The sequence below is a fragment of the Promicromonospora iranensis genome (assembly GCF_028994805.1).
Taxonomy (GTDB): domain Bacteria; phylum Actinomycetota; class Actinomycetes; order Actinomycetales; family Cellulomonadaceae; genus Promicromonospora; species Promicromonospora iranensis.
Window position 1 is genome coordinate 1 of record NZ_JAJQQP010000002.1, and the last position, 224955, is coordinate 224955.

Annotated in this window: 215 protein-coding genes and 3 pseudogenes (1 of these 218 only partly in view); 102 read left to right on the top strand and 116 right to left on the bottom strand. The window is 71.5% G+C overall.

Translation table 11 applies throughout. The features are described 5' to 3' along the window. Window positions 1-292: 292 nt before the first annotated feature. The 4 genes from LUM46_RS02465 to LUM46_RS02480 all read right to left on the bottom strand — a co-directional run bounded on the left by LUM46_RS02465 (window position 293) and on the right by LUM46_RS02480 (window position 5316). Window positions 293-811: a mycothiol transferase gene (locus LUM46_RS02465; protein ID WP_274992081.1), complete on the bottom strand. Its 519-nt coding sequence runs from the start codon at window positions 809-811 to the stop codon at window positions 293-295. Between the two features lie 70 nt (window positions 812-881). After that, a complete protein-coding gene (locus tag LUM46_RS02470) occupies window positions 882-2762 on the bottom strand; it encodes a PhoX family protein (RefSeq protein WP_274992083.1) in 1881 nt (626 codons plus the stop codon). A gap of 137 nt (window positions 2763-2899) precedes the next feature. Then, window positions 2900-3925, bottom strand: a complete 1026-nt coding sequence (locus tag LUM46_RS02475; RefSeq protein ID WP_274992084.1) for an L-idonate 5-dehydrogenase — start codon at window positions 3923-3925, stop codon at window positions 2900-2902. Then, window positions 3922-5316: an MFS transporter gene (locus LUM46_RS02480; RefSeq protein WP_274992085.1), complete on the bottom strand. Its 1395-nt coding sequence runs from the start codon at window positions 5314-5316 to the stop codon at window positions 3922-3924. Before LUM46_RS02480 ends, LUM46_RS02475 begins: the two co-directional genes overlap by 4 nt. A 173-nt stretch (window positions 5317-5489) precedes the next feature. On the opposite strand from LUM46_RS02480, the gene LUM46_RS02485 reads away from it, so the two are divergent. After that, a complete protein-coding gene (locus LUM46_RS02485) occupies window positions 5490-6200 on the top strand; it encodes a GntR family transcriptional regulator (RefSeq protein ID WP_274992086.1) in 711 nt (236 codons plus the stop codon). Between the two features lie 308 nt (window positions 6201-6508). Here LUM46_RS02485 and LUM46_RS02490 read toward each other — a convergent pair whose 3' ends face one another. The 7 genes from LUM46_RS02490 to LUM46_RS02520 all read right to left on the bottom strand — a co-directional run bounded on the left by LUM46_RS02490 (window position 6509) and on the right by LUM46_RS02520 (window position 13895). Then, the gene (locus LUM46_RS02490; RefSeq protein WP_274992087.1) at window positions 6509-8338 is read right to left on the bottom strand and encodes an HNH endonuclease signature motif containing protein; all 1830 of its coding nucleotides are present in this window, start codon (window positions 8336-8338) and stop codon (window positions 6509-6511) included. 293 nt (window positions 8339-8631) lie between these two features. After that, complete coding sequence (locus LUM46_RS02495; protein ID WP_274992088.1) at window positions 8632-9393, bottom strand: ABC transporter permease; 762 nt, start codon at window positions 9391-9393, stop codon at window positions 8632-8634. 11 nt (window positions 9394-9404) lie between these two features. Next, window positions 9405-10259: an ABC transporter ATP-binding protein gene (locus LUM46_RS02500; RefSeq protein WP_274992090.1), complete on the bottom strand. Its 855-nt coding sequence runs from the start codon at window positions 10257-10259 to the stop codon at window positions 9405-9407. Window positions 10260-10496: 237 nt separating this feature from the next. Continuing rightward, window positions 10497-11339, bottom strand: a complete 843-nt coding sequence (locus LUM46_RS02505) for a DUF4097 family beta strand repeat-containing protein (RefSeq protein ID WP_274992092.1) — start codon at window positions 11337-11339, stop codon at window positions 10497-10499. 77 nt (window positions 11340-11416) lie between these two features. Further along, window positions 11417-11947 carry a toxin-antitoxin system HicB family antitoxin gene (locus LUM46_RS02510; RefSeq protein WP_274992093.1) on the bottom strand — a complete coding sequence of 177 codons (531 nt, stop codon included), beginning with the start codon at window positions 11945-11947 and terminating at the stop codon, window positions 11417-11419. A gap of 116 nt (window positions 11948-12063) precedes the next feature. Further along, window positions 12064-12732 (bottom strand): response regulator transcription factor, encoded by a 669-nt coding sequence (locus tag LUM46_RS02515; protein WP_274992094.1) that lies wholly within the window; start codon window positions 12730-12732, stop codon window positions 12064-12066. Next, window positions 12729-13895, bottom strand: a complete 1167-nt coding sequence (locus LUM46_RS02520) for a sensor histidine kinase (protein ID WP_274992095.1) — start codon at window positions 13893-13895, stop codon at window positions 12729-12731. The genes LUM46_RS02515 and LUM46_RS02520 overlap by 4 nt, the downstream gene beginning before the upstream one ends. A gap of 211 nt (window positions 13896-14106) precedes the next feature. Here LUM46_RS02520 and LUM46_RS02525 point away from each other — a divergent pair, with 211 nt between their 5' ends. The 5 genes from LUM46_RS02525 to LUM46_RS02545 all read left to right on the top strand — a co-directional run bounded on the left by LUM46_RS02525 (window position 14107) and on the right by LUM46_RS02545 (window position 18700). Beyond that, window positions 14107-14802 (top strand): ABC transporter ATP-binding protein, encoded by a 696-nt coding sequence (locus tag LUM46_RS02525; RefSeq protein ID WP_274992096.1) that lies wholly within the window; start codon window positions 14107-14109, stop codon window positions 14800-14802. After that, entirely contained in the window at window positions 14799-16079 is a 1281-nt protein-coding gene (locus LUM46_RS02530; RefSeq protein ID WP_274992097.1) for an ABC transporter permease, read from the top strand. The genes LUM46_RS02525 and LUM46_RS02530 overlap by 4 nt, the downstream gene beginning before the upstream one ends. Before the next feature lie 177 nt (window positions 16080-16256). Next, window positions 16257-16631 (top strand): PLDc N-terminal domain-containing protein, encoded by a 375-nt coding sequence (locus tag LUM46_RS02535; protein ID WP_274992099.1) that lies wholly within the window; start codon window positions 16257-16259, stop codon window positions 16629-16631. 12 nt (window positions 16632-16643) lie between these two features. Next, a complete protein-coding gene (locus LUM46_RS02540; protein WP_274992100.1) occupies window positions 16644-17366 on the top strand; it encodes a ZIP family metal transporter in 723 nt (240 codons plus the stop codon). Between the two features lie 143 nt (window positions 17367-17509). Then, the gene (locus LUM46_RS02545; protein WP_274992101.1) at window positions 17510-18700 is read left to right on the top strand and encodes a zinc-dependent alcohol dehydrogenase; all 1191 of its coding nucleotides are present in this window, start codon (window positions 17510-17512) and stop codon (window positions 18698-18700) included. A 24-nt stretch (window positions 18701-18724) separates the two neighbouring features. On the opposite strand, the gene LUM46_RS02550 is transcribed toward LUM46_RS02545, so the two are convergent. Continuing rightward, complete coding sequence (locus tag LUM46_RS02550; protein ID WP_274992102.1) at window positions 18725-19375, bottom strand: UdgX family uracil-DNA binding protein; 651 nt, start codon at window positions 19373-19375, stop codon at window positions 18725-18727. Window positions 19376-19540: 165 nt separating this feature from the next. On the opposite strand from LUM46_RS02550, the gene LUM46_RS02555 reads away from it, so the two are divergent. The 5 genes from LUM46_RS02555 (at window position 19541) to LUM46_RS02575 (ending at window position 27824) form a co-directional block, all read left to right on the top strand. Further along, window positions 19541-21049, top strand: a complete 1509-nt coding sequence (locus LUM46_RS02555) for a BadF/BadG/BcrA/BcrD ATPase family protein (RefSeq protein ID WP_274992644.1) — start codon at window positions 19541-19543, stop codon at window positions 21047-21049. Between the two features lie 89 nt (window positions 21050-21138). Next, window positions 21139-22191 carry a DUF4037 domain-containing protein gene (locus LUM46_RS02560; RefSeq protein WP_274992104.1) on the top strand — a complete coding sequence of 351 codons (1053 nt, stop codon included), beginning with the start codon at window positions 21139-21141 and terminating at the stop codon, window positions 22189-22191. Between the two features lie 56 nt (window positions 22192-22247). After that, window positions 22248-23795, top strand: a complete 1548-nt coding sequence (locus LUM46_RS02565) for a DUF3375 domain-containing protein (RefSeq protein ID WP_274992105.1) — start codon at window positions 22248-22250, stop codon at window positions 23793-23795. Beyond that, a complete protein-coding gene (locus tag LUM46_RS02570; protein ID WP_274992106.1) occupies window positions 23788-24462 on the top strand; it encodes a DUF4194 domain-containing protein in 675 nt (224 codons plus the stop codon). The genes LUM46_RS02565 and LUM46_RS02570 overlap by 8 nt, the downstream gene beginning before the upstream one ends. Further along, on the top strand, window positions 24459-27824 hold the full coding sequence (locus LUM46_RS02575) for an ATP-binding protein (RefSeq protein WP_274992107.1): 3366 nt from the start codon (window positions 24459-24461) through the stop codon (window positions 27822-27824). The genes LUM46_RS02570 and LUM46_RS02575 overlap by 4 nt, the downstream gene beginning before the upstream one ends. A gap of 15 nt (window positions 27825-27839) precedes the next feature. Here the strand turns inward: LUM46_RS02575 and LUM46_RS02580 are convergent, their stop codons facing one another. The 4 genes from LUM46_RS02580 to LUM46_RS02595 form a co-directional block, all read right to left on the bottom strand. Beyond that, on the bottom strand, window positions 27840-28484 hold the full coding sequence (locus LUM46_RS02580) for a M15 family metallopeptidase (RefSeq protein ID WP_274992108.1): 645 nt from the start codon (window positions 28482-28484) through the stop codon (window positions 27840-27842). A 97-nt stretch (window positions 28485-28581) separates the two neighbouring features. Next, window positions 28582-29673 (bottom strand): sensor histidine kinase, encoded by a 1092-nt coding sequence (locus LUM46_RS02585; RefSeq protein ID WP_274992109.1) that lies wholly within the window; start codon window positions 29671-29673, stop codon window positions 28582-28584. Window positions 29674-29683: 10 nt separating this feature from the next. Beyond that, window positions 29684-30367 (bottom strand): response regulator transcription factor, encoded by a 684-nt coding sequence (locus tag LUM46_RS02590; RefSeq protein ID WP_274992111.1) that lies wholly within the window; start codon window positions 30365-30367, stop codon window positions 29684-29686. A gap of 176 nt (window positions 30368-30543) precedes the next feature. Continuing rightward, the gene (locus LUM46_RS02595) at window positions 30544-32313 is read right to left on the bottom strand and encodes an ABC transporter ATP-binding protein (RefSeq protein ID WP_274992113.1); all 1770 of its coding nucleotides are present in this window, start codon (window positions 32311-32313) and stop codon (window positions 30544-30546) included. Window positions 32314-32446: 133 nt separating this feature from the next. Here LUM46_RS02595 and LUM46_RS02600 point away from each other — a divergent pair, with 133 nt between their 5' ends. After that, window positions 32447-32938 (top strand): SRPBCC family protein, encoded by a 492-nt coding sequence (locus LUM46_RS02600; protein WP_274992114.1) that lies wholly within the window; start codon window positions 32447-32449, stop codon window positions 32936-32938. 75 nt (window positions 32939-33013) lie between these two features. On the opposite strand, the gene LUM46_RS02605 is transcribed toward LUM46_RS02600, so the two are convergent. From LUM46_RS02605 to LUM46_RS02635, 7 genes are all read right to left on the bottom strand, one after another. Next, the gene (locus LUM46_RS02605) at window positions 33014-35344 is read right to left on the bottom strand and encodes a PQQ-dependent sugar dehydrogenase (RefSeq protein WP_274992115.1); all 2331 of its coding nucleotides are present in this window, start codon (window positions 35342-35344) and stop codon (window positions 33014-33016) included. A 60-nt stretch (window positions 35345-35404) separates the two neighbouring features. Further along, window positions 35405-36409, bottom strand: coding sequence for a ThuA domain-containing protein (locus tag LUM46_RS02610; RefSeq protein ID WP_274992116.1), 1005 nt, complete (start codon window positions 36407-36409; stop codon window positions 35405-35407). A 116-nt stretch (window positions 36410-36525) separates the two neighbouring features. After that, window positions 36526-37314, bottom strand: a complete 789-nt coding sequence (locus LUM46_RS02615; RefSeq protein ID WP_274992117.1) for an ABC transporter ATP-binding protein — start codon at window positions 37312-37314, stop codon at window positions 36526-36528. Next, window positions 37304-38059 (bottom strand): ABC transporter ATP-binding protein, encoded by a 756-nt coding sequence (locus LUM46_RS02620; RefSeq protein WP_274992118.1) that lies wholly within the window; start codon window positions 38057-38059, stop codon window positions 37304-37306. The genes LUM46_RS02615 and LUM46_RS02620 overlap by 11 nt, the downstream gene beginning before the upstream one ends. Beyond that, complete coding sequence (locus LUM46_RS02625; protein WP_274992119.1) at window positions 38056-39144, bottom strand: branched-chain amino acid ABC transporter permease; 1089 nt, start codon at window positions 39142-39144, stop codon at window positions 38056-38058. Before LUM46_RS02625 ends, LUM46_RS02620 begins: the two co-directional genes overlap by 4 nt. Beyond that, a complete protein-coding gene (locus LUM46_RS02630) occupies window positions 39128-40012 on the bottom strand; it encodes a branched-chain amino acid ABC transporter permease (RefSeq protein WP_274992120.1) in 885 nt (294 codons plus the stop codon). Before LUM46_RS02630 ends, LUM46_RS02625 begins: the two co-directional genes overlap by 17 nt. Before the next feature lie 4 nt (window positions 40013-40016). Beyond that, complete coding sequence (locus tag LUM46_RS02635) at window positions 40017-41255, bottom strand: amino acid ABC transporter substrate-binding protein (protein ID WP_274992122.1); 1239 nt, start codon at window positions 41253-41255, stop codon at window positions 40017-40019. A 139-nt stretch (window positions 41256-41394) separates the two neighbouring features. Here LUM46_RS02635 and LUM46_RS02640 point away from each other — a divergent pair, with 139 nt between their 5' ends. Continuing rightward, complete coding sequence (locus tag LUM46_RS02640) at window positions 41395-42435, top strand: LacI family DNA-binding transcriptional regulator (protein WP_274992123.1); 1041 nt, start codon at window positions 41395-41397, stop codon at window positions 42433-42435. A gap of 129 nt (window positions 42436-42564) precedes the next feature. On the opposite strand, the gene LUM46_RS02645 is transcribed toward LUM46_RS02640, so the two are convergent. Genes LUM46_RS02645 through LUM46_RS02655 form a run of 3 tightly spaced genes read right to left on the bottom strand, consistent with a single transcriptional unit; the run spans window position 42565 to window position 44504 of the window. Next, window positions 42565-43398, bottom strand: a complete 834-nt coding sequence (locus LUM46_RS02645) for an alpha/beta fold hydrolase (protein ID WP_274992125.1) — start codon at window positions 43396-43398, stop codon at window positions 42565-42567. Further along, window positions 43395-43907, bottom strand: coding sequence for a PadR family transcriptional regulator (locus tag LUM46_RS02650; protein ID WP_274992127.1), 513 nt, complete (start codon window positions 43905-43907; stop codon window positions 43395-43397). The genes LUM46_RS02645 and LUM46_RS02650 overlap by 4 nt, the downstream gene beginning before the upstream one ends. A 60-nt stretch (window positions 43908-43967) precedes the next feature. Beyond that, on the bottom strand, window positions 43968-44504 hold the full coding sequence (locus LUM46_RS02655) for a VOC family protein (protein ID WP_274992128.1): 537 nt from the start codon (window positions 44502-44504) through the stop codon (window positions 43968-43970). A 222-nt stretch (window positions 44505-44726) separates the two neighbouring features. On the opposite strand from LUM46_RS02655, the gene LUM46_RS02660 reads away from it, so the two are divergent. Beyond that, complete coding sequence (locus LUM46_RS02660) at window positions 44727-45998, top strand: ATP-grasp domain-containing protein (protein ID WP_274992129.1); 1272 nt, start codon at window positions 44727-44729, stop codon at window positions 45996-45998. A 67-nt stretch (window positions 45999-46065) separates the two neighbouring features. Here the strand turns inward: LUM46_RS02660 and rpmF are convergent, their stop codons facing one another. Genes rpmF through rpmB form a run of 6 tightly spaced genes read right to left on the bottom strand, consistent with a single transcriptional unit; the run spans window position 46066 to window position 47492 of the window. Beyond that, window positions 46066-46236: a 50S ribosomal protein L32 gene (gene rpmF / locus LUM46_RS02665; RefSeq protein WP_274992130.1), complete on the bottom strand. Its 171-nt coding sequence runs from the start codon at window positions 46234-46236 to the stop codon at window positions 46066-46068. Window positions 46237-46274: 38 nt separating this feature from the next. Continuing rightward, window positions 46275-46442, bottom strand: coding sequence for a 50S ribosomal protein L33 (rpmG, locus tag LUM46_RS02670; protein WP_274992131.1), 168 nt, complete (start codon window positions 46440-46442; stop codon window positions 46275-46277). After that, on the bottom strand, window positions 46442-46759 hold the full coding sequence (locus tag LUM46_RS02675; RefSeq protein ID WP_274992132.1) for a type B 50S ribosomal protein L31: 318 nt from the start codon (window positions 46757-46759) through the stop codon (window positions 46442-46444). The genes rpmG and LUM46_RS02675 overlap by 1 nt, the downstream gene beginning before the upstream one ends. Window positions 46760-46775: 16 nt before the next feature. After that, on the bottom strand, window positions 46776-46898 hold the full coding sequence (ykgO, locus tag LUM46_RS02680) for a type B 50S ribosomal protein L36 (protein ID WP_189671490.1): 123 nt from the start codon (window positions 46896-46898) through the stop codon (window positions 46776-46778). A 52-nt stretch (window positions 46899-46950) separates the two neighbouring features. Continuing rightward, on the bottom strand, window positions 46951-47256 hold the full coding sequence (rpsN, locus tag LUM46_RS02685; RefSeq protein WP_274992133.1) for a 30S ribosomal protein S14: 306 nt from the start codon (window positions 47254-47256) through the stop codon (window positions 46951-46953). Further along, the gene (rpmB, locus tag LUM46_RS02690; protein ID WP_274992134.1) at window positions 47256-47492 is read right to left on the bottom strand and encodes a 50S ribosomal protein L28; all 237 of its coding nucleotides are present in this window, start codon (window positions 47490-47492) and stop codon (window positions 47256-47258) included. The genes rpsN and rpmB overlap by 1 nt, the downstream gene beginning before the upstream one ends. A gap of 128 nt (window positions 47493-47620) precedes the next feature. On the opposite strand from rpmB, the gene LUM46_RS02695 reads away from it, so the two are divergent. Then, window positions 47621-48739, top strand: a complete 1119-nt coding sequence (locus tag LUM46_RS02695; protein WP_274992135.1) for a CobW family GTP-binding protein — start codon at window positions 47621-47623, stop codon at window positions 48737-48739. Window positions 48740-48809: 70 nt separating this feature from the next. Here LUM46_RS02695 and LUM46_RS02700 read toward each other — a convergent pair whose 3' ends face one another. Then, a complete protein-coding gene (locus tag LUM46_RS02700; RefSeq protein WP_274992137.1) occupies window positions 48810-49325 on the bottom strand; it encodes a GNAT family N-acetyltransferase in 516 nt (171 codons plus the stop codon). A 157-nt stretch (window positions 49326-49482) separates the two neighbouring features. Here LUM46_RS02700 and LUM46_RS02705 point away from each other — a divergent pair, with 157 nt between their 5' ends. Beyond that, window positions 49483-51195, top strand: coding sequence for a polymorphic toxin-type HINT domain-containing protein (locus LUM46_RS02705; protein ID WP_274992139.1), 1713 nt, complete (start codon window positions 49483-49485; stop codon window positions 51193-51195). Further along, entirely contained in the window at window positions 51192-51767 is a 576-nt protein-coding gene (locus LUM46_RS02710; RefSeq protein ID WP_274992140.1) for an SMI1/KNR4 family protein, read from the top strand. The genes LUM46_RS02705 and LUM46_RS02710 overlap by 4 nt, the downstream gene beginning before the upstream one ends. A gap of 57 nt (window positions 51768-51824) precedes the next feature. On the opposite strand, the gene LUM46_RS02715 is transcribed toward LUM46_RS02710, so the two are convergent. From LUM46_RS02715 to LUM46_RS26605, 3 genes are all read right to left on the bottom strand, one after another. After that, window positions 51825-52292: an NUDIX hydrolase gene (locus LUM46_RS02715; protein WP_274992141.1), complete on the bottom strand. Its 468-nt coding sequence runs from the start codon at window positions 52290-52292 to the stop codon at window positions 51825-51827. 96 nt (window positions 52293-52388) lie between these two features. After that, window positions 52389-53363, bottom strand: coding sequence for a sugar phosphate isomerase/epimerase family protein (locus LUM46_RS02720; RefSeq protein ID WP_274992143.1), 975 nt, complete (start codon window positions 53361-53363; stop codon window positions 52389-52391). Further along, window positions 53360-53797 (bottom strand): NUDIX domain-containing protein, encoded by a 438-nt coding sequence (locus LUM46_RS26605; RefSeq protein ID WP_338109884.1) that lies wholly within the window; start codon window positions 53795-53797, stop codon window positions 53360-53362. The genes LUM46_RS02720 and LUM46_RS26605 overlap by 4 nt, the downstream gene beginning before the upstream one ends. A gap of 64 nt (window positions 53798-53861) precedes the next feature. Here LUM46_RS26605 and LUM46_RS02730 point away from each other — a divergent pair, with 64 nt between their 5' ends. The 3 genes from LUM46_RS02730 to LUM46_RS02740 all read left to right on the top strand — a co-directional run bounded on the left by LUM46_RS02730 (window position 53862) and on the right by LUM46_RS02740 (window position 55506). Then, complete coding sequence (locus tag LUM46_RS02730) at window positions 53862-54329, top strand: DUF4291 family protein (RefSeq protein ID WP_274992146.1); 468 nt, start codon at window positions 53862-53864, stop codon at window positions 54327-54329. Window positions 54330-54380: 51 nt separating this feature from the next. Beyond that, on the top strand, window positions 54381-55100 hold the full coding sequence (locus LUM46_RS02735; protein ID WP_274992147.1) for an ASCH domain-containing protein: 720 nt from the start codon (window positions 54381-54383) through the stop codon (window positions 55098-55100). 67 nt (window positions 55101-55167) lie between these two features. Continuing rightward, window positions 55168-55506 (top strand): YciI family protein, encoded by a 339-nt coding sequence (locus LUM46_RS02740; protein ID WP_274992148.1) that lies wholly within the window; start codon window positions 55168-55170, stop codon window positions 55504-55506. A 52-nt stretch (window positions 55507-55558) separates the two neighbouring features. Here LUM46_RS02740 and LUM46_RS02745 read toward each other — a convergent pair whose 3' ends face one another. Further along, window positions 55559-56167, bottom strand: a complete 609-nt coding sequence (locus LUM46_RS02745; RefSeq protein ID WP_274992149.1) for a TetR family transcriptional regulator — start codon at window positions 56165-56167, stop codon at window positions 55559-55561. Window positions 56168-56260: 93 nt separating this feature from the next. Here LUM46_RS02745 and LUM46_RS02750 point away from each other — a divergent pair, with 93 nt between their 5' ends. Further along, complete coding sequence (locus LUM46_RS02750; RefSeq protein ID WP_274992150.1) at window positions 56261-57199, top strand: aldo/keto reductase; 939 nt, start codon at window positions 56261-56263, stop codon at window positions 57197-57199. 82 nt (window positions 57200-57281) lie between these two features. Here LUM46_RS02750 and LUM46_RS02755 read toward each other — a convergent pair whose 3' ends face one another. Both LUM46_RS02755 and LUM46_RS02760 read right to left on the bottom strand, forming a co-directional pair. Beyond that, window positions 57282-57713, bottom strand: coding sequence for a hypothetical protein (locus LUM46_RS02755; protein ID WP_274992151.1), 432 nt, complete (start codon window positions 57711-57713; stop codon window positions 57282-57284). A gap of 3 nt (window positions 57714-57716) precedes the next feature. Next, a complete protein-coding gene (locus LUM46_RS02760; protein ID WP_338109885.1) occupies window positions 57717-59492 on the bottom strand; it encodes a polymorphic toxin-type HINT domain-containing protein in 1776 nt (591 codons plus the stop codon). A 201-nt stretch (window positions 59493-59693) separates the two neighbouring features. On the opposite strand from LUM46_RS02760, the pseudogene LUM46_RS26685 reads away from it, so the two are divergent. Then, window positions 59694-60041: pseudogene (locus LUM46_RS26685) on the top strand (aldo/keto reductase); the annotation flags it as partial. Window positions 60042-60149: 108 nt separating this feature from the next. Here LUM46_RS26685 and LUM46_RS02765 read toward each other — a convergent pair. The 8 genes from LUM46_RS02765 to LUM46_RS02800 form a co-directional block, all read right to left on the bottom strand. Further along, window positions 60150-60557 carry a VOC family protein gene (locus tag LUM46_RS02765; RefSeq protein WP_274992153.1) on the bottom strand — a complete coding sequence of 136 codons (408 nt, stop codon included), beginning with the start codon at window positions 60555-60557 and terminating at the stop codon, window positions 60150-60152. Further along, window positions 60554-61057: an SRPBCC domain-containing protein gene (locus LUM46_RS02770; protein ID WP_274992155.1), complete on the bottom strand. Its 504-nt coding sequence runs from the start codon at window positions 61055-61057 to the stop codon at window positions 60554-60556. The genes LUM46_RS02765 and LUM46_RS02770 overlap by 4 nt, the downstream gene beginning before the upstream one ends. Next, window positions 61054-61425, bottom strand: a complete 372-nt coding sequence (locus LUM46_RS02775) for an ArsR/SmtB family transcription factor (RefSeq protein WP_274992156.1) — start codon at window positions 61423-61425, stop codon at window positions 61054-61056. Before LUM46_RS02775 ends, LUM46_RS02770 begins: the two co-directional genes overlap by 4 nt. A gap of 173 nt (window positions 61426-61598) precedes the next feature. Then, window positions 61599-63437, bottom strand: coding sequence for a calcineurin-like phosphoesterase family protein (locus LUM46_RS02780; protein ID WP_274992158.1), 1839 nt, complete (start codon window positions 63435-63437; stop codon window positions 61599-61601). 804 nt (window positions 63438-64241) lie between these two features. After that, window positions 64242-64517 carry a hypothetical protein gene (locus LUM46_RS02785; protein WP_274992159.1) on the bottom strand — a complete coding sequence of 92 codons (276 nt, stop codon included), beginning with the start codon at window positions 64515-64517 and terminating at the stop codon, window positions 64242-64244. A 170-nt stretch (window positions 64518-64687) separates the two neighbouring features. Next, window positions 64688-64960, bottom strand: a complete 273-nt coding sequence (locus LUM46_RS02790) for a hypothetical protein (RefSeq protein WP_274992160.1) — start codon at window positions 64958-64960, stop codon at window positions 64688-64690. 6 nt (window positions 64961-64966) lie between these two features. After that, a complete protein-coding gene (locus tag LUM46_RS02795; protein ID WP_274992161.1) occupies window positions 64967-65569 on the bottom strand; it encodes a hypothetical protein in 603 nt (200 codons plus the stop codon). A 2-nt stretch (window positions 65570-65571) separates the two neighbouring features. After that, window positions 65572-67296, bottom strand: coding sequence for a polymorphic toxin-type HINT domain-containing protein (locus LUM46_RS02800; protein ID WP_274992162.1), 1725 nt, complete (start codon window positions 67294-67296; stop codon window positions 65572-65574). A gap of 160 nt (window positions 67297-67456) precedes the next feature. On the opposite strand from LUM46_RS02800, the gene LUM46_RS02805 reads away from it, so the two are divergent. Continuing rightward, complete coding sequence (locus tag LUM46_RS02805) at window positions 67457-67963, top strand: HAD domain-containing protein (protein WP_274992163.1); 507 nt, start codon at window positions 67457-67459, stop codon at window positions 67961-67963. Between the two features lie 12 nt (window positions 67964-67975). Here LUM46_RS02805 and treZ read toward each other — a convergent pair whose 3' ends face one another. The 6 genes from treZ to LUM46_RS02835 form a co-directional block, all read right to left on the bottom strand. After that, a complete protein-coding gene (gene treZ / locus LUM46_RS02810) occupies window positions 67976-69835 on the bottom strand; it encodes a malto-oligosyltrehalose trehalohydrolase (RefSeq protein ID WP_274992164.1) in 1860 nt (619 codons plus the stop codon). Further along, the gene (gene treY / locus LUM46_RS02815) at window positions 69832-72384 is read right to left on the bottom strand and encodes a malto-oligosyltrehalose synthase (RefSeq protein WP_274992165.1); all 2553 of its coding nucleotides are present in this window, start codon (window positions 72382-72384) and stop codon (window positions 69832-69834) included. The genes treZ and treY overlap by 4 nt, the downstream gene beginning before the upstream one ends. Before the next feature lie 99 nt (window positions 72385-72483). Then, window positions 72484-73188 carry a class I SAM-dependent methyltransferase gene (locus LUM46_RS02820; RefSeq protein ID WP_274992166.1) on the bottom strand — a complete coding sequence of 235 codons (705 nt, stop codon included), beginning with the start codon at window positions 73186-73188 and terminating at the stop codon, window positions 72484-72486. Between the two features lie 176 nt (window positions 73189-73364). Beyond that, window positions 73365-75026 (bottom strand): alpha/beta hydrolase, encoded by a 1662-nt coding sequence (locus LUM46_RS02825; protein ID WP_274992167.1) that lies wholly within the window; start codon window positions 75024-75026, stop codon window positions 73365-73367. Window positions 75027-75117: 91 nt separating this feature from the next. Continuing rightward, a complete protein-coding gene (locus tag LUM46_RS02830; RefSeq protein WP_274992168.1) occupies window positions 75118-75831 on the bottom strand; it encodes a response regulator in 714 nt (237 codons plus the stop codon). Next, window positions 75828-77141, bottom strand: coding sequence for a sensor histidine kinase (locus tag LUM46_RS02835; RefSeq protein WP_274992169.1), 1314 nt, complete (start codon window positions 77139-77141; stop codon window positions 75828-75830). The genes LUM46_RS02830 and LUM46_RS02835 overlap by 4 nt, the downstream gene beginning before the upstream one ends. A gap of 91 nt (window positions 77142-77232) precedes the next feature. On the opposite strand from LUM46_RS02835, the gene LUM46_RS02840 reads away from it, so the two are divergent. The 4 genes from LUM46_RS02840 to LUM46_RS02855 all read left to right on the top strand — a co-directional run bounded on the left by LUM46_RS02840 (window position 77233) and on the right by LUM46_RS02855 (window position 80740). Next, window positions 77233-77571, top strand: a complete 339-nt coding sequence (locus LUM46_RS02840) for a nucleotide pyrophosphohydrolase (protein WP_274992170.1) — start codon at window positions 77233-77235, stop codon at window positions 77569-77571. Between the two features lie 207 nt (window positions 77572-77778). After that, the gene (locus LUM46_RS02845; RefSeq protein WP_274992171.1) at window positions 77779-78384 is read left to right on the top strand and encodes a hypothetical protein; all 606 of its coding nucleotides are present in this window, start codon (window positions 77779-77781) and stop codon (window positions 78382-78384) included. Next, entirely contained in the window at window positions 78348-79658 is a 1311-nt protein-coding gene (locus tag LUM46_RS02850; protein ID WP_274992172.1) for a DUF2075 domain-containing protein, read from the top strand. Before LUM46_RS02845 ends, LUM46_RS02850 begins: the two co-directional genes overlap by 37 nt. Before the next feature lie 35 nt (window positions 79659-79693). After that, on the top strand, window positions 79694-80740 hold the full coding sequence (locus LUM46_RS02855) for a nuclease-related domain-containing protein (protein WP_274992173.1): 1047 nt from the start codon (window positions 79694-79696) through the stop codon (window positions 80738-80740). Between the two features lie 140 nt (window positions 80741-80880). Here the strand turns inward: LUM46_RS02855 and LUM46_RS02860 are convergent, their stop codons facing one another. Together LUM46_RS02860 and LUM46_RS02865 are read right to left on the bottom strand one after the other, a co-directional pair. After that, the gene (locus LUM46_RS02860) at window positions 80881-81519 is read right to left on the bottom strand and encodes a response regulator transcription factor (protein WP_274992175.1); all 639 of its coding nucleotides are present in this window, start codon (window positions 81517-81519) and stop codon (window positions 80881-80883) included. After that, window positions 81510-82736, bottom strand: coding sequence for a sensor histidine kinase (locus LUM46_RS02865; protein WP_274992176.1), 1227 nt, complete (start codon window positions 82734-82736; stop codon window positions 81510-81512). Before LUM46_RS02865 ends, LUM46_RS02860 begins: the two co-directional genes overlap by 10 nt. Before the next feature lie 127 nt (window positions 82737-82863). Here LUM46_RS02865 and LUM46_RS02870 point away from each other — a divergent pair, with 127 nt between their 5' ends. Continuing rightward, window positions 82864-83517: a DedA family protein gene (locus LUM46_RS02870; protein ID WP_274992177.1), complete on the top strand. Its 654-nt coding sequence runs from the start codon at window positions 82864-82866 to the stop codon at window positions 83515-83517. Between the two features lie 9 nt (window positions 83518-83526). Here the strand turns inward: LUM46_RS02870 and LUM46_RS02875 are convergent, their stop codons facing one another. Continuing rightward, window positions 83527-84153 carry a TetR/AcrR family transcriptional regulator gene (locus LUM46_RS02875; protein ID WP_274992178.1) on the bottom strand — a complete coding sequence of 209 codons (627 nt, stop codon included), beginning with the start codon at window positions 84151-84153 and terminating at the stop codon, window positions 83527-83529. A 62-nt stretch (window positions 84154-84215) separates the two neighbouring features. On the opposite strand from LUM46_RS02875, the gene LUM46_RS02880 reads away from it, so the two are divergent. The 7 genes from LUM46_RS02880 (at window position 84216) to LUM46_RS02910 (ending at window position 90315) form a co-directional block, all read left to right on the top strand. Continuing rightward, window positions 84216-84845, top strand: coding sequence for a biotin transporter BioY (locus tag LUM46_RS02880; protein WP_274992179.1), 630 nt, complete (start codon window positions 84216-84218; stop codon window positions 84843-84845). Then, complete coding sequence (locus tag LUM46_RS02885; protein WP_274992180.1) at window positions 84842-86068, top strand: AMP-binding protein; 1227 nt, start codon at window positions 84842-84844, stop codon at window positions 86066-86068. The genes LUM46_RS02880 and LUM46_RS02885 overlap by 4 nt, the downstream gene beginning before the upstream one ends. Beyond that, a complete protein-coding gene (locus tag LUM46_RS02890) occupies window positions 86058-87185 on the top strand; it encodes a thiolase family protein (protein WP_274992181.1) in 1128 nt (375 codons plus the stop codon). Before LUM46_RS02885 ends, LUM46_RS02890 begins: the two co-directional genes overlap by 11 nt. After that, window positions 87182-87904: an energy-coupling factor ABC transporter ATP-binding protein gene (locus LUM46_RS02895; RefSeq protein ID WP_274992182.1), complete on the top strand. Its 723-nt coding sequence runs from the start codon at window positions 87182-87184 to the stop codon at window positions 87902-87904. The genes LUM46_RS02890 and LUM46_RS02895 overlap by 4 nt, the downstream gene beginning before the upstream one ends. A 4-nt stretch (window positions 87905-87908) precedes the next feature. After that, window positions 87909-88505: an energy-coupling factor transporter transmembrane component T family protein gene (locus LUM46_RS02900; protein WP_274992183.1), complete on the top strand. Its 597-nt coding sequence runs from the start codon at window positions 87909-87911 to the stop codon at window positions 88503-88505. Window positions 88506-88513: 8 nt separating this feature from the next. Continuing rightward, window positions 88514-88816 carry a CHY zinc finger protein gene (locus tag LUM46_RS02905; RefSeq protein ID WP_374726926.1) on the top strand — a complete coding sequence of 101 codons (303 nt, stop codon included), beginning with the start codon at window positions 88514-88516 and terminating at the stop codon, window positions 88814-88816. A 77-nt stretch (window positions 88817-88893) separates the two neighbouring features. Then, complete coding sequence (locus LUM46_RS02910) at window positions 88894-90315, top strand: serine hydrolase domain-containing protein (protein ID WP_274992185.1); 1422 nt, start codon at window positions 88894-88896, stop codon at window positions 90313-90315. 65 nt (window positions 90316-90380) lie between these two features. On the opposite strand, the gene LUM46_RS02915 is transcribed toward LUM46_RS02910, so the two are convergent. Next, window positions 90381-90839, bottom strand: coding sequence for a winged helix-turn-helix transcriptional regulator (locus LUM46_RS02915; RefSeq protein ID WP_274992186.1), 459 nt, complete (start codon window positions 90837-90839; stop codon window positions 90381-90383). A 97-nt stretch (window positions 90840-90936) separates the two neighbouring features. On the opposite strand from LUM46_RS02915, the gene LUM46_RS02920 reads away from it, so the two are divergent. The 4 genes from LUM46_RS02920 to LUM46_RS02935 all read left to right on the top strand — a co-directional run bounded on the left by LUM46_RS02920 (window position 90937) and on the right by LUM46_RS02935 (window position 94625). Next, complete coding sequence (locus tag LUM46_RS02920) at window positions 90937-91614, top strand: DUF899 domain-containing protein (RefSeq protein WP_274992188.1); 678 nt, start codon at window positions 90937-90939, stop codon at window positions 91612-91614. Continuing rightward, a complete protein-coding gene (locus LUM46_RS02925; RefSeq protein WP_274992189.1) occupies window positions 91611-92132 on the top strand; it encodes a pyridoxamine 5'-phosphate oxidase family protein in 522 nt (173 codons plus the stop codon). The genes LUM46_RS02920 and LUM46_RS02925 overlap by 4 nt, the downstream gene beginning before the upstream one ends. A gap of 101 nt (window positions 92133-92233) precedes the next feature. Then, window positions 92234-93124, top strand: coding sequence for a KPN_02809 family neutral zinc metallopeptidase (ypfJ, locus tag LUM46_RS02930; protein WP_274992190.1), 891 nt, complete (start codon window positions 92234-92236; stop codon window positions 93122-93124). Between the two features lie 157 nt (window positions 93125-93281). Further along, on the top strand, window positions 93282-94625 hold the full coding sequence (locus LUM46_RS02935; protein WP_274992192.1) for a threonine--tRNA ligase: 1344 nt from the start codon (window positions 93282-93284) through the stop codon (window positions 94623-94625). A 40-nt stretch (window positions 94626-94665) separates the two neighbouring features. Here the strand turns inward: LUM46_RS02935 and LUM46_RS02940 are convergent, their stop codons facing one another. The 3 genes from LUM46_RS02940 to LUM46_RS02950 form a co-directional block, all read right to left on the bottom strand. Continuing rightward, a complete protein-coding gene (locus tag LUM46_RS02940; protein ID WP_274992193.1) occupies window positions 94666-95418 on the bottom strand; it encodes a hypothetical protein in 753 nt (250 codons plus the stop codon). A 181-nt stretch (window positions 95419-95599) separates the two neighbouring features. After that, complete coding sequence (locus LUM46_RS02945) at window positions 95600-96802, bottom strand: MFS transporter (protein WP_274992194.1); 1203 nt, start codon at window positions 96800-96802, stop codon at window positions 95600-95602. Between the two features lie 125 nt (window positions 96803-96927). Further along, window positions 96928-99243 carry a glycoside hydrolase family 43 protein gene (locus tag LUM46_RS02950; protein ID WP_274992195.1) on the bottom strand — a complete coding sequence of 772 codons (2316 nt, stop codon included), beginning with the start codon at window positions 99241-99243 and terminating at the stop codon, window positions 96928-96930. A 276-nt stretch (window positions 99244-99519) separates the two neighbouring features. Here LUM46_RS02950 and LUM46_RS02955 point away from each other — a divergent pair, with 276 nt between their 5' ends. Further along, the gene (locus tag LUM46_RS02955) at window positions 99520-101118 is read left to right on the top strand and encodes an ABC-F family ATP-binding cassette domain-containing protein (protein WP_274992196.1); all 1599 of its coding nucleotides are present in this window, start codon (window positions 99520-99522) and stop codon (window positions 101116-101118) included. Window positions 101119-101234: 116 nt separating this feature from the next. On the opposite strand, the gene LUM46_RS02960 is transcribed toward LUM46_RS02955, so the two are convergent. The 3 genes from LUM46_RS02960 to LUM46_RS02970 are packed head-to-tail and all read right to left on the bottom strand — an operon-like array spanning window position 101235 to window position 102819. Next, window positions 101235-102206, bottom strand: coding sequence for an SURF1 family cytochrome oxidase biogenesis protein (locus LUM46_RS02960; RefSeq protein ID WP_274992197.1), 972 nt, complete (start codon window positions 102204-102206; stop codon window positions 101235-101237). Continuing rightward, window positions 102203-102454: a hypothetical protein gene (locus LUM46_RS02965; protein WP_274992198.1), complete on the bottom strand. Its 252-nt coding sequence runs from the start codon at window positions 102452-102454 to the stop codon at window positions 102203-102205. Before LUM46_RS02965 ends, LUM46_RS02960 begins: the two co-directional genes overlap by 4 nt. Before the next feature lie 11 nt (window positions 102455-102465). After that, window positions 102466-102819 carry a DUF3099 domain-containing protein gene (locus LUM46_RS02970; protein WP_274992200.1) on the bottom strand — a complete coding sequence of 118 codons (354 nt, stop codon included), beginning with the start codon at window positions 102817-102819 and terminating at the stop codon, window positions 102466-102468. Between the two features lie 257 nt (window positions 102820-103076). Between LUM46_RS02970 and fabG (LUM46_RS02975) the strand changes: the two genes are divergently transcribed. The 3 genes from fabG (LUM46_RS02975) (at window position 103077) to LUM46_RS02985 (ending at window position 105302) form a co-directional block, all read left to right on the top strand. Continuing rightward, complete coding sequence (fabG, locus tag LUM46_RS02975; RefSeq protein ID WP_274992202.1) at window positions 103077-103814, top strand: 3-oxoacyl-ACP reductase FabG; 738 nt, start codon at window positions 103077-103079, stop codon at window positions 103812-103814. Window positions 103815-103974: 160 nt separating this feature from the next. After that, window positions 103975-104745, top strand: coding sequence for an enoyl-ACP reductase FabI (gene fabI, locus LUM46_RS02980; RefSeq protein ID WP_274992203.1), 771 nt, complete (start codon window positions 103975-103977; stop codon window positions 104743-104745). Between the two features lie 17 nt (window positions 104746-104762). Beyond that, window positions 104763-105302, top strand: a complete 540-nt coding sequence (locus LUM46_RS02985) for a SixA phosphatase family protein (RefSeq protein ID WP_274992204.1) — start codon at window positions 104763-104765, stop codon at window positions 105300-105302. 88 nt (window positions 105303-105390) lie between these two features. Here LUM46_RS02985 and serB read toward each other — a convergent pair whose 3' ends face one another. Both serB and glgC read right to left on the bottom strand, forming a co-directional pair. Then, entirely contained in the window at window positions 105391-106011 is a 621-nt protein-coding gene (gene serB / locus LUM46_RS02990; RefSeq protein WP_274992205.1) for a phosphoserine phosphatase SerB, read from the bottom strand. Window positions 106012-106169: 158 nt separating this feature from the next. Further along, window positions 106170-107411 carry a glucose-1-phosphate adenylyltransferase gene (glgC, locus tag LUM46_RS02995; protein WP_274992206.1) on the bottom strand — a complete coding sequence of 414 codons (1242 nt, stop codon included), beginning with the start codon at window positions 107409-107411 and terminating at the stop codon, window positions 106170-106172. Window positions 107412-107591: 180 nt separating this feature from the next. Between glgC and glgA the strand changes: the two genes are divergently transcribed. After that, complete coding sequence (gene glgA / locus LUM46_RS03000) at window positions 107592-108809, top strand: glycogen synthase (protein WP_274992645.1); 1218 nt, start codon at window positions 107592-107594, stop codon at window positions 108807-108809. A gap of 58 nt (window positions 108810-108867) precedes the next feature. Here glgA and LUM46_RS03005 read toward each other — a convergent pair whose 3' ends face one another. After that, window positions 108868-109629 (bottom strand): hypothetical protein, encoded by a 762-nt coding sequence (locus LUM46_RS03005; RefSeq protein WP_274992207.1) that lies wholly within the window; start codon window positions 109627-109629, stop codon window positions 108868-108870. Between the two features lie 575 nt (window positions 109630-110204). On the opposite strand from LUM46_RS03005, the gene LUM46_RS03010 reads away from it, so the two are divergent. From LUM46_RS03010 to LUM46_RS03050, 9 genes are all read left to right on the top strand, one after another. Continuing rightward, the gene (locus LUM46_RS03010; protein ID WP_274992209.1) at window positions 110205-110990 is read left to right on the top strand and encodes an ABC transporter ATP-binding protein; all 786 of its coding nucleotides are present in this window, start codon (window positions 110205-110207) and stop codon (window positions 110988-110990) included. 257 nt (window positions 110991-111247) lie between these two features. Then, window positions 111248-111676 (top strand): NfeD family protein, encoded by a 429-nt coding sequence (locus tag LUM46_RS03015; RefSeq protein WP_274992211.1) that lies wholly within the window; start codon window positions 111248-111250, stop codon window positions 111674-111676. A 109-nt stretch (window positions 111677-111785) separates the two neighbouring features. Beyond that, the gene (locus LUM46_RS03020; protein ID WP_274992212.1) at window positions 111786-112937 is read left to right on the top strand and encodes an SPFH domain-containing protein; all 1152 of its coding nucleotides are present in this window, start codon (window positions 111786-111788) and stop codon (window positions 112935-112937) included. 197 nt (window positions 112938-113134) lie between these two features. Then, window positions 113135-113887, top strand: coding sequence for a TetR/AcrR family transcriptional regulator (locus tag LUM46_RS03025; RefSeq protein WP_274992213.1), 753 nt, complete (start codon window positions 113135-113137; stop codon window positions 113885-113887). Further along, window positions 113887-115623, top strand: coding sequence for an ABC transporter ATP-binding protein (locus LUM46_RS03030; RefSeq protein ID WP_274992214.1), 1737 nt, complete (start codon window positions 113887-113889; stop codon window positions 115621-115623). Before LUM46_RS03025 ends, LUM46_RS03030 begins: the two co-directional genes overlap by 1 nt. Before the next feature lie 152 nt (window positions 115624-115775). Beyond that, a complete protein-coding gene (locus tag LUM46_RS03035; protein WP_274992646.1) occupies window positions 115776-117686 on the top strand; it encodes an ABC transporter ATP-binding protein in 1911 nt (636 codons plus the stop codon). A gap of 153 nt (window positions 117687-117839) precedes the next feature. After that, window positions 117840-118424, top strand: a complete 585-nt coding sequence (locus tag LUM46_RS03040; RefSeq protein WP_274992215.1) for a hypothetical protein — start codon at window positions 117840-117842, stop codon at window positions 118422-118424. After that, on the top strand, window positions 118424-118651 hold the full coding sequence (locus LUM46_RS03045; protein WP_274992216.1) for a helix-turn-helix domain-containing protein: 228 nt from the start codon (window positions 118424-118426) through the stop codon (window positions 118649-118651). The genes LUM46_RS03040 and LUM46_RS03045 overlap by 1 nt, the downstream gene beginning before the upstream one ends. 22 nt (window positions 118652-118673) lie before the next feature. Further along, the gene (locus LUM46_RS03050; RefSeq protein ID WP_274992217.1) at window positions 118674-119948 is read left to right on the top strand and encodes an endo-1,4-beta-xylanase; all 1275 of its coding nucleotides are present in this window, start codon (window positions 118674-118676) and stop codon (window positions 119946-119948) included. A gap of 91 nt (window positions 119949-120039) precedes the next feature. Here LUM46_RS03050 and LUM46_RS03055 read toward each other — a convergent pair whose 3' ends face one another. Continuing rightward, window positions 120040-120810 (bottom strand): SDR family oxidoreductase, encoded by a 771-nt coding sequence (locus tag LUM46_RS03055; RefSeq protein WP_274992218.1) that lies wholly within the window; start codon window positions 120808-120810, stop codon window positions 120040-120042. A gap of 101 nt (window positions 120811-120911) precedes the next feature. On the opposite strand from LUM46_RS03055, the gene LUM46_RS03060 reads away from it, so the two are divergent. Both LUM46_RS03060 and LUM46_RS03065 read left to right on the top strand, forming a co-directional pair. Continuing rightward, window positions 120912-121745, top strand: coding sequence for a helix-turn-helix transcriptional regulator (locus LUM46_RS03060; protein WP_274992219.1), 834 nt, complete (start codon window positions 120912-120914; stop codon window positions 121743-121745). A 58-nt stretch (window positions 121746-121803) separates the two neighbouring features. Then, window positions 121804-122199, top strand: coding sequence for a YchJ family protein (locus LUM46_RS03065; protein ID WP_274992220.1), 396 nt, complete (start codon window positions 121804-121806; stop codon window positions 122197-122199). Between the two features lie 10 nt (window positions 122200-122209). On the opposite strand, the gene LUM46_RS03070 is transcribed toward LUM46_RS03065, so the two are convergent. Further along, window positions 122210-122821 (bottom strand): response regulator transcription factor, encoded by a 612-nt coding sequence (locus tag LUM46_RS03070; protein ID WP_274992221.1) that lies wholly within the window; start codon window positions 122819-122821, stop codon window positions 122210-122212. Further along, window positions 122818-123999 (bottom strand): sensor histidine kinase, encoded by a 1182-nt coding sequence (locus tag LUM46_RS03075; protein ID WP_274992222.1) that lies wholly within the window; start codon window positions 123997-123999, stop codon window positions 122818-122820. Before LUM46_RS03075 ends, LUM46_RS03070 begins: the two co-directional genes overlap by 4 nt. Before the next feature lie 187 nt (window positions 124000-124186). Between LUM46_RS03075 and LUM46_RS03080 the strand changes: the two genes are divergently transcribed. After that, window positions 124187-125116 (top strand): hypothetical protein, encoded by a 930-nt coding sequence (locus tag LUM46_RS03080; RefSeq protein WP_274992223.1) that lies wholly within the window; start codon window positions 124187-124189, stop codon window positions 125114-125116. Between the two features lie 146 nt (window positions 125117-125262). Here the strand turns inward: LUM46_RS03080 and LUM46_RS03085 are convergent, their stop codons facing one another. Continuing rightward, window positions 125263-126768, bottom strand: a complete 1506-nt coding sequence (locus tag LUM46_RS03085; protein WP_274992224.1) for an RICIN domain-containing protein — start codon at window positions 126766-126768, stop codon at window positions 125263-125265. 211 nt (window positions 126769-126979) lie between these two features. On the opposite strand from LUM46_RS03085, the gene LUM46_RS03090 reads away from it, so the two are divergent. Then, entirely contained in the window at window positions 126980-129853 is a 2874-nt protein-coding gene (locus tag LUM46_RS03090; protein ID WP_274992225.1) for a hypothetical protein, read from the top strand. Here the strand turns inward: LUM46_RS03090 and LUM46_RS03095 are convergent. Both LUM46_RS03095 and LUM46_RS03100 read right to left on the bottom strand, forming a co-directional pair. After that, window positions 129828-130457, bottom strand: coding sequence for a sigma-70 family RNA polymerase sigma factor (locus LUM46_RS03095; protein WP_274992226.1), 630 nt, complete (start codon window positions 130455-130457; stop codon window positions 129828-129830). The genes LUM46_RS03090 and LUM46_RS03095 overlap by 26 nt on opposite strands. 101 nt (window positions 130458-130558) lie before the next feature. Next, entirely contained in the window at window positions 130559-131557 is a 999-nt protein-coding gene (locus LUM46_RS03100) for a helix-turn-helix domain-containing protein (RefSeq protein WP_274992228.1), read from the bottom strand. A gap of 157 nt (window positions 131558-131714) precedes the next feature. Here LUM46_RS03100 and LUM46_RS03105 point away from each other — a divergent pair, with 157 nt between their 5' ends. From LUM46_RS03105 to LUM46_RS03120, 4 genes are all read left to right on the top strand, one after another. Next, the gene (locus tag LUM46_RS03105) at window positions 131715-133163 is read left to right on the top strand and encodes an MFS transporter (protein ID WP_274992229.1); all 1449 of its coding nucleotides are present in this window, start codon (window positions 131715-131717) and stop codon (window positions 133161-133163) included. A 79-nt stretch (window positions 133164-133242) separates the two neighbouring features. Then, window positions 133243-134085 carry a TrmH family RNA methyltransferase gene (locus tag LUM46_RS03110; protein WP_274992231.1) on the top strand — a complete coding sequence of 281 codons (843 nt, stop codon included), beginning with the start codon at window positions 133243-133245 and terminating at the stop codon, window positions 134083-134085. Between the two features lie 11 nt (window positions 134086-134096). Further along, a complete protein-coding gene (locus LUM46_RS03115; RefSeq protein ID WP_274992232.1) occupies window positions 134097-134972 on the top strand; it encodes a CPBP family intramembrane glutamic endopeptidase in 876 nt (291 codons plus the stop codon). A gap of 218 nt (window positions 134973-135190) precedes the next feature. Continuing rightward, the gene (locus LUM46_RS03120) at window positions 135191-136723 is read left to right on the top strand and encodes an alpha/beta hydrolase (RefSeq protein WP_274992233.1); all 1533 of its coding nucleotides are present in this window, start codon (window positions 135191-135193) and stop codon (window positions 136721-136723) included. A gap of 10 nt (window positions 136724-136733) precedes the next feature. Here the strand turns inward: LUM46_RS03120 and LUM46_RS03125 are convergent, their stop codons facing one another. Next, window positions 136734-137657, bottom strand: a complete 924-nt coding sequence (locus LUM46_RS03125; RefSeq protein ID WP_274992234.1) for an MHYT domain-containing protein — start codon at window positions 137655-137657, stop codon at window positions 136734-136736. Between the two features lie 202 nt (window positions 137658-137859). Here LUM46_RS03125 and LUM46_RS03130 point away from each other — a divergent pair, with 202 nt between their 5' ends. From LUM46_RS03130 to LUM46_RS03150, 5 genes are all read left to right on the top strand, one after another. Continuing rightward, window positions 137860-138837, top strand: a complete 978-nt coding sequence (locus LUM46_RS03130) for a siderophore-interacting protein (RefSeq protein ID WP_274992235.1) — start codon at window positions 137860-137862, stop codon at window positions 138835-138837. Between the two features lie 95 nt (window positions 138838-138932). Beyond that, window positions 138933-140918, top strand: coding sequence for a vWA domain-containing protein (locus LUM46_RS03135; RefSeq protein ID WP_274992236.1), 1986 nt, complete (start codon window positions 138933-138935; stop codon window positions 140916-140918). Between the two features lies 1 nt (window position 140919). Further along, window positions 140920-142428: an extracellular solute-binding protein gene (locus LUM46_RS03140; RefSeq protein ID WP_274992238.1), complete on the top strand. Its 1509-nt coding sequence runs from the start codon at window positions 140920-140922 to the stop codon at window positions 142426-142428. Between the two features lie 93 nt (window positions 142429-142521). After that, on the top strand, window positions 142522-142878 hold the full coding sequence (locus LUM46_RS03145; RefSeq protein ID WP_274992239.1) for an ArsR/SmtB family transcription factor: 357 nt from the start codon (window positions 142522-142524) through the stop codon (window positions 142876-142878). Continuing rightward, a complete protein-coding gene (locus LUM46_RS03150; protein WP_274992240.1) occupies window positions 142875-143360 on the top strand; it encodes an SRPBCC family protein in 486 nt (161 codons plus the stop codon). Before LUM46_RS03145 ends, LUM46_RS03150 begins: the two co-directional genes overlap by 4 nt. Window positions 143361-143396: 36 nt before the next feature. Here LUM46_RS03150 and LUM46_RS03155 read toward each other — a convergent pair whose 3' ends face one another. The 3 genes from LUM46_RS03155 to LUM46_RS03165 all read right to left on the bottom strand — a co-directional run bounded on the left by LUM46_RS03155 (window position 143397) and on the right by LUM46_RS03165 (window position 145469). After that, window positions 143397-143975 carry a YbaK/EbsC family protein gene (locus LUM46_RS03155; RefSeq protein WP_274992241.1) on the bottom strand — a complete coding sequence of 193 codons (579 nt, stop codon included), beginning with the start codon at window positions 143973-143975 and terminating at the stop codon, window positions 143397-143399. Next, window positions 143972-144508, bottom strand: a complete 537-nt coding sequence (locus LUM46_RS03160) for a YbhB/YbcL family Raf kinase inhibitor-like protein (RefSeq protein ID WP_274992243.1) — start codon at window positions 144506-144508, stop codon at window positions 143972-143974. Before LUM46_RS03160 ends, LUM46_RS03155 begins: the two co-directional genes overlap by 4 nt. A 337-nt stretch (window positions 144509-144845) precedes the next feature. After that, window positions 144846-145469: a QsdR family transcriptional regulator gene (locus tag LUM46_RS03165; protein ID WP_274992244.1), complete on the bottom strand. Its 624-nt coding sequence runs from the start codon at window positions 145467-145469 to the stop codon at window positions 144846-144848. Window positions 145470-145619: 150 nt separating this feature from the next. Between LUM46_RS03165 and LUM46_RS03170 the strand changes: the two genes are divergently transcribed. The 12 genes and pseudogenes from LUM46_RS03170 to LUM46_RS03225 all read left to right on the top strand — a co-directional run bounded on the left by LUM46_RS03170 (window position 145620) and on the right by LUM46_RS03225 (window position 157964). Continuing rightward, window positions 145620-146444: an SDR family oxidoreductase gene (locus tag LUM46_RS03170; RefSeq protein WP_274992245.1), complete on the top strand. Its 825-nt coding sequence runs from the start codon at window positions 145620-145622 to the stop codon at window positions 146442-146444. A 41-nt stretch (window positions 146445-146485) separates the two neighbouring features. Continuing rightward, on the top strand, window positions 146486-147079 hold the full coding sequence (locus LUM46_RS03175) for a TetR/AcrR family transcriptional regulator (protein ID WP_274992246.1): 594 nt from the start codon (window positions 146486-146488) through the stop codon (window positions 147077-147079). 35 nt (window positions 147080-147114) lie between these two features. Beyond that, window positions 147115-148134 carry an NADPH:quinone oxidoreductase family protein gene (locus LUM46_RS03180; protein WP_274992247.1) on the top strand — a complete coding sequence of 340 codons (1020 nt, stop codon included), beginning with the start codon at window positions 147115-147117 and terminating at the stop codon, window positions 148132-148134. After that, complete coding sequence (locus tag LUM46_RS03185; protein WP_274992248.1) at window positions 148131-148892, top strand: SDR family NAD(P)-dependent oxidoreductase; 762 nt, start codon at window positions 148131-148133, stop codon at window positions 148890-148892. The genes LUM46_RS03180 and LUM46_RS03185 overlap by 4 nt, the downstream gene beginning before the upstream one ends. A 186-nt stretch (window positions 148893-149078) precedes the next feature. Beyond that, on the top strand, window positions 149079-149906 hold the full coding sequence (locus LUM46_RS03190; RefSeq protein WP_274992249.1) for an ABC transporter ATP-binding protein: 828 nt from the start codon (window positions 149079-149081) through the stop codon (window positions 149904-149906). Further along, window positions 149903-150409: pseudogene (locus LUM46_RS03195) on the top strand (ABC transporter ATP-binding protein); the annotation flags it as partial. The gene LUM46_RS03190 and the pseudogene LUM46_RS03195, both read left to right, overlap by 4 nt. Window positions 150410-150656: 247 nt before the next feature. Next, the gene (locus LUM46_RS03200; RefSeq protein WP_274992252.1) at window positions 150657-151535 is read left to right on the top strand and encodes a branched-chain amino acid ABC transporter permease; all 879 of its coding nucleotides are present in this window, start codon (window positions 150657-150659) and stop codon (window positions 151533-151535) included. Continuing rightward, window positions 151532-152596, top strand: a complete 1065-nt coding sequence (locus tag LUM46_RS03205; protein WP_274992253.1) for a branched-chain amino acid ABC transporter permease — start codon at window positions 151532-151534, stop codon at window positions 152594-152596. Before LUM46_RS03200 ends, LUM46_RS03205 begins: the two co-directional genes overlap by 4 nt. Window positions 152597-152601: 5 nt before the next feature. Next, on the top strand, window positions 152602-153888 hold the full coding sequence (locus LUM46_RS03210) for an ABC transporter substrate-binding protein (RefSeq protein ID WP_274992255.1): 1287 nt from the start codon (window positions 152602-152604) through the stop codon (window positions 153886-153888). A gap of 37 nt (window positions 153889-153925) precedes the next feature. Further along, on the top strand, window positions 153926-155077 hold the full coding sequence (locus tag LUM46_RS03215; RefSeq protein WP_274992256.1) for a phosphotransferase family protein: 1152 nt from the start codon (window positions 153926-153928) through the stop codon (window positions 155075-155077). Continuing rightward, entirely contained in the window at window positions 155077-156366 is a 1290-nt protein-coding gene (locus LUM46_RS03220; RefSeq protein ID WP_274992257.1) for an acyl-CoA dehydrogenase family protein, read from the top strand. The genes LUM46_RS03215 and LUM46_RS03220 overlap by 1 nt, the downstream gene beginning before the upstream one ends. Further along, entirely contained in the window at window positions 156363-157964 is a 1602-nt protein-coding gene (locus tag LUM46_RS03225; RefSeq protein WP_274992259.1) for an AMP-binding protein, read from the top strand. The genes LUM46_RS03220 and LUM46_RS03225 overlap by 4 nt, the downstream gene beginning before the upstream one ends. 42 nt (window positions 157965-158006) lie before the next feature. Here the strand turns inward: LUM46_RS03225 and LUM46_RS03230 are convergent, their stop codons facing one another. Beyond that, window positions 158007-158426, bottom strand: a complete 420-nt coding sequence (locus LUM46_RS03230) for an acyl-CoA thioesterase (RefSeq protein ID WP_274992260.1) — start codon at window positions 158424-158426, stop codon at window positions 158007-158009. A 194-nt stretch (window positions 158427-158620) separates the two neighbouring features. Between LUM46_RS03230 and LUM46_RS03235 the strand changes: the two genes are divergently transcribed. The 9 genes from LUM46_RS03235 (at window position 158621) to LUM46_RS03275 (ending at window position 171664) form a co-directional block, all read left to right on the top strand. Next, window positions 158621-159820 (top strand): acyl-CoA dehydrogenase family protein, encoded by a 1200-nt coding sequence (locus LUM46_RS03235; protein WP_274992261.1) that lies wholly within the window; start codon window positions 158621-158623, stop codon window positions 159818-159820. A 72-nt stretch (window positions 159821-159892) separates the two neighbouring features. Then, window positions 159893-161116: an acetyl-CoA C-acetyltransferase gene (locus tag LUM46_RS03240; RefSeq protein WP_274992263.1), complete on the top strand. Its 1224-nt coding sequence runs from the start codon at window positions 159893-159895 to the stop codon at window positions 161114-161116. 41 nt (window positions 161117-161157) lie between these two features. Further along, on the top strand, window positions 161158-162285 hold the full coding sequence (locus LUM46_RS03245; RefSeq protein WP_274992264.1) for a zinc-binding dehydrogenase: 1128 nt from the start codon (window positions 161158-161160) through the stop codon (window positions 162283-162285). Between the two features lie 36 nt (window positions 162286-162321). Continuing rightward, entirely contained in the window at window positions 162322-163071 is a 750-nt protein-coding gene (gene fabG, locus LUM46_RS03250) for a 3-oxoacyl-ACP reductase FabG (RefSeq protein ID WP_274992265.1), read from the top strand. Continuing rightward, entirely contained in the window at window positions 163068-163544 is a 477-nt protein-coding gene (locus tag LUM46_RS03255) for a MaoC family dehydratase (RefSeq protein ID WP_274992266.1), read from the top strand. The genes fabG (LUM46_RS03250) and LUM46_RS03255 overlap by 4 nt, the downstream gene beginning before the upstream one ends. Before the next feature lie 679 nt (window positions 163545-164223). Beyond that, complete coding sequence (locus tag LUM46_RS03260) at window positions 164224-164913, top strand: hypothetical protein (RefSeq protein WP_274992268.1); 690 nt, start codon at window positions 164224-164226, stop codon at window positions 164911-164913. Further along, window positions 164910-166562, top strand: a complete 1653-nt coding sequence (locus LUM46_RS03265; RefSeq protein ID WP_274992270.1) for a Y-family DNA polymerase — start codon at window positions 164910-164912, stop codon at window positions 166560-166562. Before LUM46_RS03260 ends, LUM46_RS03265 begins: the two co-directional genes overlap by 4 nt. After that, a complete protein-coding gene (locus LUM46_RS03270) occupies window positions 166555-170199 on the top strand; it encodes an error-prone DNA polymerase (RefSeq protein WP_274992271.1) in 3645 nt (1214 codons plus the stop codon). Before LUM46_RS03265 ends, LUM46_RS03270 begins: the two co-directional genes overlap by 8 nt. Window positions 170200-170260: 61 nt before the next feature. Beyond that, complete coding sequence (locus LUM46_RS03275) at window positions 170261-171664, top strand: threonine/serine exporter family protein (protein ID WP_274992272.1); 1404 nt, start codon at window positions 170261-170263, stop codon at window positions 171662-171664. Window positions 171665-171729: 65 nt separating this feature from the next. Here the strand turns inward: LUM46_RS03275 and LUM46_RS03280 are convergent, their stop codons facing one another. The 3 genes and pseudogenes from LUM46_RS03280 to LUM46_RS03290 all read right to left on the bottom strand — a co-directional run. Beyond that, the gene (locus LUM46_RS03280; protein ID WP_274992273.1) at window positions 171730-174195 is read right to left on the bottom strand and encodes a serine/threonine-protein kinase; all 2466 of its coding nucleotides are present in this window, start codon (window positions 174193-174195) and stop codon (window positions 171730-171732) included. A gap of 317 nt (window positions 174196-174512) precedes the next feature. Further along, complete coding sequence (locus LUM46_RS03285) at window positions 174513-175412, bottom strand: HAD family hydrolase (protein ID WP_274992647.1); 900 nt, start codon at window positions 175410-175412, stop codon at window positions 174513-174515. Window positions 175413-175418: 6 nt separating this feature from the next. Further along, window positions 175419-175727: pseudogene (locus LUM46_RS03290) on the bottom strand (HAD family hydrolase); the annotation flags it as partial. A gap of 163 nt (window positions 175728-175890) precedes the next feature. Between LUM46_RS03290 and LUM46_RS03295 the strand changes: the two are divergent. Beyond that, complete coding sequence (locus LUM46_RS03295) at window positions 175891-176628, top strand: XRE family transcriptional regulator (protein ID WP_274992274.1); 738 nt, start codon at window positions 175891-175893, stop codon at window positions 176626-176628. Beyond that, entirely contained in the window at window positions 176628-177122 is a 495-nt protein-coding gene (locus LUM46_RS03300; RefSeq protein WP_274992275.1) for an NUDIX domain-containing protein, read from the top strand. Before LUM46_RS03295 ends, LUM46_RS03300 begins: the two co-directional genes overlap by 1 nt. 1299 nt (window positions 177123-178421) lie before the next feature. Here the strand turns inward: LUM46_RS03300 and LUM46_RS03305 are convergent. Further along, a complete protein-coding gene (locus LUM46_RS03305) occupies window positions 178422-178781 on the bottom strand; it encodes a MerR family transcriptional regulator (protein WP_274992276.1) in 360 nt (119 codons plus the stop codon). A gap of 52 nt (window positions 178782-178833) precedes the next feature. Between LUM46_RS03305 and LUM46_RS03310 the strand changes: the two genes are divergently transcribed. After that, window positions 178834-179832 carry an aldo/keto reductase gene (locus LUM46_RS03310; protein WP_274992277.1) on the top strand — a complete coding sequence of 333 codons (999 nt, stop codon included), beginning with the start codon at window positions 178834-178836 and terminating at the stop codon, window positions 179830-179832. A 24-nt stretch (window positions 179833-179856) separates the two neighbouring features. Here the strand turns inward: LUM46_RS03310 and LUM46_RS03315 are convergent, their stop codons facing one another. Both LUM46_RS03315 and LUM46_RS03320 read right to left on the bottom strand, forming a co-directional pair. Beyond that, window positions 179857-180798 (bottom strand): phosphotransferase enzyme family protein, encoded by a 942-nt coding sequence (locus tag LUM46_RS03315; protein WP_274992278.1) that lies wholly within the window; start codon window positions 180796-180798, stop codon window positions 179857-179859. A 21-nt stretch (window positions 180799-180819) separates the two neighbouring features. After that, window positions 180820-181284: an HtaA domain-containing protein gene (locus LUM46_RS03320; RefSeq protein ID WP_274992279.1), complete on the bottom strand. Its 465-nt coding sequence runs from the start codon at window positions 181282-181284 to the stop codon at window positions 180820-180822. A gap of 135 nt (window positions 181285-181419) precedes the next feature. Between LUM46_RS03320 and LUM46_RS03325 the strand changes: the two genes are divergently transcribed. After that, the gene (locus LUM46_RS03325) at window positions 181420-182514 is read left to right on the top strand and encodes a glycerophosphodiester phosphodiesterase family protein (protein WP_274992280.1); all 1095 of its coding nucleotides are present in this window, start codon (window positions 181420-181422) and stop codon (window positions 182512-182514) included. A gap of 153 nt (window positions 182515-182667) precedes the next feature. Further along, complete coding sequence (locus LUM46_RS03330) at window positions 182668-184770, top strand: acyltransferase family protein (protein ID WP_274992281.1); 2103 nt, start codon at window positions 182668-182670, stop codon at window positions 184768-184770. A 12-nt stretch (window positions 184771-184782) separates the two neighbouring features. Here the strand turns inward: LUM46_RS03330 and LUM46_RS03335 are convergent, their stop codons facing one another. Both LUM46_RS03335 and LUM46_RS03340 read right to left on the bottom strand, forming a co-directional pair. Beyond that, on the bottom strand, window positions 184783-185211 hold the full coding sequence (locus LUM46_RS03335) for an ArsR/SmtB family transcription factor (RefSeq protein WP_274992282.1): 429 nt from the start codon (window positions 185209-185211) through the stop codon (window positions 184783-184785). Beyond that, complete coding sequence (locus LUM46_RS03340) at window positions 185212-185856, bottom strand: SRPBCC family protein (RefSeq protein ID WP_274992283.1); 645 nt, start codon at window positions 185854-185856, stop codon at window positions 185212-185214. It abuts the gene before it with no gap. 125 nt (window positions 185857-185981) lie between these two features. Here LUM46_RS03340 and LUM46_RS03345 point away from each other — a divergent pair, with 125 nt between their 5' ends. Continuing rightward, entirely contained in the window at window positions 185982-186584 is a 603-nt protein-coding gene (locus LUM46_RS03345; RefSeq protein ID WP_274992284.1) for a GNAT family N-acetyltransferase, read from the top strand. A gap of 21 nt (window positions 186585-186605) precedes the next feature. Here LUM46_RS03345 and LUM46_RS03350 read toward each other — a convergent pair whose 3' ends face one another. Further along, a complete protein-coding gene (locus LUM46_RS03350) occupies window positions 186606-187001 on the bottom strand; it encodes a hypothetical protein (RefSeq protein WP_274992286.1) in 396 nt (131 codons plus the stop codon). Between the two features lie 69 nt (window positions 187002-187070). Further along, window positions 187071-188231, bottom strand: a complete 1161-nt coding sequence (locus LUM46_RS03355) for a trans-sulfuration enzyme family protein (RefSeq protein WP_274992288.1) — start codon at window positions 188229-188231, stop codon at window positions 187071-187073. A 59-nt stretch (window positions 188232-188290) separates the two neighbouring features. Here LUM46_RS03355 and LUM46_RS03360 point away from each other — a divergent pair, with 59 nt between their 5' ends. Next, window positions 188291-188761: an Lrp/AsnC family transcriptional regulator gene (locus LUM46_RS03360; RefSeq protein ID WP_274992289.1), complete on the top strand. Its 471-nt coding sequence runs from the start codon at window positions 188291-188293 to the stop codon at window positions 188759-188761. 179 nt (window positions 188762-188940) lie between these two features. On the opposite strand, the gene LUM46_RS03365 is transcribed toward LUM46_RS03360, so the two are convergent. The 3 genes from LUM46_RS03365 to LUM46_RS03375 all read right to left on the bottom strand — a co-directional run bounded on the left by LUM46_RS03365 (window position 188941) and on the right by LUM46_RS03375 (window position 193809). Beyond that, window positions 188941-189870, bottom strand: a complete 930-nt coding sequence (locus tag LUM46_RS03365) for a serine protein kinase RIO (RefSeq protein ID WP_374726996.1) — start codon at window positions 189868-189870, stop codon at window positions 188941-188943. A gap of 442 nt (window positions 189871-190312) precedes the next feature. After that, window positions 190313-192607, bottom strand: coding sequence for a serine/threonine-protein kinase (locus LUM46_RS03370; RefSeq protein ID WP_274992291.1), 2295 nt, complete (start codon window positions 192605-192607; stop codon window positions 190313-190315). 101 nt (window positions 192608-192708) lie between these two features. Continuing rightward, window positions 192709-193809 (bottom strand): hypothetical protein, encoded by a 1101-nt coding sequence (locus LUM46_RS03375; protein WP_274992292.1) that lies wholly within the window; start codon window positions 193807-193809, stop codon window positions 192709-192711. Between the two features lie 166 nt (window positions 193810-193975). On the opposite strand from LUM46_RS03375, the gene LUM46_RS03380 reads away from it, so the two are divergent. Beyond that, complete coding sequence (locus LUM46_RS03380) at window positions 193976-195892, top strand: hypothetical protein (RefSeq protein WP_274992293.1); 1917 nt, start codon at window positions 193976-193978, stop codon at window positions 195890-195892. A gap of 84 nt (window positions 195893-195976) precedes the next feature. Continuing rightward, entirely contained in the window at window positions 195977-196867 is an 891-nt protein-coding gene (locus LUM46_RS03385; protein ID WP_274992294.1) for an SDR family oxidoreductase, read from the top strand. Here LUM46_RS03385 and LUM46_RS03390 read toward each other — a convergent pair whose 3' ends face one another. Then, window positions 196868-197689 (bottom strand): metal-dependent hydrolase, encoded by an 822-nt coding sequence (locus LUM46_RS03390; protein ID WP_274992295.1) that lies wholly within the window; start codon window positions 197687-197689, stop codon window positions 196868-196870. A gap of 327 nt (window positions 197690-198016) precedes the next feature. Beyond that, complete coding sequence (locus tag LUM46_RS03395) at window positions 198017-198505, bottom strand: GNAT family N-acetyltransferase (RefSeq protein ID WP_274992296.1); 489 nt, start codon at window positions 198503-198505, stop codon at window positions 198017-198019. A 137-nt stretch (window positions 198506-198642) separates the two neighbouring features. Here LUM46_RS03395 and LUM46_RS03400 point away from each other — a divergent pair, with 137 nt between their 5' ends. Next, on the top strand, window positions 198643-199704 hold the full coding sequence (locus LUM46_RS03400; protein ID WP_274992297.1) for an LLM class flavin-dependent oxidoreductase: 1062 nt from the start codon (window positions 198643-198645) through the stop codon (window positions 199702-199704). A gap of 112 nt (window positions 199705-199816) precedes the next feature. Here the strand turns inward: LUM46_RS03400 and LUM46_RS03405 are convergent, their stop codons facing one another. From LUM46_RS03405 to LUM46_RS03435, 7 genes are all read right to left on the bottom strand, one after another. Next, window positions 199817-200287, bottom strand: a complete 471-nt coding sequence (locus tag LUM46_RS03405; RefSeq protein WP_274992298.1) for an HNH endonuclease — start codon at window positions 200285-200287, stop codon at window positions 199817-199819. 549 nt (window positions 200288-200836) lie between these two features. Then, window positions 200837-201679, bottom strand: a complete 843-nt coding sequence (locus tag LUM46_RS03410; RefSeq protein ID WP_274992299.1) for an ion transporter — start codon at window positions 201677-201679, stop codon at window positions 200837-200839. 55 nt (window positions 201680-201734) lie between these two features. Continuing rightward, on the bottom strand, window positions 201735-203012 hold the full coding sequence (locus tag LUM46_RS03415) for an arginine deiminase (protein ID WP_274992300.1): 1278 nt from the start codon (window positions 203010-203012) through the stop codon (window positions 201735-201737). Window positions 203013-203028: 16 nt separating this feature from the next. After that, entirely contained in the window at window positions 203029-203787 is a 759-nt protein-coding gene (locus LUM46_RS03420) for a VIT1/CCC1 transporter family protein (RefSeq protein WP_274992301.1), read from the bottom strand. 3 nt (window positions 203788-203790) lie between these two features. After that, a complete protein-coding gene (locus LUM46_RS03425) occupies window positions 203791-204495 on the bottom strand; it encodes a DUF1684 domain-containing protein (protein WP_274992302.1) in 705 nt (234 codons plus the stop codon). Then, on the bottom strand, window positions 204492-204983 hold the full coding sequence (locus LUM46_RS03430; protein ID WP_274992303.1) for a DUF5959 family protein: 492 nt from the start codon (window positions 204981-204983) through the stop codon (window positions 204492-204494). Before LUM46_RS03430 ends, LUM46_RS03425 begins: the two co-directional genes overlap by 4 nt. Before the next feature lie 35 nt (window positions 204984-205018). Further along, entirely contained in the window at window positions 205019-205474 is a 456-nt protein-coding gene (locus LUM46_RS03435; protein ID WP_274992304.1) for a nitroreductase/quinone reductase family protein, read from the bottom strand. 85 nt (window positions 205475-205559) lie between these two features. Between LUM46_RS03435 and LUM46_RS03440 the strand changes: the two genes are divergently transcribed. Next, entirely contained in the window at window positions 205560-205952 is a 393-nt protein-coding gene (locus LUM46_RS03440; protein ID WP_274992305.1) for a VOC family protein, read from the top strand. Between the two features lie 87 nt (window positions 205953-206039). Here the strand turns inward: LUM46_RS03440 and LUM46_RS03445 are convergent, their stop codons facing one another. Both LUM46_RS03445 and LUM46_RS03450 read right to left on the bottom strand, forming a co-directional pair. Further along, window positions 206040-206987 (bottom strand): M23 family metallopeptidase, encoded by a 948-nt coding sequence (locus tag LUM46_RS03445; protein ID WP_274992306.1) that lies wholly within the window; start codon window positions 206985-206987, stop codon window positions 206040-206042. A gap of 175 nt (window positions 206988-207162) precedes the next feature. Beyond that, window positions 207163-207498 carry a PEP-utilizing enzyme gene (locus LUM46_RS03450; protein WP_274992307.1) on the bottom strand — a complete coding sequence of 112 codons (336 nt, stop codon included), beginning with the start codon at window positions 207496-207498 and terminating at the stop codon, window positions 207163-207165. 66 nt (window positions 207499-207564) lie between these two features. On the opposite strand from LUM46_RS03450, the gene LUM46_RS03455 reads away from it, so the two are divergent. Beyond that, window positions 207565-208212 carry a transcriptional regulator gene (locus LUM46_RS03455; protein WP_274992308.1) on the top strand — a complete coding sequence of 216 codons (648 nt, stop codon included), beginning with the start codon at window positions 207565-207567 and terminating at the stop codon, window positions 208210-208212. Window positions 208213-208252: 40 nt separating this feature from the next. Here the strand turns inward: LUM46_RS03455 and LUM46_RS03460 are convergent, their stop codons facing one another. From LUM46_RS03460 to LUM46_RS03495, 8 genes are all read right to left on the bottom strand, one after another. Further along, window positions 208253-208702, bottom strand: coding sequence for an NUDIX hydrolase (locus tag LUM46_RS03460; RefSeq protein ID WP_274992309.1), 450 nt, complete (start codon window positions 208700-208702; stop codon window positions 208253-208255). Window positions 208703-208772: 70 nt separating this feature from the next. After that, window positions 208773-209267 carry a hypothetical protein gene (locus tag LUM46_RS03465; RefSeq protein ID WP_274992310.1) on the bottom strand — a complete coding sequence of 165 codons (495 nt, stop codon included), beginning with the start codon at window positions 209265-209267 and terminating at the stop codon, window positions 208773-208775. Window positions 209268-209478: 211 nt separating this feature from the next. Then, window positions 209479-210054, bottom strand: coding sequence for an acetoacetate decarboxylase family protein (locus LUM46_RS03470; protein ID WP_274992311.1), 576 nt, complete (start codon window positions 210052-210054; stop codon window positions 209479-209481). 400 nt (window positions 210055-210454) lie between these two features. After that, window positions 210455-210856 (bottom strand): hypothetical protein, encoded by a 402-nt coding sequence (locus tag LUM46_RS03475; RefSeq protein WP_274992312.1) that lies wholly within the window; start codon window positions 210854-210856, stop codon window positions 210455-210457. Between the two features lie 13 nt (window positions 210857-210869). Then, window positions 210870-211673 (bottom strand): TIGR02587 family membrane protein, encoded by an 804-nt coding sequence (locus tag LUM46_RS03480; RefSeq protein ID WP_274992313.1) that lies wholly within the window; start codon window positions 211671-211673, stop codon window positions 210870-210872. Next, window positions 211670-212590 carry a metallophosphoesterase gene (locus tag LUM46_RS03485; protein ID WP_274992314.1) on the bottom strand — a complete coding sequence of 307 codons (921 nt, stop codon included), beginning with the start codon at window positions 212588-212590 and terminating at the stop codon, window positions 211670-211672. The genes LUM46_RS03480 and LUM46_RS03485 overlap by 4 nt, the downstream gene beginning before the upstream one ends. After that, window positions 212587-214131 carry a phosphatase PAP2 family protein gene (locus LUM46_RS03490; RefSeq protein WP_274992316.1) on the bottom strand — a complete coding sequence of 515 codons (1545 nt, stop codon included), beginning with the start codon at window positions 214129-214131 and terminating at the stop codon, window positions 212587-212589. Before LUM46_RS03490 ends, LUM46_RS03485 begins: the two co-directional genes overlap by 4 nt. 333 nt (window positions 214132-214464) lie before the next feature. Then, complete coding sequence (locus tag LUM46_RS03495; RefSeq protein ID WP_274992317.1) at window positions 214465-215217, bottom strand: hypothetical protein; 753 nt, start codon at window positions 215215-215217, stop codon at window positions 214465-214467. Between the two features lie 289 nt (window positions 215218-215506). Here LUM46_RS03495 and qcrB point away from each other — a divergent pair, with 289 nt between their 5' ends. After that, window positions 215507-217180, top strand: a complete 1674-nt coding sequence (qcrB, locus tag LUM46_RS03500; protein WP_274992318.1) for a cytochrome bc1 complex cytochrome b subunit — start codon at window positions 215507-215509, stop codon at window positions 217178-217180. A 60-nt stretch (window positions 217181-217240) separates the two neighbouring features. Here qcrB and LUM46_RS03505 read toward each other — a convergent pair whose 3' ends face one another. Genes LUM46_RS03505 through LUM46_RS03515 form a run of 3 tightly spaced genes read right to left on the bottom strand, consistent with a single transcriptional unit; the run spans window position 217241 to window position 219827 of the window. After that, a complete protein-coding gene (locus LUM46_RS03505; protein ID WP_274992319.1) occupies window positions 217241-217864 on the bottom strand; it encodes a cation efflux transmembrane domain-containing protein in 624 nt (207 codons plus the stop codon). A gap of 53 nt (window positions 217865-217917) precedes the next feature. Beyond that, window positions 217918-218724, bottom strand: a complete 807-nt coding sequence (locus LUM46_RS03510) for an ABC transporter permease (protein ID WP_274992320.1) — start codon at window positions 218722-218724, stop codon at window positions 217918-217920. Further along, window positions 218721-219827: an ATP-binding cassette domain-containing protein gene (locus LUM46_RS03515; RefSeq protein ID WP_274992322.1), complete on the bottom strand. Its 1107-nt coding sequence runs from the start codon at window positions 219825-219827 to the stop codon at window positions 218721-218723. The genes LUM46_RS03510 and LUM46_RS03515 overlap by 4 nt, the downstream gene beginning before the upstream one ends. 127 nt (window positions 219828-219954) lie before the next feature. On the opposite strand from LUM46_RS03515, the gene LUM46_RS03520 reads away from it, so the two are divergent. Then, window positions 219955-220968 (top strand): helix-turn-helix transcriptional regulator, encoded by a 1014-nt coding sequence (locus tag LUM46_RS03520; RefSeq protein ID WP_274992324.1) that lies wholly within the window; start codon window positions 219955-219957, stop codon window positions 220966-220968. A gap of 103 nt (window positions 220969-221071) precedes the next feature. Further along, window positions 221072-221605: a hypothetical protein gene (locus LUM46_RS03525; protein ID WP_274992325.1), complete on the top strand. Its 534-nt coding sequence runs from the start codon at window positions 221072-221074 to the stop codon at window positions 221603-221605. 78 nt (window positions 221606-221683) lie between these two features. Here the strand turns inward: LUM46_RS03525 and LUM46_RS03530 are convergent, their stop codons facing one another. The 4 genes from LUM46_RS03530 to LUM46_RS03545 all read right to left on the bottom strand — a co-directional run. After that, complete coding sequence (locus LUM46_RS03530) at window positions 221684-222538, bottom strand: C40 family peptidase (protein ID WP_274992327.1); 855 nt, start codon at window positions 222536-222538, stop codon at window positions 221684-221686. A gap of 103 nt (window positions 222539-222641) precedes the next feature. After that, window positions 222642-223085, bottom strand: a complete 444-nt coding sequence (locus LUM46_RS03535; RefSeq protein ID WP_274992328.1) for a hypothetical protein — start codon at window positions 223083-223085, stop codon at window positions 222642-222644. Between the two features lie 47 nt (window positions 223086-223132). Further along, window positions 223133-223828 carry a response regulator gene (locus LUM46_RS03540; RefSeq protein WP_274992329.1) on the bottom strand — a complete coding sequence of 232 codons (696 nt, stop codon included), beginning with the start codon at window positions 223826-223828 and terminating at the stop codon, window positions 223133-223135. Continuing rightward, on the bottom strand, window positions 223825-224955 hold the 3' portion of the coding sequence (locus LUM46_RS03545; RefSeq protein ID WP_274992330.1) for a sensor histidine kinase. Its footprint extends 519 nt past the window's final position; the window shows 1131 of its 1650 coding nt (coding positions 520-1650); its start codon lies off the right edge, out of view; its stop codon occupies window positions 223825-223827. The genes LUM46_RS03540 and LUM46_RS03545 overlap by 4 nt, the downstream gene beginning before the upstream one ends.

A 224955-nucleotide genomic window follows, 5' to 3' on the forward strand; every position in this document is an offset into this window, starting at 1 on the left:
CGGACCATCTTCTCCAGCGCGCGGCTGGTGGCTTCCTCGGCATCGATCCCGGGCACGCGGGCCGCGACCGAACGCACGACGTTGGGACGATGCACGACCCAGTCGTCAATCCGCAGTGCGCGCGCCGCCGTCATCCGGGTGCCCCCTCCCGATCCGCGATAATTCCACCGCGATCGGGAGGACGCACGACGAATCGCACGATGTGCGTCAACGCACGGATTGGTCGGTAAACGGTGCTTTCTGCGTTCCCCGCGGAGCCCCGGCCGAGGTCCGGGGCCCGGGGGAGCGTCAGTCAGCGCACGCGTCGGCGCAGCACCACACCGCGGAGGAACGCAGCCTGGCCGGCGTGCTGCATGTCGTCGTTGACGACGCTGACCAGCCGGACGCCGAGGGTGACCGGCGGGTCCCACGACCCGTCGACCACCCGGTCGAGATCGTCGTCGGACAGGGTGCTCAGGTACCGGGCCGTGCGCTCGTGCACCGCGTCGTGGTAGCCCGTGAGGAGGTCACCCGAGGGCACGCGGACGGCGGAGACCTCGTCGGCGTCGTGCCCGTAGCCGGTCTCCTCGGCCGGGAACGGCAGCCCGAACCTGCGGTCCCAGCCGTCGTCCGACCAGACCTGGCTGGTGCCCGCGGCATCGGCGACGTGGTCGTCCTGGACCCGAGTCAGGTGCCAGACCAGCCATGCGACGGAGTTCGCGTCCTCGTCGACACGGAACGCGAGCTCGTCACCCGACAGCCCGAGGACCGAGCTGTGCACCGCCTCCTTGATCCGGCCGAACGCGTCCGTGAGCAGATCCGTACCGCGCATAGCGATTCCCTCCTGTGCCTCGGCGTCCTCGCCACGATGCCACGGCGCCACCGGGCTCGCCCGCGAAGGGCTAGGCGCCGACCACGCCGCCGTCCTCCCGGGTGATGACGATCGTGGCGGACCGCGGGCGTCCGGTCAGGCTGTAGTCGGGCCAGCTCGAGCTGGCCCGCGGGTTCTCGGGGGTGCCCGAGTCTCCGGGGTGCTGGATGTTGACGAACAGGGACCGGCCGTCCGGGGCGGCCGTGATGCCGGTGATCTCGCAGCGCGGGGGACCGACCAGGAACCGGCGGATGTCGCCCCGCTCGGTGTCGGCCACGAGCATCTGGTTGTTCTGGTCGACGCCATCGACCTGCGGCTGGGCGCCGTCGGTCAGGATCCAGAGCCGCCCCACGGCGTCGAACCACAGCCCGTCCGGTGAGCCGAACGCCTGGTCCGGCGGGACCGTGGCACCGCTGGCCTCGTCGCCGGCGAGCAGGAAGATGTCCCAGTCGAACCGCACCGCGCTCGGGTCGCTGTTCTCGTCGATCTTCATGATGTGACCGAACCGGTTGTTCAGCCGCGGGTTCGCCGCGTCCACGGACTCGGTGCGGGCCGTGTTGTTGGTGCAGGTGAAGTAGACGGCGCCCGTGCGCGGCTGGACGGTGCACCACTCCGGCCGGTCCATCGGCGTCGCGCCCACCGCGTCGGCGGCGAGGCGCGTGTGGACTAGCACCTCGGCCTGGTCCGCGAAGCCGTCGGCCGCGGTCAGGCCCGGCTCCCCATGGACCAGCGGCAGCCACCGGCCGCGACCGTCCTCGTCGAACCGGGCGACGTACAGCGTGCCCTCATCGAGCGGGCTCCGCCCGGCCCGGCGGGCCTTCGCGATCGGCTCCGCGCCCACGAACTTGTAGAAGTAGTCGAACTGCGTGTCGTCGCCCATGTACACGACGGCCTCGCCGCGCCGCCCCCGGACGACGACGGCGTTCTCGTGCTCCATCCGGCCCAGCGCGGTCCGCTTCTTCGGCGTCGACCGCGGGTCGAAGGGATCGACCTCCACCACCCAGCCGAAGCGGTTGAACTCGTTCGGCTCGGTCCGCATGTCGAAGCGGCTCTCGGTGGTGTACCAGGGGTACGGGCTCTCGGAGCCGATGCCGTAGCGCTCCTCGACCGATCCGGCCGGCGGCGGCTGTTCGCCGTAGTAGAAGTACTTGTTGATCGTCTCCTCGCACGTCAGGTACGTGTCCCACGGGGTGGGGCCGCTGGCGCAGTTGTTCAGCGTGCCCAGCACCCGTACGCCCTCGGGGTCCGCGCCGGTGCGCATCAGCGGGTGACCCGCGGCAGGGCCGGTGATCTCGATCGGCGTGGTCATGGTCACCCGGCGGGCGAACCTCGACTCCGCGACCTGCCACCCGCCGTCGCGGTCCTGCTCCACCTGGATGACCGAGACGCCGTGGGCGGCCATCGACTTGGCGGTCTTCTCCGGGGACCAGGAGGCCCGGCCGTCCGTGTGCAGCAGGTTCTCGGTGGTGGCCTCGTGGTTGACGCAGAGCAGGCCCGAGCGGCGGTCCCGGAGCGGGAAGAACCACATGCCGTCGTGGTGGTCCCCGGCCTGCTGCGCCTGGTCGGCCGCGGTGTTGCTCGCGTCCTCGGCGAAGGCCGGCCCGGAGGGGACGATCGGGTGGCCCCAGGGGTAGAGCACCTGGTAGCGGTAGCCGGGCGGCAGCACGACCGCGTCGGCAGTGCTGGGCGCGACGGCGGGGAAGCCGAGCAGCGGCCGCCCTCCGCCGCGGCCCGAGCTCTCCGCGACACCTTCCATGGCACCCTCTACGACACCGGCCGCGGCGGACGGCGCCTGGACCCCGAAGAACGCCGCCGCGGCGGTGGCCAGGCCGCCGGCCATCGCGGTCCGGCGGGACAGACGGAGCTCGGCGAGCTCGGAGATCGACGGCGGACGGGGCGTGTCGGCGTTCACGGAAGGCTCCAACCCTGGATGCGGGCCGCTGAGCGGCCGGGACGCGTGCCACCGTAGGTAGCCGAGATGGCCGGGTCCTCACACCCACGTGAACGACGGCGAAAGACGGCGGAGGCCGCCCCGCGACCGCCGCGGGCTCAGCCGCCGGACAGGTTGATCAGCACCTTGCTGCTGTCCGGGCCCGCGGCCGCGGCGAGCGCCTCGGCCGCCTGCTCGATGTCGAAGCGGTGCGTGACCACCGCGGACACGTCCAGCCCGTCGCGCAGGGCGACAAGGGCGTCACTGATCTCCTCGACGAACCGGTAGGCCCCGACCCACGTGATCTCGCGCGTGACGAGGTCACCGAGGGCGGCGGGTGCCGCTGTGCCCGGCAGGTTGCCGACCTGGACGAGCGTGCCGCCCCGTGCCGTGGCGCGTAGCACGCCGCCGAGGGCCGCAGGTGCGCCGGAGGCCTCGAACACGAGCTCGCAGTCCTCGGGCAGCTGGTCGCCCGAGCCGATGTCGAGGACCCGGTCGGCGCCCAGCTCCTTGGCCACGGCCAGCGAGGAGGCGGAGAGGTCCGCAGCGACGACCGACGCGGCGCCCGCGTGCTTCGCGGCGGCCACGACGAGGCACCCGATGGGGCCGGCGCCGTTGACCAGCACGTCTCGCCCGCGGACGTCGCCCGCGCGGTGCACGGCGTGCAGGGCGACGGCGAGCGGCTCCGCGAGGGCGCCCTGCTCGGTGCTCACGCCGTCCGGCAGCCGCCGGAGCTGGTGGGCCGGGACGGCTCGCAGCTCGCTGAACCCGCCGTCGGTGTGCGGGTGGAAGGCCGCCGAGCCGAAGTACCGCACCTGCGAGTGCAGGTTGGTCCGGCCCGCCAGCCGTGCCGGCAGGACCGACCCGTCGGCGGCCTGCGCCGGGTGCACGGTGACGGGCGTCCCCGGCTCCCAGCCGGTGACCCCCGGGCCGCTCGCGACCACCCGGCCGGCCACCTCGTGGCCGAGCACGAGCGGGTCGCGCAGGACGGCGGTGCCGGAGGCGCCGTTCTTCCAGTAGGACAGGTCCGACCCGCACACGCCGCCCCACTCCATGGCCACCACCACCTCGCCGTCCCGGGCGACGGGGTCGGGGCGCTCCTCGACCCGCAGGTCGCCGGCGCCGTGCACGACGACCGCCCTCATGCGGCGTCCTGCAGCTGCACGAGGTCGCGACCCCGGGTCTCGGGAGCGAGCCGTGCGGCGATCAGGGTGATGAGGGAGTAGACGATGAGCATCGCGGCGATCGGCCACCAGTTGCCGGTGGCGGCGGTGAGCGAGGCAGCGACGACCGGGCCGATGGCGGTGGCGAGGATGCCGCCGACCTCCTTGGAGAGGGCGAGCTGGGTGAACCGCGTCCGGGCCCCGAAGAGCTCGGCCATGGTGACGCTCTCCAGGGCGAACAGGCCCAGGACGCCGAGGTTCAGGCCGGCGATCATGCCGAGCATGAGGCCGGTGGTGGTTCCGCTGGTGATCAGCAGCATCATCGGGAAGGCGAAGGCGATGGTGATCAGGGACAGCGCCGTGTACATCGAGCGCCGGCCGAACCGGTCACCGAGCATGCCGATCACGGGCACGGTGGCGAAGCCGATGATGGAGCCCCACATGATGGCCTCGGTGGCCAGCGCGCGGTCCATCGCGAGAGTCGTGGCGACGTAGCCGACCAGGAAGGTCTGCACCAGCCCGGAGTTGCCGGCCTGGCCGAACCGCAGGGCCAGCGCCAGGAAGAAGGCCTTGCCCTTGCGCTGCTTGAGGGCAGCCTGGAGCACGGGCTCCCCGGCCTCTTCGGCGCCGGTCCTGGCCTCGTCCTGGGTGAGCTGCTCGCGGGAGAGGGCGACGCCGTCCACGACGTCGGCACGGGCCTCGAAGACCGGGCTCTCCTTGACGTTGGTGCGGATCCAGACCGCGAAGATCATCAGCACGAAGCTGAGCAGGAACGGCAGCCGCCAGCCCCAGCTGAGGAGCTGCTCCTCGCTGAGCACGGCCAGCAGCAGCGCCCACAGGGCCGACGCCGCCAGCGTGCCGGAGTTGGTGCCGAGCGACACCAGCGAGGCGACGAGGCCGCGACGTCGGACCGGCGCGTACTCCGCGAGCAGCACCGTCGCACCGGCGATCTCCGCACCCGCGCCGAAGCCCTGGACCAGGCGCAGCACGACGAGCAGGATCGGCGCGGTGATGCCGACCATCTGGTACGTCGGCAGCACGCCGATCAGGGTCGTGGACACACCCATGAGCGCGACGGTGATGAACAGGACCTTGCGACGACCGAGCCGGTCTCCCATGCGGCCGAAGTAGATGGCGCCCGCCAGGCGCGCCACGTAGCCGACGCCGTAGGTGGCCATCGCCGCGATCAGGGCGATGGCCGGGCTGACGTCGGGGAAGAAGATCTGGTTGAACACGATCGCCGCCGCCAGCGAGTACAGCTGGAAGTCCATGAACTCCATGGCGGTACCGAGCCAGCCCGACACGGCTGCCTTGGTGAGGTCCTTGGTGGACCGGGTGACCGCGTTACCCGAGGGTGTCGCTGGTGGGGTCATTGCTGTTTCCGCCATTGGAAGAGTGCTCCTTGCTTGACTGACCGCTTGGCTGACGTCGCTGTCGGGAATGCCCGTCAACTGATGTGTGGCAGGTCTTGTATGTAAGCAGCGTCGACAAGGGGTGTCAACTGTCCGTGGCGTGGAAGAGCGCCGCTTCTGCCTAGACTCCAGCCATGAGGGAAGCCTCGAACCGATCCAACAGGCGCGTCGTCTACGAGACGCTGCGCCGCAAGGTGCTCACCCTCGAGCTGCCGCCCGGCGCGTCCCTGTCGGAGAACGAGCTGGCCGCGTCGCTCGGCGTCAGTCGGACGCCGGTGCGCGAGAGCCTGATCCTCCTCGGCGAGGAAGGGCTGGTCAGGGTGTTCCCCAAGGTCGGGTCGTTCGTGTCGCGCGTCGACGCCGAGCGGGTGGCGGACGCGCAGTTCCTCCGCGAGGCGGTCGAGCTCGCGGCGTTCGACGACATCCCGGAGACGCTCGACCCGGAGCTGGTCGCCGAGCTGCGCGCCAACCTGGAGCACCAGCGGGAGGCGCGGCTCGACCTCGAGAAGTTCTTCGAGCTCGACGAGGCGTTCCACCACGGCCTCCTACGCCTCAGCGGGCACGGCAGAGCCTGGTCGACGGTCGTCGCTGCCAAGGGGCACCTGGACCGCGCTCGCCGACTCGGCCTGCACGAGACGAACGGCATGGGCCGCTTCGTCGACGAGCACCACTCCATTCTCGACGCGGTGGTCGCGGGCGACACCTCCAGCGCCCGCGACAGCCTGCGGGCCCACCTTCGCGCCGTGTTCGACGACATCGAGAAGACTCGACAGCGCTCTCCGGAGCTCTTCGCCACGGACGACGGGTCCGTCCCGGTGCGGCGCAGCATCGCCGTCTGGGAGTAGCTGGCCGCGCCCGGCGAGGGCTGTTGGCGCGGACATCGGGCTCCACGTGCCCAGGATCGTGTTGAGCACCTGGCCGACCGGGTGGGCTTGCCAGGTCGACGGGTGGCGGACTGGCGGGCATGCCGGCTGCGGTGTGTCGGCCGTGATGTCGCAGTGTCGTGATGTCGCAGTGTCGGGGTGGCGTGGTGTGCCGGTCAGGCGGGCTTCGGTGGTTGATGGCCCGAGCGGTCGGCGGGTCCGTGGCTGGCGGCTTCGTGGTCGGGTTAGTGCCTCGCAGTTCTGCGGTCGGTCGGGTGCCCCCGGCGAGGTTAGGCGGCTTCGGCTTCGAGCGGGGGTGGGGCTTCGAGGGCGTCGGGCAGGGTGATGCGGTGTCCGCGGGCGTCGGTGAAGGCCCACCCGGTCTCGATCAGGGCACCCGGGACGGTGCCGCCCGTGGTGGTGCCGGTGGTGGTGGTGGGGCTGTCGGTGGTGGTGCCCGTGTCGGTGGGTTTGCCGGTCCAGTGCATGGTGATGCCTTGGGTGTCGACGAGCTGGTGGTGGTACCAGCACAGCAACGCACTGTTGGACACGGAGGTGTTTCCGCCGTGGGCCCAGTGGGTGATCGCGTGGTGGACCTCGCACCGTGATGGTGGTTGGTCGCATCCGGGGAAGACGCAGTGCTGGTCTCTGGCGATCACGGCTCGTCGCATCTGTCCGGTGACGGTGCGTTGTGCGCGGCCGACGTCCAGGACGGCGCCGTCGGGGCCGAACACGATCCGAGTGACCGCACTGTCGCAGGCCAGACGGCGCAGGAGTGCCCGGGGTGCGCGGTCACCGGTCTCGGTGAACACCGGGCCACCACCGGACAGGAGCCCGGACACCGTCAGGGCGCCCGCTGGGCCTCTAGTTGCTGGGCCTGCGGCTGGCGGGTCTGCGTTCGTCGGAGCCAGACCCGTACTCGCGCCCGGTGCACCTGCACCTGCACCTGTGCTTGTGCCTGCGCTTGTGCCTGCGCTTGAGCGGGGTGCTTCTGCGCCGGTCGCTCGGCCGGGTGTGCGGCTTGGTGTTGTGCGGCCTGGTCGTGCTTGTCCGCAGGTCAGGCACAAGCCTTCGCGGGTACGGGTGGCCTGGGCGACCAGCTCGGTCCAGGACACCGTGACATTCAGGTGCGGTGGGATCGCCGCACCCGGGGAGGCCTGGTTCGTGTCGAGCACCACCCGGGCGACGTCCGCCAGGCCCTGTGCCCGGCGTTGCGTCGAGGTACGCGTGTCCTCCGCTGACGGGGCGCCGAGGATCGCGTTGATCGCTGCGGTGACCAGGAGGCCGTGTTCGTCGGTCAGGAAGCCTGCGAGGTGGTAGCCGCCGAAGGTTTTGGCCAGGTCGAGGAACTCGCCCAGAGCTGCTTTGTCGTCATCCACGTCGTCGGTGTCGGGGTCGGTGATCGTCGCGAACCGGCGTGCCACGATCCGGAACTGGTCCGCGTTCAACGAACCCGCCTCCCGCAGGACCAGACCCTCACCCGTGACCAGCGTCCCGTCCGTGACCGCGTCCTCCAACACTCGCGTGATGAGCTGACGGGTGTGCTCCCCGTCGGGGTCCTGGGCCGGGTCGGGGAAGTCGACCGGCACGGTCTGCACGAACGCCTCCGGGGTGGTCCGCTCACCCGTGCGGGTGTCGATCAGCCACGCCAACGCATCGGTGCGGGTCTCGCTGGTCGGTGCGACCTTGGTCATCACACGGGCATGGTCCGCACCGAGGGCGCCCGCGACCAGGCCTTCCCGCGTCCCAGGAAGCGCCGTGGCCAGGCGGCGGGCCATCGTCATGTCCTTACCCGCCGTCACCGCAGAGATACCTTCCCGGATCCGCAGCCAGGTGGTGAACGCCCGCGCCATCCCGCCCGAGCGCCAGGACCCGTCCGCCTCGATCCTCGACAGCAACGTGTACCGGACTCCGTCGAGGCGGCCGGTCAAGCGGCGGATCCGGGTGTGCGCCTCCATCAGCCGGCCCACAGTCGGCGCGTCCCACCCGTCCAACACCTCCGGATCGGTCAGGACCGCGAGCTCGTCCATCACATTCTCGAACCGGGCCAGCGCACCCTCGATCGACTCAGCAGGCAGGCCAGGGCCGGGAACACCATCCGTCGACGTCGACTGCTCCACCGGACCCCACCCCCCCTCGCCGCCTCTAGTACTCACGTCCTCACTGCGTCTATTATCTCGAACGCCCGTACGCACTGCACGTCGAAGACCAAATCTGTGGATAACCCTTCACGACCTCGTCGCGACGCCCCGGCCGCCATGCCTCTGCTGAAAGGGACCAGGAATCCGACGGACGCGGGCCGCTGATCGGGCCCTGGGCGAGCGGTCGCCCGCGCCGACATGCCACCGTCCCCGGTCGCACACCCAGCGGTGTGCGACCGGGGACCACGGTCGAGCGTCGTGTCGGGGTGCTGTCAGGAAATCTTGCGGCGGTACGTGGACATCGCCACGCCGAAGGCGATGGCGAGGATGCCGACGCACCAGGCCAGCGCGACCCAGACGTCAGAACCGACGGGCTGCTGGGCGAGCAGGTCGCGGATGGCATCCACGATGGAGGTGACAGGCTGGTTCTCGGCGAACCAGCGCACCGGGCCGGGCATGGTCTCGGTGGGTACGAAGGCCGAGCTGACGAAGGGCAGGAAGATCAGCGGGTAGGAGAACGCGCTCGCGCCGTCGACCGTCTTGGCGGACAGTCCGGCGATGACGGCGAGCCAGGTCAGGGCCAGGGTGAACATGACGAGGAGGCCTGCGACGGCGAGCCAGGCCAGTACTCCCGCTCCGGAGCGGAAGCCCATCAGGAGCGCGACGAGCACGACGATCACTATCGAGACCAGGTTGGCGACCAGCGACGTCAGCACGTGCCCCCAGAGGACGGCCGAGCGGGCGATCGGCATGGACTGGAACCGCTCGAAGATGCCGCCCTGCATGTCGAGGAACAGCCGGTACGCGGTGTAGGCGATACCCGAGGCGATGGTGATCAGCAGGATCCCGGGCAGCAGGTAGTTGACGTAGCTGCTGGTGCCTGTCTCGATCGCGCCGCCGAAGACGTAGACGAACATCAGCATCAGTGCGATCGGCGTGACCGCCGTCGTGATGATGGTGTCCGGGCTGCGCATGATGTGGCTCAGGGACCGTCCCGTCAGGACGGCGGTGTCACCGAAGAAGTGCTTGCTCATGGTCTCGTTCCTCACTTGTCCGCGCCGGCGGCGTCGTTGCTGGTGGTGTTGCTCGGTCCGACGCCGTTGGCGGTGCGGGAGGTGCCGACCGCGCCGTCGCTACCGACGACCGCGAAGAACACGTCCTCCAGCGACGGCTGCTTCTCGACGTACTCGATCTCGGCGGGCGGGAGCAGCTTCCTGAGCTCGGCCAGGGTGTCGTTGACGATGATGCGGCCCTGGTGCAGGATCGCGATCCGGTCGGCGAGCTGCTCCGCCTCGTCCAAATACTGCGTGGTCAGCAGCACCGTCGTGCCGCCCTGGGCGAGCTCCTTGACCGCGTCCCACACCTCGATCCGGGCCTCCGGGTCCAGGCCGGTGGTCGGCTCGTCCAGGAAGATCACCGGCGGGTTGCCGATCAGGCTCATCGCGATGTCCAGACGACGCCGCATCCCACCGGAGTACGTGGCGGCCTTGCGCCCGCCGGCCTCCGTCAGGGAGAACCGGGCCAGGAGGTCGTCCGCGATGCGGCCGGGGTTGTTCAGGTGGCGCAGCCTGGCGACCAGGACGAGGTTCTCCCGCCCGGTCAGGACCTCGTCGACGGCCGCGAACTGCCCCGTCAGGCTGATCGACTCCCGCACGTCACCGGCCTGGGTCGCGACGTCGAAGCCGTTCACGCTTGCGCTGCCGGCATCGGCCTTGAGCAGCGTGGACAGGATCTTCACCACGGTCGTCTTGCCGGCCCCGTTGGAGCCCAGCAGCGCGAAGATGCTGCCCCGCGCCACCTCGAACTCCACGCCCTTCAGGACGTGCAGCTCCTTGTAGGACTTCTCGATGTTCTGCACTCGGATCGCGGGCTCGCGGCTCCGCTCGGTGTGCGTGCTCATGTGCTTTCCCTCTCTGGGATGGTTCTGGAACTGGGATGGTTCTGAATGGGTTTTTGGGTAGGGGATAGCCAGGAAGGTGGTTCAGGTGTTTCTCGGGCCGACGGCGGCGGCCCGGGCTCACGCCGGACAGGCCTCAGGGGCCGGCGCCGCATCAAGGCCTCAAGCCAGGGTCAGGTCCACGGGCTCAGGCCCGGCGGGTCGCACGCCCGGCCGGTGGGCAGAGGCGCTCCGGGATGCTCAGGGGCGGCGGACGATGATGTCGCCCCAGCCCGTGCTGGCGTGGATCTCGGCCGTGGCCTCGTTCTCGACGGGGCCCTCCGTGGGGGTCAGCTGGTTGCGGACGGTGCCGTGCTCCGAGGCGACATCGAGCCAGGCGGCGGTGCCCTCGGGCACGTTGGCCTCGATCGAGCCGTAGGACGTGGTGAGTGTGACGCTGCCGGACTCGACGCGGTCGACCCGGATGCCGGCGTGGGCCGACTTCACGCTCAGGGTGCCGCGCACGCGGCCCACCGTGATCTCGGCGTGCGCGCCGACGACGTCCAGCGTTCCCGTCACCGCCCCGACCGTCGTGGTCCCGTTGCTGGCCCGGACGGAGCCCTCGCCGGAGAACTCGTCGATCCGCACGGCGCCGGAGCTCGCCCTCACGGTCGTGGGGCCCGTGGCCCGGCCGACGACGACGGACCCGGCCGAGACCTTGAGATCGAGGCGGGCGGCCTCGTCGACCCTGGCGTCGCCGCCGTTGAGCGTGAGGTCGACGGTGCCGAGCCTGCCCTCGGCGTAGAGCGAGCCGGCCTTGCCGCTGAGGTGCGATCCGGCCGGCAGCTCGATGTTGACCAGCGCGCCGCCGGCCGCGAAGGGCAGGACGTACTGCTTCCAGGAGGACGGGTAGATGATCGTGACGGCGTCGCCGTCACGCTGGACGCGGGTCTCCTCGGCGGCCCGCACGGACCCCGACTTCGACGGGTCGGCGGGCAGGACCGTGACGACCACGTCGTCGCGCTCACCGGCGATGACGCGCAGGTTGCCGAAGGGCACGTCCACGACGACCGGGACGGGGGAGGAGATGGGGAAAGTGGGCATGACGACTCCAGGTGAGGGCGATGGGCGGTGCGGAGTGGCGGTGCGGAGTGGTGTCTACGTGGTGTCGCGGCGGGCGGTCAGCGCACCCAGCCGGTGAGGCGGTTCCCGCTCGGCAGCCCCGGGCCGGTCTGCGGCTCGGGCCGGCCGGTGGGCTGGTCGAGCGCCGCGGCGACCGCCCGGACGAGCCAGGTGTTGACCGAGACGCCCTCGCGAGCGGCGGCGGCCTCGGCCTGGGCCTTGAGGTGGTCGGGCAGGCGCAGGGTGGTACGCGTGGTGGCGCCCGCGTCCGCGTCGCCGCCCGCCGGTCCGGCGGGCGGCAGCGCCGGTGCAGAGGTCGCCGCGGGAGCAGCGGGTGCGACGACGGCGGCCGGTGCGGCGACCACGAACTCGGGCTCCCCGCCGCGCAGCCGCACGTCGACCGATCCGGGTGCGAGCTCCGCGGAGATCTCGCCCGCCGCGGCGGAGAGGGCCTCGAGCAGGACGAGCCGGGCGGCGGCGTCGAGCGGGGCGGTCAGGCGGCCGGCGATCTCGCGCGCCTCGTCCCCGCCGGCGGCGGCCGCGGTGGAGAGTTGGCGCTGCAGCTCGTCGACATATCTCGTCAGGTCCATGACCCCACTATGACACCACTTGTGGTGTCAGTGCAAGACCCAAGGCGTCAAGGATGACACCACTGCGACGCCGAGTGGTGTCGCCCTCGCATCACCGCAGGCCAGCAGCCTGGCACTCAGTGACCGCCCGGCTCGATGAGCCCGTTCTCGTACGCGGCGATGACGAGCTGCGCGCGGTCGTGGGCGCTCAGCTTCGTCATGATGCGGTTCACGTGCGTCTTGGCGGTGTGCGGGGAGATGGCCAGCAGCTCGGCGATGTCGGTGTTGGATCGACCTGTACCGACCAGTGCCAGGACCTCCGACTCGCGCCCCGTCAGGCCGTGCAGCGCGCGCGACGGCTCGCTCGTGCGCAGGCGCGCGGACCGTACGTACCGGTCGATCAGCGTCCGGGTGGCGACGGGGGACAGCAGGGCGTCACCCCGGTGGACCGCCCGGATCGCGGCGGCGATGTCGTCCCGCTCCGCTCCCTTGCCGATGAAGCCGCTCGCCCCGGCGCGCAGGGCGCCGACGATGTACTCGTCCTCCTCGAACGTGGTCAGCACGAGCACCCGGACCGCCGCGAGGTCCGGGTCCGCGCAGATCTCGCGCGTCGCGGCGATGCCGTCCAGGCCCGGCATCCGGATGTCCATCAGCACGAGGTCCGGACGTCGCTCGCGGGCGAGCGCCAGCGCCTGGTGGCCGTCGGCCGCCTCGCCGGCGATGGCCAGCCCGTCGCTGTGGGTGATGAGGTCGGCGATCGCCGAGCGGATCAGTGCCTGGTCGTCGGCGATGAGGACGGAGATCACGGGCGGCTCCCAGGCGTGGCGGTGGGCGTGGGCAGGTCCGCGTCCAGCTCCCAGGAGCTGACGCCGCGTCGGCCGTGGGTGAGCGTGCCGCGCACCGACTCCACCCGCTCGCGCGCCCCGACCAGGCCGTGTCCGGCCGCGAGCGCCGACCCGGTGGCCACGCCGGGGACCGGATTGGTCACCGTGACGTGCAGCCGGTCGGTGAGGTACTCGAGTACGACATGCGCACGGTGGTCGACGCCGTGCTTGTGGGCGTTGGTGAGCGCCTCCTGGATGACCCGCAGCGCGACGACGTCGACCGCGGCGGGCAGCTCGCGTGCCTCGCCCAGCCGGCGGACCGTGATGTCGAGGCCGTGGCCGCGGAACTGCCGCAGGATGTCGTCGAGCTGTGCCAGGCCGACGGGTCCGGTGCTCGGCGAGCCGGGGTCGCGCAGCGTGGCGAGCAGGTCGCCGATCTGCGTGAGCACGGTCCGCGACGCCTGGCGGATGACGGCCAGCGAGTGCTCGGCGTCGTCCGGCCGGTCGCGGAGCGCAGAGCCGGCGACACCGGCGTGCAGGTTGATGACGGCGATCTGGTGCGCGACGGCGTCGTGCAGGTCGCGGGCGATCGCGAGCCGGTCCTCCGCCACGCGCTGGTTGGCCAGCGCCTCCCGGGTCGCCTCCGCACGCTCGGCACGCTCCGTGATCGCCAGGAACTGCTCGCGCTGCACCCGGACCAGGTCGCCCAGCGCGGCGAACAGGAGGACGAGGAGCAGGTACTGCATGGCTCCGCGGCCGACGGCCACCGCGCCCGCGATCGCGACGAGGGCGGCGGTGGGGAGGGCCAGCCACAGGGCCTGCCGGCGGGTCAGCGCGCGGCTTGCGCTGAACGCGGCGATCGCCGCCGCCAGCACGACCCCGGGGTTGAACAGCCCGAACGGCACGGCGAGCCAGACGACTCCCACGGTCGTGGCCACCGTCGTGACGGGCAGCCGCCGGCGCAGGAGGAGCAGCGCGGCGGCGAGGAGCGCGATGACGGCACGGTCGCCCTGCCAGTCCGGGGACATGTCCTCCCGGACGGGCAGCGCGCTCGCACAGACGACGGCGACCGCCGCGACCACATGGCCGACCCACGCGGGTATCCGGTGCGTGGGGCCGTACGGCACCTGGTTGCCTCGCGACATCACGTCCCCTGTCCGGCGGTGCTCGTTCGTGTCCGACCGCGCCGTGCCCAGCATCCCGCACGCCCTGTCCCCGCGCGTCCCGCTCCGGAGGTATCCCGGAGTACCACCACGGCGGTACACGAGAGTCATCGCTGGGCCGATTCGCGTGGCGACGTGGCCGCCGAGAGTTGGTCACGTCAGCATCTCCGGCAACCCGAAGGAGGCGGCCGACGTGGTTTCCCCACTGCTCTCCGTCAGCAACCTGCACAAGACCTACGGCTCCGGCCCCAGCGCCTTCGAGGCGCTCAAGGGCCTGGACCTGGACATCGCCGAGGGCGAGTCCATCGCGATCATCGGCAAGAGCGGCTCCGGCAAGTCGACCCTGATGCACCTGCTCGCGCTGCTCGACCGGCCGACGTTCGGGAGCATCGTGCTGGACGGGACCGACACGTCCAGGCTCTCGGCCAAGCAGCTCAACCAGACCCGTAACAGCGCCTTCGGGTTCGTCTTCCAGCAGTTCTTCCTCAACGCCCAGGCCAGCGTGCTCGACAACGTGACGCTCCCGCTGAAGATCGCCGGGGTCGGCCGCCGCGAGCGCACCGCCCAGGGGATCGCCGCCCTGGCCCAGCTCGAGCTCGACGACAAGGCCGGCAACCGGGCCAACGACCTGTCCGGCGGCCAGAAGCAACGCGTGGTCATCGCCCGGGCGCTGATCAACCAGCCGCGCGTGATCTTCGCCGACGAGCCCACCGGGAACCTGGACACGGCCACGGGCACCGTCGTCGAGGACATCCTCTTCGACCTCAACCGCCGTCGGGGGATCAACCTGGTGGTCGTCACGCACGACGAGGAGCTGGCCTCCCGCTGCGACCGGAGGATCTACATCCGCGACGGTCTGATCGCCGCGCGCGAGGCGGTGGCGGCATGAAGGGCGTCGACGTTCTCGCCACCGCTTTCCGGAACGCCTTCCGGTCCAGGCTGCGCACCAGCCTGACGGTCCTGGCGATCTTCATCGGCGCGTTCACCCTGTCCCTGACCAACGGGCTGGGCACCGGCATCAACCAGTACATCGACGACACGGTCGCCTCTGTCGGGGTCGACGACGTCATGACCGTCACCAAGGCGAGCGAGGAGGAGCCCACCGAGGGCCCTGCCGAGTACGACCCGAACCAGATCGCCACGGACGGAGCGCCCGGTGCGACGGCCACCGCTCTGACCGACGACGACATCGACACCATCGCCGACATCGACGGCGTGGAGAGCGTCGAGCCGAGCAAGAGCGTCCTGGTCGACTACGTCCGGCACGACGACGGGACCAGGTACCAGCTGTCCGTCGCGGAGCTCGTGCCCGGGATGCGGATGGAGCTGGTAGCCGGCGAGCAGGTGGACCTCGACGCCACCGATCCCGAGCTGGTGCTGCCCGAGAGCTACGTCGAGCCGCTGGACCTGGGTTCCGCGGCCGACGCCGTCGGGCAGACCGTCGCGCTCGCCGTCACCGACGCCACCGGCGAGCAGGTGACGACCGAGGCGACCGTCGTCGGCGTCGCCGAACCCGGCGTGATCACCATGGGCGGTGCGGTTCCGAACGACGTCCTCGCGGAGGAGCTCTACGACCTGCAGACCACGGGGGCGCCCGAGGCGGAGACCACCCGGTACGCGGAGGCCTCGGTCTCGTTCGACACGACCGGCGGCGCGGCGCAGACCGAGGCCCTCCAGGATCGCCTGGCCGACGCCGGTTTCACCGGCAGCACGCTGGAGGACCAGCTCGGCACGATCACGGCCGTCATCGACGGCATCGTGCTCGTGCTGAACGGGTTCGCGGTGATCGCGCTGGTCGCGGCCGGCATCGGCATCGTCAACACGCTCTTCATGGCGGTCCAGGAACGGACCCGCGAGGTCGGGCTCATGAAGGCCATGGGCCTCTCGAGCGGCCGCGTCTTCTCCTTGTTCAGCATCGAGGCGGTGGTGATCGGACTGGTCGGCAGCGCGCTGGGCGTGCTCGGCGCCGTCGGCGCAGGGCAGCTCGTGAACAGCGTCTCCGGGGACCTCCTGGCAGACCTCCCAGGGCTGACCCTCATCGCCTTCGACCCGGTGAGCATCGCCACGGTGGTGCTCGGCGTCATGGCCATCGCGCTCCTCGCCGGCACGCTGCCCGCGCTGCGGGCCGCCCGCCAGGACCCGATCTCGTCGCTGCGGTACGAGTGAGGGCGGCAGCCGCCCAGGTCCCCCTCGTGACCTGGGCGGCTGACCCGTCGGCGGGCGGCTCACCCGTTTCCTACGAGGTCGGGAGCCTGGCGCGCGCTTACCGTCGGGCTCTCGGTCCGTGCCGGTCGGCACATCGGGGGTCGAGCCTCATGGAGGACGTCGAGAGTAGGACTGATCATGGACTTCTGGGACTTCTTCTGGCTGATGGTCTGCAGCTTCTTCTTCCTGGCCTATCTCATGGTGCTCTTCCAGGTCGTCGCCGACCTCTTTCGCGACAAGGAGCTCTCGGGGTGGTGGAAGGCACTGTGGATGGTCTTCCTCGTCTTCCTGCCCGTCATCACCGCGTTCGTCTACCTGATCGCGCGCGGCAGGGGCATGGCGCGGCGGCAGAGCGAGCTGGTCGTCCAGGCGCGTTCCGAGACCGAGAACTACATCCGCGAGGTGGCCACCACGGCGCCCGCCGACCAGATCGCGAGCGCCAAGGCCCTCCTGGACACCGGCACCATCACGCCGGGGGAGTACGAGACGCTCAAGGCCAAGGCGCTCGCCTGAGGGGCCCGGCTCATGCTCGCAGCGTTCCTGTGGGGGGCGGTCGGCGCGGCGGCACTGCTGGTCGGTGCCCTCGTCGCCTATGCGGGAGCGCCGAGCCGCCGGTTCATCGCCGTGGTCATGGCGCTCGGTGCCGGGCTGCTCATCGGGTCGGTCGCCTTCGAGCTGGTCGACGAGGCGGTCAAGACCGCTTCGGTAGGTCTTGTGGGACTCCTGACGCTGCTGGGGGCGGCGACCTTCACCGTCGGTGACTGGTGGCTGTCCCGCCGTGGCGGCGGTGAGCGCAAGGACGCGAGCGGGGCCCAGGCTGCCGGGGCTCCGCTCGCGATCGTCTTCGGGTCGGTGCTCGACGGCATACCGGAGTCGTTCGTCCTGGGGCTGACGGTGCTCGAGGGCAACGTCAGCGTCGCGCTGCTCGCGGGTGTCATCCTCAGCAACTTCCCCGAAGGGCTGTCCTCGTCGAGCGGCCTGCGGGCGGCGGGCTGGACGCGGTCGCGCGTGCTGTGGATGTGGTCGGTGGTCATCCTCGTGGCGGCGGTGAGCGCCGCCCTCGGCTACCTCCTGCTCGACCCGGCCGGCGGCCGCACCGGGGCGCTCGCCCAGGGGTTCGCCGCAGGGGCGCTGCTCGCGATGGTGTCGAACACCCTGCTGCCCGAGTCGTACCGGGAGGAGGGGGTGGCCACGGGCTCGCTGGTGGCGGTCGGCTTCGCGGTCTCCCTGATGCTGTCGGCGATCTAGCGGCCGTCCAGCGGCGACCTGGCAGAGATGCGGGTGGGTGGGCCCGGTGCCAGCGTGGACGTGTCGCCGAACGTTCCTACAGCGCACATCCCTACGACACATCCCTACGACACATCCCTACGGCACGGCAGGAGGACCCGACGATGAGAGCACTCACGTGGCAGGGCAGGGAGCACGTCAGCGTCGAGACGGTCCCCGATCCGCGGATCGTGGAGCCGAACGACGCGATCGTCCGCGTGACCTCGACGGCGATCTGCGGGTCCGACCTGCACCTGTACAGCGTGCTGGGGGCGTTCCTCGACAGCGGTGACGTGCTCGGGCACGAGGCGATGGGCGTGGTCGAGGAGGTCGGCCCGGAGGCCGGCGACCTCCGTGTCGGAGACCGCGTCGTGGTGCCGTTCGGGATCGCCTGCGGGCACTGCTGGATGTGCCGGCACGGCCTGCAGTCCCAGTGCGAGACCACCCAGGTCACCGCCGAGGACAGCGGCGCGGCGCTGTTCGGCTACACCAAGCTCTACGGGCAGGTGCCCGGCGGCCAGGCGGAGTACCTCCGGGTGCCGCAGGCGCAGTACGGCCCCGTCGTCGTGCCCGACGACGGCGAGCCCGACGAACGCTACCTGTACCTCTCGGACGTGCTGCCCACGGCGTGGCAGGCGGTCGAGTACGCGCAGGTGCCCGACGGCGGGTCGGTGGTCGTGCTCGGTCTCGGCCCGATCGGCCAGATGGCGGCCCGGGTGGCCGCCCACCGCGGAGCCGGGCTCGTGATCGGCGTGGACCTGGTGCCCACGCGCCTCGCGATGGCGGCGAAGCACGGTGCCACCGTGCTCAACTCCCAGCGGGAGGACATCCTCGGCGCCGTCCGAGACCTCACCGGGGGGCGTGGCGCCGACGCGGTGATCGACGCCGTCGGCATGGAGGCGCACGGTTCCCCGCTCGCCGAGGCCATGCAGAAGGCCGCGGGGCTCCTGCCCGACGCCGTCGGCCGGCCGCTGATGAAGAAGGCGGGCACGGACCGTCTCGCCGCGCTCTACTCGGCGATCGAGCTGGTGCGCCGCGGCGGCGTCATCTCCCTCTCCGGGGTGTACGGCGGCGTGCGGGACCCGCTGCCGATGCTGCGGCTGTTCGACAAGCAGGTGACGATCCGGCAGGGGCAGGCCAACGTGCGGCGCTGGACCGATGACCTGCTCCGGCTCGTGGCCGACCCGGCCGACCCGCTCGGTGTGCTCGACCTCGAGACCCACCGCTGGCCGCTCGAACGCGCGCCGGAGGCGTACGCCATGTTCCAGCGCAAGGAGGACGGCTGCGTGAAGGTGGTGCTCGACCCGGCTGCCTGAGCAGGGCCTGCCCGAGCGCGACCCTCAGGCGGCCGCCTCCGCCGCGGTCCGCAGGTCCGCGACGAACGCGTCGAACGTCTCGCCGAAATCCGCCCGGTCGCGCAGCCGCAGCAGCGCGGACGGGTGCGTGGTGATCAGCACGTCGTGCGACTCGCCGTCGAGCACCTGCCCGCGCTCGGCGCCGATCCGCACCTGGCGCCCCAGCACCGCCCGCGCCGCCGTCGCACCCAGCGCGACCACCACCCGCGGCCGCACCGCCGACAGCTCCGCCTCCAGCCACGGGACGCACGCCCGGATGTGCGCGACGTCGGGCTTCTTGTGCAGCCGTCGCTTGCCCCGCTCGGTGAACCGGAAGTGCTTGACGGCGTTGGTCACGTACACCTCGTCGGGGTCCATGCCCGCGGCGTGCAGCGCGTCGGCCAGCACCCGCCCGGCCGGACCGACGAACGGCTCGCCCTCCTGGTCCTCGCGGTCGCCCGGCTGCTCGCCGACCAGGGCCAGGGCGGCGTCGTCCGGGCCGGACGAGAAGACCGCCTGGGTCGCCGGGCCCCACAGCTCGCAGCCCCGGCAGTCGTGCACCGCCCGGGCGAGCGCCCCGACGTCGGCGCTCGCGGGCACCCACTCCTGGGCGCCCGGACGAGCGGGCTTGGTTCCGGCCGTTTCGGCTCGTGGCACGGGACACCTCCTCGGCTTCCTGCTCCTCAGCCTGTCGCGTCTCCAGCCTGTCGCGACCGCGGTCCGCTCGCTACGCGAGCCGAGAGGCCGGGCAACCGAGGGAGTGCATATGACACTCCACGCATAGCGGACCGGGTGATATCGAGGGAGTATGACCCGGTGCCGATGGTCACTGGTCAACAACACAAAGCGGAGATCCCCGGAGCGGACGCCGGGGTAGCTGGTGTCGACATCGGAGGGACGGGGTCACGCCTGCGGGTCGACACCGGCCGGCCCGGCGGGGTCTTCGAGCTCATGGGTCCGCCCGCCGGCGTCGTCGCCGGGCGTTCGACGGTGCCGGACGTCGTGCGCAACCTGTGCCGCGGCTTCGCCAGCGAGTTCGGCGGACGCCCCCGGGTCGCGGCCGCGGCCGTCGGGATGCGCGGGTTCCGCTCCCAGACGCAGGCCGGGAGCCTCGACCCGAACCGCGTGCACGACATCCTCGCGGAGGAGCTGCGCACCACCGCGACCGCCGTGTCGAGCGACGCCGTCACGGCGCACCTGGGCGCCCTCGGCCCGGGGCCGGGGGCCACCCTCGCGGTCGGGACCGGTGCCGTGGCCGTGGCGTGCGACGACGTCGGCAGGTGGCACCTCGCGGACGGGATGGGTCCGCACGTCGGCGACAACGGTGGTGGGGCGTGGATCGGCCGCCGCGGGCTCGACGCCGCGGCTCGGTCGATGGACGGCCGGCGCATGGGTGCGTCGCCGACCCTCGTCCACGCCGCCGAGCAGCACTTCGGACGGCGGGAGCGGTGGACGGACGTCACCGACGTGTCCCTGTTCGCCGGGTTCGCGCCCGAGGTCATCAGCGCGGCGAGCCGCGGTGACGTCGCGTGCCGCGAGATCCTCGACGAGGCCGCCCGGTCGCTGGCGGACGGGCTGTGCGCCGTGCTGAGCCATCCCGGTGTCGAGCCGATCGCGGTGACCACGGGGAAGCTCCTGATGCACGCGCCGTCGTTCCGGTCGATGGTGCTCCAGCACCTCCTGGAGAAGCGCGACGACGTGCGGGTGCGGCCCAGTGCCGGACTGCCGCTCGACGGCGCGCTGAGCCTGGCCAGGATGCTGGCCGCCCACCCGGCGGTCGTCCGGGAGCACGTTCCCCTGCTGGCGGTCCGGATCGGTGCGGCGGACTGGCTGGACGACTCCATCACCATGCCGCGCGTGGCCCTCCCGGTCGTCCGGCCGATGCGGGCGGAGGCCGAGCCCACGGCGTGGGCCGTCGAGGTCCGGTCGGACTTCGAGTGGTCGGCCGACCAGCTGTTGGAGGACATGGACGGACCGACGGCGCCCACCGCCGCCGTCGTGCCCCTAACCGGCGCCCGCCTGGTGGTCGGTCGCGCATCGCGCAGCCGCGGTGTCGTGCCCGACATCGTCTGTGAGGACACCGGCGTCTCCCGTCGGCACTGTGAGCTCGCCTGGGTGGAGGGCGGCTGGAGCGTCATCGACCTCGGGTCGGCCAACGGGACCTACGTCGCGCCGCGCGGCGAGGCGGTCCCGGCGGAGCCGTTGCGGTCGGGGGAGCGGCGCTGGCTGGCCGACGGCGACCGCATCTACGTCGGCGGCTGGACCTGTCTGACGGCGCGGGCCGTCACCGCGAACGTGCGGCCGACGGCCGATCGGGTCGCCGGCAGGTGAGGTAGACCACCTGCCGGCGGCCACCTGCGCGGGACGGGCGGGGACAGATTCATCTGGACCGCTCCCGGGTCGGCTCCTAGGTTGGCGGGATGTCCGGTATCGAGCTCGCCCGCGCCTACTGGGCCGACGTCGTCCGTCCGATCCTGGACCGGAAGGTGCCCGACGTGCCGAGGGCGGCCGGGCGCCTCGGTACCGGCTCGGACGTGCTGGGCCTCGACGACGCCACGTCCCGCGATCACGACTGGGGGCTGCGCCTGACGGTGCTGGTCCCCGCTGACCGGGTCGCGGAGGTCGACGAGGTCCTGACCACGTCGCTCCCCTCGGCCTATCGAGGACGGCCGACGGCGTTCCCGCTGACCTGGGACCCGACCGTCCGGCACCGGGTCGAGGTGGCGACGCCGGCGGAGCTGGTGCGGTCGCGCACCGGGCTCGTCACCGGGCTCGTCATCGCTCCCGGCACTGCTCCCGGTACCGCCGCCCTGAGCGTCACCGACTGGCTGTCCCTCACCGGGCAGTCCGTGCTGGAGATCACGGCCGGCCCGGTGTTCGAGGACACGTCCGGCGAGATCACCGCCCTGCGCGACCTGTTCGCCTGGTACCCGCACGACGTGTGGCTGCACGTCCTGGCGGCCGACTGGAACCGGATCGAGCAGGAGCTGCCGTTCGTGGGCCGCACGGGGCAGCGCGGTGACGACCTCGGCTCCCGGCTGCTCGCCGCACGGCTGAGCACGGCGCTGGTCCGGCTCGGGTTCCTGCTGGAGCGGCGCTGGCCGCCGTACCCCAAGTGGGCGGGGACCCTGTTCGAGCGGCTGCCCGTGGCGCCGTCTGCCGGTGGGCACCTGGCGGACGCGCTCGCCGCACCGACCTGGCAGGCGCGGGACGCGGCCCTGCGCGCGGCGTGCGAGGCGCTGCACGACCGGCAGCGCGCCGTCGGGCTGCCGGTGCTGGAGGGGGCGGCCTGCGAGCCGTTCTTCGACCGGCCCTTCACCGGGCTGCGTGGGGTGCCGGAGGTGCTGCGCGCGGCGATCACGGACCCGGAGGTGCGGGCGCTGTCGCACCGCGGGGGAGTCGAGCAGTGGGTCGACGACGTCGGCACGCTCACCGACCCCGGCGTGCGCGCCCGGCTGACGACCTGCAGCTGACGACCTGTGGATGACGGCGCGGTGAATGTCGCCGGTCCGACGTACCCTGACCGGCGATGATTACTCGTGCAGAGGGTGCGTACCTGGGCGCGCTCCGGGCTTTCCAGGAGCCGATGCTGGACCTGCTTCACCGGAGGTATGCCCCGCTCGTCGTGTCGCTGCTGTCCCTGGTGTTCACACCCGAGCGCCCGACGGTCCCGGTGGCGGAGGCGCACACCGAGATCGGCGACGCGCTCGACCAGCTGCGGGCGCAGGGGTACGAGCGGGGCGCCGACGGCACCCGCGCCATCCCGCTCGGCAGTGCCCGGGAGCTGTGCCGGCAGTGGTCCGACGTCGGCTGGCTGAAGCGCCAGATCATCGACGGGGACGTCGAGGTCTACCAGCTCTCGGCGCACGCCGTCGGGGCGCTGGAGGTCGCGGGGCGGGCCGGCGGCACGCGGGCCCGCGTCTCGGAGTCGCGGGTACGGACGCTCCTGGACGCCGTCGAGCGGCTGGCGCAGGACGCCGACCCGGACGTGCTGGTCCGGATGTCCCGCCTGGACACGCAGATCAGGCGGCTCCAGGAGGAGCTGGACCGGATCCAGCGCACGGGCGAGGTCGCCGAGGTGGAGGACGAGATCCTGCTGGAGGAGGCGGAGAACGTCCTGCACCTGGTCCGCGAGCTGCCCGCGGACTTCGCGCGCGTCGCGGAGTCGATCAGGGCGATGCAGCGGGACGTGGTGACGGCGCTGCGGCAGGACGAGCGGCCGTCGGGCGACGTCCTGCGCGAGTACCTGGAGCGGGGCGAGCAGGTGATGAACGCGACGCCGGAGGGCCGGGCGTTCGCGGGCGCGCTGCGGCTGATCGGCGACCCGGAACGCATCGACGAGCTGTCGGTACAGCTCGACACGGTCCTGCGGCACCGCTTCACGGGAAGCCTGCCCGGGCACCAGCGTGCCGAGCTGCGGGACGTCGCGCGCCGCATCGAGCAGGGAGTCGCGGAGGTCATCAAGGCCCAGCGCCAGGCGTCCCACGTCATCACGACCCAGGTCCGCAACCACGACCCGCTGCGCGACCGGCAGGTCGACGAGCTGCTGCGCGAGGTCATGATCGGCTTCCAGGCGTGGATGCCGTCGACCCGCCGGAGCCAGGACGTGGACCCGGTGCGGCGCCTTCCGGTCGCCGACGTCACGCACCTGCGTCAGTCCACGAGCGACCTGAGCCCGCCCCAGCCGCCCGTCCCGCTGCAGGTGCTGGACGACGACGGCGACACCGGCCTGGAGGACGGCGCCCGCGAGTGGGGCGGCCCGCACTACGCGGAGCTGCGCGACCACCTCGCGTCCTTCGCCGACGCCCATCACGGCCACGACGGCAACGACGGCGTGGACCTCGCAGCGGTGTTCACCGCGGCACCCCAGCACATCCGCCGGCCCGTCGACCTGCTCGGGCTGCTGGAGATCGCGCACCACGACGGCATGACCGAGACCGACCACGTAGCCCTCGTCGAGGCCGTCCGGCCCGACGGGTCGCGCCGGAGGTTCGCGTTCGGCGGCGTGACAGTACGGGCCACGGAAGACAGCACGGAAGACACCGAGCAAGACACCAGGGAAGACACAGATGACTGAGACCACCGTCGAGCAGCACCCACCCGCAGAGGCGACCGGCGGCGGGTTCATCGACCCGGTGCCGATGGAGGAGGACCCCGCCCAGCTGTTCGCGGGCGACTCCGGGACCCTCGACGCGGCGGTGCGGCGGGTGCTGGTCCGGTTGCTGCAGCGCCGGTTCCTGGTCGCCGCCCGGAACAGGTCGCAGTGGCGCACGCTCCTGGAGAACCAGCAGGTGATCGAGTCGCGGCTGCACGACCTGTTCGTGCACCTCGTCGTCGACCACGACCGGGGCATCGCGTACAAGAAGCAGGTGCGGTCGGCCGAGCTCGACGTCCCGATCCTGCTGAAGGACGACCCGTACAGCCGGGCCGAGACGCTGGTCCTCGTCCACCTGCGCACCGTCTTCCAGCGGGAGCGGGGCGCCGGGGAGGCGTCGGTCCGGGTGGACGTCGAGGAGGTCGAGCAGACGGTGCTGACCTTCTTCGACCCCGACGACAAGAACCTGGCCGCCCGCCAGACGGAGATCCGCAACGCCGTGCGGCGGCTGGAGAAGGAAGGGCTCATCGAGGAGGAGTCCGAGGGCCGGTACCGCGTCACCCCGCTGGTCGAGATCGTGCTCAGCAACGAACGTCTCGTCGAGCTGCGCGAGTGGCTGCGCCGCCAGAACGAGGAGGACCAGCGATGACCATGATCGACACCCTGTTCGGGATGATCCCCGCCACCTCGACCGGGCAGCAGTGGGTGGCACGCGACCTCCAGCTGGTCAACTGGGGCGGGTACGACGGCCACCACCGGGTGCGCCTCGCCCCGACGGCGACCCTGCTCTCCGGCAGCTCGGGCTCGGGCAAGTCGACGCTGATGGACGCCTACATCGCACTCCTCATGCCGCACACCACGCCCTTCAACGGCGCCTCGAACGGCAGCGTCGTCGGCCGCCCGCGCGGCAAGGACCAGCGCAACATCCTGTCGTACGCGCGCGGCAAGATCGACGAGTCGCGGACCGACGACGGCACCCGCCACCGCGTGCTGCGCGGCGACGGGCGCGACACCTGGTCCGCGATAGCGATGACCTGGGCGGACCAGTCCGGCACCCGCTTCACCGCCGTCCGCGCCTGGTACATCCCCGCCGCCGCCCGCACGCTCGAGGAGGTCACCGCGCTGCGGGCCACCTGCGAGGGGGACTTCGACCTGCGCGACCTCGAAGCGGCGGCGGCGCAGCGGCTCGCACGGACCGCCGTCACCCACGCCGGGCTGGCCTCCTTCGACACCGACCGGGAGTTCACCGCCCGCCTGCACTCGACGCTCGGTATCGGCGCCTCGGGCGACGGCAACAAGGCCGTCGCGCTGCTCGGCCGCATCCAGGCCGGCCAGCAGATCACCACCGTCGACGCCCTGTACAAGGCGATGGTCCTGGAGGAGCCCGACACCCTGGCCAAGGCTGACGAGGTCGTCGAGCACTTCGACGAGCTCGCCGGCACCCGCGAGCAGATGATCACCGCCCGCCAGCAGGTGGGCGCACTCTCGTCCATCCGCGAGCACCACGCGGCCATCGGCGGCGCGAGCGAGCGGCTCCGCGTCATCGACGAGATCGGCTCCTTCGCCGACGCCGCGTCACCCGCCGCGCTCTGGCGGCACGAGCGGCGCCTCGGCCTGCTGCGCGCCGTCGAGCACGACCTCCAGACCGGGCAGCGCGAGGCACTGGCGCGCGCGGAGGAGACCGGCGCCCGGATCACCGCGGCCAAGTCGGAGCTGGACGGGGTGCAGGAGACACTCCGCGCATCCGGCGGCGACCGCCTCGCCACCGCGCAGCGCGAGCTGAAGGGCGTCGACGCGCGGCTCACCGACGTCGTGCGCGCCCGCGGCAGGCTGGACCGCGCCCTGGGCGTGCTGGACACGTCCGTCTCCACGGAGGCCGAGTTCTCCGCGGTGTCCGCCCGCGCCAGGGCCGCCCTGGACGACGCCGGCGCGAAGAAGGCGGCACGCGACGCGTTCGGCGAGGCGATGTCGGCGCGCAACGCCGCCCGCACCCGCCTGACCGAGCTCGAGGCGGAGCGGACGGCCGCCGCCGAGCGGCGGGGCAACATCCCCGACCACCTCCACCGCGCCCGCGCCGCGCTGGCTGACGCCGCCGGGCTCACCCCCGAGGACCTGCCCTTCGTCGGCGAGCTCCTGGAGGTCCGGACCGAGTTCGAGCCCTGGCGCGGCGCCTTCAACCTGGCGCTCGGCGGCTTCGCGACCAAGATGCTCATCGACACCGCCCGCATCCAGGCGTTCCGCAAGGCCATCGACAGCGTCCCGACGTCCACCCGGGTCCGGTTCGAGGGCGTGCCTACCGGGGTGCGCGACGACGTCCGGCTCGACTCCCGGACTCTCCCGGGCCGCCTCGACGTGCGGAGCGGACCCTTCGCGGGCTGGCTCAAGCACGAGCTGGCGCAGCGCTTCGCCTACGTCTGCGTGGACACGCCCGGGCAGCTCGCCCAGCACAAGATGGCGCTCACCCGCTCCGGCCAGCAGTCCGAAGGCCACCGCGGTGCGCACGGCGGCAACCTGCGCGGGAACGTCCTCGGCTTCACCAACGGCCGGCTGCTGGCCGACCTCGACGAGCAGATCGGCCGGGCCCGACAGCACCTCGCGGACGTCGAGCAGCGCGTGGCCGACGCCGACGCGCAGCTCAACCGGCACGACGACGAGCTCGACGCCTACCGGACGGTCATCGGGCTGACCTGGGACCAGGTGGACGTCGTCGCGGTCGAGGCCGAGCAGGCGCGCTGGGCCAAGGCCATCGAGGAGGTCACCGCCGGCAACCCCGAGATCTCCCGCCTGCGCGAGCAGGCCGGCACGCTCGAGACGCTGATCGACGGCCTCAACCAGGAGCTCGGCAAGACCAACGCCCAGGCCGGGACGCTCACGGACCGCTGGGCAGAGGTCACCGACGAGGTCGACACCGCCCAGCAGGCCCTCGACGACGCCGAGGAGGCGGGCGTCGCCGTCGGGCCGGACCAGCACGCCTACCTCGACGGCCTGTTCCGCGCCGCCGACGCCGACACCACGGACGGCGGCGCGGCCGCGGCGCTCGCCGCCTTCGACGGTGCGCTGCGGCAGGCCACCGAACGGCTCAAGGCCGACCGGGAAGCCGCACAGGTCGCGCTCGGCACCGCGCGGGAGGCGTTGCGCAGGACGTTCGAGAACTTCAAGGAGCGCTGGCAGGACCCCAACCTGGGGACCGACCCGGAGGCATCGTTCGGCGACTACGACCGGATCCTGACGGACCTGGAGACGAACGGCCTCCACGAGCTCGAGGCCGACTGGCGCAACAGCCTCCTGCGGCTGTCCGGGAACGACCTCGCCGACCTGCACAGTGCCCTGGCGGGCTCCGTCCGCGAGATCAAGGAGCGGATCGGCCCGGTCAACGAGATCCTGGCGGACCTACCGTTCGCCGACGACCGGCACCGGCTCCGCATCGACGCGCGGGACAACCAGTCCTCCGTCGTCGGGGCGTTCCGCAAGGAGCTGCGCACGCTGCGCGACTCTCTGTCGCAGGAAGCCACCGACGCGGAGCGCGAGCGCCGCTACCTGCGGATGGCCCGGGTGATCGACCGCATCCGCCGGACCGCACCGGACTTCGCCGACCTCGTGGACGTGCGCCGGCACGTGCGGCTCAGCGCCGAGAAGGTGGACCTCGACGGTAACCACGTGGCGCACTACGACGGCATCGGCGAGAAGTCGGGTGGTGAGTCCCAGGAGCTGGTCGCCTTCATCGTCGGCGCGGCCCTGCGGTACCAGCTGGGCGACGCCGGGGCCGAGCGGCCCCGCTACGCGCCGGTGTTCCTGGACGAGGCCCTCATCAAGGCCGACGCGAGGTTCACCGGCCGGGCCGTCGGCGCGTGGCGCGGCCTGGGCTTCCAGCTCGTCATCGGGGCGCCGAACGACAAGTACAGCGCCCTGGAGCCGCACGTCGACATGAAGTACATCGTGCTCAAGGACACCTCGGGCCGGTCCCGGACGAAGGCGGTGGCAGGCATCGAGATCCCGGCAGAGCCGGCCTGACGACGGGCCGGCGCGTCACCCCGCGCTGTCCTCCAGCATCGGCGGGCAGGTGCTGCCGGGCTCGGTCAGGAGCTCGAAGTGCCAGATCTCGTTCGCGTACACCTGGCACAGCCCGTAGTCGGCGCCGTGCTGGATCAGCCAGTAGTCGGCCTCGGTCGGCCCGATGTCGACGGCGTTGCCGCCGATGTGCCGGGAGGTCTCGGGCGAGGCGACGACGCGGCGGGCGGCCTCCAGGCTGCCGTGCTTCCGGACGGCCGCGTCGAGCAGCTGCTGCTGGTAGGCGGCGCTGCGCCAGCCGCTGGTGATCCAGAAGTCGATGTCGTCGGCCGCCGCGTCGGTGACGGCCTGGCGGACGGCGTCGGCGAGCGCCGGGTCGAGGCCCGTGATCGCGGGGAGGTCGTCGTCGAGCGTCGCCACACCGTCGGGTATCTCGCCGCCTTCCACGCCGGTCGCGCCGGACGCCGCCGGGCCGCGGTCCAGCGCGTCGTCGACGGCCCGGACGACCGGCGAGTCGGCGCGGTCGAGCAGGGGGTAGATGCCGAAGACGGCGGCGAGGACGGTCACGCCGACGACGGCGGCCGCCATCGGGCGCCGGTCCGTCCGGGGTGCGCGCTGGGTGCTGACGTGGGCCGGGGGCTGGGTGAGCTGCTGTCGAACCATGCCCACAGCCCACCGGGGGCGGCGTTGTCACGGTGTCTGCGTTTTTTGATACGGCCGCGATATGCCGGCGTGCGCGTTCGTCGGTGGCGCGCGTTCGTCAGGCGTGCGCCGTCGGCAGCAGCACCGTGACGCGGAGTCCGCCGTCGGGCCGCGGGGTGAGGGTGAGCGTGCCGTCGTGGGCGGTGACGATGCTCCTGACGATCGCCAGGCCGAGGCCGACACCCGCGTGGTCGCCATGCACCCGTCCGGTCCCGCGCTGGAACGGCTCGGTGAGGGTCGAGACGAGGCGCGGGGTGAGCATCTCGCCGGTGTTCTCGACGGTGAGCGCCACGGTCCCGGGGCGGACGCCGGTCGTGACCCACACGCTGCCGTGCTCGGGGCGGTTGTGGACTATCGCGTTGTGGACGAGGTTGGTCGTCATCTGCAGCAGGAGCGCGTACGAACCGGTGGCGGGGGCGACGTCGCCGGAGGTCTCGATGGTGAGGCCCCGTTTCTCGGCCAGCGGGAGGAGCGTCTCGGAGGCCTCTTCCGCGATCAGGGACAGGTCGACGTGCTCCGTGGTGAAGGATCGCCGGTCGGCGCGGCTGAGCACGAGCAGCGCCTCGGTGAGGTCGATCGCCCGGGTGTTGACGTACCGGAGGCGCTCGACCAGCTCGCCGGTGTCGCGCGCCGGGTCGTCGCGTGCGACCTCGAGCAGGGTCTGGGTGATCGCCAGCGGGGTGCGCAGCTCGTGGGAGGCGTTGGCGGCGAATCTCTGCTGCTCGGCGATGTGGGCCTCGAGCTGTGCCAGCATGCCGTCGAACGTGTCGGCCAGCTCGCGGAACTCGTCCTGGCGGCCCTCCAGCTGGATCCGGTGGGACAGTGATCCGTCCGTGGCCAGGCGCGCGGCACGGGTGATGCGCCGCAGCGGGCTGAGCATACGTCCGGCGAGGATCCACCCGCCGAGCAGCCCGAACACCAGCAGGAACGCCAGTGCGGCCATCGCCCGCGGGAAGAAGGCGCGCGTCAGGTCCTCCTGGTCGGGGATGAACACCGAACCGAGGCGGTCACCGGGCACCGGCCCGCCGGGGGTGTAGATGTCCTCGGGCACGTACCGCAGCAGGAACACCCACACCACCGCGAGCAGCAGGACGCTGGCGATCATGAGGAACCCGGCGTAGCTGAGGGTGAGCTTGAGCCGGACGCTCATCCCGGGCGGCCTATCCACGGTCGGCGCCCTCCTGCCCGGTGTCGATGCGGTAGCCGACGCCGGGCACGGTGGCGATGATCCAGGGTTCGCCGAGCCGTTTGCGCAGTGCCGAGACCGTGATCCGCACGGCGTTGGTGAACGGGTCGGCGTTCTCGTCCCAGGCCCGCTCGAGCAGCTCCTCGGCGCTGACGACGCCACCCCCGGCGGCGACGAGGACCTCGAGCACGGCGAACTGCTTCCTGGTCAGCGCGACGTAGCGACCGTCCCGGTAGACCTCGCGGCGGAAGGGGTCGAGCCGGACGCCCGCGATCTCGCTGACCGGGGGCCGGGCCACCACGCGCCTGCGGTCGAGCGCCCGCAGGCGCAGGACGAGCTCGCGGAGCTCGAACGGCTTGGTGAGGTAGTCGTCGGCGCCGAGCTCGAACCCGGAGGCCTTGTCGTCGATCCGGTCGGCGGCGGTCAGCATGAGGATCGGGATGCCGCTCCCGGAGGCGACGATGCGCCGGGCGACCTCGTCGCCGGACGGGCCGGGGATGTCGCGGTCGAGGACCGCGAGGTCGTAGGAGTTGATGCTGAGCAGCTCCAGGGCGGAGTCGCCGTCGCCGGCGATGTCGGCGGCGATGGCCTCCAGCCGCAGGCCGTCACGGACCGCTTCGGCCAGGTAGGGCTCGTCCTCCACGATCAGCACGCGCATACCGGCAGCCTAGGTCGTGAGCGCGGGTCCGGCGGCGGGACCTGCGGCGGGACACGGCTCATGTGCCCAGTGCAGACCATGAGCTGTTGCGGTGGCGTATCTGCTTCTTGAGACACGGACGATATGCCGGATGTGGTGGGCTGCCGTGGGGTCTGGTGCGCGGCCGGCGTGCCGGGTCAGCTCGCCTGGGAGGCGTGCAGGCGCGCGTAGCGGCCGCCGCGTGCGAGCAGGGCGTCGTGCGTACCCTGCTCGACGATCCGGCCGTGCTCCAGCACGACGATGCGGTCGGCCTGCCGGATCGTCGACAGCCGGTGCGCGACCACCAGGGTCGTCCGCCCGCGCATCAGACGGCCGAGCGCCTCCTTCACAAGGGTCTCCGACTCGGTGTCCAGGGCGCTGGTCGCCTCGTCGAGCAGCAGGATGCGCGGGTCACGCACCAGGGCGCGGGCGATCGCGATGCGCTGCCGCTGACCGCCGGACAGCCGTGCTCCGCGCTCGCCGACGACGGTGTGCCACCCCTGGGGCTGCGCGTCCACGAAGTCGAGCGCGTTGGCGTCCCGCAGGGCGGCGCGGACGACGTCGTCGGGCGCGTCCGGCAGGCCGTAGGTGACGTTGTCACGGATGGTGCCCTCGAACAGCACGGACTCCTGCGGCACCACCGAGACGTGGCGGCGCACGGTGCGCAGGTCCAGCTCCTGCGCGTCGGTGCCGTCGACGAGCACCCGGCCCGACGTCGGGCGGACGAAGCCGAGCACCAGGTTGAGCAGCGTCGACTTGCCGGACCCGGACGAGCCGACGAACGCGACGGTCTCGCCCGCCGGGATCGTCAGGGTGACGTCGTGCAGGGCGTCGTCGTCCGAGCCGGGGTAGCGGTGCGACACGTGGTCCAGCGCCAGCTCGCCCGCCACGGCGTCGACGGTGCGGCGGCCCGCGTTCTCCTCCAGGTCCGGTTCCTCGAGGACCTCGGCGATCGAGCGGACGGACTCCATGCCACGCGCCGTCACCGGGATCAGCATGAGCAGCTGCGTGAGGCCCTGGGTGAGCAGCGTGAAATAGCTCGACAGCAGCACCACCTCGCCCGGCGTGACGGGCAGGAAGCCCGTGAGCGAGAAGATCGCGGCGAGCGCCAGGCAGGTGACGCCGAGCAGCTGCATGGTCACCCAGGACAGCGACGCGACACGCCCGTTGAGCATGTCGAGGTGCAGACCGGCGCGGCGGACGCCGTCGGCCCCCGCGGCGAGGCGGGTCACCGCCGTCTGCTCCAGGCCGTGCGCGCGCGTGATCGGGATGAGCGAGGCCATCTCGCCCACGCGGGAGGCGAAGCCCTCGACCTCGCGGCGGAAGTGCTCGTTGCGGTCGCGGGACCGGCGGGCCGTCGACCAGCGCATGCCGAGCGCGAGCGGCACGGCCAGGAGGTACACGGGCAGGAACTGGGGGACCTTGACGGCCGTCATCGTGAGGGCTCCGCCCAGCACCATGAGCGACGAGAGGAGCGGGTGCGTGACCTGCTGGAGCATGACCTCGATGTTCTCGACGTCGCGCACCACCTTGGTCTGCACCACCGACGAGCTGGCCCGGGAGTGGTACCCGATGGAGAGGCTCTGCAGACGGGCGGCGAGCGCGTTGCGCAGGTCGGCGCCGGTGTCGCGCACGACCGTCATGAAGTTGCGCGTGTAGACGAGGTGGTTCGGGAAGTTCTGCAGCAGCAGGGCTGCGGCGATCGCGAACCAGACGAGCACGTCGCGCACCGGTCCGCCCGTCGCCACGATGTCGATGACGGACGCCGTCACGACCGGCAGGAACCACATCGGGATCTCTTTGAGCGTGAACGCCCCGATCGCGACCGACATGCGCCCGGGGCGCCGGGCGAGCAGGCGCAGGACCGACCGGGCGGGCCGGGAGCTGTCGATCCGGACGTGGGAGGTAAGCGCTTTCTCAGCAGCCATGCCGCACATGCTATGCCGGTACCGGCCGGAGTGGAGGACGGGGCGAGGCCACTCTGTGCCAGGATGCGAGGGTGGAGACGGCCGATGTCACGCTCGACACGGTGACCCGGCAGCCGGAGGGAGACCGCGCGCCATGAGGTACACCAGCTCGATAGAGATCGCCCTGCCGCGGGAGAGAGTGGCGCAGCTGCTGGCCGACCCGGCCCACGTGCAGAAGTGGGTCCGGGGCGTGGTGCTGCACGAGCCGCTCAGCGGGATGCACGGGCAGGTCGGTACCAGGTCGCGGGTCGTCATGGAGTCGGGGAAGCGGCAGATCGAGTGCATCGAGACGATCACGAGGCGGGAGCCGGCAGACTTGCGCGAGATCCCCCGCGAGGTCGTCGTCCACTTCGACCGGGAGATCGTCGGCGAGGGCATGTGGAACGCCGTCCGTGATCGGCTGACCGAGGCCACGCCGACGACGACGCTCTGGGAGAGCGAGAGCGAGTTCCGGTTCAGCAGCCCGCTGATGCGGCTGATGGGGCGTCTCCTGCCCGGCGTATTCCGCAAGCAGTCGCAACAGCACATGCAGGACTTCAAGGCGTTCGCCGAGCAGGGGAGGGACGTCCGCGAGCTCGGGAGCTGACCTGCCCGCCGTTCAGGCCGGCCACCACCGCAGGTCGAGCTCCCGCCGGGCCGGCGGGAGCTCGACCAGCGAGCGTCAGCGCGTCATCAGGCGGTACTGCTGCGCCACCTCCTTCGCCGTGGCCGCGCGGTCGAGCAGCTGGATGGTGTCCATGCTGCAGTTGCAGGGGTTCCGCTCCTGCGTGTCCTGCGGGAAGCTGCCGCCGATCTTGATCCCGCGCGGCGTCGTCGCCGAGGCACCCGATCCGTCCACCTGCCACGGGTCGCCGTCCACCACGTAGAAGCCGGGCACGCGCTCACCGTTGCGGTACAGCGCCATCCGGCCGGTGGTGTAGTCGAAGGTGGCGGCCAGGTGCACCCACTCGTCCTGCGGCAGGAGGGTGCGCCAGTCCTCGTGCGCGGCGAAGGTCTGCGACGCGCCGCCGTCGATCCGCCGGCCCAGCGCGACGAGCCGCAGCTCGCCGTCCACCTGGATGATCTCGAGCAGCGCGCGGACGCCGTGCCCGTCCGAGTCGCCGCTGAGCACACCCGCCAGGCCGACGGCGTTGTAGTAGTCGTCCGGGTTGGCGGTGGTGGTGTCGGGGCTCGGGTTCTGGCCGGTCATCTTGACCCAGCCCATCACCGTCATCCCGTCGACACCGTCGAGGGCGGACAGGGTGTCCACCCCGTCGGCGTCGAACACGCCCGCCTTCCAGTCGTCGTCGCCCGCCGTCAGCGGGTTCACCTGCCGGAGCTGGATGGAGTTGTTGCTGCCCGGGTAGGCGCCGTCGGCGGCGCGCATGTCCTCGCCGCCGTTGACCAGGTTCAGGTAGGTGCGGGACGCGCCGCGGTCGATCTCCACCGCCCCGTCCTGCTGGAACGGGTGCTCGAAGTCGTAGAAGCTCACGACGTTGTCCCGCAGCGAGCGGGGAACCTCCTGCGGCACCGGCGCGCGCACGGTGTCGACGACCTTCCAGATCTTCCCGTTCGCCTTGGCGATGAGGTAGAGATCGCCCGAGCGGTCACGGCCCATCCGCAGGTCGGCCCGCTCGTCGCCGGTGAAGTCGTACATCCGCTTGCGGGTGCCGTCGGTGTCGTAGAGCGCGGCCTCGTAGACCTGCGCCTCCGGCCCGCCGCGCCGCATCTGCGACTCCTTGGTGAAGAGGACCCGCCCCTGCACCAGATCGGTGAACAGGTACGTGCCGTCGAGGGCCGGGAGGTCGCGCCCACGGTAGACGAATCCACCGCTGATCGCGTACCCGCTGTCCGAGGTGCACGACCAGCCGGGCGGCGGGTCGTGGTCGTACGCCGCGACGGGATAGGTGAAGCCGAGGTCGGCGTCGTTCTCCGGGAGCGGGTACAGGTTGCAGCGGTCGGCCGCGTCGAAGACGTACCTGCCCTCCCGGTCACCCCAGCCGAAGTTGTCGCCCGCCCGCACGTCGTAGACGGCCTCGATCGCGTGTTCGCCGATGTGACCGAGGAACATGCGCGGCTGACTCTTCCGGCCCTGCTCGTCCCAGCTGAAGCGGTGCGGGTCGCGCAGGCCGACGGCGTAGATCTCGCCCAGCGCGCCGGCCGTCCCCACGAAGGGGTTCGACGGCGGGATCCCGTACGCCCCGCCCGGTCCGTCGGTGCCCGCCGGGTCGATGCGCAGGATCTTGCCCGCGGGGGTGCCCATGTCCTGCGGGATGCCGGTGCCCACGCCGCGGCCACCGTCGCCCACGGCGAGGTAGAGCAGGCCGTGGTCCTCGTCGCCGGGGCGGGCCGTCGGGTTGAAGTCGATCTGCTGGATGGCGTGGATCTGCCCGGCGAAGCCGAGGCGCAGCACCTCGCGGCTCGTCCCGGAGAAGAGGTCGGCGGCGGGGTCGTCGGCCACCCACTCGGTCACCACCGAGTGCAGGAACGTCGGTGTCTGGGGCGGGTACGTCGTGGGGTCGGGCGGCGGGCCCGCGTTGCCCGGCCGCTCGGTGTGCACCGTGTAGAACGTGCCGTTGTCCTCGAAGTCCGGGTGGAACGTCGCGAACCCGAACCCGCTGCCCAGACCACGCCCCGAGAAGAACTCCGGGGCGAACTCGGCGGCCACGTCCAGGTAGACCCGCGGCTCGCCGTCCTCGACGAGGTAGAGCGGACCGTTGAGGTCCGGCACGTACCTGCGTCCTGAGCCGTCGGGCAGCTCGCCGAGGCCGTTGATGCGGGCGTGCCGCATCAGCCGGCGGTCGGTGGGCGCCGGGATCGGCTCTGTCCTGGGGAACTGGGCGTACTCCTCCAGGACGAGCCCCAGCGTGGACTGGATCTCTTCCGGGGCGGGATCGGTGATCGGACCCGGTCCGGCCGTCGCGGTGGTCATCGTCGCCGTGGTCAACGGGACCAGTGCGGCGGCCGTGATCGCCACCGCGGCGACCGCCGAACGCCATCGTCGCTTGCTCATGGTGCCTCCTGAATGTCGTCGTCGTCATTGCGGGAGTGCTGTGCGCTTGCGCGGGTCGACCTACCGGCAGAACGGCCGCGCCCCGGCCGCGCTGAGGATCCCGCCCACCACGTGGGTCTCGAACGACCCGGCGCCGGCGAGCGTCGAGTCCTCCGTCCAGGCGGCCGGGTCGTGGCCGAGCGTGGTGACCCACGCGCGGCCGCCGTCGTAGTGCTGGCACCACGAGACGGGGTGGTCGCCCGCGTGCCCGGGGTGCCCGTTGAAGCCGGCGTGGTCACCGATCGTCGCGGTGTCCACCTCGGCGAGGAACCGCACGCCCGTGGGGAACGGTTCCAGGTGGTACCACTCGTCGCGGAAGTCCCACCGCCGCGGCAGGTCCCGGGTCGAGGCGTCACGCCGGTCGACCGTCACGACCTGCCCGTCGCGGTGCGGCCCGTGGTCGTAGAAGTGGGCCCCGCCGAGCAGGCCCTGGAACCACGGCCAGTGGTACATCGCGCCGAGGGTGTTGTGGACCGCCACGAAGCCGCCGCCCGACCGGACGTACTGCAGCAGCGCCGTCTGGGAGGCGTCGTCGAGCATGGTGCGGGAGGTGCTGAGGAAGACGACGGCGTCGTAGGGCGCGAGGCGCGACGGCGCGTCGAGCTGGCGCACGTCCTCGGTCCAGTCCACCTCGAAGCCGTGCTCCTGTCCCCAGCGGACCACCGCGTTCTGCGCCACGTGCGCGGAGGTGAGCGGCGGGTTCTTGCCCGCGGGCAGCAGCGGACCGAGGTGCGCGTGCCGGGAGCTGCCCGTCGCGGTGAAGACCAGCACGCGCACGACGCCGTCGTCGGCCCGCGGCAGGTCCCAGTCGTTGTAGCAGGCCGGGTCGGTGCCCCGGCAGACGCCGTAGTCGGCGAGCTTGTCCTGGGAGGTGTTCTGGTGCGGCGACGTGCCCGCCGGTGTCAGCGCTGTCGGAGCGGGCGCCGCGAGGTGCAGGCCGGCCAGCAGCGCGGCCAGGATAGCGAGGCCGAGCACGACCTGCCCCGCACCGCCGATCGTGTTCCCGAACGTGTTCCTGAGCAACATGACGTTCTCCTTTGAACAGCCATCTGTCAGCCCTTGCTCCGTTGAGTGCTGGCTATTTGCGGGAAATCGGGGGCCGATCCAACAAATAGCCAGCACTCAACGGAAGAAGGGGTGGATCAGGGCACCTCCTTGGGGCGGCCGCCCAGGTAGAGCTGGGCCAGGCGGGGATCAGCGAGAAGGTCCGGGGCCGGGCCGGTGATGTGCACGCGGCCCAGGTCCAGCACACAGCCGACGTCGGCTGCCTCCAGCGCACGCCGCGCGTTCTGCTCCACGAGGAGCACCGCCGTGCCGGCGTCACGCATGCGCTGCACCTGCTCGAACACGATCGCCGTCGCCTTGGGGTCGAGCCCCATGGACGGCTCGTCGAGCAGCACCACCTTGGGCCGCACCATGAGCGACCGGGCGAACTCGACCTGCTTCTGCTGGCCGCCCGACAGCGCACCGGCCAGCGCGCCCCAGCGCTCGCCGACCAGCGGGAACAGGCTGGTGACGAACTCGGTGCGCTCGGCGACCAGCGACCTGTCACGCACGCTGTAGGCGCCGAGCAGCACGTTCTCGGCCACGGTCATCTCGGGGAAGACGCTGTGTCCCTGCGGCACGTGGGACAGCCCCGAGGCCAGGAGCTGCTGCGGGGTCCGCCCGGTGACGTCCACACCGTCGACCACCACCTGCCCGGAGCGCGGCTTCAGCATGCCGCTCGCGACCTTCAGCACCGTCGACTTGCCGGCGCCGTTCGGCCCCACGAGGCAGACCACGCTCGACGGCGCGACGGTCACCGACAGGCCGCGCAGCACGAGCGCGGCCCGGCCGTAGCCGGCCTGGACATCGGTCAGGCGGAGCAAGGGCTCGGCCGCGGGGGACGACGCCGGCGCGGCCGCCGGCACGGGTTCCGGTTCAGACGCCAAGGTATGCCTCCAGGACCAGGGGGTCGTCCTGCACGACGGCGGGTGTGCCCTGCGCGATGGGCCGGCCCCTGTCGAACACGACGACGTGGTCGCTCAGGCCCATGACGAGCTCCATGTTGTGCTCCACGATGATGAAGGTGCGGCCCTCGGCGTTCAGCTCCCGCACGAGGTCGGCGATCCGGTCCACCAGCGCCGGGTTCACCCCGCCGGCGGGCTCGTCGAGCATGATGGTGTGCGGGTCGCCCATGAGCACCCCGGCGAGCTCGAGCAGCTTCTGCTGGCCGTAGGAGATGTCGCGTGCCTCGGCGTGCTCCAGGTGGTCGATGCCGACGCGCGCCAGCAGCTCGCGCGCCCGCCCGACGTCGGCGGGGTTGCGCGAGCCGCGCAGCCGCTGCAGCAGCCCGTGCGGCTGCACGGCGACCAGCACGTTCTCCAGCACGGTGAGCCGCGGGAAGACGCGGCACAGCTGGAAGCTCCGGCCGATCCCGGACCGGGCGATCCGGTGCGGTGGCAGCCCTGTCACGTCCCGGTCCTGGTAGCTGACGGTGCCGGCGTCGGGCCGGATCATGCCGGTGACGCAGTTGAAGAACGTCGTCTTGCCGGAGCCGTTGGGTCCGATCAGGGCGTTGATCTCGCCCTCGTGGAACGCGACGGAGGCGCCGTCGATCGCGCGGACGCCACCGAACGACTTGGTCAGGCCCTCGGTGGTCAGTGAGTGTGTCGGAGAGTGTGCCGGGGTGGTCATCGGGCCGCCTCCTCGCGTTGCTTCGCCAGCTCCTCGGCGCTGACCTCACGGATCGACGCCGCCCCGCGTCGCCGGTTCAGGAGCGAGGACAGGGCCGGGATGACGCCGTCGGGCATGAACAGGACGACCAGGCCGAGCAGGACGCCGGTGGCGACCAGGTGGAGCTGCGTGTCGCCGTACTGGGACTTGAACACCTCGACCGCGTAGCCGACGACGACGGCGCCGAGCAGCGGGCCGAAGAGGCTGCGCACCCCGCCGAGCAGCGCCATGAGCACCATGTAGGTGCCCACCAGGATCGAGAACTGGAAGATCGGGTCGAGGTACCCGAACCACAGCGCGTACAGGCCGCCGCCGAGCGCGGTGAAGAACGCGCTGATCACCAGGGCCGTGAGCTTGTAGGCGAAGGTCGGCACACCCAGCGCCTGCGCCTTGTCCTCGTCCTCGCGGATGGCCTTGAGCCCGGCGCCGAGCCGGGACCGCTCGATGAGCCACCAGGTCAGCAGCGCGAGCGCGAGCAGCACGGCGTGCAGGTAGAAGAACCGTTCGTGCTGCTCGGGACGCAGCACCTCGGTGCCGAACGGCCGCGGCACCCGCAGTCCGTTCGAGCCGCCGGTGAACGTGTGCCAGCTCTGGAACGTGAGCTGCAGGATCAGCACGAGCGCGATCGACGTGATCACGAACGACGCGCCCCGCACGCGCAGCGACGCGATGCCCACGGGGATCGCGATGGCGGCGACGATCAGTCCGCCGGCGATCAGCGCGAGCCACGGGTCCATGCCGGTGCGGAGGATGAGCAGGGCGGTGGCGTACCCGCCGAGCCCCGAGTAGGCGGCGTGGCCCAGCGAGATGTACCCGGTGAACCCGCCCACCAGGTTCCAGGACGTCGCGAGCACGGCGTAGCTCAGGATCACCACGCCGACGGACAGGATGAACGGGTCGGCGGCGAGGGACGGGAAGAGGAGCACCACCGCCACGAGGGCAAGCAGGCCGGCGACCCGGGCCACCCGGACCGCCGTCGGCCTGGCTGTCGTCGGCCTGGCCGCCGTCGGTCGCGGAGCCCGGGTGGGGCTAGAAGCGTTGGGCAAGGCGACCTCCGAAGAATCCCTGGGGGCGGATCATGAGGGTCACGAACAGGGCCAGGTAGAACACGGTCTGCGCCCAGGTGGTTCCGAGCGGTACCTGCAGCAGGCTCGCGGCGACGCCGAGCAGCATGGCCGCGATCGCGGCGCCGGGGATGCTGCCCAGCCCGCCGACGACGATGATCGCCATCAGCGGCCCGATCCAGTGCCAGTGCAGCGACGGGTAGATCGTGTAGTCCAGCGAGAGCGCCGTACCGCCGATCGCGGCCGTCGCGAGCCCCAGCCCGAAGCCGAGCCCGGCCACGCGGTCGGTGTCGATGCCGACGAGCCGCGCGGCCTCCGGGTGCTGGGTCGTGGCGCGCAGCGCCCTGCCGAAGGAGGTCTTGCGCAGGATCACGTACAGCGCCCCGAGCGAGACCGCGGCGAGCGCGAACGCGATCAGCTTGACCACGGCGATGCTGACGCCGAACACCTCGATGCTGGTGCCGGAGTACTCGAGCTGGACGCGCCGCTGCGTCCCGGTCCACACGAACCCGAGCAGGCCCTCGATCGTCAGGGCCACCGCGAACGTCAGCAGCACCGACATGGTGGTGAGGCTGATGGGCCGCAGCCGGGACACGAGGAACCGCTGCATCCCGTACCCGACCACGAAGAACAGCGGCACCGTGATGACCAGCGAGAGGAGCGGGTCGAGCCCGGAGCGCTCGTGGAAGAACCAGGCGAGGTAGGCCGCGAGGATCAGGAACGCGGAGTGGGCGATCATGACCACCCGCATGACGCCGAAGTACAGCGTCAGGCCCGCCGCCAGGAGGGCGTAGAGCCCGCCCAGCAGGATGCCCAGCACCAGGCTCTGCGCGAACAGGGCACCGGTCATGCGATCACCACTCGGGCTTCGGGTGGATGAGGTCGGCTTCCTTGACGTCCTCCGGCAGCACGATCTTGATCTCGCCGTCGACGTACTGCTGGATCAGGTGGGCGCTCTGCGGGCGGCCCTGGGCGTCCCAGCTGAGCGTGCCGACCACCGTCTCGACCTCGTTCTCGTGGAGCCAGTCGACGAGCTGCTGCTGGCACTCGGGCGACGGGTCGGCGCAGCCGACGGCCTCGACCGCCGCGGCGACGACCTGGCCGGTGGTCCAGGCGTTCGCCTCGTCCTCGGCCGGCGGGGTGCCGTGCTCGGCCGTGTAGGCCTCGACGAACTCCTCGTTGGACGGGTACGTCGCGGTGGGCGTGTAGCCCGTCGGCGCGAGGATGCCCTCGGTCTTGTCGCCGATCGCGGCCGGGAACTCGGCGTTCGTGGGCGCTCCGGAGATCGCCGCCATGTCGGGCTGGTAGCCCTGCTGCTGCAGCGCGACGACGAGGTTGACGCCGTCCTGGTACTGCGAACCGACGATCAGCAGGTCGGCGTCGGAGTCCGTGATCTTCGCCGCGATCCCGCTGAAGTCCGTGGTGTTGGGCGGGTAGACCTCGTCCTCCACCACCTCGACCCCTGCGTCGGCGAGCGTGTCGCGCAGGCCGTACGCGGTGCCCTGGGCGAACGGGTCGTCCATGGAGGCGACGGCCATCGTCTTCGGCCGCTCGTCCTCGGGCAGGGCGAGGATGTGGTCGGCGAGGTGGTCGTAGTGGTCGTCGGCAATGGCCGGCGCCGCGTAGAAGAGGTTGTCGAACCCCTGCTCGAACACCTCGGCGGCGGCGCCGGCGGGCTCGACGAAGAGGAAGCCGTAGTCCTGCGCGACCTGCGCGGCGGGGACGACGAGCCGGGTCGAGAACGGTCCGAAGACGAGGTCGACGCCGTCCTGGTTGATCAGCCGCTCGTAGTCCGAGGCGACCCGGTCGGCGTTCGACTGGTCGTCGACGATGATCAGCTCGACCTGGCGGCCCAGGAGCCCACCGTTCTCGTTGACATACGCCGCCCAGGCCTCGTAGCCGCGCTGGACGCCCTTGCCGGGCTCGGCGAAGTCGCCGGTCAGGGGGAGCGATACGCCGATGACTATCGGGTCGTCCGGGCCGGCGGACCCGCCGCCCTGGTCGTTGCCCTCAGGGCTCGCCAAGCAGGCGGACAGGGTCAGAGCCGTGGTCGCGGCGATAGCCGCTACCGTCAGCCGTCGGGTTGCTCTCATGGTCCACTCCTTTGTGGCAAGCGCTTCCGTAACCGCTTACGGCACTCTAGGAACTGAGACGCTGGGTGACAAGGGTCTAGGCACCATCCATGACCGACGGCGGGGCGCTACCCGTGGATTGCTGGGGCGAGGAGATCTGATGCGGAAGCACACCGCCGGGCTACGTCTGGTCGACGTCGCCGAGCACGCCGGCGTGTCCATCGCCACGGCCTCGCGTGCGCTGTCCGGTGCGCCGGGGGTGTCCGAGGCGATGGCCGAGCGGGTGCGCGCGGTCGCGGCCGACCTGGGCTACGTCGCGAACGTGCACGCCCGCTCGCTCGCCAGCGGGGCCAGCCCGGGGGTGGGGCTGGTGGTGCACGAGATCGGCGACCCGTACTTCGCCGAGATCGCCAGCGGCGTGCTGGAGGTCGCTGGCGCGAACGGGCGCATGGTGCAGATCTGCCACACGGGCCGGGACCCGTTCACCGAGGTGGCGCAGCTGCGGGCCCTGGTCAACGCCCGTGTCGGGATCATCGTCGTCGCGGGGTCGGGGCACCTCGACCGCGACGTGCAGTCGCAGATGAAGGCCGAGGTGCAGGGCTTCGAGTCGGCCGGCGGACGGGTCGCGGTCATCGGCAGGCACCCGCACCTGGGGGTCGACGCCGTCGTGCCGGCCAACGTCCAGGGCGGCCGGGCGATCGCGGAGCACCTGCTGGAGCTGGGCCATCGGCGCATCGGCATCGTGGCCGGGTCGCGGCGGCTCGCCACCATGGCCGACCGCCTCGCCGGCGTCGAGCAGGCTCTTGGTGCGTTCGGGCTGGCGCTGGGCGACCTGCCCGTGGTCGAGGCGGAGTTCACTCTCGACGGCGGCAAGGAGGCCGCCCGGCGGCTCCTCGACGAGCACCCGGGCGTAACGGCGATACTCGCGCTGAACGACGACATGGCGGTCGGGGTGCTGTCGGTGCTGGGGGAGCGGGGCATCGCGGTTCCGGGCGACGTGTCGGTGACGGGATTCGACGACGTCACCGTGGCGGGGCACCTGTCGCCCGCCCTGACGACGGTGCGCCTGCCGATGAAGGAGATGGGGCGGCAGGCGCTCGAGCTCGCGCTGCTGCCGCGGGCCGCGCGCCCCCGGCGCCGGACGGCGGAGCAGAGGCTGATGGTGCGGGCCTCGACGGCTGCGGTGCGCGGCCACGCCTGATTCACGCTGGCTGAATTGTTCAGCTCAGCCCGCAAGACCAGGGCTCAGGTGAACGAAATTCAGCAGACCTGGCGCTCGCCGCGACGGCACACCGTACCCAGCCGACCAGCCCGCGAACGGCCGGGGTCCTCACCTCGCTGCGGGCGTGCCCTCCTCGTGCGGCCCGACCGGGAGCAGGGTGGGGGATGGTTCGCCCGTCGCCAGCCAGTGGGCCAGGACGTCATGGAACAGGTCGGGATCCTCGACGTCCCAGATGTGGTGCATCCCCGGCGCGAGCCGCGCCACGGCATGGGGTACGCGGGAGGTCACCTCGTCCAGCGCGCCGCGGAAGGTCCGGGACTCCTTCTCGCCGACGATCGCGAGGATCGGGGCGGTCAGCCGGCGGAGTCCGTCGAGGTCGCGGGCCGGCACACCGTCGTAGAGCTGCGGGACCATCCGACGGACCGAGTCGCGATCGATCCCGAGCCCGGTGGTGACGAACAGGTCGACCGCGTCCGGTGGCAGCCGATACATCCGGGCGGTCGTCCTCCAGTACCAGGGGCTGCCGAAGAAGCGGATCTGTGCGAGCCCGGCCCAGCGGGTGAACCCGCGCACGCCGCGCAGGATCGCCCCGGTCACGAAGACGCTCCTGATCACGTCCGGGTGGCGCGCCGCGAGGGCCACGCCCACGACGCCGCCGAGCGACAGCCCGACCACGTGGGCTCGCCCGCCGTGGGCCCGCTCGCGGACGAGGTCTGCCAGCTCGTCGACAGTGGTCGAGAGGTCGGTCCACGGGTGCTGTGCCGAGGCGCCGAACCCGGGCAGGTCCGGGATGAGGGCGTGGTGGTCGGGGAGTGCCCCGGCCTGCTCGGTCCACGACCAGCCGGCGACGTTGCCGCCGTGCAGGAACAGGACCGACTCGCCGGCGTCGGGGCGCTGCTCGGCAAGAGAGATGCTCGCGGGGCGGTTCGTCGCAGGGCTCACAGTGCGGCCTCCAGCTCGTCGAGCCACGTGAGCTCAGCCTGGACCTCGAGGATCCCCTTGCGCAGTGTCGCCGACCGGAGACGGGCGGCCAGGTCGCTGTCCACGGTCGGAAGGCTCTCCAGCGTGGCGAGCAGACGACGCGCCGCGTCCCGGCGCTCCGCGAGGAGCGCCCGGACCAGTTCGGGGTCGTCCTCCCGCCCGACGAAGAAGAGCCTGCCGAGGAACGGCTCGCGGGGCTTCTCGTCAGGCAGGGGGGACCGCAGCCATTCGGTGAGCCGGGCGCGGCCGTCGTCGGTGAGCCGGTGCTCGCGGCGGTCGGGCTTGCCGGCCTGGGCCACGACGCGGACGTCGACCAGACCGTCCTGCTCCAGCCGGGCAAGCGTGCGATAGATCTGGGACTGGTCGGCGGACCAGAAGTGAGCGACGGTGCCGTCGAAGGTCTTCTTGAGGTCGTAGCCGGTCATGGGGCGCAGGTCGAGGAGACCGAGGATCAGGGCGTCGAGTGCCATGCGCATACCCTACAGCACACATATAAGACTATGCACATATGAAGCGTTGCGCCTGTGGTGCTACGCCACGGGCGGCCGGACCGGCGCGCTGCTCCACCCCTCCTGACGGCCGCTCAGCTCCGTGTCGAGCGTCTCCTGCGCGACGCGCATCGCCTCGACGTACGCGGGCTCCTGCATCCGCTGCCACATCACGTCCTCCAGCACGCCCTCGACGTGGCTGGTCACCCACCAGATGTTCCCGAACGGGTCGCGGACGCGGCATCCACGCTGGCCGAAGGCGCTGTCGCTGATCGGCGTCACCACCGTGGCGTCCGCGGCGACGGCGCGGGCGAGTGCCGCGTCGGCGTCCGGTACGAAGACGCGCAGCAGGCTCGGCATGGCCGGCCAGTCCGGGCGGCGGTCGAACGCCAGCACGACGGTGTCGCCGACTCGGATCTCGCCATGTCCGACGGTGCCGTCCTCGACCACCACCCGTGCCAGCTCCTCACCCTCGAACACCTCGGCGACGAAGTCGAGGAACGCCCCGGTGTCGTCGGTGACCACCCACGGGGCGACGGTCGTGTAGCCGGTAGGTGTGGCGTTTGTCAGTTGGGGCATCTCTGCGTCCTCTCGAAGCGGTGTCCATCCGTGCTACCGACCGTAGACAGAGAACCGGACAACTCCTGTCCTCTTTCTCCAGCTGCCGGTCGACCGTGCGTCGGGGCCGTGTTCTGTCCACAGATCTCGGCGTGGGTGAGAAGCCCTCAAGGATCCGTGGCAGGCTGTGCGCCATGTTGAGAACGACTCTCGTTCGCGCCCGTATCGACGGAGCGTGCTGACGTGGCCGACCTGCTGATGATCGAGAGCTGGCTGCAGTCCAGCGGCCTCATGCTTCCGCCTCTCCTGCACGACGGCGGCCACCGGTACGTCCTCGTCACCCGCGACCCTGACCTGTACCGCCTGCCCGGCGGCGCGCTCCACCCGGTCCTGGCGCTCGCCGCCGAGGTGGTCGTCGCGGAGACGAATGACGACGACGCCCTCGTGGCGACTGCACGCGAGCTGGCGGCCCGGCGCCAGATCGACGGTGTGCTGACGACGTGCGACTACTACTTGCCGGCCGTCGCGCTGGTCGCCGAGGAGCTGGGCCTGCCCGGCGCGCCGGCCGAGGTGCTGCGCACCGCGACGCGCAAGCATCGGGTGCGCCAGGTGCTGGCGGCCGGGGGAGTGCTGGACGTGCCGTTCGCGGTAGCCGCCACGTGGGCGCAGGCGCACAAGGCCGCTGCCGACCTCGGCTACCCGCTGGTGGTCAAGCCCGTCGACATGAACTCCGGCACCGGGGTGCGCAAGGTGACCGACGAGGAGGGCCTCGCCGTCGCCTTCGCCGAGGCGACCACCCCGGAGCGCAACACCCGCGACCAGCCGCTGGAGCGGCTCGCGCTGCTCGAGCGCGTGGTGGAGGGGCCCGAGTACAGCGTGGAGTCGGTGACCCGGGACGGTGTCACGCGGGTGCTGGGCATCACCGCGAAGTCGGTGGCGGAGCCGGGTGCCGAGGCGGGTTCCGGGTTCGTCGAGTCGGGACACCTGTTCCCGGCCCCGCTCGCTCCGGAGGAGCGCGAGGCGATCGAGCGGCACGTCGTGGCGGTGCTGGACGCCGTCGGGCTCACGCACGGGATCAGTCACACGGAGGTGCGGGTCACCGCCGCCGGCCCGCGGCTGATCGAGCTGAACCCGCGCCAGGGTGGCGGCTACATCTTCGAGCTGGTGCGCCTGGTGACCGGCTACAACCCGCTGCAGGTGCTGGTGGACCTGGCGCTCGGTCGTGAGGCGGTGCCCGGTCCCGTGGCTGCGGCGAGCGCGGCGGTCACGTTCCTGCTGCCGCCGTCGGACGGTGTGGTGCGTGAGGTGCGGGGCGCGGAGCACCTCGCCGACGACGACCGCGTGCTCAGCCACGAGACGCCGTCGGCGGGCCGCGAGGTGCGGCCGGGGGACAACAACGAGCGGATCGGGCATGTCCTCGTCGCGGATCCGCGGGGCCACGAGGCGAAGGCCTGGGCCGACGAGATCGTGGCCGCCCTCGATATCCGGATAGCCGTGAGAGTTCCCACCCCCTGACCACCTGCTTTGTTGCACCCACAGCAAACGCCCCGGCGCGGAGCGCCGGGGCGTCGTGCGGGTGGTGTCAGTCCGGGACGACCAGGCCGCGCCGGACGGCGGGAACCAGCCGGGCCGGGACCATGACCTGGCGCCCGTCCACGGTGGTCGCCGGCACCAGCTCGGGCACCTGGGCCTTCCACTGCGAGCGCCGGGCTCGCGTGTTCGACCGGGACATCTTTCTCTTGGGGACCGCCATGGCGGCCTCCTTTCTCTAGTCGCCCGCCGGGCTCGGCGTCAGCGCTCCTCGCGGAAGTCCACGTGCTTGCGGACCACGGGGTCGAACTTGCGCAGGATGAGCCGGTCGGGGTCGTTGCGCCGGTTCTTGCGGGTCACGTAGGTGAAGCCGGTGCCCGCCGTCGAGCGCAGCTTGATGACTGGTCGGAGGTCAACGCGCGAGGCCATCAGTGACCGCCCTTGCTGTCGTCGGTGCTGCTGTTGCTGGTGGTGTTGCCGTGCTTGGCGTAGCGCTGCCGGAACTTCTCGACGCGTCCGGCGGTGTCGACCACGCGGGCCGAGCCGGTCCAGAACGGGTGGCTCGCGCTGCTGATCTCGACGTCGACCACCGGGTAGGTGTTGCCGTCGGTCCACTCGATGGTGGCCGTCGGGCGGCCGGGGCCGGAGTCCGTGTCGGCGGCGAGCGTGGAGCGCGTGAGGAACGTGAATCCTGCGCTCGCGTCCCGGAACACCACGGGGCCGTAGGTGGGGTGGATGTTCTTCATGACTGGCTCCTCTCGCTCAGCCCTGGCGCGCCTTCCAGCGCGGGTTGAGCTTGTTGATCACGAACGTCTTGCCGTGCCGGCGTACGACCTTCGCGCCGGGCTTGTTCTTCAGGGAACGCAGGGACGCGCGAACCTTCATGTGTCACTCCTTCGATGTGAACCTGACGCCGGGCCGGCTCGCAAGCCGGCGGTCACCAGCTGGACTTCGTCACCCCGGGCAGCTCGCCCCGGTGCGCCATGTCGCGCAGCCGGATGCGGGACAGGCCGAACTTGCGCGAGTACGCGCGGGGCCGGCCGTCCACGACGTCGCGGTTGCGCAGCCTGGTCGGGCTGGCGTCGCGCGGCTGCTTGGCCAGCTCGCTGACGGCGGCGGCCCGCACCACGGGGTCCAGCTCCAGGTTCCGGATGATGCCGCGCAGCTCGGTACGTCGCTCGGCGTACCGGGCGACCACCTCGCGGCGTCGGGCGTCGGCGGCGATCTTGGACTTCTTGGCCATCAGACCTTCTCCCCTCGGGCGAGGATCTGGGCCACGACCACGTCGATGCCCTTGCGATCGATGGTCTTGATGCCCTTGGCACTCACGCGCAGCGTGACGTTGCGGCCGAGCGACGGAACCCAGTAGCGCTTCTTCTGGATGTTCGGGTTGAACCGGCGCTTGGTACGCACGTGGGAGTGCGAGACCGCGTGGCCGAATCCCGGCACGGTGCCCAGCACCTGACATCTGGCTGACACATGACCTCCTGCTGTTGCGGCGGCGGCGCGGCCGCTGCATGTGAGAACGGTTCTCATAACGCGCTACAGTGAACCAGAACTGAGAACGGTTATCAATAATTCCCGGCTGGGCCGGGCGAGGAGGCAGCATGTACGGAACCGGCAAGAACCGCGGAAACATCCCGGTGAGCGTCCTGGCCACCACCGATCAGGTGCTGCGCGACTCCGCGCTGTTCGGCCTCCTCATGGACGCACCCGCCGTCGTCGCGGTGCGGCACGACATCCACACCGACCACCTCCGGCGCGTCGTCCTGGACGCCACAGGCGTCCTCGAGGACGTGATCGTGCCGCTCGAGCACGCCTGCCTCTCGTGCGCCGTCCGCGAGGACGCCGTCCCGACCATCGCCCGCCTCGCCCGTGACGGCCGCTGGGCCCACGTCCTGCTCGCCCTGCCCGTCAGCGCCGAACCCCTCCCCGCGGCCCGCGCCCTCGCGAACGAGACCCGACCCGGCGGCGCCCTCGACCACACCCGGATCGCCACCTCCTTCGCCGTCGTCGACATCGACACGCTCCAGCAGGACCTCTTCGGCGAGGACACCCTCGTCGAACGCGGCCTCGAGCTCACCGCCGACGACGAACGCTCGGTCGGGGAAGCGCTCGCCGCGCAGATCGAGCAGGCGGACCTCGTCGTGACGAGCTCGTCGTTGCCGTCGCCGACGTCGTCGGGGCTGCTCGACCGCCTGCGCGGCGCGGGGACGCGGCGCGTCGACGGGCTGCACGCGCTGTCGGCGGCGGACCTCGCCGCCGCCCGGCACTCCCCGGCCCGCGCCGAGCGCCGGGCGCACCCCCTGGGTGCGGTGGTGGTGACCGGCCCGGGCGGCGTGCCCGGTGATCAGAGCTGGACGCTCGAGCTGCGCTCGTCGCTACCGTTCCACCCCGAGCGGCTGATGGACCAGATCGAGGAGCTGAGCGCGGGTGGCCTGCGCGCCCGTGGCGTGTTCCATGTTGCCGACCGGCCCGGGCTCGCCTGCCTGTGGGACGGCGCGGGCGGGCAGCTGGCCTTCGCGGATCTGGGGCCGTGGTCGGAGGTGTGCACCGGGACCGCACCGCACACGCGGATCGTGGTGGTCGGTGTGGCCGACGATCAGCAGCGGCTGCGTGAGGCGTTCCACGCGGCGCTGTGCACGCCCGAGGAGGTGGCCGCCGGCGTCGAATGGCTGTGGCGCGAGGACCACCTGGCGCCGTGGCTGGGCGCGCGCACCGTCTGATCCCCCGTTGAGTGCTGGGTATTTGCGCCTCAGACCGCGCCGGAGGCACAAATACCCAGCACTCAACGGGTCAGCGGGGGCAGAGGTAGGCCGCAGCCCGCGGGCGGACGCCGGCCGGGTCGGTCCAGCTCGCCGGGCCCGCCGTCACGCGCACCCAGCCGAGCCGTTCGTACAGGCGGATCGCAGGGCCACCGTCGTCCACGACGTCGAGCACGAGGCGCCGACCACGCCGGGCCGGCATGTCCTCGGCCCGCTCCAGGAGGGCGGCGGCCACCCGCGTGCCGCGTGCCGCGGGCGTGACGAACAGCCGGCTCACGCCCGCGAGCCCCGTCACGGGGACGCCGGCGGCCTCCGCGAGCTCCGCGGCGAACTCGACCTTGCCGCCGTCGATGAGCATGACGTGGCCGACGATCTCGCCGTCGGCCAGGGCCACCCACCCGTCGATCGTGCCGGGAGGTGTCAGCCAGGCGGTCGGATCCTCCGGCCAGACCATCGGGTAGCCGTCGCGCTCATGGACCAGCCGCAGCGCCTCTACCACCCGGTCGAGGTGGGCGGCGTGGCGCGGGGCGATCATGAGGTCGGGCACGGGGCTCAAGGTATCCGACGTCGGAGGTGCCGACCCAGGGCCGTTCGGGATCGGACGGATGTCTCCAGGTCCGTGCCAATTGTGCTGCCTGACCTGTGCGTTTTCCCTTAACCTGACTCTTCGGGAATGCCGTTGATGTCGGGTAGGAGAGGTGTGTATGAGGCCGTCTGATTGGTCGCCGGTGGGGTTGGATGCTGATCCGACTCCGGGTGATCCGGTGCTGGTGCTCTCGGGTGGGCAGGAGTATCTGGAGGTCGCGTCCTCGATCGACAACGCCGCCTCCTCGATGTCCCGGTTGGATGTGGACGGCACCGTGTCGCAGGCCGTGGACGCGTTGATGGCGACCAAGGAAGACACCGTCGGTCAGATCCGTAAGGCCCACGGCCGGTACGTCGCCGCCGGTGAGGCCCTGGTCGGGTACGCATCCTCCCTGGAACGTGTCCAGTCGGAGACGCTGACCGCGCTGGACCAGGCCCGCGATGCGCAGGACCAGGTCCAGGCCGCGTCGGGGTCCAAGGACCGGTGGCAGGACCTGGCCGACTCGGCGAAGGACGAGACGGAGAAGCGCGAGTACGAGCAGAAGGCCGACCAGGCCGGTGGTGAGGCCGACCAGGCCGCGGGTGTGATCTCGTCCGCGAAGTCGACGATCGAGTCCGCGGTCTCCGACCGGAACCGGGCGGCCGAGCATGCGATCGACCGGATCGAGGAGATCACGTCCTCGGATGATCTCAATGATGGGTGGTGGGACAACTGGGGGTCCAAGCTCGTCGCCGCGATCGCGGACATCGCCGACATGATCTCCACCATCGCCGGGATCCTCGCGATCATCGTCGCGTTCATCCCCGTCGTGGGCACCGCCCTGGCCGGGGTGCTCCTGGTCATCGCGGCGGTCGCCGCCATAGTGAGCGCGGTCGCGAACATCACGCTCGCGGCCACGGGTGAGCGGTCGTGGGCCGAGGCCGGCCTCGCGATCGCGGGTGCGGCACTGTCGCTGATTGGTCTGGGTGCTGCGGCGAAGGCCACGACCGGGGTGGCCAAGGGGATCAGCAAGGGCGCGGTCAAGCAGGGCCTGAAGTCCGGTAAGTCGTGCAAGTTCGGGTTCGGTAAGTGCTTCGTGGCCGGGACCCTGATCCACACACCGGACGGTCCGCGGCCGATCGAAGAGATCGCCGTTGGCGACAAGGTCTGGGCCCACAACCTGGCCACAGGCGCTGATGAGCTCCAGCTGGTGGTCGAGACGTTCGTGCGGCACACCACCGAGCTGTTCCACCTCACGGTCAACGGCACCGTCATCTCCACCACGGCCGAGCACCCCTTCATGGTCCAGGGCCGGGGCTGGTTGGACGCCGCGTTCCTCAAGGTCGGTGACCTGCTGGTCACCCCGGACGGCACCACGGTCCCGGTCGAGGCCATCGAGACCGAGCAGCGCACCGAGGCCGATGCGGAGACGGTCTACAACTTCCACGTCGAGACCCACCACAACTACTACGTCCACGCGGGCGACCTGCTGGTCCTGGTGCACAACGCCGGCCACGTTCCGAAGGTGACGTTCAGTCGTACCAAGGGGCCCGGGCTCGGCAAGAACTTCGACAACGCGGTTGCAGCCGGTGAACCCACTCGATTGACTAAGGTCAGTGCCGCGGCACGAGACGCCAATCGTCGAGCGGCACTGCGGGGGCAACCGCCAGCACCGGCCGGTCAATCGCTCGATGAGTATCCGTTCGCGAGTTCGGCTGAGGGGGGTGCGGGCTCCCACGTGATGGCAGTGCCACGCGCAGAACAGAACTACCAGGGCGGAGTCTTGAGCGCCTTCTATCAAAAGCACAATATTCAACCAGGCGACCAGTTCGATGTGGAGTTCGTGCCATGACCTTTGAGATGACTGACTCCTTGAACCGTGTCGAGAACGCGCTCGCGGAGCTAGGGCGGGAAAAACTGTTGGGTCGTCTTCGGGCCGGACGCTCGACGGACGATATTCGGCGCAACCTCGACGCGGTCGGGCTCAGTTCCTCGGAGTCGCTGGAAAAGCTCTTCGGGTGGCACGACGGAACCGACACGAGTGATGCAATCTTGGACGACATCCACATGTTCCCGGGTTTCTATCTGCTCACTCTTGATGACGCCCTGGCGAACTACCGCGCCTTCGTGGAAGATCCCCGGTGGCAGCGTGGCTGGCTGCCTCTCTTCGCCAACGGCGGCGGCGACTTCTATGTTCTCGACAGTGCCTCAGCGGGAGACGGCCCGGTTCGCCACTTCCGCATTGATGAGACCGAACACCCGGTGGAATTCAGTTCGATCACCACCTTCCTCGCGGCGATCGCTACGTGTTTCGAAGGTGGAGTCTTCTTCGTGGACGCCAGCGGCTACCTTGAGATGGACGACCAGGCGTTCGCGACAGTCGCCGGCAGGGTTGATCCGACGGTGCAGTGGTGGAAGGGCTGAGTATGTGACAGAGCGGAACGAACACGGCCTGGAGCTCCCTGCTGCGAGGGCCGGCATTCAGTCCTGCCGGAAGTGCCCTCGCTCCACGGCCAGCCGGATCGCCGCCTTGTACCCCTCTGGCATGTCCAGCGCGCCGGCCTCGTCGGGCGTGACGAGCACCAGCTCCTTGTGCTCGTGGCTGTAGACGGGCACCACGTCGCCGTCGTACGTCGCGAGGAACGTCACGACGAGGACGTGGCGGTGCGGAAACACCCGGTACACCCACGTGTGGAAGGGCTCGCCGACGGTGGCGTCCCAGGCGAGCTCCTCCCGGATCTCCCGAGCGAGGCCCACGGCGGGCTCCTCGCCCGGGTCGAGCTTGCCGCCCGGGAGCTCCCACTCGTCGCGCTCGTTGCGGAGGAGCGGTAGTCGGCCGTTCCAGCTGATGACTGCCTTGAGCGAGACCGGCAGCTGGTACTCGAAATAGCCGGCGTTGCGCTCGACCAGGTAGGGCTCGCCGGAGGAGCGGGAGTGGAGCACCGTCATCGGTCGACGATAGCGGCGCAGATCGGGGCAGACATCTCGGTGCCGGCAGCGCGGCCTGGTTGGCCGACTGCCGGCACCGGTCAGACGCGTGCTGGGTCAGAAGGTGAAGCAGTCCAGGAATTTGTACGACTTCGCCGACGACTCGAACGACGGCGCGAAGTCCCACTCGTACGTGTAGTACTTCACGTCGCCCTTGGCGGCCCGGAAGATCGGTGCGAAGTCCATCTCGCCGTCGCCGAGCCCGACCTGGGTGAGTCCCTCCGGGGCGCCGATGTTCACGGCGTCCTTCACGTGCAGGAGCTCCATGCGGTCGCCGTGCTCCTCGACGAGGCCGGCGACGTCCATCCCGGCGTCGGCGGCCCAGCCGAGGTCCAGCTCGAACGTGACGTACCGCCGGTCGGTGTTCTCCACCAGGACCTCCCAGGCGGTGACGGTCTCGCCTGTCCCGGGGTGCGTGAACGTCTTCTCGAAGACGTCGGAGTGGTTGTGCAGCAGCACCTTCTTTACGCCATGGTGGTGGGCGTACTCGCCGAGCTGGTCGAGGTAGGCCGCCGTCTCGACCGTGTCCTCGTACGTGGCCGTGCTTCCCGGGATGCCGCCGGCTCCGATGTAGCGCTGGCCGAGCTCCGCCGCGTACGCGACCGTCTCCGGCCAGGTGTCCCAGTCCGTGCTGCCGTGGCTCGACGCCGCGTGCAGCCCGTGCTCGTCGAGCAGCGCCTCGAGGTCCTCGACCGGCATGTCGTACGGCTGGTTGTACAGCTCGACGTTGCGGAACCCGGCCTTGGCCACCTCACCGAACACCCGGTCCAGCTGCTCGGTGGTGGGCTGCTCGAACCCGAGCTCGCTGACGTGCGTGAAGAGCTGGATGGAGATCTGCGAGTCGGGGATGCCGCGGCCGGAGCCGCAGCCCGCCGCTCCCTGGTCCGGTGATGCTGCCGTCGCGGCCGGAGCTGCCGCGAGGGTTCCGAGGGCCATGGCCGCGGCGAGCGCGGCGGCGTGCAGCTGTCGGCGGTGTCGTGAGCGGGGGAGTGCGTTCCGCATCGTGCTCCTGACGTCGTTGTCGGTAGTCACCGCGAGAGACTTTTGACGCGCGGCATACAAAAGAGTCTCGTCGGGTGATATATGTCTGTCAAGGGCACTTTTCGGTCAGGCGGTGTACGGGGCGCCGTTGTCGCACAGGACCGGTCCGGCGTCGTTCCGCGTGGCGGCGAGGGCGACGGCGAGACGGCGGGCGAGCCGGTCGCTCGTCCGCTCCCGGGCACGTGGTCGACGACGAGCAGCCGCATGTGCCGACGCACGATCCCGAGCTCCTCGGAGAGCTCGCGTGCGGCGGCGTGCCAGGGGGACTCACCGGCGTCGACCACACCGCCCGGGATGTCCCACGTCGGTTTGTACGAGGGCTCGACGAGCACGACGCGGCCTGCGTCGTCGTACAGGAGGACGCCTGCGGACATGCGCTTGAGGGGGAGTGAGGCGACGTACTGGTCGAAGGGAAGGAGGTCCATCGTCCGACGCTAGTGGTCTCAATTCGCTTGGCCGACGCGAGCCCGGTGCGTACGGTCAGAGCCGATGAACATCCCGAAGCGTCAGGTTCGTGCTGTCTACGACACCGAGGCGATCACCGTGTACCAGGCCTACCCGCTCGGCATCGCTGCCCTGAGCCACTTCGACCGGAGGCTGCACGACGACGCCGCGGCTTGGGCCGCCCAGAAAGCGGCCAGTCCCGTACGAGTCCAATGGGATCCCGAACGCACACCCTCCGGCGCTGCACTGGAGCACCGGTCGCTGCAGGTCGGAATAGGTGGAGCGGCCGTGGATGCCTACGTGGACGAATGGGTGATCGGCCTGGAGGACATCACGGAGCGGGTCCGAGCGTGGCGCTCGGAGCTGGTCGACGGAGGTTCGCCGACGCTGCCCCACGAGACGCCGTACCCGCTTCCGTCGTCGGTGGCGGTGCGCATTGAGGCCCACACTGCCTTACGAGCTGATCATGCGCAGGGGCGGTCGGACGGCGAGCGGGTGCCCGACGAGCCCTGAGGTTCTGAAAAGGCCTCGGTGCGAGGTGGCCGCACGTGCCAGGATCGACGCATGCTGATTGCCGCCGAGCAGCGCCTTCTCGACGCGGCGCTCGACACCGCCTCCCGCCTTCCGGCCGACGGCTCGTACCTGAACACCGTCGCGTCCGCCGTGATGGATGTGCACGGTGACATCTACACCGGCGTGAACGTCGGCCACTTCACGGGCGGCCCGTGCGCGGAGCTCGTCACGCTCGGGGTGGCGGCGGCCGCAGGGGCCGGCCCGATCGCGTTGATCGTCGCGGCGGGTGACGAGGGCCGCGGTGTCATGCCCCCGTGCGGACGATGCCGCCAGGTGCTGCTGGACCAGCAGCCGGACTGCCGCGTCATCGTTCCCGACGGCGACGGTGCGAGCTCGGTCCCGGCTCGCGAGCTGCTTCCGTACCCGTCCCAGCACCCTGACGCGAACCCGCCGCGCCTGCTGCGGTTCAGCCCGCAGCACTGGGACAACGTGGTCGACGGCGTCAAGACGGCCACCACCCGCTTCAACGACCCGGCTGCTCCCGGACCGGCCACATTCCTGTTCGAGTTCGATGACAGGTACCGGACTCTGCCCGGGGTGGTCGAGTCCGTCGAGCACGTCCGGTTCGCCGACATCACCGATGCCCAGGCGGCCCTGGAGGGCTGTACCGCCGACGAGCTGCGCACCGCCCTGCGGACCCACTACTACCCCGAGATCGTCGACGACGACACGGTCGATTTCGTGCGGTTCCGGCTCGTGGCGGAGGGCTGATCGGCGAAGGTGCTCGTCGTAGGGTGGGACCTGGCCGAAGGGTGCTTCAGGACAGGGGAGTCAGGGGATGCGGCGATACCTGATCTCGTTCGAGGACGGCGCGATGACCTTCCCGGAGGAGGACCTGCCCGAAGTCTCGCGGGCCTCGCACGAGGTGGTCCAGCAGGCCAAGGACGCCGGGGTGTGGATCTTCGGCGCCGGGCTGAACGTCCACGAGGTGAGCGTGGTGGCCACGGACGGTGTGGTGACCGACGGTGTGCCCCCGCAGAGCACCGCACGGCTCGGCGGGTTCTCGATCATCGAGGTGCCCTCTCTCGACGAGGCCAAGGCCTGGGCTGCCAGGATGGCCGTCGCGTGCCGGTGTGCGCAGGAGGTCCGGGAGATCATGTTCGACCCGGAGTCCTGACCGGCCGGTCCTGACCAGCGCCGACGTGCTCGAACGGCTCCGCCGTCGGCTCTCAGGCCGTCGGCCGGAGCATCGCGAAGCTGCGTTCGAGCAGCTCGGAGATCGTGGTGTCGTCGTCGACGTCTGCCCAGGTGGTGAACGCGACGTCGAGGCACGCGAGCGACGCCTGGACGATGATCTCGGCGCGTAGTGCGGTGTCCCCGTCGTCGGGCAGCCGGGCCGCGACGAGGGGGAGGAGCATGCGCCCCCACAGCTGGTGCTTCTCGAGGTTGCGGGCGCGCAGCGACGCGGTGCTGACGAGTATCCGCATACCCACCTTGCCGCGCTGGACGCGGCCGTCCTGCGCCAGCAGGCCGATGAAGGCCTCGAACGAGGCCAGGAGCGAATCCCACACCGGCTCGTCGGCGGGGCGGGCCGCGAAGGCGTCGCGTACGAACTCGCCCCAGCGCTCCGGCTCGCCGACGACGACGTCCTCCTTGGCGGGGAAGTAGCGGTGGAACGTGCGCCCCGACATGCCCGCGGCGGCGGCGATCTGGTCGACGGTGACCTGGTCGAACCCGCGCTCGGCGAACAGGTCGAGCGCGACCTCGGTGATGCGGGCGCGCACGGCATCACGGCTGATCTCGCGCAGGCTCGGCCCGCTGCTCGTGGTGCTCGGCATGGTCCCCAGACTACCGCCGGTGCCGCATGTGTCAGGGCCTGACAGATATGGCGTACGCTGACACGTATCGCCTCACAGCTAAGGAGTCTCACCATGGAGACGCGCACACTGGGCCAGCAGGGCCTGACCGTTTCGGCACTCGGGTACGGCGCGATGGGGACCGCGGCGTTCTACGGCGCCACCGACGACACCGAGTCGATCGCCGCCATCCGCCGCGCGCACGACGGGGGCGTGACCTTCTTCGACACCGCCGAGCTGTACGGCTGGGGTGTGGGGGAGGAGCTGCTCGGCCACGCGCTCGCGCCGATCCGCGACGAGGTGGTGATCGCCACCAAGTTCGGTTTCACCAGGACCTACGGGTCGGACTCGCGGCCCGAGCACATCCGTGAGGTGGTCGACAACAGCCTGCGGAACCTGGGCGTCGACGTCATCGACGTCCTGTACCAGCACGTCCCGGACCCGAACGTCCCGATCGAGGACGTCGTGGGCGTGATGAAGGAGTACGTGGACGCCGGCAAGGTCAAGTACCTCGGCCTCTCCAACGCGGACGAGGACACGGTCCGGCGCGCCCACGCGGTGCACCCGATCTCGATGGTCCAGGAGGAGTACTCGATCTTCGCTCGCGAGAGCGAGGTGCTGCTGCCCGTGCTCGAGGAGCTCGGCATCGGGCTCGTCGCGTACTCCCCGCTGGCACGCGGGTTCCTGAGCGGCGCGGTCCAGCCGCGCGACCAGTACGACGCCGACGACGTGCGCCAGATGATCGGCTGGTGGGCGCCCGAGAACTTCGACGCCAACGTCGAGATCGCGAGCCGGCTTCGGGAGCTCGCCGCGAGCAAGGGCGTCACGCTGTCGCAGCTGGCCCTGGCCTGGCTGCTGGCGCGGAAGGACTATGTCGTGCCGATCCCGGGGTCGCGCAACCCCGAGCGTGTGGCGCAGAACGTCGCGGCGGCCGGCATCACCCTGACCGACGGGGACCTGGCACGGATCGCGGAGATCGCGCCGGGTGGGGCGGTGGGGGAGCGGGGCGTCTGAGCCCTCGGGCTGCTCGCTGGGTGAGGGCGTGATCGTTGCGGCTGTGGATTCGTGCGGCCGCGACGATCACTCCCTCCCGTTCTCATGCTGCCGAGTCGTTCCGTGCGACCAGGATCCAGAATTCCGACTCTTCGGTGCTGACGGCGATGCTGACCGAGCGGTCCAGGCTGGACGCGATGAAGTCCGGCTCGTCGGACTCCATCCCCAGGTCGCGGATGGAGAACTGCTTGTTGGCGCGGACATGGAACCAGGGCAGGTCGAACGTCCCTTCGCCACTGACCGTCAAGAGAAACTCCCTGCGGTCCGAGACCACGCCTAGCGATGCGGCCACCGTGGTCCAGGTCTGTTCCAGCGCGACGAGCGAGGCCTCCTCCAGGGCGTCGGAGATCCGCACCACGGGCTCGGCGTGTACGGAGGAGAAGGCCTTCCATGCTGATTGGACGTCGTCCGGTGTGCCGGACTGCCCCAACCGGATGAGCCCCGACCGGTCAATGTTCTCGATGGTGCTGGACATCGGTCAGTTTCCCCCTGGGTAGTCGTAGTGGTGCTTTCCGCCCACCTGACCGTAGCGCTCGGCTTCGGTGACATTGTCCCAACCGAAGTTGACAGCCGACCTGCTGGGATCGCCCTTAGGCTGGCCGGCGTGGAAGTGCGGTCCGCGGGCAGGGTCGTTCGTGTGGTTGGCGATGACGCGCGAACCGTCCTCGGTCTCGAACTGTTCGTACCTACCGTGTCCTCCGGGGTCCTTCTCTGCGTACTTGTACCCCTTCTGTCCCCTCCGCATGACGTCGTCTCCGACGTCCCACACCTCGTCCGGCACAGCGTCTTGCGGTATACCTGCTCGCTCGCGAGCCGCCTGATAGGCCTCATCCCTCGATGTGAACGTCCGGTTGTCGATCTGCTTGGGCGGCTTCTTGGGTGCGTGGTTGTTGTGGACGAGGACGGGGGTGTTGCTGGCGTGGACGTAGTAGTTGAGGTTGTTCTCGACGTGGAAGTTGTAGACCGTGACGATGTCGGTGAGGTCGCGTTCCTCGACCTCGACGGCTTCCAGGATCGTGGTGCCGTCCGGGGTGATCAGGACGTCGCCGGGGCGTAGGTTGCCGGCCATCTGCCAGCCCATGTCCTGGACCATGAACGGGTGCTCCGCCGTCGTGGAGACCACGGACCCGTTGATGGTCAGGTGATATAGAGCGACGGTCTGGTGCACGAAGGTCTCGGCGACCAGCTGCAACTCGTCCAGCCCGGTGACGAGGTTGCGGGTCCAGACCTTGTCCCCGACGGCGATGTCCTCGATCGGCTTGGTGCCGCCCGCGGTGCTGACCAGGGTGCCGGCCACGAAGCAGGTGCTGAACCCGAGCCGGCAGTTCTTGCCCGACTGCAGGCCCTGCTTGACTGCGGTCTTGCTGATCCCCTTCGCGATCCCGGTCGCAGCCTTCGCCGCGGCACCCAGACCGATGAGCGAGAGCGCGGCACCGGCGATCGCGAGCCCGGCTTCGGCCCAGGACCGTTCACCGGTCGCGGCGAGCGTGATGTTCGCGACCGCACTGACTATCGCTGCCACCGCCGCGATGACGATCAGTACCCCAGCCAGGGCGGTGCCGACGACGGGGATGAACGCGACGATGATCGCGAGGATCCCCGCGATGGTGGAGATCATGTCCGCGATGTCCGCGATCGCGGCGACGAGCTTGGACCCCCAGTTGTCCCACCACCCATCGTTCAGGTCGTCGGAGGAAGTGATCTCTTCGATGCGGTCGATCGCATGCTCTGCCGCGCGGTTCCGGTCCGAGACCGCGGAGTCGATGGTCGACTTCGCCGAGCTGATCACACCGGCGGCCTGGTCGGCCTCACCATCGGCCTGACGGGCCTTCTGCTCGTACTCCGCCTTCTCCGTCTCGTCCTTCGCGCTGTCGGCAAGGTCCTGCCACCGGTCCTTGGACCCGGATGCCGCCTGGACCTGGTCCTGCGCATCGCGGGCCTGGTCCAGCGCGGTCAGCGTCTCCGACTGGACACGCTCCAAGGAGGAGGCGTACCCGACCAGGGCCTCACCCGCGGCGATGTACCGGCCGTGGGCCTTGCGGATCTCGCCGATGGTGTCTTCCTTGCGCTCCATCAACGCATCCACCGCCTGCGACACAGTGCCCTCAACATCCAACCGGGACATCGCACTCGCAGCGTTATCGATCGACGACGCGACCTCCAAGTACTCCTGCCCACCCGAGAGCACCAGCACCGGATCCCCAGGAGTCGGATCAGCATCCAACCCCACCGGCGACCAATCAGACGGCCTCATGCGTACCCCACCCCTGAGCAGCAACGACAACGACGCTGATGAGAGTACCCATCGGGCGCCACCCGGACCATGAAAAGTGCGCTCCGGCAGCCTGAATCATCTGTCAGCAGGATCGACTCGCGGCACGGTGTTCCACCGGCGCGTGCCGACAAGTCGTGGTAGCGGCACACTCACCAAGCGTCGGCACGGAAGGGGAACCGAGTGTTGGTACACCAGCTTGCCTGTCCACGTGATCTCAAGGCTCACTCCCCGCTTGCACGCGGGTTCCTGAGCGGCGCGGTCCAGCCACGCGACCAGTACGACGCCGACGACGTGCGCCAGATGATCGGCTGGTGGGCGCCCGAGAACTTCGACGCCAACATCGAGATCGCGAGCCGGCTCCGGGAGCTCGCCGCGAGCAAGGGCGTCACGCTGTCGCAGCTGGCCCTGGCCTGGCTGCTGGCGCGGAAGGACTATGTCGTGCCGATCCCGGGGTCGCGCAACCCCGAGCGTGTGGCGCAGAACGTCGCGGCGGCCGGCATCACCCTGACCGACGAGGACCTGGCACGGATCGCGGAGATCGCGCCGGGTGGAGCGGTGGGGGAGCGGGGGTCTGAGCCCGAGAGGGCTGGAACCGGCTCTGCTCCGCCTGCACGACGGAGCAGGGCCGGCCTCTCGTCAGGAGCGGGAGGAGATCTGCTGGACCGCCCAGGAGTTGCCGTCAGGGTCGTTGAAGAAGCAGAACCCCACGTTGTCGAGCGGCTCCGGCGTGGGCGTGGGGTTCTCGCCGAGAACCTGGACGTCAGTCACGTCCACTCCCCGTTCGGCCAGCTCGGCCTGAGCCTTCGCGACGTCGTTGACCACGAGCTGCAGGCCCTTGAGCGATCCGGGGGGCATCGGGGATACCACTCCTTCGCCGATGACGACCGAGCATCCCGATCCAGGCGGGGTCAGCTGCACGATGCGTTGGCCCTCGCCGATCTTCGTGTCGTGGTCGACGTCGAAGCCGACCTTGTCGCTGTAGAAGGCCTTGGCGCGGTCGACATCGGAGACGGGCACGATGACGACTTCGAGTGTCCACTTCATGGGTGCTCCTTCTGGGGGTGGGCGAGTCCGGCAAGGACTGCGTCGAGCCGGTCGTACGCCTGACCGACTCCTCGGGTCATGGGGTAGCGGAGCACGATCTCGCGCGCTTCCGGAGTGGCGTATCGCAAGGTGCTGGTCAGCGTCGTGGTGGCAGCCAGCTCGGTGAGGTCGTGCGCGATCAGGGTCTCGCCGGGGTACGACTGGTCGTCGAAGGCCTCGGTGTAGACGAGCCGGGACGGCCGCTCGACCTCGCGGTACGTCCCGGACTGGGCCATCTCGGCGTCGTCCGGGCCGTGGGAGACGAACCGCCAACGCCCGCCGACGCGCAGGTCGACCGAGCAGGCGACGAGGCGCCAACCCCGGGCGCCGTACCAGCGGGCCAGCAGGTCCGGTGTGGTCAGCGCGTCGAAGACGAGATGGGCGGGAGCGTCGAAGGTCCGCGACATCACGATCTCCCGGTCGCCCGGTGCGGTGACGTGCAGGCGCTGGTCGGTGCTCATGAGGCGCCGTCCGGTGGGGGAGGGGTGGCCTTGTCGTCGGCCGTGAGGTCGGCGAGCAGGGCGTCGAGCTGCGCATAGCTCTCACCCCAGTAGTCGCGGTAGTTCGCGAGCCACGCGGTGGCGTCGCGCAGGGGCGCTGCCTCGAGGCGGCACGGTCGGCGCTGTGCCTCCCGGGTCCGGGTGACCAGGCCTGCTCGCTCGAGCACCTTCAGGTGCTTCGAGATGGCGGGCTGGCTGATGGCGAACGGCGCGGCCAGCTCGGTGACCGTCGCGTCACCCGCGGCGAGCCGGGCGACGATGGCGCGGCGCGTCGGGTCGGCGAGGGCGGCGAAGGTGGCGTCGAGGCGCTCAGCGGTCGCGGTGCTCATAACCACCTAGTTTCATAACCATATGGTGATGATGCCTGGATCGTCGTTGGCCTGTCAAGGGGCATCCCTGGCCGCGCGGCCGGGGCATCATGAGCCACACGAACGACGACGCCCCCTGGCCGGGATGGCCAGGGGGCGTCGGCACTGCAACCGCTAGGACCGGCGAGCGACCGTCACTCGGTGACCTCGAAGGTCAACGACTCGGTGAACTGCCGGCCGTGCACGTCCGTGGCGGTCACCTCGGCGGTGTGCTCACCGACGGCGAGGTCGGCAGGCAGCTCCAGGCGCCACAGGTGCGACGTCCGCTCCACGAGCCCGCCGCCGTGGGGCAGCGTCTCCAGGTTGGCCGCCGGGTCGGACCACTCGGCGCCGATCCGCACGCCCTCGCCCTGCAGCTGCTGGGTACGCGTGGCCTCCACGGGCCCGCCGCCGTCGACCCGCACCTGCACCGTCGACCCGGTGGAACCCATCCAGAAGTTGGTGGTGAGCCAGGTACCGGCAAGCTCGTCCCTGGACACGGAGAGCGGCTCGGCCAGCTCCGGCGCGGACCCGACGTTGCTCCTGTTCGCGGCGAACCAGTCCCGGTACCGGGGGGTGTTGAGCCCGAGCGCCAGCTGCTGGGAGCCGTCGTCGCCGCGGACGGTGTACCGCTCGGTGATCCTCGTGTTCTTGATGTCCAGCGTCAGCACCCCGGGAGGCGTCCCGTCCCGCTGGACGGCGGTGGGGTAGCCGGCATCGAGCTGCCGCCCCGCATACCAGTGACCCGAGACCGCCCCGACGGTCAGATGGGTGAACGGGAGCCCGTCCTCGCCCACCAGGTCCTTCCACCCCGCCATCAGGTCACCTTCGCGCAGGTTCTCCGACATGTGGGTGTGCCCGCCGAGGGAGATGACCTCCCGGCCCTCGAGGATGTCGTAGATCTCCTGCAGCTGCTTGGTGCGGTGCGAGTCGCTGTACCAGAACTCCAGCAGCGGGCTGTGCCCGGCCAGCACGATGGCGCGGTCCTCGGGCACGGCCGCGATGTCGTTGCGTAGCCACTCCAGCTGGCGCTCGCCGAGGCCGTAGGTGTACCGGCTCGTGGTGCCGGGGTACTCGATGGTGCTCAGCGCCACGACGTGGGCCTTGCCGACGTCGTAGGAGAAGTACTCCGGGCCGAGCTGGGCGCGGAACGTGTCGAAGTTGTGGTCCCGCGCGGGGGAGTCGAAGTCGAGGTCATGGTTGCCGGGCAGGAACCGGGCCGGACCGTTGAGGGTCTGCGTCAGGTCCCTCGTCTCGTCGAACAGCGACAGGTCGTCGCCCACCACGTCGCCGAGGAACAGGACGCCGCAGCCGGTGTAGTCGCTCCGCTCGGCCAGGTCCGCGAACGCGCCCGCCCTGGCGTACTCGGCCTCCTTCGTGTTGTAGGTCTGCACGTCGGCGCCGATCGCGCAGTGCTGCTCGGGCGAGCGCGTCTCCGTGCTCGCGGTGAGCGGAAAGTTCAGCTCGTCCGGCACCGGGCCGGTGGGCTCCAGGCCGCCGTAGCGCAGCTCGGGGGAACCGGCGGGCAGGTGGTGGTAGTGGAACTGGGCGACGTTGTCGTCGTCGACCGGCACCTGGTAGCCGCGGGGCTGCGTGACGAAGACTGTCATGTTGGCCTCGACCGGCAGCTCGTAGCGGCCCTTGCTGTCGGTGGTGGTCACCACGCGGCCGTTGGACACCGAGACGCCGGCCAGCCCGCGCTCGTTCCGGTCCCGCGTCGAGCTACGGTTCCGGTCCACGAAGACGGTGCCCGTGACGGTCGCTCGGTCCGCGCTGGATCCCTCGACGACATCGACGCCGCCACGGTAGGCGGTCTCGTTCCAGTCGGTCTCGTTCCGGTCGGCGGCGGCCGACGTCGCTCCGTGAGACGTGCCGTCTGCGGGTGCGGCGCTGCTGGCCACCGGTGCCAGCAGAGCGCCGGAGAGAGTGACGACGAGTGCGCCGACGCCCCACCGCGCCGAACGTCGGGTGCGTGATCCAGACACCGGATTCACAGGGATCTCCTCGCTGTAGCGTCGCCGACCTGTATGGCCGGCAGGTCGCCACTCTGGCGATCACGCGTGAACCGGACCCGGCTTTCTGTTGATTGCCGGGTGAATTTGACCTGTCCCGGTGGCGGCGGTGCCGTCGGCTCGCGCTACCTGTCCGGCGGTCAGGTGAGGAGCATCTCGATGAACGGCCCTGGGGAAGGGCGTCGGGTGCGCGGGTCGAGGGCTCAGTGCTTTCGCTCCGCTCCGGTGTCTGCCCAGGTGAGCCACTGCTCGAACGGCTCGATGCCAGCGAGGGCCGGGTCGACTGTTCGCGCTCCGAGCGCGAAGTCTGCTGCGGGCTTTCTGAGCATCTGGAGCAGGGACCATGGCCAATGCGCTCGGTCGCCGGATCGGGTACCCACGCGGTTCGGGATGAGCACGTGATCGTCAGTTCGTCACTGTCGGGCGAGAACTCGAGCTTGGCTTCGGTGCCCTGCGAGTACATGTCGAGCCTAGAGAGGTCACCTGACTCAAGGTTATCGAGCAGGTCCGACAGTTGCTCCAGGAACACCGACATGTCGTAGTCGACGCTCATCGGCCAGGGTTCACGGCCGAAACCGCTCAGGGTAAACCGTGCGCCTTCAGCCTCTGCGAGGACCTGGCAGAGAGCTCGATGACAAGGCATTCGTAGTCATAGGTCAGGTCGAACGAGTGGCCACTGTTCCCGAGGCCGCTGGACTCGTACGCGACGCGAAAGGCCATCAGGGTTTCTCCAGGATCGGGTAGGCGCCCTCAATCATTCCGTTGTACCGCGGTAAGGCCCTGGAGTCACAGTGCCAGTCTGCCCGCTTGGTTGACGGTGTCCTCCCACGTGACTTCGGCCAGGCTCGGCAGGGAGTCGGGCAACAACCCAGCCAGATTGGAAAGGAGCGTTTGGTCGCCGACAACGACGTATCCGCCCCACGGATGGTGGTCCAACGGAATCAGGCTGGCGTAGCCACCGGCAGGACCAGCGGCCAGATAGGTGAGCGCTGCTGACCGATCTGCCTCTTCGCGATCAACGCCGCCGAGTTCTTCGAAAGCGAACAGGCCACGCTGCATCATGGCCGTTGATGCTGCATACCAGGCCCGGGGCGAGGCATCTGGCGCCACGAGCCCGAGGCACGAGCCGGCACCACGGGCCTCCCGTGTTGCCGTGAGGAACTCGTGCAACCTAGCCGAGCGCGGATTCAGCGTGTTCCATTCACTGCGTACCTTGAGTCCTCGAGGATTCGTCAGATCCCTTCGGCGATGAGGTCGCGCTGAAGGTCTCCATAGCGGTCGGAAAGACCAGCCGGCGGCTGTGGTGCGGCGCTCGGTGCAAACCACGTTCCCAATCCGCACCACTGGTAGGACTCCCACGCAAAGCCAAGTGTGGCGACCAGTGATGGCTCGTCCTCGGCATCGGCCGGGGGCCACGACGCAGGTGGTAATCGCCTGGAAACCTCGTCAGACCAGTGGAGCAGGGCTGCCAGTTCCGATCCGTCGATTTTCGTGATGGCTGCCATATGCGCTCATCTGCCTAGCCCTGTCTGGACGTCGATATGTGTGGCCAGTTCCGCGGTGGGGTTGCCCAACGACCATGCGGCGTGATCCGCGGCGTGATGTTCGATGGCGTCCCGTCGGACGACCAGGCGCTCGGGAGCAGGCGGAGTGGTGCTGGGATCGGCGATGAACGCATCCCAATCGAAGTCCTCTGTGCTGCCGCGCTTGTCGATCACTATTCCAATGACCTCGTCCGATGAAGCACTCGCGAGCTGATCAGCACCGGATATCGCAGACTCGACCTGGTGGAACTCAAGACCGTCCAGATAACAGGTCACAGAATAGAACGCGGTGCCCGACGAGGTCTCAGTGAGGTTGCGACGGACCGTGACGACCATGTCCTCCGACTTCGAGTACCACATCTGGAAGGTCAATGACGGAGAGTCGTTGTCTTCCAGCAGCGGTACGAAGCACTCGCTGGAAATGATCTCCCGAGTTCCCTCGAGATCAATAACGCTGACCTGGCCTTCGCCGATCGGATAGGCCAGGGTCGCGCCAGTGGCCGCCAGGTGGTCGACGACGCGTTCGGTGGGTTCTCCACGAAGGAACCAGATCATGAATCCGTCAGACATTGTCACTCCTTGGGAAAGCTGTGCACGTAGCCGTCGCCGAACCACTTCTTGGCCTGGTCGATAGCGCTCGAGGGCGTTCCGTCTTCCAGGTAGTACAACGCATCGACACCGTCACGGTCAGCGGCCGCCTTGCTGATCTGCAACTTCTGGCCGAACGCTGCCGGGTTCTTCGCTTTCGCGGGTCCGCCGACGAAGATGTACTCACCGTTCGGGCCGAGGACGTCGAGACCTGTCGACCCGACACCATCGACAGACACCTTGATGTCCTGGCCTTTCGCGTTCTTCGCGAGCTTGCCGCCGACAATCCTGGCGACCCGTTCCTCGCGTGAGAGGCCGAGTGCCTCGGCCTCGTGCCCGGAGTTGTGGACGAGGATCGGTGTGTTGCCGGCGTAGATGTAGTAGTTGGAGTGGGTCTCGACGTGGAAGTTGTAGACCGTCTCCGCATCGGCCTCGGTGCGCTGTGCGGTCTCGATGGCCTGGACCGGGACGGTGGTGCCGTCCGGGGTGACCAGCAGGTCACCGACATTCAGGAACGCGGCGTCCAGCCAGCCGCGGCCCTGGACCATGAACGGGTGCTCGGCCGTGGTGGAGACCACGGACCCGTTGATGGTCAGGTGGAACAGCTCGTCGGTGGTGCGCACGAATGTCTCGGTGACCAGCTGCAGCTCGTCGCGGCCGGTGGCCAGGTCGTGGGCCCAGACCTTGTCCCCGATCCGGATCTCCTCGATCGGCCGCGGACCGTCCGGGGTATGGATCAGCGTGCCCGCGACGAAGCACTTACCGAACCCGAACTTGCACGACTTACCGGACTTCAGGCCCTGCTTGACCGCGCCCTTGCTGATCCCCTTGGCCACCCCGGTCGCAGCCTTCGCCGCCGCACCCAGACCGATCAGCGACAGTGCAGCACCCGCGATCGCGAGCCCCGCCTCCGCCCACGACCGCTCACCCGTGGCCGCGAGCGTGATGTTCGCGACCGCATTGACGATCGCCGCCACCGCCGCTATCACGATCAACACCCCGGCCAGGGCGGTACCGACGACGGGGATGAACGCGACGATGATCGCGAGGATCCCCGCGATGGTGGAGATCATGTCGGCGATGTCCGCGATCGCGGCGACAAGCTTGGACCCCCAGTTGTCCCACCACCCATCATTGAGATCATCCGAGGACGTGATCTCCTCGATCCGGTCGATCGCATGCTCGGCCGCCCGGTTCCGGTCGGAGACCGCGGACTCGATCGTCGACTTCGCGGACGAGATGACCCCCGCCGCCTGGTCGGCTTCACCACCGGCCTGGTCGGCCTTCTGCTCGTACTCGCGCTTCTCCGTCTCGTCCTTCGCGCTGTCGGCCAGGTCCTGCCACCGGTCCTTGGACCCGGATGCCGCCTGGACCTGGTCCTGCGCATCACGGGCCTGGTCCAACGCGGTCAGCGTCTCGGACTGCACCCGTTCCAGGGAGGAGGCGTACCCGACCAGGGCCTCGCCGGCGGCGACGTACCGGCCGTGCGCCTTACGGATCTCGCCGACGGTGTCTTCCTTCGTCGCCATCAACGCGTCCACCGCCTGCGAGACCGTGCCGTCCACATCCAACCGCGACATCGACGACGCGGCGTTGTCGATCGAGGACGCGACCTCCAGATACTCCTGCCCACCCGAGAGCACCAGCACCGGATCACCCGGCGTCGGATCAGCATCCAACCCCACCGGCGACCAATCAGACGGCCTCATCCTTACCCCACCCCTGAGCAGCAACGACAACGACGCTGCGAGAGTACTCACCCGCTACGAATACGACCACAAAAGTTCTTCGGCCGGACCGAATCGCTGCGCAACAGACTCCACGGGGAAAGGTCGTGACGGCAATGCGTACCCCCGCTATCGTGCCGGGATGACAGGAGCATCGCGCCCGATCCTGTTCCTCGACGTCGACGGAACGCTCCTGCCGTTCGGTGGTTCCGGCATGCCGGCGGTCCCGGGCTCGCCGGACGTGTGGACGGCGTCGACGAACCCCTATCTGGGGTGGGTCGACAGGACGCTCGGCCCGCTGCTGGCTGGGCTGGACTGCCACCTGGTGTGGGCGACGGCATGGATGGACGACGCCAACGAGGTGATCGGGCCGCTGCTCGGTCTGCCACGGCTGCCGGTGGCTGACCTGCCCGTGTACGCCGGCGACATCGGGGACGACGACCTGCAGTGGAAGACGAAAACCCTCGTTCGCATCGCTGACGGGCGGCCGTTCGTGTGGATCGACGACGTGATCGGGCAGGCGGACCGGGCGTGGGTCGAGGCCGAGCACCCGGGGGCAGCGCTGCTGCACAAGGTGGACTCGGCAGTCGGGGTCACTGCCGCGGACCTGGCCGTGATCGCTGCGTGGGTACGGGACATGGGGCGCTGAAGAGAGCCCACTTCATGGCTGGGTGTGAGGCGCGCTATTGAGCTGCGAGCGTTTCTGACCCGCCGCCAGCACTACGACGCCCGGTCCTTCCACGGTCACGGTCGTCGAGCCTGGCCCGCTCTCCACCCCTGCCGGGACGCCCCCGAGCACCACGCCGGAGTCGAGCACGAGCGTCGGCGTCTCATCGTCGTGCGAGACCACGACTGATACCGGCCCCTCGTCCAGCGCCAGCACGACGTCGATGCGGTCACCGCCGTCGACGGCGCCGCGTGTCAGCACAACGGCCCCGTCCTCGACCCGCACCGTCGTGGCCCGTCGGTCCCCGGACGCGATCGCCGGCTCGGTGCGCCGGAGCCGGATCAGTGCCCGGTAGAGGTCGAGCATCCGGCGTCCGCCGTCGGAAGAGGCCTCCGCCCAGTCCAGCCGAGAGCTCTCAAAGGTCGAGCGTGCCTGCGGGTCGGGCACCTCGACGTCGGTCCCGTACAGCTCGGCCCAGCCATGGCCGCCGAACTCCGCCGCCCGGCCGCGCGAGACCGCCTCCCCGAGCTCCGGTTCCTCGTGGTCCGAGAAGTACAGGAACGGCGTGGTCGCGCCCCACTCCTCGCCCATGAACAGCAGGGGAGTGAACGGCCCGAGCAGCACGACGGCGGCGCTGACCGCGAGCCCGCCCGGCGTCAGCACGCGGGACGGCCGGTCGCCGAGCGCCCGGTTGCCCACCTGGTCGTGGTTCTGCGAGCAGACGACGAAGCGGCGTCCGTCCAGGTCGGGCGGCACCGGGGCGCCCCAGGGCTTGTCGCGGAAGGTGGACCAGCCGCCGTCGTGCACGAAGATCTCGGTGAGGGCCTTGGCGAGCGTCTCGGGCGCGCCGAAGTCGACGTAGTAGCCGTGCCGTTCTCCGGTGAGGAGGGCGTGCAGGGCGTGGTGGACGTCGTCGGCCCACTGAGCGGTTATGCCGTACCCGGCACGGTCCTGAAAGACCTCACCGGTCGGTGTGACGGTGCGGGGGTCGTTGGCGTCGGACTCGGCCACCAGCGAGAGCGGCCGCCCGACCTCTGCGGCGAGCGCCGCGACGGCGTCGGACAGCTCGGCGAGCAGGTGCCGGGGCGAGTCGTCGGCGAGCGCGTGGACGGCGTCGAGGCGCAGCGCGTCGATGTGGAAGTCGCGGAACCAGCGCAGCGCCTTGTCGATGATGAAGGCGCGTACCTCGGCGGCGCCGTCGGCGTCGAGGTTCACGGCCGCGCCCCAGGGTGTGTGGTGCCGGTCGGTGAAGTAGGGGCCGAACTCGGCGAGGTAGTTGCCCGACGGGCCCAGGTGGTTGTCGACGACGTCGAGACAGACCGCGAGCCCGCGAGCGTGCGCGGCGTCGACGAAGCGCTGCAGCGCGGCCGGGCCGCCGTACGGCTCGTGCACCGCCCAGAGGGCGACGCCGTCGTAGCCCCAGCCGTGGTGCCCGCCGAACCCGGCCAGCGGCATGAGCTCGACGACGTCGACGCCCAGGTCGACGAGGTGGTCGAGGCGCTCGACGGCGGCGTCGAGCGTGCCGGCCGGCGTGAACGTGCCGACGTGGAGCTCGTAGGTGACGGCGCCGAGCACCTCCTGGCCGGGCCAGGCGGCGTCGGTCCACGCGTGCGCGGCGGCGTCGAACGTGCGCGACGGGCCGTGCACGCCGGCGGGCTGCCAGGGGCTGCGCGGGTCGGGGCGCGGCGGGCCGCCGTCGAGCGAGAACGCGTAGTCGGTGCCGGGCGGGAGAGGGTGTTCGGTGCGCCACCAGCCGTCGTCGTCGACGGTCAGGGGCTCTGTGGAGCCGGTCGCCGGGAGCACGAGGTCGACGCGGGACGCGCGCGGCGCCCAGACGCGGAGGGGCGCGGTCATGCGGTCGCCTCGTCCGTCGGCCCGGTGGGCGCGGCGGTTTTGGCCGGCCGGGCAGGCTCCGCCACGAGCAGGGCGACGGGCCAGGAGCCCAGGAGGTCGCTGAGGCGCGTCACGCCGGCATCGGCCTCGGCGGGAGAGCCCGTGAGCACCGACCGCCACGCCTCGCCCGGCAGGGGTTCGGGCAGGACGACGGACGCGTCCGGGAGGCCCGGCCCGTCACCGAGCCGCGTCGCGACGACGGCGACACGCGGCCCCGCGGCGTCTCGCCGGACGAAGCCCACGGCGCGGCCCGTGGTCACGGGCAACGGCTCGTAGCCCGCGTCCTCGCCGACGAACGCGCCGGGGTGCTGCCGGCGAACGCGGAGCGCCGTGGCCGTCACGGCCAGCTTCTCCTCGGCGAGACCCGACGGCGCCTGGCCGGCGTCCAGCACGGCGAGCGTCGTGGCGAGCGAATCCAGGTCGACGGGTCGCCGGTTGTCGGGATCGACCAGCGAGATTCCCGTGACCTCGGTGCCCTGGTAGACGTCGGCGACGCCGGGCACGGTGAGCTGGAGCAGCTTGGTCGCGAGCACCGAGCGCCGGACGGTGGGCGCCACCTGCTCGACCCAGTCGCCGAACCCGGCGACGACCTCGGGGTGTTCGAGCAGGGCGGTCGCGTAGCGCACCAGGCCTTCCTCGCGGGCCTCGTCGGGCGCGGTCCAGGTGGTCCACGCCTTCTGCTCGCGCGACGCCTTGACCAGGTAGGCGGTCAGACGCTCGGGCTCGATGGGCCCGGCCTCGGTCCAGGTGCCGGCGAGCGTCTGCCACAGGAGGTTCTCGGTACGGCCGTCGAGGTCGGCGGGGCGCAGGCCGGCCGTGGCCTCGCGCAGGTGGCGCACGAGCGTGGCCCATTCCTCGGGGTGCGCGGCGATGGTCCCGATGCGGGAGCGCACGTCCTCGCCGCGCTTGGTGTCGTGCGTCGAGCCGGCCGTCATGGTCGCGGGCCACGACTCGGCGGTGCGTCGCGCGTGCTCGTGGAACTCGTCGGGCCCGACGCCGAAGCGGTCCGGCGCCCCGCCCACCTCGCACAGGCTCACCAGGTGGGTCCAGCGGTAGTACGCGGTGTCCTCGACGCCCTTGGCCATGACGGCGCCGCACACCTGCGGGAACCGGACGACGAGCTCCGCCCGCCGATCCTCGCCCTGGCGGCCCGCGGAGCCGGCCTCCCGCCCGAGCACCAGGTCGACGACGAGGTCCAGCGTGTCGTGCCGGTCCGGGTCGAGGCGCGAGCGGGCGACGTCGGCCGCCTCGTGCACGACACGTTCGGCCTCGGGCGGCGCCGCCTCCCCGGGCACGACGTAGGCGCGGTACCGGCCGAACGCGACGACGAGCTCGACGACGCAGTCCTGGAGGGACCGGAAGGTGTGGTCGCGCAGCCGCACGTCCTCGCGGCAGATGTCGGCGAGCATCGTGGTCAGGAGGTGGATCTCCGCGTGCAGCGACGTCTCGACGATCTGCCGCTTGGCCTCCTCGACCACCTCGTCGAGGGTGGTCTGCTCACCGGTCACCTCGTGCATGAGGCCGGCGAGCGGGGCGGCGCCGTCGTCGTCGACCTGCAGGGCGTGCAGCCGCCATGCCGTGTCGTAGCCCGTGGTCCCCGCGACGGGCCAGTCGTCGGGCAGCGCCTCGTCCACCTCGAGGATCTTCTCGGCCGCCACCCACGCCCCGCCGGTCGCCTCATGGAGACGGCGCAGGTAGCCCCGGGGGTCCGCCAGCCCGTCGGGGTGATCGATGCGGAAGCCGTCGACCACGCCGGCGTGGAAGAGGTCGAGCAGCAGCGCGTGCGTGGCGTCGAAGACCTCCGCGTCCTCCACGCGGATGCCCGCGAGCGTGCCGACGTCGAAGAAGCGGCGGTAGTTGAGCTCCTCGTCCGCGACACGCCAGTACGCGAGCCGGTAGTGCTGGCGGCGCACCAGCTCGGCCAGCGGCAGGTCCTCGGTCTCGGGACGGACGGGGAAGAGGTGGTCGTAGTAGCGCAGGACGGGCTGTTCGGTGTCGGCCCCGCCGTCGCCGGGCACGACGACGTGGTCCAGGACGAGCTCACCCGCGGCGAGCACCGTGCCGATCCGCGCGCCCAGCACCGGCATGAGCAGGCCCTCGCCCTCGGTGAGCTCGACGTCGAACCACCTCGCGTACGGGGACTCCGGCCCGTGCTTGAGCACGGACCACAGGGCGCGGTTGTGCCAGGCCGGGGTCGGGACGGCCATGTGGTTCGGGACGACGTCGACGACGATGCCCATCCCGCGCGCGTGCGTCGCCGCGGCGAGCCGTTCGAGGCCTTCTCGGCCGCCGATCGTGTCGCTGATGCGGGTGTGGTCGACGACGTCGTACCCGTGCGTGGAACCGGGCGCGGCCTGCAGCACGGGCGAGAGGTAGAGGTCGGTGATCCCCAGGGTGTCGAGATAGGGGAGGACCTTCTCGGCGTCCGCGAACGTCAGGTCGGGGCCGAGCTGGAGGCGGTACGTGCTGATCGGGGTGCGGCGGGCGGGTCCGGGGAGATGGGAATGCATGTGCCTCCGTCGCTCGGTGGTGGCTCGGGGTGCGCCGTGGATCACGGTACCGGCGGAGCCATCATGGCGACGGGTCGTCACCGCTGCGTGTCCGGGGTCTCACCGGGCCTCGAGGACGAAGAAGAGGAAGCACACGAAGGCGGTCCGCTCCCCGCTCGCGATGCGTGGCGGGAGGAGCTCGACCGGAGTGTCCGGGGACGGCGGGGGTTCGGCGATCGACGTGATGCGGAAGCCCGCGGCGGTGAAGGCGTCGGTCATGGCATGCAGGGGACGGTGCCAGAACGTCAGCGTCCCGGGCCGGCCCGCGAACTCGAACTCGTCCGAGAACTGCCGCACACCGAAGTAGCCCTCGTCCGGGAAGAGCAAGGGGCGCACGAGCGGGTGGTTGACCGAGAGGATGAGGCGGCCACCGGGCTTGAGGACGCGGTGCAGCTCCGTCAGCGGCGGGTGCCAGTCCTCGAGGTAGTGCAGCACGAGGGAGGAGACGACGTCGTCGAAGGTGCCGTCCGCGTAGGGCAGCGGCTGCGCGAGGTCGGCGACGGTCAGCGGGACGTCGTCGCCGAGCCTGCGGCGGGCGAGCTCGATCATCGCGGGGCTGCCGTCGAACCCGGTCAGGTCGGCGCCGCGGTCGCGCAGCTCGGCGGACAGCGGTCCGGAGCCGCAGCCCGCGTCGAGGATCTTGCGGCCCCGGACGTCGCCCGCGAGGCGGAGCATGGCCGGCCGTTCGTACCAGGCGTTGAGCAGGCTCCCGGCGTTCTCGGCGTCGTAGCTGGCTCCGAACTCGTCGTAGTGGTCGGCCTTCATCGGATCCCCTCCGCCGGACTGCTCATGTCCCGGCCGACGCTATCCGGCTGGATCGTCGTGGAGGCCTCGCGATCGGTCTCTTTTCCGAAGGCGGCGGGTTTCTCCCCAGTCGTAGACGGTGCTGACGCCGGCGTGGGAATGCTCGACCCATCGCTCGACGTCGGCCCGCCGCTCTGCTACTTGCCCCCTGGTGCCGCCGGCTGCCTGGTCGTCCCCGCCGGCACGGCGTCGCAGACCGTGCCCTCGGCGGGCAGCACTCCGTCGATCAGTGCGGCGTCGACCGCGTCGTCGATGCAGGGCCCACTGGTGCGGTAGGAGGTGTGGCCGACGCCCTCCCGGGTGAGCAGGACGGCGTTCTCCAGCCGCTCGGTCATGGCCTCGGCCCAGTGGTACGGGGACACGTTGTCCACCCGCCCGCCGACCACCAGGATCGGGGGGGCACCGGCGCCGGTGAGCTCGTCGGTGAACCGGTCCTTGTTCTCGGCCGGCCAGCGCGCGCAGTTGAGTGCGCTGTACGCGGCCCGGCTGCCCAGACGCTCGCCGCGTGCGGTGATCTCGCGTGCGGCCGCGTGGTGCTCGCCCAGGTTCCTCAGTGCGGGCCAGTCGACGCAGCGGACGGCGGTGTGCGGCTCCTGGAGGGTGGCGAACGGACCACCGAACGGCGCGACCGTGACGTGCGTGAGCAGGAAGTGGAGGAAGGTCCCGTCGCCCTGCTGGGCGTCGAGCAGGCCCGTGGTGAGGGAGGGCCAGAGCGCGCGGGCACCGGCCGCGGCACGTACCGCCTCCAGTGCCATGGCTCCGTCGAGTACACCGCCGGGGGTGAGTCCTTCGGCCGGCGGGACCTGGAGCGGCTCGGCCTCCAGGTCGGCGATCAGGGTGTCGAACGCGGCCTCGGGGTCGCCGTCCCCGAAGGGACATGCCTCCACGCCCTCCGTGCGGCAGGTCTCGAACCAGAGATCGAGGGTCTCCTCGTTGGAGCGGGCGACCTCGTCGAGCAGCCGCAGCGGGTCGTTCTGCCACAGGTCGGTGTCGACGGGGGCGTCGATCACCATCTGGCGCACGCGGTCGGGGAAGAGCGTGGCGTACATGGGGCCGACCACCGTGCCGTAGGAGGCGCCGTAGAAGGTGATCTGCTCCTCGCCGATCGCCGCGCGCACCTGGTCGAGGTCGCGGGCGACGTTGTCGGTGGACAGGCTCGCCAGGAACGCGCGGTCCTGGTGCGTCACGCAACCCTGGGTGAACGTCCGGGCATCCTGGAGCAGACGCCCCAATGGCTTGCCGCCGGGGATCGACGGGTCCCGGTCCTCGGCCGCCTGCTCGGCACGCTGCTCGTCGGTGAGGCACCGGACGGCGTCCGACTCACCGACACCGCGTGGGTCCATGCCGACGACGTCGAAGCGCGCCACGACGTCGGGCGAGAACGTGCTGGTCTCGCTGCCTGGGTCGATGTACTTGATCAGGTCGGACGCGGGCACGCCCGGACCACCGGCGTTGATGAACAGGCTCCCGATGCGCTGTTCGGGATCGGTCGCCCGATGACGCATCACCGCGAGCGAGATCTGTTCACCCTCGGGATTCGTGTACTCCAGCGGGACCTCGACGGTGGCGCAGTCCAGGCCTGGCCCGCACTCGCTCCAGTCGATCGGGTCCGGGGTTGGTGCGTCGGCGGCCGGGCTCGTCGTCGGCGAGGTCGTCGGTGAGGTGCCGTGCGCCGACGCCGTCAGCGCCGCACCGGCCCCGCCGGCACACCCGGTCACGGCCAGGGCGACGACGGCGAGCACGGCGGCGATCCGGAGAACGGTGTGCGGTGAGCGGGTTGGTCGAGGGGTTGGAGTCATGCGATCGACCCTAGGAAGACCACCAGGCCCGCACATCGGCCGAAGGGTCCGGACCGACCAACCGAAGTCGGAGCATCCAGACCCGGGCTCGTCACTCCGGTCGGTCGGTGGAGCCGAGCCCGGCCTCCTGCACCAGCAGGGCCACCTGGACCCGGTTGTTCAGGCCGAGCTTGGTGAGGATCGACGACACATGAGTCTTCACCGTCGTCAGGCCCAGGAAGTAGCGCGCCGCGATCTCGGCGTTGGACCGACCGGCCCCGATCTCGACGGCGACCTCGCGCTCCCGCTCCCCGAGCACGCCGAGGCGCTCGCGGGCTGTCGCGCGGCGGGCATCCTCGTCCGACTCCGCGACCTTGGCGATGAGCCGGCGGGTCACCTCGGGTGAGAGCACCGGTCGCCCTTGTGCCGCGTGCCGGATCGCGACGACGAGCTCGTCGGGCGGGGTGTCCTTGAGGAGGAACCCCGCCGCTCCGGCACGCAGCGCGCGCAGCACGTGGGCGTCGGCGTCGAAGGTGGTCAGGACCATGACCTGCGGGGCCCGCGAGTCGCCGCGCAGCGTCTCGGTCGCGGTGAGCCCGTCCGTGCCCGGCATCCGGATGTCCATCAGCACGACGTCGGGGTGGTGGCGCCGGGCCAGCTCCACGGCTTCCGCGCCGTCGCCCGCCTCGGCCACCACGCGCAGGTCGGGCGCTCCGCTCAGCATCATCCGGAGCCCGAAGCGGACCACCGGGTCGTCGTCGGCGATGAGCACGTCGATGGCCGGTTCGTCGATGGCCGGTTCGTCGCCCGGGGCGGGGGAAGTCACGTCGGCCAGGGTAGGCGGAGCCGGACCTGCCAGCCGCCCGAGTCCGTCGGTCCGTGGTCGAGCCGCCCGGACACGAGCCGGGCACGCTCCTGCAGACCCCGCAGTCCCGTCCCGGAACTGGTCGGTGGTGCTGGTGCTCCTGTCGCTGGAGGCCTGTTGACCACCTCGACGACGACGTGGTCACCCGGCCGACCCGTGATCCGGACGACGACCGGCGCGCCCGGGGCGTACTTGCGCGCGTTGGTCAGGGACTCCTGGACCATGCGGTAGAGCGTGCGGCCCTGCACGTCCGGGAGTGCCTGTCCGCCGCTCGTCACCCCGGCGTCGTCGCGCAGCTCGACCGGCGTGCCAGCCTCGCGTGCCTCGTCGATCAGCCCCAGCACGTCCTCGACGTCCGGCAGCGGCAGCTCTCCTACCGGAGCCCGGAGCACCCCGATCACCTCGCGCAGGTCTTGCAGGGCGCGGTGCGCGTTCGCGCGGACCACCTCCGCGGCCTGAGCGACGTCGTCGGGCGGTGCGGTGCGCGCGTAGGCCAGTGCGCCGGCATGGACGCTGAGCAGAGACAGGCGGTGACCCAGCACGTCGTGCATCTCCCGCGCGAGGGACTGACGTGCCTCACGCTCGGAGTGCTCGGCCCGCAGCTGCGCCTCGACCTCGGCTGCTGCCGCGCGTTCACGCAGCGACGTGACAAGCGCCCGGCGGTTCCGCACGGACAGGCCCCACGCCACGGTGGCGGCGTGTCCCAGCGCGATGATGGTGAAGATGGTGACCGGCGGGGCGACCTGGTCGGGCCAGAGCAGCTGGTAGGTGCTGAGGGCCGCGAGGCTGATGGCGCACACCCCGATCGTGGCGCGGGTGGAGCGGTGAATCGCGACGGTGAACAGGGCGATGATCGCGGCTCCGCCGACCGTCTCTGAGTACGAGCTTGCGGCGGCGAGGGCGATAGCGATCTGTACCGGGAACGTGCGGCGCCACCAGAGTGCGACACAGCCGAGGAGGCCCGTGAGGCGGTCCGCGGTGAGGAGCCAGGTGGGGAGCTGGTCGGGTTCGTTGCTCTGGATCTGGAGCGCGGTCAGGGCGAGGGCGACGGCTATGGCGATCAGGGAGGAGTCGACCAGGCGGGTCCGGAGGGCTTTCCGGGGTGGTCGCTCGGGGGTGGTTGGTGGGCTGGGCATCGGGTTGAGCCTAGGGCGGGGCGGGGTGGGGTGGGATGCGCGGGCAAGCCAGTGCAAGGCGCCGACGTCGCCCCACAGGACGCCGTCGTAGGAGTCGACCTGAAAGAGCAGAGCCCACTGGTCCGTCTCGTTCACGACGTGCATCCCGACGAGTGGCGACGTGTGATCCGCGGGGCTCTTCGTAGTTCAGCACGCAACCATGCGTAGCCCGGGCACAATCGACCCCATGAACGACGACGCCACGATCGAGTCCCTACGCGACCGGCTCCGAGACTTTGCTGTCGCGCGGGACTGGGGCCAGTTCCACAAGCCCAAGAACCTCGCGATGGCGCTCGCGGGAGAGGTTGGCGAGCTTCTTGCCGAGATGCAGTGGCTCACGGACGAACAGGTGCACGAGAAGCTGGCCGACGCCGACACCCGGAACGAGGTCGAGGAAGAGTTCGCCGATGTCTTCCTCTACCTGATCCAACTTGCCGACGTCTGCGGTGTGGATCTGATTCAGGCGGCACACGCGAAGATCACGAGGAACGACGATCGGTTCCCTCCGTCGCAATCGGTGTTCTGACTGCGCGAATCACCCATGTGCCGCTCGGTCCTCAGCACCTGACCTGCATAGACTCGCCCTGCCCACGCGGCATCGACGGACTTCCGTTCCGACAAGCGGATATGTCCCCGCCGCACGTTCATTCGTGCTGCTCAGGGGACGTTCTTGTCGGTCATCCGCTACTCGGCGGCCTCGTTGTCGTCGTCGCTCAATTCAGATTCTTCCGCTGTGGAGACACACCTCGCTGAGCAACTTGCGCGCCAGGGCGTTCATGTCGGAGCGGGGGAGCGTCGTTCGTGGCGCAACTCGCTTCCCGCCCTGGCCCGCGACCTCAGCGACGCCGGTCTTGAACAGGTAGAGGTGCTCTTGGAGCATCGGCTCCCGCTGACCTCGAAGCGGACCGACGCGATCCTCGCCGGCGTGCATCCACGGACAGGGAAGCACTCTTATGTCGTCGTGGAGCTCAAGCAGTGGAGCCAGGCGAACCTATGGGAGGACAATGACGCGCTCGTCGAGGTCGACGGTGCCCGTTACCTGTCGTCGCACCCGAGCACCCAGGTCGCGGGGTACGTCCAGTATCTGCGCGACTTTGCCCGCGCGTTCGAGTACACGCCCGACGAGCTCCAGGGTGTCGCCTACCTGCACAACGCTACCGACTTCGGCGTCAGTGACCTGTTGGCGAGCAGGGAACTCGCGCAGGCTCTCTCTTCACGGGAGAGAGCCGCGGCCAGTTCATCGAGCACCTGCAGTCGCTCCTCGCCAAGGACACCTCGGGGGCAGGTGCCGCGGACCGGCTCGTGCGTTCCAAGACCGCACCCTCGAAGCAACTCATGACGGTCGCGGCCAAGGAGATTCGAGATCAGGAGCAGTTCGTGCTCCTCGACGAGCAGAAGACCGTACGCGACCTGGTGCTGCATCAGGTGAAGAAGGCAGCGTCCGCTGACTCGAAGTCGGTCATCCTGGTAACCGGCGGCCCAGGCTCGGGCAAGTCGGTGATCGCACTGTCGCTCATGGGCGAGCTTGCGCGAGAGGGCCGGTCGGCTATTCACGCGACGGGATCGCGCAGCTTCACGCAAACTCTCCGAAAGATCGCGGGCAAGGGATCCACGCGGACAAAAGGGCTGTTCAAGTACTTCAACAACTTCATGGAGGCCGAGCGCAACGGCCTTGAGGTGCTGATCCTGGACGAGGCGCACCGCATCCGCGAGAAGTCCGTGCAACGCTACACGCCGAAGGCGCTTCGGGAGAAGGCCCGCGCTCAGGTTGACGAGCTGCTCGACGCCGCGCGCGTGCCCGTCTTCCTGCTGGACCAGAACCAGGTGGTCCGCCCCGGTGAGATGGGAACGCCTGACGACATTCGTGCCGCAGCCGAAGCCAAGGGCCTTGACGTACGTCAGATCGATCTGGCCGACCAGTTTCGCTCCGGCGGCAGCCTCGCGTACATCGAGTGGGTGGAGAGGCTCCTCGGTCTGCGCGATATCGAGACTGGCCCTCAGCCGTGGGAGGGCATTGACGAGAACTTCGCGGTCGACGTCGTGGACTCGCCCGAGGAGCTCGAGTCTCGGTTGCAGGCGTACCGCGACACGGGCAAGAGCACCCGGATGACGGCTGGCTTCTGCTGGCCCTGGTCCAAACCGCGTGACGACGGCTCTCTGGTCCTCGACGTCACGATCGGATCCTGGCAGCGTCCGTGGAACCTGGACAGCGAGCGTTCGGTGGGCGGAGCGCCGCCCTCTGCCCTGTGGGCCACCGATCCGGCAGGGTTCGGCCAGGTGGGCTGTGTCTATACAGCGCAGGGATTTGAGTACGACTGGAACGGCGTGATCCTTGGTCCTGATCTTGTCTGGCGGCAGGCGGTCGACGGCGGTCGAGGGGCGTGGCTCGTGCGGCGTGCAGAGAGCCGCGACAGTGAGGTGACGAAGAAAAGCGTCACGGACGCGCAGTTCGACCGGCTCATCCGGAACACTTACAAGGTGCTGCTCACCCGCGGGATGGTCGGCACGCTGATCTACTCGACGGACGAGGAGACTCGGGGGTTCCTACGGACAGTGGTTCGAGGACGCAGCCGAGGGCAGGCGGCGCGGCTGCTTGTCGCTCCACCACAGTGATAGACCGCCGGGCGCTGCCTCGCTAGTTTCCGGTCATGGCCGATGACCAGGGGATCCACGCCGAACCGACCATCACCACCAGGTTCTCGAATGCCTACGGTAAGAGACCGCCGATCTTGCACGTGAAGGTCGATGGTGAACAGATCGGCCACTGGGACATCGAAGCCAAGGCGGCGGTTCTCGATGATCCCCAACACCAGCAGGCTGCCGAGTATCTCGCGACCATCGAATCCACGGCGCTGGCGTGGCAGGTCCGTCAGGAGAAGCGGCGGGCGAAGAAGGCGCGGGCCGCGGTCCGCAATGAAGCGGCAGCAGCGGAGCCGATGCGATCGCTGCAAGCGCCAGTGTCAGCCCCAGCCATGACGCCGATCGTGCCTGAGACTCTCGCACCGAATCCGTTGTGGAGACCTGCCTCGCCGGATCCTGCGCCAGCACTGTCACCAGTCGACCGCGGCCGCGATCTCTCTTCGAACAAGGCGGGTGCCGGCGTCCGCCAGACAGCCCGCACAAAGTTCCGCGAGGCGCCGTTGGCGAACCTCTTCAAGCGACTGACCGGACGTTCGACCGGAGGCGACTGGTCTTGGCGTCAGGGCATGCGAGGCGAGCGCGAGGTGGGGCGGGTGCTGGACAAGGCCATCGCCGGCAGGAAGGGCTGGTTTCTCTTGCACGGCATCACGCGGAACGTGCGCGGCACCGACGTCGACCACCTGCTGATCGGCCCCGGTGGGATCTTCTCGATCAACGCGAAGTTCCATCAGGGCAAGGACGTCTGGGTCGGCGAGCACGTCGTGGGAGTTGGCCGGACGCCGACCAAACACGTGGTCAAGGCCCGAGCGGAAGCCAAGGCGGTCAGGAAGATCCTCCATGCAGCCTGTCCGACGCCGCATCCGGTCACGCCAGTCGTCGTCATCGCGGGGGCCAGCAACTTCTCCCGCGGCGAGAAGGTACCTGGAGATGTCGTGGTGCTCCCCGTCGCCGAGATTCCCGATTGGCTGAACGCGTTGAGGGAGTCGATGCGGCCGTGGGAGGTCGAGCAGCTTTACGACGTCGCCCGTTGGGAACGGACGTGGATAACGTCGTAGCGGATCACGGCGTCATGTTTCTCGCCCCGGTAAGGGCGACGGCTTCGTCCCCTTCGCGGCCGCCACCGGAGCGGCATACTGCCTGACGTGATCCGCGCGATAGCACTTCCTTTGAGGTGCAAGGTAGGCCCGGCCCAGATCTACGACTCCAGATACCGCAGAATCGCCTGCACCCGCCGGTTGTACCCGTCCTCGGCCAGCAGCCCGAGCTTGTCGAAGATCGCGTTCGAGTGCTTCTCCACCGCCGACGTCGACACGAACAGCACCGAGGCGATCCCCGCATTGGTCCGCCCCTCCGCCATGAGCCCCAGCACCTCCCGCTCCCGCTCGGTCAACATCCCGAGCGGGTGGGACGTGTCCCGGAACAGCTGCCGCACCACGTCCGGATCCAGCACCAACCCTCCGGCGCGCACCCGCTCCAGCGCGTCGAGGAAGTCGTCCACGCCCATCACCCGGTCCTTGAGCAGGTAGCCGACGGCGCGCGCGTCGTCGCCCAGCAGCACCTGCGTGAACTCGCGCTCCACGTACTGCGACAGGACGAGGATGCCGACGTCCGGCCACCGCTCCCGGATCTGCACCGCCGCCCGCACGCCCTCGTCGGTGTGGGTGGGCGGCATGCGCACGTCCAGCACGACGACGTCGGGCCGCTCGACCTCGAGCCGCGAGAGCAGTCCCTCCGCGGAGCCGTACGCGGCGACGACGTCGTGGCCCTCGTCGGTCAGGAGGCTGCGGATGCCCTCGCGGAGCAGCGCGGAGTCCTCGGCGAGCATCACGCGCACGGGAGGTTCACCTCGATCCGGGTCGGCCCGCCGGCCGGGCTGTCCACGGCCAGCGTGCCGCCCGCGGCGGCCACCCGCCCGGCCAGGCCGGCCAGCCCGTGGCCGGGCGAGAGCACGGCACCGCCGACGCCGTTGTCGGTGATGGTGACGTGGACCTCCGGGGCCGGGAGGTCTCGACGAGCTCGACCCACGGAGACCCGCACCCGCGCCTCACCAGCTCCCGAGTGCTTCGCCACGTTCGTCAGCGCCTCCGCCACCACGTAGTAGATCGTCGTCTCCACCGCCGACGGCAGCCGCTCGGGCGACTCCCACTCCAGCACCGTGGGCGGCTCGGCCCGCGACACCAGCTCCGCCAGCACCGGCGCCAGCCCGTGTGTGTCCAGCGTCGTCGGTCGCACCCGCCACGCGACGTCCCGCAGGTCCGTCACCAGCAGCTCCGCCTCTCGCGCGGCCCGCTCCAGCAACAACGAACCAGAAGACGAAGCGCCAACGGCCCGCCGCGCCCGGTTCACCAGCAGCCCCAGTGCCACGGCCCGCTGCTGCACGCCGTCGTGCAGGTCCCGCTCGATCCGCCCGCGCTCCGCATCCAGGGCCGCCAGCAGATCGGCCCGGCTCACCGTCAGCGACTCGACCTCCGCCTCCAGCTGCTCGCTCCGGCTCGGCGCGAGCCACCGCGCGGCGGCCGAACGGTCCAGCAGGGCCACGCCGATCAGCCCCATCAGGTCCAGGTACAGCAGGATCGCGCCGACCGGCAGCATCCCGAGCAGGTCGGCCGTCGACAGCCCGTCGCCCTGGAAGGCCTCGTCGACGGTGAGCCGCATGTCGAACAGCCACGACGCCAGCGCCGCGACCACTGCGAACAGCCCGTACGCCAGCAGCCCCAGCACGAACGTGCCGACCAGGCCCACGCCCACCCGCGCCGCGAGATACCGGGCGGCCCGGGGAGAGGTGAGAACGGCGCCGCGGCCCTTGCCCCACACAGTCCTTGCTTCGCTGCGGAGCTGTGCGGGGGCCCCGGGATCGGACCAGCCGAGAAAACGCACGGTGCGACGGCGGTGCCAGGCGACCAGGGTGCCCACCGGGCCGGGCGGCGTCGGGCGGCGAACCAGCGCGACCACCGCCAGCACGAGGTCGAGCGGCCAGGTCACCGCACCGAGCGCGGCGCCCCACAGCATGCGGGCAGGGGTGCTGCGCCAGACGGCGGGGGCGGGGTCCACCTCGCCAGGATAGGGACGACGCCGGCCGCGCGGACTGCGGAAAACCACACCCCGTGCTGGGGTGCACCCACCTGGCCAGGGGGAGGACCGCAGTCCGTCGCCGGTTGCCGCCGCATAGCGTAGGGACATGACGACACACAGCTTCGCCTCGACGGTCGCCGACTGGGCCATCGGGCTGATGGAGACGCTCGGCGCACCCGGCGCCGGCGTGGCGATCGCCCTGGAGAACCTGTTCCCGCCGCTGCCGAGCGAGGTGATCCTGCCGCTGGCCGGCTTCACGGCCTCGCAGGGTTCCCTCGTCCTGTGGCACGTCCTGATCTGGACGACGGCGGGCTCCGTGGTCGGCGCCGTCCTCCTCTACGCGCTGGGGGCGTGGCTCGGTCGCGACCGCCTGCGCGCGATCGTCGACCGCATGCCGCTCGTGCCGCTGGAGGACGTCGACAAGGCCGAGGCCTGGTTCAACCGGCACGGCGACTGGGCGGTGCTCATCGGCCGGCTCATCCCCATCGTCCGCAGCCTGATCTCCATCCCTGCGGGTGTGGAGCGCATGCCGCTCGGGCGCTTCCTCGCCTTCACGACGCTCGGCTCCGGTTTCTGGAACACCCTGCTCGTCGGCGCCGGCTACCTGCTGGGGGACCAGTGGCACGTCGTCGAACAGAGCGTCGGCGTGTTCCAGAGGGTCGTCATCGTGGTGGTCGTGCTGCTGGTCGTCTGGTGGCTCGTGAAGGTGCTGCGCGGCCGCCGCGACCAGGACACGCCCCGGCACGTGCGAGAGCGCTGACCAACCGGGTCAGCCCGCCGACGTCTCCGTGTGCTGACGCGCCGACACCTCGAGGCCGTCGGCGATCATCTTCAGGGCCTCCTCGAAGTCCCCGCCGTCCGCCGGCCGCGCGTTCGCGTGCTCGGGGTTCAGCGACGACGTGGTCTCGGGGAGCAGCCCGAACGAGTCCGCGCTCAGACGCTGCTGCTCGTGGAACGTGTACCCGACGACGAAGTGCATGACGGCCTCCGCGGCGACCCGGGACAGCGAGTCCGGCACGCCGTCGCGCCGGGTGACCGCCATCAGCTGCGGCTGGACCGGGGAGTCGACGAGGCCCAGCGCCAGCGAGCTCGACACCAGCTCGGCGGCGTCGCGATAGGCGAGAAGGCACTCGCGCAGTCGTGCGCCCAGCCGGCGGACGGTCTCGGACACGGTCATGTCCTCGACCCGCACGTCCTCCATCGGGCGGAGGATCCGCGCGCTGACCGAGGCGAGCAACGCCTGCTTGTTCGGGAAGTGCCAGTACAGCGCACTGGCCCGTACCTCGAGAGCCGCGGCGATGTGCCGCATCGTCAGGTCGGGCAGCCCGTACTCGTCCAGGAGGCGGAGGGCCATCTCGGACACGTCGTCGCGGCTGTGTCTTGGTGATCCGCTCATCAGCACAGTATGGTGCAGAACGCCGTTCAGGTGAACACCGTTCAGGAAGAAGCGAGGGCCACATGCGAGACGACCAGGGACCACTGCGAAGCGTGCTCGATGCGAGCGATCTCGCCCGCGTCGCCGTCTTCGCCGCCCTCATCGCGGCCCTCGGCCTGCCGGGCAGCTTCAGCGTCTTCGGTGGTGTGCCGATCACGGCGCAGACCTTCGGCGTCATGCTCGCCGGGGCGATCCTCGGACCGCGGCTCGGGGCGCTCTCCGTCCTCGCGCTCCTCGCGCTCACCGCGGCCGGCCTCCCTCTGCTGGCCGGCGGGCGCGGCGGCCTCGGCGTCTTCGTCGGACCGTCCACCGGCTACCTGTTCGGCTGGATCGCCGGGGCGTTCGTCGTGGGCCTGATCGTGCACTCGGCCGCCCGCAAGCCGACGGCGTGGCGGACCGCGCTCGCCATGCTCGTCGGCGGCATCCTCGTGGTCTACGCCTTCGGCATCCCCGTCCAGAGCCTGGTCACCCGGCTGTCGCTCGCCCAGACGGCGCTGGCCAGCCTCGTGTTCATCCCCGGCGACCTGGTGAAGGCCGTGCTGGCGACGGTCACCGTCTCCACGCTCCTGCGCGCCTACCCCCGCGCGTTCCGGCGGAACTGGCGCTCGAAGGATCGCGAGGAAGCCGCCGGCACGATCCCGCCGGCCCCGTGACAGGCGCCGTGACAGGCTCCGTGACACCGCGCATCGTCGTGCTGGACGGTGCCACGGACGCGCTGGTCGACCGTCTGCGGGCGGTGCGGGCCGCGGGTGACGTCCCGCTGGTCACTGACGCACGTCTGCCGGAGGCGCACCGGGAGGCCGTGCACGCTCTGGTGCGGGACGTGCGGCCGCCATCTGGCGCGGCCTGGGCGGCGCTCACCTCCGGCAGCAGCGGCGCGCCACGCATCGTCGTGCGCACCGCCGCGTCCTGGGCGGAGTCGTTTCCCGCCGTCTCCGCGCTCCTGCACGACCCCGCCGTGCCGGAGGCCGAACTGGTGGTCGCCCTGCCCGCGCCGCCGTCGTCCTCGCTCACCCTGTTCTCCCTGGCGCACGCGCTGGGCGGCGGCCCGCGACCCGTGTTCCCCGGGCGGGGCCCGGGGCCGGACCAAGAGTTCGCGGAGGCCACCGCGTTCCACGGAACTCCCCAGGCGCTGCGCGCGCTGCTCGACGGCGGAAAGCTTCCGCGGCTGCGGACCGCGCTCGTCGGCGGCTCGCACCTGGACCAGGGTCTGCGTGCGGACGCCGAGTCCCGGGGCATCCGGGTGATCTCCTACTACGGCGCGGCGGAGCTCTCGTTCGTGGCCGTCGACGACGGCACCGGCCTACGACCGTTCCCCGGCGTGGACGTCGACGTGCGCGACGGCGAGCTGTGGGTGCGGTCCCCCTTCGTGGCCCTCGGCTACCTCGGCACCGGCGGTCCTCTCCGAACCGACGGGGCCTGGGCGACGGTCGGCGACCTCGCCGAGCTCGACGCCGACGCCGACGCCGACGCCGACGCCGACGCCGACGCCGACGCCGACGCCGACTCCGGGACCGGGACCCTCCGGCTGCGCGGCCGTGCGGACGGCGCGATCATCACCGCTTCGGCGACCGTGATCCCCGAGGAGGTCGAGGCCGAGCTCCGGCAGGTCCCCGCGATCGCGGACGCCGTCGTCTTCGGCGTCCCCGCACGTGGGGTCGGAGCGCTCGTCGCCGCGATGGTCGAACCGGCTCCTGGTTCCCCCACGATCACCGCGAGCTCGCTGCGCGGCAGCACGGCGGCCCGGCTGGGCCCGGCGCACCGGCCCCGGATCTGGTTCACCGGTGAGCTGCCCCGCACCACGTCGGGGAAGCCGGCTCGTGCCGAGATCGTCCGTCGGGCGCTCGCCGGGGAGGTGACCCGGGTTGCCGGATGAAGCGGTAGTCATCGCGGCCCGCCGGACGCCGATCGGCACCCGCGGGCGCGCCCTCGCTTCCTTGGACGTCGGGCAGCTCACCGCGCCCGTCCTGAGCGCCGTGCGCGCCGACGCGGAGGCCGCGGCCGGGCGCCGGCTCGCGATCGCCGACGTCGTGCTCGGCAACTGCATGGGCCCGGGCGGCAACCCCGCCCGGGTCGCCGCCCTGGCCGCCGGGCTGGGAGTCGAGGTCCCCGGCGCGACCGTGGACCGGCAGTGCGGCAGCGGCCTCGCCGCGGTGCTCGACGCCGCGGCGGCGATCCGCGCGGGGGACGACCGCCCGCGGCTCGCCGGCGGCGTCGAGAGCGCGTCGACGGCTCCGGTCCGGTCCGTGGACGGCGTGCGCTACGACCGTGCCCCGTTCACCCCGCAGGGGTGGCCAGACCCGGACATGGTCCGCGCCGCGGAGGACCTGGCCACGGCCGACGGCATCAGCAGGGAACGGCAGGACGCGCACGCCGCGCGCAGCCACCGCCGGGCGCGCGCCGCCCGCGACGCCGGACGGTTCGCGGCCGAGCTCGTCCCGGTGGCAGGACTGACCGCGGACGACTCCGTCGGGGTCGCCGAACGGTTGCTGTCCCGGCTGCCCGCCCTGTTCGAGGGCGGCACACTGACCGCTGGGACGGCCACGCGGATCAGCGACGGGGCGGCAGCGGTCGCCGTCGTGCCCCGCGGGCTCGCGGGCCACGCACCAGGACTCGCGCTCCGGGGGCATGCGGTGGTCGGCTGCGACCCCGCGCTGCCCGGGGTCGGGGCCGCGCCGGCCGTGCGGGCCGCCCTCGACTCCGCCAGGGTCCACCTTCGCGACGTCGCGGCGTTCGAGATCGTCGAGGCGTTCGCGGCCCAGTCGCTGGCTGTGCTCGGCCGCCTCGGTATCGACGACGACGACGCGCGCGTGTGCGCCGACGGCGGAGCCCTGGCGCTGGGTCACCCCTGGGGCGCGAGCGGCGCGGTCAGCGTGGTGCGGCTGTTCGGGCGGCTCGTCCGCGCGGGCGCCCCGGCCGGGACGCTCGGTGTCGCGGCGGCGTCCGTGGGCGGCGGGCTGGGCGTCGCGGCGGTCTTGGAGGTGGTCCGATGAGCGGCGTCGCACCCGGTACCGCACCCGGTACCGCACCCGGCATCGCGCTCCAGGGTGTCCACGTGCGCCTGGGTGACACGGACGTGCTGCGCGACGTCACGCTCGCGCTGGACGCGCGGACGATCGCGGTCGTCGGGGAGAACGGGTCGGGCAAGTCGACGCTCGCGCGCCTGCTCAGCGGCCTGGTCGTCGCGGACGACGGCACCGTGCGCGTGCTGGGTCTGGACCCGGTGCGTCAGGCCGCGGAGCTGCGCCGCCGCGTCGCGGTGATCTTCAGCAACCCGGACGCGCAGATCGTCATGCCGACCGTCGCGGAGGACGTCGCGTTCTCCCTGCGCACCGAGAAGCTGCCGCGCGCCGAGAAAGCAGAACGGGTCGCTGCCGCGCTCGACCAGTTCGGCCTGGCCGAGCTCGCCGACCGGTCGTCGCACGACCTGTCCGGTGGCCAGAAGCAGCTGCTCGCGCTGTGCGGCGCGTTCGTCCGGCGCCCGGACCTGGTGGTCGCGGACGAACCGACCGCGTACCTGGACGCGCGCAACGCCCGCCGGGTCGCCGACCACCTGCTCGCGGACGCGTCGCACCGGCTCGTGCTGGTCACGCACGACCTGGGGCTCGCACAGCGCTGCGAGACGGCGGTGCTCGTGCAGGACGGGACGGTGACCGAGGTCGGGGACCCCGCGCAGGTGATCGCCATGTACGAGGCGGGAATCCGATGGTGACCCGATGGTGACCCTGTACCGGCCAGGGGACGGTCCGTGGCACCGGCTGCGGGCCGGGCCGAAGACGGCCCTCCTCCTGCTGATCGTGCTCGGCGTGTGCCTGCTCCCGGCGACCTGGTGGGCGGCCGCGGTCATGGCCGGCGTCTGCCTCGCGTGCTACGCGATCCGGGGCGCGGGGATGCGTGAGCTCGGCCGCCAGCTCGTGACGGTCCGCTGGATCGTCGGCCTGACCCTTGTCGGCCAGCTGGTCTTCCTCGGCCCGGAGAGCGCCGCGGCGAACACCACGCGCGTCGCCGTCGCCTGTGCGCTCGCCGCGCTGCTCGCGCTGACGACCCCGGCGACCGCGCTGCTGGAGACGATCGAGCGGGCGATGCAGCCGCTCGCGTGGTTGCGGATCGACCCGCAGCGTGCGGCCCTGACGCTGTCCGTGACGCTGAGCACGCTGCCGGTGCTCGCGGGCCTGGCCCGTGACGTGCGCGAGGCGCAGCGTGCCCGCGGAGGGGGACGAAGCCTGCGCCACTTCGCCATGCCGTTCCTGGTCATGGCGCTCAAGCACGCGGACCAGCTCGGCGAGGCCCTCGCCGCACGCGGCGTGCGATGAGGCCGGTGGTGCTCGGCCCCACGGTCGACGAGCAGACCAGGTGCGTCCACTACCGGACGCCGCTGGACGTCATCGCTATCCGGTTCGCCTGCTGCGGCCGGTACTACCCGTGTCATCTGTGCCATGAGCAGACCGCCGACCATCCGTCGCTGCCCTGGCCGGCCGGGGCGGACGACGAGCGGGCGGTGCTGTGCGGCGTGTGCTGGACGGAGCTGACCGTCGCGGAGTACCGGGGTTCCGGGCGGTGCCCGGCCTGCGCCGCCGCGTTCAACCCGCGCTGTGCCCTCCACTCCTCGATCTACTTCGGGTAGCGCACGCTCCGGCAGGCGGGTGCACAGGCCGGGTAACACGGTGACGTCCTGTCCGCCGACCTGACAGAGTCGTCCCCGTGACCGACGACCGCACCGCACAGACCCTCCGCTCGATAGCCCCCTACCTGGCCGACTGGGCCGCGTTCCAGGCCGACTACCACGGCATGCCCGGCCTGCAGCTGGCCGTGGGCCGCCGTGGCGAGGTCTTCGTCGACCTGGCCTGGGGCAAGGCCGACCTGGAGACGGGGGAGGAGCTGACCAGCGACCACCTGTTCCGCGTCGCGTCCCACTCCAAGACGTTCACCACCGTCCTCGTGATGCAGCTCGTCGAGCGCGGGGAGCTGCGCCTGGACGACACCGTCGGTGCGCTCGTCCCCGAGCTGGCGGGCTCGGCCGCCGCCGCGATCACCGTCCGCGAGCTGCTCGGCCACCAGGGCGGCCTCATCCGCGACTCGTCCGACGGCGACTTCTGGCAGCACCAGCGGCCCTTCCTCGACCGCGAGCAGGTGCTGGAGTGCGTGCGCACCGAGGGCATCGTGTTCGAGCCGAACGAGCACTTCAAGTACACGAACATCGGCTACAGCCTGCTCGGCATCATCATCGAGCAGGTCACCGGCACGACGTACGACGAGGTGGCGCGCGCCGCCGTGATCGAGCCGCTGCGCCTGACCCGGACCGGCACCGAGCTCGACCCGGCCCGTGCCGCCGAGTACGCGGCCGGCCACACCGGCCGGATCGCGCACGGCGACGCGCGCCGCGTCATCCCGCACGTCGACACCCGGGCGATGGCCGCCGCCACCGGCTGGTACTCCACCGCGCTCGACATGGTCCGCTACGGCGCCACGCACGTGCTCGGCGACACCACGCTGCTCACCGACCAGAGCAAGCGGCTGGTGCAGCGCGAGGAGTCCACCCTGACGGTCCGGGGCCGCGAGCTGGGCCGGTACGGCGTCGGCATCGAGCTCGGCAAGGTCGGCGACCGGGAGCTCGTGGGCCACTCCGGCGGCTACCCCGGCCACATCACGCGCACCTGGATCGACCCCGTCGACGGGCTCGTGGTCTCCGCGCTGACCAACGCCGTCGACGGCATCGCCACGCAGATCGCGGGCGGCGTCATCCAGATCATCAACCTGGCGCTCGCGGCCGCGGACGAGGTCGCGGCGTCCGGCCTGGCGGGCACGGGCGGAACCCCGGTGCCGCCCGTCCCGGCGGACGCGCCCTTCGGGCGCTTCGCCAACCTGTGGGGCGTGGTCGACGTCGTGGACCTCGGCGGGATCGTGCACACGATCAACCCGCGCTCCCCGCAGCCGGTCGAGGTCGCGCAGCGGTTCCTCCTGGCGGACGGACGCCTCGCGCAGGAGTCCGTGGCCGGCTTCGGCACGGTCGGGGAGCCGGTCCAGGTCGAGCGGGACGCCGACGGCGCGATCGTCGCCGTCCGGCTCGGCGCGATGACGGCGTGGCCGGTCGAGGAGTTCCGCGCGCGCGTGCTCGACCGGTAGGCGCATCAGGGGCGCGTTCGTCGATCGGTCCGCGGGGAGAACCGGCTCCCGGAGCAGGCGCGCAGTTATCCGGCCGCCGCGCCGGGGCCGGGCACGACATCGATGTCGGTGGCGTGCATCGGCTGCCCGCACACGGAGCAGTGCAGCTCGACGTGACTGAACTCGCCGCAGGCGTGGTGCCGGTGGAGTGCGGGCGGGCCTGCCTCGCCGGCGGTCCACCGGTCGCCCCAGCGCACCATCACCAGCAGCAGGTCACACAGTTCCTCGCCCTTCGTGGTGAGCGTGTACTCGTGGCGCGGTGGTCGGCTCGAGTACTGCTGCCGTGCCAGCACGCCCTTCTCGACCAGCCACTTCAGCCGTTCGGCCAGCACCTTGCGGGAGATGCCCAAGTCTTGCTGGAGCGCGTCGAACCGGGTGATGCCGACGTAGACGTCCCGCAAGATCAGTGGCGACCAGGGCTCCCCGATGACATCCAACGTCCGGGCGATCGAGCAGGCCATGTCGCCGAAACGGGTTCGCTGCATGGCACCAGCCTACGCAATTGAGTTGCCTCAAGGAACTCACTCGGCCTAGCCTGAACCGGTTAGTTCCTTCAGGAGACCATGTGTGAGGGAGAGAGCCATGAACCAACCCCGGACCGTCTCGCCGTCGGAGTGGAGGACCGCGCTCGACGCACTGCGGGCACGGGAGAAGACGCACACCAGGGCGGCGGACGCGCTGGCCGCCCAGCGGCGCCGGATGCCGATGGTCAGGATCGACAAGGAGTACCGCTTCGAAGGGCCGGACGGCCAGGTGAGCCTGGTGGACCTCTTCGAAGGACGGAGCCAGCTCATCACCTACTGCTTCATGTGGCACGACCCCGACGACGTCTGCTCGGGATGCTCGATGTTCACCGACAACATCGGGCACCTGGCACACCTGCATGCACGCGACACCTCGTTGGCGCTGGTCTCCCGCGGCCCGCTGAGCGAGATCCTCCCGTTCAAGGAACGGATGGGCTGGACCATCCCGTGGGTCTCGTCGCTCGGCAGCGACTTCAACGACGACATGGATGCTGGTGGCGGGTTCGCGCTGAACGTCTTCCTGCGCGACGGCGGCACCGTGTACCGCACCTACGTCACCACCGGCAGGGGCGTCGAACAGCTCGGCAGCAGCTGGAGCTTCCTGGACCTGACTCCCTTGGGCAGACAGGAGGACTGGGAGGACTCGCCGGAGGATCGGCCCCAGACCGCGCCGTACGCGTGGTGGCGCCTGCACGACGAGTACGAGACCGCACCAGCACGAGGAGGGTCGCGGTGACCGGCGGGAGCCCCACGGCCGAGCTGCTGTTCGACGAGCGGGACGCGACACCGATGAGCACGGACGAGGCGACGGTGAAACCGTGGCACGAGGCACGCGCATGCCTGGAGTCGGCCCCCAAGGCGTGGCTCTCGACGGTGCGGCCGGACGGACGTGCCCACGCCATGCCGCTGATGCCGGTCTGGGTGGACGACGCGCCGGTCTTCGCCACGCGCCCGACGTCCCGCAAGGCGAAGAACCTCGCCCGCAACCACCACTGCGTCATCACGGTCTCCGACGACACCCTGGACCTCGTGGTCGAAGGTGAGGTCACGCAAGTGCGGGCGGAGTCCGAGCTGCGCCGTGTGGCGGCGACCTTCATGGCCAAGTACGGCTGGGAGTTCACGGTCCGCAACGGCAACGTGTACGACGGCAGCCTTCCCGGCTCGCCGGAGTACGGCTTCTACCGGGTGACACCCACCCGCGCCTTCGGCTACGGCTCCGACGGGCTGACGGCCACCCGCTGGCGGTTCCGCTGACCGGCCGACCGTCGGCACGGCGCTCCCGGCCGACGCCGGCGGGGGCAGCTGACCGAAGGACCGACCGACGGACCGTGCAGTGGTCGCGGTAGCGTGATCAGGTGACTTTCAACAAGGGCGGTCAGTTCGAGGGTGGCCGGGTCCGCAAGGGTGGCGGACGCCGGGGCGCCGTCGCCGTGGGTGGCGGAGGCGGCGTCGCGATCGTCATCGCGCTGGTGTACATGCTGGTGACGGGCAACAGCCCGGCGGACATCCTCGGCGGCACGACGTCGGGCGGCCAGGGAACCGGAGAGACGGGCTACATCGGGGAGTGCACGGCCGAGGAGGCCAACACCGACCCGGAGTGCCGCCTGAACGCCGCCGTGCAGTCGCTCGACGCCTACTGGGAGACCACTCTTCCGGAGCAGGGCGGGGTGGAGTACCAGATGCCCGAGGTCGTGAGCTTCACCGGCGCCGTCGACACGGGCTGCGGCTCGGCGACGTCGGCCACCGGGCCGTTCTACTGCCCGGCCGACACCACCGTGTACGAGGACCTGGCCTTCTACGACCAGCTGTCCAGCCAGTTCGGCGCCGAGGGTGGCCCGCTCGCCGAGATGTACGTGACGGCGCACGAGTTCGGCCACCACATCGAGAACCAGCTCGGGCTGTTCGAGCGGGCCGACCGCTCGGGCACCGGCCCCGAGTCCGACTCCGTGCGCATCGAGCTGATGGCCGACTGCCTCGCGGGCATGTGGGCGGGCACCGCCGCCACCACGAATGACCCGGACACCGGCGTCCCGTTCCTCGAACCGATCAGCCGAGCACAGCTCGAACAGGCGCTCTCGGCGGCGGCCGCTGTCGGTGACGACAACATCCAGCGGCGCTCGGGTGGCGACGTGAACCCCGAGGCGTTCTCGCACGGCTCCAGCGAGCAGCGCGTCACGTGGTTCAGCATCGGCTACGACGGCGGCACCATCCAGGACTGCAACGCGCTGGACGCCTCGTCCCTCTGACATTACGGTGGGCGCCATGCACCTCAGCGCACGCACGACGACGCCGGACCCCTCCGGCGCGCGCTGACCCTGCACTCAGCAACCCAGGCCCCGGAGCTCGCTCCGGGGCTTTTGTCTTGCCTGGCGCCGGGGCGGTTCCTCCATCGAAGGAGCATCCATGAACGACCCCGTCACCCGTGATCACCGCGAGCTCGGCCGCGACATGCGGATCTTCGACTCGAGCCCGCTCGTCGGTCCCGGCCTGCCGCTGTGGCTGCCCGCCGGCGCGGCGGTGCGGTACGAGCTGGAGCAGTACGCCCGCGAGGTGGCGCTGCGTACCGGCTGCGAGCCCGTGTACTCGCCGGTGCTCGGCAAGCGGTCGCTGTTCGAGCGGTCGGGCCACTGGGCCAAGTTCGCCGACGACATGTTCCCGCCCATGGTCGTCGACGGCTCCGGCTCCGGCGCCGACGCCGGCGTCGACCCGCTCGTGCTGCGGCCCGCCAACTGCCCGCACCACGCGCAGATCTACGCGGCCGAGCCGCGCTCGTACCGGGACCTGCCCGTGCGGTACTCGGAGCTGGCCCCGATGTTCCGCGCGGAACGGTCCGGCGTGCTGTCCGGGCTGAGCCGGGTGCGGCAGATCAACCTCGACGACGCGCACGTGTTCTGCCGTCCCGACCAGGTGGCCGACGAGGTGCGCGTCGCGCTGTCCGCCGTCCTGGAGGTGCTCGAGACCCTGGGTATCGAGGTGTCGTACCTGCGCCTGTCTGGCCGGGACGACTCCGGCAGGTGGCTCGGCGCGCCCGAGCAGTGGGCCGCCGCGGAGGAGGCACTCGGCGCGGTGCTGGCCGAGCTGGCGGCGCCCGCCGGGCTGGACTGGCACGCCGAGGCGGGCGAGGCGGCGTTCTACGGGCCCAAGATCGACGTCCAGGTGCTCGACGCCCGCGGGCACGAGGAGACCCTCGCGACCGTCCAGCTCGACTTCAACCAGCCCGAGCGGTTCGACCTGACCTACGTCGCGGCCTCCGGCGAGCGGGAGCGCGTGGTGATGATCCACCGCGGCACCGTCGGCGCGATGGAGCGCATGGTCGCGTTCCTCCTCGAACGGCACGGCGGACGGCTGCCGTTCTGGCTCGCGCCCGTGCAGGTCTGTCTGCTGCCGGTGGCCGACCGGTCGGGGGACTCGGGGCAGGCCGACGACCCGGGTGCCGGAAGCGCCGCCGCCGGCAGCTCGGCCGCAGACAGCTCGGCCGCAGACAGGGTCGACGAGCTGGCCGCCGACCTGCGCGCCCGGGGTCTACGCGTGCGTGTGGAGCGGGAGGGGTCGCTCGGCAGCCGGATCCGTCTTGCCCGGAACCGCCGGGACGCGCTGCTGGGCGTGCTCGGGCCGCGCGAGATCGAGGCGGGGGTGCTGGCGGTGACCGATCCGGCGTCGGGCGAGAAGGTCTCCGTACCGCTCTCCGCGCTGGGGGACAGGCTTGCGGAGGCGGCTCGGCGGCGTTCGGCGCGCGTCGTGTGGTGAGCGGGTGGTCTCGACGGGCTCGACCTGCGGTGGGCCAGGCTCAGGCGGCCCAGGTGCGGTGGTCTCGAGCCGCCAGGTGGACGATCTCCAGCTCGCGCTCCGTGAGCATCGGCTGACGGCTCTCGAGCCACGGCACCAGCTCGTCGGCTGTGAGCACCTCGACGCCGTCGCGCGGACCTTCCACACGGGGTTGGTCCGTCCGGACGAACACGATCAGCGGCTGCACGGTGACCGGTACGCGTGTCGCGCGGTCCAGGATCTGCTGGGTGCGGGCAGCGGCATACAGGGCGGTGTCGGCGGTGATGTCGTGGGCCGGGCGGTACACGCTCTGGATGGTGTAGACGCCGGAGGGACCGATCACGAGCTGGTCGAGCTCGACGGCGTCCGTGCGCTGCGTCCAGGCCGGCGAAGGTCGTTGCAGCGAGCCCGTCGTCGGGCGCTGCAGCGAGTCCGTCGGAGGGCGCAGCCCCGAGTCGGCCAAGGGCTCCATCCGGATCGAGTGGAGGACGCGCCAGACGGGCCGGTGGGCCACGAGCTCCCAGAGCTCCTGGGCGACGGCCCGCGCGCCGGAGATCCGGCGGCTCAGGGCGCGGTGCCGCTCGTCGGGCTGCCCGCTGAGCCGGCCCCGCATGATCGCCGAGGCGTGCTCCCGGGAGTAGGCGCGACGTTCGTCGATGAGGTGCTTGGCCGGCCGGTTGTTGCTCAGGTCATCCCCGCGGGCCAGACGGCCGGTGCGGAGGTTGGGTAGTGCGTCGGCGATGGTGACGGGAACGCTCGGGGAGTCTGTGCCCATGATCGGACCGTACGTCCGACAGCCCGGAGCCGCGCGTTCTGGCGGTAAAACGTGGCTCGGATCACCCGCTGCCCCGCCCGTCGCGCGCCGGGCTGGCCGGATGGTGCGCGGTCGGCAGTCCGTCACATGATCGGTAGCTCGGAATGCCGACTACCTGACGAACTGCCGACCACCACGCGAATTACCGACCACCATGGTCAGGCCCCGGGGCATCCGCGGGGCCCGGCGGGAACGCGCGGCGGGTCAGCAGCACCACCGCCAGCGCCGCCACGACCAGGGCCGCTCCCGTGTAGGGCACGGCGGTGGACCCGACGCCGTCGAGCACGAGCGCCCCGAGCGCCGCACCGCCGCCGATCCCGATGTTGGCGGTCGAGTTGACCAGGGCGCCGACGACGTCGGGTGAGGCGCCGCGGGTGCGGATGGCCGCCGTCTGGAAGACGGCGGCGACCGCGCCGAAGCCGATGCTCCACACCGCCGCGGCGGCGAGCGTGCCGACCGTGCCGGGGAACGCGAGCCCGAGCGCCAGGATGCCGCCCGCGACGACCACGAGGGTGACGACGGTGGTCTGCCGGAGCCGGGCGTCGAGCCGCGCGGCGGCGTACGCCGCACCGATGAGCCCGAGCGCGCCGATCAGCAGGAGGGCCGGGCCGAGCGCCGCCGTCGCGAGGCCGGTCGCCAGCAGCAGCACGGAGACGTAGGTGTAGACGGTGTAGTGGCCGAGGTACGCGAGCGCGTTCGCCGTCGTGACCTGGGCCAGGGCGGTGCGGCGGGCGCCACGAGCGGCGTCGGCCGGGGGAGCGCCGCCCCCGGGGACGGACGGCAGCAGCAGTGCGGTGAGCACACCGGCGATCGTGCACGCCCCGGCCAGCACCAGGAACGCGGTGCGCCAGCCGAGGGCGGTGCCGAGCGACGTCGTCAGCGGCACACCGAGCACGAACCCCGCCGACGCGCCCAGCGTGACCAGCGCCAGCGCGCGCCCCGCGAGGTGCGGCCGCACCAGGCGGGACGCGTACCCGATGCTCACCGAGAAGAAGACCGCGTGGGACGCGCCGCCCAGGGCCCGGGCCACGGCGACGAGCGCGAACGTGGGCGCGACCGCGACGATCACGTTGCTCAGGACGTACACGCCGAGGGCGGTGAGCAGCAGGGTCTTGCGCGGCAGCTTGCGGGTCGCCGTCGTCAGGGGCACGGCTAGCACCGCGACCATGAACGCGTAGGCGGTGACCAGCAGCCCCGCGGCGCCCTCGGAGACCTCGAGGTCGTCGCTGATCAGGGGGAGCAGGCCCACCGGGACCAGCTCCGTGGTGATGGCGACGAACGTCGCGAGTGCCAGGGCGAGCAGCCCGCCCCCGGCCTCCCGAACCCCCTGTGGCTGCCAGTTCACGCCTGTCCGTCCAGATGCAAACATGCTCCCCATCCTGACACCCTCCCGGCCCCGTTGAGTGCTGGGTATTTGTGCTGTCGAAACGTTCCGACGGCGCAAATATCCAGCACTCAACGGACTGTGGGTCAGCCCAGCTCGCGGAGACGGACCGTGTCGAAGTGCGCCGTCGTCGAGGGGGTGGCGCCGCCGCCGGCGTAGATGCCGACCGCCGGGTCCGTGCCGGCCGGGAGCGTCCACGTGGCGCCGAACCGCCAGCTCCGGCCGTCGCGTGAGCTGGCCGCCCGGTACTCGTGCTCGCCGGTGGCCGCGTCGGTGGTGTGGAACAGGCGCAGGTGCATGGTGTCCGCGACCGGCCCGGAGACGTGGCCGCCGAACCAGGTACGGCCGTCGGCGGTGAGCTCCTTGCCGAACTCGACCTGCCGCGTCTGCCAGATCGACACCGGCGCCAGCCGCAGGAAGTCGTCGTCGCCCGCGTGCACGAGCAGGCCCGCCTGCTGGTAGTTGCGCACGCTGTCCTCCCCCAGGGGCAGGGTGACGGTGGTCTCCAGCACGTAGTCGCCGTCCGGGGCGTCGCGCAGCAGCGCGGGCGCGTCGTTGGCCGACCCGACCAGGTCGTGGCCGGTCAGCGGCCAGGACAGCGCGCCGTCCGCGACGTCGACACCGGCCGGCTCGTGCAGCCAGCGCCAGCCCGGGTCGAGCTCGCCGTCGAACTCATCGGCGAACGTGACCTCGCCGGCCCGCGGCTCGGCCACCCGCCGGGTCACCGGCTCGTGCGCGGCCACCACCGTCAGGTTGTCGAGCTGCGTCTCGCCGCCGTCGGCCGCGAGGCTCACCGGAGCGCGACGGGGGAGCGAGCCGCGCGGCTCGAACCGCACCTCGGCGTCCACGTCGCCCAGACCGCTCGACGACAGCCGCGCGGCGACCGCGCCGTCGCGCGCCTCGACGCTCAGGACGTGCCAGTCGCGCAGGTCCACGTTCGCGGGCACCGCGGCCCGCAGCTGCCGCCGCCCCTGCCCGACGACGAGCTCACGCGCCCCCGCGTCCAGCCGCACGGACACCGCGGCCGGACCCCGCCCGCCGAGCGTCGCCGTGAACGAGCCGTCGGCGTCCGGCAGCCGCACGTCTGCCTCGACCCGGACATCCCGCGGGGCCGGGGCCGTCCGTACGACGGCATCCCGCCGGGTCGGCACCAGGCGCGCGATCGCACCGGCGTCGCCCGAGCCGTCGGAACCCCGGGCGATCGAGCCCGCCACCCGCCGGAGCCCCGACCCGGCCGCAGGGTCGTCGCTCACGATGCCGAGCCCGCTCGCCGCCACCGGCCCCGGCTGCGGCCCCTCGCTCGGCCCCGCACCCGCGTTGACCACCGGCCACCCGTCGATCCAGTCCATCCGGTCGATCAGCGTGGGCCGCCGGTTCACGCCACCCGGCTCCTCGAGCCACGCGTCGTCCTTGTCGATCGCGTGATAGAGCATCCAGTCCTGCCCCGACACGTCGGTCAGCACGGCATGGTGCCCGACGCCGATCCACCGGTTCCCGTTCTGCGCCACCACCTGCGTGCCGCCCACGCGGGACTCGTCCAGGCCCACGCCCTCGTGATCGGTGAACGGGCCCAGCGGCGAACGCGACCGTCCCGTGTAGACGCTGTACCCCGTCACCGGGCCGGCGCAGCAGTTGGCCGATGACCCCATCAGGTAGTACCAGCCGTCCCGCTTCACCACGAACGCGCCCTCGTACCGGTCCGCCACGGTCACCTGCGTGGGCTCACCCACCGCGCGCATCCCGGTCTCGTCCAGCTCCGTGACCCAGATGCCGCCGTTGAAGCCGCCGAAGTAGAGGTAGCGCGACCCGTCGTCGTCCGCGAACAGCGCCGGGTCGATCGTGTTGAGGTAGCCGTCGCCCGCCGCGGGACGCGGGTCCAGCACCGGCCCGCCCGAGTCCGTCCACGGCCCGGTCGGCGTCGGCGCCGTCGCCACGCCGATCGTGTAGTCCCACGGGTCGGGGTTCGCTGCCGTGTCGGTCACCGTGTAGTACATGACGTACCGGCCGTCCACGTACCGGATGTCCGGGGCCCAGAAGTACGAGGCGCTCGCGGCCCAGGACGGCCGGTTCTCCTCGTCGAAGATCGTGCCCACGTACTCCCACGACTCCAGGTCCCGCGACCTCGCGACGTGCATGTTCCCGAAGTGACCGCCCGAGACCAGCGGGTCGCTCGTCGCGTACAGGTACCACCAGCCGTCCTTGCCCCGGATGATCGCGGGGTCGGCGTAGGTGTCGGCGAACGGCTCGGTGATCGGGTTGGTGAACGTGGTGGCGGGCGCCCGCGCGCTGTCCGACGGCGGTGGCGCGGCCGCCGCCGGAGCGGTACCGCCGCTGTCGGGCAGGGTCGTGGCCCCCAGGGCCAGTGCGAGCGAGGCGAGCACGGCGACGAACCGTATCTCCATGGGTCTCATCCCTTCGGGAGGTCGCGCCGCGTCGTCGGTGACGCGGCCGTGGCTTCCTTGCGACGGATCTCTTGCATGCGACGGAGTGATACAACGTAGTACCACGCGTGAAGGTACCGTCGGCCGACCGGTCCCGTCCAGGGCGTTCGTGAGGCGTCCGTGAGGCGGACGTGAGGCAACGCACCGTAATCCCTGGACCATGGGCACTAGACTGGAAGGGCCCCCGCCGCTGTGGGCCGAACGACCAACCACCCCCCAACTGTGAGGACCATCTGCGTGATCACTGCCCATGGCGTCGAGCTGCGCGTCGGCGCGCGCGTGCTGCTGAGCGAGGCGAACTTCCGGGTCGCCTCGGGCGACCGGATCGGCCTGGTGGGTCGTAACGGTGCCGGCAAGACCACGCTGACGAAGACCCTCGCGGGGGAGACCCAGCCGACGGGCGGGCAGATCGTGCGCGGTACCGACATCGGCTACCTGCCGCAGGACCCGCGCACCGGCGACCTCGAGGTCCTCGCGATGGACCGTGTGCTGTCCGCGCGCGGCCTGGACAAGGTCATCGCCAAGATGCGCCAGGCCGAGGGCGAGATGGCGTCCCTCGACGAGGCGACGCAGAACGCCGCGATGGAGCGCTACCCCAAGCTCGAGGTGCGCTTCCTGGCGGCCGGCGGCTACTCCGCCGAGTCCGAGGCGCAGATCATCACCGCGAACCTGGGCCTGGACGAGAAGGTCCTGGCGCAGCCGCTCGGCACGCTCTCCGGTGGCCAGCGCCGCCGGATCGAGCTGGCGCGCATCCTGTTCAGCGGCGTCGAGACGCTGCTCCTGGACGAGCCGACCAACCACCTCGACGCGGACTCCATCGTCTGGCTGCGCGACTACCTGCGGGCGTACAGCGGCGGGTTCATCGTGATCAGCCACAACACCGACCTGCTGCGCGCCACCGTGAACAAGGTGTTCCACCTGGACGCGAACCGGGGCGAGCTCGACCAGTACAACCTCGGCTGGGACGCCTACCTCGAGCAGCGCGAGACGGACGAGCGGCGTCGTCGGCGCGAGCGGGCGAACGCCGAGAAGAAGGCGGGCACGCTGCTCGCCCAGGCCGAGAAGATGCGCGCCAAGGCGACCAAGGCGACCGCCGCGCAGAACATGATCAAGCGCGCCGAGAAGATGATGTCCGGCCTGGAGGCCGAGCGCGTCTCCGACCGCGTGGCGAACCTGCGCTTCCCGACGCCGGCGCCCTGCGGGCGCACGCCGCTCACCGCCAACGGCCTGTCGAAGGCGTACGGGTCCCAGGAGGTGTTCGCCGGGGTGGACCTGGCGATCGACCGCGGGTCCCGCGTCGTCATCCTCGGGTTCAACGGTGCGGGCAAGACGACGCTGCTGCGGATCCTCGCGGGCGTCGAGGCGGCCGACACCGGCGAGGTCGTACCCGGACACGGGCTCAAGCTCGGCTACTACGCCCAGGAGCACGACACGCTCGACATGAACGTGACGGTCGTGGAGAACCTGCGGCACGCCGCGCCCGACCTCACGGACACGCAGGTGCGGTCCGTGCTGGGCTCGTTCCTGTTCAGCGGCGACGACGCCTACAAGCCGACCAACGTGCTGTCCGGCGGCGAGAAGACGCGGCTCGCGCTGGCGACGATCGTCGTGTCCGGCGCGAACGTGCTGCTGCTCGACGAGCCCACCAACAACCTCGACCCCGCGTCGCGCGCCGAGATCCTCGGCGCGCTCAAGACGTACGAGGGCGCGGTCGTGATGGTGACGCACGACGACGGCGCCGTGGAGGCCCTGGAGCCCGAGCGCGTGCTGCTGCTGCCCGACGGCGACGAGGACCTCTGGAGCGACGAGTACGCGGAGCTGGTCACGCTGGCCTGACGTCGTGGCCCACCGCCCCCTGTGGTGCGGGCGTGATCATTGCGCCCAGGACGGGCACGTCGTCGCATCGGTCACGCCCACAACGAGAGCCTTCGCCAGAGCCTTCGAGCAGGGCCTTAGCGGAGCTGGGCCTCGATCAGCGCGTCTTCCTCGTCCTCGGCGGTCTGCCGGCGGTCGCCGGCCTGCCGACGCGCCCGCACTCCGTCGGCGTCGGCCTGGTCGTCGGAGGCGAGGAGCAGGTCGCCCGCCGACACGGTCTCGCCGTGCAGCGCCCCGCGCTCCCGGCGCCACAGCATGATGTAGCCCGCGATCGCGCCGACCGCGAAGATGCACCACTGGAACGCGTACGACAGGTGCGACCCCGGGTCGGTGTCCGGCTTGGGCAGAGGGCTGAGCGCGGTCTCGGGTGCCGGGTCCTCGGCCCGCAGCGCGCCGTACGCGCCGACGGTGCGGCCCTCGGCCCACTCGCCGCCGTCCGGCCCCGCAGCGAGCACCTGCTCGGTCGAGATCGCCTGCACCTGACCGGGGAGCGCGCCGCGGTCCGACGGCGGCTCGTCCGCCCGCAGGGACGCCACGACCCGCACGTCGCCCAGCGGCGGCGCGGGTACCGCGTCCGGTCCGGCCGCGTCGCGGCCGAGCGGGACGGTGCCACGGTTGATGACGATCACGATGTCCTGCCCGCCGACCCGGGTCTCGAACGGCACCAGCACGTGATAGCCGTTGCGCCCGGCGACCGGCCGGTTGCGCAGCAGCACCGTCGCGTCCGCGACGTACTCGCCCTCGAGCTCGACAGGCTGCCAGACCTGGTCGTCCGGCACGGTGGCGCCCGGCCCGGCCAGGATCTCGCCCACCGGTACGACCGGCGCCGACCAGTTGGCGTTGACGAGGTCGATCTCGGCGTTGCGGGACTCGGCCCGCTCCCACTGCCAGCGGCCCGCCACCAGGCACAGGGCCGCGAGGACCACGGCCGCGACCGCCAGGATCACCCACTGACGGGTCGTGCGCGGGCCGCGGGACTCGTCGGCCCCGGGGCTCGCCGCGCCGTCGCTCATGACGCCGGGCCGGCCGGCCGTGGCGCCGTCGCTCACGGCACCCGGTCCAGCTCGGCCACCGCCACCGTCTGCTTCCAGAACGAGCGCGACGCGAGGAACTGCTCGAGGTGCTCACGGTGCTGGTCGCACGCGAGCCAGACCTTGCGCCGCTCGGGCGTGTGCAGCTTCGGGTTGTTCCACAGCAGACCCCACGCCGCCTGCTCGCGGCAGCCCTTGGCGCTGCAGATCAGCTCGCCGTCGGGCACGGGGTCGGGTGCGGGGCCGGAGAGGCCGAGGAGGTCCATCGAAAGTTCCCTCAGTCGTCCACGTGGTCGATGACGCGCCCGGCGCCCGGTGCCGCAGGGCCCGGGCGCTCGGGGGAGGCATCGACATCGGGCAGCTCGGTGAGCGCGGGTACCGCCGCGGGCGTCACGGGCGAGGTGTCGTGCGTGACCTGGTCCCGCCCGGAGTTCGCGATGAGCACGGCCGAGTACGGCAGCACCACGGCGGCGGCGACGAGCGCCCAGCGGACCCAGCCGTCCACCAGCACAGCGCCGATGATGCACACCACGCGGATGGCCATCTGGATCAGGTAGCTGCGTGTGCGGCGCGCCTGGTCCACTGCCAGCGGCACGTGGGCCGAGGTGATGGACGGAACCGGCTCGCTCATCTCATCAGTCTACGTCCGCCACGTGCTCGCCGGGACGTGTTCCGGCGTCCGCACGGGCGGTATACCTCACAGGTTGTTGTAGGAAACCGACAAGGACCGCTGGATCCCTGTGGCCCGCCGCGCGCGGCGCCCGCTCGACGCGCGGGGTAGCGTCGCAGCGGACCCGGATCGAGCCCGGTACCGGCCGCTGCCCCCAGCCTCGCGCGGCCTCCATGCGAACAGCACCATCACAGCATCGAGGAGTTCAGGTGACCACCATGCCCGCCACTGAGAGCATCGCCGCAGGCCCGACCGGCAGGGTAGTCGTCGTGACAGGCGCCGCCCGCGGCATCGGCCGCGCGATCGCCGAGCGTTTCGTGGCAGACGGCGACCGCGTCGCCACGATCTACCGCGGGGGCGACCTGCCCAAGGGCGTCGAGGCCTATGTGGCGGACATCACTGACACCGCCGCCGTCGACGCCGCGTTCACCGCGATCGAGAAGGACATGGGCCCCGTCGAGGTGCTCGTCGCCAGCGCCGGCGTGACCAAGGACCAGCTCCTCATGCGCATGAGCGACGAGGAGTTCGAGTCGGTCGTCGACGTGAACCTCACCGGGACGTTCCGGTGCGTGCGTCGGGCGTCCAAGGGCATGATCCGGGCGCGGAAGGGCCGCATCGTGCTGATCGGCTCGATCGTGGGCCTGTTCGGCGGTGCCGGCCAGGTCAACTACGCCTCGTCGAAGGCCGCCCTGGTGGGCATGGCCCGCTCGATCAGCCGTGAGCTCGGCTCGCGCGGCATCACCGCGAACGTCGTCGCGCCCGGTTACGTCGAGACCGACATGACGTCCGCGCTGTCCGACGACGTGCGCAAGTTCTACCTCAAGAACATCCCGGCCGGCCGCTTCGCCTCGCCGGACGAGGTCGCGTCGGTGGTGTCGTTCGTCGCGTCCGACGCCGCGGGCTACGTCACGGGTGCGGTCATCCCCGTCGACGGTGGTCTCGGGATGGGGCACTGAGCCGTACTCTGGCGCCGCTACCTGCGGTTTTGCCCGAATATATCCAACATTCTGGACATGAAGCACGGCGCGGAGTTTCGTTCCACGCCGCGGTTCGCATTACGCTCGCACCCAGCGCAGGGGTTGCTTCGGCACGCCTGCGCCCGATCGGAAGGACAACATGGGTCTCCTCGAAGGTAAGAAGCTGCTCGTCACGGGCGTGCTGACGGACTCGTCGATCGCATTCCACGCCGCCCGGCTCGCTCAGGACGAGGGCGCCGAGGTGGTTCTCTCGTCCTTCGGGCGGCAGATGAAGCTCACGCAGGCCTTCGCGAAGCGGCTGCCGGTCGAGGCGCCGGTGGTCGAGCTGGACGCGACCAGCCAGGAGAACCTCGACGGTCTGGCCGACGCGATCCGCGCGGAGGGCTTCGACCGGCTCGACGGTGTGGTGCACTCGATCGGGTTCGCCCCGCAGTCCGTCATGGGCGGCAACTTCCTCACGGGCACCTGGGAGGACGTCGCCACCGCGCTGCACGTCTCCACGTTCTCGTACAAGTCGATCGCCGTGGCGGCCCAGCCCCTGATGACCGACGGCGGTGCCGTCGTCGGGCTGACGTTCGACGCGCAGTTCGCCTGGCCCGTGTACGACTGGATGGGCGTGGCCAAGGCCGGCCTGGAGTCCGCGAACCGCTACCTGGCGCGCGACCTGGGCCCTGAAGGAATCCGCTGCAACCTCGTCTCGGCAGGACCGATCCGGACCACCGCCGCCAAGTCCATCCCGGGCTTCGCGACGATGGAGGACGCCTGGCCGACCCGAGCTCCGCTCGGCTGGGACCAGACCACCGCGGAGCCGGCGGCACGTGCCGTGTGCGCGCTCCTGTCGGACTGGTTCCCGGCGACGACCGGCGAGATCGTGCACGTCGACGGCGGCGTGCACGCCATGGGTCAATAGATGGGCAGGAGGCACTGATGGGCAGAGCGTCGGGCACGGAGCCCACCACGTCGCCGGTACGGCGACTGGTGCTGCTCCGGCACGCGAAGGCGGAGCCGCCGTCGGAACTTCCCGACGAGCAGCGTCCGCTCGCGTTGCGTGGCCGGGACCAGGCGGTGAAGGTCGGTGCGGCACTGGTCGCGTCCGGCCTCGTGCCCGACGCCGTCCTCGTCTCCGGGGCGGTGCGCACCCGGCAGACGTGGGACCTCGCGCGCAAGCATCTGGGAGAGCCGCCGGTGGCGTTCACCGACGATCTGCTGGGGGCGATGCCACGGGGTGTCCTCGCGCTGGTGCGCGAGCTGGACCCCGCCACCCGGACCGTGCTGGTGATCGGTCATGAGCCCGCCATGGCGGGTACCGCCGAGCTGCTGGCCGGCCCGGGGTCGGAGGACGGCGCGCTCGCCCAGGTGCGCGTCGGCGTACCGACGGCGACGTACTCGGTGCTGGAGGCTGACGCGCCCTGGTCGGACTGGGACCGCAAGCTGGCCCGCCTCACGGAGGTAACCCGCCCCGCCTGACCCGAACCTCGTCGAGCATGCCCCGTTGAGTGCGGGCTATTCGTGGCCGGAGACGTCTCTGGACCGCAGATAGCCCGCACTCAACGTGTCAGAGGAGGTCCAGGACTCCGTCCAGGCGGCCCTCGATCGAGTGGGGGGCCTGTTCCCGGACGACCGGCTTGGCGTTGAAGGCCACGCCTACGCCGGCGATCTCGATCATGCCGAGGTCGTTCGCGCCGTCGCCCACGGCGACGGTGTGCTCCAGCGGGATGTCCAGGGCGGCGGCCCACTCACGCAGCGTCGTGGCCTTGGCAGCGCGGTCGATGACGGGGCCGACGGTGCGGCCGGTCAGCACGCCGTCCGCGACCTCGAGGCGGTTGGCGCGGAGCAGCTCGATCCCGAGCTCCTGGGCGATCGGCTCGACGATCTCGGCGAAGCCTCCCGAGACCAGCCCGAACGCCCAGCCGCGGGCCTGGCACGCGGCGACCAGCTCGCGGGCGCCCGGCGTCAGCTCGACGGCGGCACGGACCTTGTCGAGCGCGGCGACGGGGACACCGGCCAGCGTCGCCACGCGTTCGCGCAGGGACGCGGCGAAGTCGAGCTCGCCCCGCATCGCCCGCTCGGTCACCGCCGCGACCTCGTCCCGGGTGCCGGCATGTTCGGCGATGAGCTCGATGACCTCCTGGCGGAAGAAGGTCGAGTCCACGTCGGTCACGATGAGTCGCTTCACGGGGACCAGTGTGCCGGAGCGGCGCGCTGTTCGACCGTGCTGTCCACGTGCTGCGCACGGCCGGCACCGCGCTCGTCGAGATGGCCGGACGGAGGGGTGGTCGCACTCTGAGCGCTCAGAGTGCGACCACCCCTCCGTTCGACGCCCCGGGCGGGACGTCAGTCGACGATCGTGCCCTTCGGGACCACCGTCAGTCCCGACTCCGTGACCGTGAAGCCGCGCGCCCGGTCCTCGTCCGGGTCCACGCCGATGCGAGCCCGTTCGTTGATGATCACGTTCTTGTCGACGATCGCCCGGTGCACGTGCGCGTACCGGTGCACCTGGACGTCGTCCATGAGCACGGAGTTGGACACGTTCGACCACGAGTGCAGGTGCACACCGGGGGAGAGCACCGACCCAGCGGCCTGCGCGCCCGAGATGAGCACGCCCGGCGACACGATCGACTCCGCCGCGTGCCCCATGCGCCCGGGGCCCGCGTGCACGAACTTCGCCGGGGGCAGCCCCGTGTAGCCCGTGTACAGCGGCCAGTCGTAGTTGTAGAGGTTGAAGATGGGGTGCACGGCGATGAGGTCGGTGTGCGCGTCGTAGTACGAGTCGATGGTCCCCACGTCGCGCCAGTAGCCGCGGTCGCGGTCGGTGGAGCCGGGCACGTCGTTGCGGATGAAGTCGTAGACGCCGGCCTCGCCCTGCGCGACGAACGCGGGGATGATGTCGCCGCCCATGTCGTGCCGGGAGTCGGGGTTGGCCGCGTCCTTGGTGACGGCCTCGACCAGCGCGTCGGCGTCGAACACGTAGTTGCCCATCGAGGCGAGGATCTCGCCGGGGGAGTCGGGCAGGCCGGTGGGGTCGGTCGGCTTCTCCAGGAACTCCCGGATCTTGGTCGGGTCGGCAGGGTCGACGTCGATGACGCCGAACTGGTCGGCCATCCCGATCGGCTGCCGGATCGCGGCGACCGACGCCCGCGCTCCCGACTCGATGTGCGCGTCCACCATCTGGGAGAAGTCCATGCGGTAGACGTGGTCGGCGCCGACCACGACGACGATGTCGGGCCGCTCGTCGTCGATGATGTTGAGGCACTGGTAGATCGCGTCAGCGCTGCCGAGATACCAGTGCTTGCCCACGCGCTGCTGCGCGGGCACGGGCGCCACGAAGTTGCCCAGCAGGGGCGACATGCGCCACGTCTTGGAGATGTGACGGTCCAGGGAGTGGGACTTGTACTGCGTCAGCACGACGACGTGCAGGTACCGCGAGTTGACGATGTTGGACAGGGCGAAGTCCACCAGGCGGTAGATGCCGCCGAAAGGCACTGCGGGCTTGGCGCGGGCGGCGGTCAGCGGCATCAGCCGCTTTCCCTCGCCGCCGGCGAGGACGATCGCAAGGACGCGGGGGGCGGAAGCCATACGGGTGACATTAAGCCCTTTTGGCCTGGTCCGTCAGGTGGCGCGCGGTGAGTTCACGCACGCTAGGTTGGCAGGGTGCCCGACGTCGCCGCAGCCCCAGGCTTTGCCCCCCGTTCCCTTCCCGCCCCCGGTCCCGCGCCCCGCACCGGAGGGCAGCCCGACGGCGGCCTCCGGGTCGACCTGCTGACCCGCGAGTTCCCGCCCCATGTCTACGGCGGTGCGGGCGTCCACGTGGCCGAGCTGGCCACGGTCCTTGCGCAGCACGCGGACGTGCGGGTGCGCTGCTTCGACGGCCCCCGCGACGCCCCGACCGAAGCGTCGGGAGTCACCGGCTACGTGACCCCGAAGGCGCTCTCGGGCGCGAACGCCGCGCTGGCCACCCTGGGCACGGACCTCGTCATGGCCGACGACGTCGCGGGCGCCGACCTGGTCCACTCGCACACCTGGTACGCCAACATGGCGGGCCACCTGGGCGGTCTGCTGCACGGGGTGCCGCACGTCGTCACCGCGCACTCCCTGGAGCCCCTGCGGCCCTGGAAGGCGGAGCAGCTCGGCGGCGGGTACGCACTCTCGTCGTGGGCCGAGCGCACCGCCTACCTGGGCGCGGCCGGCGTGATCGCGGTGTCGGCGGGCATGCGGGCCGACATCCTGCGCGTCTACCCGGAGCTCGACCCGGACCGCGTGCACGTGGTGCACAACGGCATCGACCTGGCGGGCTGGCGGCGCCCCGCCCCCGACGACGCGGCGGCGCAGGCCGCGGCCGCCACGACCGTGCGCCGGTACGGGATCGACCCGGACCGGCCGGCCGTCGTGTTCGTCGGCCGGATCACGCGGCAGAAGGGCCTGCCGTACCTGCTGCGGGCCGCCGCCGAGCTGCCGCCGGAGGTGCAGCTGGTGCTGTGCGCCGGCGTGCCGGACACGCCGGAGATCATGGCCGAGGTGGTGGCCCTCACCGAGCGCCTGCGCGAGTCCCGGACCGGCGTCGTCTGGATCGAGGAGATGCTCCCGCGGCCCGAACTTGTCGCGGTCCTCGCGGCCTGCACGGTGTTCGTCTGCCCGAGCGTCTACGAGCCCCTCGGCATCGTGAACCTGGAGGCCATGGCCGTGGGCCTGCCCGTGGTCGGCACGGCCACGGGCGGCATCCCCGAGGTGGTGGACGACGGCGTGACCGGCGTGCTGGTCCCCATCGACCAGGCCGACGACGGGACGGGCACGCCCCTGGACCCCGACCGGTTCGTCGCCGACCTGGCGGCCGCGCTGACCCGCGTCGCGACCGACCCCGAGGGGGCAGCCGCGATGGGTGCCGCGGGCCGCCGTCGGGCCGAGGAGCACTTCACCTGGGCGGCGATCGGTGACCGCACGATGGAGGTCTACCAGCGGGTGCTCGCCCAGGGCTGAGAAGTGGAGCGCATCGAGCTCGGTGATCGCGCCCACAACCAACCCACAACCAACAGGGTCAGCGCAGCTCGCCGTAGGTCGCCGCGCTCATCGCGTGGCGGGCCGTACGGTCCACCTCGCGCAGCGCCGTCGACCGCTGGTCGACCTGGAAGACGTTCACCGCGCCGCCGTCGTCCACCGTGCCGAGCGCGACGATCGCCCGCAGGCGGTTGGCCAGGTCCAGCACGCGGGCGCGCCGGCCGTCCAGGTGCGGCACCGGCCACGACGACGTGCTGGCGGACCGGATGCGCTCGATGGCGTCGGCGGCGTCGTCGCGCCAGCGGGCGACGTCGAGCTGGTCCAGGGCGTCGGTGGCCGTCATCAGGCTCGTGCGGAGCTCGCGCTCGGCGTCGGCGACCGAGCCGATGGCGCCGAGCACCAGCGTCGTCCACGCGGGCACCTCCAGCACCCGCCACGACACCATGTGCCCGGGCTCGATATGGCTGCCGAAGGCCTGGACCCGGGGGACCGCAGCCCAGCTCCCCGCGGGCGTCGTGACCACCACGCACTCGCCGGCCTCCGTGGCCTCGAGGTTCGCGGCCGCCGGCACCCCCGCCGGATCGCCCGGTGCGGGCAGCAGCGCGCACACCTCGCGCGGCCCCGTCGTCCAGGCCGTGAAGAGGGTGTCGAGGTCGGTTCCGTCGGCAAAGCCGGGCAACCCCTCCACAGTGTGCGGCTCGTCGTCGCCCACCACGGACTTCACAGCGTCCGAGGTGTCGCCTACGCCCTGCAGCCACAGGGCGAGCAGCACGCTCCGTGGGAGGTCCTGATCGGTGTCCACCGCAGCACTGTAAATGACTCCTCCTCGGGTCTGACCGTGAACTTCGAATGTGCACTTCGCGTACAACCAGTGCCTGCGGTTACACCTGGATGCCCGTGGCCGACACCACGCGCCTGAAGTGCACGATAGTGGCGCCGGAGACCCTGAGCGGGCCGAAGCAGAGACACCGTGGTCGCGGTTCGATCTGATCAACGCGTTCGACCGGTGGAAGCGATCAGAGGCTGCGGGGCGACAGTTCCTCGTTGCCAGTGACGGCGTGGCCGCGATCGATGTGACGCGACTTGCTTCCTCGACGACCTGCTCGGGCTGCGGTCAGGTCAGAGCCGATCTGACCCTGGCCGACCGCACCTACTACATGCGACCACTGTGGCCTGGTGCTGGACCGGGACCTGAACGCCGCCGCCGACCTCGCCGCCTGGGCCGAGGACCACACCAGTGGTGATCAAGCCCAGTGAGGACGACGCAGGAACCCCAGTTCCAGCCGCTGACGCGACCGGAACTGGAGGGCGCCCGAGAAGGGCGGCGCAGCTGAACACCACAGTTCAGAGGCGTGCTGTCAGGTAGGGTCGTGACCCATGAGTACCGTTCTCCACCTTGCGGGCGTCACCGTCCGACGCGGCACCTCGACCATCCTTGATTCCGTGGACTGGCAGGTGAACGAGGGAGAACGGTGGATCGTGCTCGGCCCCAACGGCGCCGGCAAGACAACTCTCCTCCAGATTGTCGCAGCACGCCTCCACCCGACGTCGGGCACGGCGACCATCCTGGACTCGACCCTCGGCACGGTCGACGTGTTCGAGCTGCGTCCCCGGATCGGCCTCTCGAGCGCGGCGCTCGCCGAGCGCCTGCCGACGGCGGAGACGGTGCGCGACGTCGTGCTGACCGCTGCCTACGGGGTGACCGGCCGCTGGCGCGAGACGTACGACGAGCTCGACGAGCAGCGTGCCAAGGACCTGCTGGCGGCCTTCGACGTCGACCACCTCGCCGACCGCACCTACGGCACCCTGTCCGAGGGTGAGCGCAAACGCGTGCAGATCGCCCGCGCCCTCATGACCGACCCGGAGCTGCTGCTGCTCGACGAGCCCGGTGCCGGTCTCGACCTGGGCGGCCGCGAGGAGCTGGTCGGGGCGCTGTCCGAGCTCGCGAACGACCCCGCCTCACCGGTCCTGGTGCACGTGACGCACCACGTCGAGGAGATCCCGCCGGGCTTCACGCACCTGCTGCTGATGAAGCAGGCGGGCATCCAGGCCGCCGGCCCGATCGAGGAGGTCCTCACCGCGGACAATCTCTCGGCGGCGTTCGGGATCCCGCTCATCGTGGCGCACGGCGGCGGGCGCTGGCTCGCTCGCGCGGCCCGCTGACCGCCGTCGGTCGGCACGCCGTGACCGGTGTGTGCGCGCCGTCGAGGCGGAGACGCGCACACTGCCGAGCATGAAATACACGGCGCATTAAAGAGACCAAGTTGAAACACCGATTTTGCTACCGCAGTGTCAGTGGACCTTGGTAAAGTCCGGGCAAAGGTCCGAGGTAGCGGTAGATTCACCGCGAGGACCCGCCGACGGAGAGGTTCCGTGGGCGACCGGTCGCCAGCCGGAGTGCATGCTCGGAGGGAGCACCCATGGCCTGGTTGTGGTGGGTAGGCGCGGCGCTGATATTCGCGTTGATCGAACTGCTGTCACTGGATTTCGTCTTCATCATGTTCGCGGGCGGTGCGCTGGCCGCAGGTGCGGCGAACGCAGCCGGTGCCCCGTTGTGGGTGCAGGCGGTCGTCTTCGTGGTGGCATCCGTGGTGCTGCTGGTGACGCTGCGGCCCACGCTGATCCGCCATCTGCGGAACAACACGCCGAAGGCGCCTACCAACGCCGAGGCCAACGTGGGGCGCACGGCGTCGGTGGTCCAGGAGGTCAGCACCGCGTCGGGGCTGGTCAAGCTGAGCGGAGAGGTGTGGAGCGCACGGGCCGTACCCGGCTCGCCTCTGCTGCCCGCCGGCACTAGCGTTCGTGTGGTCCAGATCGACGGCGCGACCGCCGTCGTCGAACCGGCATAACAGCCTGGCGCCTGGGCGTGACTCTTGCTAGCAGTCCCGGCGTGAAGCAGTCCCAGTCAGAAGCGTGAAACAGTCCGTGCGGGCCAAGGTGCCCGCGTAAGGAGACGTTGTGGAGTCATTCGGGCAAGTCCTGCTCTATCTGATCATTGCCCTGGTCGTGATCGTCGGCGTCGTCGCGGTGATCCGCGCGGTGCGGATCGTCCCGCAGTCGGTGGCGCTCGTCGTCGAGCGCCTCGGTCGGTACTCGAAGACGCTCGACCCCGGCCTGCACGTGCTGGTGCCGTTCGTCGACCGGGTCCGGGCCGGCGTGGACCTGCGTGAGCAGGTCGTGTCGTTCCCTCCGCAGCCGGTGATCACCAGCGACAACCTGGTCGTCGAGATCGACACCGTCATCTACTTCCAGGTCACGGACGCCAAGTCCGCCGTCTACGAGATCGCCAACTACATCACGGCGATCGAGCAGCTGACCGTCACGACCCTGCGTAACGTCATCGGTTCGATGGACCTGGAGCAGACGCTCACCAGCCGTGACCAGATCAACGGCCAGCTCCGTGGTGTGCTGGACGAGGCGACCGGGCGCTGGGGCATCCGCGTCAACCGGGTCGAGCTCAAGTCGATCGAGCCGCCGCCCTCGATCCAGGGCGCGATGGAGCAGCAGATGCGCGCCGAGCGTGACCGGCGTGCCGCGATCCTGACCGCGGAGGGCATCAAGCAGTCCGCGATCCTCACCGCCGAGGGTGAGAAGCAGTCGGCGATCCTGACGGCCGAGGGTGACGCGCAGTCGCAGATCCTCCGGGCCGAGGGTGAGTCGCGCGCGATCATCCAGGTCTTCGAGGCCATCCACCGCGGTGACCCGGACCCGAAGCTGCTCGCTTACCAGTACCTGCAGATGCTCCCGCAGATCGCGAAGGGCGACTCGAACACGACGTGGGTCATCCCCACGGAGTTCACCGCTGCGCTGGGCAGCATCGCCAAGGGCTTCGGCGGCACGCCGGGCACGCCGGGCATCCCGGACAGCCCGCGCGACGACGACCCGTCGAGCGGCGGGCCGCGCACCTCGGTGCTCGACAAGCCGCTGCTGCAGGACCCGGGCGAGGCACTCGCCGAGGCGCAGCGCCAGGCCGAGGCCGCCGTGGCCGACGCGACGAGCGCGGGCACCCGGTCGGGCGAGCCGTTCGACCCGCGGACCGAGCGCGGGCAGCGGCCCGGCGGCGGTTCGACGCCGCCCCCGGCGGTGCCCCCGGCGCCTCCGGCCGGCTGAGCTGGTCGCCCGCCGAGGTAGGACCAGGGTGAAGTAGAACTACAGCGAGACAGAACGAGGGCCGGAGCACTGATCAGTGCTCCGGCCCTCGTTCTGTTGCGCCCTGGTTCTAGCGCGCCCTGGTTCTCCCTCGGGGTGGGGTCTGCTCTCGGAAGAACGAGTTGCGGAGTGAGTGCTCACTCATTTACTGTCCGGGGATGGACAACGCACGACGGCGGGCCGCGCCGATGGCGCCGGACGAGCGCAAGGCGGCAATCATCGACTCGGTGCTCCCTCTGGTCGGCGAGCGGGGGAACGACGTCACCTCGCGGGAGCTGGCCCAGGCCGCCGGAGTCGCGGAGGGCACGCTGTTCCGGGCGTTCGGTGACAAGACGGCGCTGGTCGGGGCCGTCGCGGTCGAAGGGCTGCACCGTGCGGCCGGGCCGGAGCAGACGCTGGCCGAGCTCACGGCGATCGACCCGGCCCTCCCGCTGGAGCGGCGGCTGGCCCTGGTGATCGAGACGGGGCGCGACCGGATGGCAGAGGTCATGCGGTGGATGTCGGTGCTGCGGCACCTGCGGGTCGCCCTGCCCCCGGTGGACGACGACGCGACGTGTCAGCGCATGAACACGTTCCGCGAAAAGCTCATGGCCCAGCGTGCGAGCCAGCACGAGGCCACCGTCGAGGGCATCACCGCGGTCCTGGCCCCCGACCTGCACCGCCTGCGGGTTCCCGTCGAGGTCGCGATCTCGCTCGTGGAGTCCGCGATAGCAGGTACGCACTCCCGGCTCGACAACCTGCTCCCGGCGGTCCCCGCCGACGTGCTGGCCGACGCGCTCGTCAACGGTCTTGCCGGTCCCGGGAAAAAGCGTGGCCCTGACCGTCCGGACGCAGCAGCCTCGGGTTCTGCGGCACCGAGCGCACCACCCGCTGGTTCTCCAGCCCCCAGCCCCGAAGGGAACCCTCTTTGATGCTTGTCACTCTTGCCCGAAAGTACTTGGGCCCGTACCGCTGGGCGGTGGTGGCGGTGCTCGTCCTGCAGCTGGTGCAGACGCTCGCGGCGCTCTACCTGCCCAGCCTGAACGCGGACATCATCGACGACGGCGTGGTGGTCGGGGACATCGGCCACATCTGGCGCACCGGCGGCTGGATGCTCGTCGTGTCGCTGGGCCAGGTCGCCGCCTCCGTGATCGCCGTCTACTTCGGCGCGCAGGTCGCCACGGCCTTCGGCCGGGACATCCGTCGCGACCTGTTCCACACCGTGCAGACGTACTCCGCACGGGAGATGGCACAGTTCGGCGCGCCGACCCTGATCACACGCGGCACCAACGACGTGCAGCAGGTCCAGATGACCGTGCTCATGACGTTCACCATCATGGTGATGGCACCGATCATGCTGGTGGGCGGTGTGATCCTCGCGCTGTCCGAGGACGTCTCGATGTCCGGCCTCCTGCTGGTCGTCGTGCCGGTGCTGGCCGCCTCGGCGGGCATCATCGTGTGGCGCATGGTGCCGCACTTCCGGCGCATGCAGAAGCGCATCGACGCCATCAACAGCGTGCTCCGCGAGCAGATCACCGGCCTGCGGGTGGTGCGCGCGTTCGTGCGTGAGCACCGCGAGAAGGAACGCTTCGGCGTCGTCAACGAGGAGCTGTTCGACACCTCGCTGCGCGCCGGCCGCCTGATGGCGCTCGCGTTCCCCGTGGTCATGCTCATCATGAACATGTCGTCGGTGGCCGTGCTGTGGTTCGGCGCGCGCGAGATCGAGGCCGGGGGCATGCAGATCGGCTCCCTGACGGCGTTCCTCAGCTACCTCATGTACATCCTCATGGCCGTGATGATGTCGACGATGATCTTCATGATGATCCCGCGCGCCGCCGTCGCTGCGGAGCGGATCGGGGAGGTCCTGGAGACCGAGCCGTCCGTCGTCGACCCGGAGGCTCCGGTGGCCCTGGAGGAGTCCCCGCGCGGTCGCGTCACCTTCGAGGACGTCGAGTTCGGCTACCCGGGCGCGGAGGCGCCGGTGCTGCACGACCTGACGTTCGCCGCCGAGCCGGGCCAGATCACCGCCATCATCGGCTCGACGGGGTCCGGCAAGTCGACCCTGCTCAACCTGGTGCCGCGCCTGTTCGACGCGACGGGCGGCACGGTCCGTATCGACGGGACCGACGTGCGGGACGTGACGCAGCGCGACCTGGGCTCGCTCATGGGGCTCGTTCCGCAGAAGGCGTTCCTGTTCAGCGGGACGGTCGCGGACAACCTCCGGTACGGCAAGCCCGACGCCTCCGAGGAGGAGATGTGGGCGGCGCTCGAGGTGGCGCAGGCCAAGGACTTCGTCGAGGCGCTTCCCGAAGGGCTGGAGGCGGTGGTCGCGCAGGGTGGTGCCACGTTCTCCGGCGGGCAGCGGCAGCGGCTGGCCATCGCGCGGGCGGTGATCCGCAAGCCGCGGGTCTACCTGTTCGACGACAGCTTCTCCGCGCTCGACTACGCCACCGACGCGCGGCTGCGAGCGGCCCTGCGGCCACAGACCCGCGACGCGACGGTGATCGTCGTCGCGCAGCGGGTGGCGACCATCCGCGACGCCGAGCAGATCCTGGTGCTCGACCACGGCCGCATCGTCGGCCGCGGCACGCACGCGGAGCTCTTGGCTGACAACCCGACGTACCAGGAGATCGTGACGTCCCAGATGAGCCTGGAGGAGGCAGCGTGAGCGCGCAGGACAAGCCCCAGGGCGCGACGACGGGTGCCCCGGGCGGCGCGGCGCCGGCGGGGACGGCCGGACCGGCCACCGCGCCGGCGGCGCCGCCCCGGGGTCCGGCCGGCGGTCCCGGCCGTGGTCCGGGGCCGATGGGTGGCATGGGCATGCCCGTGGAGAAGCCGATGGACTTCAAGGGCTCGCTGCGCCGGTTCGCCGGGTCGCTGCGGCCCGAGCGGCTCAGAGTCGTCGTCCTCATGGTGCTGGGCATCGGCTCGGTGGCCCTCACGGTGATGGGTCCCAAGCTGCTCGGCGATGCGACGAACGTGATCTTCGCGGGCTTCGTCGGGGCACAGCTGGAGTCAGGAGTGACCACCGAGCAGGCGATCGACGGGCTCCGGGCCCAGGGACAAGATCGACAAGCCGACCTGCTCTCCGGCGTCCCTGGCGTGGTGCCCGGCCAGGGCATCGACTTCACGCTGCTGATGCAGACCCTGGGCTGGGTCGTGGCGGTGTATCTCGGGGCGTTCCTGTTCGGCTGGCTGCAGGCGCGCATCACCACCGGCGTCGTGCAGCGGACCATGCGCAACCTGCGCGACCAGGTCGAGGCGAAGCTGCACCGCATCCCCCTGTCCTACGTGGACGCCAAGCAGCGCGGCGAGATCCTGTCGCGTGTCACCAACGACATCGACAACGTCGCCCAGACGACCACACAGACCCTCGCGCAGCTGGTCACGGCCGCGCTCACCGTGGTCGGCGTGCTGGGCATGATGTTCTGGATCTCGCCGGTCCTCGCGCTCGTGGCGCTGGTCACGGTGCCGCTGTCCGTGATCATGACCATGCAGATCGCCAAGCGCAGCCAGCCGCAGTTCATCGAGCAGTGGGCGGCCACCGGGCGGCTCAACGCGCACATCGAGGAGTCGTTCACCGGCCACGCGCTCGTCAAGGTCTACGGGCACCAGGAGTCCACCGCCGAGGCGTTCGCCACGGAGAACGCGGCGCTGTACGGGGCGAGCTTCAAGGCGCAGTTCATCTCGGGCACGATCCAGCCCGCCATGGGGTTCCTCGCGAACCTGAACTACGTGATCGTCGCGGTGATCGGCGGGCTCCGCGTGGCGTCGGGCACGCTGTCGCTGGGTGACGTGCAGGCGTTCATCCAGTACTCGCGCCAGTTCACGCAGCCGCTCACGCAGGTCGCCTCGATGATGAACCTGCTGCAGTCCGGCGTGGCCTCCGCGGAGCGGGTGTTCGACCTCCTGGACGCGCCCGAGCAGTCGGCCGACCCGGAGGAGTCGCAGAAGGTGGAGCCGGTGCGCGGGCGCGTGGCGTTCGAGGACGTCACGTTCTCGTACACGCCCGACCAGCAGCTCATCACCGGGCTGAACCTGGTCGCGGAGCCGGGACAGACCATCGCCATCGTCGGCCCGACGGGCGCCGGCAAGACGACACTGGTCAACCTCCTCATGCGGTTCTACGAGGTGGACGGCGGGCGCATCACGCTGGACGGCGTGGACGCGCGCGACATGTCGCGCGACGACCTGCGCTCGTCGGTCGGGATGGTGCTGCAGGACACCTGGCTCTTCAAGGGCACCATCGAGGAGAACCTGCGCTACGGCGTGCCCGACGGCGTGACGGTCGGTGAGGAGGAGTTCCTCGCCGCCACCCGGGCCACCCACGTGGACCCGTTCGTGCGGACCCTGCCCGACGGCTACGACACCGTCGTGGACGAGGAGGGCTCGTCGGTCTCGGCCGGCGAGAAGCAGCTGCTCACGCTCGCGCGGGCCTTCCTCGCGAACCCGGCGATCCTGGTGCTCGACGAGGCGACCTCGTCGGTGGACACCCGCACCGAGGTGCTGGTGCAGGAGGCGATGAACCGGCTGCGCAGGGACCGGACGTCGTTCGTCATCGCGCACCGCCTGTCCACCATCCGCGACGCCGACGTGATCCTCGTGATGGAGCACGGCGACATCGTGGAGCAGGGCTCGCACGACGACCTGCTCGCGGCCGACGGCGCGTACGCACGGCTGTACGCGAGCCAGTTCGCGGCTCCGATCGTCGAGGAGCCAGCGGCGCCGTAGCACCCGTTGAGTGCGGGCTATGTGTTGGCCGAGGACGTCTCCGGCAACAGATAGCCCGCACTCAACAGTGTGGGGGCGTTTCGTTGACCGGTCCGGCATATCGTGTTTCGATAGTATCGACAAACGATATGGCGAACGGATGGGGTGGCGACGATGGCCAAGTGGCTCGGTGATCCGCGAGGGAACTTCGAGGTGATGATGCTTGCAGGTGGCCTGGCGGTTCTCGCCGGACTGGGCTTCATCATCCGTGACCTGGTCCGGATCCTGCCGAACCGGGATGTCCCCGTGCCGGTCGATCTCACGGACGTGCCCCACGACCTGCTGCTGGACGGGACTGCCTCTGCGGAAGTGACCGAGGCGGTGATCCAGGTGTCCGGCCTCGGACCGTTCCCACATGCGATCGTGCTGGCGGCAGCCCTGATGCCGACCCTCACCCTCATGGTGGTCGCCGTGTGCTTCGCACAGCTCGGCCGGTCGTTCTTGAAGGGTGACTTCTTCACCGCAGGTTGCCTCGTAGCGATCACCACCGCGGCCTTCACGCTCATGCTGGGCGCCTCGGTGATCCCCCTGCTGGAGGTGATGGCAGCGAACAGCGCCCTGGCGACCGTCGACATCTCGTTCGGCCAGCCGATCAGCGTCGACGTCGTCATGTTCGTCGCGGGATTCGCGTTGGGAGTCGTCGGCTACGCCTTCCAGCGTGGCGCCCGCCTGCAGCGGGACACCGAGGGCCTCGTCTGATGCCAACGGACGACGACGGCCGCGTGCACTGCCGCCTCGACGAGCTGCTCGAGGAACGCGGCATGACGCTGGCCAAGCTGGCCGAGCTGGTCGGGGTCACGGTGGTGAACCTGTCGGTGCTCAAGAACGACCGCGCGCGGGCCATCCGGTTCTCCACGCTGACGGCGATCTGCGACGTGCTCCAGTGCCAGGTGGGCGACCTGCTCGTGGTCACTCCGCGGCCGTGAGCGCAGCCACTAGGGTCGGCACGTGACCTCTCTCTTCACCGCGCCCGACGAAGGACGCACGCCCGACCCGACCCTGGCGCACCGGCGCGCCGACGCCACGGTGACCCTGCGCGGTCCGGACGGCGCGCCGCTGGCCGGCCACGACGTCGTCGTCCGGCAGACGCGGCACGCGTTCCTGTTCGGCTGCATCGGGTTCGACCTGGTGGACCTCGCCCACGGGACCTCGCAGGACCCGGAGTACGACGGCCGGCTCGCCGACGCCTGGTTCGACGTCTTCAACCAGACGACGCTCCCCTTCTACTGGGGCACGTTCGAGCCTGAGCGCGGGGCACCGCAGACGGAGCGCCTGCTCGGTGCGGCACGCTGGTTCGCGGAGCGTGGCGTCGTGGTCAAGGGACACCCGCTGGTGTGGCACACGGTCCAGCCGGACTGGCTCCGCGGCCTGCCCGACGCCGAGGTGGAGCGTCTGCAGCGGGAGCGCATCCGGCGCGACGTCGGCGCGTTCCGCGGCGTGATCGACACGTGGGACGCCATCAACGAGGTGGTGATCATGCCCGTGTTCACCGCGGAGGAGAACGCGATCACGCCCCTCGCGCGCCGCAAGGGCCGCGTCGAGATGATCCGGATGGCGTTCGAGGAGGCGCGCGGCGAGAACCCGGGCGCGACGCTCCTGTTGAACGATTTCGACATGTCGACGGCGTACGAGTGCCTCATCGAGGCGGTGCTGGAGGCCGGCATCCGGATCGACCGGCTCGGTCTGCAGAGCCACATGCACCAGGGCTATTGGGGCGAGGAGAAGACCCTCGCGATCCTGGACCGGTTCTCCCGGTACAACATCCCGATCCACTTCACGGAGACCACGCTGATGTCGGGCGACGTGATGCCCGCGTACATCGAGGACCTCAACGACTGGCAGGTCGAGTCGTGGCCGTCGACGCCGGAGGGGGAGGAGCGCCAGGCCGACGAGGTGGAGCGCCACTACCGCACGCTGCTGTCGCACCCGAGCGTGGAGGCGATGACCTACTGGGGCCTGTCCGACCGCGGGATGTGGCTGAACGCCCCCGGCGGGCTGCTGCGGGAGGACGGTTCGCGCAAGCCCGCGTTCGACCGGCTGCGGGAGCTGGTCAAGGGCGAGTGGTGGCTGCCGCCCACGACGCTGCGCACCGACGCCGAGGGCCGGGTGCGGTTCGGCGGGTTCCTCGGGGACTATCGCATCGAGGCGGCCTACGGCGCCGCCGACGTGACGCTGGACATCTCGGGAAGTGTGGATGTGAGCATCGTGGTCCCGGGGCGGTAGAACCCACCCCGTTGGTCGAGCTTGTCGAGATCCGTCGTGCCGGTACAGAGGTCTCGACAAGCTCGACCAACGGGGTGTGGTCGAGACCCGGTCAGCTCGCGCCGGCCGCCGCGATCGGTTCCGCCGCGTTCAGGGCGTCGACCACCTGGGCGTAGTCGCCCCGGACCTCGCCGTAGCGGAGGAACTTGACCCGCTCGACCTGGATCTCGTGTGCGTCGGGCTCGGCCTCCAGGAGGCTCATGGTCTCGTCGGCGTACTCGTCCAGCGGCATCGCGCTCGGGTCCTCGTCGTGGCCCGGCACGATCGTGGTCTGCACGGATGGCGGCACCAGCTCCGTGACGGACACGCTGGTCCCCGTGAACTGCAGGCGGATCGACTCCGACAGCATGTGGATCGCCGCCTTGGTCGCGTTGTACGTCGGCGTCGGGCGCAGCGGGGCGTGGGCCAGCCCCGAGGACACGGTGAGGATCGTCGCGTCCGGCCGGGACTGCAGGTGTTCCGTGAACGCGGCGATCAGCCGGATCGGGCCCAGCACGTTGGTGGTGACGACGGCCTCGGCGTCCGCGAGGAAGTCCGGGGTGCGCCAGTCCTCGACGCGCATGATCCCGGCCATCGGCACCAGCACGTTGACGTCGGGGAACCGATCGATGACCTCGGCGGAGGCCGTCCGGATCGAGGCGGCATCGCTCGTGTCGACACGGACGCCGGCGAGGCCGTGGTCGGCGGCCAGGGCCTCCAGCGCCGCGGTGCTGCGCCCGCCGACGACCACGGTGTTGCCCCTGGCCTGGAGGCGCAGTGCGAGGGCGAGGCCGATACCGCGGGTCCCGCCGGGAAGGAAGATGGTGTTGCCGGTGATGTTCATGCCTCCACCGTGCTTCCCCGGACCCCACGGCGGGAGAGACCTGGTGAACCAGGGACCGGCGGTCCCTGGCACCCGTCCGGGGCGGGGCGCACGATAGGCAAATGAACCGTGCCGCCCTCGCCGACTTCCTCCGCCGACGCCGGGAAGCCCTGCGCCCGTCCGACGTCGGGCTGGTGCCGGGGCCGCGCCGTCGGGCACCAGGACTGCGCCGTGAGGAGGTCGCGGCCCTGACCGGGATGTCCGTGGACTACTACGCGCGCCTCGAGCAGCAGCGCGGGCCGCAGCCGTCGGAGCAGATGCTCGCCGCGCTCGCCCGCGCGCTGCGCCTGACCGTCGAGGAGCGGGACTACATGTTCCGCCTCGCCGGGCACGGGGTGCCCCGGCGTGTGCCGCTCGAGTCGCACGTGGCGCCCGCCCTGCTGCGGGTGCTCGACCGGCTGGAGGACACCCCGGCGCTGATCCTGTCAGGGCTGGGGGAGCCGCTGGTGCAGAACCGGCTCGCCGAGGCGATCTTCGGCACCCCGCCGGCCACGGGCCTGGCCCGCAGCTCTGTCTACCGCTGGTTCATGAAACCCGGCGCCAGGAACGTCTACCCGCCCGAGGACCACGAGCGGCACGGCCGCAGCCAGGTCTCCTCCCTGCGGGCCGCCCACGCCGCCGCGGGCCCGGGCTCGCCTGCCGACGAGATCCTGCGCGTCCTGCTCCGGGAGAGCCCGGAGTTCGTCCGCCTGTGGGAGCTGCACGAGGTGTCGCGGCGCTTCGAGGACCACAAGACGCTCGTGCACCCCGAGCTCGGCCGCATCGACGTGGCCTGCCAGGCGCTCTTCACCGAGGACCAGTCGCAGGCGCTCGTGGTGCTCACGCCCGAGCCGGGCAGCGAGGCAGAGGAGAAGATCCGCCTGCTCGCGGTGCTGGGGCACGAGACGTTCGCGTAGCCGTCGCCGGTACCGCGCCCGAGGGCGGGCTGCTGGGCCGCGGTGGGAGGATCGTCGCGTGCACGATGACGAACGCTGCCCCTGCCTGTCCGGTGACACCTACGGCGCCTGCTGCGGCCGCTACCACTCCGGCGCCGCCACCGCTCCGACCGCCGAGGCCCTGATGCGCTCGCGGTACTCCGCTTTCGCGACCGGGAACGACGTGTACCTGCTGGCGACCTGGGCCCCACAGACCCGGCCGGACGCCGTCGAGACCGGCGACGAGCAGTGGCGCCGCCTGGACGTCCACCGCACGGAGCGCGGCGGCCCGTTCGACACCACCGGTGTCGTGGAGTTCACCGCCTTCTACCGCTATCCGGCCACCGGCGAGCGCGGCAGCCTGCACGAGACCAGCCGCTTCGTCCGCGAGGACGGCCGCTGGTACTACGTGGACGGTGCCCGCGAGGCCCGCTAGCGCCGACGGATCAGATCCAGCCCTCTTCCCAGGCCCGGTGCGCCGCCGCGTGGCGGGTGGCGACCCCGAGCTTGGCCATCGCCGACGACAGGTAGTTGCGCACGGTGCCCGGCGCGAGGTGCACCGCGGCCGCGATCTCCGAGACCTGGGCCCCGGTGCGTGCTGCCCGCAGGACCTCCAGCTCGCGGTCCGACAGCGGGCACTCGTTCTCCGTGAGCGCGGACGCGGCGATCTCCGGGTCCACGTACCGGTGCCCGACGGCGACGTCGCGCACGATCTGCGCCAGCCGCGCCGCCGGTGTCGACTTCGGGACGAACCCGCTCACCCCGGCGGCGAGGGCCCGGCGCAGGACGGCGGGCCGGGCATGCCGGGTCACGATGATGATGCGCGGCGGCGTACCGTCGGCCCCGGCCAGGATCTGCGCGGCCGCGTGCAGCCCGTCGGTGGGCGGCATCTCCAGGTCGAGCACGGCGACGTCGGGCCGGTGCTGCGCGGCGAGCCGCACGGTGTCGGTGGTGGTGGCTGCCTGGGCCACGACCTGCAGGTCGTTCTCGAGGTCGAGGAGGGAGCAGAGCGCCCCGCGCAGCAGCTCCTCGTCGTCGGCCAGCAGCAGGCGGATCATCCGGCCACCGTAGCCGTGACCACGAACCGGTCACCGTCGCCGGACCAGGACAGGTGGCCGCCGACCGCGTCGAGCCGCTCCGCGAGGGAGACGAGCCCCGTGCCGTCGCCGGCCTCGGCCGACCCGTCCGGCTCGGCCGGACGCACGCCGTCGTTGTCGATGACGAGGCGGGCCCTTGCGCCGTCGGGCACCAGGACGATCGCCGCGCGGGTGGCGCTGCTGTGCCGCAGCAGGTTGGTCGTGGCCTCGCGCACCACCAGGCCGAGGAGGCTGCGCGGCGCCTCGGGGAGGGCCGCGGCCAGGTCGGCGTCGACGTCGGCCCGGACCTCCACGCCCGCGGCCGCCAGGACCTTGGACGCGTTGGCGATCTCGGCGTCCAGCGTGGTGCGCCGGTAGCCCTGCACCAGGGCGCGGGTCTCGCGCAGGGCGTCCCCGGCGAGCTGCTGCACCTCGCGCATCTGCTCGGCCGCCCGCGCCGGGTCGGCCTCCGCGAGCCGCGCCGCGAGCTCGCTCTTGAGGGCGATCACCTGCAGGTGGTGGCCCTGGATGTCGTGCAGGTCGGCGGCGAACCGGAGGCGCTCGTCGGCCACGGCGAGCTGTCCGGCGAGCTGCCGGGCGTCGTCGAGGCGGGCTGCCACCTGCCAGCCGCGGAGCATGCCGAGCATGGCCGGGCCGAACGCCAGCACCATCAGGGCGGGCATCCAGACCGCGTGCCCCACGTCGGGTTCACCGGTGGACAGAGCGGTGACCAGCCCGATCACCGGCAGGACGACCAGGGCCGCGCCGAGCGCCGCCCACGCCCGCCGGGCGGGCAGGAACATGACCAGCACCGAGAGCATGGCGGCGGGCGCGATCGACCAGATCCCGAAGTTACCGAGCGCGAGCGGCACCGCCGCGGCGATCCCCGTCACGCAGCAGGCCGTCACGAGCCAGCCGGCCGACGGCGCCTCGTTCCGGATCCGCCGGCCCAGCAGGACGCCGCACGCGACGATCGTCGCCGCCGTCGACAGGCCCGTGACCGCACGGAGCCCGGCGGGCACGTCCGGGTCCAGCACCCAGTCGCCGACGGCGAAGCCCAGCACGCATGCCACCGTCCCCGCGAGACCCCACCAGACGTTGCGGCGGAAGTTCGCGAGGCCGCCTCCGCCGTCGTCCACGACGGTCCCCGCGGTGCTCATGCCGCCATCCTGCCAGCGCCGACGCCGCGGCAGGGCGGCCAGCCGGGCCCTGATGACATCTGTCATACGAGCTGGTGACATCCGCTCGCGCGCAGGTGCGGTACGGCACTACTGGCCGCGGTCGCCGTCGGACAGCGTGGGGACCAGCGCGGCGAGGAACGCCGCTCGGACCGAGGGAGACGGAGCAATGACGGAGACGACGGCAACGACGGCGGCAACGACGACGACGACCCAGCCGGCGATGGCGGCCCACCCGGCGACGGTGACCCACCCCGCGACCCACCCCGCGACCCACCCGGTCGCACCGGCGACACCGTGGCGGAAGGTGCTGCGGTTCCTCGCGCACCTGGCCGAGATGGTCGTCGTGATGGTGCTCGGCATGATGCTCCTGGCACCGGCGTGGGACTGGGCGGGGTCGGCGATCGGGATCGAGGCCGTGCTGGCCCGGCCCGACGTCGCCGCGGTGGTGATGGTCCTGGACATGGTGGCCGCGATGACCGTGTGGATGCGGGTGCGGCGGCACGGCTGGTCCGCGATCGGGGAGATGAACGCGGCGATGGCGGCGCCGTTCGCAGTGCTGCTGGTCCTGTTCTGGGCCGGCGCCGCCGGTGCTGGCGACATGATGCTCTGGGGCCACGTGCTGATGGTCCCGGCGATGGCGGGCGCGATGCTGCTGCGGCCGGCGGAGTACACGGAGCACGTCCACGGGTTCGACCTGGTCTGGCTGCGCCGCCGGTGGCCGGTGCTGATCGGGCTGGCGCTGCTCGCCGGCACGATCACCGGTGGTACGGGCGACCTGCCGGCGTGGCTGATCCTGGCGATAGCCCTGGTGTACCCGGTGGTGGGCGTCCTGCGGAACCGGATCCGGGGCCGTTCCATGGTGCTGCTGCAGGCGACAGGGCTCGCGGTGTTCGCGGGCATCAGCCTGCTGGCCGGCGCCTTCGTCGGGCAGGAGACCGGGGCGTACGTGCTCGCGGCCGGGCTCGTGGGGCACGGCGTCTGGGACGTGTTCCACCACCGGGCGAACGCGGTGGTGTGGCGCTGGTACGCGGAGACCTGCATCGTCTACGACCTGCTGCTGGCCGCGGCGGTGCTCGCCTCGACGATCGGGTCCTGACCTGCGGGAGACCGGGCTGTGTCGCTGGGAGCAGACAGGATCTGCTCCCAGCGACACAGCCCGCGCTGCATGAGTCTCCCCGGACGTCCCGGCGTCGTGAACGGTGCGCGACGCCGGGCGGCGGGGCGTCGCTCAGCGGAGGACGGTCACAGCGTCCAGCGCTGGTTGGCGCCGCCGTTGCACGGGTACTGCTTCAGCCGGGTGCCGTTCGCCGTCGACGAGGCGGGCACGTCGAGGCACTTGCCCGAGTGCCGTGCCACGATCTCGACGTGGCCGCCGCTCACGCTGCGCAGCTGCCACTGCTGGTTGGTGCTGCTGCCGCACGTGTACTGGATGATCGCTGCGCCGTCGGCGGTCGCGGCGTTGTTGACGTCGAGGCACTTTCCGGAGTGCTGTGCGACCAGGTTGTGGTAGCCGTTGCCCAGGTTGCGCAGCTCCCACTGCTGGTTGGCCGCTCCGCCGCAGGTGTACTGGACGATCTCCGCGGCGTTGGCGGTCGAGGCGCTCACCACGTCGACGCACTTGCCCGAGGCCTGGTTGACGATGTCGGTGACCGTGGCACCGCCGCTGCCGTTGCCCGCGTTCGGGTCGACGTCGTCACCCCACGCCCAGCGGAGCCGGTTGGCGCCCGACGCGTTGCGGATCGCGAGCGAGAGGTTCGTGCCGCTACCGCTCTTGATGTACATCGAGTAGCCGTCGTACCCGATGTTGCCCGGCTTGCCGCCGATGGCCGGCCAGTACGTGCCGCCCATCTGGTTCTCGCGCATGACGTCGGTGGCCGCGCGGATGTGGCGGACGAAGTTCGCGGAGCTGTTCGGGTCCCCGTAGTTGAGTCCGCTGTTCATGGCCCCGCCGAACTCCGTCATCACCGCGCGCGAGGCGCAGCTGCCGAGGCGCGTGATGATGTGGTTGCGCCAGCCCCCGTAGGTGTTCTCCCCGTAGAAGAACGCGTAGTGGTGGTACGACAGCAGCGTGCCGTCGAACCGGCTGTCGCTGCAGACGTCGCGGAGGTCGGCGCTGTAGCCGACACCGCCGATCAGGGTGCGGGCGCGCGGTGCGGAGGTGTGGGTGGTGAGCCAGGTGGCCGCGACGTTGCGCCACTCCGTGGAGCTGTAGCCGTGCGGCTCGTTCATCGGCTCGAAGTACACGAGGCTGTTCGACCCGTACTGCGAGGTGACCGTCGACCACATGGTGTTCCACGCGGCGAGGTTGGTGATGCGCCCGCCGGACGCGGCGCCGTCCTCCCAGTAGGCCAGGATGACCTTGAACCCGCGGGCGGTCGCGGCGTCGATGGTGGCGCGGTAGTTGTTCCACCAGGCGGTGCCGACCGTGTGCGTGTTGACCGGGAGGCGGACGGTGTTGACGCCGAGCGTCCCCGCCATGTCGTCGTACACGGCGTTGGCCTTGGCCTGGACGGTCGCGTAGCTGTCGGAGCTGCTGAGGCCGTCGAGGACGAGCGGTCCGGTGCTGAAGTTGTCGCCCAGCACCGCCCAGTTCATGCCGCGGAACTGGCTGGTGGCGGCGGTGGCGGGTGCTGCGGTGGACACAGCGGTGATCGGCAGCAGGACCAGGGCGGCCAGCAGGCTGACCAGTATCCGGTGGACGGGCTGCCGGGCGGGCGGAGTGGTGCCGTGACGGTGGCGTGCGTTCATGGCGTCGACCTATCTCGTGCGTCGTTGCACGTAGCAGGGCTGGAGCTGCGGACGAGGTGCGCAGAGCGATATTAACGCTAACATCGGTGCAATTCCGGCGAAAGGTCTCTTTGCGCTGCTCGTGCTCGATCGCGGCGACGAGCGCACGATGTGCGGGGGCAGCGCGTGGCGGCACGCGCGCCGTCGCCGGCTCCCTCTATTTTTGAGCGCTATGGAGAGCGCGCCGCCCGGCACCCCGACCAGCCCGCAGCCCCACATCCTCGAGCTACGGATCCACGGCATCGCGAACGCGCTGCCGTACGGAGCGCTCGACCTGCCCCGCGACGAGGTGGTCCAGTCGGACGGCGACGGGCTGGGCAGCTTCTGGATCCCGAGGCCGGATGTCGAGGCGCGGGACAAGGCGCTCCCGCCGGGCCACGTCCACGCCATCCGGCCCGACGTGCGCCGTGAGGCCTATTCCTGGAGCGCGATGGCGCGGCTCGGCGGCCTCCCGTTCGGTGGCCTGCTGGGCGTTCTGGGCATGGTGGCGGTGCGCCTCCTGTGGGCGGCGATGATCCCGTTCGGCCTGGCGAACGCCGCGTACTGGGCGCGCCGCATCCCGGCTCCGGAACCCGGTGCGCACGGGCACGGTCAGCGTGAGCACGGGCAGCACGGGCAGGGCACCCGGCGTCCGACGTCCGGCAGCCTGCGGCCCGAGGCGACCGCCGCCCTGACCCGGGTCTTCGCGCTCGGGCTGACGCTCCTGTTCGTCTCGGCCGTGGCGACCGTCGCGTTGTCCGTGATCGGCACGCGCTGCATGGGCCTGGCGCCGCTGAAGCCCGACGGCGTGACCCCCGTCTGCGCGCGCGTCCCCAGCATCCTCCACGGGCTGGCGCGGCTGGACGTCGGCGACCGCCTGGCCCTCCTGTCGCTCGTGCCGGTGCTGCTGGTCACGATCCTGGTCGTGGTGGCGCACAGCGGTCAGGTGCGGTTCGAGTCGAAGTTCTCGGTGATGCGCGCCGGGCGCACGGTGCCGCCGTCGGGCCCGCCGCTGCACCGGGCCGGCTTCTGGTCCCAGCGCGCGGGCTCGGGCCTGCTGTGGGCGCACCTGGGCGCGGCCCTCGCCCTGACGGGGCAGTTCCTCACCTGGACGCGGTACGCCGACGCCGGGCTCCCGATGCCCGGTCTGCCCGTGGCCGGTCTGGTGGTGATCCTCGGCGCGTGCGTCTTCGTCGCCCTGCGCACCGACGACGACGGCGTCCAGGCCGTCGCGCCCCGCGAGAAGGGCCGAGCAGCGCTCGTGGTGTTCGCGGCCGGGCTGCTCGTGTGGCTGCTGGCGTGCTGGGCGTGCCTCGCCGGACCTCAGCCGAAGACCATGCCGGCCCTCATCGGCATCGACCTCGTGCCCGCCCTGCTCGGCGTCGGGCTCACGGGGATCGCGGCGACCGGCCTGGCCTGGCGCACCACGCGCCGCACACGGGGCGTCGCCGCCTGGAGCGCGGTACCCGTGATCGCCACCGCCTGCGTGGCGGTGGTGCTGGTGGCCGAGCCGGACGCCCCGCTGCGCCACCTGCTCGTCGGGGTGGCGGTGCTCGCCGTCCTGAGCCCGCTCGCGGTGGTGGTGGCGGCGACGCTGCTGCGCCGCCGCGAGCACGAGGGCTGGAACGGCGCGGGACCAGGCGTGTTCCTGCTGGTGTCCGCAGCGTCCGCGGCGGTCTACTCGAGCCTGCTCGTGCTGGGCGTCCAGTGGTTCCTGCGCCACGGGAAGGGCGGGGAGCCCCGGCAGCTCGGCGGCGGCATGGTCGGTATCAGGCGTGGTGTGCCCGACCCGGACCTCGTGCGGGTCCCACCCGTCTACACCGAGTTCGGCACCGCGTCCGTCGTGATCGCGCTGGTGTTCGTGGTGCTGCTGGTGGTGGCGATGGCCGGCCCGTACGTCATGGACGCCGTCCGCTCGCGCGGGCTGTGGATCCCCAAGGCGCCCCGCACGGTCGGACCACCCTACGGTCCGGCGGTGCCGGCCTGGCGTGCGGTCGCCGACGCCCCGGACCTCGACGGCGGCCCCAACCCCGTGCTGGAGCGGGTCCTGCGTGGCCGACAGGTCGCCGCGATGTCGCACCGGGCCGAGCTCGCCGGGGGTGCGCTCGCGGCGGCGGCCTACGTCGCCGCCCTGGTCGCGCACGTCCCGCTGATCGCCCAGCACAGCGACACCGGCGACTTCCAGGTGCCGTCGTGGCTCTCCGGCCTGGCGGTGCCGGCCCTCGGCGTGCTCGCGGCGACCCTGGTGGCGAGCGCCCTGGCGGGCACCACCGGCGGCGGCCCGTCGCGCCCGTGGGGTCTGGTGTGGGACCTGTTGTGCTTCCTGCCGCGCAGCGCCCATCCGTTCGGTCCGCCGAGCTACGCCGAGCGTGCGGTGCCCGAGGTGCGCTCACGGGTCGACGCGTGGCTGACCGGCGCCGACATCGCCGACGACGCCGAGCGCGAGCGGGTGGCCCCGAACCGGCGGGTCGTGCTGTCGGCGCACTCGATCGGTGCCGCGCTGGCCGCGGCGGTGGTCCTGATCCGCGCGGGCAACCCGGTGCCCGACACGGTCGAGGGACGCCTCGGCCTGCTGACCTACGGCACGCAGCTCCGCCCGTTCTTCGGCCGGTTCTTCCCGGACCTCATGGGCCCGGCGACGACCGGCACGCCGCCGTGCGCCGGACCGGCCTGGTCGGCGGACCCGTGGGGCGGGCAGGCCGCTGGTGGTTCCGGACCCGGGGCGGCCCCGGCGGCGCCGTTGACGCCGGAGCGCCCCGAGCCCGGCTCGGGGGTACAGGTCACGCTGATGTCACTGCTGACCTGCGGTGCGAAGCCCGCGTGGGTGAACCTGTGGCGGCGCACCGACTTCATGGGCTTCCCGGTGGTGGGTTACGGGCTGAACGACGTGGATCGCGGAGCGGAGGAGATGGACCGGTCGGCCTATCTCTTCGCCGTGGCGGCCCACTCGGGATACCAGACGTCGTGGGCGTACCACGTGGCGCTGGACGAGGTGGTTTCTCGGCTGACGCCGGCTGGGCCGTCGGGTGCCCAGCCGGCGGTCACGCAGCGAGGGGAGCCGGGCTGACGACGTCGCGCAGCCTGGCCAGCGCCGTCTCGAGGATCTGAGCCACGCGCTCCTTGGTCACGCCCAGGCGGCGGCCGATCTCGTCGAGGGTTCGCGCGGTGCCGTCCAGGAGGCCGAAGCGCATCTCCAGGACCCGGGCCTCCACGGCGTCGAGGTGCCGCAGGGCCTGCCGGACACGGCGGCGCAGCATCGTCTGCTCGGGCGTGGGGCCGTTCTGGTTCGCTGCCTCGGCGTGCTCGGCGGCGGCGACCGCGCGCACGATGGAGCGGCGTACCCAGCGGGTGGCGTAGGCGGCGAACGTGCCGTGCGCGGGGTCGTACGAGTCCGCGGCGCGCACGAGGCCGACGTTGCCCTCCTGCACGAGGTCCATGAACGGCAGGCGGCCGGAGTAGGTGCTCGCGACGGCCGGTACGAGACGGAGGTGGGCGAGGACAAGACGCTCCTTTGCGTATTGCCCGTCCTTGACCCGCACTTCGAGCTGCAGGCGGAAGCTGGGGGAGACTGCGGTGGAGTGGAGGGTGCGTGCGGCGTCCGCTCCGGCGATCGCTCGCTCGAGGAGGGACTCGAGCTGTGCGTCGTCCAGGGACGGCGTGCGCTCGATCATCGCAGCGTAGGACGGGGGCAACGCGGGGTGCGGACTGTGTTCCTTGCTGCGGCGCGCGCGGGACGACCGGGAATTTCGGGTAGTTCTCATCGCAACTCTCCTCACGAGCGGGACGAACTTTCCTTGCCCGGAGCATATGGAGTCTTGGGGCCTGGGGGAAGCGGGGAGGATTTCGCTGTGAGAGATAACGGGGGGATAACGGCGTGCTGGTGCGGCACGGGCCGCGGATGTCGGCACGCACCAGGTCTGATCGGTGTCTCGACGACGCGGCCCAAGAGCTCGAGCGCCTCTGCCCCGGGTCCCGGGCCAGGGGTGTACATCAGGACCCGGTGGCCCGAGTCGTCCGGGGAGGTGAGCACCTCGAAGTTCAGCTCGAAGTTGCCGACGTCGGGGTGCCGGAACTCCTTCACGCCGGAGACGCACCGCTCCACCGGATGCTGCGCCCACAGCGTGCAGAACTCCTGGCTCTTGACGGTCAGCTCGCCCACCAGGGCGGTCAGGCCGGGGTCCTCCGGACTCCTGCCACCGAGGACGCGCAGCGAGGCCACCGCACGCACCGCCTCCTCCTCCCACCGGGTGTACAGCTCCTTGGTGTGCTCGTCGAGGAAGAGCATCCGCGTCAGGTTCGGCCGGTCCGGCACGCGCCCGGGGCTGTCGATGTCGAGATGCCCGGCCACCAGCCGGTGCCCGAGCGCGTTCCAGCCCAGCACCTCGCTGCGCCTGCCGATGATGACCGCCGGCGTGCCGCCCAAGGAGTTGATCAGCCGGAGCGTGCCGGTCCGCGCGTGGTCCGGCCGCATCACGGCCTTCCGTTCGGGGGCCTGTGTCGGCCGCGCCACGTTGAACAGGTGCGCCTGCTCGTCCGGCGTGAGGTTCAGCGCCCTCGCGATCGAGGCGATGACCGCGTCCGACGCGTTCGTGCTGAGGCCTTGCTCGAGTCGTGAGTAATAGGTCGGGCTGACGCCGGCGAGCATCGCGAGCTCCTCGCGACGTAGCCCCGGCACCCTGCGTACACCGAATCCCCGCAGCCCCACGTCCTCCGGCTGCAGCGCGGCGCGACGGACACGAAGAAATCTCCCCAGCTCGTTCGCTCCACTCATCCCACCATTCTCCGTGCCGCACACCCCGCCGTGCCTGTCACTGTCAGTGACAGGCACGGCGGGGTGTGGCTGTGGGTGGTGCCAGGCCGGATCGTTGATCCGGTCCGCCAACCAGCCACGGGCTCCAGCTCCGCCCGTGCTCGAAGAGAGGTGCTCCGTGACCACGGACCAGACAGCAGACCGCGAGACAGCCGGGCTCGCCGAACCTGCCCCCGACGGCGTGATGACGGGCAAGCAGCGGGTCGCGCTCATCGTCCTGCTCACCGCGAGCTTCACGCTCGCTGTCGACTTCTCCATCCTCAACGTGGCCCTGCCGAGCATCGGGGCCGACGTCGGGTTCGCGATCGCGAACCTGCAGTGGATCGCCACCGCGTTCGCACTCTGCTCCGCGGGCCTGACCCTGCTCATGGGACGCGTCGCCGACATCGCCGGCCGCCGCCGCATGTTCCTGATCGGGATGGTGCTGCTCGGCGTCGGATCGGCCGTCGGCGGACTCGCCACCACGCCCGCCGTGCTGCTCATCGCCCGGGTCGCCCAGGGCGTCGCCACGGCGATCGTGGTGCCGGCCGCCCTCGCACTCCTGGTCGGAGCGTTCGCCGAAGGGCGGGCGCGCGACCGGGCGCTCGGCCTCAACGGGTCCCTGATGGCCGCGGGCTTCACCACCGGCGCGGTCCTCGGCGCGCTCCTGACGGACCTCCTGTCCTGGCGGTGGGCCTTCTTCATCAACGTGCCGATAGCGATCGCGGTCCTGATCGTCGCGCCGATCGTGCTCGAGGACTCGAGGACGAGGGAGCGCACCCGGCTCGACGTCCCGGGCGCGGTGCTCGTCACCCTCGGCCTCCTCGCGCTCTTGTACGGGCTCACCAACGCGGCGGAGACCGCCTGGACGGACCCGGTCACGCTGGGCGCGCTCGCGGCCGCGGCGGTGCTCCTCACGGTGTTCGTGCTCGTCGAACGGCAGGCCGAGTTCCCGCTCGTACCGCTCGGGATGCTCGTGCGGTCGAACGTGGCCTGGGGCAACATCGCGGGGGCGCTCGCTTTCGTGACCGAGACCTCGCTGGTCTTCCTCCTGACGCTGTACCTGCAGGACGTGCTCGGCTACACGCCGCTCGCCGCAGGCCTCTCGTTCGCGTTGCTCGGCGTCGGCACCGTGCTCGGCGGTCTCGTCGGACCGAGGATCATCGGAAGGTTCGGCAACAAGGCAGCCATCGTGGGAGGGTTCCTCGTCCAGGCCGTCGCCACCCTCTCGCTGGTGATCGTCTCCGACGCTCCCGAGTCGATCTGGCTGGTCCTGGTCGCGACCTTCGTCGGCGGCGTGGCCAACCTGGTGGTCATCGTCGGGTTCATGGTCACCGCGACGTCCGGCGTGCCCGCCTCCGAGCAGGGACTCGCGACCGGCCTGACGACGATGAGCCAGCAGGTCGGCATCACGATGGGTACCCCGATCATGAGCGCCGTGCTCACCGCGGTCGTGCTCGGGAGCGCGGTCCAGGGGCCCTCGGCGGTGCTGGCGGGCGTGACCGCGGCCATCTGGGTCAACGGCGCCATCTGTGTCGCCGGCGCCCTGGCCGTGGCTATGTTCCTCCGCGCCCGGCCCGTGGCCTGACCCTGTGGTCTGACGGAGCCTCGTGCCGCCGGGGCCGGCCGGTGACGTGGGCAAGCGTCGAGGGATGGAGAATGGGCCGGTGACCACCCTCGACGTCGTCCGCGTGGACGACCCCGCCGACGAGCGCCTCGCCGACTACAACAGCCTCACCGACGTGGTGCTGCGCTCCAAGCACGAGCCGGCCAAGGGTCTCTACATCGCCGAGAGCTCGACCGTGATCCGGCGGGCGCTGGCCGCCGGGCACCGGCCGCGGTCGTTCCTCATGGCGCCGAAGTGGCTGGACTCGATGAGCGATCTGATCGCGGAGACCGGCGCGCCCGTCTACGTCGCCGAGGAGCCGCTGCTGAAGGAGATCACGGGCTTCCACCTGCACCGCGGTGCTCTCGCGGCGATGCACCGGCCGCCGCTGCCCGGCGTGCACGAGCTGCTCGCGGGCGCTCGCGGGGGAGCAGGGGCGCGCCGCGTCGTGATCCTCGAGGACATCGTCGACCACACGAACGTGGGCGCCGGCATGCGTGCGTGCGCGGCGCTCGGTGTCGACGTCGTGCTGTTCACCCCGAGCTGCGCGGACCCGTTGTACCGGCGGGCTGTGCGGGTCTCCATGGGGACCGTGTTCCAGGTTCCCTGGACGCGGATCGACCCCTGGCCCGCCGGCATCCAGGCCTTGCACGAGCACGGCTTCGAGGTGGCGGCGCTCGCGCTGGAGGATGACTCGATCTCGTTGGACGACCTGGTGACCGATCCGCCCGACAAGCTCGCGCTGGTTCTCGGCACGGAGGGCGACGGGCTCAAGGCGCGGACGATCGCCGAGTGCGACATGACGGTCCGCATCCCGATGACCGGGGGAGTCGACTCCCTGAACGTCGCGTCGGCGGTGGCGGTCGCTGCCTGGGCCACGCGGGTGCCGGCCGGGGAAAGCTGAGCCGGCTGGAGATGGACCACGGGGGCAGCGAGGGCGGTCCGGCACCGCGGTCGCCGGTTGCGCAGCGGGCCTGGCTGCCCGGACTGATCGCAGCTGGGTGCCTGGTCGCAGCAGTGGTCGGCGGGCATCCTGTCGCCGGCCCGATCGTCGCCGGAGCTTCTCTCGTTCTGATCGTCGTGCAGCATGCCGGGCACTTCGGGCCGCCTCGTCGCGCGCCGTCCGGTGCTCCGAGCGTCGCAGCACTCGCAGTGTGCCTCGTGGCGGCGATATGGACGCTGCGGGGCGTCGGGGCTGCGCTCGAGGCCGTGGGGGTGGCGGGTGCTACCTCGGTGGCACTGTGGCCGGTCCCGCTCGTCGCTGCTGTCGGGCTGTACGTGCTGGCGAGCCGGGTACGAGCACTGGGGCTCGTGGACGACTGGTTCCGCCGGGGAACGATGAGCAGGGTGGGGCTGTGGTTGACCGCCGCGATCGTGCCGGTCTCGGCGCTGGCTCTGGTGGTGTGGTCCTGGGCGGTGGGTGAGGACGGCAGCGGGCACGACTCCTACCGCCAGCTCCTCGCCGACCAGGGTCCCGCCGTCGTCGTGCTGGGGGCGCTCGCGTTCTCGTTCGTCAATGCCGCTGCCGAGGAGTGCGCGTACAACGGGGTCGCACAGCGGGCGTTCGGTCGCGACATGCGTGGCGCGGTCGCCGTCGTCCTCGCCGCCGTGATGTTCGGGGCGTCCCACTGGTACGGGTTCCCGAGCGGCTGGTGGGGGGTGTTCCTCGCGGCCGGGTACGGGCTGGTCCTGAGTGCGTTGCGTCATGTCTCGCACGGGCTGCTGCTTCCGTGGGTGGCACATGTCCTCGCGGACCTCACGATCGTGGCCGTGCTCCTGATGATCTGGTGATGTTGGTGGCCCCGGCGTAGACGGTCGCTGCCCGCAGGCGGTTGTCCCCCGTGCGGACTACGGAGAAGTGTCCCCACCACGGGGACCCGCGGCGCGGCGGTCTTCCATAGGTTTCTGGCAACGGCGCGAGTGCGTCGTGGCACGCCGAACTGGAAGGCACGACGTTGAAGACGATGCGACGGTCAGCGGGAGCCGGTATCCCCCGGAGACTCACCACAATGATGATCGCGGGGGCGCTCACCGTCGCCGCGCTGGCGGCCTGTGGCACCGCCCCGGGCCCAGGTGCGGCGGTTGCGGAGGCGCCACTCGTCGTCGCCGACGCGGCCGCAACGCCGCGCATCGCCTGGGGCACGTGCCCGGCGTTGCCCGAGGGTGCCGACCCCCGGCTCACCTGCGGAACGGTGCAGGTTCCGCTCGACTACCGCGACCCCGGTGGCGAGCAGATCGAGGTGGCCGTGTCGAGGCTGCCGGCAGCGAAGTCCCGCGACCGCCGCGGTGTGCTGCTGCTGAACCCGGGCGGCCCGGCGTCGCCCGGCCTGGCCACACCGGGTGACGTGGCACTGACCCTGCCGCCGTCGGTCCTTGCGGCCTATGACCTGATCGGTTTCGACCCCCGTGGGGTCGGGCACAGCACCCCGCAGAGCTGCGGCTTCGACGACCCGTCTCTCGCGGGCCTCTTCCCGTACCCGGCCGCGGACGGTTCGATCACCGCGAACGTCGACGACGCCCGCGCCGACGCGGAGCTGTGTGCGACGAACGCCGGGGAGAGGCTCCGGCACTTCACCACCGCCAACACGGCCCGCGACATGGACCGCATCCGCGCGGCGCTCGGTGAGAAGAAGATCTCCTACTGGGGTCAGTCCTACGGCACTTACCTCGGCGTCGTCTACGAGTCACTGTTCCCGAAGCGCGCCGACCGGGTGGTCCTCGAGGGGAACGTCGACCCCACGAAGGTCTGGGCCGACGCGAAGGGCAACTGGGGCAAGGCCATGTCGGAACGTTTCCCCGACGCGGCACGGGTCGCAGCGGCGCAGCACGCCACGCTCGGACTGGGCGACACCGTCGACGAGGTGACCCAGAGGTACCTCGCACTCGCCGACCGTCTCGACCGCACTCCCGCACCCCTCCCAGGCACGTCGCAGGCCCTGACGGGTTCGATGCTGCGCACCGTCACCTACAGCCTCCTGCTGGACAACGAGACCCTCCCGGTGCTCGCGCAGTTCTGGAAGGCCTCCGTCGGGCTGGCCGACGGCACGCTCACCGAGGCGGACGGCCAGGTGCTGCAGCAGGTGTTCACCGCACCGCCGCCGACCCCGGGCGTACCGGCCGACAACCAGGCCACCATGTTCCTGGCGCTGACGTGTGGCGACGCGTCGTGGTCCGGCGACGTCGGCGAGTACGCCCGCCGCACCGCCGAGAACCGCGCGGCCTGGCCGCTCACCGCGGGGATGCCCGCCAACATCTGGGCGTGCGCGTTCTGGCCGGAGCCGATCGAAGAACCCGTCCGCGTGACCGACAAGGGGCCGCGCAACACGCTGATCCTGCAGAACCGCAGGGACAACGCCACCCCGTGGGAGGACGGCCTCGGGCTGTACGAGGTCCTCGGGCGGCGAGCGGCCTTCGTGGGTGCGGACAACGGCGGGCACTACGTCTATGGCCAGGGCTCCACGTGCGTGGACGAGGCGACGGTGAGGTTCCTGACCACCGGCCGGCTGCCGCACACGAAGGTCGTCTGCACCGACGTCGCCTGACCCGGTGGGGTCAGAGCAGCTGGGACCGACGACGGGGCTCCGTGGCCTCGCGCTTGATCTCCTCCTGGCGCTCGTGCCAGCCCTTGAACTTCTCCTGCGCCTCGAGCTCGGCGGCGCTCGGCGCCAGGCCGACCACCAGGAGCAGCAGGATCGTGCTGATGGTGACCCCGATGATCAGCGGGCCGAGCAGCGCAGCGACCGACACCCCGCCGTCCGGGACGATGACGGTGCCGCTGACCACCTCGGCCCGCATGGCGGCCATGCCCGTGTAGTGCATGCCGGAGACGGCGATGCCCATGATGAGGGTGGCGCCGGTCCCGGCCACGAAGTTGTGCACCTTCGCCGAGAGCCAGAGCCCCGCGATGGCGGCGACGATACCGATGAGCACCGACATGACCACCGTGGGCAGGTGGTAGGTGACCTCGACGCCCACGTGCAGGGCGCGCATGCCGAGGTAGTGCATCGCCGCGATGCCCAGGCCGGTCACGGTGCCGCCGGCGACGAGCGCGAACGGCCCGACGCCCGCCGTGCGGATGATGAAGAGGCCGAGCCCCACCACCGCGATGGCGAGCAGGCCGCTGGCGACCGTCAGGGGGACGTCGAAGCGGGTCTCGGTGCCCCGGATGTGGAACCCGAGCATGGCGACGAAGTGCATCACCCAGATGCCGGTGCCCCCGATGGAGACGGCGCCGAGAGCGAGCCAGCCGGTGCTCGCGAGGCCGTGGGAGACGCGCGCCCGGGCGGTGCAGGTCAGGCCGACGGCGCACCCGGCGCACGAGAGCAGGAACGAGAGGATGGGCGTGACCCAGCCCAGCGCGAAGTGGTCGATCATGGTGAGGCTCTCCAGCGAGTACGAGGGAAGCGTGCGGCCTGCCGTGGGCGGTGGACGGCGACGGCGCGTGGCCAGACTGTTGCCCAGACCGATCGCTACCAAGTAAAGAGGTCAGAGGGGTGAGATGCACCCTTTGTACAGGGTTAATTTCGTGAGAGCTGGGGTGATCTTTCCAGAACCCCCAGGTCCTGTTTCCCGCGTGTTGCCGGTTCGTGCTATCGGGGCTGCGGCGGCCTGTCAACGTGATGTCCGACGCACGGAAGGGGTGGCACAGGGCGGGCAAAGTTAGGTTAGGCTCACCGTCGTGACCACCAAGACCGAGGGGCTCGAAGCCAAGCCCTCGCGAATGTTCGACGTCGAGGTAGCGCGTGTGACGCGCCTCTGCCCGTCCTTCGTCCGCTTCACGTTCCGCGGGCCGGACCTGGACAAGTTCGCGGACAACGGCCGTGACCAGCGCATCAAGCTGCTCCTCCCGTCACCTCGTGGCGGCTGGGACGGTCTGCGCCGCGACGACCCCGACTGGTACGCCGCGTGGCGCTCGCTCCCGGACGAGCAGCGCAACCCGATGCGCACCTACACGGTCCGCACGGTGCGTCAGGACATGCGGGAGGTCGACGTCGACGTCGTCATGCACGGCGACACCGGGCCGGCGTCGCGCTGGGCGCTCAACGCGGCCGCGGGCGACCCGCTGGTCATCATGGGCCCCAACGCCGAGTACGAGGGCATCCACGGTGGCGTCGAGTTCGCCCCGCCGTCGTCCAGCCACGCGCTGCTGCTGGCCGGTGACGAGACCGCCGTGCCCGCCATCGCTGCGATCTGCGAGTCGCTGCCCGCCGACGCCGTGGGCGAGGTCTTCCTCGAGGTGCCTCACCCCGAGGACGGCTGGACGCTCGGCGCTCCCGAGGGCGTCCGCGTGCACTGGCTGGCCCGCGACGGGCGCGAGCACGGCGACGTGCTGATCCCCGCCGTGCAGGACGCCGCGGACCGGCTGCTCGCCATGGGTGTGCGGCCGTCGTCGGACACGGCGCCCGCCCTCACCGCGGCCGGCGTGGACCTGTCGGGCGAGGTGGACGACGTCGACATCGACACCGGGATCCTCTGGGAGGTGCCGGTCGACCAGGCGGGCCGCCCTCTGGCCCAGGACACCGTGCTGTACGCGTGGCTGGCGGGCGAGGCGGGCGTCATCAAGACGCTGCGCCGCTACCTCGTGAGCGAGTGCCAGGTGGACCGCAAGTCCGTTGCCTTCATGGGCTACTGGCGCAAGGGTCGCGCCGAGAACTGACCGGTTCTCCCGGAAAGCCGTCCCCGATATCGCGTTGACCGACACATGCCGCGGCCAATGTGGTAAATATCGGACCCTGACGTTCGGGAGGACGTATGGGTGCGACGGAGCAGCCTGCAGAGCGGACCGAACGCCGGGACACGGGGTCCCGGCCGTGGTGGGAGGACCGGGGACCCATCGCGTCGGCGGTGCTGGGTGCGGGCGTGGTCATCTGCACCGCCGTGATAGAGGTCGTGGACCAGCCCACCCAGGTGGTCCTGGTGGTCGTCACCATCGTCCTCGTGCTCGCCAGCCTGGCCGGCCTGGTCCGGATGCGTACCTACGCACGCCTGTTCGCATCGGTCCGGCGGTGGACGCGCGGCCACCGCACGGTCGCCCTGCTCGGCGCCGTGGCGCTGGTGGCGGGCTCGACGGGCGCCGCGGTCGCGCTGCGGTCCGCCCAGTCCTGCGAGGACCCCACCGAGGTGGCGGTCATGGTCCCGGAGGACGGCGCCCCGGGGTTCTCGGCCGCCGCCGACGCCTTCGAGCGCGCCTCGACCACGGCGTTCTCCTGCCCCCGGTACCACCTGACGACGTTCGGCGTCGGCTGGCCCGCCCTGCGCGCGGCGTTCGCCTCCGGCTGGGGGCACGCCCCCGGTGAGGCCGGCGCGGCCTCCCTGGAGCTCGGGCCGCGGCCGGACGTGTGGCTGGCGGAGTCCGGCGCCCAGGTCGACATCGTGGCCGCCGAGGGGGCCGGCCAGCGCTTCACGCTCTCCGGCCGGACGCTCGTGGCCGGCTCGCCGCTGGTGCTGGCGGTGCCCGAGCCGCACGCGGAGGCCCTGCGCGCGACGACAGGCCCGGGCGACTCGATCGACCAGCTGATGGCGGCCGCGGCGGCGGCGGACATCGACGTGGTGCGGGCCAACCCGGACGTGTCGTTCGCCGCCGCCCTGCACACTGTGGACCTCTACGTGGAGTCCGACGCCGAGGCGCTGGAGCTCGACCTCGGGCACGCGCTGGAGGAGGTGGGGCTGCCGATCGGTACCGACGGCGCGCTGCTGTGCCGCCTGGACGAGCTGTCCCGGACCGAGCCGCCGCGCGTGGCCGTCCTGACCACCGAGCGGGCGACGGCAGGCCGGGGCACTGCCTGTCCGGCGCCGGACGCCGACGGCGGCAGGAGCGACCTGGTCCCCTTCCACGCCGGCTCCGCCCCCGGCCTCGACTACACGGCGGTCCGCCTGACCTGGGCCGACGCCGAGCCGGCCGGACGCCGGGCCGAGGCGGCGTCGGCGTTCGCGGAGTGGCTCCGGACGGCCGAGGGGCAGGCGGCGCTCAAGCAGGAGGTGGGCGCGCGAGGTCTCGACGGGCGTCCGCCGTCGGACGCGGACGGCCCCCTGCCAGGGCTGGAGGACGCGCCGGTGATCGAGCCGGGCGCCAACCTCGTGGCGCACACCCGGATCGTGTCGGCCGAGGAGCGGTACCGCACGGCCCGGCGCCCCGCGCAGGTCCTGGTGCTGGTCGACGCGTCGGCCTCCATGGGCAGGCCCGCGGACGGCGACCGGCAGCGCATCGACGTCGCAGAGCGGGGCGTCCTCGGGGCGCTCGGGCACCTGAGCGGCTCCGACAAGGTGGGCATCTGGTCGTTCTCCGGTACGGCGGGGTCGAGCCCGCGCCGGGTGCTGGATCTGACCTCGAGCGAGGTCGCGCGGCACGAGGCTCCGGAGCACCTGGGCGCGTTGCGTCCGGGCGGCCGCACGCCCCTGTACGACGCGGTCGACGCCGGCACGTCGTACCTCGTCGGCCTGGACCCCGGGGGAGCCTCCCGCAGGCACCTGACCGCGCTGGTCGTGCTGACCGACGGCGAGAACCTCCCCGGTGGCGGCGCCGGCGCGGAGCTGACGGCGGCCGACCTGGTCGCGTCCGCCCGTGCGCAGGAGGCCTCCGGCGTCCGGGTCTACGTCGTGGCGGTCGGAGAGGCGTCGTGCCAGGGGAGCGACCTGCAGAAGATCGCGGCGGAGTGGGACGGCGAGTGCTGGGACAGCTCCTTCGGCGAGCTGGAGAGCACGCTGGGCAGCATGTTCGGACAGCTGGGGGGTCGGTGACGTGACGGGTGGTACCTCGGGTGGTGGCGCGAGCGGCGAGGCGGCAGGCGGCGGTGCGCACGGCGGGATCACCCGGCGCGGGTTCTTCGTGGGCGGGGCCGTGGGGCTGCTGGCGGGCGCGGGAGCTCCGCTCGGCCTGGAGTGGCTCTTTGGCGGCGACGCCGACCTGGAGACGTTCGCCACGCAGGACCAGCTCACGATCCTCAGCAGCCGCGACGAGACCGACGGGGGGCAGCGCCGTCTGCTCGTGGACCTGTGGAACCGGGTCCACGAGGCGCACCCCGCGCGGATCGTCGAGGTGTCGAGCAACGCGGACCGTGCCTACAGCACCATGCTGTCGGCCGCACAGGCCCGCGAGCCGGGCTACGACGTCTACAACCTGGACATCCCGTGGGTGCCCCAGTTCGCGCAGAGCGGCTACCTCCGGGTGCTCGACGGCGCGACGGGCGACGGGTTCCTGAGCGAGCCGTGGGCGGCGGGCACGTGGGAGGGTGCGCCGTACGCGCTGCCGTTCAACTCCGACGTCGGCCTGCTGTACTGCAACCTGGACCTGATCACGGAGTACTACGAGGGCCAGGTGCCCGCCACCGATCCGATCCCCGTCGGCGAGGGCTGGGCCGGCCTGGACGCGTTCGCGCACGAGGTCTTCGCCGCGGTGGGTGGCGAGCGTCCCGGCCTGGGCCGCCCGCCCGTCGACACGGCGATCGCGCTGCAGCTCGCCGACTACGAGGGGTTCACCGTGAACCTCTGGGAGGTCCTGCTGGGGGCGGGAGCTGTCTCGGTGGACGCCGCGGGGCGCCCGGTCTTCGAGGATGTCGATCGGATCACGGCGACGGTGGAGGGCCTGGCGGAGCGGCTGCGCGTGTCGTCGGACGGCCCGAGCGGTACGGCGCGGTCCCTCGGCTTCGACGAGCAGGGCTCGCTGGCGGCCTTCGCCGCGGGGCGCGCCGTCTTCCTGCGGCACTGGCCGCGGGCGCTGCGCCTGCTGCGCGGCGAGGACGCGGCGCCCTTCCGGGTCGGGTTCATGCCCGTGCCCGGCGGCGGCCTGCTGGGCGGGCAGAGCCTCGCGGTGGCGTCCGCCTCGCGGTACCCGGTCGCGGCCCGGCGCCTGGTCGAGTTCCTCACGGACGAGCGCAGCCACCAGGTGATCTTCGAGCGCGGCGGCTTCGCCGCCAGCCGCCAGGCGCCGTATCGCGACCCGGCAGCGCCCTGGGCGCGGGAGGCGGACACCGACGGCCTGGCCGCGTCGCTGGTCGACTACGCGACCGGGAAAGGCGTCGAGGGCACCAACGACCCGCTGCGCAAGGCCAACGACGCGCTGCGCCAGGCGCTGGAGGGGGCGTCGCCCCGCCCGCGGCTGCAGCACTACGTCGAGCTCAGCGAGGAGCTGCGCCGGTACGTCCGGGCCGCGCTGACCCGTGGTGGGGCGGGTGACGCGGTGCGGTTCGACGGTGCCGAGCTCGCCGAGCGCATGGAGGCGGCGATGGACGGCAAGGTCGCGCCCGGCTGACCTGCCGTCCCGTGTGGGCAGCCCCCGCGTTGACGGTCCTCCGGCGTCGTGCTGTACTTAACGAATTGCGCAATTAACTGAAAGGCTAACTACGTGCCGGACGTCGACACGCTCAGCGTCACCTTCGCGGCGCTCGCGGATCCCACCCGCCGTGCCGTGCTGGCCCGGCTGCGGCAGGGCGAGGCGACGGTGACGCAGCTCGCCGAACCGTTCGACATGAGCCTGCCCGCGGTGTCGCGACACCTGAAGGTGCTGGAGCGGGCCGGACTCGTGAGCAAGGGACGGGACGCGCAGTGGCGCCCGTGCCGGCTCGACGCGGCGCCCCTGCGCGAGGTGGACGAGTGGGTGAAGGGGTACCGGGCCTACTTCGAGGACCGGTACGACCGGCTGGCGGCCCAGCTCGCCGAACGCGACACAGACCACGACACGGAGCACACGGAGGAATCATGACCACCGAGCCCACGACCGACCGCGGGTTCACGATGACCCGTGTGCTGTCCGCGCCGCGCGACGCCGTCTGGGCCGCGTGGACCGAGCCCGACCAGCTGCGCTGGTTCGCCGGCGTCGAGCCGGGCGTGGACTTCGAGCCGAGCGTCGACCTGCGGGTCGGCGGCGCATGGCGCGTGCACCTGTACCAGCCCGACGGGATGGACTACTTCACCGGCGGCATCTACCAGGAGATCGTGCCGCACGAGCGCCTCGTGTTCGCGTGGGGTGCCGTGGGCGGCTGGCCCGAGCTCGACCCCTCCCGGGTCGACGAGGTGCCCGTGGTCACGATCGAGCTGGCCGACGGCACGGCCGGCACGGTCATGACCACGAGCTTCGGCTTCGTCGACACGATGCCGGACGCCGACGTCGCGAAGTGGTTCGACCTCGGGATCCGTGCGGGCTGGAGCGACACGATCGACCGCCTGGCGCCGGCGCTCGGGTAGCCCCGGGGCCTGCGGTGCCGGTGGCCGGGCGGTTCCTCAGCGCTCGACGCCGAGGTCCTCGATCACCTCGACACCCGGCATCGAGCACAGCAACGGTCCCGGCATGAGGAGCTTCGACCGCCGGATGCCGGAGCCCATGAGCGCCGTCGTGCCCTCCGCGGTGAACCGGGAGTCGACGAGCACGCGGTACTCCGGCGGGAGGCCGACGGGTGTGATGCCGCCGTACTCCATGCCCGACTCGGCCACGGCGCGGTCCATCGGCAGGAACGACGCCTTGCGCACGTCGAGCAGCTTGCGTACCCGCTTGTTGACGTCGGCGAACGTGCTGGCCGGGACGACGCACGCGGCGATGCGCTCATCCTCCCCCCGCTTGCCGGCCACGAGCACGCAGTTGGCCGACGCCTCCGGGGGCAGGCCGTGCAGCTCGTTGAGCGTGGCGGTCTCGGCGTGCTCGGGGTCGATCTCGGTGACGGCGACCTGGCGCGCGACCCGCGGGTCGGTCTCGGCCCAGGCGGTGAGGGCCGCGAGCACCGGCTCCGCCAGGAGCTCCGGGTGCTCGAGCGCCGGTGCCCAGGCGAGGTTGCCCAGCGTGGGCAGGGTGGCGCTCTCGGTCATCGGCTGTACGTCGCCGTCAGCGTGGCGCGCCCCAGGAGGTGGAAGTACACGTTGAACGCCACCTGCGCGTTGGAGTTGTCCGGGCCCAGCCCCAGCTCGCCCGGCTCCACGTCGAGAGCGTGCACGGCGAAGATGTACCGGTGCGGGTGGTCACCGGGTGGCGGGCCGGCGCCCTCGAAGCCCGGGGTGTCCCCGTCGCTGTGCGTGTGGAACGCCCCGGCGGGCAGGCCCGAGCCGTCGGGAGCGCCCGCACCCGTGTCGAGCGACGTCACGTCGGCCGGGAGGTCCACGACGGTCCAGTGCTGATAGCCCATCGGCGTCGGCGCGTCGGGGTCGTAGCAGGTCACGACGAACGACTTGGTGCCCTCGGGGAAGCCGCTCCACTCCAGCGCGGGGGAGATGTTCTGGTCGTGCGCGGCGTGCGCGTCCGGCATGCGCTCGCCGTCGGTCAGGTTGCTGCTCGTCAGCGAGAAGGACGCGGGAGCGGGCAGCAGCGTGTACGGGTCCGGCGGGTAGGGGCGAGTGAAGTCCATGACCCCACTCTGCCGAATCGCTGGTCCGGGTGCCAGCGATTGCGGTCCTGACCTCGACCTGGCCGAGCCGGGGTGCCGAGCACGGCCGTGGCCGTGGCCCACGCGCAGCCTGCGGACGGAGGGCCGGCCAAGCAATTGACCGAACTCACTGACTTCGGTCGGTTGCTCTGAGATCGGTCAATCAACCGACCGATCTCAGAGCAATTGACCGATCTCGGCGAGCGGCCCGTGCAACGGACCGATCTCACCGGGCCGTGACCGCCCACAACCGTCTGGGTCAGGACGCGCCAACCGTCACGCCCGACCGCAGGAGCGTTGACTGGGCGGGGCGACCGCCTCAGTCCACCCGCAGCAGGTGGCGGAACGCCGTCCGCGCCCGCTCCGGGCTGGGCTCGTCGCCGGTGATGAGGTCCGCGTAGGTGAGCGACTCGGACACCCGCACCAGCAGGTAGGCGAGCTCCTCCGGGGTGATGGTGCCGCCGAACGGTTTCTCGCCGAGGTCGCGCACCACCAGCCACTCGACGGTGGCGACGAACCGTTGCTGGATGGGGCTGTCAGCGGTGGTGAGCAGCCGCAGGGAGCGGGCGGGCTCCCTGCGCAGGAAAGCGCGGAAGTAGTCGGCGACGATGAGGTCGTGCGCGAAGGTGGTCAGCAGTCCCGCCAGTCGTTCGGCGCCGGTCAGGTGTTCGTTCGCGCGTTCGGCCTGGATCAGCGTCGGCACGGCGAGCGACCACAGCACCTCGCTGAGCAGGGCGTCCCGGTTGCCGACCCAGCGGAACACCGACGTGCGGTCCACGCCGAGCTGCGCGGCCAGCGGGCCCATGTCGATGCGGTAGCCCTCGATGAAGGTGTCGCGCGCGAGGTCCAGCACACGCTGTGCTTCGGGGCGGGTGGCCAATCGAGCGGAGAGGCGGCTCGGCGCGGCTTCCAGTCCGACGGTCGCGATCGACGTCGTTGTCATGGCGGCTATCCAACCGCCACCCGGGCTCCGGTGCAACAATATGCGAAACGATGCATACGGGACACCGGTGGAAGATGCGCACTCTATCCCGTGGAAACGGCGGCGTGCTACGGTGCTCCACACAAACCGACCAGACGGTACGGAGGATGTGTGGCTGACAACGTCGTCGCCGGAGAGGCCGAGAACGGGCCCGGGCGCAGGTTCGAGGGCAGGGTCGCGCTGATCACGGGTGCGAGCCGGGGGATAGGCCTTGCGATCGCCCACCGCCTCGTGGCGGAGGGCGGCCGCGTGGTGATAACCGGGCGCTCCGCCGACACCCTGAAGGAGGCGGTGGCTGAGCTCGGCCCGGACCGTGCCCTGGGTATCGCGGGCAAGGCGGACGACGCCGAGCACCGCGCGGACGCCATCGGGCAGGCGGTCGACCGTTTCGGGCGTCTGGACCACCTCGTGAACAACGCCGGGATCAATCCCGCCTACGGGCCGCTCGCGGAGCTCGAGACCGGCGTGGCCCGCAAGATCCTCGAGGTGAACGTGCTCGCGGCGCTGGAGTGGACCCGGGAGTCGGTCGCTGCGGCGGCAGGGGCGGCGGCCGCGGACAGCTCAGCGGCCACCGGGCACGGTCTCCGCTCGATCGTGAACATGGCGTCGATAGCGGGTACGGCGTCCGGCCCGAACATCGCCTTCTACGGCGTCTCCAAGGCGGCCCTGATCAACCTGACCCTCCAGCTCGCGGACGAGCTCGCCCCGGCCACGCGCGTCAACGCGCTCGCGCCCGCGGTGATCAAGACGCGGCTGGCGCGTGCCCTCTACGAGGGGCGCGAGGAGGAGGCGTCCGCCGCCTACCCGCTGCGCCGGCTCGGGGTCCCGGACGACGTCGCGGGCCCCGCCGCCTTCCTCCTGTCCGACGACGCCGCCTGGGTGACCGGCCAGACGCTGCGGGTCGACGGCGGCGCCAGCGTGCGTGCCGCGTGGTGAGCCGTCCGGTGAATGCGGGGGCGACGGTGAAGGATGTGCCCATGCGCACCACGAACGTCCAGGACCAGGTCCTCCGAGCCGCTCTCGACCTCTTCTCCACGCAGGGGTATGCGACCACGAGCGTCCAGGAGATCGTCGCGGCCGCCGGCGTCACCAAGGGGGCGATGTACCACTACTTCGCCTCCAAGGACGACCTGCTGTTCGCGATCTACGACCGGCTGCTGTCCCTGCAGAAGGCGCGCCTCGAAGAGATCGTCGCCGCGGGCGCCGAGCGGGGCGACGGCGTCGAGGAGGTGCTGCGGGCGGTCTGCGAGGACGTGATCTCGACGTCGATCGAGTTCCTGCCCGAGGGCACCGTCTTCACGCGCAGCCAGCACATGCTCACCCCCGAGCGCCAGAAGGAGGTCAAGCGGCGCCGGCGTGAGTACCACGAGGAGTTCGAGGCGCTGCTCCGCCGCGGCATCCAGGAGGGCCTGTTCCGCGAGGACGTGCCCACGGCGATGCTCATCGCGCACTTCTTCTCGGACGTGCACTACCTGTCCCAGTGGTACTCGCCCACCGGGCCCGCGTCGGCGACCCAGGTGGCGGAGCAGATCACCGAGCTGTTCCTGCGCGGCATCCGCGCGGCGACATGACCAGCGACACGACCAGCGACAGAGAGGAACGACACGTGAGCGTACCCACGGCGATGAAGGCGTGGCGGGTGGTCTCCCACGGGGAGCCCGAGCAGGTGATGGAGCTGCACGAGGTGCCGGTGCCCGAGCCCGGTCCGGGCGAGGTGCTGCTGCGGGTGCGGGCGGTGGCGGTGAACTTTCCTGACGTCCTGCTGGCCCGCGGCGAGTACCAGGAGCGGCCCGAGCTGCCCTTCGTGCCGGGAATCGAGCTGTGCGGCGACGTCGTCGCGCTGGGTCCCGGTGTGGAGGAGGGTGAGCGGGTGCGGGTCGGCGACCGCGTCGTCGGCTCGAAGATCGGGGTGCTGGCGCGGTACGCGACGGTGCCGGTCGAGGCGGTGCACCCGGCGCCGTCCACGCTGGACGACGCGCAGGCCGCGGCTCTGACCATCGCCTACCAGACCGCCTGGTTCGGGCTGCACCAGCGGGGCGGGCTGCAGGCCGGCCAGACGCTGCTGGTGCATGCCGCCGCGGGCGGCGTGGGTACCGCCGCGTGCCAGCTCGGCCGGGCGGCCGGAGCCCGGGTGGTCGGGGTGGTGGGCAGCGAGGCGAAGGTGGCGGCGGCCCGCGCCGCGGGCGCCGACCAGGTGTTCCTGCGCGACGACGACTGGGTCGCCGAGCTGCGCAAGCCCGGCGTCGACGTGGTGTTCGACCCGGTGGGTGGTGACTCGTTCGAGCGCTCGACCCGGTGCATCGCGTTCGAGGGCCGGATCGTGGTGGTCGGGTTCGCGAGCGGGCAGACGCCGAAGGTGCGGGCCGACCTCGCGCTGGTGAAGAACTACGGCGTGCTGGGCCTGCACTGGGCGCTGTACCAGAAGCGGCGGCCCGACCTCGTGGACGCCGCGCACGCCGAGCTGGACAAGCTGGCCGCGTCCGGCGCGGTGCGCCCGGTGCTGAGCGACGTGGTCGGGTTCGACCAGGCGCCCGCTGCGGTGGCACGCCTGGCCGGCGGCGCGACGACGGGCCGGCTCGTGGTCCGGGTGGCTGACGACGCGGTGGTCGGGGAGGTGGCGGCATGACCGGGCCGAGCACTACCGCGATGCACGACCTGACCGGCCAGGTCGCGCTGGTGACGGGCGGCTCCCGCGGCATCGGCGAGGCGTACGTGCGCATCCTGCACGACGCCGGGGCGAACGTGGTGATCACCGACGTCCTGGACGCGGAGGGTCAGGCGCTCGCCGACGCGCTGGGGGAGCGGGCCCGGTTCGCGCACCTGGACGTGACCGACGAGGAGGCGTGGGACCGGGTGGTCGGCCGGGTGGTCGACGACCTCGGCCGCGTGGACGTGCTGGTCAACAACGCCGGCATCGCGAACGCCGCCCCGATCGAGCACTTCACGCTCGCCAAGTGGAACGCCGTGATGGCGGTCAACGCGACCGGCGTGTTCCTGGGGTGCCGGGCAGTGGTGCCCACGATGAAGGCCGCCGGGCGCGGCTCGATCATCAACATCTCCTCGGTCGAGGGGCTGCGGGGCAGCTGGAGCCTGCACGGGTACACCGCCTCCAAGTTCGCCGTCCGGGGCCTGACCAAGTCGCTCGCCGTCGAGCTGGGCAAGGACGGGATCCGCGTGAACTCGGTGCACCCCGGCCTGGTCCTCACCGAGATGAGCGTGAAGATCGACCCCGACGCGCTGGTGATCCCGCTCGGCCGGCCGGGCGTGCCCGACGACCTCACCGGGACCATCCTATTCCTCGCGAGCGAGGCGTCGGCCTGGATCTCCGGCCAGGAGATCGTGGTGGACGGCGGCATGACGAGCGGGATCCCGCACCGCGGGTGAGCGGTGGGTGACCAGCGGGGCGGGCAGGCCGTGGGTAGACGGTGGGGTAGTGGGCGGCAGGTGGGTAGGTAGGTAGGCAGATCGGCAGGCCGGTGCCTCGGGCATCGAACATACCGGCCGGTCGGTTTTTCAGATAGAGTTCTGGCACGTTGCAGTGCCGCAACCGTCCGACACGAAGAGGTGCCGATGCCAACGACGTCCAGCGAGACAGCGTCCAGCAAGACAGCAGACAGCCCGCCCCGGCTGGAGGTCTCGGGGCTGACCGTGACGTTCGGCGGCCTCACCGCGCTGGACGACGTGTCCTTCACCGTGGCCGACGGCGAGACCGTCGCGCTCATCGGCCCCAACGGCGCCGGCAAGACCACCGTCTTCAACGCCGTGTGCGGTCTGGTCCGCACCCGGCGCGGCGAGATCCGGGTGGGTGGCGTACCCGCGCCGTCGTCGACCACGGGGCTGCTGGGGGCCGGCGTGTCCCGGACCCTGCAGGGCCTGGGGCTGTTCGAGCACCTGACCGTGCTGGAGAACGTGCTGGTGCCGCTCACCAGCGTCGGCACGAGCACGGGCACGAGCACCGACGCCGCCCAGGAGGTGCTCGGCACCCTCGGCCTGAGCGACCTGGCGGCCGTCCCCGCCGGGACGCTGCCGTACCCCGAGCGCAAGCGCGTGGCGCTGGCCCGTGCCCTGGTCACCCGGCCGCGGCTCCTGCTGCTGGACGAGCCGGCGGGCGGGCTCGGGGCCACCGACATCGACCAGCTCGCGCAGACCGTGCGCACCGTGTCCGGCGGCGGGTGCGCCGTGCTGCTCGTGGAGCACCACGTCGACTTCGTGATGGACGTGGCCGACCGCGTGGTGGTGCTCGACTTCGGGCACGTCATCGCGTGCGGGACGCCGGACGAGGTCCGCCGGGACCCGGCCGTCGAGGAGGCGTACCTGGGGGTGCCGGTCTCGACCAGCGGGTCGGGGATCTCGACGAGCTCGGCCACCGGGGCGCCCGGGCGGGAGGAGAGCGCGTGAGCACCCTGACGATCGAGAAGCTCACCGTCGGCTACGGCGACGGCGCCCCCGTCCTGGACGGCCTGGAGCTCGAGGTGCCCGACGGCGCCGTCGTCGCCCTGCTCGGGGCCAACGGCGCGGGCAAGACGACCCTGCTGCGCTCCCTGATGGGCCTGGCGCCCGTCCGGGACGGGCGCGTGCTGCTCGACGGCACCGACCTGACGGCCCTGAGCACCGAGGACCGGGTGCGGCGCGGCCTGGCCCTGGTGCCGGAGGGCCGCAGCGTCGTGGTCGAGCTGACCGTCGCGGAGAACCTGCGGCTCGGCACCTGCTGGAAGAAGGGGCGCAAGAACAAGGGGCCGGCGCGCGAAGCCGCCGTCGGGCAGATGTACGAGCTGTTCGAACCGCTGGCCAGGCGCCGCGACGCCGCCGGCCACACGCTGTCGGGCGGCGAGCGGCAGATGCTCGCCCTGGCCCGGGCCCTGGTCGGTGAGCCCGACGTGCTCCTGCTCGACGAGCCCTCCCTCGGGCTGGCGCCCCTCGTGGTCGCCCAGCTGCTCGGCGTGCTGCGCGACCAGGCGGCGGCCACCGGCCTCACCGTGCTCCTGGCCGAGCAGAACGTCACCGGCGCGCTGTCGGTCGCCGACCGCGGCGTCGTCCTGTCCCTCGGGGAGGTCGTCGCCGACCGCCCGGCCGCCGAGCTGGCCGCCGACCCCGCCCTCCGCCACGCCTACCTAGGTTTCTGAGATGGCTTCTGAGATAGGTCCCGCCATGGAAAGACTCGTGTTCCTCCTGTCGACCGGGCTGGCTCGCGGCGCCGTGCTGGCGCTCTTCGCCCTGTCGCTCGTGATCGTCTACCGGGCCGCACGGGCGGTGAACTTCGCCCAGGCCGCCATGGCCATCGTGCCCGTGTACGTCGCCTTCGCGGTCACCTCCGCCAGCGGTTCGTACTGGCTCGGGCTGGCATCCGCGCTGGTCGTCGGGGCGCTGCTGGGCGCCGTCGTCGAACGGTGGCTCCTGCGCCTGGTGCCCCAGGACAACCCGCTGCCCGGCATCATCGTGGCCATCGGCCTGGTCATGGTGCTCCAGGCCGGGCTCGCCATCGCCTTCGGGCCCGACCACCGGCCCGTGCACGCACCCTTCTCGCAGCGCCCCTTCGAGATCGCCGGTGTGGGCGTGCTCAGCCCGTACGACCTGTTCGTGCTCGTCGTGGCCGCCGTCGTCATGGGCTCTCTCGCGATCCTGTTCAACCGCACCTCCGTCGGCCTCCAGCTGCGCGCCGCCGCCTTCGCCCCCGAGACCTCCCGGCTGCTGGGCGTCCGCGTGCCGCGCATGGTCACCCTCGGCTGGATGCTCTCCATCGCCACGGCGGCGCTCGCGGCCCTGCTGCTGGTCCCCACGGGCCTCGGCCTGGACCCGCACGCCGCCGACGTGCTCTTCGTCAACGCCTTCGCCGCCGCCGTCATCGGCGGGCTCGACTCGCCCGTCGGGGCGCTGGTCGCGGGCCTGGTGGTGGGCGTGCTCGCGAGCCTCGTGACGGGGTACGCGTCGGCCGCCACGGCGCCGCTGGCCGTGCTCGCCCTGCTGACGGTCGTGCTGCTCGTGCGACCGCACGGACTCTTCGCGGCGAGGGAGGCGCGGACCGCATGAGCACCCACCTCACACGCCTCCTGCTGCGCGCCGGCCTGCTCACCCTGCTGGCCCTGGGTGCCACGTTCCTGCTCGACCCGTACCGCAACTACCAGCTCGCGACCTCCGCCGGCGTGTTCGCCGCCGTCGCCGGCCTCACCCTCCTGGTCGGGCTCACCGGCCAGCTCTCCCTCGGGCACGCGGTGCTGATGGCCGCCGGCGGCTACGGCTACGCCCTGACCGCCACCTGGGTGGCGGGCGCCCTGGCGGGCGCCGACGGAGAGGTGGCCGACGGCGTCGTCGGCTGGCTGCTGCCCCTGCTCGCCGGGGTGGTGGGGGCGCTGGTGGCCGCCGGGGTGCTCGGCCTGCTCCTCGGGCTCGCGGCCGCCCGGCTGCGCGGCCCGTACCTGGCGGGCCTGACGCTCGCCCTGGTGATCGCCCTGCCGTCGGCGGCGAGCACGATCCCCGCGCTGTCCGGGGCGCAGGGCATCAGCGCCCCGTTCGTGCCCGTCCCCGACGCGCTGGCCGCCCTCATCGCGGTGGAGCAGTGGCACGCGTGGCTCGCCATCCTCGTCACCGCCTGTGCGGTGACGCCCCTGGTCGCCCTGCGCTCAGGGCGCGCGGGCCTGCGCATGCGCGCGGTGCACGACGACGAGACGGCGTCCCGGCTCGCCGGTGTCGACCCCGGCCGGGTCAAGACCGGGGCGTTCGTGATCAGCTCGCTCGCCGCGGGCCTGGGCGGCGTGGTGCTCGCGATCGTCACGCAGCAGGTCAGTCCCGGGGCGTACGGCCTCGGGTTCTCGCTCCTGCTCGTCGTGGCGGCCGTGGTGGGCGGGCTCGGCTCGCTCGGCGGCGCCGCCATCGGCGCGGTGCTCGTCACGGTGCTGCCCTGGGTGGTCGACCAGGCCACCGCGGGACTGCCCGCCGACCTCGGCCACCGCCTGCAGGGAAACCTCGAGATCGTCCTGTTCGGCGTGGTCGTCATCGTCGTCACCGTGCTCTGGCCGGGCGGGCTCTCCCGACTTCTCAAGACCACGACCTTTTTCCAGAACACGAAGCTCTTCCAGAACACAGAGAGGTGATCGGAATGCGCACCACACGATCCACGAGCTGGTCCACGGCTCGGTCCACGAGCACGGCGGCCGTCCTCGGCCTGGCCGCGGCCACTGCGCTGTCGGCCTGCTCCACCCCGGCGGCCGCCGAGGTGCCGGGCGTCACCGACGACAAGGTGGTCATCGGCACCCACCAGCCGCTCACCGGCCCGGCCGCGGCCGGCTTCGCGTCGATCTCGGCGGCGACCGCCGCCTACTTCGAGTACGTCAACGCACAAGGCGGCATCCACGGCCGCGAGATCGAGTACGTCATCAAGGACGACGGCTACAACCCGGCCAACACCCAGACGGTGGTGCGCGAGCTGGTCCAGGAAGAAGAGGTCTTCGCCATCGTCAACGGCCTGGGCACACCCACGCACTCCAGCGTGCTCGACTACCTGGACCAGAACGGCGTGCCCGACCTGTTCGTCGCCTCCGGCTCCCTGACGTGGAACCAGCCGGACACGTACCCGAACACGTTCGGCTTCAACGCCGACTACGTGACCGAGGGCGCAGCCCTGGCGCAGCACGCGGTCGACACCGACCCGGACGCCGTCGTCTGCGTGCTGGGCCAGGACGACGACTTCGGCGAGGGCATCCTGCAGGGCGTCGAGCTGGTGGTGGGTGACGGCGAGGTGGCGACCAACCAGTCCTACTCCACCGCGGACCAGGACGTCACCGCGCAGCTCGGCGCGATGAAGGAGGCCGGCTGCACGCACAACGTGCTCGGCACCATCAACGGCTTCACGGCGCTGGCCGTGGGCACCGCCGCGCAGATGGAGTGGTTCCCGAAGTGGCTCGTCTCGTCCTCGGGTGCGGACTACCCGACGCTCGTGGAGTACCTCGGCGAGGAGGGCACCCCGGCGCTGGAGGGCCTGGTCTCGGTGAACTACCTGCCCAACAGCCCGTCGTCGGAGTGGTACGAGCTCTTCTCGGAGATCAACGAGGAGTACAACGACGGCGCGCCCTACACGGGCAACACCACGTACGGCATGAGTGTGGGTTACCAGTTCGCCGAGGCGCTGGCCGCGGCGGGCGAGAACCCGACGAGGGAGTCGATCGTGGCGGCGGTGGAGTCCGGTGAGCTCCGGGGCAACGGCATCGCGCCGCTGACCTTCTCCGCGGACGACCACTTCGCCCACCGCACCGTCCGGATCGCCGTCGTGGCCGACGGTGTGCAGGACTTCACGGACGACGCCTACGAGGTGTCCGAGAGCGGCGCCACCCCCGTGGAGCCGGAGCAGGCCCCGCTCGAGAACGAGGGCATCCCGGCCACCGAGTGACCTGGCCCGACCTGAGACACAGCACGAAGGGGGAACCATGACGCACGAACTGCCCGGCCTGGAGGTCGCAGGCCTGGCCAGGTGGCTGGCCCGGGAGCACCCGGAGCTGGCCGGGCCCGTCCGGTCCGACGCGGGTCCGTCCGTGAGCCCGGACCTGACGGCGAGCCTCATCACGGGCGGGCGCAGCAACCTCACCTACCGGGTCGACGGCGCCGTCCGGCCGCTGGTGGTGCGGCGCCCGCCGCTGGGGCACGTGCTGTCCAGCGCGCACGACATGCGGCGCGAGCACCGGGTCATCACCGCACTGGCGGGGACGATCCCGGTACCGCGCACCGTCGCGGTGGTGGACGACACGAGCGCCGCCGAGGTGACGGGCACCGTGTTCTTCGTCATGGAGCACGTGGCGGGCCAGATCCTGGCCCGCCCCGAGCACAACGCGGCCTGGACCCGCGAGGGGCTGGGCCGGCTCGGCTTCGAGCTGGCCGAGGTCCTCGCGGACCTCCACGCCACCGACCCCGCGGCGGTGGGGCTCGCCGACTTCGGCCGCCCCGCCGGGTACCTGGCCCGCCAGGTCAAGACCTGGCGGCGCCAGTACGACGCCTCCCGGTCACGGCCCCAGCCGCTCCTGGACTCGCTCCAGGAGCGGCTGGAGGCGGCGGTGCCCGACGACGGCGTCCGCACCGGGATAGTGCACGGCGACTACCGGCTCGACAACGTGCTCGTGGCCGGCCCACCCGACGCCCCGCACGTCGCGGCGGTCCTGGACTGGGAGATGGCCACGCTCGGCGACCCGCTCGTGGACCTCGGCATGCTCGGCATGTACTGGCACATCAGCGGCCTGTCCACCGACGCGGGCGTCGACGTCGTCGCCGGGGCGATCGTGCCCGGCGCCGGCTACCCGGACTTCGACCAGGTCGTCGACGCCTACGCCGCCCGCGCCGGCATCGCCGTGCCCGACCTCTCCTGGTACCGCGCGTTCGCCTGCTACAAGCTCGCGGTCATCCTCGAGGGCATCCACTACCGGTACACCGGAGGCCAGACCGTCGGCGAGGGGTTCGACACGATCGGCGCGCTCGTGGAGCCGCTCGCGGCCGAGGGGCTGGCCGGGTTCGCCGGTTCACCGTCCCGACCAGGGACAGCATCCCGACCAGAGACAGCAGCCGGACCAGAGACAGCAGGAGGAGCCTGATGGACTTCGCACCCGACGCGACCACGCGGCGGATCACCGACCAGGTCCGGGACTTCGTGCAGAGCGAGGTGCTGCCCGCCGAGCCGGTGCTCGCCGAACAGCTCGCCGCCACGCCCGACGTCTGGTCCTTCCGGCCGGTGGTCCGCCACCTGCAGGCCACGGCGCGCGAGCGCGGCCTGTGGAACCTGTTCCTGCCGCCGGACGGGCCGGTCGGCGCCCTCGGCGGCGGCCTGACCAACCTGCAGTACGCCCCGGTCGCCGAGCTCACCGGGTACAGCCCTCAGCTCGCGCCCGTCGCCATGAACTGCGCCGCCCCCGACACCGGCAACATGGAGCTGCTCGCGCACTTCGCCACCCCCGAGCAGCGGGCACGGTGGCTCGACCCGCTGCTGGACGGCTCGCTGCGGTCGGCGTTCTGCATGACCGAGCCCGCCGTCGCGTCGTCGGACGCCACCAACATCGCCACCCGGCTGGTGCGCGACGGCGACCAGTACGTGATCACCGGCCGCAAGTGGTTCGCCACCGGGGCGATGAACCCCGACTGCGGGCTGCTGATCGTCATGGGCAAGACCGACCCCGCCGCGCCCCGGCACCGACAGCAGTCCATGGTGCTCGTGCCCCGCGACACCCCCGGCGTCACCGTCGTGCGTGGGCTGAGCGTGTTCGGGTACGACGACCGCGACCACGGCGGTCACGCCGAGATCGTCTTCGACGACGTCCGCGTCCCGGCCGCCAACCTGCTCGGCGGCGAGGGTGAGGGCTTCGCCATGGCCCAGGCCCGCCTCGGGCCCGGCCGCATCCACCACTGCATGCGCGCGCTCGGCACGGCGGAGCGCGCCATGGACCTCGTGCGCGAACGCGCCGGTGAGCGCGTCGCGTTCGGCAAGCCGCTCGCCGACCAGGGTGTCGTCCGCGAGTGGCTCGCAGGCGCACGCATCGAGATCGAGTCCCTGCGCCTGCTCGTGCTCAAGACCGCATGGCTCATGGACACCGTGGGCAACAAGGCCGCCATGACCGAGATCCAGGCCATCAAGATCGCCGTACCCCGCGCCGTCGGGCAGATCCTGGACCGTGCGATCCAGGTCTTCGGCGGGGCGGGAGTGTCCGGCGACCACCCCCTGGCCGAGCTCTTCGCGGGCATCCGCACCCTGCGCCTGGCCGACGGCCCCGACGAGGTGCACCTGGCCTCCCTCGGCCGGGCCGAGCTGCACCGCCGGGCGCCGTTCCTGGACCCGCCCGGCCCCGCGCGCCTCGCACCATCCATCCCTCTGGAAGGAGACCCGACATGACACATACGCCCGACCCGGCCGTCGACGGGCCCGGCTACGGCACCCTCTCGATCGCGAGCATCCTCGCCGAGACGGCCCGCCGGTTCCCCGAGCGCACCGCCCTCTGGTTCATGGGGCAGAGCACCACCTACGGCGACCTCTGGGACCAGACCCGTGCGTACGCAGGGGCGCTCGCGGCCCGCGGGATCGGGCCCGGCTCGCGCGTGGCGATGATCGTGCCGAACGTGCCCGACTTCGCGCGCGTCTACTACGCGACGCTCGCGCTCGGCGCCGTCGTGATCCCCGTGCACCTGCTGTTCCGCAGCGACGAGATCGAGTTCGTCCTGAAGGACGCCGGTGCCGACCTCGTGGTGGTCGCCGCGCCGATGCTGGCGGAGGCCGCGCCCGCGGCCGCCAAGGCGGGCGTGCCGATGGTCACGGTGCTGGTGCCGGACGCCGTCAAGCAGCAGCTCGCCGCGCAGGGGACCGAGGTGGTGCGGCTGGAGGAGGAGGCGGCCGCCGCGTCCCCGATCGAGCGGCACGCGGGCGTCAACCCGCTGGCCGCCGCCACGATCCTGTACACGAGCGGCACCACCGGCACCCCGAAGGGGGCGGTGGGGTCCCACCTGGCGATGGTCGAGCAGGTGCACTGCTCCCTGATCGACTCGTTCGACCTGCGGCCCGACGACGTGGTCTACGGCGGCCTGCCGTTCTTCCACTCGTTCGGCCAGATGGCGGTGCTGAACATCGCCTTCCGCCGTGGCGCGTCCATCATCCTGCTGCCCAAGTTCGACCCCGACGAGGCCCTCGAGCTCCTGGTGGCCCACGGCGCCACGGTGTTCACGGCCGTGCCGACCAACTTCGCCGAGATGGTCGAGGCCGCGCGGCGCTCGTCGGCCCGACCGCCGCTGCGGTACGCGGTGTCCGGCGGGGCGGCCCTGCCGGTCGCGCTGCTCGAGGCGTTCGAGGAGGCGTACGGCGCGCAGGTGCACGAGGGGTACGGCCTGACCGAGACGTCGCCGTCGTGCACGTTCAACGTCACGTCCGAGCCCATCCGGCCGGGGACCGTCGGGCGTTCCATGTGGGGCGTCGACGTCGCGGTGGCCGTCGCCGACGTGGAGGACCGCGTGGAGCTGCTGTCGAGCGGGCTCGGCGAGATCGTCGTGCGCGGGCACAACCTCATGAAGGGGTACCTGGGTAGGCCGGACGCCTCGGCGGCGGCCGTCGTGGACGGCTGGTTCCGCACCGGCGACCTCGGGACCGTGGACGCCGACGGCATCGTGACGATCGTGGACCGCAAGAAGGACATGATCATCCGCAACGGCTACAACGTGTATCCCACGGAGGTCGAGGCGGTGCTGGCCCGGTACCCCGGTGTCGCGATGGCAGCGGTGTTCGGGGTGCCCGACGAGAAGCGTGGGCAGGAGGTGCACGCCGCGGTCGTGCCGTCCTACGGGACCGAGATCGACCCGGACGCGGTGGTCGCCTACATGAAGGAGCACGTGGCGGCCTACAAGTACCCCCGCGTGGTGCACGTGTCGGCGGACCTGCCGCTCGGCCCGAGCGGCAAGGTGCTCAAGCGCGAGCTGACGGCCCGGCACTCGGCGTCGACGGTGTAGCGGAGGCCGAGTGCCGGGCCGCGATCAGCCGGCCTGCCCGGTTCAGGTCCCGGGCAGGCCCAGGTGCTCCTCGACGGCCTTCCGGACCTGGTCCGGGACCGGTACCGGGCGGCGGGCGGCCTGGTCCACGAACACGTGCGTGAAGCTGCCCGTGGCGTACGGCTCGTCGCGGCCGGGTGCGCCCGCACGCAGGATCGCCAGGTCCCAGGTGAGTGACGTCCGCCCGAGGCGCCCGACGGCGACGTCCACCTCGATCTCGTCCGGGAACGACACCGGGGCGAGGAACTCGCACGAGGAGGCCCGGGCGAGCCCGATCACGTCGCCCGCGGGGTCCATGCCGGTGTGCCGGATGAGCCAGATGTTCACCGCGGTGTCCATGGCCTCGTAGTAGACGGTGTTGTTCATGTGCCCGTACTGGTCGTTGTCGTTCCAGCGCAGCGGGAAGGGGTGTCGATAGCCCATCGAGAGGTCTCTCCTTCGAGATCGGGGGTCGCTGGACCGCAGCGTAGCCCCGCACAGGGGGAGGGGTGCAACATATCTGAGAATGATGCATACTGGACACCGACTGGTCGGTCGGTGCTGACCGCCAGCACCGGATCGACAAGTACCGGACCGAGAAGTACCGACCAACCAGATCGACGATGATCGGAGGACCGATGACGCTCGCACCCGAGACGCCCCGGACGGACATGCTGGAGGCAGACTTCTACTCGTTCCAGGACCTGCTCACCCCGGCCGAGCAGAAGAAGGCACTGGCCGTCCGCGAGTTCATGGAGCGCGAGGTGCGCCCCATCGCCGACGACTACTGGGAACGCGCCGAGTGCCCGGTGCACCTGTTCAAGCCCTACGCGCAGCTCGGCACCATCGGGTCGGGCTGGGCCGAGACGCAGGCCGAGGAGACCTCCGCCGTGTTCCGCGGCTGGATCGGCATGGAGACGGCGCGCGTCGACTCGTCCTTCTGTACCTTCATCGGTGTCTCGGGCGGCCTGGCGATGACGTCGATCGGCGTCGGCGGCACGGCCGAGCAGCGCGCGAAGTGGCTCCCGCCCATGGCGAGCGGCGACCTCATCGGCGCGTTCGCCCTCACCGAGCCGCTGGCCGGCTCCGACACCGCCAAGGGCCTGCGCACCACCGCCACCCGCACGGGTGACACCTGGGTGCTCAACGGCGCGAAGCGTTGGATCGGCAACGCCACGTTCGCCGACGTCGTGGTGGTCTGGGCCAAGGACACGGCCGACGACCAGGTCAAGGGCTTCCTGGTGCGCAAGGGCACGCCGGGCTTCACCGCCACCAAGATCGAGCGCAAGCAGTCCCTGCGCATCGTGCAGAACGCGGACATCGTGCTGCAGGACGTCGAGGTGCACGAGGACGACCGGCTCCAGCACATCAACAGCTTCCGCGACCTGGCCAAGGTGCTGCGGATCACCCGCGACGGCGTCTCCTGGCAGGCGCTGGGCACCATGGTCGGCGCGTACGAGGCCGCCGTGGCGTACACCAAGCAGCGCGAGCAGTTCGGCAACCCCATCGCCAGCTACCAGCTCATCCAGGACAAGCTCGCCACCGCGTACGCGAACGTGACCGCCGGCTTCGCGATGTGCGTGCGCGTGGCCCAGCTCCAGGACAAGGGCATCCAGACCGACGCCCACGCCGCGATGGCCAAGGCGTTCGTCACCACGCGCATGCGGGAGACCGTCGCACTGTGCCGCGAGGCGTGCGGCGGCAACGGCATCACGCTCGACCACGGCGTGGCCCGGTTCTTCGCCGACGCCGAGGCCGTGTACACGTTCGAGGGCACCAAGGACATGAACCAGCTCATCGTCGGTCGTGCGATCACCGGCCACGCCGCGTTCGTCTGAGCCGGACCGCTCTACCGTCGTACCACCGCATCGCAGCACAGCACCGTCGCAGCACAGCTCGAGGAGGAGCACATGACCGAGGCCTACATCGTCGCGACCGCACGATCGCCCATCGGGCGCGCCCACAAGGGGTCGCTGAAGGACGTCCGTCCCGACGACCTCGCCGCCATGATGGTCGCCGCGGCCGCCCGGCAGGTGCCGGGCCTGGACCCGGCCCGGATCGACGACCTGCTGCTGGGCTGCGGGCTGCCCGGCGGCAAGCAGGGCATGAACATGGCGCGCATCGTGGCCGTGCTCTGCGGCTGGGACACCGTTCCCGGCGCCACCGTCACGCGTTACTGCAGCTCCAGCCTGCAGACCACCCGCATGGCGTTCCACGCCATCAAGGCGGGCGAGGGCGACGTCTTCGTGTCCGCGGGCGTGGAGTCGGTGAGCTCGATGGCCACCGGCTCGAGCGACTACATCCCGGGCGTCGACCTGAACAACCCGGTCTTCGCCGACGCCCTGGCGCGCACCGAGAAGCGGGCCGGAGCCGGGGCAGGGCTGTGGACCGACCCGCGCCTGGAGGGCGTGCTGCCCGACCCGTACATCAGCATGGGGCAGACGGCGGAGAACGTGGCAGCCCTGCGCAACATCACCCGGGCGGACCAGGACGAGTTCGCCGCGCGCAGCCAGCAGCGCGCGGAGGCCGCCATCGCGGCGGGCTTCTGGTCCAAGGACATCACGCCGGTCACCCTCGCGGACGGCACCGTCGTCTCCGCCGACGACGGCCCGCGCGCCGGCACCACCGTGGAGACGCTCGCCACGCTCGAGCCGGTGTTCCGCCCCGACGGCACGGTCACGGCGGGCAACGCCTGCCCTCTGAACGACGGCGCCGCCGCGCTCGTGATCGTCTCCGGCCGGGTGGTGGACGAGCTCGGCCTGCAGCCGCTCGCCCGCATCGTGTCCACGGGCGTCAGCGGCCTGTCGCCCGAGGTCATGGGCCTCGGCCCGGTCGACGCCAGCCGGCAGGCGCTGCGCCGTGCCGGGCTGACGGTCGACGACATGGACCTCGTGGAGATCAACGAGGCCTTCGCGGCCCAGGTGATCCCCTCGGCGCGCGAGCTCGGCATCGACGAGGAGAGGCTGAACGTCAACGGTGGTGCGATCGCCGTCGGGCACCCGTTCGGGATGACCGGGGCGCGCATCACCTCCACCCTGATCAACGGGCTCGCGGACACCGGGGGCCAGTACGGTCTGGAGACGATGTGCGTGGGCGGCGGCCAGGGCATGGCCATGGTGCTGGAGAAGCTCTGACCCGTGCGGGCGCAGGCTCGCGAGACCTGAGAGGAGCAGTCGTGCGGATCACCGGTGCGGTGCTGGAGCGCTGCGGCGCGCCCGTGCCCTACGTGGAGTCCCGGCCGGTCACGGTCGGGACGCTGGAGCTCGGGCCACCGGAGGCGGGCGAGGTCCTGGTCCGGATCGAGGCGGCGGGGCTGTGCCACTCCGACCTGTCGGTGGTGGACGGCAACCGGGTGCGGCCGGTGCCGATGCTGCTCGGCCACGAGGCGGCGGGCATCGTCGAGGCCACCGGCCCGGGTGCCCGGCTCGCCGTCGGGCAGCGCGTGGTGATGACGTTCCTGCCGCGCTGCGGGCAGTGCGCCGAGTGTGCCACCGACGGCCGCCTGCCCTGTTCGGTGGGGTCGGCGGCCAACGGTGCCGGCACGCTCGTGGGCGGCGGACGGCGGCTGTCGCGTGCTGTTCCGTCCGGTGCTGTTCCGTCCGGTGGGGTCCAGGACGTGCACCACCACCTCGGGGTGAGCGCGTTCGCGAGCCACGCCGTGGTGTCCGAGACCTCGGTGGTGCCCGTGGACCACGACGTCCCGCCCGACATCGCCGCCCTGCTCGGCTGTGCCGTCCTGACCGGCGGCGGCGCCGTCGTCAACGCGGGGCGGCCCGCCCCGGGCGACCGGGTGGCCGTCGTGGGGCTGGGCGGCGTCGGTATGGCGGCGCTCCTGGTGGCCGTCGCGCTCGGGCACGAGGTGATCGGCGTCGACGCGGTGCCCGCCAAGCTGGAGCTGGCTCGGGAGCTGGGCGCGGCGACCGCCGTCGGCCCGCAGGAGGCCGCAGAGCAGGGGCTGCGCGCGCCCGTCGTGGTCGAGGCGGCGGGCTCGGCCCGCGCCTTCGAGACGGCGTACGCGATCACCGCCCCGGGCGGCACCACCGTCACCGTGGGGCTGCCGCACCCCGACGCGCGGGCGAGCATCTCGCCGCTCAGCCTCACCGCGGAGGCACGCACGGTGGTGGGCTCCTACCTCGGTTCGGCCGTGCCGAGCCGCGACATCCCGCGCTACGTGGAGCTGTGGCGGGCCGGGCGGCTGCCCCTGGACCGGCTCGTCTCCGACCGCATCACCCTGGACGACCTGCCCGCCGCGCTCGACCGCCTCGCCTCCGGTGCGGCACTGCGGCAGCTCGTGACCTTCTGACGTGTCGTTCTCATTCGCAACGAGAGGAAAAACCTCATGACTCGCACTGCCATCGTCACCGGAGCTGCCCGCGGCATCGGCGCCGCCACCGCCCGCCGGCTCGCGCAGGACGGCTACGCCGTCGCCGTCCTGGACCTCCTGGAGGACCAGGCCAAGGCCACGGCGGAGGCCATAGTGGCCGACGGCGGCCGCGCGCTCGCCGTGGGCGTCGACGTCGCCGACGAGCAGTCGGTCGCCGACGCCGTCGCGCGCGTCACCGCGGAGCTGGGCGCGCCCACCGTGCTGGTGAACAACGCCGGCATCCTGCGCGACAACCTGCTGTTCAAGATGTCCGTCAGCGACTGGGACGCCGTGCTGGGCGTGCACCTGCGGGGCGCGTTCCTCATGACACGGGCCGTGCAGGCGCACATGGTGGAGGCCAAGTTCGGCCGCATCGTGAACCTGTCCTCGACCTCCGCGCTCGGCAACCGGGGCCAGGCCAACTACTCGGCCGCCAAGGCGGGCATGCAGGGCTTCACCAAGACCCTGGCGATCGAGCTCGGCAAGTTCGGCGTCACCGCCAACGCCGTCGCCCCCGGGGTGATCGAGACCGACATGATCCGCGAGACTGCCGAGCGCATCGGCATGCCGCTGGCCGACTACCTCGGCCTGGCCGCCAAGGACGTGCCCGTGGGGCGCGTGGGCCAGCCCGAGGACATCGCGGGCGCCGTGTCGTTCTTCTGCGCGGAGCAGTCCGGGTTCGTCTCGGGCCAGGTGCTGTACGTGGCAGGCGGGCCGAAGGCATGAGCGGCGCCGAGGGCGACGTCATCACCGTCGAGTCGCCGGCAGCCCTCGCGGACGCCGTGGGCCGGACGGCCACCGGCGAGTGGTTCGAGGTCACCCAGGAGCGGATCGCCGCGTTCGCCGACGCCACCGAGGACCACCAGTGGATCCACCTCGACGCCGAGAAGGCGGCCGCCGGACCGTTCGGCTCCACCGTGGCGCACGGTTACCTCACCCTGTCGCTGCTGCCCCACCTCGCGGCCTCGCTCGTCGCGGTCGGCGGCACCGCGATGGTGATGAACTACGGGCTGGACCGGCTGCGGTTCCTGTCCCCGGTGCCGGCCGGCTCGCGCGTGCGGGCCGTCACCGAGATCCTCTCCGCCGAGCCGACGTCGAACGGCGTGCGGCTGGCCTCGAAGGTCACCGTGGAGATCGAGGGCGCCGGGAAGCCGGCGCTGGTCGCGCACACGCTGTCGCTCTACGTCCCGGAGGGCTGAGCGCGGTCGCGGAGAGCTATCCCAGCTGTCTTTCGAGGTCTAAGTTTCTCCGCTCTGAACCGATTCAGAGCGGAGAAACTTAGACCTCGAAGAAGTTGGGGCGGTAGCCCCCTGCGGTGGGGGCGGCATGTCGGGGCAGGTCGCAGTGTTGCGCGATCGATGGTTTGACAGGCGCGCCTCGTGAGAGGTGTACTGGTGTTCTATCGAACAGGCGTTCGATGAGGTGCTCGACCATCCGGTCACCACCGGCAGACACCATCGCTGGAGGGTCATGACCGTCGTAACTGTCTCTTCGAAGACCGACACCGGCGCTGACGCCGACACCGCAGACACCCGGCACGCGCGGGCGCTCGCGGCACTACGGTCCGCAGAGATGCGCACCGGTGTGCGCAGACAGGCCACCGGATCGACCACCGGATCGACCACCGAATCGTCTGTCAGATCGACCACCGGATCGACCATCGGATCGTCTGCCGGGTCGTCTGCCGGGTCATCTGTTGAGCCCTCCAGCGAGCCTTTCGCGGGGTCCGCCCAGGGCGAGCCTCGGCTGCAGGTCCGGGCGCTACGGGGCGGGCTCGCGACCGGCTCCGTGGCCCAACCCACGGCGGGGTCCGCGACCGCCTCTCCGCTTGGCGGCTCCACGGCCGGCGGTCCGGGTGAGGGCCCTCGCGTCCTGCCCGTGGCCCCGCACCTCGCGGCCCTCCTGCCCGACGGCGGCCTGCGCACCGGCACCACCGTGGTGGTCCGGGGCTCGACGTCGCTCCTGCTCACCCTGCTCGCCGAGGCTTCCCGTGACGGGGCCTGGACGGTGCTGGTCGGATACCCGGCTGCCGGGATGGCCGCGGCTGCCGACGCCGGGTGCGACCTGGCGCGCACCCTGGTGGTGCCGCTGCCGGCAGGGTCGGGCGTGGACGCACCCGCTGTGCTCGCTGCGCTGATCGACGGCATGGACGTGGTGGTGACCGGACCGGAGGTCGCGCTGCTGGAGCAGGACCGCCGGCGTCTGACCACTCGCGCCCGTGACCGGGGAACCGTGCTGGTAGCGGCTCAGCCCACCGCGTCGGGTGCGTCGGGTGCTCGACGCGAAGCGGGAGATGTCGGCTGGGCCGGGGCGCACGTGGTGCTCGAGGTGACCGAGGGGGCCTGGTCGGGGACCGACCACGGGGCGGGCTGGCTGCGGCGTCGGACCCTGTGGGTGCGGCGTACCGGGCGGGGGAGCGCGGCGCGACCCCTGCACCTGAACGTCGAGGTGCCGGTGTGCCGGGTCGGCGGAGAAGCGGACCGGGGCCAGGACTCGGGCCAGATCTCGGGGGCGAGGACGCCGGACGAGGGCGTCGAGAGCCGTCCGCCGCTGGAGCTGGTCGGATGACCGACCGTTCTGGCCCAGCGGCGGCGGGAGCGGCCACCCGCACCGCCTGCCTCTGGGTGCCCGACTGGCCGGTCGTCGCGGCCCTCGTCGTCGCCGGTCTGGGGTCGGAGACGCCCGCGGCCGTGACGGGCGGGCCCGGGGGCCGGATCATCGCGGTGTCGGCCCCCGCCCGCAGCGCCGGGGTGCGCCGCGGCATGCGCCGTCGCGAGGCGCAGGGGCGCTGCCCCGACCTGCAGCTCTGGCCCGCCGACGACGCCCGCGACGCCCGCGAGTTCGAGCCGGTCGCGATGGCCGCCGAGACCGTGGTCTCCGGGCTGGAGATCGCCCGCCCCGGCCTGCTCCTGCTGCCGTCGGGCGGTGCGGCGCGGTACCACGGCTCCGAGCGTGACCTGGCCCGCGAGCTGACCGAGCAGGTCGCCGTCCGTACCGGGCACGAGTGCCAGGTCGGGGTCGCCGACGGGTTCCTGGCCGCGGTGCTCGCCGCCCGTGAGGACGCCGTCGTGCCGCCGGGCGCCTCGCGGGACTACCTCGCGTCCCGCCCGCCGGCCGTGCTCGTGCACGCCCGGCCCGGGGACCGCGCCCTGACCGAGCTGGTCGACCTGTGGCGTCGCCTCGGCGTGCGCACGCTGGCCGAGCTCGCCGCCCTGCCCGACGCCGCCGTCGCCGCCCGCTTCGGCGACCTCGGCGTCTGGGCGCAGCGCCTCGCCAGGGGGCAGGACGTACGGCCGCCCGCCCGGCGCCGGCTCGAGGAGGACCTGACCGTCGCCGAGGAGCTGGACCCGCCGGCACACCGGGTCGACGTCGCGACCTTCGCGGCCCGCCGTCTGGCCGAACGGCTGCACGACGACCTGAGCCGGCGCGGCCTGGCCTGCGGACGGCTGCGGATCACCGCGCGCGCCGTCGACCCGGTGACCGGCGAGGCCCGCACGCTGGAGCGCCTGTGGCGCACCGACGACACGCTCGGCGGGCTGTCAGCCGCCCGGATCACCGACCGGGTGCGCTGGCAGCTCGAGGGCTGGCTCACGGCGTCGTCCCTCGGGGAGGGCGTCGCGCCCGCCCCGATCGCGGGCCTGACCCTGGCCGCGGAGGAGGTGGCGCCCGCCGGGGCGCTGCAGCCGCGCCTGTGGGGGCCGGGCGCGGGCGAGGACCTGCGTGCCCGCCGTGCCGTCGAGCGGGTGCAGGCGCTGGCCGGCGGCGACGCCGTGCTCACCGTCCGGCTCCAGGGCGGCCGTGACCCCCGGGACCGTGTCCAGCTCGTTCCCTTCGGCGAGCAGGTCCCGCCGGAGCGTGACCCCGACCGGCCCTGGCCGGGCGCCCTGCCGCCTCCGGCACCGTCGGTCGTGCTGCCCGAGCCCGTCCCCGCGCACGTGCTCGACGACGGAGGCCGCCCCGTGGTCGTCGACGTCCGGCTGGGGGTGAGCGGTGACCCGGCGCGCGTCGTCGTGCCCGAGGAGGGGGCGTGGGGCGGGATCGACGCCGCCGTCGTCGACTGGGCGGGACCGTGGCCGGTCGCCGAGCGGTGGTGGACGCCCCAGGGCAGGCGCCGCGTGTTCCTGCAGGTGGTGGCGGACGGCGTGTCGGCCCCCGTGCTGGGCCTGCTGCTGTCGGCGTCGGCGGGGGAATGGTCGCTGGAGGCGCTCTATGACTGACGGCGGCGTGCCGTACGCCGAGCTGCACGCACACTCCGCGTTCAGCTTCCTGGACGGGGCCTCGCACCCCGAGGAGCTCGCGGCCGAGGGCGCGCGTCTCGGGCTGACGTCGCTCGCGATCACCGACCACGACGGGCTGTACGGGGTGGTGCGGTTCTCCGAGGCGGCGAAGAAGGTCGGCCTGAAGACGTCGTTCGGGGCGGAGCTGCACCTGCCGGTGGCCTCGACAGGCTCGACCGGCGGGAGCGGTGCGCCCGTGCTCGACCCGCCCACCGGGACCCCCGACCCGCGCGCCACGCACCTGCTCGTGCTCGCCCGCGGCGAGCACGGCTACCGCAACCTGTCGAGGGCTGTCGGCGTCGCGCACCTCGACGCCGGGGTCAAGGGCGCCGCGAGCTACACGCTGGAGGCACTGGGCGAGGCGTCGAACGGCGAGTGGCTGGTCCTGACGGGCTGCCGTAAGGGCGCCGTCCGCCAGGCCCTCCAACCCTCGTTGAGTGCTGGGTATGTGCGCCCTCAAAACGTTTCGACAGCACACATACCCAGCACTCAACGGGGCGGCGGGGGGAACGGGAACCGGACGGATCGGTTGGGGGGCGCACGGCGGGAGATTGCGCGGCTTGTTGATGTCTTTGGGCGGGGGAACGTCGCCGTCGAGATCACCGCAACCGGCGACCCGCGCGACGCCGACCTGCACGACGCGCTCGCCCTGCTGGCCGCCGACGCGCGACTGCCGCTGGTCGCCACCACCGCGGCGCACTACGCCCGCCCCCGGGACGCCGACCTGGCGGGCGCCCTGGCCGCCGTCCGGGCGCGGTCGAGCCTGGACGACCTGGACGGCTGGCTGCCCGGCGCCCCCACCGCCCACCTGCGCAGCGGCGCGGAGATGGCGCGCCTGCACCACAGGCATCCGCAGGCCGTGCCGACGGCGGCCGCGCTGGGGGAGGAGTGCGCGTTCGACCTGGACCTCATCGCTCCTGAGCTGCCGCCCTACGACGTCCCGGACGGGCACGACGAGGCGTCCTGGCTGCGTGAGCTCGCCTACCAGGGCGCGGAGCGGTGCTACGGACCCCGGGAGAGCAACAGGAAGGCCTGGCGGCAGATCGACCACGAGCTGAAGGTCATCACCGATCTGAACTTTCCCGGGTACTTCCTGGTGGTCTACGACCTGGTGGACTTCTGCCGACGCAACGGGATCCTCGCGCAGGGGCGCGGCAGCGCCGCCAACTCCGCGGTCTGCTTCGCCCTGGGGATCACGGCCGTGGACGCCGTCAAGCACGGGCTGCTGTTCGAGCGGTTCCTCGCGCCCGAGCGGGACGGGCCACCGGACATCGACGTCGACATCGAGTCGGTGCGCCGCGAGGAGGTGATCCAGCACGTCTACGAGAAGTTCGGGCGCACGCACGCGGCACAGGTCGCGAACGTCATCTCCTACCGGCCACGCTCCGCGGTGCGTGACGCCGCACGCGCGCTCGGCTACGACATCGGGCAGCAGGACGCGTGGTCCAGGTCCATCGAGCGCTGGGGGACGCTCAAGCCGAAGGCGGCCCTGGCGCCGCGGGACGTGCCGCCGGACGTGCCACCGGACGTGCCACAGAACAAGACCGCGGCCAAGGACGCCCAGGTCGCGGCGCTGTGGGGACCGCCCGAAGCGAGGCCGCACGTCGACCGCGCCGGCCCGGCTGCGCGCCCCGGCGCCTTCGTCGACGTGCTCGTCGAGGAGGCACGGGCGCCGGGTGAACCCCGGCCGGACCCGACCCGCGCCGACGACGCCCACGACGTCGTGCCGTTCCGCACACCGCCGTCGGCCGCGGAGGAGGGGGAGATCCCCGAGGACGTGCTCGACCTCGCCGACCGGATGCTCCGCCTGCCCCGCCACCTGGGCATCCACTCGGGCGGCATGGTGATGTGCGACCGCCCGGTGATCGAGGTCTGCCCCGTGGAGTGGGCCCGCATGGAAGGCCGCACGGTGCTGCAGTGGGACAAGGAGGACTGCGCGGACGCCGGGCTGGTGAAGTTCGACCTGCTGGGGCTGGGCATGCTGACCGCCATCCGGTACGCGTTCGAGTTCATCGAGGAGCACACCGGGGAACGGTTCGAGCTGCGCAGCCTGCCGCAGGAGGACCCGCTCGTGTACGACCTGCTGTGCGCCGCCGACACCGTCGGCGTGTTCCAGGTGGAGTCCCGTGCCCAGATGGCGACGCTCCCGCGCCTGCGGCCGCGCAGGTTCTACGACATCGTCGTGGAGGTCGCGCTCATCCGGCCCGGCCCCATCCAGGGCGGGTCCGTGCACCCGTACATCGAGCGGGCCCGCGGGCGGGAGAAGGTGGAATACCTGCACCCGCTGCTCGAGAACTCCCTGAGCCGCACCAAGGGCGTGCCGCTGTTCCAGGAACAGCTCATGCAGATGGCGATCGACGTCGCAGGGTTCACACCCAAGGAGTCCGACGAGCTGCGGCGCGCCATGGGGTCCAAGCGGTCCCAGGAGCGCATGGAGGCGCTGCGCGAACGGCTCTACGCGGGGATGACCAGGAACAAGATCCCACCCACGGCGCAGGCGGAGATCTTCGAGAAACTCAGAGCCTTCGCCGACTTCGGCTTCCCCGAGTCGCACGCCTACTCCTTCGCGTACCTCGTGTACGCGAGCTCGTGGCTCAAGGTGCACCACCCCGCAGCGTTCTACGCCGGGCTGCTCGCGGCGCAGCCCATGGGGTTCTACTCACCGCAGTCCCTGGCCGCCGACGCCCGCCGGCACGGCGTCCGCGTGCTGCGGCCCTCGGTGACGCGGTCGCGGGTGCTCTCGTCGGTCGAGCGGCTGCCGGCACCGGGGAGCGAGCCTGCGCCCCCGTCGGCCGAGCCTGTCGAGACCCCGCAGGACGGCGGCTCCGCCCCGTCCGTGGCACGCCTCGTCCGCGCCGACCCGGCGCTCGCGGTCCGCATGGGCCTGGAGTCCGTGCGCGGCATCGGGAAGGACAAGGCGGAGGAGATCGTCGCGGCGCGGGTCTCGACAGGCTCGACCGCTGGTTTCCGGGACCTGCGGGACCTCGTCCGACGGGTCGAGCTGTCGACGGCGCAGCTCGAGGCGCTCGCCACGGCCGGGGCGCTGGAGCCGCTCGGGATCGATCGCCGGGAAGGCCTGTGGGCGGCGGGTGCGCTGGGCCAGGAAGGGCCGACGACGCTGCCCGGTGTCAGCGTCGGCGTCGAGGCCCCGATGCTGCCGGGGATGACCGAGATCGAGCTGTCGCAGGCCGACGCATGGGCCACCGGCGTCACGCCCGACTCGTACCCGACGCAGCACGTCCGGCCCGGGCTGGAGGCGGCAGGGGTGCTCACCGTGGCGCAGGCGGTCGTCACCGAGCCGGGGCGGCGGATCGCCGTCGGCGGGGTGGTGACGCACCGGCAGCGGCCGGGCACCGCCGGGGGAGTGACCTTCCTCTCCCTGGAGGACGAGACGGGACTGCTCAACGTGATCTGCAGCGTCGGGCTGTGGCAGCGGTTCCGGAAGGTCGCGCGGTCGGCGCAGGCCATGGTGGTGCGGGGCCGGATCGAGGCGGCCGACGGCGCCGTGAATCTCGTGGCGGAGCACCTGTCGACGCTCACCCTGACCGTCCCGGCGCGGTCGCGGGACTTCCAGTAGGGGGAGTGGACCGCGGAAGGACGTGTCTGCGAACGGCTCCGTCGCTCCGCACAATGGGGGCATGCCACAACCAGATCGTCGAAGCCTGTACTCGACGGTGCGCAAGGTCCTGCGCACCGATCCGTCGGAGGGTCCGGAGACCGAGGTCGTTCCCGCCGTCGACGACGCCAGGGTGATCAGGGCACTGGACCTGGCGATGCGTATCGGCGAGTCGATGTTCGCCGTCGGGGCGTCCGCTCACGAGGTCACCCTGGCGGTCACGCGCGTGGCGGGCGCGTACCAGCTCCAGGGCGTGCACGTGGACGTGACCTACACGTCGATCGCCCTGTCGTACCAGCGCAGCGGCGAGGGCTGGCCGCACACGCTGCTCCGGGTGGTGCGCGTCGCGGCGCCCGACCACATGAAGCTGCAGCGGCTGCAGGCGCTGCTGGTCGACATCGACGACGGGCTGGACCTCGACGAGGCGCGGACCAGGTTCCGTGCGATCCGCCGGGTGCCGTTCCGGTACCGGCAGCCGGTGGTGGTCATGGCTCGGGCGCTGCTCGCGGTCGGCGCGGGCATCCTCGCCGGAGGAAGCGCGTTGGTGGTGACGCTCACCTTCATCGCGGCGCTGGGCGCCGCGACGACCCAGTCCGGGCTCGCCCGGCTGCGCGTACCGTCGTTCTTCAGCCAGATCGCGGGGGCCTTCGTCACGACGATCGTCGCGGTGGCCGTGTCGGCCCTCGGGACCGCCGGGGTCGAGCCGTTCACCGGGGTCCGGCCCTCCATCATCGTGGCGGCCGGGATCATCCTCATGCTCTCCGGCCTCACCGTGGTGGGCGCGGCGCAGGACGCGATCGACGGGTTCGCACTGACGGCGGCGGGGCGCATCCTCGACCTCACGCTGCAGACGCTCGGCCTCGTGGTGGGAATCCTCGCCGGTCTGGAGCTCGGCAGCGTGCTCGGGTTCCGGATGACGCTGCCGGAGGGGCCGCCGCCGCTCGGCCCGCTGCCGAACCAGGTCAGCGGAGCGATCATCGTCGCCGTAGCGGTGGCGCTGTTCAACGGTGCCGGCGCACGCATCCTCGCCGTCAGCGCCGTGCTGGGGGCGGTCGCGGCGCTGGTCCACGCCGTCGGGCAGGCGTCGGCCCTGCACGAGGCGGCCGCCAGCGGCATCGCGGCGCTGCTCGCCAGCTTTGTCGGCGTGCTGGTCGCCCACAACCTGCACGTTCCGTCCGTGGCGGTGACGACGGCGGCCATCGTGCCGCTCGTCCCCGGCGGTGCCGTGTTCTACGGGCTGCTCGGCATGGTGCACGCCGACCCGGTATCGGCGCTGGGAGCCGGAGGCGGGGCCAGCTCCCTCGTCCTCGCGGCATCCATCGGCGTCGGGCTGGCCGCGGGGGCGTCGCTGGGGATCTATCTCGGGACGCCCGTGCGGGCCACGCTCGCCGGCGTCGCACGGTCCCGGGCGCGCGTCCGGCGCTGACGCTGACTGCCGGCTGCCGGCTGCTGGCTGCTGAGAACCTGGGCCGGCTCCGTCGGCCCAGGTTCTCAGTAGCCCAGCTGCAGCGTGGTGGAGCTGGTCGCCCACAGCGCCGCCGAGCCCACGCCGACGAGCAGCGTGGAGACCACGTAGAACCAGATCCGCATGGCGTGCCCGCCGATGCGCAGGAGCGCCGCCAGCCCGAGCGCGGCGACGGCAAGCGCCGGTGCGGCGAGGTACGGATCGCCCGCCTGGGCATCCTGGGTGACCAGCAGATACACGGCGCCCAGCAGCAGCAGTCGGGGAACCCAGCGCAGCAGGGCTCCCAGCAGGCGCAGCGGCCACGGCCTCCGGCGGGGCGCCGCCGCAGCCGGAGCGGTCGGCCTCGCCGCGACGACCGGTTGCGGCGCCGGCCGTACCCGCGGTTGTGCGACGGGCTGGGCAGCCGGCTGCGCCGCAGGTCGGACGCCCCGCTGGATGCCCTGCCGGAACCTTTGCCGGGCGTTCTGCTGGGTGCTCTGCCCGATGCCCTGCCCGATGCCGGGCTGCACGCTCGGGGGGCGGCTCGCAGGCTGCTGCTGCACGGCTGGCGGCGTCACCGGCATCGGGCGGGTGGCGTGCGCCGACTGCTTCGGTCCGGCCTGCTTCGGGGCCGGGCCGAGGTGCTTGACCGGGCTCTTGCGCGGCTCGAACGACTGCGGCGGCGGGACCAGTCTGCGGACCACCTGGGTCGCCGCGGCCGGCGCCGGCGCGGCGGACCCGGGCACGACCGCCGGGGGCACGGGCTCCGGCCTGCTCCGGGCGGGCACCTGCTCGCTCGCCGGGACGGGCTCGGGGCTGCGGAAGGCACGCCAGCCGCGGAGGGTGTCCGCGTGACCGTCGGGAGGAGAGGCGACCTGCCAGCGCATCGCCTGCCAGATCCAGTCCTTGATCTCGGCGGGGGTACGACCGTCGGCGACGTGCGCGCCGATCTCCGCGACGTGGTCCGCGACCACCTGTTCCGCCGCTCCGTCGAACCCGTCCGCGTGCACCTCGGCCAGGACGCTCATGAGCGCGCGGTCGTACACCAGGGCGTGCCAGGGCTCCGTGACCCGCGAGGGCGTGGGGGTGTCCGACCGGTCCGGGTCCCGCTGGAACAGCTTGGTGTGGCCACGCCCGGGCAGCACGTCCGTCGCCGGGAGGGCGGCCACCTCGGCGGCTGTCACGCCGTCGCTGAGAAGCTGCGAGGTGAGCATCAGCGTGGGATCGGGCGTCGTGCTCGCGAGGCGGGCGCGCACGACGCTCGCGATGTTCTCCAGCGGCGGGCGGTGGTTCGGCTGGTACCGCGTCATGGCCAGGATCAGCGACTGCAGGTGCCGGTCGACGGCAGGCGGCTCGGGCAAGGGGTCGTCGTCCGGGACGACGTGGAGCGGCTCCTCGTCGACCAGATCGGTGGGCACCAGGTCGCGGCCCAGGAAATTCAGGTCGAGCGGCAGCGTGCCCGTGTTCGCGTACAGGAGCAGCAGCCCGAGGCTGTACACGTCGGAGCGCGGGTGCACCCGGCGCCCGAACAGCTCCGGGGCCATGTAGGAGACGGTTCCGGCCGGCTGCGTCGACGTCGCGGCGTCGAAGACCTTGGCGATGCCCAGGTCGATGAGCACCGCGCGGTCGCCGTCGACCATGATGTTGGCCGGCTTGAGGTCCCGGTGCAGGGCACGCTCCTCCTGCAGCACGAGCAGCGCGTCGACCAGCTGCTTGGCGAGGCCCAGCGCCTCGTGCCCGGACAGCGGTCCTTCCTCGCGCACCCGGTCCCGCAGCGTCGTACCGGGAACGAGCTCCATCGCGAACCAGGGCTGGTCCGCGTCCAGACCGGCCTCCACGAAGCGCGGGAAGCCCCGGCCGTCCAGGCGCTCCAGGAGGTGCGCCTCCTGGGCGAACCGATCTCTGGCGTCGTCGTGCAGCCCGGTCAGGACCTTGAGGGCCACCTCGGTGTCGTCGTCGGCCACCGCGCGGTACACGTGCGCGAAGCCGCCGTGGCCGAGCGCCTCGGCGAGGGTGAACCGGCCCAGGCGTTCCCCGCTGGCGGGGATGCGCCGGACGGGACGGACGGGGAGCGCCGCGGCGAGCGGGGCAGGCGCAGCGGGTGCTGGTTCCGGTTCCGGCGCGGGTTCCGGGGGAGGGGCCTGGTCGGACGACCGGGCCTCGCTGGGCGCCGGGACCGGGTCGGACGGCGGTGCCGGCACGGGCGCCGGGACCGGGTCGGACGGCGGTGCGGGCACCGGTGTCGGGGTGTCGACAGACAGCGGGGTCGGCGGGGACTGGTCGGACGGCAGCGCCGGGCCGTCGTCGGTTGGTTCCGGCGTGCTGGACGCCGGAGCCGGGTCGGACGCCGGAGCGGGAGAGGGCTCCGCAGCTGAGGGTGGGTCGGCCGGTTCAGGGTCCAGGACCGAGGCTGGTGCGGCGGCGGCTGCGGGCTCAGCATCGGGCAACGGGACCGGACCGGGGCCGACGGCCGCTGGCGCGACCTCGCCGACGCCTGTCGCTGGTGACGTCATACCGGGCAACCTACCAGCGCGTTCGTGCCCGTCCCAGAAAAGTCCCAGGCGGTTCGGGAGCTGGGCGCGTGCGTGCTGGTCCCGTGTTCTGCGGAGGGTTTCGGCCCATCGGCCAACCCTCAACAGGTGCTTGAACCTCACCTTCAACCTGAACCTGAGACTGAGTGGATCGTCGAGATGGTCCGTCGTGACCACCGCACCAGCGACCGGCAGATCTCTCTGGATGCTCCTTCCGAGGAGTGCGTCACTGCCCTGACTTATGCGTACGACCCGGCCGGGAACGTGCTGAGCCTGAAGGACGCCTTCGACCCAAGGTGTCAGCGGCTCAGAGGTAGTTCGAACGCGGCAGGTCCGATGTTGGGGACGCTGGTTCGCCAGTGAGCCCGGCGGCGTCCTTCGTCGCCCCGGGGATAGACCAGGTTGGCCTCGCGGGCCGCGGCCTCGACATTGCGCATGGTTGCCCCGGTCCCGGCGGGGACCGGGGCATGCCTCTCCCAGGTGTCACCCTGAAGGGTCCAGACCTCACAGTGGGTGAGGTCGGCCCGGCTACCGTGTCGGACCCGGACAACGACGGCGTGGCCGGGTGCGGTGTGGGTCGCTATCGCGAGCTGGGCTGCAAGGTGTGACATCGGCGCCGTGCCGATGTCGACGGGGAGCAGGGAGCGCAGGACCGCGACCGCGCCGTGCTCCTGGATGGTGCCGGTGACCTCGTCCGCCACCGCTTGCACGACGGTCGGGGCGTGTCCCATGGCGTACGAACGTCCGGCCCACCGCAGCATGTCGAGATCATTCATCCCGTCCCCGACTGCCACCGTGGCCTCTGGCGGGACGCCCATGCGTGCGCGGAGCCGTTCCAGAGCGGTCGCCTTGCTCGTTCCCGGCGCCGTGATGTCGGCCCAATCAGCACCAGCTGGAGTCACCGTGACTCCAGTGGCGGCCAGAGCTTCCAGATGCAGCACGATCCCGGAACCGTGCACAGCGACTCGCGTCGCCGGCGCGTCGCCCAGGTCTGCGACCCGGACTTGCTTCTGCCTGCCGTTGAGCAGCCCGTCGGCGAACACGGTGTTGACGGTCCAGCCCCAGCCGATCTCCTCGACTCCGATACGCACCCCCGGCGTCAGCGTCAGGGCCCGGCCGATCACGGGGTCGGGGTCGAAGCGGCGTGCAGCATCGATCACGTATCCCGACGGCAGTGTCGGGTCCAGGTGCGCGGTCATGCCCCCGTTCGAGCACACTGCGAGCCCATGGGTCAGCCCGAGCTTGGCGGCTACCGGCAGCAGCCCGACCAAGGATCGGCCTGTGGCTAGCACGACCTCATGCCCTGCCGCCCGCACCAGGTCCAGCGCCTCGACGGTCCCGGCAGGGACCTTCCCGTCGCGATCGAGAAGCGTGCCGTCAATGTCCAAGGCGACCAGCCGTCGGGCTGTCGTCGACGCTGCAGCAACTCCCGACAGCGTGTCGCTCTGCTGAAACCCAGTCCCCATCACAGCTCCCTCTGCTGGAACCGGCGAACGAGAAGGCGCGTCGTGCATATCGACGCCTTCTCGTCATGTGCCGGCCTGACGGCGGTCGCCGTCCCACCCCTGCAATGCTTCTGCGCGAGCACGGACAGCACATCGACACCGCAAGACATCTACCGACACCTTTGCGACATCGGCTTGTCCGCAGACCTCGAGGGGTGTCTAGGCTGTCGGCATGGTCAATGAACGATTTCGTCGCGCGATGCACCGGAGAGGGCTCGACATCCAGTCACTCGCCGCCGCGGCGGACGTGTCCATGAAGTCGGTCGAGCGGTGGCTCAGCGGCTCCGTGCCCTACCCGCGCACCCGCTACCGCGTCGCTGCTGTCCTCCAGGAGGACGAGAGCTACCTGTGGCCCGACGCCGTCAACGGGGCTTCGCTGGCGGGTGCGGAGGTGGTCGCGACCTACCCCCGTCGCAGTGACGTGCCCAGTCATCTGTGGACCGAGCTACTTCGAAACTCGGAGCGAGACATCGGCCTGCTTGCGTTCGCCGGGCTGTTCCTGACCGAGGAACACCCCGACTGGATACCCACCCTGGCTGCGAAGGCGGAGCAGGGAGCACGAGTGCGGATACTCCTGGGAGACCCCGCCGGCGTGCAGTTGGCCGCCCGAGACGCCGAGTACCGCATCGGCGGCGGGGTCGCCGGCAGGGTCGCTGCTGTGCGGGCCTATTACGAAGAGCAGATGCCCGACACCGTCGAGATCCGGTTCCATGACACCCCGCTGTACAACTCCATCTACCGGTTCGACGACGAGATGATGGTCAATACCCACGTGTACGGCGTGCTGGCCGCCTACACGCCGACCCTGCACCTGCGCCGTATCGACGGCGCGTACTTCAACACCTACGTCGAGTCCTACGAACGAGTCTGGGCCTCGGCACGACCCGCCGAATCACTGACGGAGACCTGATGAGCAAAGGCACCCGCCGGGTCGACTACTGGCAGGACCCTCAGGCACCGAAGCCGACGAGCCGCAAGACGTCGGCGTCGGCGTTCGTGCTCGACGACCAGGGCCGTCTGCTACTGCTCAAGCGGGTCGACAACGATCTGTGGACCATCCCTACCGGCGGGGTCAAGAAGGGCGAGACGGTCGGCCAGGCAGGTGTCCGCGAGTGCCGTGAGGAGACCGGGCTGGAGGTGGAGGTGACGGGCCTGGTCGGAGTGTTCTCCACGCCGGACCACGTGATCGTCTATCTGCACGGCGACGAGGTTGACGAGGTGCGCCAACCCATCAACATCTGCCTGCGCGCCCGCCTGGTCGGCGGTCAGATCACGCCGCAGCCGTCCGAGGCGTCGGAGGTCCGGTGGGTCGATCCCGCCGACCTTGACGACTACTCGATCCACCCCGCCCTCCGCGCACGCATCAACCATGGGCTGAGTTCTGCCGGGCCCTACATCACGTGAAGCGCTAGTCGATGTGCGGAGACAGTCCGTGGGCACCTCGACCTCAGAAGAGGTCGATCGCCATCGGATTGAACGGTGCGCCCACTGGGCAGTGGTCGCCCAGAGCTTCGCGCCGTCGTCGGTCAGCTTGTCCTGCCAGGTGAGCCGTGCGCCGTGCCGAGGGCCGAAGAACTATTGAACGGAGGGCTAATGTGAGGGAGCTTCGATCGGAGTGGTTCACGTTCTCGATGTCGCGTGAGGTCGCAGAGTCGGTTGTCGAAATTCTGGACGAACTGACTGGAAGAAACGGATTTCCTCTGACGGAGGCAGTGGCTCGAATAGATGCACATTGGGGTGACCTCGATCTGGCAAGTCCGACAGATATTGCCCTGCATGAAACGGGTTTCTATTGGGCGACCGTAATGTTGTTCGAGCAGCCGATTCCGGACTGGTGGGGGGAGCCGATCGATCGGCGTGGGCACGGCGTGCGGCCCCACCAGCTGAGTCAGGGTGTTGGACGATCTCCGAGTAGCCGAGGTAAAGCCCAGTTCGACTGTTCCAGTTGTGACTACCTGGCAGGATCCCGAGGCCGGTGGTCTTTCGCGGTGCGGACGCGGTCTTCGACCACGGCGTGGTGGCGGTGTAGTACGTCGAGCCATTGTGGCTGCCAGTCGCGACCCGCTTGGGTGGCGCAACGTACGACTGATTTCTTGCCAGACAGGCTGTCTCCGGGGACCTTGCACTGGTTCTCGCGGACGAACTCGGTGTACGGGTCCAAGCACCGACGATCGATATTGGCGCGAGCGGATCCGGCAAGACATTCGATTTCTATGACGACGGTGAGTGGGCATGGTTCGACCCGAACTGATTCTGATCGGCTACTGGGCCGGCGAGCGGGCCGCGAATTGGCCATCGCCAGGTGATTTTGTTGATGAGTCGTGGGACTCTGATACGCGGGACCTGGTGGCGGACTACTTGCAGCGAGGGTTTGTGGTGCGGGCCTATATGGGTTACTCGCCATGTCGACTCTGCGGTCGCAACAACGGAGATCTTGAACTCAGTGATGGGACGTTCGTGTGGCCCGACGGTCTGGTCCATTACGTGACGGACCACGCTGTGCGACTCCCGGACAGGTTCGTATCGCATGTTCTAACGGAAATTGCGTCCTACGAGTCCGCGGGTCGGGAGGAATCCTGGTGGCGCGGGCAGCATGGTCAGGGTGGTTGATCGCAGACGCGGCACACGCTGCCGTGCACCCACCGGGTCTGTCTGACTGACGGCTCTGTCGTGGAACTGAAGTGGTGTGGCCGAAAGTGGCCTTCACGCCCCCTGCTCCCGGTACCAAGCGATCTTCTCCCGCAGCTTCTCCTGCTGGCTGCGCAAGGCGTCGATCGACTCCTGCACCCGCCGGTCGTGCTCCTCGAGCAGCGCGACCCGTGCGGCCAGCGTCGCCTCGTCGAGCGACAGCTCCGCGTACAGCTTGAGGTCGGCGATCGGCATGCCGGTGTCGCGCAGACAGTGCACCAGGTCGAGCCAGCCCAGGTCGTCCTCGGTGTAGGCACGGTGCCCGCTCGAGGTTCGCGCGATCGGTCGCAGGATGCCCTCGCGCTCGTAGTAGCGCAGCGTGTCGATGCTGAAGCCCGAGACCTCGGCGGCCTGCGCGGGCGAATAGGTGGCCATGTTCCGATCCTGCCCTTGACCTGGAGCGCGCTCCAGGGATTTCGCTGATGCCATGACCACATCGCAGACCACCACCCAGCGCGAGATCACTCACGACACTCCGCCCGCCGAGCGCCTCGTGCTCGGCGCCATGATGTTCGGCACCGCGATCGACGAGGCGACGTCGTTCGCCGTCCTCGACCGGTTCGTCGACGCCGGCGGCCGATGGATCGACACCGCCGACTGCTACGCCTTCTGGGCGAGCGAGTCCGGCTACGGCGGCCAGAGCGAGGAGCTGCTCGGCCGCTGGTTCGCCGCGCGCCCCGGCGTCCGCGACCGCATCCTGCTCGCCACCAAGTTCGGGGCCGAGCCGCGCGACGCCGCGAACTGGCCCGCCTCCCGCACCGGCCTGTCCGCCGCGGCCATCACCAGCCAGATCACCGGAAGCCTGCGCCGCCTCGGCACCGACCACGTGGACCTGGCCTGGGGTCACATGGAGGACCGCTCGGTCCCGATCGAGGAGACCGCCGACGCCTGCGCGGCTCTCGTGTCCGACGGCGTCACGGCTCGTATCGGACTCTCCAACCACCCGGCATGGCGGGTCGAGCGGGCGCGGCAGCACGCTGTCGGGCAGGACAAGGAGCCGTTCAGCATGGTCCAGCATGCCTACAGCTACCTCCAGCCCCGGCCGGGCACGCTCATGGGGAACCACCGGTTCGGCAGGCTGAGCGACGAGCTGGTGGACCTGGCCGCCGTCGAAGGCCTGGACATCTGGGCCTATACCCCGCTCCTGTCCGGCGCGTACGACAACCCGACCAAGCAGATCCCAGAGGTCTTCGACCACCCGGGCAGCAGCCGGCGCCTCGCGGTGCTCGACGACGTCGCGGCCCAGGTCGGCGCGAGCCGCGGCCAGGTGGTGCTCGCCTGGCTCGCAGCACGCGGGATCCGGCCGATGCTCGGCGGCAGCAAGGTGCACCAGCTCGACGCCGCCGTCGACGCCATGGAGCTGGAGCTCCCGGCCGAGCTCCTGGAACGGATGAACGGGGTGGACGTCACCCCGCCGTCGGCCTGAGTACGGGTTCGAGGGGCCGTGGAACTACACGGCTGACGCCCATCCGGCCGGGTCCTGCTCGCCCGGGATCGCACGGATGCCCTGCCACAGCACGAGGATCTCGAACCATCGTGCCTCGGCGCGGTTGAGGGGCCGTACCGACTCGTACCCCGCGCGCAGCGACTCTCGCACCGCGTGCGGCGTCGGCCGCCATCGGGTGAACCGCGTGCCGAGATAGACGCAGGCCCTGGCCAGATCGTGCACCGGGTGCTCGACCACGACGTCGTCGAAGTCGAGCACACCGACGACCTTCGAGTCCCGGATCAGGACGTTGGCGGCGCGGAAGTCGTTGTGCACCAGCTGGGGTTCGCCGTCGAGCTCCGGGGCCTCGGACAGCAGGCCCCGGAGCCGCCCGGAAGCCTCCGGGGCGAGCCCCTTGTCGCCGTCCACGAGCCAGTCGCTGATCCGACGGCCGAGCCCGGCGGCCCGCGCTGCCGCCGGCTCTGCCTGCAGGGCCTGGTGCAGCTGAGCGAGGCAGGCTCCGGCCGCGCGCACCGCCACGTGGTCCGTCACGTCGAGCCAGTCTCCGGAGAGCACCGGCTGCACCGTGACCGACAGCTCGCCCGACGGTCCGTCCAGGCGCACCCGGTCGAGACCGTTCGTCGTCGGGAGCGGGACAGCGACAGGGATACCCCGGTCGGCGAGTGACCGGAGCAGCCCGGTCGAGGCGTCGAGGCTGGCGAAGAGCTCCCGGTCCCGGGACCACTTCACCACCAGGTCGCCTCGGTCGCTCCGGGCCCAGAAGATCGCGTTGTGGCCGCTGATCACCAGGCGCGGGCACGTGGCGACGGTGATGCCCCACGTGGCGTCGAGAACCTCCGAGACCCAGCGGCAGGCAGCGGCGAGACCGTCGAACCCGAACCGTTCCTTGAGCGCTACCTCCGGCTCGACCGGTTCCCACAGCATGGACAGACCGAGAGGCAGCACCCCCGAACCGTAGCGCGAGGGTCAGGACAGGTCGATCGTCACCGGTTCGAACGGCGTGCCGGCAGGGTAGTTGCCGCCCCAGAGCTTCGCGCCGTCGTCGGTCAGCTCGACCTGCTGCCAGGTGAGCCGGGAGGTGTCGTCGGACCGCTCGGGTGCCCCGGCCAGCCGGAAGGCGACCGTGCGCACGTCCGACTCGCGGTCACGGATGGACATGCTCCAGTCGGGGCCGTCGTCGGCGGGCGCGGTGACCTCGATGTCGGCGACCTCGCCGACGAACGAGCCGAAGTGCCCGATGAAGACCACGGACCCCGTGAACGCGAACAGCCCGGCGTCCGGCGTCGGGTCCGGGCTGCGTCCTGGATCGAGCGGAAAGTGGAACGAGGCGCCGGTGCCGCCGACGGCGTCGTCCTGCACGATGCGGCCGCCGGGCGCCCCCATCACGTACATCAGCAGGCTTGCCTTGATCTCCCAGTCCAGATGAGCCACCCGAGAACCGTACTCCCGTATGGCGATTCGTCATGCTCTGTGCCGGGGACCGATCGCCGCCCGTTCACGTGGGCGTCGACCGGCCGACGGCGTGGCGCCATGCCGCGGCTACGGGACGTGGCCAGGCTCGGATGCATGAGGACCACCCCACGTCGCACCACTGCAGCACTCGCCGTGACCATCGCGGGCGCGCTGGCCCTGGGAGCCGCGCCTGCGTCCGCCGCGCCCGCGGGCCACCCCCGCGCCTTCGACCTCCAGGCGCACCGGGGCGGTGTCGCGCTCACCGTCGAGAACACGCTCCCGGCCTTCGACAACGCCCTGGAGCTCGGGGTCAGCACGCTCGAGCTCGACGTGCAGATCACGCAGGACGGGTACGCCGTCGTGACCCATGACCGCGACCCTCACCCGGCCAAGTGCGTCGACACGGAGCCGGCGTTCCCGGGAGACCCCGAGTTCCCCTACGTCCCCGACAGGACCTACATCAAGGACCTCACGCTCGCGCAGGTCCGCACCATCGACTGCGGCTCGCTGCGGCAGCCCCAGTTCCCCGGGCAGGAGCTGCACCCGGGCGAGCGCATGCCGCTGCTGTCCGAGGTGCTCGACCTCGTGAACCGCCACCGGGCGCGCCAGGTCACGCTCAACATCGAGACCAAGGTCGAGGCTGGCGCCCCCGAGCAGACAGCGCCTCGCGAGGAGTTCGTGCAGGTCGTCGCCCGCGAGGTCCGCAAGGCCCGCCTCGTCGACCAGGTCACGATCCAGAGCTTCGACTGGGGCTCGCTCATGCGCATGAGCGAGGTCGAGCCCCGGTTCCCGCTGGTGGCGCTGACCAACGGCCAGCAGTTCCTCCAGGTCGGCGCGCCCGGCACGTCGCCGTGGCTCGGCGGGATCGACATCGACGACTTCCCGGGCTCGATCCAGGAGAAGTTCGTCGCGGCCAGCGCCTCGTTCGGGGCCGACGCCGTCTCGCCGGTGCACGGCGACCCGCAGGGCGGCAGCGTGACGAACCCGGGCTACGTCCCCTTCACCACGCCTGAGCTGGTCAGCGCAGCGCACGACGCCGGCATGGCGGTGATCCCGTGGACGATCAACGACCGCGCCACGATGGAGTCGCTGATGGACATCGACGTGGACGGCATCATCACCGACCGGCCCGACCTGCTGCGCACGATCATGGCGGAGCGGCACCTGAAGCTCCCGAAGCGCTACGTCGCGCCCGTGCCGCGGTACTGATAGAACAGCACCGGCGAGATCTCAACCCCGTATCGCGCATCGCGTGTCGTACATCACCCGGCCTGACCGCAAGACCAGGCCGGACCGGGTGACGCTCCCACCTAAGATCTTCCGGTGCCGCGCGCGCGGCACCGATGATGACGGAGAGACGACGTGGCGAACGACGGCAAGACCGCTCTGCGGGCTGATATCCAGGCGTTGCGGGCGGTGGCCGTGCTGGCGGTCGTGCTGTTCCACCTGTGGCCGAACCGGCTGACCGGTGGGTACGTGGGTGTGGACGTGTTCTTCGTGATCTCGGGCTTCCTCATTACCTCGCACATCGCGCGGGACGTCGACGCCGGGCGGTTCTCGGTGACCACGTTCTGGGCGCGGCGGATGCTGCGGCTGCTGCCTGCATCGCTGCTCGTGCTCGCCGTGACCGCGGGAGGCGTGTGGGCGCTGGCCCCGATCCAGCACTGGGAGCAGTGGTTCCGGGAGATCGCAGCCTCCGGGCTGTACGCGCAGAACTGGATCCTGGCCGCGGACGCCGTGGACTACCTGGCCGCGGAGAACGTGACCTCCCCGGTCCAGCACTACTGGTCGCTGTCGGCCGAGGAACAGTTCTACCTGGTCTGGCCGCTGCTGATCGGGCTGTCCTTGCTGGTCGGCCGATTCCTTCGACGCTCTTCGAGCGCGGGCCAGGCCGGGCGGCGGGAGTCGTGGCGACCCGTGGCGGCAGGGCTCCTGACACTGGTCGTCGTGGTATCGCTGGTGACGTCGGTGGTCTGGACCGAGGCTGACCAGGCGTTCGCGTACTTCATCACTCCCACCCGGGCGTGGGAGTTCGGTGCCGGAGCGCTGCTGGCCTTCGTGCCTGCCTGGGGCCGGTCCCGTACCGCTGCAGGGCGCGGCGGTCCGGCAGGCGTGGTGGCATGGGTCGGCCTGGCCCTGATCGTGATCTCCGCGATCGGGTTCACCAGCACCACGCCGTTCCCGGGAGCCTGGGCGGCCGTCCCCGTCCTGGGTACCGTCCTGGTGATCTGGGCCCGAGCCACGGACCGTTTCACGACCGGCCTGGCCGGTCTCGCGCCGGTCCAGTTCCTGGGTGACGTGTCCTACGCGGTCTACCTGTGGCACTGGCCACTGATCGTGCTGCTCCCGTACGCCACCGGGCACGACCTGCGCACGGGCGACAAGCTCGCGATCCTGGCTGCCACGGTCCTGCTGGCTTGGGCCACCCGGACCTGGATCGAGAAGCCCGTCCTGCGCCAGCGGCACCGGTTCCGGCCCGCTCCCACCTTCATCAGCGCGGCCGTCGCCACCGCACTGGTCCTGGGTGTGGCGCTGGCGGGGGTGCACGCAGCACGCGAGCACGTACGTGCCGAGCTGGCCGCGGTCGCCGCGCTCACCAGCTCCGAGTGCTTCGGCGCCGCTTCCCGCCCGTTGTCCGGGCCGTCCTGCGTCAACCCCGACCTGGACGGTGTCGCCGTTCCCGCTCCGGATGCCGCGCACTCGGACGTGCCGGAGCTCTTCCGCGGCCGTTGTGCCGGTACGAGCAAGACGGACTCCCAGCCGAAGCCCTGCAGCGTGGGCGCCCCGGACGGGTCCGTGCGGGTCGCACTGATCGGCGACTCGCACGCGGTCCAGTACTCCGCGATGCTCGCGAGCATCGCGGAGCGCAACGGCTGGGAGCTGGACACCTACTCGAAGGGCGCCTGCCCGTTCTCGGACGTGCGGCGGGCGCAGGACGACGTGCTGCACGCGGCGTGCACCACCTGGATCGAGCGGGCCAAGGTGATGCTCGTGGAGGGGGACTACGACCTCGTGGTGACCTCCCAGGTGAGCGGCGTGGACTGGGAACCGCCGCAGGGCACCTCCACCGAGGAGTTCGCGGAGGGCGGCCTGGCCTCGCTCTGGTCCGGGCTGGCCGACCGGGGAGTGCGAGTGGTCGCGGTCGCCGACGTGCCTCGCCCGATGCGGGGCGTTCTCGACTGCCTGCAGGAGCCGGAGCGCGACGTGACGACGGACTGCCGCGTCTCCAGGGCTGACGGGCTGCTCTACGACCCGCAGCCCGGTGCCGTCGAACGTCTGAACCGGCCGGACGTCACCCTGCTCGACCTCACGGACGTCTACTGCGACGACCGCGAGTGCTTGCCGGTCATCGGTGGTGCCACGGTCTACCGCGACTCCAACCACCTCACCAACACCTTCGCGCGCACGCTCGAACCGTACTTCGAGGCAGGGCTGGTCCCGTTGGTGGGCGCGGACCGGTCCTGAGACCTGCCGTTCTCAGCCCGCGGCTCCGCCTGCCCTGGTCTGCTCCGGCGCGGTCTCGTCCCCAGGCGCTGTCCGACGGCGCTCCCGGCGGCCGCGGACCAGCTCGGTCGCCAGGGCGTCCAGCGGCTGGGCGAACGCGTCCTCGAAGCGCGCGAGCCACGCCCGCGCCGCAGCCGTCCCGGCGTCGTCCACGGCGTAGAGGCGGCGGGTGCCCTCGGCGCGCACCTGGACCAGGCCGGCCTCTCGCAGCACCCTGAGGTGCTGCGAGACGGCCGGCTGGGTGATGCGTACGCGTGCCTGCAGTGCGGTGACCAGGGCGCCCGCCGGCTGCTCGCCCGGGACCAGCAGCTCGAGCAGGCGACGTCGCACGGGATCACCGAGCGCCTCGAACACCCCTGCCCGTGCGGAGTCCACGGCGTCCGCGCCTGACGCACCTGGCACTCAGGACTCCGGTGTCGTCGTGTAGAAGGCCAGGGTCCGTTCGCCCGCGGCGCGGGCCTGGTCGGCGTCCTCCCCGGCGGCGATGGCGGCGTCGGCCCAGCTGGTGCTGGCGAGCCGCACGAACTCGACACCCTCCGCCGAGGTCGACCACGCCTCGACCTCCGCGGGGTCCAGGCTGGCGCCGTTCGCGAGGTGCAGCCCCAGCCCCATGAGGCTGAGATCCCAGCCGACACCGGCGGCACCCGGGCCGTACTGCGTCCAGAAGTCGGGGTCGACGGGTGCCTCGTGGACCAGCTCGAGCGTGGTGCCGTCGCCGGCGGGAGTGAGGTGGACGGTGAGCCAGGAGACGGTGTCCCCGAACTCCCAGGTGACGGCGAACTCCTCGGGTGCGGCGCAGCGCTCGACGACACCGCCCGCGTTGCCCTCGAGCTGATAGCGGCCGCCGACCGTGAGATCGCCGGTCACCGGGAGGAACCAGCGGGGGAGGCGGTCGGCGGAGGTGAGGGCGTCCCAGAGGTCGGCACGTTCGGCGGCATAGGTGCGGCGGGCGACGGCGACCTTGGTCGGGACGCCGTCCCGGGTGCTGTCGCGGACCTCTCGGGTGACGAGGCCGGCGATGGCGGCGGGGTCGATCACGGTGGGCATGTTCTCTCCTTCTATAAGTGGCCACTTATGTTAACCCACGGAGCACGTGCCGCCGCAACGTCCGATAAAAAGTGTGCCAAGCACGAGGAGGCAGGAGTGTCGGTGGGGCGGAGTAGGTTCTGGACATGGCCCAGATCGCCGTGGTTCCCGCCACTGCCGACTGGTTCGACGACATCGCCCGCGTCATCAACCCGACCGGGCGTGAGCAGGCGTGCTGGTGCATGCACTGGCGGGCGCCCGCCAGGGAGGACATCACGACGCGCGGGGCCCGGCTGCGCGAGCTCACCGAGCAGGAGCCGGCCCCAGGAATGCTCGCGTACCTCGTCGCCGCGGGATCCGACGCGGACGTGGCCGGCTGGCTCGGGTTCTCGCGGCGGTCGGACGCCAGACCGTTGCAGCGGTCCCGTGTGCTGCCCGTGGGCGATCCGGAGACCTGGTCCACCACCTGGGTCTTCCTGTGCGTGACGGTCCGCGCGGGCTTCCGTCGGCAGGGGGTCGCCCAGGCACTGCTCGACGCCGGGGTCGACTACGCCGCCGGTCACGGGGCGACGGCGCTCGACGCGTTCCCGGTCGAGCCCGAGCCCGGCCGCCGGGTGCCGGTGAGCGCAGCCTTCGTCGGCACCGTCGGCATGTTCGAGCGGGCGGGGTTCGACCGGCTGGCGCCCACGGACGCGACGAGCGGCCGGCTGACCCGCTGGCACATGCGGCGCGAGCTCACGCCGGGCTGATCACCGCCTGCGCGGCGGGTGCTACTCCTCGACCGGAACGACCACGCACAGCTCGAACGTCTCCCGGCCACGGCGGAGCAGGTACCGCACGCGCTCCGCGGTCTCCTCCGCCGCGTTCTCGTCCTTGTAGCTCCAGCGCACGTCGACCCACAGCAAGGTGTCGCCGACCTGCTCGACGGCGCGCACGTCCGGCACGGCGGCGACCAGCCCTTGCTCCCGGTAGGCGGCGAGCATGCCGCCGAGCGCCTCGCGCGCTGCCTCGGCGTCGGGCACGACGAGGGACCGTTCCGCCTCGACCACCACCGACGGGTAGGCGAGGCTCTCGGTCACGGTCTCCAGGTCGCCCGACCCGAGCGCGACACCGTAGTCGACGAAGAACGTGACCAGGTCGTCCTGGTCGTACGGAGTACTGGGCATGCCTTCACCGTAGGCGGACACCAGGCTCCGCACCACGCCGCGTCTCGCACCACGCCGCCTCGCCGAGTCTCAACGCGTGGGTTGGTCGAGCGCCTCGGACAGGTCGGTCCAGAGGTCCTCGACGTCCTCCAGGCCGACCGACAGGCGAACCAGGTCGGGGGAGATGCCCGCGTCCTTGCGGGCGACCTCCTCCATGATCCGGTGCGTCAGGGAAGCCGGGTGCTGGATCAGGCTGTCCACGCTGCCCAGGCTCACCGCGGGGGTGATCAGGCGGACGGCGGCGACCAGGGCCACGGGGTCGACGGACGTCTCGAACGACACCATCGCACCGCCCAGGCTGGGGTAGTGCACCCGCGTCACCCGGTGGTGGGCGGCCAGCCGGCGGGCCAGCTCCGCTGCCGTGGCCGACGCCGCGCGCACGCGCACCGGGAGCGTCGCCAGCCCGCGCAGGAGCTCGTAGCCCGCCATCGGGTGCAGCATGCCGCCGGTGACGAACCGGACCTGCCGCAGCCGCCGGGCGAAGTCCTCCGCGCAGGCGATGACGCCGCCCATCACGTCGCCGTGCCCGCCCAGGTACTTGGTGGCGCTGTGCAGCACGAGGCTCGCCCCGAGCGTCAGCGGACGCTGCAGCACCGGCGTGGCGAACGTGTTGTCCACCAGGAGGGGTACCGGGCCGCAGGCGTCGGCCAGGGCGCGCAGGTCGACCTCGGTGAGGGTGGGGTTGGCAGGGCTCTCGACGACGACCAGCCCGGTCCGGTCCGTGATGGCCGATGCCACCTCGTCGGGTGTCGCCCACGTCACCGAGTTGCCGAGCAGGCCGGACTCGAGCAGGTGGTCCGTGGTGCCGTACAGCGGCCGCACACCGACCACCTCCGGCTTGCCCGCCGTGACCTGGGCCAGCAGGCAGGCCGACAGGGCGGCCATGCCGCTCGCGAACGCGACGGCGGACTCCGCGCCCTCGAGCTCGGCGAGCGCGGTCTCGAAACGGCGCACCGTCGGGTTCGCGACGCGGCCGTAGACGGGCGGGCCGCCGTCGTCGTGCCCCGCCGCGAACTCGTCCAGGCGCTCGGCCTCGCCGACCACGTCGTACGACGGGTAGGTGGTGGACAGGTCGATGGGCGGGGCGTGCAGGCCCAGGGCGGCCAGGTCGTCCTTGCCGGCGTGGACGGCGCGCGTGTTCCAGGAGTGTGTCGTGGTCCGGGAGTGCGTGCTCCCTGAAGGCATGGTCATGGAGGACTATCGGCATCCGAGAGGGCTCATACCGGTCAGGCATGCTAGAAATTCGGCCTATGGGCCAGAACGTGATCCTGGATTCGGTAGATCGTGCGCTGCTGGACGAGCTGCAGAAGGACGGCCGCCTCTCCAACAAGGCGCTCGCGCAGCGGGTGGGCGTCGCGCCGTCGACGTGTCTGGCCCGTACGCAGCGGCTGCAGAACGCCGGGGTGATCCGCGGCTACCGTGCCGAGATCGACCCGGCCGCCGTCGGCCGCGGGCTGCAGGCCATGCTGATGGTGCGGCTCACCACCCACTCCCGGCCCCTGCTGGGCCCCTTCGTCGAGTGGGTCCGGCAGCTCCCGCAGACGCGAGCCGTGCACCACGTCTCCGGTCCCGACGACTTCCTGATCCATGTGGCCTGCGTCGACACCGACGAGCTGCAGCGCCTGGTCCTCGATCTCACGGCCCGCGGTGAGGTGGGCCGCGTGCAGACCGATCTCGTGTTCTCCTCCTGGACCTGCGGTCCGGTCACCCCGGCGGAGTGACCGGACCGACGGAACGATCGAGGGCGGTCGGTCGAGGGCGGCCGGTATCGCCCTTCGAGGTCTAAGTTTCTCCGCTCTGAATCGCTTCAGAACGGAGAAACTTAGACCTCAAAGAGGAGCGGCAGCAGCGGGGGGCAGCGGGGGCCGGGGCAGGCGCGGGCGGGGGTCGGGAGTCGGCGTCAGAAGGCCTGGGCCAGCAGGTCGGCGAACAGCGCGTCCGCGTCGACGTCCAGGCCGCGGGCCGTGAACCAGGCGCACACGGTGCGGCAGTCCCGCAGCAGCACCTCGCTCGCGAAGGGGTTGGACGCGAGGTCCACGACCTGCGGCAGGTCGATGATGACCAGCCGCTCGCCGTCGGCCAGGATGTTGTACGGCGACAGGTCGCCGTGCGCGAAACCGAGCCGGGCCAGCACACCCATCCCGCCCGTCAGCTGCTCCCAGTACGACTCGAGCAGATCGTCCGACGGGCGCTCCCGGGTCAGCCGCGGCGCGGCGACGGCCTGGACGCGGCCCGCCTCGTCGGACACCTCGGTCCCGATGAACTCCATGAGCACCTCGGTGCCGTCGATCTGTACCGGGTAGGGCACCGGAGCACCGGCCGACCAGAGATCGCGCAGGGCGACGAACTCGGCGTCGGCCCACTGGGTGGCCGAGACCGCACGGCCCCACGCGGACTTGCGGTCCTCCATGGCGCGCTGGTCACGTGTGCGGCGCGTCCGGCGCCCCTCGGTGTACTCGGTGCCGCGGTGGAACTGCCCGTGCTCGAGGCTGCGGTACCGCTTGGCCACGAGGAGACAGCGCTCGGCCTGGTCCGACGGCGCGTCGCCGGCGGGTAGGCCGCCGTCCGGTCCGCGGTCGGACGGCGTGACCCCGCCCGGCGGTACCGCACGTTCCAGCAGGAAGGCGTCCGCCTCCTTGCCCGTCTTGAGGATGCCGAGCTCGGTGTCGAGCGCGGCGTCCCGGGTGACCACCCACCCGGGCACGGGATCGGGCCCGCGCTGACCCTTGGCGACGGAACGCCAGGTGGACCAGCGCTGCCCCGGCCCGGGCTCGCTCGGGTCGGCCTGCCTCGGGTCGGCGTGAGCGGCACCGGAGTCGACGGCGTCCACCCCGAGCGCGCTCGGGTGCGGACCCTCCAGGTCCTCACGGCCGACCCGGGCGCGTCGGTTCGCGGCCAGCTCGTCAGGGGTCGGCCGGGCGCTGTACTGCTTGGTGGTCCTCTTCGCGGCCTGGACCAGGAGGGACTTCGGTGTTTCGGGAAAATGGGGCAAGACGGTGCTCCTTGATGCTGGAGCACGACCGGGTCAGTTCCGGGTGCTCCTGGTGACAGTGGCGTCTGCTGCCACGGAGGCAGCTGCGCGAACGACGTCGTCCATGACTGCCTCCTTCCTGTCCGCACTCCCGGAGTGCCTGGCCCCGACCGCATCGGCCGGGGATCCTGCTACCTGCGTTGGCCGGTCATCAAGCGCCTCGAAGAGCAGGCTCGGTGACCGTGCGACGAGCATGGCACGACCGCGTCGCGGACCGCACCTGTTTTTCCTGGGGCTGCGGTCAGTTCCAGGGCAGAGCGTTCTCGATCGACTCCCAGACCGAGTCGCGCACGTCCTCGGTGGTGTCCTGGACGCCCTGCTCGAGGTCGTCCTGGATCTGCTCCCGCTGCTGCTCGAACGAGTCGCGCGCGTCCTGCGTCACCTGCTGGGCGTAGCCGACCGCACCCTGCACGGCGATCACGATCACCCACACCACGACGACGAGCCAGAACGGCCACGTACGCCCACCGCGGCGCCTCCGCACCGCCCGGAAGAGGCCCACGAAGGCAGAGGTCACGATGCCGAGCAGCGGGATCGACAGCTCGGCCATGCGGGGCAGCCAGACCGGGTCGAGGCTGAGCGTGGACACCGCGAGGCCGCCGAGCGCCGCGAACAGCGGCAGGCCGGCCGCACTGGGCATGGCGTCGAAACCCGGGACGAGGCGCACCAGCTGGTAGAGCGCGAGAGCGAGCAGCACGCGCGGGACCCAGCCGATGATGGTCGCCAGGACGCCCAGGCCACCTCCGGAGCCGCGCCGGTCCGCATCCCGGCCGGTGTCGTTCGGGCCGGCACCGTCGTCGCGTCGCGCGGTCGGCCCTGGGGCCCCGGCCGGCTGAGCCGGGGGCTGGACGGGCGACTGCGGCGGGGTGCCCGGCTGCGTGCCCGTGGAAGACATCGGGCGCTGCGCCGGGGCGGGTGTCGGTGTGGGCACCGGTGCGGTGCGTGCGCCGGGCGCCGGACCCGGGCGGAACGCGGGCGCCACCTGCGTGGCCTGCTGGTTCGTCAGGGGTGCCATGCGCTGGGCCGGGTGGCTCGACTGCCTGCGGGGCGGGGGCGTCGCCGTCGGGCTGCCAGGGAGCGGCAGGCCGTGGCGCCGGCGGTAGGCGATCCAGCCGTCGAACGTGTCCTGGTACCCCTCGGGCGTGAAGGCGGGGGCCCAGCGCATCGCCGCCCACAGGTAGTCCTTGATCTCGGCGGGCGCCCGCCCACCGGCTCTCTGCGGCCCGACGGCGGCCAGGTACGTGGAGATGACCTCCTCGGCGGCGCCGTCGAACCCGTCGCCGTGCACCTGGTGCAGGCGGCCCATGAGCTGCTGGTCGTAGACCAGGTTGGTGATGGGCTCGCCCTGCCGTACCGGGTTGCTCACGAGCACGCTGGCCGCCGTGACGGTGGCCGCGGCGGCCCCGCTGCCGGTGAGGACCTCGGTGACGAGGCCGCGCTCGATGGTCGTGACGCCCGCGGCGGCGAGCAGCGCCGGGTCCAGCGCCGCGCTGTCGTTCGCGAGCTGGGCCACGGTGCGGGACAGGTTGTGCAGCGGTGGGCGGTCCTCGGGCCGGTGCCGGGTCATTGCGAGGACGAGCGGGAGCAGCCGGGGGTCCACCGGTCCGATGTCGGCCGCCGTCAGGTCGCGCCCTGCGAAGTTGAGGTCGTTGGGCAGCACGCCGGTGGCGAGGAAGATCAGCAGCAGGCCCAGGCTGTACACGTCGGAGCGGGCGTGCGGCTTGCGCACGAACAGCTCGGGCGCCATGTACGAGATGGTGCCGGCGGCGTGCGTCGAGGTGGTGGTGCCGTGCCCCTTGGCGATGCCGAGGTCGATGAGCACGTACCGGTCGGGCGCGGCGATGATGTTCGCCGGCTTCACGTCCCGGTGCAGGAAGTGCTCCTCCTGGAGCACCGCGAGGGCGTCGAGCACGTCGTCCGCCACGCGCAGCACGTCCCGCAGCGGCAGCGGCCCGTCCGCGGCCACTCGCTGGGACAGGGTGGGGCCCGGCACGAGCTCCATGGCGAACCACGGTGTCGGCGACTGCAGGTCGGCCGTGACGAGCCGCGGGAACCCGCGCCCACCCAGCCGCTCCAGCAGCGCGGCCTCGCCGACGAACCGGTCCAGCGAGCCGGACTCGGAGTTGGTGAGCACCTTGAGTGCTACCTCGCCGCCGGGCCCCGTGGCCCGGTAGACGTGCGCGAACCCGCCGTGGCCGAGCGAGCCGACCAGCTGGTACGGGCCGAGCACCTCGCCGGTGGCCGGGATGCGCTGGGCGGTTCCCTGTCCCGTGCGGGGACCGGGATCGCCCTGCCGGACCGAGGGCGCTCCGACGGCGCGCGACCCCGCCGTGTGCGACCCGACCGGGTGGCCGGCACCGGAGGGCTGCACGGCCTGCGTCGGCGCCGTCGGCGGTGGGGCCATCGCGGTCGGCCCGGCCGGCGTCACCACCCGCGTGGGCGACGGCGGCGGAGGGACGGCGGCGGCCTGTCCGCCACCCCGGGCCGGTGGGCCGGCGGGGGGTAGGGCCGTCGTGCGGGTGGTCTCGTCGGACAAGCAAGGACTCCTCAGGAGGGCACCGGAACTTCCGGCTGGACCAGAGGAAATCTATCAGCGACCCGCCGCGCCGGTCCGCAAGGAGCCCGAGCTGTGACCTGTCAGCCGTTCCCGCCGGGCAGGGCGTCCTCGAGCTGCTCGGTCGCGTTCTGCCTGGCATCTTCCATGCCCTGCTCGACCTCCTGCTCGACCGACTCCCGGGCGTCCTGCTTCGCGTCCTCGACGCTCTCGTCCACCGAGTTCTGGACGTCCTGCTGGATGTTCTCGGTGGCGTCCTGGGCATAGCCGACGATGCCGCCGACGGCGAACACCACGATCCAGGCGATGATCACGAGCCCGTAGGGCCAGACCGCGAGCGACGTGTTCAGCGAACGGATCGTGTTGAGGAGCCCGGCGAGCGCTATGCCGAGCGCCGGGATCGTCAGGTTGGCGGCCTGGTCGGACCACTCGGGATTGAGGTTGAGCATGCCGAGCACACCGTCGCCGATGCCGCGGAACAGCGGGAACTGCGAGACGTCGGGCATGACGTCGAAGCCCGGGATCAGCCGGACGAGCTGGTAGACGCTCAACGCGAGCAGGATCCGGGGGATCCACGCCAGGACCGCGCCCGCCGCAGAGCCGCCACCGGGGGAGTCGGCGTCCCGCTCCCGGCGCGGTGCCGGCGGCGTCGGCTGGGGTGCCTGAGGGCTGTAGCCCTGGTCATAGGGCGGCTGGCTACCCGGCAGCTGACCCGGCTGGTGCTGGCCCGGCTGCCCGTAGCCCGGCTGCTGGCCGTGGGCCTGCGTCGGCTGGCCGTAGGCGGCCTGCCCCTGTCCGTAGCCCGGCTCGCCCGGAAACGCGCCCGGCGGTTGCGCCTGCGTGGGCTGCCCGGTCTCGTACGGGCGGTACGGCCGGGCCGGGGGCGGGGTGGTGGCCCGGAAGTCGCGGCCCGGGTCGCCGCCCTGCTGGGGCATTCCCGACGGCGGCAGCACCTGCGTCTGGTCGCCGTACCCCGCGTTCCCCTGGGGCGTGCCGACCGGGGGCATCATCTGCGTCCGGTCGCCGTAGCCCGCGCCACCCTGGACCGCGTCCATCCGCTGCGTGGAGGCATACGATGACTGCGCGCCCGGCTGCGTACCCGGGCGATCCGGGCGAGCGGGCGGCCGCTGGATCTGCGTAGGGTCGTCCGCCGGAGGGATTCGGCGGGTGGGCTCGTCGGACACGCGGAGGCTCCTCGGTTGTGGTCCCGGTTTCGACAGCTGTTTGCGCGAGAACCTACCAGGTGGGGTGATTGCCCCGTTGGGCTGGCCAGGCGGGCGAACATGTCCGACCCTTGCTTCGGGGGCGAACCACGCGATGCCGCCTACCCAGGAACTTCGGAGGAAACGCATGAGCTCTGACACCGTGCCCCGCTGGCCTCGGATCGACGCGATCGTCCGGGAAGACGGTTCCGGCGAGGTGACGATCGACGGGACGTTCCATCCCATCACCACGGGCAGCCTGGAAGAGGCGCGGGTGGAGGTGCTGCGCCGGGTGACGGAGAACGCCGCGAAGGTCGGTCGGCCCGTGCGCGCGTCCGCGACCGGACCGGAAGGACTGTGGAACCTGATCGTGCACCCGGACGGGACCGTGGTCCCGGAGGAGGACGAACTCGTGCCGCCGTCGACCCCGACGCCGCAGGTGCCGGACCCGGTGCCCGGCACCGCGTCGGCCCCGACGCATGGTGGGATGCCCGGAGGCACGCCTGAGGTGGACCCCGGCCCGACGGCGGCACCGGGACCGGTGTTCGAAGGCACGCCGGTCGTGGACCTGCCTCCCCGGGGCGAGCAGGACGACCTGCTCGGCGCAGCGGACCCGCTCGACACGACGCACGCGGCCGGTACGACCGGAGCGTCCGGCAGCACCGGTGGTACGGGCTCCGACCCGCTCGCCTCCGGGGTCGAGATCGACCCGGAGGACACGGTGCGGCGCGTGCCGAGAACGCCCGTGGCGCCGGATGCCGGGGGACCGGGCTTCGCAACACCGGACTCCGCAACACCGGACTCCGCGCCTCGCGACTCCGCGACCGCCGGTCCGGCGACGCCCGGATTCGCGCCGCCCGGATCCGCGACACTCGGGTATGTCTCCTCCGGAGCCGCGTCCGCCTATCCGGCGAACGGCGCGCCGCCCGAGGCGGACGGCGGTTCCCCGGTCGCCGACTGGGTACGCGAGCACGCGTCGGACGACACCCGGATCAGACCTGCGGGAGGCCAGCCGGGCGGCCTGGCGACCCCGGTGTCCGGACCGGTCGACGCGGTGCCGACCGCGGGATACACCAGCGGTGGGCTGTCGGCGCCGCCGTCGGACCCGACGCCCGTGACGGACGGCGACGCGCCGCGCTCCCGGCGCGAGGCGCGTCAGTCGTTCCTGACGCACCAGCAGGACGAGGACCCGGCCACGCGTGGGTTCCGCGGGATGCTCACCAAGGTCGGCATCCGGGTGGGACCGAGCGAGTCGGAACGGGCCGAGCGCGCCGACGAGCGCGCCGTCAGCCAGCACTGGCCCGGTCCGCGCACCATCTCGATAGTGAACGGCAAGGGCGGTGCGGGGAAGACGCCGTCCACGGTGCTGCTCGCGGCGGTCTTCGCGCAGTTCGGCGGTGCGGGCGTCGTGACGTGGGACAACAACCAGACGCGCGGCACGCTGGGCTGGCGTACCGAGCAGGGGCCGCACGAGGCCACGCTGCTGGACCTGCTGCCGCAGGCGGACCGCCTCCTCGGCCCGTCGGCGCAGGCCGCCGACCTGGCACGGTACGTGCACCACCAGACCCGCGACCGGTTCGACGTGCTGCGGTCCAAGCCGATCGCCATGGCGAACGAGCAGCGGATCGAGCCGCGGGACGTGGACGCCATCCACTCCGTGCTGTCGAAGTACTACCGGATGATCCTGATCGACTCCGGCAACGACGAGTCCGATCCCATGTGGCAGCGGATGATCGACCTGACCGATCAGCTCGTGGTGGCCACCACGACGCGCGACGACCACGCGGAGGCCGGCGCGCTGCTCCTGGAGGCGCTCTCGACCCGGGACGGCCGGTCGGCCTACCTGGCGCAGCAGGCGGTCGTGGTGGTGAGCCAGGCCGACCAGAAGGAGCCCGCGAGCGAGCTGGAGAAGGTCGCCGACGGGTACCGGTCGCTGGCCCGGGAGGTGGTCACCATCCCGTTCGACCCGGCGATGGTCGACGGTCACCTGCGGTACGGCGCGCTGCGCACGGACACCCGGAGGGCCTGGCTCAAGGCGGGGGCCGCGGTGGCCGGCGGTCTGTGACGCGTCGCCGTCGCGGTTCCCGTGCGAGTGGACGCCGCTCGTCGCATGCTGGGCGTTCCGATCGACGTCGACAGGGAGTTGCACATGTCGGACCAGACCACGCCACAGGACCCCGCCACCCAGGAGCCGCGACCGGAGCAGCCTGCCGACGACCTGCAGCCGCCGGGTCGCACGGGCGACATGTCGCAGGAGCCGGACCACGGAGAATCCACCTATGAGGGGGCCGGCCGGCTGGACGGCAAGCGGGCGCTGATCACGGGCGGCGACTCCGGCATCGGGCGTGCCGTCGCGATCGCCTTCGCACGGGAGGGCGCCGACGTCGCGATCTCCTACCTGCCGGAGGAGGAACCGGACGCGCGGACGACGGCGCGCTGGGTCGAGGATGCGGGCCGCAAGGCGGTGCTGCTGCCCGGCGACATCCGGGACGAGGAGTTCTGCGGCCGGCTCGTCGCCGACGCGGTAGGCGGCCTCGGGGGGCTGGACATCCTCGTGAACAACGCCGCCTACCAGATGGCCCAGGACGACGGGCTGCGCGACATCACGACGGACCAGCTCGACCGGGTGCTGAAGACCAACGTCTACGCGCTGTTCTGGATCACCAAGGCGGCGCTGGACCACCTGCCGGAGGGCGGGTCGATCATCAACACGACGTCGATCCAGGCGTTCGAGCCCAGTCCTCAGCTGCTCGACTACGCCACGACGAAGGCGGCGATCCTCAACTTCACGAAGGGGCTGGCGCAGCAGCTGGCGCCCGAGGGCATCCGCGTGAACGCGGTGGCGCCGGGACCCATCTGGACACCCCTGATCCCCGCGACGATGCCGGACGGCAAGGTGGAGCAGTTCGGCGGCGACACGCCGTTGGGTCGCGCCGGCCAGCCCGCCGAGCTGGCCCCGGCGTACGTCTTCTTCGCCTCCCAGGAGTCGAGCTACATCACCGGCGACCGCATCGGGGTGACGGGCGGCCGGCTGCTGTAGCTAGCCGGGGAAGAGTGCCACGACCTGGTACCAGACCGCCATGGTGTCGTAGCCCATCTGGTTCAGCAGCGCCCACACGATGCCGACGATCGCGTAGAGCGAGATCGGGACGAGCAGGATCCACTCGCGCACGGACCCGGCGTCGCCGATGATCGGGACCGAGAGGTTGCCACCGGTCCGCCACATCCAGTCGAGCTCGATGCCGCGCTTGTTGCGCATCCAGTAGGGGGACCGGAACTTCAGCGGCCACAGCAGCGGCACCCCGGCGGTCGTGATCAGGTCGCCGAGGACGTGCACGATGCAGCCGAGCGCCACGCTGAACGGCATCCAGTACCACTCCTCGGGCGCGAAGATCGCGATGAGGACCGCCAGCGTGACGGACATGGTCCACGGGAAGATCTTCGTGTCCCGGGTGATCTTGAGCGCCTTGAGGGCGAACGCGACGAGCAGCACGCACATGATGCCCGGGCCGATCAGGATCGCGCCGAACTCCTCGGTGCCGGTGTCGATGCTCAGGAAGCTGAGCGCCCAGGCGATGGCCGTGAACACCGCGATGCCGAGGATCGAGTGCGTGCCCTTGCGGTGCCCGCCCGAGATCGCCTCGATGCCCTTCACCACCACGTTCGAGACCGGCTTCAGCGAGTTCGCGATGGTGCCCGAGTGGTGGTCGGCGTCGGGCAGCAGCGCCGCGCCCGCACAGACCAGGGCCCCGGTGAACACGCTCGCGTCCGACACCGGGTACCAGCCGAAGGCGATCGGCGTCGATGCCGTGACTGCGACCCAGGCCGCGGCTCCCGACGCGGCGTGGTGGCCTCCCATCATGGTGGTGTGCGCTCCAGTTCCCGGGTCTCCCCGACGTGGTTCGGCGGCCCGGCCGACGGCGCTCCGACGTCCTGCCGGAGCTGCGATGGGCGTGCCTGTCTGACCGGGTTTGTCCCCGGCCGGAGGAAACCCTAGCGCGGGGGACCGACACCCGCGGCGACGGCGCGCCCAGTCGTCCGGGCACGGTCCACGCACCGGCCGGGCACTCCTGCAAAAGGTCCCTGAGCAGGCCGGACGTACTCCTCGCGCCCAGGGGCAGACCCCCGGGCCACCGGAGTGTCCTGAGGGCCTGCCCCGCCGGCTCTCACCGGTCGACGAGGGGAGCGGTCAGGCGCCCGTCACGTACGCGTAGTGGTGGAAGTGCTGGTCGCGCACGAAGCCCTCCGACTCGTACAGGCCCTGCGCCGCGACGTTGTCCCACGCGGTGGCCAGCGACACCCGGATGGCCCCGGCGTCCTTGGCCCGACGGCACGTGTCCTGGACCAGAGCGCGCGCCGCGCCCGTCCCGCGCGCGGCGGGGGCGACGAACAGGTCGTTGAGGACCCACGACCGGCTCAGGCTCACGGACGACCACGTGGGGTAGCTCTGGGCGAAGCCGACCACCTCCTGGCCGGCGACCGAACCCTGGGGTCCGTCGCCCCCCGGCCGGAGCGCTGCGACCAGCAGCACGCTGTCGCCCGCGTCGCGGCGGGCGGTCAGATAGGCGCGCGCTTCGGCGTCGGGCACCTCCTGGTCGTAGAACCTGAGGTACTGACGGAATAGGTCGACCACGGCGTCGACGTCGTCGTCGGTCGCGGGGCGCACATCAACAGACACCTCACGATCATGTCAGGCCCGAGGGGGTCGGCGCCATGACCTTCGGCGATAACGCCACCGTCCCGCGGGTGGTAAGCGCGTGCGACGCGCGAGCCGACCTCGGAACACGCCAGGCCCGAGAACGGTTGACAGAGGCGATGAACACCCAGCCTCGCTTGTCCGTCCTTGACCTCGTGCCCGTCCGTTCGGGCCAGACCAGCGCCCAGGCCCTGTCGGCCTCGCTCGAGCTGGTGGCGCTCGCCGACCGCCTCGGCTTCGAGCGCTACTGGTTCGCCGAGCACCACAACATGGCCGCCGTCGCGGCGTCGTCGCCGCCCGTCATGATCGCCGCCGCGGCCGCGCGCACGTCGCGCATCCGGGTCGGTTCCGGCGGCGTGATGCTGCCGAACCACGCTCCGCTCGTGGTCGCGGAGCAGTTCGCGGCGCTGGAGGCCGTCGCGCCCGGCCGGATCGACCTCGGCATCGGCCGTGCGCCCGGCAGCGACCCCGTGGTCACGTCCCTCCTTCGGGCCACCGGTCCGACGGCGGACGTGGACCGGTTCCCGCAGCACGTCACCGACATCCTGAGCCTCATGGGGCCCGACGGCGCCCGCCTGCGGCTCGTCTCCGGCGACATCTACGACGTGCGGGCCACGCCCGCCGCCGCGAGCGTCCCCACCGTGTGGCTGCTCGGCTCCAGCGACTACTCCGCGCGCCTCGCCGCGGAGCTCGGCCTGCCGTACGTGTTCGCCAACCACTTCTCCGGCCAGGGCATGGACCAGATCCTCGCGCTGTACCGGGACGGCTACCGCCCGTCGGAGGAGCACCCGGAGCCGCGCACCTTCCTCACGGCCAACGCGGTGGTCGCGCCGACGTCGGACGAGGCGCACGAGCGCGCCCTGCCGCAGCTGCGCCAGATGGCCAGGCTGCGGTCGGGTCAGAAGCTCGGCCCGCTGGAGACCGTCGAGGACGCGGTGCGCGCGACCGCCGACGAGCCGGCCGACGGCCTGCTCGTCCAGTCGATCGAGGGCATGCGGACACGCTGGCTGATCGGCGACGCCGAGCACGTGGCCGCCGAGGTACGGGGCCTGGCCGACCGGCACGGCGTCGAGGAGGTCATGCTCGTACCGGTCGCCGGTTCGCGTGCCGACGAGCCCTTGGACGCGACACCCGGCCGGGCGCAGACCCTGGAGCTCCTGGCGGCTGAGCTGAGCGGCTGAGCTCAACGGCTAACCCGTGCGACCTGCCGGGCACCGGCAGCTGGAAAGGGTCAGGTGACCGGCACTCGAGTTGCCGATCACCTGACCCTTTGCCGACCTCACCGTGCCCGGGCTACGCCGCTCGAGCCGCCCGGTGCCGGATGGCGCGCGCGTACTCCGCTCGCGGAACGTGCGGCGTCACGTGGAGCACCATGCCGGCCTCGGCCGGAGTGCGGTTCGCCTTGAGCGAGTTGCACTCGTAGCAGGCGGCCACGAGGTTCATCCACGTGGAGGGGCCCCCGCGGGAACGCGGCAGGATGTGGTCCACGGTCTCGGCGGGGCCGCCGCAGTACGCGCACAAGCCGTCGCGCCGCTTCACGCCCTGCTTGGTGCACGCGGGCGCCCCGCCCGACTTGTAGAGCCACCGCATCGTGACGTACCGGACCAGCCGCAGCACGCGCGGTAAGGGGAACGGTCCGAAGGAGCGGCCGTCGACCGCCTCCTCCACGACCGCGACCTCGCGCACGAGCATGTGGATGGCGTGCCGGACCGATACCCGGTGCAGCGGCTCGTAGCCGGCATTGAGGACTAGGACGTCGGCCACGGGCCTGCTCCTTCCGGTGAGCTTGTCGTTCTCGTTCTTCTCGTGATCTCTCGGTGTCGCTGTGCTGTCCGAACTGCTCCCGGGACGACAAGAGCCGCCCGGGAAAGGCATCCCGAGGCGGCTCACGTTCACTGGTCCGGCAGAACCGGATCAGCGGCGTATGGCGCCTCGTATGGCCTCACGGCCGTCCCGCAGGTGCATGGCAGTGGTCGGGTAGGACGACGCGGTGGCAGCACTGACCTTGCACAGGTCTGACGCCTGGAGCGCAACGCTGGTGCGGACCATCGTGGTTCTCGTCCTTCCGTCTCGTTCTGATCTGACTGTATGAATGTGTCTCGTAGTGGTGCTCCGGCAGGACCACAGACACACAACCTGCCGCCACGACACGAGTCCGTGTGTGAAGAAAGGTACAACGAGGGCTTGGCCTCGTCTATGGCTTTTCCGGAACTGCAACCCAAGGATGCATCAAGTGCTCGGCGTGGCGTGACTCGGCGGCGTGTCGCGGCGCCTGTAGATCTCGCCGGCCAGATCTCGCCTGACCGAGGTTGCTCATGGCGCTACCGCGACCGGCGAGGCCTCGGGCTCCGGGCGTTCCGTCCGTGAGGCGGCGAGCTCGGCCTGGAGGGTCACGAGCTGCGCCCGGATGGCGCGCAGCTCGTCCATGACCTCGGCGTCAGACTGCTCCTCGTGCTCGGCGAGCTCGTCGATGCTCTCCATGCCGCTCACGACCACCGCGATGAAGAGGTTCAGCACGGCGAACGAGACCACCAGGATGAAGACGACGAAGAAGAGCCACGCCGTCGGCTCCTGCCGCATGACGTCGTCCGCGATCTCGGGCCAGGCCTCGCCCGTCATGACCTGGAAGAGCGTGAACGCGCTGGTCCCGAGGTCACCGAAGTGCTCGGGCGCGATGGCGCCGTACAGGTTGGTCGCGATCACCACCGACACGTACATCGCCAGCACGAGGAGCGCCCCGACGGATCCCATGCCCGGCACCGCGGCGACCAGGCCGTTGACGACCCGCTTCATCGACGGCACGGAGTCCGCCAGCCGCAGCACGCGCAGGATCCGCAGGGCGCGCAGCACGGACATCGGACCGGTGGCGGGGATCAGGGCGATCCCGACCACGACCAGGTCGAAGACGTTCCAGGGGTCACGGAAGAACCGCAGGCCGTGGGCGACCAGGCGCAGCAGGATCTCGGCGACGAAGAACCACAGCATGGCGTCGTCGATGACCTGGAGCACCTGGTCGGCGGGTCCGGCGACAAAAGCGGTCTCCAGCCCCAGGACGACGGCGTTGGCGATGATCACGCCGAGCACCGTCCGCTGGAACCAGCGGTGCTCGACCAGCCTGCGCAAGCGTTCGCGCACCGTCCCGCCACCGACCGACATCCGGACTCCTTTCAGGGGTTTTGTCCGGGATGCAGGGTAGCGGCCGTTCCGTCCTCTACCAGCTGACGGGGTCCCTGATGATCGGGCAGGTCATGCAGTGCCCGCCGCCTCGGCCGCGGCCCAGCTCGCCGCCCGCGATCTCGATCACCTCGACACCGGCCTTGCGCAGCAGGTCGTTGGTGGTGGTGTTGCGGTCGTAGGTGAACACCACGCCGGGCTCGACCGCCACCGAGTTGTTGCCGCTGTCCCACTGCTGGCGCTCGGACTCGTAGACGTCGCCGCCGGTCTCGATGACCCGCAGCTCGCCCAGCCCGGAGGTCCGCCCCACGACGTCGAGGAAGGAGGAGCCGCCGGCGTCCGTCACCGAGACGCCGAGCGGGCCGGAGTCCGGGCGCAGCACGAACGGGTGCACGCGGTCCACGATCCGCGGGTACACGGTGACGGTGTCGACGTCGACGAACGTCATGATGGTGTCCAGGTGCATGGCCGCCCGCAGCCGCGGCATGCCGGCGACCACGATCTGCTCGGCCGCGCCCTGCTCGAACAGGGACGCCGCCACCTGCGTGATCGCCTGGCGCGACGTGCGCTCGCTCATACCCATCAGGACGGTGCCGTTGCCGATCGGCATGATGTCGCCGCCCTCGAAGGTCGCCTCACCGTGGCTCGCCTCCGGGTCGCCCCACCACACGCGGCTGCCCACGAAGTCGGGATGGAACGCGTAGACCGCCTTCATGAGCAGGGTCTCGTCGCGGCGCGCCTGCCAGTACAGCGGGTTCAGTGTGAGGCCGCCGTAGATCCAGCAGGTGGTGTCCCGTGTGAAGAGCGTGTTGGGCAGCGGCGGCATGAGGTACTCGCGGGCGTCCGGGCTCATGTCCGCCAGGGCGCGAAAGCCCGGCGGCAGCTCCGGTACGTCGGCGACCGCGAGGCCGCCGATCAGGTACCGGGCCAGCTCGTGCTCGGGCAGTGACTCCAGGTACTCGCGGGTCGCCTCGACCAGGCCGTTGCCGACGATCTCCGGCACGATCTTGCGGTCCAGCAGCCAGTCACGCGCTCCGGGCACGCGGAGCGTCTCCGCCAGCAGGGCGTGCAGCTCCACGACGTCGACGTCGCGGCTGCGTAGCTCGGCCACGAAGTCGGCGTGGTCCTGCTGCGCGCGTTCCACCCACAGGACGTCGTCGAACAGCAGGTCGGCCGAGTTGGACGGGGTGAGGCGCTGATGTGCCAGGCCCGGGGCGCAGACCAGGACCTTGCGCAGGCGGCCGACCTCGGAATGGACGCCATAGGCCGACGAGGGTGCGTCGGCGGGGGGCGGTGTGATGTCGATGGTGTTCATCGGGCGCTAACGGTACTCAACCGGCCGCCGTCGTGCCGAGCAGGGAGCCGACCGCGAAGGTCGCGCCCAGGGCGAGCGCCCCGCCGACGACCACGCGCGCCGTGGCGCGCACCCGCGGTGCGGCGCCGATCCACGCAGCGACCCAGCCGGTCCCGGCGAGCGCCGCCAGCACCACGGCAAAGGTCACGCCGACCCGCCAGGGCTCAGGGATCAGGAGCACCGCGGCGAGCGGCAGCACGGCACCGAGCGTGAAGGCGACGGCCGAGGCGAGCGCGGCGTTCCACGGGCTGACCACCTCGTCCTCGTCGATGCTGAGCTCTGCCTCGAGGTGCGCCGAGAGGGCGTCGTGCTCGGTGAGCTCGACGGCTACCTGGCGGGCGGTGGCGGGGGAGAGGCCCTTGGCCTCGTAGAGCTCGGCCAGCTCGGCGAGCTCCTCCTCGGGCATCTCCGCGAGCTCCTTCTTCTCCTTGGCGATGAGCGCCTTCTGGGTGTCGGACTGGCTGGAGACCGACACGTACTCGCCCAGTGCCATCGAGATGGCGCCGCCGACGAGGGCGGCGAGCCCGGCGGTGAGGATGGGGGCGGTCTGCGCCGTCGCTGCCGCGACGCCGACGGTGACCGCCGCGACCGAGACGATCCCGTCGTTCGCGCCCAGCACGCCGGCGCGCAGCCAGTTCATTCGCTCGGCGAGTCCCTCGGTGTGCGGTTCGTCGGCGTGCCCCGCGACGGGGCCACCGGCGCGGGAGACGTTCCGCTCGGACGGTTCGGCGGGCATGGGCTACGCGTTCTTGGCCGGGGTGCGCTCGCCCACCGGGACCTCGACGTCGAGCGTGTTGCCGGGCTGCGCGAGCGGGCACGTCCATGCCGGGTCGTAGGCGCAGGACGGGTTGTACGCGAAGTTGAGGTCGAGCACCAGGTCGCCGACGCCTGCGTCGTAGCCGGGCGTGTGGCCGTCCGTGCCGCCCTCATGGCCCAGCCAGGCGCCCTTGATGGTGTCGAGGAGGTACCGGCCGCCGCCGTAGGTGCCGCCGGGGGCACCCGCGAGCGCATCCTTGACCGGCACGAACAGGCCGCCGCCGTAGGAGGCGAGACGCCAGACGTCGAGCGTGCCCAGTCCGGGCAGGAGCACCGTGCCGAGCAGCTCGAACGGCACCACCCCGTCGGTCCCGGTGGGCACCTCGAGGCGGCGCGGGGCGCCGTCGGGCCCGGGCTCGGCGGGCACCACCGGGGCGGTCAGGCGCCAGGCGGGGTCGTACGGAGCGACCGAGAGGCCGGTGAAGCCGGCCTTGTCCTCCGGCAGGACGGGCGACGCCGGATGGGTCGCGAAGAGCTCGTCGCGCATCGTGGTCCAGTAGGCGTGCGCGGCGGCCGGGTCCTCGGCCGCACGGACCCGGACGCCCGCATAGAGCGCGAAGACGCGCCGCCGCCAGTCAGCGGTCTGCAGGGCTGTGGTGACCGGGGCGGTGGTGGTGGCGTGCGTCATGCGTCCGACACTACCGACCGCGGTGGTGACCGGCGCTCGAACAGCTCGTGGACCCGCCCGAGGCGGTGATAGGCGTCGTCGAACCACTCGTCGGACACCGGCACGGCGGTCGTCACGTCGGTGAGCAGGCCCATCCGGTCACGGACGGTGACGACGAGGAGGTCGTCCTCCTCCCAGCGGACATGCACCTCGGTCGCTCTCAGGTTCTCGCGCCAGGCGATGTCGTATCCCATGTCCAGCGAGTCGAGGACCTGTTGCCAGGCGTCCACGTCCTCGCTGCCGACGAAGGTCGGCATGATGCCCCGGACGCCTCGACCGGCGGACAGGTTGCCGCAGTCGATCTCGATCGTGCCCCGTGCCTGGACGGCGGTGCCGTCGGACCGGTGGTCCAGCGAGTCGAGGCGGAGCACCACCGTGTTCCAATCGTCCTCGAAGCGGAAGAGCTCGCACGGCAGCTCTGCAGGCCGAACCGCATCCTGTGATGTCACGCGGGCGAGTCAACCACGGTCGGGCCGGACACCGTTCAGGTGGTGGGTGTCAGCTTGATGACGGGGATCTTGCGGTCGGTCGTCTCCTGGTACTTGCGGAACTGTGCGGTCGTGGTGACGATCTGCTGCCAGGCGCGCTCACGCTCGGCGCCGTGCAGCTCCTCGGCCGTCACGGCGACCGTGCGGCCGCCGTGCTCGGCGGTGACCTGGTCGGGGTGGGCCGCCAGGTTGAGGTACCAGGCCGGGTTGGCCGGGGCGCCGCCGGCGGAGGCGACGACCAGCCAGCTGTCGTCCGGGCCCGGGAACCATGCCAGCGGCGTCTGGCGGGGCTGCCCGCTCTTGCGGCCGACGGTGGTCAGGACCAGGAGGTTCATCCCCATGGTCGTCCCGTCCGCGCGGCGCGCCCGCCCCATGATCAGGCGGTTCATCCAGCGGAACATGCGGCCCGGCTGCTTGGCGCCGCGCGTACCGGTCGGGTGGGTGAAGCTCATGGCGATGCCTTCCGGTATGGACAGATGCTGTCATTGTTGCCTACGGCGACCGGCCACGGCCACGGCCACGACCTACGATCGCGAGATGCTGCGACTCTCCGATGTCACCTACCTCGTCCTCGACCACGACGAGGCGATCGCGTTCTTCGTCGAGGCCCTCGGGTTCGTCGTCCGTCAGGACGAGACCGACGAGTCCGGCTGGCGCCGGGTGGTGGTCGGCCCCGGTGAGGGCGGGACCGGTCTCGTGCTCGCACTGTCCAGCGGTGCAGGCACCGCGGGCGCCGTCGGGCGGCAGGCCGGCGGGGATGTCGCGTTCTTCCTGGAGACCGACGACTTCGCCGCGCAGCACGCGCGGATGACGGCGGCCGGCGTGCGGTTCCGCGAGGAGCCCCGGCACGAGGTGTACGGGACGGTGGCGGTCTTCGAGGACCTGTACGGCATGCCGTGGGACCTGATCGAGCCGCCGGCGGACGCCTGACGGCTCGGAGCAAGCGGTCGCGCATGCTCTCGCGTCGGAGAGCATGCGCGACCGCTTGTTCGCGGCAGACCGCGGTGCGGGGTCCGGTCAGCCGCAGTGCTCGAACGGGCTGGTGTAGGTGGTGCTGCCCACCGAGCCACCCCACTTGACGCACGTGCCGGGTGCGGACCGCTTGACCGGGCCGGCGTAGTACGAGTAGCTGCCGGAGTCGGTCGTGCGGGAGGAGCCCTGCGGCTCCAGGAAGGCCGATACCGCGCTCGGCGTGCCGATGCTGGTGGACTTCAGGGTGACGACGCAGTTCACGCCGGTCCCTGAGTTGTACAGCAGGTAGCTACGGCCGACGGTGCCGAGCGCCGCCTGGTCGATCACCGAGAAGCCGCTGCCGCAGACCTCCGTCGGGGTGTACGGGTTGCCCGAACCGCCGCACCCGTTGGTGCTCGTGACCGCCTTCTTCTGACCGACCGACACCGTCACACCCTCGACGGTGGGAGTGGTGTCGACGACTCCGGACGAGCTGCGCTGCTCGTAGTGCAGGTGCGGAGCCGTCGAGCCGCCGGTGGAGCCGACGGTCCCGATGACCGTGCCCCGGCTGACCGACATGGTCTGACCGGGAGCCCGCACCATGGTGGCGAGGTGGGCGTAGCGGGTGCGGGTCCCGTCGCTGTGCACGATCTGCACCCACTGGCCGTAGCTGGTGCTCCCCTCGTTGTCGAAGGTGGCGGTGCCCGCCGCGGTGGCCCGGACGGTCTCGCCGTTGATGGCGTCGCCGCCGTAGCTCTGCCAGTCGATGGAGCCGTTCGGGCTGTGGCCGCCGCTCCAGTTGTTCGCGTAGAAGGTCTTGCTGCAGTTGAACGGCGACCTGTGTGCGGTCGCCAGCACGCCGACGTCGTCCGCCGCCGTGACCGACGTGTTGACCGGGGCGGAGGCGGACGGCGCCGCCGATGCGGACGGCGCCGCGACGAGGGTGAGGGCGGCCATGGCCGCGAGCGCCCAGTACGTGGTGGTTCTTCTGCGGATCGGGGAGATGACTGACATTGGTGCTCTCCATCCAGGTGGTCCGACTCTTGGCCTGACGCGGGAAGGCTGACACGGCCGGTATGCGGTGCCCATGGGTAGTGCTGCCCCTGGACAACGACGGGTCCGGATGCTGTCGACCCTCTGCCGGCCTCCTACCGGCCCGTCTCGGCGCTCCTCCGGCGGAGGCTGCAGCTCACGCCGTGACCAGCCCGGCGGAGCCGTCCACCGTGACGGTCTCGCCGTCGCGCAGCGTGGTCATCGCGCCGGGTACCGCGAGCACCGCGGGGACGCCGTGCTCGCGGGCCACGATCGCCGCGTGCGAGAGCACACCACCGGTCTCCGTGACGACGGCGGCGACGACGCCGAACAGGGCGGTCCACGCCGGCTCGGTGAACCGGCACACGAGCACGTCGCCGGGCTGGACCCGTCCGAAGTCGTCCGGGCTGCGCACCACGCGTGCCGGCCCGGACGCACGCCCTGCGCTCCCTGGTGTCCCCGCGATGCTCGTAGTTGCTGCGTGGTCCGACATGGCTTCCTCCCTAGGCGTACCCACCTGCGTTGACACCAGCCACCGGGAGGATGCACGGTGCAAAATATGACGCGCAACCCGGTGCTCGGCCGATCCTCTCAGCCCGAGCTGCTCGTGCTCCACTCGGTCCGGATCCAGGGCATGGCGGACGACGACGCCGTCGCCGTGCGTTTCGGTCTCGACGAGGCGGAAGCTCGCGAGCTCCTGCTCGACGACGAGGCCTACGGCTGGATCAGGCAGGCGGCGTTCGGACGTACGGCGGGCTGGTCCATGACGGACCGTGGCCGCGCCGAGGACGACCGGCGCCTGGCCGAGGAGCTGGCCGACGCGGGCGCCCGGCCCGTCGTCGAGCAGGTCCACGAGGCGTTCGGGCCGCTGAACGCCCGGCTGCTGCAGGCGTGCACCGACTGGCAGCTGCGCCCGGAGGACGGCGACCGCCTGGCCCCGAACACGCACACGGACCCGGACTGGGACGCGGGGGTGCTCGCGGAGCTCGAGGCGCTGGACGACGAGCTGGCCCCCCTGACGCGCGAGCTGGCCGCGCAGCTCGCGCGGTTCGACGGGTACGACGAGCGCTTCTCCGCCGCGCTCGGCCACGCCCGGTCCGGGCGTGGCGAGTGGGTCGCCGGGACCGGCATCGACTCGTGCCACGCCGTGTGGATCGAGCTGCACGAGGACCTGATCTCGACCCTCGGTGTCCAGCGCGGCGCGTAGTAGGTGCGCCGTCGGCTCGCTGCCCGAGGCGAGCTATCCGCTACCTGATGAGACCTGCCCAGCGGCGGGACAGGTCGACGAGCGGCACCCGGTCGAGAGTGTCGATCTCCGCCGGCGTGTGCCAGGCGACGTCGTCCGTGGTGCCGTCCTCCTCCACGCGCAGCTCGCCGCCGGTCACGTGCGCGCGGTACACGATCCGCAGGGCCTGCATCGGCCGGCCCGACGGGTGCACGCGCTCCGGGCCGGGGATCACGGAGCTGTCGACACCCAGCACGCCGTCCAGCTCGACGTGATAGCCGGTCTCCTCGAAGACCTCCCGGACGGCGGCGTCGGCGGGGTGCTCGCCCGGGTCCACCCCGCCGCCCGGCATGGTCCAGCCGCTGTGCCTGTGCTCGCTCCAGTGGGGCAGGAGCATGCGGCCCTGGTCGTCGGTGATCACGGCGTAGGCGGCGACCCGGAGGTCGAGCCCGGCTTCTGTGCTGGTGAACATGGTGCACATCATGTCGCCCGCAAGCGTGCGCACCCACCAGGAGGCTACCGGGCGGTGTCCGGCGTGCCGGTCAACCCCTACCTTCGGTGATCTCGAGGCGCTCGGCGACGATGATGGACTCGCCGGCGTACTCGTCGAAGATGTTCGGGTCGTAAGGAATGGCGTAGTCCTCCTGGAACTCGCCGAGGGAGAGTCGTCGGACAGTTCCGGTGACTTCGACGACGGTCTCCTCCTCGACGAGCACATCGGTCACGTCGAGGCCGAGGTCGACGAAGTCGGTCGACGGGCTCAGCACGAGGACCTCCGGCTCCAGCACGCCAGGGTCGCCGATGAGGAAGGCGCCGGGGTCGAGCACCTGACGTACCTCGCCCTGGATCGTGACGACGCGCTCGGCGAGCCCTGTCTCGTTCTCCTCACCTTCATCGCCCTCCGGTATCTCTGCTTCGGCGACGTCCTCCAGGGTCACATCCTCGCCGGGCGCGGGCGTCTCGTCGCCGCACGCCGTAAGTGGCCACACAAGGGTCACGAGCAGCACTGCCGCAAGGAGCCGTCGGTTTCTTGTCATCGACATGGCGTCTCATTTCCTCGGCATCGGGGGCATCCGAAGATCCTGCTGCTTCCAGTCTTGCCACATCGTCCTGCCGGTCGCGACCCGCGGGCTCATGGCGTTCAGGTCGCCCGGATTCGCGGTGGCATGCGGCCGTCCAGGAGCCGTTGACCGATGCGGTGTGGGTGCGGTGGCGTGAGCCACGGCGCCCGCCCGGTTCAGGTTCGGGTCAGCGCCCGCGATCTTCGACGCAGGTGGGCCGACCGAGCGCAGATGTGGCCTTGAACGGGGCGGACATGGCGAGGGAAGCGTTCGACCACCACAGTCCTAGGTGTCGTCCTGACGGCATCCAGCGGGCCAGTGATTGCCGTGCGGCCACGTCGACCTCGATGCGCGAGAGGCGCGGGAACCCCGAGATCGTCGCTCGATAGCGGCCGAGGGTCTGGTCCGGTCGTACCTGCACACCGTGCATCGCTGCTCTGATCGGTAGCCGAGGCCCGTACGGGCGTGCCCGTGCGTTCACAGACCACCCGTCGGCGGCGGCTCCCCAGGGATCGGACGGGCCGCGGCCGCCCTCGAAGGCGGCCAAGGTCTTCGGCAGTGCCCAGTTGGCTCGTCCCGCGCGGAGGCTTGGCAGGGAGTCCACGGCCATGAAGGGCGTGTGCAGGACGAGCCGGGGCCCCTTGCGCACCAGGGCTGCCGCGAACAGTTCCGAGTAGGGCCCGACGGGGGAGTCGGTGTAGTGCACGAAGGCACCGACGAGCCAGCGGACCGACGTGCCCCGCCGTAGCCGTGCGGGGAGCACCGGTCTGACGGCCGGGCCGCATCGTTGGACCCAGACCAACCCGTTGAACGTACAGTGCCAAGGGGCAACGGGCGCTGTCGCCGGCAGCCTGCGTGCCAGATCGGACGTGAGCACCGACTCGGGCGCGCACTCGAGCAGCGCCAGCTCGTCGGACGACAGCGGTAGTAGCGGACCAGACATCTGCATCTCCCGATCGTGATGTCGTGAGCTCTGCCCTGCGGCGACGCTCGTGCGACGTGCCGGGCTGAACCCGTGAGCAGCGTCTGCGCCTGACCGAGGGTCCGATCTTAGATGTTGGTGCTGTGCGCGTGCGCTGCCGGTCGCCGGGATCGAGCAAGACCCTGGGCATCGCTGAACGGGCTCTTTCGCTGCGCCACCGAGACCGCCTGCCCTGGCCTTGTTACATGGGTGTGAACCCGGCGATCCCCACACGCAGGTCCACGTTCGGTCGTTCTGGGTCCGTGGTGAAGACGAGGGCGACTTCACGGTGGCTGTCGGGTGGCACGTATCCGATGGTCGTACTGGCCGTGTCGACCACTGTGTTTTCCCGCGTGATCTCGCCTGTGACGTGCACGCCTTCCGCCGTCCGGCCGCCGGTGTTCTCGACGACGACCGAAGCGGCGTATCCGGCGTCGGTGCGCTGCACCTGCGTGATCTGCGTGGTGAGTCGTGGTGGGCCGTGCCAGGTCACGGCCTGGTGCACCAGGACGGTCAGCATGGCGCACACCACGAGCGCCCCGAGCACCCCAACGGCGCGTTCGCCTGGTGACGAGGAGGGGGAGTGGTGGTCGTTGTCGCTCATGGGGCTCCTTCGGTCAGACGATGAGGCGTGCCGCTGCTGCGCCGATGGTCGCGGGCAGGGCTAGCACGAGTGTCTCGATCAGGGCGGGCCCCAGAGCGGTGCCGTCGAACCTGCCGAAGGACCACAGCAAGTACGCGCTGACAGCACAGGCGATCACGTACCCGACCACCGTGTACGGCAGCAGCACGCGAGCGAAGTCGTGGCTCGTGGCGCCGCCCTTGAACTCCACCGCGTACACGAACGCATGCATGACGACGAGCTCGAGTGCGATGAGCCCGAGGGCGTGTCCCGGCTCCATAGCCCCGGCCAGCAGGACCACTTCCTCGGTGGGTGCCACGTTCGCGGCGAAGACAGTCGCACCGGCCGTCATGAGGAACAGCTCCTGACGGTAGCCCTCGGAGGCTCGGCCGGTGCTGTCCAGGCCCAGCTGCGACCGGGCGAACGATGCTCCGATGGTGGCCGGCAGCGCCGCGAGGGCGACCACAGCAACCGCCTCCCCCCACGCCGCGACGGGCTCCAGCACCGCGAAGATGCTCAGCACCACCGCCGCCGCCGCGATACCGGCGGTGAGCGCGATCGCGGTGTCCACCACGGAGGCGAGAGGGCTGTCCGGCTCACCCTGACGGAGCCCGAGATGCCGTTCCATCGTGAAGGCGAGGACGATGGTCAGCAGGTACAGGAGCAGCAGTCGCCACCGGTCCATGCCAGCGGCGAGGCGCCAGATCTCCATCGTCATGAACAGGGGCAGTGCGAACAGCAGTGCCCCGCCGAACGCTCGGCCGAGGCCCTTGACCAGCCGGCTGGTGTCGGCGTTCATGCTGCTTCCCGGCCAGTTCGGCCACCAGCTCGAGGCGACGGCGACGGCGACGGTGTGTGGAGCGTGAAGAAGGCGACCTCGGGTGGTGCGTTGATGCGCACCGGGGCGAGGCTGAATCCGATGCCGCAGGTCACGAAGAGCCTGTTGCCGTCGGCGCCGTACGTGGGCGGGGCCCAGTGGTCGGCGACGACCTGCTCCTTGTCCGTGAGCGCCAGGTACGACCAGTGCGAGGGACCTGGCAGTGCGACCTGGCCGCAGTGGGTGTGGCCGGCGACCGCGAGCGGTGCTGACCCTTCCGGCAGGCGCTGGAACACCGTCGGGTTGTGCATCATGACCAGCCGCGGGGCGTCCGGAGGCACACCGGACAGAGCGGCGTCGACGTCGGTGAGCCCGGGACGGGTAGCGGCGAGGCCGACGACGTGCAAGTGCGCACCACCGCGTCGCGTCACCTCGAGCGCGTCATTCTCCAGGACCGGGATGCCGAGCTCCTCCAGCGCTCGTGCGATCTCGTCTGCGCCGCCGGTGGCGTGGTCGTGGTTGCCCAGGACAGCGACGGTGGGGATCTGGGCGTCGACGAGCGGTCGCAGCTGGTCGACGACCGTCTGCACCTGGTGTTCGATCGAGGGGTCCTCGCTGTAGAGGAAGTCGCCTGGAAGCAGCACGAGGTCCGGGTCCTCCTCCACGACCGTCCGTACCGCACGGTCCACCATGTGCGTGTTCGCCCACCACATCCCGGTCTGCATGTCGGACAACGCGGCGACGGTCGCGCCATCCCACGACTCGTCCAGCCCGGGGATCGTGACGTCGTGACGCGGTGTCGCGAGGATGAGGCGCGGCTCGATCGCTACGCCGTAGATGGTGAGCGCGGCGAGGAGGACGGTGAGGGTGAGGGCGATCTTCTGCAGTGCTCGTCTCATGGGGCTGCCTTTCGCGGCCGGCTGCGCTCGTCGCCGTTGTCCCGTCGCCTGTGTGGCGTGGCCAAGGGGCTGTCGTCGACGTCGCGTCGGCGCGGGATGACCCACGCGCCGTCGAGCAGGTGACGGTGCAGCGCTGTGAGCCAGAGGACGCCCAGGAGGATGCCGACGGCCACGTCCGTCGGATAATGGGCGGCGGTGTACAGGCGCGCCCACGCGGTGCCGACCACGACGGCGACCATGACGGCGACACCGACCCATCTCCACCATCGCCGGGTGACCATCAGGAGCAGCAGGGCCGCGCCGCCGTAGGTCACCACGGCGGCCGCCAGGTGCCCGGAGGGCCAGCTGGCACCCGTCGGGAGACTGTGGGTCAGGTCCGGCACGTCCGGCCGGGCGCGCGCGACGATCGCTGCCGACCCGAGGTAGAGGGCCAGCTCTCCGACGATGGCCAGGAGCGCGAACACGACCGGGCGCCACGAGCCCGTCCAGGCGAGTGCCAGGGCGGCCTGCGCGGTGATGACGACGACGATGCCCCACAGGCCCGCCAGGACGTTCACCCGCAGGGCGACCTCGGTGAGTGGCGGTGTCCGGGTGTCCACGAGCCGGTCGGCCACGTACTGGTCCCAGGAACCCAGCGCCGTGGCTGCGAGGGGACCGGTGACGAGAAGACCCAGGCTGGCGATGATGATCAGGACAACCACGAAGTCCCGCGTCAGCAGCCCGACGGACCGGCGTCCGCGCGGCCAGACCGGTTGGCCTGAGGGAGCCAGCGCGGCACTGAGCCCGGCACGTCTGCTGCCCGGCTCGCGGTGCGGTGTCGCTCCGGGTGCGTCGGGTGGCCTCTCACCTGGCCACTGCCACGTCCGGAACCCGGCCGTGGTGACGGCGAGCCATGCGCCGGCCAGTGCCCAGCCGGCGAGCACGTCGCTGAGGAAGTGCACGCCCAGCGCGAGGCGCGTGAAACCCACCAGGATGATGATCGCCGCGGCGCTCCCGACCACGGCCCACCGGATCGCTCCGCGCGTGTGGGGGAGCGCGATGAGCGCGAGCAGGCCCCACGTCGCGAAGGACGTCATGGCGTGTCCGCTGGGGAAGCTCGCATTGGTCGGCAGCTCCACGACGGGGAGGGCGACCTCTGGGCGTGTCCGGCCCACGAGCGCCTTGCTGACGGGCACGAGCACCAGCAGACCGGCACCGGTGACGGCCGCGTATGTGGCCAGTCGGCGACGTCCGCGGACGAGCAGCGCGACCGCGGTGAGCCCGACGATGTAGCCGGCGGTCGCCCCGCCGCCCGCTTCCGACAGGATCTCGAGTATCCGTACCGCTAGTGGCCGCGTGGCGACGGCGGAGTTGAGCGTGTCGGCGATTCCTTGGTCGAGGCGGGCGAGCGGTGCCCATTCGCTCTTGAGAAGAGCCAGCAGGCCGAGGAACGGCACGGCACCCAGGACGAGGGCGACCAGGCCGAGCGTCGCCAGCTCGGTGAACCGGCCGGCGCCCGGCGGGGGCGCCTCGCCGGCGCGACCATCGCTCTCGTGCGACACGCGGTTCGCCTCCCTCTCGGGTACTCCTGGACGGGTGCCGTTCCACCGTCTCCGGGGTCGTGTCTGGTCGCCACCCGGCGGCGTGAGGCGGAAGAGGAACACCACTGGGCCTCACGCCACGTTCCGGTCGCAGGACCTCCTCGTTACCGTTGAGAAGAGTCAGGGAGCGGCTCGTCGGTGACCGTCCCTCTCTGTCGCCGCCTCGACTGGCCCACTACGGTGCCGCTGGCACGACCCGAGGACCGTGCCACAAGCAGGCGGCGCCCCGTAACCGGCGACCGACCCCGGCACCGCTCCGACCGGCGGAGGCCGGGGCGGGCGCGGTGCTGCTGATCACTCGACCGGTTCGATGGGCTCAACGGTCTCGGCGACAAGGACCAGGCGGCCCTCGTAGTCCTCGTAGCGCCCGTCGTCGAGGTCGAGGCTGTAATCCTCCTCGAACTCCGCGACGTTCATCTGGCGGACGGTGCCGGTTACCTGGACGGTGTTCCCGGCTTCCACCGCGGCCTGCTCGGCGTCCAGCACGATGACGTCCCACCCGGTGCCGGCCAGACGGAACGCGACAGTGCTCAACACGTCGGACACCTCGCCCGAGATCGTGATGTTCTCCCCGGCCAGCGTCGAGACGTCCTCCGCCACGATGACCGCCTCACCCTCGAGCTGCTCCAGGGCGTCGTCGTCCAGGTCGATACCGTGCTCTTCCTCGAAATCGGTCAGGACGAACTCTTCGACCGGGCCGGTCACCTGCACGACGGTGTCGTCCTCGGCCAGGCCTTCAGGGTCCTGGATGTCGAACTCGGTGAAGTCACCGGTGGCGCTGACCACCGGTGCACCCTCGTCGAACCAGTCGTTTCCGCCGAGCCAGAACGCACTGTCGGCCGCCACGGCGTCGATCTCGCCACTCACAGTGACCGTCCGGCCAACAACGTCGGGACCGACCATGTCGTTCTGGTCCGGATCGGCATCTTCGACGTCATCCACGGACGTGCCCTGCTCGGGTCCGGCACTGTCGTTGCACGCGGTGAGGGTCAGGGCGGCCACCAAGGCGATCGGGGCCGCGAGAGCGCGCTTGCGCAGAGACTTCATGGTGGTGTTCCTTCCGTCGTCGAGACCCGAAGGTCTCTCGGTCGTTCGGACCCTTCCACCGTGTGACCGCCTCCAGTCACTCGCTAACCCAAACGAGAGTCACGGTTTGATCGTGATCCGATCGTGATTCTCTTCAAATTTGGTCTAGAAGTGCTCTCCACGGGTGCTTTATCGGGGTAACCGCTGCGCTCGTGCACGCCGGCCGACGCGAGGGCGCGCGGTGGAACCGTGACCGGTCTCCGTGTCTACTGGAAAGGGTCCTTTCCATCTCCTAGCGCGGGGTGATTGCGTGGTACAGCGGCAGCGCCGACCGAACGCGGTCGGCAAAGCGGCGGACTACCTCGACCAGCGCACCTCCGTCGGCCTTGCCGTCAAGGAGTTCGCGCGCAAGGTCTTCCCGGACCACTGGTCGTTCATGCTGGGCGAGATCGCGCTGTTCTCGTTCGTCGTGCTGATCGCGTCGGGCTTCTTCCTGACGATGTTCTTCGAGCCGTCCATGGCGCTGGTGCACTACGAGGGCGAGTACCCGCCGTCGATGGAGGGCCAGCTCATGTCGGTCGCCTTCGCCTCGACCGTGGAGATGTCGTTCGAGGTCCGTGGCGGTCTGCTCATGCGGCAGATCCACCACTGGTCGGCCCTGATCTTCATGGCCTCGATCGTGGTGCACATGATGCGGGTGTTCTTCACCGGCGCGTTCCGCAAGCCGCGCGAGATCAACTGGATCGTCGGTCTCATCCTGATGATCCTGGGCCTGGCCGCCGGCTTCACCGGCTACTCGCTGCCCGACGACGTCCTGTCCGGCAACGGCCTGCGCATCACCGACGGCGTGGTCAAGGCCATCCCGGTCATCGGCGCGGAGCTGTCATACATGATCTTCGGCGGCGAATTCCCGGGTGAGCACATCATCCCGCGCCTGTTCACGCTGCACATCTTCGTGATCCCCGGCCTGCTGATCGCACTGATCGCGCTGCACCTGTTCCTCATGGTGCTGCAGAAGCACACCCAGTACCCGGGCGGCGGCCGTACCGACAAGAACGTCGTGGGCTACCCGGCCATGCCGGTGTACGTGGCCAAGATGACGGGTAACTTCTTCATCGTGGCGGGCGTGCTGGCCCTGATGGGCGCCACGATGTCGATCAACAACGTATGGAACTACGGCCCCTACGATCCGGGGGTGGTCTCCGCCGGTGCCCAGCCGGACTGGTACATGCTGTTCCTGGAGGGTGCGCTGCGGCTGATGCCCGGCGAGGGCACCGAGTGGGTCATCGCGGGGTACACACTGTCGTGGAACGTGCTGGTCCCGGCCGTGGTCGTCCCGGGCATCCTGTTCACGTTCTTGTTCGTGTATCCGTTCGTCGAGGCCCGTGTCACGCGGGACGAGCGTGAGCACCACGTGCTGGACCGGCCGCGCAACAGGCCGGTGCGCACGGGCCTGGGTGTGGCGTTCCTGACGGCGTTCATCATCCTGGCGCTGGCCGGGTCGAACGACCTCATCGCCCTGCAGTTCAGGCTGTCGATCAATGCGATCACGTGGTTCTTCCGCATCCTGTTCTTCGTGGGGCCGGTGTTCGCGTACTACATCACCAAGCGCATCTGCCTCGGGCTGCAGCGCAAGGACCGCGAGATCGTGCTGCACGGCCACGAGTCGGGCCGCATCGTCGAGCACGTCACGGGCGAGTACGTGGAGATCCACGTTCCGCCGTCCCCCGAGGAAGTCTGGTTGCGCACCGCGTACGACTCCCCGCAGCCGCTCGATACCGAGGCTGCCGTCGATGCAGGCGGTGTGCGGCGCACGGACCATCAGTCGGACAAGCGGTGGCAGAGGCTCTCCCGGTTCTTCTACGAGGACCGCGTCGCCCCCGTCACCCCGGCGGAGGTCCAGGCAGCACACCCGCACGGCAAGCACGACGAGGCCGAGGAGAGACCCGCAGGCATCAACAGCCGGCAGCGAACCCGTACCTAGTGTCCGGCTCTGGCGGCATCGGCGTGAAGCCGACGGCTCTCAGGCAGTGGAAGGTGCCGGTCAGCCGACCGGTTCGCCGTTCAGGGCCTTGGCCGCCAGGCGTTCCTCCTCGCTGACCTCCCACACCTCGTGCGCCGCGTGCAGCGCCAGCAGGATGATCGCGCAGCCGAGGACCAGGTCGGGCCACCCGGAGCCGGTCCAGACCGTGACCATCCCCATGGCGATGATCGTGACGTTCACCAGCACGTCGTTGCGGGCCGACAGGAATGCCGCGCGGCCGAGGGCGCCACCGCCGTGGTGGACCCGGGCCAGCAGCCAGGCGCTGGTCCCGTTGACGGCGATGGCCCCGAGGGACGCCAGCACGAGCGGGACGACGTCGGGCGCCGTCGGGCCGGCGAACCGCTGCACCGCCTGCCAGGCCGCTACCGCGGCCGGGCCCAGGATGATCAGCGCCATGGCCTTGCCCATCAGGGCCCGCCGGGCCAGCGGCCAGCCGAGGGCGACGAGGATCAGCACATTGATCGCGGTGTCCTCGAGGAAGTCGACGCTGTCGGCGAGCAGCGAGACCGACCCGGCGGCGAGCGCCACGGAGAGCTCGACGAAGAAGTAGGCGAAGTTGAGGGCCGCGACGACCGCCACGGTCCGCCGCAGCCGGCCCGCACGAGGATCCTGAGCGCTGTTCACGGCTGCCATTCTCCGCGTCCCTGGCTGTCCGCGTGCCCACCCGTCCGGCTCGGTCAGTCCGCCGAGCGGACCATCGCCCGGACTCCCACCACGAGTCCCAGCGCCGCGGTGGCCACCGCGGCCACCCAGCCCCAGGCCACCGCCGAGGACAGCAGGTCACCGGCGAAGGCCGCCCGGCCCGAGTCGACGACGTAGCGCAGCGGGTTCACGGACGATGCCGCCTGCATCCACGCCGGACCGTTCTCCAGGGGCAGCAGCATCCCGGACAGCATCATGACCGGGAACAGAAAGGTCTGCTGCACGACCCAGAACATCCACTCCTGCTTGCGCACCGCCAGCGCCAGCGCGTACGACAGCGAGCCGACGCCGATGCCGAGGACTGCGAGCTGCAGCAGCGTGAGCACCGTCCCGATGGGGTCCGGGCGCAGGCCGAACGGCAGCATGACCAGGACCACGATCGCCGACTGGACGACGATCGGCACCATCTCCTTCAGCGCCCGGCCCACGAGCTGCGCGGGCCGGGACAGCGGGGTGACGAGCATCCGCTCGTGCACGCCCGAGGAGAGGTCGAGCTGCAGGTTGGAGCCAGTGACCGACGTGCCGAACAGCGTGGTCATCGCCAGCACGGCGGGCACGAACCACAGCCAGACGTCGCCGCCGAGCGCATCTCCCGCGGAGCCGGCCAGGAGCGGGCCGAACAGTCCGAGGAACACGAGCGGCTGCACCAGGCCGAAGACGAGGGAGAACGGGTCGCGCACCACCGGCTGGAGCTCGCGGACCAGGACGATCCGGGTGTCGCGCAGAAAGCTGCGGCGGGGGAGGGGCCGGGCGGTGCCGGGGGTCAGGGTCGCGGCGCTCATGCCAGGACCTCCTTCGTGATCGAGCTGTCGTGGGTCGAGCTGTCCTTGGCCGAGCTGTCCTTGGCCGAGCCGCCTTCGGTCGCGTCGACGACCGCCGTCTCCCGCAGGCTGCGGCCGGTGAGGCCCAGGAACACGTCGTCCAGCGTGGGTCGTGTGACGTCCACGCGACTCACGGCCACGCCTGCGTCGTCCGCCGCGCGGAGCAGCCCTGGCGTGGCGCCGGGACCGTCGGCGGTGCGGATCTCCACGGTGCTTGCTCCGCCCGCAGAGCCGACATCCGTAGAGCCGGCACCCGCAGAGCCCGCACCAGGCAGGACGTGGACCGACCGCGTGCCGGACGCGCGCTCCGCGATGCCGGCCAGCGTCGCCGCGTGCTCGGGCGCGACCCGGAGCGTCACGAGGTCGCCCGCCAGCTCGGCCTTCAGGGCGTCGGCGGTGTCGTCCGCGATGACCTGCCCGTGGTCCACCACGATCACGCGCTCGGCGAAGGTGTCCGCCTCGTCCAGGTAGTGCGTGGTGAGCACGATCGTCATGGGCTCGGCCGCCGCGGTCCGCATCCGGAGGATGTGCTCCCACAGGTTGGCGCGGTTGTGCGGGTCCAGGCCCGTCGACGGCTCGTCGAGGAACAGCAGCGACGGCTCGTGGACCAGCCCGACGGCCACGTCGAGGCGACGCTTCTGGCCGCCCGACAGGCTTTCGACCTTGCGGTCGGCCTGCTCGGTCAGGTCCAGGGCCTCGATCAGCTCCGCGGCGCGGCTCCGGGCCGTGCGCCGGTCGAGGCCGTAGATCTCGCCCTGGGTGACGAGCTCGTCGCGGACCAGCTGGGAGGCGCCGCCGGCGCCGCCCTGGCCCACGTAGCCGATGGCCGCGCGGACCCGGTCGGGGTGGGTGACGACGTCGTACCCGGCGACCTCCGCCGTGCCCGACGTCGGCGGGATGAGCGTGGTCAGCATGCGCAGCGTCGTGGTCTTGCCGGCGCCGTTGGGGCCGAGCACGGCCACCAGCTCGCCGGGCTCGACGTCGAGCGAGATGCCGCGCACGGCATGCACTGTGCGGGTGCGGCTCACCACGAAGTCCTTGGTGAGCGCTCGGGTGCGGATCACGGTGTCTCCTTCTTGCGGTCTGGTTCGTCCGACTGGCTCGTCCGACGGGTTCCTGCCTGGTTACGTGTCCCACTCTTGCGGCAGTAGCGGTCAGTTCCTGGCCTCTACTGCGTGCGATGCTGCCTTCATGCTCGAAACTTCCGGACGACTCCTCGCGCTCCTGTCCCTCCTCCAGGCGCGCCGGGACTGGCCGGGCGCGCTCCTTGCCGACCGGCTGGGCGTGAGCCCTCGCACGGTGCGGCGCGACGTCGACCGCCTGCGGGAGCTCGGCTATCCCGTCAACGCCACCAAGGGGCCCGACGGCGGCTACCGCCTCGACGCCGGCGCCGAGCTGCCGCCGCTGCTCTTCGACGACGAGCAGGCGGTCGCCGTCGCCGTCGCGTTGCGCACCGGGACCATCCCCGGGGCCGAGGAAGGAGCGCTGCGGGCGCTGGCCACCATCCGGCAGGTCATGCCGGCCCGGCTCCGGGCACGGCTCGATGCGCTCGAGGTGACCACCGTGCGACGTCGGACCGGGACGACGGGCACCGCCGAGCCGGTCGTGGACCCTGACGTGCTCCTCGCGCTCGGTTCCGCGTGCCAGGCTCGCGAGGTCGTGCGGTTCGACTACGAGGGCGGCACGATGGCCGCCATCGGCGAGGGCGAGAACGCGTTCCGGCCGCCCCGGCGGGTCGAGCCGCACCACCTCGTGACGTCGGACGGGCGGTGGTACCTCGTCGCCTTCGACCTCGACCGCGACGACTGGCGCCTCTTCCGGGTGGACCGGATGAGGCTCCGGACCGGGACCGGGCCGCGGTTCACCTTCCGGGAGGTGCCCGGTGGCGACGTGGCCGGCTTCGTCGGCTCCCGGATCAGCGGGTCGCCGTCGCCCGTGCGGGGTGAGGTCGTGCTCCACGCGCAGGCCGAGCACGTCGCGCCCTGGGTCGGCGCCCAGGGCCTGTGCGAGCCGCTGCCCGACGTCGACGGCGAGCCCCGGTGCCGGGTGGTGCTCGGCTCGTGGTCGTGGGGCGGCCTGGCCGGGCGGTTCGGGGCCTTCGACGTGCCGTTCGAGGTCGAGGGGCCGCCCGAGCTGGTCGAGGCGGTCCGCGTGCTGGCCACCCGGTACGGGGCGGCGGCACCGGACGTCATCCCCACGCAGTAGGTTGTGCGCGTCTCCCCGGAGACACAGCAGACAGAACAGACACCACAGACACCACAGACATCACGGCACCACAGCCACAGCCGGCCCAACAGAGAGCGTGCGCATGACGAACCTGTCCGACTTCAGCGAGGACGAGCTCACCCAGATCCTGGACGCCCCCGGATCAGTGCTGAAGGGTGCCACGCTCGCCGACGGCAGGCCCGGGGCGATCCGGTTCATCCGGGAGACCGCGAGTGGCGCCAAGGTGTTCCGGGAGGCACAGGAGCACGAGAACGACTTCATCCGGTCGGTGGCGGTCGCGTTGCGGGACAGGATCAAGGACCAGGAAGCGGCCGAGCTGTCCCCGGCCGCGAAGGTCGGCACGCCGGCCGGGGTGGCCGTGCCGGAGGATCCGCGCCCGGACCCGGAGCGCGACACGGCGAAGGCCGTCGAGCTGACCGCAGCCGCGATCGCCGTGCTGCGCGAGCGGGCGGACCCGAAGGACCTGGACGCGTACGGGGAGTGGCTGCTCCGGATCGCGACGGAGGTCGCCAGGGCCACCAGCTCCAAGGAGGGCGGCTTCTTCAGCAAGCGGGTGGCGGTCAGCGAGGGCGAGCAGGCCTACCTCGACCGGCTCACGGCGGCGATCCGCGGCTGAGCCACCGCTGAGCCGGCGGTGACGCGCCCGGGGCAGGGGGCTGGTGGCCCTGCCCCGGACGCGGGTCGGACGTGGCGGTCAGCCGACGCGGATGAACGTCGGGTTGGACTGCCAGATGCTCGAGTACCGGACACTCTGCCCCGGCACGGGGGCCTCGACCTGCATGCCGTCGCCCGCGTAGATGGCGATGTGCCCGGGGCTCCAGATCAGGTCGCCCGGCTGCGCCTCGGACCACGAGACGACCGTCCCGGCGTACCGCTGCTCCGAGGACGTGCGCGGCAGGTCGATGCCGACCTGGGCGAACACGTAGGACGTGAACCCGGAGCAGTCGAAGCCCGAGGGTGTGCTGCCCGCCCACAGGTACGGCACGCCGAGGTACCGCATCGCGATGGACACCACGGCGGAGCCCGCTGCGGACTCCGGGATCGCCGCGGCTGCCGCTGCCGCTGCCGCTGCCTCGGCCTCCGCTGCCGCCGCGGCCGCGGCCTCGGCGGCGAGCTCGGCCTGGTACTCCTCGTTCTCGGCCGCGGAGACGACGGACACTGCCGCCGACTCGGTCCTCAGCTCCGCGTCCGCGGCGACGGTGACCATCGGTGCGGCAGCGACCGCCTCCCTGGCCTGCGCGGTCAGGGCGTCGAGGTGAGCGACGTCGAGCTTCGCCGAGACGACGTCGGTGCTCGGCGCGGCCTGCGCCGGGGTGCTGACGAGGGACATCAGCAGGCCGGAGCCCGCTGCAGCCACGGCGCCGCGCCGCACGACGACCGCCAGCTGAGCGGTGGCGGTCAGGGCGAGGGGTGCCAAGGTCGCCCGGCGGGCGGCTCGGTGCCGGCCACGGCCCGGGGAGGGGACGACGGAGGAGACCGCCGGAGCGACCGTCTGGACGGTCGTGGGGTACGCCGTGCGGGACGGCGCGGGAACGGTGTTGCGCTCCATGGAGGGGACTGACCTTTCTGCTCGGGGTAGAACCACACACGCGGGCCCCTGGGTGGGCGCGCGCGAACGGTCGACGCCAGGGGCGCCGACTGCGTGCGGTGTTCTACGTCCGAGAGATCCCGAGCGCGTGCAACGACGGGGCGGTGCCCGCCGTCGTCGTGGGGAGCGCCCAGCGGGCGACCAGCGCCCAGACCGGTACCAGGCGCATGGCCACCGACCGGTTCGGGGTGGTCAGGGCCAGCAGCACGACCAGCGCCAGGAGGCACAGCGCCGCGGCGTCGTGGTGGTCACCGCAGCCGCCGTCCGAGCACCCGGCCTCGCGCGGGTGGTCGTGCGGGGCCGCGCCGACGTGGGTGTGCGTGCTGCTCGGGTCGGCCGTCAGATGGTGGTCGGCCACGGCGACCACGGGCGTGCTGTGCACGTCCGACCCACCGCTCGTGGCGTGCACGAACATGACGCCGACCGCCAGCATCATGATCACCAGGACGCGCGCAGGGCCGCGCCGGCGAGCGGCGAGCAGCGAGCGGAACAGGATCATCAGGCGCATGACGCCCACCAGGATAGCCACATCACGGACCGGTCACGGTCACGCGCTCAGGCCTGCCGTGCCCGGGCGTACTCGAGCTCCGGCCTGCCGCGTGCCCCGTAGCGCGGCGCCCGCGAGGCGACGCCGTGGTCCGCGAGGAACTCCAGGTAGCGGCGTGCGGTGATGCGTGCGAGGTGGAGCTCGTCCGCCACCTCGCTCGCCGACAGCGCGCCGGCCTGCCGGGCCAGCAGGTCGGAGACGGCATCGAGGGTGTCCTGGGAGAGGCCCTTCGGGAGCCCCGCGGCGTTGGACGTCCGCAGCGCCGCGAACGCCGTGTCCACCTCACGCTGGCTGAGCGTGGAGACCGGCGTCCGCATCTGCTCGAAGTACTTGCGGTACGCGCCGAGCTTCTCGGCGAACAGCCCGAACACGAAGGGCTTGATCAGGTACTGCACGACGCCGATGGCGACCGCCTCGCGCACCGTCTCGAGCTCGCGGGCCGCTGTCACCGCGATGACGTCCACCACCAGGCCGGCCGCGCGCAGCTGCCGGCACAGCACCAGGCCGTGCCGGTCGGGCAGGTTCATGTCCAGCAGGAGCAGGTGCACCTCCGCGCCCGCGGCCTGGGCGTCACGCAGCGCGCGCACGGTCTCGCTCGCCGTGTGCACCACCCCGGCCACCTCGAAGCCCGCCACCCGCCGCACGTACTCGCCGTGCGCCTCCGCCGTGCGGTGGTCGTCCTCCACCACCAGGACCCGGATCACGGGCGCACCCGCCCGGCGACGGCGGGCGAGCGCGGCAGCGTGACGGTGAAGACCGCCCCGGCGCCGTCGGAGACCTCGAGGCCGCCGCCGAGGCTCTCCACCACCTGGCGCACGAGCGCCAGCCCGTAGCCGCGCCCGCCGGCCGCCGCGTCCTTGGTGCTCCAGCCGTGGTCGAAGATGCGCTCGCGGTCGGCGTCGGCGATGCCGGACCCGCTGTCGGAGACCTGGAACACCAGCGAGCCGTCGTCGCCGTTGGCGAGGTAGACCTCCACCCACGCCTCGTCCGGCGCGCCCTCCAGGGCGCGCGCCGCCGCGGCGTCGATCGCGTTGTCGATCAGGTTGCCCAGGACCGTCACGACATCCACGGGCTCCAGCCAGTGCGTGCCGGGCGCGAGGTGCGTCTCGAAGTGCATCTCCACGGCGCGCTCGCGCGCCTGCGCCGCCTTGCCGAGCACGAGGGCCGCGATGACGGGCTCCTCGATCGCCTGCACCACGCGGTCCGTGAGCCGCTGCCCCAGGTCCCGCTCGCTCGCGACGAAGCGCAGCGCCTCGTCGCTGCGGCCCAGCTCGATGAGGGTGGCGATGGTGTGCAGCCGGTTACTGAAGTCGTGGGTCTGGGCCCGCAGCGCCTCGGAGATGGTGCGCACCGACGACAGCTCGCCGGTGACCCGCTGCAGCTCGGTCCGGTCCCGCAGGGAGACGATCTCGCCCACGTTCCGGCCGGCCGCCGCGGCGGTGTCGCGGCCCACGAGCAGCACCCGGTCGCCCACCCGCACCGGCCCCTCGGGCGTCGCGCCGCCGAGCACGTCGCGGACGGCGGGGGACAGGCGGAGGTCGGCCACCGCGAACGGCGCCGCCAGGTCCGGGACGTCGAGCAGGCGCAGCGCCTCGTCGTTGGCCAGCACCACCGTGCCGTCCTCGACCAGCAGCATGCCCTCCTCGACCGAGTGCAGCACCGCCTCGTGCGCGGTGAACAGGTGCGCGAGCTCGTCCGGCCCCTTGCTCTCGGTGATCCGGTCCAGCCGCCGCGCGAGCAGCGTCGCGGCGACCGCGCCCGTCCCGAACGCCAGCAGCGTGCCGATCCCGACGATGACCAGGCGGGGCACGATGCTGTCCCACAGCCGGTC

Bases quoted from the DNA above. Each gene is read 5' to 3' on its own strand.
- LUM46_RS02465 (WP_274992081.1), bottom strand. From the start codon at position 811: ATGCGCGGTACGGATCTGCTCACGGACGCGTTCGGCCGGATCAAGGAG.
- LUM46_RS02475 (WP_274992084.1), bottom strand. From the start codon at position 3,925: ATGAGGGCGGTCGTCGTGCACGGCGCCGGCGACCTGCGGGTCGAGGAG.
- LUM46_RS02480 (WP_274992085.1), bottom strand. From the start codon at position 5,316: ATGACCCCACCAGCGACACCCTCGGGTAACGCGGTCACCCGGTCCACC.
- LUM46_RS02485 (WP_274992086.1), top strand. From the start codon at position 5,490: ATGAGGGAAGCCTCGAACCGATCCAACAGGCGCGTCGTCTACGAGACG.
- LUM46_RS02495 (WP_274992088.1), bottom strand. From the start codon at position 9,393: ATGAGCAAGCACTTCTTCGGTGACACCGCCGTCCTGACGGGACGGTCC.
- LUM46_RS02500 (WP_274992090.1), bottom strand. From the start codon at position 10,259: ATGAGCACGCACACCGAGCGGAGCCGCGAGCCCGCGATCCGAGTGCAG.
- LUM46_RS02505 (WP_274992092.1), bottom strand. From the start codon at position 11,339: ATGCCCACTTTCCCCATCTCCTCCCCCGTCCCGGTCGTCGTGGACGTG.
- LUM46_RS02510 (WP_274992093.1), bottom strand. From the start codon at position 11,947: ATGGACCTGACGAGATATGTCGACGAGCTGCAGCGCCAACTCTCCACC.
- LUM46_RS02520 (WP_274992095.1), bottom strand. From the start codon at position 13,895: ATGTCGCGAGGCAACCAGGTGCCGTACGGCCCCACGCACCGGATACCC.
- LUM46_RS02530 (WP_274992097.1), top strand. From the start codon at position 14,799: ATGAAGGGCGTCGACGTTCTCGCCACCGCTTTCCGGAACGCCTTCCGG.
- LUM46_RS02535 (WP_274992099.1), top strand. From the start codon at position 16,257: ATGGACTTCTGGGACTTCTTCTGGCTGATGGTCTGCAGCTTCTTCTTC.
- LUM46_RS02540 (WP_274992100.1), top strand. From the start codon at position 16,644: ATGCTCGCAGCGTTCCTGTGGGGGGCGGTCGGCGCGGCGGCACTGCTG.
- LUM46_RS02545 (WP_274992101.1), top strand. From the start codon at position 17,510: ATGAGAGCACTCACGTGGCAGGGCAGGGAGCACGTCAGCGTCGAGACG.
- LUM46_RS02555 (WP_274992644.1), top strand. From the start codon at position 19,541: ATGGTCACTGGTCAACAACACAAAGCGGAGATCCCCGGAGCGGACGCC.
- LUM46_RS02560 (WP_274992104.1), top strand. From the start codon at position 21,139: ATGTCCGGTATCGAGCTCGCCCGCGCCTACTGGGCCGACGTCGTCCGT.
- LUM46_RS02565 (WP_274992105.1), top strand. From the start codon at position 22,248: ATGATTACTCGTGCAGAGGGTGCGTACCTGGGCGCGCTCCGGGCTTTC.
- LUM46_RS02570 (WP_274992106.1), top strand. From the start codon at position 23,788: ATGACTGAGACCACCGTCGAGCAGCACCCACCCGCAGAGGCGACCGGC.
- LUM46_RS02575 (WP_274992107.1), top strand. From the start codon at position 24,459: ATGACCATGATCGACACCCTGTTCGGGATGATCCCCGCCACCTCGACC.
- LUM46_RS02580 (WP_274992108.1), bottom strand. From the start codon at position 28,484: ATGGTTCGACAGCAGCTCACCCAGCCCCCGGCCCACGTCAGCACCCAG.
- LUM46_RS02585 (WP_274992109.1), bottom strand. From the start codon at position 29,673: ATGAGCGTCCGGCTCAAGCTCACCCTCAGCTACGCCGGGTTCCTCATG.
- LUM46_RS02590 (WP_274992111.1), bottom strand. From the start codon at position 30,367: ATGCGCGTGCTGATCGTGGAGGACGAGCCCTACCTGGCCGAAGCGGTC.
- LUM46_RS02595 (WP_274992113.1), bottom strand. From the start codon at position 32,313: ATGGCTGCTGAGAAAGCGCTTACCTCCCACGTCCGGATCGACAGCTCC.
- LUM46_RS02600 (WP_274992114.1), top strand. From the start codon at position 32,447: ATGAGGTACACCAGCTCGATAGAGATCGCCCTGCCGCGGGAGAGAGTG.
- LUM46_RS02605 (WP_274992115.1), bottom strand. From the start codon at position 35,344: ATGAGCAAGCGACGATGGCGTTCGGCGGTCGCCGCGGTGGCGATCACG.
- LUM46_RS02610 (WP_274992116.1), bottom strand. From the start codon at position 36,409: ATGTTGCTCAGGAACACGTTCGGGAACACGATCGGCGGTGCGGGGCAG.
- LUM46_RS02620 (WP_274992118.1), bottom strand. From the start codon at position 38,059: ATGACCACCCCGGCACACTCTCCGACACACTCACTGACCACCGAGGGC.
- LUM46_RS02630 (WP_274992120.1), bottom strand. From the start codon at position 40,012: ATGACCGGTGCCCTGTTCGCGCAGAGCCTGGTGCTGGGCATCCTGCTG.
- LUM46_RS02635 (WP_274992122.1), bottom strand. From the start codon at position 41,255: ATGAGAGCAACCCGACGGCTGACGGTAGCGGCTATCGCCGCGACCACG.
- LUM46_RS02640 (WP_274992123.1), top strand. From the start codon at position 41,395: ATGCGGAAGCACACCGCCGGGCTACGTCTGGTCGACGTCGCCGAGCAC.
- LUM46_RS02650 (WP_274992127.1), bottom strand. From the start codon at position 43,907: ATGGCACTCGACGCCCTGATCCTCGGTCTCCTCGACCTGCGCCCCATG.
- LUM46_RS02655 (WP_274992128.1), bottom strand. From the start codon at position 44,504: ATGCCCCAACTGACAAACGCCACACCTACCGGCTACACGACCGTCGCC.
- rpmF (WP_274992130.1), bottom strand. From the start codon at position 46,236: ATGGCGGTCCCCAAGAGAAAGATGTCCCGGTCGAACACGCGAGCCCGG.
- rpmG (WP_274992131.1), bottom strand. From the start codon at position 46,442: ATGGCCTCGCGCGTTGACCTCCGACCAGTCATCAAGCTGCGCTCGACG.
- LUM46_RS02675 (WP_274992132.1), bottom strand. From the start codon at position 46,759: ATGAAGAACATCCACCCCACCTACGGCCCCGTGGTGTTCCGGGACGCG.
- ykgO (WP_189671490.1), bottom strand. From the start codon at position 46,898: ATGAAGGTTCGCGCGTCCCTGCGTTCCCTGAAGAACAAGCCCGGCGCG.
- rpsN (WP_274992133.1), bottom strand. From the start codon at position 47,256: ATGGCCAAGAAGTCCAAGATCGCCGCCGACGCCCGACGCCGCGAGGTG.
- LUM46_RS02695 (WP_274992135.1), top strand. From the start codon at position 47,621: ATGTACGGAACCGGCAAGAACCGCGGAAACATCCCGGTGAGCGTCCTG.
- LUM46_RS02705 (WP_274992139.1), top strand. From the start codon at position 49,483: ATGAGGCCGTCTGATTGGTCGCCGGTGGGGTTGGATGCTGATCCGACT.
- LUM46_RS02710 (WP_274992140.1), top strand. From the start codon at position 51,192: ATGACCTTTGAGATGACTGACTCCTTGAACCGTGTCGAGAACGCGCTC.
- LUM46_RS02715 (WP_274992141.1), bottom strand. From the start codon at position 52,292: ATGACGGTGCTCCACTCCCGCTCCTCCGGCGAGCCCTACCTGGTCGAG.
- LUM46_RS26605 (WP_338109884.1), bottom strand. From the start codon at position 53,797: ATGGACCTCCTTCCCTTCGACCAGTACGTCGCCTCACTCCCCCTCAAG.
- LUM46_RS02730 (WP_274992146.1), top strand. From the start codon at position 53,862: ATGAACATCCCGAAGCGTCAGGTTCGTGCTGTCTACGACACCGAGGCG.
- LUM46_RS02735 (WP_274992147.1), top strand. From the start codon at position 54,381: ATGCTGATTGCCGCCGAGCAGCGCCTTCTCGACGCGGCGCTCGACACC.
- LUM46_RS02740 (WP_274992148.1), top strand. From the start codon at position 55,168: ATGCGGCGATACCTGATCTCGTTCGAGGACGGCGCGATGACCTTCCCG.
- LUM46_RS02745 (WP_274992149.1), bottom strand. From the start codon at position 56,167: ATGCCGAGCACCACGAGCAGCGGGCCGAGCCTGCGCGAGATCAGCCGT.
- LUM46_RS02750 (WP_274992150.1), top strand. From the start codon at position 56,261: ATGGAGACGCGCACACTGGGCCAGCAGGGCCTGACCGTTTCGGCACTC.
- LUM46_RS02755 (WP_274992151.1), bottom strand. From the start codon at position 57,713: ATGTCCAGCACCATCGAGAACATTGACCGGTCGGGGCTCATCCGGTTG.
- LUM46_RS02760 (WP_338109885.1), bottom strand. From the start codon at position 59,492: ATGAGGCCGTCTGATTGGTCGCCGGTGGGGTTGGATGCTGATCCGACT.
- LUM46_RS02765 (WP_274992153.1), bottom strand. From the start codon at position 60,557: ATGAAGTGGACACTCGAAGTCGTCATCGTGCCCGTCTCCGATGTCGAC.
- LUM46_RS02770 (WP_274992155.1), bottom strand. From the start codon at position 61,057: ATGAGCACCGACCAGCGCCTGCACGTCACCGCACCGGGCGACCGGGAG.
- LUM46_RS02775 (WP_274992156.1), bottom strand. From the start codon at position 61,425: ATGAGCACCGCGACCGCTGAGCGCCTCGACGCCACCTTCGCCGCCCTC.
- LUM46_RS02785 (WP_274992159.1), bottom strand. From the start codon at position 64,517: ATGATGCAGCGTGGCCTGTTCGCTTTCGAAGAACTCGGCGGCGTTGAT.
- LUM46_RS02790 (WP_274992160.1), bottom strand. From the start codon at position 64,960: ATGGCAGCCATCACGAAAATCGACGGATCGGAACTGGCAGCCCTGCTC.
- LUM46_RS02795 (WP_274992161.1), bottom strand. From the start codon at position 65,569: ATGTCTGACGGATTCATGATCTGGTTCCTTCGTGGAGAACCCACCGAA.
- LUM46_RS02800 (WP_274992162.1), bottom strand. From the start codon at position 67,296: ATGAGGCCGTCTGATTGGTCGCCGGTGGGGTTGGATGCTGATCCGACG.
- LUM46_RS02805 (WP_274992163.1), top strand. From the start codon at position 67,457: ATGACAGGAGCATCGCGCCCGATCCTGTTCCTCGACGTCGACGGAACG.
- treZ (WP_274992164.1), bottom strand. From the start codon at position 69,835: ATGACCGCGCCCCTCCGCGTCTGGGCGCCGCGCGCGTCCCGCGTCGAC.
- treY (WP_274992165.1), bottom strand. From the start codon at position 72,384: ATGCATTCCCATCTCCCCGGACCCGCCCGCCGCACCCCGATCAGCACG.
- LUM46_RS02820 (WP_274992166.1), bottom strand. From the start codon at position 73,188: ATGAAGGCCGACCACTACGACGAGTTCGGAGCCAGCTACGACGCCGAG.
- LUM46_RS02825 (WP_274992167.1), bottom strand. From the start codon at position 75,026: ATGACTCCAACCCCTCGACCAACCCGCTCACCGCACACCGTTCTCCGG.
- LUM46_RS02840 (WP_274992170.1), top strand. From the start codon at position 77,233: ATGAACGACGACGCCACGATCGAGTCCCTACGCGACCGGCTCCGAGAC.
- LUM46_RS02855 (WP_274992173.1), top strand. From the start codon at position 79,694: ATGGCCGATGACCAGGGGATCCACGCCGAACCGACCATCACCACCAGG.
- LUM46_RS02870 (WP_274992177.1), top strand. From the start codon at position 82,864: ATGACGACACACAGCTTCGCCTCGACGGTCGCCGACTGGGCCATCGGG.
- LUM46_RS02875 (WP_274992178.1), bottom strand. From the start codon at position 84,153: ATGAGCGGATCACCAAGACACAGCCGCGACGACGTGTCCGAGATGGCC.
- LUM46_RS02880 (WP_274992179.1), top strand. From the start codon at position 84,216: ATGCGAGACGACCAGGGACCACTGCGAAGCGTGCTCGATGCGAGCGAT.
- LUM46_RS02895 (WP_274992182.1), top strand. From the start codon at position 87,182: ATGAGCGGCGTCGCACCCGGTACCGCACCCGGTACCGCACCCGGCATC.
- LUM46_RS02900 (WP_274992183.1), top strand. From the start codon at position 87,909: ATGGTGACCCTGTACCGGCCAGGGGACGGTCCGTGGCACCGGCTGCGG.
- LUM46_RS02915 (WP_274992186.1), bottom strand. From the start codon at position 90,839: ATGCAGCGAACCCGTTTCGGCGACATGGCCTGCTCGATCGCCCGGACG.
- LUM46_RS02920 (WP_274992188.1), top strand. From the start codon at position 90,937: ATGAACCAACCCCGGACCGTCTCGCCGTCGGAGTGGAGGACCGCGCTC.
- LUM46_RS02935 (WP_274992192.1), top strand. From the start codon at position 93,282: ATGAACGACCCCGTCACCCGTGATCACCGCGAGCTCGGCCGCGACATG.
- LUM46_RS02940 (WP_274992193.1), bottom strand. From the start codon at position 95,418: ATGGGCACAGACTCCCCGAGCGTTCCCGTCACCATCGCCGACGCACTA.
- LUM46_RS02950 (WP_274992195.1), bottom strand. From the start codon at position 99,243: ATGGAGATACGGTTCGTCGCCGTGCTCGCCTCGCTCGCACTGGCCCTG.
- LUM46_RS02965 (WP_274992198.1), bottom strand. From the start codon at position 102,454: ATGGACCTCCTCGGCCTCTCCGGCCCCGCACCCGACCCCGTGCCCGAC.
- LUM46_RS02970 (WP_274992200.1), bottom strand. From the start codon at position 102,819: ATGAGCGAGCCGGTTCCGTCCATCACCTCGGCCCACGTGCCGCTGGCA.
- fabG (WP_274992202.1), top strand. From the start codon at position 103,077: ATGCCCGCCACTGAGAGCATCGCCGCAGGCCCGACCGGCAGGGTAGTC.
- fabI (WP_274992203.1), top strand. From the start codon at position 103,975: ATGGGTCTCCTCGAAGGTAAGAAGCTGCTCGTCACGGGCGTGCTGACG.
- LUM46_RS02985 (WP_274992204.1), top strand. From the start codon at position 104,763: ATGGGCAGAGCGTCGGGCACGGAGCCCACCACGTCGCCGGTACGGCGA.
- glgC (WP_274992206.1), bottom strand. From the start codon at position 107,411: ATGGCTTCCGCCCCCCGCGTCCTTGCGATCGTCCTCGCCGGCGGCGAG.
- LUM46_RS03010 (WP_274992209.1), top strand. From the start codon at position 110,205: ATGAGTACCGTTCTCCACCTTGCGGGCGTCACCGTCCGACGCGGCACC.
- LUM46_RS03015 (WP_274992211.1), top strand. From the start codon at position 111,248: ATGGCCTGGTTGTGGTGGGTAGGCGCGGCGCTGATATTCGCGTTGATC.
- LUM46_RS03025 (WP_274992213.1), top strand. From the start codon at position 113,135: ATGGACAACGCACGACGGCGGGCCGCGCCGATGGCGCCGGACGAGCGC.
- LUM46_RS03030 (WP_274992214.1), top strand. From the start codon at position 113,887: ATGCTTGTCACTCTTGCCCGAAAGTACTTGGGCCCGTACCGCTGGGCG.
- LUM46_RS03035 (WP_274992646.1), top strand. From the start codon at position 115,776: ATGCCCGTGGAGAAGCCGATGGACTTCAAGGGCTCGCTGCGCCGGTTC.
- LUM46_RS03040 (WP_274992215.1), top strand. From the start codon at position 117,840: ATGGCCAAGTGGCTCGGTGATCCGCGAGGGAACTTCGAGGTGATGATG.
- LUM46_RS03045 (WP_274992216.1), top strand. From the start codon at position 118,424: ATGCCAACGGACGACGACGGCCGCGTGCACTGCCGCCTCGACGAGCTG.
- LUM46_RS03055 (WP_274992218.1), bottom strand. From the start codon at position 120,810: ATGAACATCACCGGCAACACCATCTTCCTTCCCGGCGGGACCCGCGGT.
- LUM46_RS03060 (WP_274992219.1), top strand. From the start codon at position 120,912: ATGAACCGTGCCGCCCTCGCCGACTTCCTCCGCCGACGCCGGGAAGCC.
- LUM46_RS03070 (WP_274992221.1), bottom strand. From the start codon at position 122,821: ATGATCCGCCTGCTGCTGGCCGACGACGAGGAGCTGCTGCGCGGGGCG.
- LUM46_RS03075 (WP_274992222.1), bottom strand. From the start codon at position 123,999: ATGAGCACCGCGGGGACCGTCGTGGACGACGGCGGAGGCGGCCTCGCG.
- LUM46_RS03080 (WP_274992223.1), top strand. From the start codon at position 124,187: ATGACGGAGACGACGGCAACGACGGCGGCAACGACGACGACGACCCAG.
- LUM46_RS03085 (WP_274992224.1), bottom strand. From the start codon at position 126,768: ATGAACGCACGCCACCGTCACGGCACCACTCCGCCCGCCCGGCAGCCC.
- LUM46_RS03090 (WP_274992225.1), top strand. From the start codon at position 126,980: ATGGAGAGCGCGCCGCCCGGCACCCCGACCAGCCCGCAGCCCCACATC.
- LUM46_RS03095 (WP_274992226.1), bottom strand. From the start codon at position 130,457: ATGATCGAGCGCACGCCGTCCCTGGACGACGCACAGCTCGAGTCCCTC.
- LUM46_RS03100 (WP_274992228.1), bottom strand. From the start codon at position 131,557: ATGAGTGGAGCGAACGAGCTGGGGAGATTTCTTCGTGTCCGTCGCGCC.
- LUM46_RS03115 (WP_274992232.1), top strand. From the start codon at position 134,097: ATGGACCACGGGGGCAGCGAGGGCGGTCCGGCACCGCGGTCGCCGGTT.
- LUM46_RS03120 (WP_274992233.1), top strand. From the start codon at position 135,191: ATGATGATCGCGGGGGCGCTCACCGTCGCCGCGCTGGCGGCCTGTGGC.
- LUM46_RS03135 (WP_274992236.1), top strand. From the start codon at position 138,933: ATGGGTGCGACGGAGCAGCCTGCAGAGCGGACCGAACGCCGGGACACG.
- LUM46_RS03150 (WP_274992240.1), top strand. From the start codon at position 142,875: ATGACCACCGAGCCCACGACCGACCGCGGGTTCACGATGACCCGTGTG.
- LUM46_RS03155 (WP_274992241.1), bottom strand. From the start codon at position 143,975: ATGACCGAGAGCGCCACCCTGCCCACGCTGGGCAACCTCGCCTGGGCA.
- LUM46_RS03160 (WP_274992243.1), bottom strand. From the start codon at position 144,508: ATGGACTTCACTCGCCCCTACCCGCCGGACCCGTACACGCTGCTGCCC.
- LUM46_RS03165 (WP_274992244.1), bottom strand. From the start codon at position 145,469: ATGACAACGACGTCGATCGCGACCGTCGGACTGGAAGCCGCGCCGAGC.
- LUM46_RS03175 (WP_274992246.1), top strand. From the start codon at position 146,486: ATGCGCACCACGAACGTCCAGGACCAGGTCCTCCGAGCCGCTCTCGAC.
- LUM46_RS03185 (WP_274992248.1), top strand. From the start codon at position 148,131: ATGACCGGGCCGAGCACTACCGCGATGCACGACCTGACCGGCCAGGTC.
- LUM46_RS03190 (WP_274992249.1), top strand. From the start codon at position 149,079: ATGCCAACGACGTCCAGCGAGACAGCGTCCAGCAAGACAGCAGACAGC.
- LUM46_RS03200 (WP_274992252.1), top strand. From the start codon at position 150,657: ATGGAAAGACTCGTGTTCCTCCTGTCGACCGGGCTGGCTCGCGGCGCC.
- LUM46_RS03205 (WP_274992253.1), top strand. From the start codon at position 151,532: ATGAGCACCCACCTCACACGCCTCCTGCTGCGCGCCGGCCTGCTCACC.
- LUM46_RS03210 (WP_274992255.1), top strand. From the start codon at position 152,602: ATGCGCACCACACGATCCACGAGCTGGTCCACGGCTCGGTCCACGAGC.
- LUM46_RS03215 (WP_274992256.1), top strand. From the start codon at position 153,926: ATGACGCACGAACTGCCCGGCCTGGAGGTCGCAGGCCTGGCCAGGTGG.
- LUM46_RS03220 (WP_274992257.1), top strand. From the start codon at position 155,077: ATGGACTTCGCACCCGACGCGACCACGCGGCGGATCACCGACCAGGTC.
- LUM46_RS03225 (WP_274992259.1), top strand. From the start codon at position 156,363: ATGACACATACGCCCGACCCGGCCGTCGACGGGCCCGGCTACGGCACC.
- LUM46_RS03230 (WP_274992260.1), bottom strand. From the start codon at position 158,426: ATGGGCTATCGACACCCCTTCCCGCTGCGCTGGAACGACAACGACCAG.
- LUM46_RS03235 (WP_274992261.1), top strand. From the start codon at position 158,621: ATGACGCTCGCACCCGAGACGCCCCGGACGGACATGCTGGAGGCAGAC.
- LUM46_RS03240 (WP_274992263.1), top strand. From the start codon at position 159,893: ATGACCGAGGCCTACATCGTCGCGACCGCACGATCGCCCATCGGGCGC.
- fabG (WP_274992265.1), top strand. From the start codon at position 162,322: ATGACTCGCACTGCCATCGTCACCGGAGCTGCCCGCGGCATCGGCGCC.
- LUM46_RS03255 (WP_274992266.1), top strand. From the start codon at position 163,068: ATGAGCGGCGCCGAGGGCGACGTCATCACCGTCGAGTCGCCGGCAGCC.
- LUM46_RS03265 (WP_274992270.1), top strand. From the start codon at position 164,910: ATGACCGACCGTTCTGGCCCAGCGGCGGCGGGAGCGGCCACCCGCACC.
- LUM46_RS03270 (WP_274992271.1), top strand. From the start codon at position 166,555: ATGACTGACGGCGGCGTGCCGTACGCCGAGCTGCACGCACACTCCGCG.
- LUM46_RS03275 (WP_274992272.1), top strand. From the start codon at position 170,261: ATGCCACAACCAGATCGTCGAAGCCTGTACTCGACGGTGCGCAAGGTC.
- LUM46_RS03280 (WP_274992273.1), bottom strand. From the start codon at position 174,195: ATGACGTCACCAGCGACAGGCGTCGGCGAGGTCGCGCCAGCGGCCGTC.
- LUM46_RS03285 (WP_274992647.1), bottom strand. From the start codon at position 175,412: ATGACCGCGCACCTGGACCCGACACTGCCGTCGGGATACGTGATCGAT.
- LUM46_RS03295 (WP_274992274.1), top strand. From the start codon at position 175,891: ATGGTCAATGAACGATTTCGTCGCGCGATGCACCGGAGAGGGCTCGAC.
- LUM46_RS03300 (WP_274992275.1), top strand. From the start codon at position 176,628: ATGAGCAAAGGCACCCGCCGGGTCGACTACTGGCAGGACCCTCAGGCA.
- LUM46_RS03305 (WP_274992276.1), bottom strand. From the start codon at position 178,781: ATGGCCACCTATTCGCCCGCGCAGGCCGCCGAGGTCTCGGGCTTCAGC.
- LUM46_RS03310 (WP_274992277.1), top strand. From the start codon at position 178,834: ATGACCACATCGCAGACCACCACCCAGCGCGAGATCACTCACGACACT.
- LUM46_RS03325 (WP_274992280.1), top strand. From the start codon at position 181,420: ATGAGGACCACCCCACGTCGCACCACTGCAGCACTCGCCGTGACCATC.
- LUM46_RS03340 (WP_274992283.1), bottom strand. From the start codon at position 185,856: ATGCCCACCGTGATCGACCCCGCCGCCATCGCCGGCCTCGTCACCCGA.
- LUM46_RS03345 (WP_274992284.1), top strand. From the start codon at position 185,982: ATGGCCCAGATCGCCGTGGTTCCCGCCACTGCCGACTGGTTCGACGAC.
- LUM46_RS03350 (WP_274992286.1), bottom strand. From the start codon at position 187,001: ATGCCCAGTACTCCGTACGACCAGGACGACCTGGTCACGTTCTTCGTC.
- LUM46_RS03355 (WP_274992288.1), bottom strand. From the start codon at position 188,231: ATGACCATGCCTTCAGGGAGCACGCACTCCCGGACCACGACACACTCC.
- LUM46_RS03360 (WP_274992289.1), top strand. From the start codon at position 188,291: ATGGGCCAGAACGTGATCCTGGATTCGGTAGATCGTGCGCTGCTGGAC.
- LUM46_RS03380 (WP_274992293.1), top strand. From the start codon at position 193,976: ATGAGCTCTGACACCGTGCCCCGCTGGCCTCGGATCGACGCGATCGTC.
- LUM46_RS03385 (WP_274992294.1), top strand. From the start codon at position 195,977: ATGTCGGACCAGACCACGCCACAGGACCCCGCCACCCAGGAGCCGCGA.
- LUM46_RS03390 (WP_274992295.1), bottom strand. From the start codon at position 197,689: ATGATGGGAGGCCACCACGCCGCGTCGGGAGCCGCGGCCTGGGTCGCA.
- LUM46_RS03400 (WP_274992297.1), top strand. From the start codon at position 198,643: ATGAACACCCAGCCTCGCTTGTCCGTCCTTGACCTCGTGCCCGTCCGT.
- LUM46_RS03410 (WP_274992299.1), bottom strand. From the start codon at position 201,679: ATGTCGGTCGGTGGCGGGACGGTGCGCGAACGCTTGCGCAGGCTGGTC.
- LUM46_RS03415 (WP_274992300.1), bottom strand. From the start codon at position 203,012: ATGAACACCATCGACATCACACCGCCCCCCGCCGACGCACCCTCGTCG.
- LUM46_RS03420 (WP_274992301.1), bottom strand. From the start codon at position 203,787: ATGCCCGCCGAACCGTCCGAGCGGAACGTCTCCCGCGCCGGTGGCCCC.
- LUM46_RS03425 (WP_274992302.1), bottom strand. From the start codon at position 204,495: ATGACGCACGCCACCACCACCGCCCCGGTCACCACAGCCCTGCAGACC.
- LUM46_RS03435 (WP_274992304.1), bottom strand. From the start codon at position 205,474: ATGAGCTTCACCCACCCGACCGGTACGCGCGGCGCCAAGCAGCCGGGC.
- LUM46_RS03440 (WP_274992305.1), top strand. From the start codon at position 205,560: ATGCTGCGACTCTCCGATGTCACCTACCTCGTCCTCGACCACGACGAG.
- LUM46_RS03445 (WP_274992306.1), bottom strand. From the start codon at position 206,987: ATGTCAGTCATCTCCCCGATCCGCAGAAGAACCACCACGTACTGGGCG.
- LUM46_RS03450 (WP_274992307.1), bottom strand. From the start codon at position 207,498: ATGTCGGACCACGCAGCAACTACGAGCATCGCGGGGACACCAGGGAGC.
- LUM46_RS03455 (WP_274992308.1), top strand. From the start codon at position 207,565: ATGACGCGCAACCCGGTGCTCGGCCGATCCTCTCAGCCCGAGCTGCTC.
- LUM46_RS03460 (WP_274992309.1), bottom strand. From the start codon at position 208,702: ATGTTCACCAGCACAGAAGCCGGGCTCGACCTCCGGGTCGCCGCCTAC.
- LUM46_RS03465 (WP_274992310.1), bottom strand. From the start codon at position 209,267: ATGACAAGAAACCGACGGCTCCTTGCGGCAGTGCTGCTCGTGACCCTT.
- LUM46_RS03475 (WP_274992312.1), bottom strand. From the start codon at position 210,856: ATGAGCGACAACGACCACCACTCCCCCTCCTCGTCACCAGGCGAACGC.
- LUM46_RS03480 (WP_274992313.1), bottom strand. From the start codon at position 211,673: ATGAACGCCGACACCAGCCGGCTGGTCAAGGGCCTCGGCCGAGCGTTC.
- LUM46_RS03485 (WP_274992314.1), bottom strand. From the start codon at position 212,590: ATGAGACGAGCACTGCAGAAGATCGCCCTCACCCTCACCGTCCTCCTC.
- LUM46_RS03495 (WP_274992317.1), bottom strand. From the start codon at position 215,217: ATGAAGTCTCTGCGCAAGCGCGCTCTCGCGGCCCCGATCGCCTTGGTG.
- LUM46_RS03510 (WP_274992320.1), bottom strand. From the start codon at position 218,724: ATGAGCGCCGCGACCCTGACCCCCGGCACCGCCCGGCCCCTCCCCCGC.
- LUM46_RS03520 (WP_274992324.1), top strand. From the start codon at position 219,955: ATGCTCGAAACTTCCGGACGACTCCTCGCGCTCCTGTCCCTCCTCCAG.
- LUM46_RS03525 (WP_274992325.1), top strand. From the start codon at position 221,072: ATGACGAACCTGTCCGACTTCAGCGAGGACGAGCTCACCCAGATCCTG.
- LUM46_RS03530 (WP_274992327.1), bottom strand. From the start codon at position 222,538: ATGGAGCGCAACACCGTTCCCGCGCCGTCCCGCACGGCGTACCCCACG.
- LUM46_RS03535 (WP_274992328.1), bottom strand. From the start codon at position 223,085: ATGCGCCTGATGATCCTGTTCCGCTCGCTGCTCGCCGCTCGCCGGCGC.